This window comes from Flagellimonas rhodophyticola (genome assembly GCF_049332665.1).
Classification (GTDB): domain Bacteria; phylum Bacteroidota; class Bacteroidia; order Flavobacteriales; family Flavobacteriaceae; genus Flagellimonas.
The window spans coordinates 1,097,480-1,328,165 of sequence record NZ_CP186326.1; the positions used below are offsets into that span (position 1 = coordinate 1,097,480).

Here is a 230,686-nt window from a genome sequence, read left to right on the forward strand (position 1 = left end):
TGATAATTCCTTTTGAGACGAAGCTCTGCTTTGCCATAAGAATCTTGTGTGTGTACCGCGTGATTGAGCAAGTAAAGGTCCAAGTCACCATCTAAATCATAATCTAAAAAAGCTGCTGAAGAACTGTAGGAATCAAAGTCAAGTCCATATTTGACAGCACTTTCGGTAAAAGTTATTTCTCCATCAACCTTGGAAGGACCATTATTGATAAATAGTTCATTATACCCATTAAAGCCATTGACACCGACAACTGCGCAGACATAAATATCCAAAAGTCCATCCCCGTTTACATCGCCCATGATCGCTCCGGTATTCCAGGTGCTATTACCTTCAACTCCGGCGGCTTCTGAGATATCTTCAAATTGAAGATTCCCTTTGTTGAGGTAAAGTTTGTTCTTTACTTGGTTACCAGAAAAGAAGATATCTGGCAAGTCATCTCCGTTTATATCACCAACAGCAACTCCTCCGCCATTGTAAAAGTAGAGATAGTCCAGAATATTGAGTTCGTCGGACTCCGTAATGGTGTTTTCAAAGCTGACCCCTGTTTCCTTGGGTGATGGATTATCAAATAACGAATTACTATTGGTACATCCTATCACTAAAACAAGAGCTGTAAAAAAACCTAATAATCTATTCATCCAATGCAAAAATCTTTGGTTTTTCATCGTTAATGGCGGCTACAAGATATCTTTTACCGCTTTTATCCTTGAATTGTTTCAGATGCTTTACTTCATCGCGAATCAAAAACCCACTTTGGTCATAATTCTGCCAATCAAAATTCAATTTACCATCTCCCAATAACACATTGCCATATCCGGCATCTAAACGGGAAAACTGAGGTTTAAATTCGAAATTATTACCTGCCATTATCAAGTCCATGTTTCCATCGTTATTGACATCAGCGCATGTGATTCCGCAAATGCACGAGAGTTGAACACGACTTGGAAGTCTTTTTATCGTAAAGTTCCCATTGCCCTCGTTTATGGCAATTACAGATCCTGAGTGGGTTACCTCTTTTACAATGGAACGTTCAATCACTTCCTTTGGAAAGAGTTCTTCTATGGTCCTTCTGGCGTAATCCGAAGCTTTTAGGTTTTGTTTCTTCAATGACACCAATTGCCCGGTCAATTCTTTCTTTTGATGTATAGGGTAATCGCCGCCATCATAGTTTTGCGTTACAATTTGTTCAATGGTGCCGTTGTCATCGAAATCGTTGATCCACATTTTCATGGGATTTCCTTCTTTTGGTGAGTAGTGGAGGTTTTCTCCCTGATTACCCAATATTAAATCATAGTCGCCATCATTATCCAAATCTGCTGCCTCTACAGTATTCCACCATCCACTGAGACTGTCCAAAGAAGAGTTTGATTTTGAAAGTCTGCGGCCAGAGTTCTTGTAAATTTTTGGAGTGCCCCATTCTGAAACGGTAACAAGATCTTCCTTTTCATCGCCATCAATATCGACCCAAAGAGAATTGGTAATCATACCCGCATCCTTTAAACCGTAACCCAGTCTTTCGGTGGCATCGATGAACTCACCATTACTTTGATTTTCTAAAAACAGGTGATCAGGGTCTAATCCATAAACTCCGACAATACTCCTTGAACCTATAAAAACATCGACATCTCCATCAGCATCAAAGTCGTTGGTGGAAATCGTGGAGACATTCTTAAAGGCGGAAGGCAAGGCCTCGCTTGACTTTTGAAACTTGCCCGAACCATCGTTCAAATAAAGTCTAGGTCTATATGTACGCTCTTTACCAACTTCGTTTCCGCCTGAACCTACAATAAGGTCCAAGTCCCCGTCGCCATCGGCATCGAAAAATGCAGCGGCTGTATCTTCAAAAGCGTTATCTTCTTGAAGCACACTTTGTATTGTTTTGGACAATTTTCCTTGTCCTTTGTGCGTGTATATCGCTCCGGATTGGCCTGCCGCACCACCGATAAAAACATCTTCATTTCCATCTCCATTAATATCTCCGACTGCTAATGATGGGCCTTCCTGGGAGACTTTCTTGTATATGAGTCCTTCATAATCGAAATCACTATAGGTATTTTCATCATGAGAGGTCAATGCGTTATTTTCCAACTCACGAATCAATGTGTTTTTGCCTTCCTCCTTGGGTGCATTGTATTTCTCCGTTGCCTCAACTTGTTTAAATTTCAATACTTGGTTGACATCGACATTGGTCAGTTTTTGGGTTTTATCATTAGGCCAAAGAATCCTTAGGGAATCTATTTTTTTGACCTCGCCTAAACCAATGGTCATCGTATAGTCCATAGAAGATTGGAAACCTCTGGAAGGAATCAACTCTTGATTTACAATATGGTCATCATAATAAAGAAAAGCGGTTGTTCCGACTGCAAAAGGATTGCTTCCTTCTCCTTCCAACTTTAATTGGATGTAGTTATGGTTTTTTTGTTCGTTGGTATTGTTACGATAGATAAATGTCTCGGTGTTGACATTGTTGATGACCAAATCCAAATCACCATCATTATCAAGGTCTCCGTAGGCTGCCCCATTTGATCTTGTTGGAAGATCAAAACCCCAATCTTTATTGGCGTTGTCAAAAGTAATATCCCCCTTGTTCCTGTAGGCGTAATTTGGTTGAGGTTTTATGGGCATTTTGACGATGATGGAATCTATAGATTCCTTTCGTCCGGTGAGTGCCATTTTTTGAATAATCTCGTTGGCAAAAAAGTCGACAAAATCGAGGTCGGTTAGATCGTGGTTGATTCCATTTGTGATAAAAATATCACGAAGTCCATCGTTATCCATGTCAAAAAGCAAACCTGCCCAACTCCAATCGGTGGCATCAACCCCACTATAATAGGCGACTTCTGAGAAGGAACCATTGCCATTGTTCAACTGCAATGTGTTTTGAATATATTGCTGGTAGAAATCCTTGCTTCGCTTTAACTCATAGATGTTATATCCTTCAAATTCCATGACCGATTTGACCCTTTGGTCCGGTTCGGGAAGCATATCGGTAATGAAAATATCGTTGTGTCCATCATTGTTGATGTCAGCAATATCAATCCCCATTGCGGAAAGACTCAAATGTTGGGTCCAATCTTTAATTTCTTCTCTAAACGTACCATCTTGATTATTGATGTAGAGGTAATCTCTTTCATAAAAATCGTTGGATACATAGATGTCTGGATATAAATCTTTGTTGATGTCAGTTACCAAAACCCCAAGGCCAAAACCAATCAGACTTCCGTAAATTCCGGCTTCTTCACTTACATCAACATATTTACCATTATCATTTCTCAATAACATATCGCCCACACCTCTAAAAATATGAGGTACGCCTTCCCAATCCTGTGCCCTAACTCCACGCTGTTCTGCGTAACCCAAACTGCTTACAGGAATGTTGCTATTGTTCAAGATGTAGGCATCTAAATCTCCATCTTTATCATAGTCAAAAAAGGATGCGTGGGTAGAAAATCCGGTTTCGGCGAGATTGTATTCACGAGCTTTTTCAGTGAAAGTTAGGTCCCCATTATTTATATAAAGATCGTTGTCATGGTTATTTCCTTCCAAATTTCCTGCATTACTGACATAGATATCCAAAAGTCCATCAGCGTTTATATCTACCATAACAACTCCCGTGGACCATGGCTTATTTCCGGTCACTCCCGCTTTCTCGGAAATGTCTTCAAACTGTAGATTGCCCTTGTTCAAATACAACTTATTGGGCTCCATATTACCGGTCAGGTAAATGTCCGGCAATCCGTCATTATTGATGTCACCGATAGCAACACCGCCCCCATTGTAGAAATTACGGTATTTGAAAATGTTGAAGTTCTTTTGATTTTCAACTGCATTGACAAAATCCACCCCAGTTTCTTCCGAAGGCATCAACGTAAATAGCGTTTCGGATTTTACTTCTGAGTCGGTCTCCTTTTCTTTTGAGTTGCAGGATGCTAAAATCAGCAACAAACAAAATATCTTCAAAATAGGTGTTCTCATTTCTTCATTGATTTTTTACCAAAAAAATAGGTGAATCGTTATTGCGTCCGACAACATAAGATGGTTTGCCGGCGATTGTAATTTTTTTCAAAGTTCTGACGGCCCCAAAAATATCGAAACCATCACTTTTCGACATGTTAAAGCCTCCGTTAGCGTTGTTTTGTAAAATTAATCCGTGAAAAGCGTCCAATCTACCCAACTGCGTGCTTATTTCATAATTATTCCCCACAATTAACAAATCGGGATATCCATCATCATTCACATCGTCAATTTCAATATCATAAATGGAAGATACCTGTGCCATTTTAGGTAAGATTCTCTTGCTGAAATTTCCTTGTCCGTCATTTTCAAAGTAGACACTGGCAAGCTCCAATATTTGTTTTTTTTCCGCTTTACCCAGTTTTTCTTTCCCAAATAGGTCTTGAATGGAAGCAGCGGCAAAATCTTTATAGGATAGAAAATTCTTGTTCAAGAAGGGCATCTGTTTGACCAGTTCATCTTTAGATGCAAATGGAGTTTCAATGCCTTTATGGAAATATGTGATTACAGGTTCTCTAGAGTCATTATCATCAAAATCAGCCAAATATAGAGTTATAGGGTGTTCCTTGGAGGCTTGAAATTTGGTATTGAGACCCCAATTCCCGCAAACCAAATCCAAATCACCATCCTTATCGAAATCAGTTACTTCTATAGTATTCCACCACCCTTGGGTGTTTTGTAATCCATTGTTTTTCCGAAGGCTCAGTTGTTTGCCATCGTTAAGAAATATGGAAACGGACATCCAATGACCTACGGCAATTAAATCGTTGTGACCGTTGGAGTCGATATCTATTGAAACCGCATCTTTGATATTCCCCAAAAGAGACAATTCAGGGATAATGTCTTGTGTGCTCTCCATGAAATTTCCTTGCCCATCGTTGCTAAACAAATACTGTCTTGGTGTTTTACCGTATTGACCAGGAACTTGATCAGATAAGATTAAAACATCTTGATCGCCATCGTTATCAAAGTCCATGGACAGCACTTTCGAGGCGTTGGTAGCTACCCCGGCAAACTGGTTTCCATCACGTTTAAAAACTCCATTATGGTTGAGATACAACCTGGGCTGTAAGGGTTTCCCATTTTTAAATTCATTACCCCCACTTACCACAATAAGATCAAGGAAATCATCTCCATTGGCATTGAAAAAAAGATGAGACGTATCTTCATTTAAGATGTTTTCTTGGAAAAAATCCAATTGCTGTTCATTAAACTCGCCAGCCTCATTTTGAATATACAATGCAGAACTTTGTCTTTTGGCGCCACTGATGAATAGATCGTCCAATCCATCGTTGTTCATATCGGCAACGGAAATGTCGGGACCTTCGTTGGAATTTGCGAAAGGAACCAAGGGTTCCCGGTCAAAATCCAAAGATGTTTTTTCATCATGCGCAAAATCAACCACGGAATCAAGTTTTGAGAACCTAAGGTTTGATGCTTTTTGTTGGGATTGGTAGAAGTTGGATTTGGCGTTGTGTTGATGGAGTTGTATTCTGTTTTCAACGGAAACATTGCGAAGTGTTTCATACCCTCCACCTGGCCAGATAACTTTGAGTGAATCCAAAATAGAATCCTTTCCAACACCTATGTGCATAGTTGGGTCAACTGCCGATAAATAACCCTTGGCGACATAGTTTTCTTGTGAAATTTGGTGGGATTTTGAGTAGACTAAAACTTTGGCGCCAATTCCGAAGGAGTTTTGAGCTCCACCATCGAACTCAATAGTTAGGGCCTTGTTTTTGGTACCAGTATTTTCAAGAACAAAGGCTTTCTCATCAACATTGTTTACTACAATGTCCAGATCTCCATCGTTATCCAGGTCAGCGTAAACAGTTCCATTACTAAATGATGTTTCCGTATCCAGCCAGTTTTCAGTAACATCTGAAAAAGTAAGGTCGCCATTGTTTTTAAAGAAGTAGTTGGCAATCTTTTTCTCGGGAATTTCAGTGGTCATTGCCATGTCCGAAGCCGACATGCCTTGCTCAATTCTTCTTTGAATATTGTCATTGGAAATGAAATTGATGAAATCCATGTCATTGGTCGCTCCCTTGATTCCATTGGATACAAAAACGTCTTTGTTTCCATCATTGTCATAATCAGCCAATAAGGCACCCCATGACCATTCTGTTGCTGCAAGCCCGCTCAAATTTGCGGTTTCGGCAAAATTTCCTCCATCCAAGTTAATATGCAAGGTGTTTTGCATGTATTGAGGGGCATATCCATTTTTTAGATAATGTTGATAAATGGGAAAGCCATATTCAAGGCCAGAAGTTTTATAGGTCTCAAGATTTTCAGGAAGCATATCCAGAGAAAGAATGTCCATTAAGCCATCATTGTTAACGTCGGCAATATCATTACCCATTGAAAAATGGGTTGTATGGCCCAATTTGTTTTCAGAACTGGAAACAACCTCTTTGAAAGTTCCATCTTGTTGGTTCAGATAGAGGTAATCGTTTTCGAAGAAATCATTTCCGATATAAATATCCGGATAACCATCATTATTGATATCACTAATCGAAAGTCCAAGGCCATAACCGCTTTTGCCTTGAAATATGCCTGCTTCAGCACTTACATCTACAAATTTGCCGTTGTCATTTCTAAATAGAACATCTCCAGAAAGTTGATCTAATTTCTTGCGCTGACTTCCTTTACCGTAGGTACGGTTGGGATAAACAGAATGGTTTAGAAGGTACATGTCCAAATCACCGTCCAGATCAAAATCAAAAAAAGCCGAATGTGTTGAAAAGCCTGAAAAATCAAGATTATAGGAAGCTGCATCTTCTTTAAAGGTGGGAATGCCATTTTCATCTATACCTTGATTGATGTACAAGAGATTGGCATCATCCAAATGTTTGTAATTGCCTACTTTGCAAACATAAATATCAAGAAGGCCATCATTATTAATATCCACATGGGTTGCACCGGTGGTCCATCCTGCGCTGTTTTGAATTTGTGCTTCCTTCGTAATTTTTTGAAATGTAAATCCGCCAGCATTCAAGTAAAGCTCATCGGAAACTTGATTGCCTGTAAAATAAAGATCGACTAAATCATCATTGTTGAAATCGCCCGCAACAACACCGGCTCCGTTATAGTAATACAGATAGGTTAAAATATTTAATTCAGGGGTTTCGGAAAGTTGATTGACGAAATCGATTGCGGTGTGTTCAGAAGGCAATTTTTTGAACTGTTTTTCCACTTTGTTTTGGCAAGAAATAGCGGAAAAAAGGAGTATAAAAACTGCAATCATCTTCCTTTTCATACATCTCTAAAATAGGCGTGCAATATAAGTAAACTTGGGGGAAGTTTAAAGCTTATTTGTGATGTTTAACGCCTAAAAAATGGCGTGTTGTTATAACGACAGAATCGCCTTTATTTTTGAAGCAATTTAATCGGTTTACAAAATAATCGAACTATATTTAAAGGTTACAATCAAACACAAATTAATTATGATAGGAGTACTTTCTTTTTTGGGCTTTACGGCGCTAGTTGGGCTCATCGCCTATTTGGCGACTCGAAGCACAAATGAAAATTCATCGGACGGATATTTTTTGGGGGGTAGGAGTTTAACGGCAGGAGTTATTGCTGGTTCTTTACTTTTGACCAACCTGTCCACGGAGCAAATTGTGGGCTTAAACGGTCAGGCCTATTCGGAAGGAATATTAGTTATGGCTTGGGAGACTTTGGCTGCTATAGCCATGGTGGTTACTGCCGTTTTTTTACTCCCTCGATATTTAAAAAGCGGTTTGACTACGGTTCCACAATTTTTACAAGACAGATATGATACTTCGACCAAAACGATTACGTCCATATTGTTTTTGACGGGTTATGTGGTTGTGCTTTTGCCCATTATACTGTACTCAGGATCTTTGGCAATAAGCACCATGTTTGATGTGTCTGGCATGTTGGGAGTTTCAGAGAAAACGGCTTTGATTTTATGTATTTGGGGTATAGGTATCATAGGATCGATCTATGCCGTTTTTGGAGGATTAAAAGCTGTAGCTGTTTCTGACACCATTAATGCCATTGGTCTTTTGATTGGTGGGATATTAATTCCAGTCTTTGGATTGATTGCAATCGGAGATGGTAGCATGTTTGCTGGAATAGATGTGCTTATTGAAGAGAATCCGGAAAAGTTTAATTCCATTGGAAATTCCGAGGCTTCAGTTCCATTCTCCACGATATTTACGGGAATGATGTTGGTTCAATTGTTCTATTGGGGCACAAATCAGCAAATTATTCAACGAGCTCTTGGTGCTAAAAATTTAAAAGAGGGACAGAAGGGATTGCTGTTAGGCTCCTTTATTAAGATTCTGGGTCCGCTAATAGTGGTATTGCCTGGTATTATAGCCTATCATATGTTTCAAGGAAACTTAGAAGTTCCTGATCAAGCGTATCCCGCGTTGGTAAACAAGGTGTTACCTGATTATTTGATTGGATTTTTTGCGGCTGTATTGTTTGGAGCTATACTTAGTTCATTCAATAGTGTTTTGAACAGTTCGGTGACGCTTTTTGGAATTGATATTTACAAAGAACACATCAATAAACAAGCGGATGAAAAAACTGTTGTAAAATATGGAAAAACCTTTGGGATAGTCTTGGCGTTTGCTGCGATGTTCATAGCACCCTTTATTGCGAATGCAGGAAGCCTTTTTGCTTACTTACAAGAAGTCAATGGGATTTACAGTATACCCATATTAACTATTATCATTGTGGGATATCTGACCAAACGAGTTCCAGCTATAGCTGCTAAAATTGGTATTATTGGAGGTTCTGCCTTATATATTTTGAGTCAGTTTATCCTAAAACCTTTTGTTTTTGGTGAGGAGAATTATCCACATTTTCTTCATGTAATGGCTATTTTGTTTGTTCTGAATGCCGGGATCATGTTGATTATAGGTAGGATAAAACCTAGAGCTGAAGCATATGAACAAACCTATACGAAGCAAGTAGATATTGAGCCTTACAAGCATGTAAAACTTGCGGGAATTCTTATTTGTGTAATTGTAATCGGGATATATATCTATTTCGCCAATTAAGTATTAGAAAAAAACCAAATTTTGAGAGAGGGCATTCCTAAGATTGAAGGAATGCCTTTTTTGGTTGTATCCATGCTTAAGGAGCATAAATTATTGAGGTAGGTAGTTTTAAATACATTAAAGATTTTAAACTGTTGGCATATGAACCAAGGAGCAGGAATTCTAATGTCGGAGGGTTTTAAAGTTATATGGTACTTTGGGTGTGAGGAGGTGAAAGATTATTATTTTCTGATTGAGGAAATGTCACCAATAAAAAAGGCTGCCAATCGGCAGCCTTTTAGTGTTATTATTCTCTTCTGAGTTTCCCCAGGGAATTTTAGTAACCTGGATTCTGAACCAAGCTTGGATTTGCCAATATTTGAGGCAGTGGAATCGGGAACAATTGTCTAGTAGCATTACCTATTTCAGATGATACTTTAAACTCCCAATCTCTGGTGTATTGTCCAAAACGAATCATATCGTTTCTTCTCCAACCTTCAACAAAAAGCTCACGAGCTCTTTCGTCAAGTAATTCGGTTTCACTAACGCTTCCAAATGGAGCAACTCCTCTGATTGCGCGAAGTTCATTAACCAAAGTAGTTGGGTTTCCACCACTTCTCATCAACGCCTCAGCTTTCATCAAATGAGCATCAGCATATCTAAACTGTACACTGTGGTTTGTAAATCCACCGAAACGCGGATTGTACTTCATAACACGAATACCAGTTTTCTCATCATTATTGATAAGGTTGGCTGCACCAGTACCGTCAACAAAACCTCTGGAGAATTCCAGTGGATTACCTTGTCTGTCTTCAAGCGGTGTACCGTCCAAATCATATTGCTGCCCTAAAAGGAATCCAAAACCAACGTTAGATCCATCTTCAAAGCCTTCGTTGTCAGAAGTGTCATCTCTACCTGTAAAGGAAAGTCCCATATTTGGAACACCACCTCTACGCTCTTCTTGACCATCTAAAGGAGTAAGGTCTAAATCAGATCTGTTGCTGTTTGGGTCTCCTTCGAATAAATCGAAATACTCAGCCAGCGTACTAAATCCGTTCCAACCACCACCTCCAATAGAGGTTGAGTTGTAGTGAAGACCATTGAAAATTCTATTTCCAACACCTGTTTCTGCCCACCAAATGGTTTCGCTATCTGAACTTTGCTTAAAAATATCAAAATATCCAGCTTGCAAAGCAAATCCATCTGCAGCAATTTCATCTACAAGCGAAATTACCTCAGCCATATCAGAGCTAGCAGCAGAACCACCACCACCTGTCAATTGGGTATCATAGATATGACGATTCAAAAGCACTTTTGCTCTTAAGAACCTTGCAGCAGCTTTAGAAGCCCTATTAAGTTGGTCTCCGGATCCGGCTGCAACTGTAGGTAGTCCAGAGATTGCAGCTGTTAAATCAGTTAAGATAAAATCAACGGCGGCAGCTCCTGATAATACTTCTGGTACTGAAGTAGAGGGAAGCTGGGTATCTCTGAAAGGTACTTGTCCATAAAGGTCTAAAATAGTCCACATGGAATATGCCCTCATGAAGTATGCTTGCGCAGCATCATCAGCAGATGCACTACTTCTTGCATCCAAAATTTGTGATGCCAGAAGCTGGTTCGCGTTCCATTGATCGAAAGGAGTAACGATGTCCGTTTCTTCCAATCCCCATTCATGTTGGTGTAATTTTCTCCAACGACCATTATCACCCCAATCCGCACCACGGGTTGGAATTAAAAGGGCATCTGATGTCACTTCCCTAAGAGCGAAAGTATTGGCTTGGTCACCCAAATGTCCGTTAGCAGCATTGAATAACTGATCTACGGAAGAAGATGGATTCTCAAGACCTTGGAAACCTTCACTTATAAAGGAATCGCTCTCATCAATCTCTAGGTCTGTACATGAGGTAAACCCCAGGCACAACGTGAGAGCAATTGCGTAAAATTTAACTTGATTTCTTTTCATGATTCTACAATTTTTTTATTTAAAATGATGCATTAATACCAAAAGTAACAGTCAATGGATTTGGGAAAGAAGTCCAATCGATACCTCTACTTGGAAGCGAAGCTTGGTTCAAATTACCAGTGTTGGTAGTTACTTCAGGATCTATACCACTATAGTCAGTTATCAAAAAGAGGTTTTGACCAGTTAGAGATAACTTAAGGGTTTTAAAGGCCCCTTCACCACTTAGAGGAACATTATATCCTATGGTTGCGTTCTGCAATCTAACAAAATCTCCTTTTTCCAAGAATCTTGTAGAAACAGCGGTTGATGCACTGGATGCTTCGCCAGCACCTGCGGCGTCAACTGTAATATTCCTAGAAGTATTCAACTGACCTGCATTGAAAAGTGCATTTGCAGTGTTGTTGTATACGGAGAATCCGAACTGACCAGCAAGGAATGTGCTGATATCCCAGTTTTTATGGCTGAAATTCAAAGATAAACCAGAAGTGACTTTCGGAAGACCACTCTCATCTACGAAGGTCTTATCGGCATCAGGATCACCTACACCGTTACCATCGATATCCGTATAAACTGGGTTTCCGCTTGAGTCAAACCCTTCAAATATGGCAACATAGTAAGAGAATAATGGCTGACCAGCTTCAAAACGCTGGGCAAAAGCACCTGAAAGACCAGGACCGTTAATCGGGCCTAGGTTGATGGCACCCTCAAAATCTTTAATTTCGTTGTCATTGAATGCGATGTTGAATCCGGCAGAGAAAGAAGTATCATCTGATTGGATAAAGTCATAGTTCAAAGCAACTTCAAGACCTTGGTTGATTACACTTGCATCCACATTACCAAACTGGAATGGATTGGTAGATGGAGCAGCTGGAGGAGTCTGTAACAAGATGTCTTGTGTGTCTCTACGGTAAACGTCGATACTACCACTGAATCTGTCATCATTGAAACCGAAGTCCAAACCAACGTTAAAATCTATAGTTTCTTCCCATCTTAAGTCAGGCTGATCCGTTGCTACAATGGACAAACCATTCGGGTTAAGATCTCCATTGTTTTGGATTGATGCTAAATTTAGAAGCGCAAAACGTTGTCTAGCAACAAACTGCCCATATCCAAGTCCGTCTTGGTTACCGGTAATACCGGCACTTAATCTTAGTTTCAACGTAGAAAAAGAATCACCTACAAAATCCTCTTCACCCAATTGCCAAGCAAAAGCACCTGAAGGGAAGTATCCATATTGATTTTCAGGACCAAATCTTGAAGAACCATCAGCTCTCATTGTGGCGGTAAAAAGATACTTGCCACTTATTGAGTAATTAATCCTTCCAAAGAAAGATTGTAACTCATCAGTGTTGTCAAAATTATCAAACACTAAAGATTGAACTCCTCTGTTGAATTGGAATCCAACATTATCAGTCGCAGATGACGGGAAAAGACGGTTAATAGTCAAATCGGGTCTGTTTGGTGCATAGTAGAATTGTTGGAATGAACCATCAATACTTGCATTTGCATCACTCACAGTCTGCTTTATATCAGCTCCCATAAGGTCAAGGTCTGTTCTACCAAAACCTCTTGCTGCTGAGTTAAATCCAAAGTTTCTAAATTCTTGGTAGGCGTAACCAACGATTACATCAAGATTAGAGTTATCAAATTCCTTCTTATAGTTCAACGTGGCTTCCAAAAGTAGGTTTTCACGTTCAAGACTGTTGAATGTTCCAGCACCTAATCCTGAAATTCCGTTGACATTAAAAATGTCGCTAGATAGTACAGAAACGTTTTCACTATCAGAAACATCATAACCAAGATTTACCTTACCGGTCAATTCTGAAGTAAAATCATACTCCGCGGATCCGTTCAATAAAATTCTATTGGTATTTGTAATGTTCTGCGTATTTTGAAGATAGTTGGCTGGGTTTGTTAAACCACCGCCTGGATCTACAGTTGGATCGTTTGGAATTGTTGGGTTGGCGGAATAAGCAGCACCCAAGATGTCACCTCTAAACCCGGCATTACCTTGCAATGGAGGTTGTTCCCTGTTGGTTCTTGAAATCGTTGACTGGACTGAAACTTTCAATTTGTCATCCAAAAACCTATGATTCCAATTTAATCTTCCTGAAATTCTCTCGAATTCAGATTTCTCTACAACACCAAACTGATCTTGGTACCCGAAAGTAGCCCTAACATTTCCAGAACCGTAGTTGTGAGAATAAGCAAGGTTGCTAGAATTGGATACCGAAGTTCTCAAAATAGCATCTTGCCAGTTTGTATTTCCTCCAAAATCTACACCAGCAGCGGTTCCTCCGTTAGCCACAATAGCGCCTAGGAAACCTTCTCTGTCCAATAAATCGTATTCTCTTACCGGCGTGGAAATACTCAAGTTAGTGCTGAACTCAAGAGTTCCACCGGCACCAGCTTTTCCACTTTTGGTTGTAATGATTACAACACCGTTCGCACCTCTAGAACCGTAAATGGCTGTCGCAGATGCATCTTTCAAAATACTGATACTCTCGATGTCATTAGGGTTAAGGAAGTTAAGTGGGTTACCCACCGCACTGTTATCATCAAGTCCTCCACCCGAAGTACCTTGTGCATCCGTGTTTTGACCAAACAATGGAATACCATCAACAACAAATAATGGATTGTTGTTGGCACGTACCGAGTTGGCACCCCTAATGTTTACCTGTATGCCAGCACCAGGCTCACCACTTGTTTGAGCGATGTTGACACCAGCAGTTTTACCTTGGATCAATTGTTCTGGAGAGGAAATTACCCCACCGTTAAAATCATCAGACGACACAGACGTTACCGAACCTGTTGCATCCTTTACCGTTGTTGTACCGTAACCAATAATGACCACTTCATCCAATGCTTGCGCATCTTCTTGAAGGGTAACATTGATGGAGGCCTGTCCGTTATAAGAGATTTCTTGAGTGCTGAAACCAATATAACTGAAAACCAAAACTGAACCATTATCAACGTCGTTCAGTGTGTAATTACCATCAAAATCCGATTGGGTACCGTTTGTCGTACCTTTTACCAAGACACTAGCTCCTGGTAGTGGACCATTAGCATCAGAAACAGTACCTGATACCGTCTGTGCCTTGGCCGCATTGAAGCATAAGAATGCCCCAAGCAACATCAGGCTTTTTAGTAGCGTAATCTTCATAAATAATTAATTTAAGTTTAGTTAATTTTAATTCAAGTGTTAAACATATGTAAAAAAAGTAGTATTCGAAATCTTAGCGTTTGATTAGTATTGAACGAAAACGGTTTCGTGTTAATAACTTTGTGTGTCATGAAAGTTTGACAAAATTTAAAGATTTTTTTTGTACAAATCACAACCGTGGTATAGAAAAAAAAGGAAAAATGTAATTTTTGGGCTAATATACCATTTTTATTTATTTCGACGGTTTAACGGTTGGAAAGGATTTAGTTTCAATTTTTTAACCTTTTGTTAAAACTCCAAATCAAAGATGTATTGTTGCAAAATGAAATAAGTTAATTCAAATTTTAGCACTAAATTGTACAGTCAAAACGCGAAGCACTATTGAAAGCAAAAATTACTTTAAAAGATATTGCGAGAGAATTGGAAGTTTCGATTTCCACGGTTTCGAAGGCTCTAAAAAATAGTGAGGAAATAAGTAGGGATACCAAAGAAAAAGTGCAGGCTTTTGCAAAGCTGTACAATTACAAGCCCAATAACATTGCTATTAGCCTTAAAAATAAGAGAACCAAGAATATTGGGGTGGTAATTCCGGCCATTGTTCATCATTTTTTCACTACTGTAATCCGTGGAATTGAGAAATACGCTAATGCCCATGGGTATAATGTCATAGTATGCCTCTCAGAAGAGTCCTTTGATAAAGAGGTGATTAATATGGAAATGCTGGCAAATGGAAGTATTGATGGGTTTATTATGTCACTTTCCTCTGAAACTCAACAAAAGGGAGACTATAACCATCTTAAGGAAGTAACGGAACAGGGAATCCCTGTGGTATTGTTCGACCGAATCACCAATGAAATAGATTGTGATAAGGTTGTTATTGACGACCAGTTTGGGGCATACATGGCTACCAAAAAATTGATAGACCAAGGAAGAAGAAAAATCGCCTTGATAACGACTGACGATTACCTAAGTGTTAGTAAGGCAAGAACAGAGGGCTATCGCAAAGCATTCGAAGAGAGTGACATAGAGATCAATGAGTCTAGGATACTTAAATTATCGACTATGGGAATAGTGGACGAAGAACGTATTCAGGAATTTTTTGACTCCAATGAAGTTGATGCCGTGCTCTGCGTAAATGAAATTTTTACAGTTTACAGTATGCGATTGGTGCAGGAAAAAGGGCTTAATATTCCAAATGATATATCGTTCATCGGATTTACCGATGGCAAACTCTCAAAATACGCCAACCCAAGTCTGACTGTTGTTGCTCAACATGGTGAAAAAATGGGAGAGATTGCTGCCCAGATGCTCATAGATAAGGTAGAAAGTGAAAAAGAAGAAGAATCCTTCCAAACCAAAATTTTGGAGCCCACTCTAGTAATTAGGAACTCCACAATCAATTAATTTTATAGTCTTTAAAAAGGCGAACACATTTGTTTAAGTATACTCATTATAACTAACTAATGAACCAGGATTATATTAAGGTGGACCCGTGGTCCATTATCGAAGATAGTTTTGACCCAGAAACAGTCAAATCCTCCGAAAGTCTCTTCAGTATAGGTAACGGAGCTATGGGGCAGCGGGCCAATTTTGAAGAACACTATTCCGGAGAAACATTTCAAGGAAGCTATATCGCAGGAGTGTATTATCCAGATAAGACCAGAGTAGGGTGGTGGAAAAATGGCTACCCCGAGTATTTCGCTAAAGTATTGAATGCACCCAATTGGATTGGTATTGATGTATATATTGATGGCGAACCATTGGATCTGAACACTTGTACCAAGGTCTCAAAATTTCGACGTGAGCTAAATATGAAAGAAGGGTGGTACCAAAGAAGTTTCGAGGCCACCTTGCCAAATGAAATCGAAGTGTCTGTCAATATCACTAGATTTTTAAGCTTGGATTTAGATGAAATCGGCGCTATTAAAATGGAATTGGAGTTGTTAAACACCAATGCAAAGGTGAAGCTAGTGCCATATTTAGATAGTGGTATTACTAATGAAGATACCAATTGGGATGACAAATTCTGGAATACCACCGGAATTCAATATGAAGGAAATAGTGCCTTTCTAGAAGCACATACAATGAAGACCAATTTTGCGACCTGTACATATATGCAGGTGGATGCGCAATATTTGGGCAACGCTTTGAATCCAAAGTTTGGAAAACAGGAAGAAACCTATGTTTCGTTGGATTTTGAAGAGCAGATTGCCAAAGGCTCTAAAATTTCGCTTGTCAAATTTGGGGGTTACACAGTTTCAAGAAATCATAAAGAATCCGAATTGGTCAATGCGGCTAAAGAAGTACTGCAACAAGCAACCGATATTGGATTTGACGGCTTGCTCCAAAAACAAAAAGATGCCTGGTCCAAAATATGGGAGATGAGCGATATCACTATAAAAGGTGATACGAAAGCACAACAAGGTATTAGATTTAATATTTTTCAACTCAATCAAACTTACTTAGGAAAGGATTCTCGATTGAATATCGGACCAAAAGGATTCACGGGAGAGAAATATGGAGGGAGTACCTACTGGGATACAGAGGCGTATTGTTTGCCTTTTTATATGGCCACAAAAAATCAAGAGGTAGCATGGAGTCTTTTAGAATACCGTTACAATCATTTAGAAAAAGCTATTGAAAATGCTGAGAAACTTGGCTTTTTAAATGGGGCGGCATTGTATCCTATGGTTACTATGAATGGAGAAGAATGTCATAACGAATGGGAAATCACTTTTCAGGAAATCCATCGGAATGGTGCAATTGCTTTTGCCATTCATAATTATCACAGGTTCACAGGAGACTATAGTTATATTCCAAAAATGGGATTGGAAGTCCTTATTGGTATAGCAAGATTCTGGCATCAAAGAGTAAACTTTTCGCAGGATAAGAATAAGTATGTTATGCTCGGTGTAACAGGACCTAATGAGTACGAAAACAATATCAACAATAACTGGTATACAAATTATTTAGCGAAGTGGTGTCTTGAGTATGCCTTGGAGCAATTAAATACGGTGAAGTCAGATTATACTTCAGATTATGAGCGCATCATATCCAAAACAAGATTGACCGAGTCCGAAACAAGAGATTGGTCAAATGTTGCAAACAACATGTATTTTCCGTATGCTGAAAAACAAGGAGTTTATCTTCAGCAAGATGGATTTTTGGATAAAGAATTAATCAAAGTCAATGATCTTGATAAGTCGCAACGACCTATAAATCAAAAATGGAGTTGGGACAGAATTTTGCGTTCCCCCTATATAAAACAAGCCGATGTGCTTCAAGGATTTTATTTCTTTGAAAGTGACTTCACCATTGAGGAGCTAGAAAAACACTTCGACTTTTATGAACCGTTTACAGTTCATGAATCTTCACTTTCACCCTGTGTACATAGTATTCAAGCCGCTAAATTGGGAAGAATGGATCAGGCCTATACTTTTTATTTGAGAACATCCCGATTAGATCTTGACGATTATAACAAAGAGGTAGAAGAAGGCCTGCATATTACATCCATGGCAGGTACTTGGATGAGCATTGTGGAAGGATTTGGCGGAATGCGTATCCAAAACGACCAACTTTGCTTTACACCCCAAATACCAAAACAGTGGGAATCCTATTCCTTTAAAGTCAATTTTAGAAATCAGATTGTTACGATAACTGTTTCAGGCCAAGAAGTGAATTTTGAAATTTCTGGGGATAAAGAACTCATAATTCTGGTGAACAATAAGCCAATAACCTTAATTCCCGGAAAAATTAGCAAAGCATGAAAAGAATCCTCCTTAGTATAAGTTGTTTAGTACTTGGAGTGGTATTGTCATGTCAACATAAAACCGATAAAAAACCAGAAGTATACACAATGAAAAAGAAGACCGTTGTTTATCAGGTTTTTACCAGACTTTTCGGAAACACCAACACCACCAATAAGCCATGGGGGACAATTGAAGATAATGGTGTTGGCAAATTTGCCGATTTCAACGAAAAAGCTTTACAAGAAATAAAGGATTTGGGAGTAACCCATGTTTGGTACACGGGAGTTCCCCATCATGCCCTAATCAATGATTATACAGCACATGGTATTTCCAATGACGATCCTGATGTGGTAAAAGGACGTGCTGGTTCACCGTACGCCGTAAAGGATTATTACAATGTAAACCCTGATTTGGCACTCGATCCTTCCAATCGATTGGAAGAATTCAAGGCTTTGATCAACAGAACGCATGCTGCGGGAATGAAGGTTGTGATTGATATTGTTCCAAATCATGTAGCGCGTAACTATCATGGATTGACCAATCCTGAAGGAGTATCCGACTTTGGGGCCAATGACAATAATTCGGTTGAGTATGATGTCAACAATAATTTCTACTACATCCCTAATTCAGAATTCGAAGTACCTGAATGGCAAAACGAGTATGTCCCTTTGGGAGGTGAAGAGCATAAAATTTCCAACGGAAAGTTTAATGAAGTTCCTGCAAAATGGACCGGGAACGGTTCCAGACTGGCTCAACCCCATTTTAACGATTGGTACGAAACTGTAAAAGTAAACTACGGGGTAAGACCGGATGGCACCAAAGATTTTGACCTCTTGCCTGAAGGTTTTGATAAGGAAGATTATAAAGCGCATTTCTCGTTTTGGGAAGAAAAGACCGTTCCCGATTCCTGGACCAAGTTTAAAGATATTGCTTTGTATTGGTTGGATTTTGGAGTAGATGGTTTTCGATTTGATATGGCCGAAATGGTTCCTGTCGAATTTTGGAGCTATCTCAATTCCAACATCAAAATGAAAAACCCAGAAACCTTTTTGTTGGCTGAAGTATACAACCCAAACCTTTATCGGGATTATATTCATAAGGGAAAAATGGATTACCTCTATGATAAAGTTGAGCTGTATGATAGCATTAAACATATTATGAAAGGTTATGGTTGGACAGACCATATTCCGGTAGTGCAAAAAGGGATGGCCGATATTGAGCATCACATGTTGCACTTTCTAGAAAATCATGATGAACAACGTATAGCTAGTACCGATTTTGTGGGCAATCCAGAATTGGCAAAACCGGCCATGGTGGTTTCGGCTACGATTAGTACCTCACCCACAATGATATATTTTGGTCAGGAAGTCGGTGAGCCAGGGGCAGAGGATGCGGGATTTGGCAAACCAACGCGCACATCCATCTTCGATTATATTGGAGTACCTCACCATCAACGTTGGATGAACAACAAAAAATTTGATGGAGGACAACTTTCAGAAGATGAGAAAAAGCTCAGAGATTTTTATAAGCGGCTTTTAAATTTTACTATCAACAGTGAAGCCTTAATGGGGAGGTATCAAGAAATTCACTTTTTCAACAAGGAAAATACCGCTAACTATGATCATAGAGTATTGTCTTTTGTTCGTTGGTCGGAAAATGAAAAGTTGGTTGTTATCTCCAATTTTGACAAAACAAACTCCTATACTTTTGATTTGAAAATTCCTAATAACATCATTAGAGAATGGAAGCTCCAGGGAGGTAGTTATACTTTAGAAGAAGAACTGTACAAAGAATATAGGGGAACTTTAAAGATTAATGATGGACAGGGAAGTATGGTATTGGAACTGCAACCCCTTGAATCATTTATTTTTAGAATTCTGGAATAAAAAAGGTGGACCGCTTTGCGGTCCACCAATGGTTTAGGGTCGGTTAGTTTAATTTACCCCTCTTTGGTAGCTGTTTTTTGATATATCAATCCTATCACGGCACCGATAATTCCATAGAAAACAACTTCAACAATGCTGTTGACCAAGGTACCGGTCATGTCCATCATTCCCATTACGGCGTGATTCAACAATCCCATTCCAAATCCCATAAAGACTCCAATCCATACTCCAAACTTGAGACCTTCTTTAGCACTATGATGGCCTCTGGCCCATTTACTATAGACAGAACTAAGTACAAAAGCCATGATTACATTGGAAGCTGCTATCAGCCCCATATTCATATTTTCATTCAAAAAATTCTTAAGCGTATGCTCGGCAAAAAAATCGGCAAGCAAAAATTCCCAAATGCCGTACCCAAGAAGGAACATTGTTACGAATGCACCTAAGGTGGCCAATAAGTTAGATTTTGAAAACATGTTAGTTATTTTATTGGTTATTAATTTGGCAAAAGTATCAAATAAATTTTAACATATTAATAATATTAATCACAATATACTATCAAAATAATATAATGGAGCAAAAAAATTGATATTGTCATATTTTACAAAGGGCAAGAATTTCATTTTCAAATTGTATTTTTAGAAACTATTACAAACCAAAAAAATGAAAATGAGAATAAACCTACTATGGGCCGCTATGGCCACCTTTTTATGTACAAGTTGCAATATGAAAGACCCAATTTTGGTTATAGGACATCGGGGAGCGATGGGGCATGAGACAGAGAATACATTGGCATCGATTCAAAAGGCTTTGGATTTGGGTGTTGACATGATAGAGATTGATGTATTCAAAATTGCAAGCGGAGAAATCGTTGTATTTCATGATGAGAGGGTCGAAAGATTATCCAACGGAGGTGGACGTATTGAAGAGTATAATATCGTGGATATGAAGCAACTTACCTTAGACGGGAACCACAAAATACCTTTGTTGCAGGATGTACTGAAACTTATAAATAACCAAGCGGCTTTGAATATTGAACTTAAAGGTGCGGATACCGCAGATAGGGTAAATTTCATTGTTGATTATTACAGTAGGGAAAGAGGATGGAACGCTGAAAACTTCATCATCTCAAGTTTTAAATGGGATGAATTAAGGAAAATGCGCGAATTGAACAATAGCATTAGAATTGCAATTTTAACAGAAGAGAATCCAATTGATGCCATTCCAATTGCCAAAGAACTTAAGGCAGAGGCCATAAATCCAGGTTTTAAAACCTTAAATCCAGAGAATGTATCAGAAATGCACAATGCGGGATTTAAAATATACACTTGGACCGTCAACGAAGCTGAGGATATCCAAAAAATGAAAGACCTCGGTGTTGATGGTATAATTAGCAATTTCCCAGAGCGGGTGCATTAATGTTTGATGTAATAATCGTTGGAGGTGGAGCTGCTGGATTTTATGCTGCTATCCATATTGCGGAAAAATCTCCTCACCTTAAAATCGCAATTTTTGAACGGGGAAAAACCGTACTTTCCAAGGTGAAAGTATCGGGAGGTGGACGTTGTAACGTCACCCACGGAGAATTTTTACCAAATGAATTGGTTGCCAACTACCCCAGAGGGCAAAAAGAACTATTGGGCCCGTTTCATACCTACGCTCCTTCCGATGTGATATCATTTTTTGAAGAGCGGGGAGTACCTCTAAAAATCGAAGAAGATGGCCGTGTTTTTCCGCAAAGTGATTCTTCTCAATCCATTATTGATTGTCTTCTGTCAGAGACAGAGCGGTTGGGGATTAAAGTACTAAGAAACAGTGCTGTAAAACAGTTGAAAATGGCTGACGATGGCAAAAGATGGCAAGTCACTACGATGAACAAGCACTATTTTGCAGATACATTGCTTTTAGCAACGGGAAGTAATACCAAGATTTGGAAGATGTTGGAAGAATTGGGACATCGGATAGTTCCACCAGTACCATCTTTGTTCACCTTCAATATTGATGATAAAAGGCTAGATGGAATTCAAGGTGTAAGCACAAGAGCGATGGCTCATATTCCATCAAAAAAAATGTTTGCTTCCGATATTAAAATAAAACTCAGGAGTGCGAATAAAGAAGAACCGGTATTGGAATCAGAAGGACCTGTTTTAATTACCCATTGGGGTCTAAGTGGTCCGGCAATTCTTAAACTCTCTGCTTGGGGGGCCAATATTTTGCATGATTATAATTATAGGTTCAGGGTCATTATCAACTGGACGCCCGACTATACGACAGGGTCTATGGAAAACTATCTAAGGGAGGTTAAAAATGTGGAGGCAAAAAAAACAGTTTTGAGGACCAAAGCAGTCGAGATACCCAGAAGATTGTGGGTTAGTTTGGTAGGTGCGTCGGAAATTGAAAAGGATTTGAAATGGGCAGATGTTACCAAAGAACAATTGCAAAATTTAGCAAAACAATTGACAGAATGTTCCTTTATGGTAGAAGGGAAGAGTACTTTCAAGGAGGAATTCGTGACCGCTGGAGGTGTAGACCTAAAGGAAATTAACTTCAAAACTTTTGAGAGCAAAAAATTTCCCGGTCTTTATTTTGCTGGAGAAATCATAAATATTGATGCCATCACAGGGGGATTCAATTTTCAGAATGCATGGACAGGGGCATATATTGCTGCTCAGTCCATAAGTTCAAAAAAAAGCTAACGAAGTAAAATCGCAATCCCGGCTGCTATTGCTGCTCCCAAAATAGGACCAATAACAGGAATCCATGAATAACCCCAGCCATTATCTCCTTTGTTTTTAAGTGGCAATAGAGCATGAACAATTCTTGGTCCTAAATCCCTTGCAGGGTTAATAGCATATCCCGTGGTACCACCTAACGACAAGCCAATGCCCCATACTATCAGAGCCACTGGCAGAGCTCCCAAAGATCCCAATCCTATGATGGTATTATCTTTTGTAGAAACCGCATCTGTAAAATAAAGCACGGCAAAGACCAATACAAAAGTGCCTATGATTTCAGTCAGGATATTCGAAAATAGGTTTTTGATAGCGGGAGCATTGCAGAAAACACCTCTTTTGGTATTCCCATCTTCTGTGGCATCAAAATGAGGTTTATGTGTTAGCCAAACCATAAAGGAGCCCAGCATGGCACCAATAAATTGTGCAATGATGTAACTAGGTGCATCAAATATTGAAAACTCTCCGGCTATTGTAAGTCCAATAGTAACTGCCGGATTCAGATGAGCACCACTATATGGACCCGCAACAACTACCCCGGTGTAAACTGCAAATGCCCATCCAGTGGTAATTACAATCCATCCAGAACTACTACCATAAGTATCTTTAAGCGAAACATTGGCATTCACACCACAGCCTAGTAAAATCAGTAGAAAAGTACCGACTATCTCGGCAATAAAAGGAGTCATATTTATTTGGTTTAGTTATTTTTTGTCCAATGTTCCAAAGCTTCAATCGCTCGGTACCATCCTTTGATTCCCGAGTCGATCGTTTCTCTTTCAATAGATGGGTTAAAACGGGTGTCAGTTTGCCAGATATCCTGTATTTCCTCAGGACTTTTCCAAAAACCAACGGCCAGTCCGGCTAGGTAGGCTGCACCCATTACTGTGGTTTCCACAATTTTTGGACGAACAGTTACGGTATTCAATACATCAGATTGAAACTGCATCAGCATGTTGTTTACTGTGGCGCCGCCATCAACCCGAAGCTCTTTGACCGAAATACCGGAGTCCGCTTCCATTGCCTTTAATATATCCATAGTTTGATACGCTATTGATTCCAAAGATGCTCGTGCGATATGGGCATCCGTGCTGCCTCGAGTCAACCCAAAAATAGTTCCTTGCGCATGTTGATTCCAGTGTGGAGCGCCCAAACCGGCGAAGGCTGGGACGAAATAAACTCCGTCAGAACTTTCTACCGAAGCAGCCAACGCTTCAATATCGGAAGAAGATTCTATTATTTTTAAACCATCCCTTAACCATTGCACTACGGCTCCGGCAATAAAAATGCTGCCCTCGAGTGCGTACGTCGTCTTCCCATTTATCTTCCATGCTACTGTGGTAAGGAGATTATTTTTGGAAACAATGGGCTTTTCACCAATGTTCATTAGCATAAAACAACCTGTCCCATAAGTATTTTTTACCATTCCTTGTTTGGTGCACATTTGTCCAAACAATGCTGCCTGTTGATCCCCGGCTATGCCGGCTATTGGAACATCAGAGACCACAAAATCAGAACTGCTATTTCCATATACTTTACTAGACTGCCTTACTTCCGGGAGCATGCTTTCCGGGATATTGAACAATTCTAAAAGTTCCTCATCCCATGTCATTGAATTGATATTGAATAGTAAGGAACGGGAAGCATTGGTCACATCAGTAATATGAAGGGATTCCTTGGTCATTTTCCAAATAAGCCATGTGTCAATTGTGCCTAAGATAAGATCTCCTGCTTCAGCTTTGCTGCGAGCCCCATCTACATTGTCAAGAATCCATTTTACCTTGGTCCCTGAAAAATAGGCGTCAATCACCAAGCCTGTCTTTTCTCGAATCCATTGTGACTTTCCCTGACTTTTCAATTCATCACAATAGGTTGCGGTTCGTTTGTCTTGCCAAACAATGGCATTGTAAATAGGTTCTCCAGTGTTCTTATCCCAAACGACCACAGTTTCACGCTGATTGGTAATTCCAATAGCCGCGATATCAGTTCCAGTTAACTGCTGTTTGTTTAGTGCTTCAACAACCATTCCTGCTTGCGTATCCCAAATTTCATTTGGATCGTGCTCTACCCATCCAGGTTTCGGAAAAATTTGTGTAAATTCTTGCTGGGCAACGGATATAATGGTTCCTTTTTTGTCAAAAACCACGGCTCGGGAGCTAGTAGTACCTTGATCTAAGGCTAGAATAAATTGACTCATTGTGGTTATTTTAGCGTGCCTGAATTTAATAAAATAAATTGGGTAAGCTAATCGAACATAATTAACAAATCATGAAATCGTATATCGCCTTTCTCAGAGGGATAAATGTCAGTGGCCAGAAGAAAATTAAGATGGCCGATTTAAGGGTGGCCCTGGAAGAAAATGGATTCGCTGAGGTTCAAACCTATATTCAGAGTGGAAACATTGTTTTTAAAAGCGATCAATCCAACCGTGGAATTCTTGAAGATGCGATAGCCAAAACGATCTTATCCAAATTTGGATATGATGTTCCAGTGTTGGTTTTGAGCTCAGAAGTGTTGTCAAAGATTTTAAAGGAAAACCCTTATGCAAATGAACAGGAAAAGAAAGGACTGTATTATGTACTTCTTAAAACCAAACCGGACCCGGATTTGGTCAGTGAATTCTCTAAGGTAGAATTTGAAAATGAAGATTTCAACATTACAGACACTTGCGTTTATCTGAACTGCAAAACCGGATATGGAAAAGCTAAACTAAGTAACAACCTTATTGAAAGAAAATTAAAGGTTCAAGCTACTGCCCGGAATCTCAGGACCATGGAAAAAATGGCGGAACTGGTAAAAAGTATCTAGTACATTTAGTTTAACATCCAAATGTTATAGTTGAGTACCGTGGCAAAGCTTACCCAAAGTAAATATGGAATCAATAAATAAGCAGCCAGTTTACTTACTACCTTGAACCATCTCATTGTCAAGATTATTAAGGTGAGCAAGGCAAGAATCACTAAGAGTGCCCAAAACGGACTTTTCAATCCGAAAAAAACAATACTCCAAAGTGCATTTAACAGCAATTGGAACCCAAAATGATATAAGGCCGTTTTCACCCAAACATGATGGAATCCTTTAGACCACACTATACCAGCTGAAATTCCCATAAGAACATATAAGATGGTCCAAACAGGAGCAAAAATGGAATTTGGCGGGTTAAAACTTGGCTTGTTTAAGGTTGTATACCAGTCATTCACCGAACTTTGGGTAGCAAAGCTGGAAAGAAAGCCTATCAAAAGACAGATGGCTACAGCAATTCCAATATTGACAATTTTCTTTTTTTTCATGGTTGGCGCAACTCCGTCTAAAATAAGAATTTATTTGTATCCGTTAGATGTGATGCCGACGGCTTCAATTATATTTGTCCAAAAGGTTTAGTCCATGACGCAAAAAGACTTTCTGCCGAAACAGTATGCAGATTTGCCAACTGAAGGAAAAATTACATGGAAAGCACCAAGCAATATCGCTTTGGTAAAATATTGGGGCAAAAAAGAAAATCAAATTCCAGCTAATCCATCTATAAGCTTTACACTGGATGCATGCGCAACCACCACCACTGTTACTTTTACAAAAAAAGCAGATAAAACTGGTTTTTCATTTGATTTGCTCTTGGATGGTGAACCTAAAGAAGATTTTAAACCTAAGATTCAGACTTTTTTTGAACGTGTCCATGATTTCCTCCCATTTTTAAAATCGTATCATTTTAAAATTGAAACCTCCAATACCTTTCCACACAGCAGTGGAATTGCTTCTTCCGCAAGTGGTATGGCAGCCTTATCACTTTGCTTAATGGATATTGAAAAGCAACTTGATTCAAGTTTGAACCAACAATTTTTCAATAAAAAAGCTTCCTTTTTGGCTCGGCTAGGGTCCGGGAGCGCTTGCAGAAGTATTGAAGGTGACTTGATTCAATGGGGAATGCACACCGGAACAGCTAAAAGCTCCGACTTGTTTGGAATCCAGTATCCATATGAAGTCAACGAGGTCTTTAAAAATTATCACGACACCATTTTATTGGTACATAAAGGTGAAAAGCAAGTGAGTAGTACGGTGGGGCATAATTTGATGCATGACCATCCTTTTGCACAGAATAGGTTTAAACAGGCTCATGGAAATCTTGATAAGCTTAAATCCATTTTTTCAGAGGGAGATTTGGAAAAATTTATTGAAATTGTTGAGAGTGAAGCACTTACACTTCATGCCATGATGATGACTAGTATGCCTTATTTCATTCTTATGAAGCCAGACACCATGGAAATCATCAATAAAATATGGAGTTTTAGAAAAGAGACTAAAGTCCCCATTTGCTTTACCTTGGACGCTGGTGCAAATGTGCATGTGCTATATCCCGAGGCAGTGAAAGAAAAGGCTATTCAATTTATTCAGAATGAATTGGTTGCGCATTGCGAGAATGGACACTATATTTGCGATCGCATAGGCAATGGAGCCCGAAAACTAAATTAAAGTCAATAAACTATTATTTTTGTTCATTGTTTTATAAATGTGATTGAACAAAAATAATTGTATCTTAGTGCAGCATATGAAAGGACCCTTATTTTATTCCAAGATTTTACTCTTCGGTGAATATGGTATCATTAAAGATTCCAAAGGACTCTCCATTCCTTATAACTTTTTTAAGGGCGCTCTTAAGACGGATGATAATCTCTCCAATCAGGCAATTGAATCCAACAAAAGCCTAAAAAATTTCACGGAGCATTTAAGAAATCTTGAAAAAGAAGAGATAGGATTGGTACAGTTCGATTTGGAAGCTTTGGAAAAAGATGTAACCAACGGAATGTATTTTGATAGCTCTATTCCACAAGGATATGGTATTGGGAGTAGTGGAGCCTTGGTGGCAGCTATCTACGATAAATATGCCAACGAAAAAATTACAGTCCTAGAAAATCTTACTCGAGAGAAATTGTTGAAGCTCAAGGAGATTTTTGGGAAAATGGAATCTTTCTTTCATGGTAAATCTTCCGGTTTAGATCCCTTGAACAGTTATTTGAGCCTGCCCATCTTAATCAATTCCAAAGATAATATTGAGTCGACCAGTATACCTTCACAAAACAAAGAAGGCAAAGGGGCGGTTTTTTTATTGGATAGTGGAATGACGGGCGAAACGGCTCCAATGGTGCAGATTTTCATGGAAAAAATGAAGCAAGAAGGTTTCAGGAATATGATTAAAAATCAGTTTGTGAAACATACTGATGCCTGTGTTGAAGATTTCTTGAGTGGTAACATCAAGTCACTGTTTGGCAACTTAAAGCAACTTTCACATGTAGCCTTTGATCATTTCAAGCCCATGATTCCTAGTAAGTTTCACAACTTATGGCGTCAGGGAATTGAAACAAATGACTATTACCTCAAACTCTGCGGATCAGGTGGTGGAGGTTATATTTTAGGCTTTACACAAGACTTTGAACAAGCGCAAAAAGCGCTTGAAGGACACAAATTGGAAGTGGTATACCACTTCTAAACCCAGTATATGCTTAGTAGAAAAAATAGACTCCTGCTGTTTAAGCTGTTGAGTTTATTTTCCGTAGTGCGTGGATATAATATTTTGGTAATCACCATTGCCCAATATTTAGCTTCCATCTATATTCTATCACCCAATTTGCGATTGCGCGAGGTGATTCTTGACCTTAATTTATTCCTAATTGTAACGGCCTCCGCACTGGTTATCGCAAGCGGCTATATCATCAATAATTTTTACGACGCTGAAAAGGATTTGATCAATAAGCCAACCAAAAGTATGTTGGATAGACTGGTAAGCCAGCGGTTTAAGCTTACGACCTACTTTATTCTGAATCTTTTGGCGGTATTTGCGGCTAGCTACATCTCTTTTAGAGCGGTTTTTTTCTTTTCCGCTTACATTTTTGGAATTTGGTTGTATTCCCATAAACTAAAACGGATTCCATTTATTGGGAATTTGGTTTCTGCCTCATTGGCCATTGCTCCCTTTTTTGTGGTCTTTGTGTATTATCAAAATTTTGAACAAGTAATATTCGTGCATGGCATGTTTTTGACTTTGCTCATTTTGGCTAGGGAAATGATAAAGGACCTTGAGAATATGGCGGGAGATATGGCACAGAATTATAAAACTATTCCAATTTTATATGGCCCAAGATTTTCGAAAATTCTAATTGGTCTTCTTGTCCTATTGACCTTGGTTCCTTCTCTTTTACTCATCAATTTTTATGATATCGGAGATATGCACATCTACTTTTATGGTTGTATTTTTCTACTAGGTCTTTTTATTATTTTGTTATGGAAGTCCAAAGGCAAAAAGCATTATGTTTGGCTTCACAATATTCTCAAATTCGTTATCGTTGCTGGGGTTTTCAGTATTTTATTGATTGATGTGGATTTGGTCTTAAATAGAATTTTATAATGGAGAATCTTTTGAAGGTGGCCATGGCGCAAATGGCACCAGTTTGGTTGGACAAGCAGGGAACAATTGAAAAAATAAAATCGACAATCCAAGAAGCTGCTTCCAATGGAACGGAACTGTTGATTTTTGGCGAAGCTTTTTTGCCAGGATATCCCTTTTGGCTCGCCTATACCGAAGGCGCCGCTTGGGATTTAAAAGTTAACAAAGAATTACACGCACATTATACTCGGAATTCTATTCAGATTGAAGCCGGAGAATTAGATTCCATATGCCAACTGGCAAAAGAAAATAGTATGGCCATTTATTTGGGAATGATGGAACGGGCCAAAGATCGCGGAGGACATAGTTTGTATTGTTCCTTGGTTTATATCAATGCCAATGGCGTAATAAAGTCTGTGCACCGTAAGTTGCAACCCACTTATGACGAAAGACTGACTTGGGCACCTGGCGATGGGAATGGCCTTCAAGTACATCCTCTAAAACAATTTACCGTAGGCGGACTCAACTGCTGGGAAAATTGGATGCCCTTACCGAGAACCGCTTTGTACGGGCAGGGCGAAAATTTACACGTTGCCGTATGGCCAGGCGGATTGCATAATACCAAAGACATTACTCGCTTTATCGCCCGTGAATCACGAAGTTTTGTGATTTCCGTTTCGGCTTTGATGCGTACTTCCGATTTTCCAAAGGATACTCCACATTTGGACAAAATCTTGGAGAAAGCACCATCAATTTTGGCCAATGGAGGATCTGCAATTGCCGGCCCCGATGGAGAATGGATCGTTGAGCCTGTTGTGGACAAGGAAGGATTGATCTACGAAACATTGGACTTTAATCGTGTGTATGAAGAAAGGCAAAATTTTGACCCAGTTGGCCATTACTCAAGGCCTGATGTTACAAAGTTAAAAGTGAATCGAGAGCGACAATCTACCGTCGAATTTGAAGATTAGCACCAAATTGTTATGGGGATGGCACGTACACAATTGTAGGGATTAATTTTGCCAGGCCGATCCCAAGACAAATATATAAGTAGCCCATCCGCCTGTTAGAATTAATAATAGTATTGCAATGCTCAGTACTATTTTAGCCAATACATTTTTTTTGCTTTTCAAGGATAGTACGGACAGTATTAACGGAACAAAAAATAATAAAGGGAATAGTAGCACCCAATTACCTGGAAAAAGCTTCCAAATGAAAGGGCTGTCCTCAATAATCAATAAAAAAAGTAGTACCAAAATTAATAGGCTTAGTATTGATATACTGTTTAATATGTTGCTTTTGTTTTTCACCACGGTATGAATTGATGCCAAATTGGTTTGAGAAGTAAGTTCGGGAATCTTACCATAAAAATTCAATATCAGTTTATGGATGTTGCCTCCCGGTTGACTAATGGTTGAGGAATTTAGATTGGCACTCCTTTTCTCTCTTATTGAATCACAGCATCAAAGTCTCTTTTCATGCCCTCTTTTGAGGGTTTTAGGAATACCAAATAGACAATCAGTAATAAGCCAATAACAATTAGTTCGGGCTTTACAAAAAGAATCACAAAGGCAGCTCCTTCTACAACGGCCCATCGTATGAGGGATGCAGTTTGGTAAACCCCTATTTTGTCTTCCAGCGGTAATCTTTTATCTGCATTTTTAAGTTGTTGTTTGTACAGAAAGTTGCCTAAAAATATGGCCGCTACCGGTATCAATAAAAAAGGATACGTTGATGATTCGATTTCTGGGATCTGGAAAAAATCAAAATTTAGCAAGTTACCCGCAAAAAAATAGGCCAAAACAAGACCAAGTATTAGGGCGATATGAATTGTTTTTACTGCTTTTAGTTTTTCTTCCATGTAGATTTTGTTTAAAGGATGAAAATTCCATGAAAAATGAAGTTCGGAAAAATTTAGCTAAAAATCCAACACTGAATGATTGTTGATAAGATGCTTTGGGGAAATAAAAAGGACTACTTTTGCAAAAAATTTATGACTGATGGCGAAATCAGACTATAACAGAGGCAAAAGACCTTCTGGAAACTCACAAAAAAGAAATCCAAAGAAACCATTCCCTAAAAAAGAAGGATTTCGAAATAAACCTCAAAAACCGGCGCAGAAATCAAACCCTGATGAAATTCGATTGAATCGCTATGTTGCCAATGCTGGTATCTGCTCCCGAAGAGAGGCGGACACTTATATTGCTGCTGGCAGTGTTTCGGTCAATGGTAAGGTGGTTACAGAAATGGGATACAAGGTGAAGCTGTCCGATGATGTGCGGTTCGATGGACGAAAACTCAATCCAGAGAAAAAGGAATATATTCTGCTTAACAAACCTAAAAACTTTATTACCACAACCAGTGATGAAAAGGGCAGAAGGACGGTAATGGAGTTGGTATCCAATGCCTCGAATTCCCGATTACTTCCTGTCGGACGTTTGGATCGCAACACCACTGGATTGTTGGTTTTTACCAACGATGGTGATCTCACCAAGAAATTGACGCATCCCACCTACGGTGTTCGAAAGATTTATCATGTGCATTTGGATAAAAATCTGGCCTTGGCCGATTTACGGAAAATCCAAGACGGACTTACCTTGGACGATGGTAAAGTTTCCGTGGATGACGTCAGCTACATTCAAGGAGCTCCCAAAAAGGAGATTGGTATTGAAATCCATAGTGGACGAAACCGTATTGTAAGACGTATTTTTGAGCATCTGGATTACAAAGTGACCAAATTGGATCGGGTAATCTTTGCTGGACTAACCAAAAAAGACCTCCCACGCGGTCACTGGCGCCATTTGACCGAGCAGGAGGTAGTGAACTTAAAAATGATCAAGTAGTTCGCTTTTTGATTATACCGTAACTTGGTTACTATAGTTGTTGCGCTCTTCTGGCAACTCGCTGAGGTACTGCACAAACTCAAACTGATTACCATCGGCATCGGCAAAATAATCCCTGATTCTGAATTGCTCAACCTGCTTTGGATAATCTCGTTTGTATCCGGCATCCAATAGATTTTGTGCTATTGCTTCCACATTCTCAACAACAAAACCCATATGGTTTATTCCAAGGGTGTCATAGTTCTTGTTCGCTTTTAGGTCACTGTACTTTGCCTGGTTAATCGCAATATAGGTATCATCATCACCGAGGTGCACCCATTCCCTAGTGTCGTTGCCGCCACCCCTAATTTTAAAATGGGGGAATGCAGTTTGAAAGAAATTAATGGCTTCTTGAATATTATTTACAGTGATATTGGCATGTTCCAAATAGATATTTCTTGTTTTCATAAGTACTTTGTTTTGGTGAATTACAAAGGTCAAAAGAGAAAAGAAGATGTGGAATGAACCTATGTACAGAAATAACACTGTACTTAAGTACAGGTTGAATAGTAGTAGGAATTAGATGCTAAAAAGCCCCCTTTTTAGCGCTACATCCACAGCTTCCGTTCTATTGTCCGCATGCAGTTTTGAAAGTATGGCAGTGACATGGAATTTTACAGTACGCTCCGTAATGTACAGCTGTTTGCCAATTTGCTCATTGGTGAGTCCTTTTTTTATAAGGGTTAGCACTTCCAACTCACGTTTGGTCAAGGGCATTTCCGGATAACTGAGCCGGCCTTGAGTTGCACTTGATTCATATTGAGCAGTTTCCGAAAGCAATAGCCTTAGTTGCTCCTGTAACTCAGTAGTTGTTTTGAGCGCTTCCTTTATTTTTGCTTTGTCGCTTTGGGTACTTTTGAGATTGGAGATAATGGCTTCCATTTGAGGAGTAAAAACCCGATCCAATACATCATGTAGCGATGTGTCAGATACTTTGTTTTGATTTCCATAGGATTGCTGTAATCGGGTACGCTGCACAGCGGTACCCACCAATTCACTAACGGTGTTTAAAATCGTGAGTTCTTTTTCCGTTAATTGACGGGTTTCCTTACTCAATAGATTAATGAGACCCACTTTTTGTTTGTTGACGATGACTGGAATAGTCGCATGAAACTTAAGCCCTTGGGTCCCAAAGTCGATATTCTGTAACCTAGTGCAAGCCACTTCACTAATATTCATGGCCTGGTCGATATCATCGGATAAATACTGTTTGATACAATAGCACCCTCCGGATAATCGTTCTGGGTGATTGCTAAGGGCAGGGGGCAGGTTATAGGAAGCGGCCAGATAAACCGATTTGTTACCCGGTTCGGTAAGCCATACCCATCCAGTTTCCAAATCAAGGATTTCCACCATCTTCTCCAACGATTTACGCAGTGCGGAATGCAACGAAAATTCCTTGTTCAGGTGACTAGCTATTTCATACAGATGAAAAAAATAGTCCTTATCCTTCTTCATACCTGAAAACTACTAATAAAAAGCAGGATTGTTAAGGTAAACCGAAAAAAAACTATCCGTCTATGTAAGACATATACTTATAAGCCTTGTGTGTAAAAAACAGTAAACTTTATACACTAACTTTTATGTTGGAAAAGAGATAACGACAAAACGTAAACCATTGGGTAGATACTTAAATAGTTGTTGTTGACTACTATGCTATCAAACTTTCTTAGACGAATTCTATATTTTTTTGCCTCCCAATTTTGAAGAAAAGTTTATAATATTTTGGAGCTAATAAAAGAACAAAAAACAGAAAATCAATTATTGTTTGAATTATTGGTATGAGCAGGGGATTCATACCCTCTTTAACAATAGATGGAGGTCCAACAATAGTGGTCGTGATAAAATTTCCGAAATGATCGACAATTGAGATTACTAGGTATACAATGGTAAAGGTCCAAGTTAATAATCCGCGAAATTTTAAGATACTTAGTACAAGGGGCAGAGCTAAAACTGCGGCAAAGATATCGAGGTATGCCGGATACATCCACGCTAATGATTCCTCTCCTCCATTAATGTCATTAATTAAATTTATAGCAATAAACCTAGAAACCTGAAGTAAAATCCAAATAACAAGTCCGATAAAAAACAATTTTTCATCTTTTTTAAGGTCCTTTAGTTTAGAGGTTGTGCCCATGTTCATTCTTTATTTTTGGTTACATGTTCGATGACACCTGATTGAAAGCCTAAAAAAGGGTTTTCACTAGTATATTTGGATAGGACGGAGACTGCACAAGAGTTGCTATTAAAATTATATACCATAGTCACAAAATTTTTGGTATCCGATTCATGCCAATTAATTAAATAGATTCCGAAATCCACCTTTTTAGATTTATAAGGATAGGTTTTAGCAGGTTGATCCATGTTTCTTCCATTTAACCACTTATAAGTCATGTTGTCGTTTTCAAACGATATATCAATAGCACCAGCGTTTTGATATTGAAATGTAAAACTTGTCCCATTCAATAAATGCTCTTCCTTATCCAAGCTGTTTTGAGCCTGTAAAAAGGAAGCAAAACCAAAAGCAAAAAGACATAAAAATTGTATTGTTCTCATATTTAATTAAAGGGTAATCAATCCTCGTAAATATCAAATTCGGCGGAAACGGATTTCATTAATTCTGCATCTTCAAAATCACTATCTGACATTTTTGATAACCGCTCTAGGTACAGGTCGAATTGACCTTTCTGAAAAATAGATAGCATCTTACCACCATCCTTGCAGCTTGCGGCATGCCAAACGTTAGGAGGTACAGTTACCGTGTCTCCCGGTTTTGCAATAATAGTTTCATTATCAAAAATCAACTCAACTTCTCCCTCTAGTATATAGAAGATTTCGGTCATAATTTTATGATGATGTCTGGCGAGGTAAAAACCTGGCTTTAACTTGTCTTCAACAAAACTCAATGCTCCTTTTGTGTGTCGAGAAGAAAGCTTTATAAAACAATGATCTTGCGAATAATTGTAATTTTCTCCTTCTCCATTTTTTATTACTTCAAATGCTTCCATAGCCATGAGTTATTTTGAATGATATGTTTTGGAAACCTCCAGACTGTCCTCAAACCAATTCCATAGTATTATCTTCCCGTCCTTTACTTTTACCCTTAAGGCATATGTGAACTCTTTTGTTTCCTTATTTGAATGACTTAGTAATCCAACCATTTGTCCAAAGAATGCTGCTGTATCACCACTTGCAAATCCATCTGTTGGCTCCCATTTTTTGGTAACGAAACCTGCTCCAAATGCAGGAAAAAATTCTTCCAATATTGCCTTTTTACCCGTCCAAGGGCCCATCCACGGTAGGTCGGAATCTCCAGCATTTTGCCACACCATGTCTTCATGCATAAGGTCGCTCATCGTTTGCATATCTCCTTTGCCCATAGCGGACATAAAAGCATTTGCTAAATCTAAAGTCGCTTGTGATTGCTCAAGCAATTTATCATTTGCAGTCATTTCTTTTACTTCAGTTGCTGTTTCATGTTCAGCTTTCACATCATTTTTTTTAGCTGTTTCACAGCTCCCAAAAGTTAAAGCCATGACAATGCATACTATTAATTTTTTCATCTTGATTTTTAATTAAAAAATGTTATTACTGTAATTGTTTCATGGCGGTTCCCCAATCTTCCAAATGATATACTTCCATAACTTTTCCGTCAATAACGGTATGCACATCAATGGTCATAATGCTAAATGATTTGGTTCCATCCGTGGGCAAGCCCATAAAATCTCCTTTGGGAGTGCCTGAGGCTAGGCTTCTTACAACATATTTGTTCCCTTCGTTGATTACCTCCTGAGGTGTCCATTGCAAATCTGGGATCAGCTTCCAAAAAAACCCTAATTGTCCAGTTAATTGTTCTTTTGATTTGTTTTCAATGGAACCTTTAGAAACAAAATTATCCGCCAAAATGGTATTTAGTATTAATTCAGGAGTTGTTTCGGCATTTACGGTCAATGCTTTTTCGTAAAATGCGTTCAATGCCTCTCTATTTGTCATGGACATAATTTTAAACAGTTAATTCTGCAAACTTAATTTGATAAGCTATTTTGCATATGGTAAGAAAGCACCTAAATACTGTAAAAAAGGGGAATTACTTATGAATTTCTCTAAACTGATTGGGAGACAGCTTCGTATTTTTTTTGAAGTATTTGAAAAAATTGGTAGGATCATCAAATCCTGATTGATAGGCGATTTCGGTAATGGATAATTCGGTGTTTACCAAAAGATGTTTTATTTGAGTGGTAACAATTTCGTCAATTAAAGATTTTGAAGACTTGTTAATTGTACTTTTTACAATGTTGTTTAATGTTTTGGGAGTAATGGACATTTGTTTGGCGTAATAGAGAGCGGTTCTGCTTTCGGACCATTGTTCTTCAATTAAATTTTGAAATTTCAGAAACTGATCTAAGTATTTTGTATTTGTGAAAACAGTTTTATCTTTCGTTTTTTCACGGTATAATTTTGAAATTAAAACGTGGAGAAAACTTCTCTTAATGCCCGAAGTATACGGGTCTTTTTCAAGTTCTGTTTCTATGCGAAATTGATTTAATATAGTTTCAACTTCCTTAAAGAGGGTGGCACTCAAATCAATTTTTGGAGACTTTATCAATTCATTAAAAAGCTGAAGCGATTTTAATCCTTCTTTCCTGCCAAGATGTTTAAATATAAAGTCTTCTTTAAAAATCAATAGTATTCCTTCGGATTTACTTCTGGTGAATTTATGTGTAACGCCTTTTCTTAAGGAAAACACTGTTCCTTTTTGGTAAGGATAATTTTTGTAATCAATTGTATGTATCCCTTTTCCTTTTGTTATTATGAATAAAACATAAAAAGAAAGTCTATGGTTCTCCGTTTGTTTATGATCACTTGGTGTTTTCTTGAAAACTTCTTCAAGTGTTACCAAATCAAAAAAGGATTTTGAACCAGATGAACTTTGGAACCGTATGGTAGGTGTTTCTTTAATAAAACTATAGGTTTAGGCTATTCAATATGTTTCCTAACGGTTGGATATCACTTGTTTTAATTAGCTATATCGACCGATAAGTGAAGTTCGGGAAATTAAGCCTAAGATTCAAGGGTAGTTTAAGTTATACCTACCCTCATTAGATTTTTTAGTATTAAATACTGGGTAAGTCGTTTTTAACAGCAGCCCAAAAAGTAGCATCGAACAATTTTGTGCAACCGATTATTGCGCCCTTTTCCATATGTTCGGATGTTCGGATGGCTATAGATAGTCCGTTAGCGTTAAAAACTTGTTGTAGGGTGCTTCCAAAACGAGAATATGCTTTGGAAATGTTTCCTCCCAACACCAACGCATCTGCATCAAACTTTTTCAGCCATGGTGAAAGAAAATTTCCTAAATCCTTTCCGAAGTTTTCAAGTACTTGTTTCGCCTTCGACTCTTTGTCAAAAGCATCTGCCAATTCCTTCACACCTTTTACGGTTTTGCCAGACAATTCCTCGTAAGCATTGACGCATCCCCTGGTGGAAAAATAATCGTCGGCAATACCATCGTTATGCGGAATATTCCAAAGAATGCCATCGGGAGGAACATTGTTTCCAGATGTAACCGGAATACCATTGGCCGTAAAACCAGCCCCCAAACCTGTTCCCAGGGTAACGCAGAGCTGTTTTTTATAGCCTTTGCCTTCGTCCAGCCATGCCTCACCTACTGCAAAAGAGGTGGCGTCGTTCAAAAAACGAATAGGTAAAACTTCGTTGTGATTCAACAGGGGATTTAAGCTTTTTTCGATTTGGGTTCCATGCAAACTACCGAATTTGAAACCTTCGGGATATTTTGCTGTCCCAGTGGAATAATCAAAGGGTCCTGGCATGGCAAAAGCGATTCCGGTTAAAGACAATCCATTGGCCGCTGCAAGGGTCTTATTCACACAACTGGCCCAAGTTTTCAAAATGTTGTCTTTAGGTTCCATATTGGCAACATGACTGGTTGCATAGGTGTTTTGCAATAGTTGTTTCTGATTCATTGCCACGACGGCGGAGGAAATGTGCGTTCCTCCCACATCCACACCAATTACATAGGTTTCTTTTTCCAAAGCCTTATTCTTTTATAGGTTTTACCTGATATCCGCTTAGACCATAAAAAATCAGATAGCCATAACAAATTATGGGTACGATAAATGAAAGTTGAATGCCAATTTCGTCAGCTACTGCACCCTGGATAATGGGCACAATTGCTCCACCCACGATCATCATTACCAATAAAGAGGATGCTTGGCTGGTATATTTTCCTAAATCCTTTATGGCCAAGGTAAAAATATTGGACCATAGAATTGAATTGAATGCTCCAATTGCTATAGCACTCCAAAAAGCAACGGTTCCATCGGCCATTATCATTATTGCAAGTAAAATAATCACAATACTTGCGAAGAGAGTAAGTATTCGCGAAGGACGCGAACCACCGACCATAAATGCCAGATAGTTGATGACCAAAAAGAACAGGAAAAATTGGATTTGCGCGAATGGAATCAACTCCAGTGAAAAGACACCGTCATTATTTTGAACTCCTGTGATGACGTAGATGACCAAAAAGGATAAAATAGAGAGTCCGGCCATTAGGGTGTACTTTTGAATTTTGTCGGTCATACTACCCATGGCAATAGACCCTAAAAAACGACCGATCATTGCGCCTCCCCAATAATAGGAAAGGAAAACTCCTCCTTGGGATTCGCTCATGCCTGCAATGTTATCCAACTTAAAAAAATTGATTAAAAAACTTCCAATGGTGACCTCACCACCCACGTATACAAAAATGGCAATCATACCCAAGATCACATGTCTAAATTTTAGAACGTGCAGTCCCTTTTCAAGGGTTTCGGTGTTTTTAAAAGAAGGAAGTTTTATGGTTTTTATTATGAGGGCCAAAACAAAGAACAATCCACCATAGATTAAATAAGGAATTTTAAGGGATTCGACCGTGATTTCGCCGTTGGAAAAGACTTTATAGAGTAATAAAGCTCCAATGAGTGGAGCGAGCGTAGCTCCGAAGGAGTTAAACCCTTGGGCCAGGTTCAATCGGCTTGAGGCTGTTTCAGGTTTACCCAAAATAGCAGCATACGGATTGGCCGCTATCTGCAATATGGTAACGCCAGAGGCCAAAACAAAAAGTGCACTCAAAAAGATGCCATATCGCTGGAAAATTGTGGCTGGATAAAAGAGACAACACCCCAAACCACATAAGAGCAACCCGATGATTATCCCATTTTTATAGCCAATTTTTGATATGGGATCTCCCTTGCTGACGGAAACAATAAAATAAAGCAGGGAAATGATAAAAAATGCGCCAAAAAAGGCAAATTGAATCAGGGCTGCCTGAAAATAACTTAACTCAAAAACTTCTTTTAGATGCGGAATCAACACGTCGTTCATGACTGTGATAAACCCCCACATAAAGAATAAAAACGTTATGGTAAGGAAAGGTTTGCGATAGTTGGTTGCTGTCCCGGTCTGTACCGGGTCACTACTTGGAATAGTTGGCATGGATTGGTATTATTTTATGGATTTTGGTTTATCGTGAATGCTTTGAGCATATCATTGTTCTGGGCAACCAATATCATTTTGTTCCCCTTTTGTGTAAACGGCGCCAGTTTTTTGGCATCTCCGTTTACGAAAAAGCCATTTTGAAGGCTTGTGTTTGCAGTGAAAGACCCTTGGCCATTTCCTAGAAGTAAGAGTCCCGTTCCTGCGTCATTTCTTGGAGTTTCTACCTCAGAAACAAATAGGTTGCCCACACTAAGAACATCCAACCAACCATCACCATTGTAATCCGCTACCAACATGTCATTGATATTGGACAATTGTGCATGACGTGGTAATTCGGAAATTTTAAATCTGCCGTCACCTAGATTTTCAATATATGAAGAGGCAAATGTATTGGCCTTATAGTGCAGTGAGTTCTCCAAACTTTTGGTGTCATAAACGGCTTCTAATTCTAATGAGGCAAAAACATCGTACTTTTTGATTTTTTCTTTCAAACCTGGAACTTGTTCTGATGAACAGGAGAAACCACGTAATGGAAAATGCTTGTTATCGTTATAATAGCCAAGAACGATGTCATTAGATCCATTGCCGTCAAAATCATTATAATAGACATCGAACGGTTCCTTTTCAGAGGTTTTGTACTTATAGTTTAACCCAAGATTTCCGGCAATGAAATCTTCATCACCGTCATTGTCAAAATCACCTTTGGTAATACTAAACCACCAGCCCGAAGTGTTTAAAAGACTTGGAATTTCCTTTTTGCTCAATGTTCCGTTGTTATTTTCAAAGAGCGTAATGGACATCCATTCACCAACAAGAATCAAATCGGAATCTCCATCCTTATCGTAATCGGACCATTCTGCGTCCGTAACCATTCCTATGTTTAACAACTCCGGTGCAACATCTTCAGTCACATTGACCAGTTGACCGTTGTTGTTTTGAAGTAGATAACTTGTGGCAGGTTTTGGGTATTGGTGCGGAAGATGCCTTCCTCCAACAAATAGATCAATATCCCCATCATTGTCATAATCTTCTGCGACTACACGTGACCCACTTGTTCTATATGCATTGAGTAATGCGCCTTTGGTAAAGTTGCCCTGTCCATCATTAAAGTATATCCGATCAGCGTAATGAAAATCGTTTGCTGGAAATTCATTCCCTCCACTTAACACAAATAAATCCTGAAAACCATCTAAATTGATATCTATAAAAATTGCATCAACATCTTCATATGGTGCTTCACGCTCCCATAGGTCTTTGTTTGTTTGCACGAACTCTCCTGTTTCGGTTTGTTGGTACAAGCTTGCACTATTTCCCGTAGCACCTCCTACGTAAACATCTTCTAAACCATCTCCATTGACATCTGCAACAGCCATCGATGGTCCAAACTGCGACATTTTATGGGGTAGTAAAACCTGTTTTTCGTAATCATCAAATGGATTTTCCACATGCTGGTGCGCAAGTTGAAATGCTGATTGGATGTTGGTGAACAGCTTTTTGGTAGTTTGTCCTTTTTTTCCGCTTGGACTTGCACCACCTGATGCAAAACTTATGGTTTTATTTGCTTCTATATTCTTCTTAATGCTGGCCTTACCGTTAGGCCACATAACTTTTACACTATCAACATTTGTGTCACTGCCCAATCCAAAATGGGCCATGGGTTCACTTGTAGAATAAATACCGCGGACATTGGAGGTTTCAATAGTTTGTTTTTCATTATCGGTATACAGCGTTATTCTAGCTCCAAAAACGGAATTGTTTTGTTCATCGTTAAGCTGTACCCTCAAATAATTGGAATTACTTTTTTTGTCCGAATTGTTACGGTAGACGAATGCTTCTGCATTGATATTGTTAACCACGATATCTAAGTCACCGTCATTATCCAGGTCTGCGTATGCTGCCCCATTGGAAAAAGATTCTTCGCTCATCCCCCAAGCATCCATGACTTTTTCAAAATCAAGATTTTTGTTATTTCTGAAAGCATAATTTTTAAGGGGTTGTGATGGGAGCGGAGCCAGGGTCTTTTTAAGATCTATAATGTCGAAAACGGATTTTATGTTCCCACCATCAGGATGCTTTTTAATCCAATCGAGTCGACTTTTGTTGATTATTTCGGCTACTTTCTTGTCTGCGTCGGTATTCCTGATATCCCTCAACAAACCATTGGTAATGTATATGTCTTTATGCCCATCATTGTCAAAATCAGCTATCAAATTGGACCAACTCCAGTCTGTTGCTGCGGTACCGGTTAGTTGAGCAACATCGCTAAAAGTTGCATTTCCATTGTTCAGTTGTAGTGCGTTGTACATATATTGGTAATGGCCTCCATTGTCTAAAACTTCCCAAAAGGAATTTCGGTCCATTCCACTCATATTCGATTTAAGCCTGAAATTATCTTCAGCAACCATATCCAATACGGAAATGTCTAGGAGTCCGTCATTATTTATGTCTGCAACATCAACACCCATACTATAGTATGAGATGTGATTTAGAGCGTTATCAACCTTATTGGTAAATGTGCCATCCTGGTTGTTGATAAAGAGAAAATCAGGAGCATAGAAGTCATTGGCAACATAAAGATCGGTCCAGCCGTCATCATTCAAATCACTGGCAGAAACACCATTGGGGAAACCCACAAGGTCAAGACCAGCTTCTTTAGTAACATCTTTAAATCCATTGCCATTTCCTTGATAAAATTTTAGTCCATATTCTGGTTTTGATAAATCAGCACCTTTGAAGTCCGATAGACTGCCTGGATTTGGAGGTTGGGTAAGTAAAAGAAGGTCTAAAAACCCGTCTTTATTGTAATCGAGAAAGGTAGCATGGCGGGTGCGGTCGCTATTGTCAACCCCGTACGTCTTTGCAGATTCTTCGAAAGTGTTATTTCCTTTGTTTATGTAAAGCAGATTGGTGCGCCATTCTGGCTTGTTATCATATAATTCTCTACTAATGTAGATGTCGTCAAGGCCATCGTTGTTGATGTCTGCAATGGTAACTCCGGTGGACCATCCGCCATCGTTTAAAATACCTGCCTCTTTGGTAATGTCTTTAAACTCAAGGTTGCCCATGTTCAGGTAGAGCTTATCATCAACCTGATTTCCGGCAAAATATATATCCTGAAGACCATCATTGTTAAAATCACCTATACCTACACCGGCACCTCCATAAAAATTGGCGTATCTGAGAATGTTGTGTTCTTTCTGGTCTATTAGGTCGTTGGAGAAGGTAATGTTGGTGTGATTCGATGATAACAAAGTAAAACGTGGTTGTTTATCTTCTTCTTGAGAACAGGCAAGCCATAAAGGTGCGACTGAAAGGAGAACCAAAAAGAACTTAGTATACAGCCTCTTTATCATCATCTAAATAGGTTTAAGACAGTAGCAGCAAAAATAAAGGAGAGTTTCCTCTCCTTTACTTGAACTACTAACTCTACTTAAAATTAAAAAAACTCAAATGAATTATTGTTAATAACTGAATATTTTAATTTACATCCCACCATACGCGAGTGGTCAGTTCATCTGCACCTTGTCTAGCAATGGCCTCTGCATAATTTGCAGGGTTGTTGACTTGCTCGCTTTCTGAATAGGACATTCTTCTTGGAATGGTACCGTTGGTAACATTACCAGGATAATTAACTGGTGTCAATACAGGGAAACCTGTTCTTCTCCAATTGGAGAAACTTTCATATTCGTTTAAGAAAGTCGCGGCCCAGTATTGGTTGTTAATCTGCTCTAATGCATTACCCGCATCGTATGGATTAGCTACCAAATATGCATCAATATCAGCAGAATCGATTACACCACCATCACCGTACATAGCTAACATTTCCATGGCAGCTCTTACACCATTGTTGTAATGTGTCTCAGCATCACCAGCCAAGCCCCAACGTACGTTTGCTTCAGCAAGCAACAGTTCTACTTCCGCATAGGTTTGGAAGAACATAGGAGCATCTAGCCCTGTGATAACACTTCTGTTTGGTTCAGCGAACGGAGCAGTGTCAACTTCTCCTGTTGCAGCTTCCAACGTATTACTGTCCAGTCCATTTGGAAGACCTTTTAAATCTGCAGGGTCTGTACTACCATCACTTCTTCTTGAAGCTAAAACTGGTAATCTTGGATCGTTACCAGCTTGCAACCAATCAATGAAGAACTCACTCATTCTTGGGTTACCATCAGCTAAAAAGACTTCACCATTTCCATTTTGGTTTACACCTGCTGGTCCCTCAGTATGTGGAACATAGAAAATGTCATCATTGGATTGCATAACACCACCGTTGATGGCTTGTGTCACCCATTGCTGTGCACCTGAAGGGTCTACTTTAATAAGACGGAAACCAAGACGTAACATTAACGAGTTTGCAAGTCTTTGCCATTTGGCTTGATCTCCACCATAAATGATATCCGCATCACCAAAACCTGATGTACCTGTTCCTAAAGCGGCTGCTGCTTCACTAAGTTCATTCAGCATGTCAGCGTAAATTTCACTTTGTGGATCATATCTCGGGGTTAAAATACCTTCCAATACCGCTTTACCAGCTTCACTGTAGGGGACATCACCGTACAAATCGGTCAATCTTGAGAAAACAAATACTCTCATGATTCGAGTAATGGCCTTCATCTCATCGGGAGAACCTTCGTTGTCCATTTGCACCAGCATGTCCTCTAAAGATTTTACGGCGTTGCCATAATATCTATCCATTAGTGAAGAGGCATAACCTCTGTTCCAAGTATACTTATCACCATCCCAATACCCAGCGGTTGATGCGAAATGCTGCATCATGGTCGATTGGTAGATTAATCCAGCTCTCCAGTTGTCGTAACGTTCACTGGAGGCAAATAGCTGCGCTGCGGTCAATTTATTAGCCACACTTACCTGGGTAGGTCTAGCGGGGTTAACGTTCAAATCTTCAAAACCTTCGTCGCACGCTCCTAACAGAAGTACAAACGACAAAAAATAAACAAATCTTTTCATAATTCTTTTTTTTTAAAACTTAGCATTAAGACTTAAACCATAACTTCTTGTAGAAGGAACACCGAAATATTCCAGACCTTGTGAGTTACCTGCATTGTATGCACTCTCAGGGTCAACATTGTCAATGCTTCTTTTTATAAAGAACAGGTTCTGTCCTAGTAAATTTACGGAAACACTATTTAGGAAGGTTTTTTCCAAAATTTTGGAAGGCAAAGTATAGCCAATACTCAACTGTCTGAATGTGATATAATCTGAGTCTTCAACAAACTCTTCAGCAATATCATTAACTCTTCCCCAATAGGTTTGAAGGTTTTCCGGAGCTACAGTAGTTGTGAAAGATGTTCCAGCTCCAGTATCTGCATTAAAGGTTGACCCATCAACGCCGGTTACTGCTAAACCACCTTCTCTACCTTCGATTGTATTTTTGTGCAATCCAGTACCGTAAGCAATTGAATTGGTACCTGAGAACAATTGACCTCCAAATTTACCATCAATCAAAAAGTTAAGACTAAGGTTCTTGTAACGGAAAGTATTGGTGAAACCAAATGTCCATGGTGGAACACCTTCTCCCAATATTTTTCTTTCTCCTTGACGTGCAATCGGCACTCCATCACCATCGATGTCATAAACGATATTACCATCGTTATCCCTCACGTAGGAGGTTCCGAAAATTGTTCCGTAACGCTCGCCAACGATGTGCTGGATTCTTACGTTTCTAGTTCTTGGCTCATCAAGACTAATATCTGCATTGTCAGCATTGGTAGCTGTTACCAAACCTTCGTTGAACGAAACGTTCATGGATGTATTCCACTCGAAATCTGCCGATCGAATTGGCGTTCCAGAAATTAGAAGTTCAACACCTTTGTTTTCAATCTTACCAAGGTTTGCCGTTGCAGCACCGAAACCAGAAGCAACGGAGGTTGTAACATTCACAATATCATTGGTAGTTTCGTTGGTATAGTATGCAAAGTCAAGAGACAATCTGTTACCAAAAAATCTTGCATCAAAACCGATTTCGATTTCATCCTTGTTCCAAGGAACCAAGTTGGCATTCGGAACTGTTCCTCCAGAGATTCTACCTAATGGCTGTCCGAGGTGACCTTGATCAAATATTTCATAAAGTAGACCTAATTGGTATGCCTGATCTGCACCACCTGCTGTGTTAGCATAACCACCACGTAATTTGAAGAAATCAACAAAGGTTGGCAACTCAAACATGTCTGAAAGAATCAAACTCGCATTTACAGATGAATAAAAATCGTTATTTGGTGTGGTCTTTCCTGGGAATGAAAGAGTGGAGAACCAGTCATTTCTTCCTGTGAAAGTTAGATAGGCATAATCATTATATGAAACTTCTAAGGATCCATACAAAGAACCAATTTCTCTTTCATTAAAATTCCTACTTCTATTTTGGTTTTGTAAGTTCGAAATATCTTCAAGGCCAGGTACGATAAAATTACCTCCACCTAAGTTAAGCTCTTCGAACGTGATTTTGTTATTGTTAGCTCCAACGAAAGCAGATATACCAAATTGCTCATTAATATCTTTATCCGCACCTAAAATAAGGTCTGAATCTACCTGAGTATATATTCTTTCTTGTTCTGACATACTTCCCAAAGGTTGGAAAGCGGTTCCAAAAGGAGTAACTCCAGTTTGCTTTCTGTTATAGTGGTCAACACCAACACGTCCTGTAAGATATAACCAATCAAGAATGTCATAACGGATTGATGTGGAAGCGATAATTCTATTTCTTACATCTTCATTTCTAAAGTTGAAGGCGGCGAAATATGGATTTTGCGAGAAAATGTTATTAGAATACTGTCTTTCCGTTCCATCCTCGTTAGTTCCTGGGTCCATGAATCTAACATCTACGTTTGGAGAAAGAAGTCCAACTGTGAAGTTAGCATTACCAGGCGCATCTGACAATCGCGGTCTATTCATCACATCTTCAATAATGTACTTTGAATTAATCTGAACGGTCAATTTCTCATTCAACACTGCACCAGCATTTAAGGAAAAAGACTTTCTGTTCATTCCAGCATTTGGAACAATGTCATCATTTGAAAAATCTGACATTGAAAATCTAAAATTGGAATTTTCAGTACCGTTAGACAGAGATAGCGTATTTATAAAAGTTGTCCCTGTTCTGTAGTAATGGTCTAAGTTACTTCCTACGTAAGAATAAGGTCTTTCAACCCCATCCCACTGAACAACTTGTGAACCATCTAATCTTGGACCCCAAGAGCTAAGTCCAGCATCCAATGCTGCGGCTTGGTTGGCGGGCTTTTCGTTTCTAACACCCTGACCATATGAAGTCTGGAAATCTTGGATGTTAGTATTTACTTTATCAAAATTAACGGTAGTACTGAATTCTACTCCAAAACCTTCTTGTCCTCTACCACTTTTGGTTGTGATCAAGATAACCCCGTTACCACCACGAGAACCGTAAAGTGCGGTAGCCGAACCACCTTTTAAAACGGAAACAGATTCTATGTCATCCGCTGTAAGACTGGAAATACCATCACCTCCGTCATTTCCACCCCACAAACTCGCGGATCCATTATTGTCATTTCCGATTGGAATACCATCAACAACATATAATGGTTGGTTGTTACCGGTCAATGTACTGTTACCCCTAATGATAACCCTACTTGAACCAGCGGCACCAGTTGAATTTTGCGTGATGTTCACACCAGCAATCTTTCCTTGAAGTGCATTAATGGCGTTGGGTGTTTTGATTGTTGAGATTTCTTCTCCACCAACCTCTGTTAAAGAGTAACCCAGTGCTTTAGTTTCTTTTTTGATACCCAATGCAGTAACAACTACCTCACCTAAAGCTTCAAGGCTTTCCTCTAAAGATGTATTGATAGTTGATTGACCGCTAACGGATATCTCCTTAGCAGAGTATCCAATTGCAGAGAATACCAAAATTGAGGCATCATTGGATACAGAGATGGTGTAGTTACCATCAAAATCGGTCGAAGTACCATTTGTGGTACCCTTTTCGACAACGTTAATACCTGGAAGCGGAGTTCCGGTACTTGTATCAGTAACCGTTCCTGAAACGGTTTTTCCTTGTGCCGATATGCCTTGAAAACATAAAAGCGACACAATCATTAAAAAGTAATGAAGTCTTTTGATCATACTGTTAGAGTTAGGTTATTGTTAGTTAAGCTTTAAGTTAGCTTAAAATAATTTGATATATAAAAATTTAAATTCCTTTAGTATATAGGAAATAATTTCGACTAATAACGAGATTGAAAAGCTAAAGGACATTGAAACTATAACGTTTGAAATTTGGGGCTAACGTGAAAAATTGTTTTCACCCCTGAGAAAATAAAGGCTTTAAGTAATTATTAGTAATGCAGATCTCAGGCTATTCTTCGTCCAATGCAAAGTGTAAACGACTTGAATTGGTCAGTTTTTGGTGTGAGATGAAATGATTATTTATTCTCTTTCCATCCAATTGTAAATTCAAAAGTTTGCCTTGACCTCCATCCTTTGTTATTTCGATGGAAGTGTTGTTGTAATATTTTGGATTTAAGCGGATGGTAATCTTATCGAAAGCGGGAAGGGTTATGGCATAAATTGGGTCAGCGGGACTTATGGGATAAATCCCCATCATTGAAAAAACTGCCCAAGCACTCATGGTACCGGTATCGTCATTGCCTGGAAGCCCATCCGGAGCATTCTTAAAATAGGTGGAAAGCAGTTCGGAGACGGTTTTTTGAGTTCGCCAAGCCTCACCCTTTGCATAATTGAACAAATAAGGGTAACCAATATCAGGTTCATTTGCCATGTCAAACTGGTTCTTGTCAAACACCTCCTGGAGCTTGTTGGCAAAGGACCCCTGTCCACCTATTAGCTTGATAAGTCCTTTGACATCATGTGATACCATAAAAGTGTACTGCCAGGCATTCCCTTCGATGAAACCTAGATTTTTTACAAAGTTTGCCCCAGTTTCTGGATTGTATGGAGTCAACCAACTACCATCATCATTTTTAGGTCGTAGAAGATTGAACTCTTTGTCGAAAAGCTTCCTATAGGAAATGGAACGCTCTGAAAAGCGCTTGTAATCTTCTTTCTTGCTCAATGCTTTAGCAAGTTGGGCTATGGCGAAATCTGAAATATTATATTCCTGGGTAGTTGAGACGGAACCACTTTTGGTTGTTTTTGTGGTCAGATATCCTTTTGAAATGTAATCTTTGATTCCCGGGCGAAGCGGGTTTTCATCCAATTGATCAGCACTCTTTAGCATGGCTTCGTAGGCTTTCTCAACATCAAAATCTTGTATACCTTTCAAATAGGTGTCGGCAATTACAATTCCAGCTGGGTCGCCTACCATTGTTGTTGTTTCGGTTGCGTTCAATTCCCATTTCGGCAACCATCCTGACTCATCATAAATCTGCAACATACTTTTGACCATGTTCGATTGTTGCTCTGGGTATACCAAGCTCATCAATTGGTGCAAATTTCGATACGTATCCCAAAGAGAAAAGACGGTGTAGCGGGTCCCATGGGTTTTTAAGGTTTCGCGTGTTTTCATCTTTGGATATTCTCCATTGATATCGTTTAAAGTACTTGGATGAATCAGTGTGTGATATAGTGCTGTATAAAATATGGTTTTGTCATCTTGGGAACCACCTTCAACTTCTATTCGTGAAAGGTGTTCGTCCCATTCTTCCTGAGTTGTTTTCAGCACTTGGTCAAATGTTTTTCCCGACACTTCCTTGTTCAGATTCTCTCTGGCATTTTCGATACTTACATAGGAAATTCCTACTCGAAGTTCTACTTGAGTCGGTTCTTTAAAATCGTATCGCATGTATGCGCCAATACTATCGCCAACCACTTCTTTGGTATAACCCTTCATTAAACGGGTTTTTCCATTATACCCCATCCATTGTGCCTCTTCTCCTTTGTACGTTGTTGGTTTTTTCCAAACGCCGAATTCTTCAGCAGGTTTGGAAAATTGTGCCACAAAATAAACCGGATACGCTTCTTCTGGTTTGTAGTAACAAAATGAGCCCACACTCCTAATTCCTTCAATTTCGGTTGGTGAAACAATTTTTATTTGAGCTCCTTGCTCATTAGTAAGTCCTAGTCCCAAATTCAACAAAATATTTGCCTTCCCTTTGGGAAAAGTGTATCTGCTAATCCCTGTGCGAGTAGAAGCGGTGGCTTCGGTTTTAATGTTGTACTTGTTCAGTGTATTGGCATAGTAGCCAACCTTTGAGATTTCATCTGAATATGTAGAACCATAATCTACATGGTCAGTAACAATCTCTCCAGTTGTAGGCATAGCCAGAATGACACCTAATTCTGGGCAGCCAACCCCGCTGAGATTAACATGACTAAAACCCGTTAAAAAACTATTGTCGGATGAATATGGAGTGGACCACCAACGACTGTCTTTTTCGAAAGGGAGATTTTGAGGTCCAGCAACATTAAAAGGAGAAACGTTTGCCATTCCCCTTACTGCAATGGGACCTGGATTGGTTGTTCCAAAGTTAGAAGTTCCTATGAATGGATTTACATGGTCAATGATTTTTTCCTGTGCACCACATAGCAAGGCAGCAAACAAAAAAAATAAAAAGGGGCTGAACTTTATAGTCACAAGTATTTCATTTAGTTTTTCAAATCTTAATTTTTGGACAACGAGTATGGAACAGATGCGTCTGAAACTCCCCAATCTTTGTCAGGTTCGGAACCTAAAGTAAACATAAGGTTACCCCCGTTTTGCACGGTCTCAGTGGAAATCCAAGTGTTGTTGAACGAATTACCATTTAAACTGGCGTTTTGGATGAATGGATTTCTTTTTCCATTTCCTTCCGCTGAAATCGTGAAAGTATTTCCATTTTCAAGATGCAACACAGCCTTGTCGAATAGGGGACTCCCTATCACGTATTGGTTTGTGGCAGGAGCTACTGGATAGAATCCTAATGAGCTAAAAACATACCATGCCGAGGTTTGACCATTATCCTCGTCTCCGCAATAACCATCAGGGGCAGGAGTGTAGAGTTTAGTCAAAACTTCTCTTACCTTGGTTTGGGCTTTCCATGGTTGTTTGGCATAGTTGTACAGGTAAATCATATGCTGAATGGGTTGGTTGCCATGGGCATAATTTCCCATATTCATAATCTGCATTTCCCGGATTTCATGAATGGTAAAACCATAATAAGAATCGTCAAAATCTGGAGGCATATTGAAAACGCCATCAAGCATACCTACAAATTCATTGTCTCCGCCCATTAAATCGATAAGTCCTTGTACATCATGAAAAACCGACCAAGTGTAATGTAGACTATTACCTTCGGTAAAGGCGTCACCCCATTTTAATGGATTAAATGGCGTTTGAAATTGCCCATCTTTGTTTTTACCACGCATTAAATTGGTTGTTGGGTCAAATAACTTCTTGTAATTGAGGGATTTTTTATAGTAGGTTTCGGCCAGTTGATCATCACCAAGGGATTTAGCCATTTGGGCAATGGTGAAGTCGGCATAGGCATATTCTAACGTTCTAGCCGCATTTTCATTTATACCTACGTCATAAGGAACATATCCCAATTCGTTATAATAATCCAAGCCTGCTCTACCAACGCTGTTCACCGGTCTTCCATCAGGTACAGTGGCATTCTTGAGCATGGCTTCTAAGAGCTTGTCCTTATCAAATCCTTCAACTCCCATTAAGTGGGCATCAGCAATTATTGGAGCGGAATTGGAACCAATCATGCAATCGCGATGTCCTGGACTGGCCCATTCGGGTAACCATCCTGATTCATTGTAGGTGTTGACCAATCCTTCCATAATGTGCCCGTTCAATTCGGGATACATCATATTGAAAAAAGGAAAAACGGCCCTAAAAGTGTCCCAGAAACCATTGTCAGTAAACATGTAGCCCGGCAAGACCTGGCCATTGTATGGGCTGTAATGCACTATTTCATTAGAAGCATTGTATTCGTAAAATTTTCTTGGGAAAAGCAGCACACGATATAAACAGGAATAAAAAGTTCGTAAGTGATCAACGTTTTTGGTGCTGACCTGAATTCGACCCAGTTCTTTTTCCCAAGCTTCGGTGGCCTTTGCGCTAGTTTCCTCAAAACTTTGACTTCCGATTTCTCGGTTGAGGTTTAGTTGGGCTTGCTCGGGACTGATAAAAGAGGAGGCGACTTTCACATTTACCTTTTCGCCTCTTTTAGTTTTGAAACCAATAATGGCGCCAACATGTTCTCCTTTGTTGTCGGTAGAGTTCTTTTGTAATTCCCAATTATCACCCCAGGTATGGGTAAGTTCAAAATCCTTGTCAAACTCGGCCACAAAATAGTTATGGAAATTTTCAGGAACACCTCCGCTGTTATTTCTGCAATAGCCGATGATTTTTCTTTCTTCCGGTAAAATTTTTACCATGGAACCTTTGAAAAAAGCATCGAGCATAATGTAAGCTTCGTCCGTTTCTGGAAAGGTGAATCGAAAATGAGCAGCTCTTTCTGTAGGGGTCACTTCGGCCAACACATCATAATCGGCCAAATAGACACCATAATAATCGGGCTTTACAGTCTCCGCCTTGTGTGAGAAGTGCGAAACACGTGCATCCTCTTTATACTTTAGGTCGCCGGTTACTGCCATTAATGAAAATGCTGCATAATCATTGATCCACGGACTGGGCTGATGAGTTTGCTTGATTCCACGAATGGTTTTTTCATCATATTTATAGGTCCAACCATCTCCCATTTTTGAGGTCATGGGTGTCCAAAAATTCATACCCCAAGGTGTTGCAATGGCTGGATATGTATTTCCGTTAGATAGGCTGAAGTCGGAATCAGTGCCCATCAATGGATTTACATATTGAAGTAGGGACTCTTCTTCCTGGTTTTTTTCCAATGCCGCAGTTTTATCCTCTGCTTTTTGACACGAAAGTAAAACGGTAATTGCTGTTAAAAACAAAAAATGTTTTCTCAAATAATATGTTCCCATGACTTACTGATTGTTAGTAGATTTTATTTACTTCGGGTGACGTTGTTCGATTTTTGTCTGCGATTTTTGAGTCTGGAGTCATTACAAAAATTAATTCTCCACCGCTGATGATTTCTTTATGGGTGATATAGCTTCTTTCCAATTTTTTTCCATTCAGAACAACGGACTCTACAAACATATCTTCGCTATTACCCTTTTTCTGTATGGTAAATGTTTTATTATCTCCAACTTTTATCTCTGCTTTTTCAAATAATGGTAGTCCAATATCATAAACACCTTGCGCGGGATTTATAGGATAGAATCCCAGCGAACTAAGAATGTACCAAGATGACATTTGTCCACAATCTTCATTACCGCAATGCCCATTAGGTTCATTTTTATATTGATTTTCTAAAATCTCCCGAACCAATTTTTGCGCTTTGGAAGGTTGGTTTAAATAATTGTATAAGTAAGCAACATGATGACTGGGTTCATTACCATGCGCATATTGACCAATCATTCCTGTGCTAAATACAGGCAATTTGTCCTCTGGGCTTGGCGCATAACTGAACATGGAATCCAGTTTCTGTTCAAAACGTTCTTCTCCACCTGTTTTTTCAATAAGTCCTGCAATGTCTTGTGGAACGTACCAATAGTAATGCCATGCATTGCTTTCACAGAAATAGGGAGAATATTCCTTGGGAATAAATGGTTCAATGAAATTACCATCGGGATCTTTGGGCTGCAACCATGACCTCTTACCGTTATATAGGTTTTTCCAATTTTCGGAACGCTTCAAAAAGTATTCATAATCTTCTTGCTTACCTAAATCTTTAGCAAACATAGCAATGCACCAATCATCATAGGCGTATTCCATGGTTTTGGAAACGGACCAATTTTCGTGGCCTTCATCAACAGGAATGTACCCTCTTTCTTTGTAAACATCTATCTGACGCTCATCAACCATAGCACTTTGTATACAAGCTTTGTATGCCAGTTCTGCGTCAAAGTCAAATCCTTTAAAATAAGCGTCTACAATTACCGGAACAGCATGGTAGCCGATCATCATGTTTGTCTCACTTCCTTGCATAGACCAAACAGGTAGAACACTCGTTTCAGTGTAATGGGCCAACAACGATTTAATCATGTCGGGTACTTTTTCGGGCTGAATCAATGTATACAATGGGTGGGCTGCCCTGAAGGTATCCCATAACGAAAAGGTGTCATATCTATTGAAGTCATCAGCTTTTGCAATTGAATCCGTTCCGTCCTTGAGCTTTCCATTGGCATCATTGGCAGCCTTATATTCACCATTGCTATCACTGTATAAAGTTGGGGCTAACATGGACTGATATAGCATCGTATAAAAAATGGCCTTTTTATCAGAATCCTCGGATACAATGCTTATTTTTTTAAGCTCTTTTTCCCATGCTTCCTGCGCTTTTGTCTTGATGGCGTCAAAACCTTCCTGGGCTTCAACTCGAATGGCTTTTCCCGCAGCTTCTGAGCTTACTGAAGACAAGCCTGTCTTTATTTGAATCTGTTCTCCCTCTTTAGTAGCATAATTCAAAATGATTTTTGAAGGTTTACCTTCATTATCATGGCTTATTTCATAAGTTTTAAATGGTTTTGAAAATCGCATCTCAAAAAATAGACGTTGGTTTCTGGCCCAACCAGTTGACATTCGATGTCCTTGTATGGTAGAATCATTAACCACATTGATGAAAGTGTCCGTTGGTTTATCCCAGTTGAGAGAATATCCTAAATCGACATGGATTTGGGTGTCCTCATCTTCTGGAAACGTGTATCTGTGGATTCCAACTCTGCTAGTGGCGGTTAATTCTGCTTTAATACCATAATCCAACAGATCTACCCAATAATAACCGGGAGACGCACCTTCCTTTTGGTGATTAAATTTTGAATACGGTTTGTAATTATTCTCTGGAATGCTATCAGAGAATCTGCTATTGGTAGGCATGACCAAAATGTCATAGAGATCACCAGCCCCAGTGCCAGTTAGATGGGTATGGGAAAACCCCGATATAATGGAATCTTGATAGTAGTACCCTGCAATTCGGTCCCAACCAGGAATGCCAATGTCAGGACTCAATTGTACCATTCCGAATGGGGTAGTGGCTCCAGGATAGGTGTTTCCGGGGCCATCCGTTCCAATGAATGGATTAACAAAGCTTGTAAGGTTTTCAGACGTGGCTTCTTTTGGAGCGTGGGTAGAACAACCAAAAACCAAAATCAATAAACCTATATATGCGAAATCCAACTTCATTTTTAATCGTTCCTCTATAGTTTTATCAAATTGATTTCAATACGTATTGGTAAATGAAAATGTTTAAGAAACTAATCTTCATAGGTTTCAAACTTGCCTTCTTTGGTTACGGTCAAGAGTTTTTGGGTAAATGGACTTTTTGCTGAGAGGATAAAACCTTTGGTATACCTTTCCAGTACTGGGACTATGTTTTCCCCAAAAAGCTGTTTTGAAGGACCATGGAAGGCATTTTCTGCTTTCTCCCATCTTGTTTCTTGTTTATTTTCAGAAATTAAATCCCGGTATAATTCATACAAATACCATTTGATGTGTTCATCCTTGGGAATCTCAAAATTGACAGACTTGGTTCCAACTATATTTTCTGAAAAATAGACATAACCCCACTTTTCTGGCTCATGCATATTGATTACATACTGGGGAGACCAAACCCAATTGTTTTCATGTAAGAATTCGCCAGTTTTTGGGTCTTTCTTGCGTCCATATTTTCCATTGGTAATATCAAAATCCCAATTAACCCTGGAAAAGCCTACTCTCCAAAATTGATTTTGAGGCACATTGTTCTGATAGTACCCCGTTCGTAAATCTCTTAGTGGAATGACAATTTCAATAGACCAACCCTTATCAATATCAGAAGGGTCGTTCAAAGTGCCTTGCACCGATATTGCAGATTGAAGCCCTAAGGCTTCCCATCCGTTAATGGTTTCGTTGCCCGCTCTATACGGAGCGGTTATATATTGGTCCCAAACTGTATTTAGAACATTCCACTCCAATTCGTAATAACCATGTACATCTGCTTCTGGGTCAAGAAAAATTTCCAAATCATTATTATGAAAAATCACAGCATCATGTTCAATAATATCGCCCCACACATGAGGTTCTTCCAATTGAGCAAAGAAGTACACATTGTTTTCGTCCCAGAGCATTTTCATTCTGGTGTCATACGTTGGTTTTTTGATTCCTTCGATGTCGATAAACAAATCGGACCAAGGTGCTTTTGTCCATGAAGATTCATCCGCTTTTCCATCAATCAATATGGAATCCATGGCCTTATACGCCACATAAGTTCTTGGCTTTTCTTGGGCGCACAATACTATACAGCCTACATAAACCAAAAAAAGTACTAGGCTTATTAATTTTTTATGTTTCCCAACATTATCCATCATACATTTTATAAACTGTTTTCTTTTGTAAATTTTACAATTTCGGAAATATGTCCGAAAGCTAATCCGACCACGGTATCGGCAGCGCCATAATAGATGGCTATTTTATCTTCTTCAGTGGAATGCAAAGTGGCGCATGGGAACACCACATTGGGCACATCTCCCATACATTCATATGAAGTTTGGGGAGACAGTAGATAGGGCTGTGTTCTATACTTTACCTGATCTGGATTGTTCTTGTCTAAAATGGCTGCACCCATAGAATATCTAAATCCATTACAAGTATTAATTACACCATGGTAAATCATGAGCCATCCTTCATCTACCAAAATGGGAACGGAACCGGCACCGATCTTTGCGCACTGCCATGCACTGTCTTCAAAGGGTGAGGCTTTCATTACACAACGATGCTCGCCCCAATATTTCATATCTGGACTGTAACTGATATAAATATCACCAAAAGGGGTATGTCCGTTATCACTGGGCCTGCTCAACATGGCATATTTGCCATTGACTTTCTCAGGGAAGAGTACTCCATTTCGATTGAAGGGTAAAAAAGCATTTTCACATTGAAAAAACTCCTTGAAATCGAAAGTATATCCAATACCAATGGTTGGCCCGTGGTATCCGTTGCACCAAGTGATCCAATATCGGTCTTCTATAAATGTAACGCGAGGGTCATATTTGTAATCGGAGTCTATCATTTCGGTATTCCCAGTACCAAAGACAATAGGTTCATGTTCAATGTCCCAGTTGATTCCATCTTCACTAAAACCGGCAAAAATGTTCATTTGCACTGCCTTGTTGTCGCATCTAAAAACTCCGGCATAACCATCTTCAAAGGGTACAACGGCGCTGTTGAACACACTATTGGAACTTGGAATGGCATCTCTTTGGATAATTGGATTTTCGGAATACCTCCAAACAACATCTGATATGTTAGCTGGTTTTTCCTGCCACGGAATCTCATTTGTTTTTGTTGAAACTTGATTGCTCATAGTCTATAGACTTTGGTTGTGACTTAATTCGGTATTTTTTGAACCTTGTTCAACCAAGTGTACTTTAAAATTAAAGAAGTTATTAAAAAGATCACCAATGTTAAAATAGCTTTTGGATAATCTCTAATGACAAAATAAATGGGCAATAAAATCATGCTGGATTGCCAAACGATTCCAATGGCGCAGTTCATCATATCCCACCAAAAATCATTGTTCTTCTCAAAAGAAGCATCTTCTTTTTTGATCTCATCGGACACCGGTTTCCACCAGCCCCATGGATTTACATTTTTATAAAATGATTTCAGTACTTCCTTATTGGTGGGTTGTGTAAGGTACGTTCCTAAAAAGGAGCCTAAGAGTGAAAATCCAAATATCAACGGGAAGAGATAGAATGCCGGCATGTGTGCCATATCATAGTACCATGTGTCTTCCATAAAATGGTCCTTATTATGATCAAGGAAAAACTGCAAGGTTGCGACTACCAAACCGGCCAACATGCCCCAAAAATATCCCCATCCGTTAAACCGCCACCATATCCACTTTAAAAGATTGGCTGCGATATAGCCGCCATAAAGTGAGGTGCTGATCCAAAGTGTCAATGAATTGATTGATTCTGCAAAGAATCCCATAATCACACCAAGGGCAACTACGGAAAAAGAGGCAATATAACTCGCTTTTATATAGTGTTTGTTTGTGGCCTTAGGCTTGAAATACTTTTTGTAAATATCATTGACGATATATGCTGGCGCAGAATTTACGAAAGCTGAGAATGTGGACATAAATGCCGCGAGCAAACCAGCCAACAACAATCCTTTTATCCCAATTGGAATATGATTATTGATAATTTTGGGTAAAATAACTTCAAGGTGGTCATTGGAGAATCCAGCGGTGGATGCCATTTCAGGAGCTAAAACTACCAAGGCGATTACCACAATGCCAGTAATTAAAAGGTATCTTGGAATGTAAAGCACCAAGTTGGTAAACCCACTCATATAAGCGGCTTCTTTAACAGTTCTTGTGGATAAAATCCGCTGAAAATCATAGCTTGGTACTGGGCCAGCTATACTGGCAAAGAAACCTTTGAAAAGTGACATGCCAATAAACGCTCCGAACATTTTATAGCCTTGTGTATCTATCAAATCATTGAATGCTTGATATTTACTGCTCCAATGTGGACCTAACTCAGTGCTAAAAAAGATGTTTCGCCATTCTTCCGAAATTACCATATTGATTTCAACATCTGAGATAGCAAAAAATGTGTATCCAGCAATAAGAATTCCACCGATTACCATGATAATGTATTGCAATACTTCGGTTGCCACTACAGAGAACATTCCTCCTTTTACCGTGTAAACGGTTGTAAGGAATATGATGATAAGCGCATATGATTGCTCAGAGGTGAAAATGACCGATTCACCAATTTCCAAGGGGATATCCCAAGGTAGAATAACAGCTAAAAATTTTCCGGCACCTTCAAAGAAATAAGAAATAAAGGCAAGGGCTGATGCTACAGCGAAAATAGCAATAATAATATGGGAGGCTCGACCTGCCCTATCGTCTCCAAAACGGGTCAAAATCCATTCGGAACCTGTCATGATATTTGAACGTCGAATCCAAACGGCCAAAAACATCATTACAAAAACTTGGTTGAAAATAGGCCATGTCCACATGTGCATAAAGCTCTTTGTGCCATATAGAAATAGCATGCCTACCATCCAGGCAGTTCCCGAAACATCATACTGCCCGGACCCATTGCTTAAGCCCAAAAAGTACCATTTGATATTCTTTCCGCCCAAAAAATAGGAGTCTAGATCTTTTGATGCCTTTTTCGAAACCCAAATGCCGATAAAAAGGGTCAACAAGATATAGACCGCTATTATTGAAATGTCTATTACATCCATATGCTCGTACAGGCCCTAGCTAAAGGCCCCAATTTTTATTAGGGTTTGCACCCATTTCAAATTCCAACGTACCGCCAGCCAAGATTTCATCATGGGTGATATATGTACGCTGCAATGACTTTCCATTTAGTTTAACTGATTGAATGTATTTGTTGATTGATGAGGTATTTTCTGCGAGAACGGTAAAATTCTTATTCTCGGATATGGTAATAGTTGCCTTGGTGAAAAGTGGGCTTCCCAACTCGTATTGACCCGAAGCAGGATTCATGGGATAGAATCCCAAGGAACTGAATACATACCAAGCAGACATTTGTCCGCAATCTTCGTTGCCACTCAAGCCATCTGGCTGGGCATTATATTGGGTATTTAAAATCTCTCTTACCCAATGTTGGGTTCTCCATGGCTTTTTTGCTCGATTAAATAGATAAGCAATGTGGTGGCTAGGTTCATTACCGTGTGCATATTGTCCAATGAGTCCCGAAATATCCGCGGAAACATTGTCTCCTGAGATTTCAGAACTTTCTGTAAAAAGTTGTTCCAATTTTTCGGTGAAAGGCTCATTTCCGCCATGCAATTCAATAAAGCCAGCAACGTCATGAAGCACAAACCAGCTATGCTGCCAAGCATTTCCCTCGGTGTAATCGGTATGCAATCTGTGATTGGAATATTTTGGATCAAAAGGCTCTCTCCAACTTTCTTTATCCTTGGACCTACCTCTCATAAATCCAGTCTCCGTATTGAACAAATGTTTAAATGCTTCTGACCGCTTTATGAAATAGGCATAATCCTCATCTTTACCCAATACTTTTGCCATTTGAGCAATACACCAATCATTGTAAGCAAACTCAAGACTGATTGTGACGGACTCATCCAACTCGGTGTATGGGATAAATCCAAACTCTTTATAAGGCTTCAATCCACGGATATCATCCATCATGGTTTTTTTGACCGCTTCATAGGCCTTGTCGATATCATAATTTCTAATTCCCTTTAAAAACGCTTCAGCAATCATCGAAACTCCATGGTTTCCAGTCATGGTGTTGGTCTCATTGGCATAAAGGGTCCAGACAGGAAGTCGACCCTGCTCTTCGTAATAGGTCAACATGGATTGGATTATACTATTGACTTTTTCTGGTTGGAGGATATTCAATAAAGGATTTTCCGCCCTGAAAGTATCCCATAGGGATAGGGTGGAGTAGGCTTCCCAACCATCGGCTTTGGCGATACTGTCATTCTGCAATCTGAACTCTCCATTTGTATCACTAAAAAGGACAGGAGCAATCTGCGTATGGTATAATGCTGTGTAAAAAATTGTTTTTAAAGAATCTTGTGACGTTTCAACTTTTATTTTGGACAATAATTCTTCCCACTGTTGGGCTGAGCTATTTTTTATGGTGTCAAAAGAAGTTGTTGACCCATGCTGTTTCAAGTTTTGTTTGGCATTTGTAATACTTACTGATGAAACCGCTATTTTAAGTTCAACTACCTTTTCTTTCCCCGGGTTAAAAAAGAATTGTCCCCCTGTTTTTATCGCTGATACGCTATCAGATTCGTCAATAATATCTTCTTCCGATCCAAATGTTGTTTTGATGATTGGTTCAGAAGATTCGATAGCAAAGAATACTTTTTGATTTTTAGCCCACCCCGTGCTATAACGATGACCGGTAAGCAAGGTTTCACTTTCCAAATGAATTGAGCTTTCAGTAGGCTTGTCCCAATTAACTGCGTAACCCAAATCCAAAATAAATGAAGGATTGCCTTCAGCTTCATAGGTGTATTTGTGAAACGCTACATATGAATTGGCGGTCAATTCAACCTTAATGTTCGGGTCGTCCAAGTGGACTTTATAATATCCTGGCGATGCAATCTCCGTGGCATGTGAGAAATTGGAGGTGTAAGGAAGACTGTCTTTGTTTGTTCCAAATAATGACACATCTACGGAGTCATTTGTTGGCATAAGTAAAATATCGGCTAGGTCCCCAATACCCGTTCCGCTTAAATGAAGTTGTCCAAAACCGGAGATTATCGAATCTGTTATATGGTATCCTGAACACCAATCCCATCCTGCAGTCCCATTGTCCGGACTGGGTTGTACCATCCCAAAAGGGGCAGTCGGCCCAGGGAAGGTATGTCCATGTCCTCCGGTTCCAATAAAGGGATCTACGAAAGATGTTAGTTTTTCAGAAGTACTAGGTTTGTTCTGTTGTTGGCAGGATGAGCATAAAAATACTACCAACAACACAACAATATAAAAGTGTTTATTCATTGGCTCTCAGTATTGGTATTTTTTATACTTTTCCACAAAAAGCGTCTGATGCGATTGAATTAGTAAGGCAATAGTTAGGTTCTAGTTCTACCGTAAATACGGTGTTAAACTTTGTATTTCTAAATATTTATAATTTTATCCCGTAGAAGAATAAATTTAGACCAATAACAAGCCCTAAAGGCTAAACAACAGAAAAACCGCACAAAAAAATACTCGGAATTCTATGTATATAAACGACAAGTTGGATGGGCTTTTAAACGCCGAAACACCCCGACAATACCGCATTACGTATAAGCACCATATCGTCTTCTGGCTTATATATCTCACTATTAATACCATACGGTGGGGAAGCGTACACGACGATTTTGGGCTTTCATTAAAAACCAATCTTATTGGTTTCCCCATTCATATTACCCTGGCATATTTCAACATTTATTTTTTGATGCCCAAGTTTGTATACACAAGGAAATACGTGACCTATACTGCTTTAATGGTTGCATCACTTTTTATTATGCTTTTGGTGAAATTTAATCTCACCTACTTTTTAGTCAGCACCAATGTAATGCCAGAAGGCTCCGGGGTGACCGACAGCATTACGTTTAACTATGCAATTACTACGATGATTGGAGAGCTTTATGTGGTAGCTTTTGCGACCGCGATTAAAGTGACGGTGGATTGGTTAAGGGAGAATAGTAAATTGCACGACCTTGAAAAGAGGCAATTACTGACGGAACTGAAGTTTCTGAGGTCTCAAGTATCCCCTCATTTTTTCTTCAATACACTGAATAACATTTATTCACTTACACTGGAAAAATCCAAAAAAGCACCAGAGGTTATTCTAAAGCTTTCAGAGATGATGCGATATTTGCTATATGCAACTAGACAGCGCAGGCAAGACCTGCGAAGTGAGATTGATTGCATTCAAAATTATATCGACCTGGAACGTATACGTTTTAATGATACACTTCAAATAGATGTTGGTGTTTCCGGTGACATGGACAACAAAGTCATAGCGCCGATGCTATTGGTTCCTTTGATTGAAAACTGCTTTAAACACGGTGCTAGCAAAAATATTGGAGACATGCATATTTCGGTGGATGTCTATGTAACGGATGATTTTCTGTATTTCAAAGTCTCAAATACAATTCCTAAAAAAGACAGTAAAAGCAAAGCAGAAAGTCGAGGTGGAGGAATAGGTCTTTCCAATGTTAAAAAAAGATTGGAATTGGGTTACGACCCCAAAGATTACGAGCTTTCTATTTTTGAAAAAGATAATATGTTCCATGTGGATTTAAAACTAAAAGTGTAATGGAGTTACGAGTAATTATTGTGGATGACGAACCTTTGGCGATAAATGTGCTGAAAAACTATGTGGAACAAGTAAATCAGCTTCAGCTTGTTCAAACGTTTTCAAATGCTATTGACGCCTCATCCTTTTTGCAGGAAAACAAAGTAGATATCATTTTTTTAGATATTAATATGCCCATTTTGGATGGAATGGAATTCTTGAAATCCCTTCAGGTGGTTCCAATGGTTGTAATCACGACGGCGCATGAAGAATATGCACTGAAGAGTTTTGAATTAGAGGCTATCGATTACTTGGTGAAACCAATTCCATTTCCTCGCTTTCTTAAAGCAGTAAATCGAATCATTGGCCTAAAGCAAGAAACCATAAAATCTGGCGGTTCATCCAACGAGCACCCAAGTATCTTCGTAAAGGTGGACAAAAAGAAGTTGCAAAAGATTTTCATTGATGAGATTGTGGTCGTTGAAAGTCTCAAAGATTATATTCGCATAAAGACCACTTCAGCAAAATATATTATTCATAGGACGCTTGGAAGCTTTACGGATGAATTGCCATCCGATAAGTTTATACGAATTCACAGATCTTATACCATTGCCATAGATAAAGTTGAGGCCATCGAGGGCAATAGTCTTGAAATTGATGGGATTCGATATATTATCGGAAGAAGCTACTTAAATGAAGCTAAAAGCCGAATTTTAAACGAGGGAACTAGTTAAAACGGACTAGTGGTCCGTGTGGCTTGATAACGCATTTGCTTATTGTTGTCAATTTCCACATTAGTCTTTGCAGCCCTGTTATTGGTCGAAAAATTTTACCGGATTAGAGAATATCTGGGTAGTTTTAGTTTCAAATATTACGTAATCTATCTTGGCATGTCAGCTGATCCAATATCAAGAAAAAAAATCTCCTATGTTGCTCTGCTATTTGTTTTTATAGCAACGATAATTGGTTGTCAAAATGAGAAAGGGAAATATGTTTCCGTTTCCGATGCTGGCTCGCCCGGGCAGCTACCAGACAGTGTCGACTTTTCTTTTCATATCAAGCCCATCCTCTCCGATAGATGTTTTGCATGTCATGGGCCAGATAAAAATGCGATAGAAGCGGGCCTTTCATTAAATAAAGCCGAGGATGCCTATATAGCTCTGGGTGAAAATAAAGACAGATATGGTATCGTTCCTGGGGATTCTGAAAAGAGTGAAGTGATCAAACGTATTTTTGAAGAAGATCCCAATATGGTGATGCCTCCGCCGGAATCCAACCTCACTTTGTCAGAATATGAAAAAGCATTGTTGAAGAAATGGGTGGATCAAGGAGCTGTTTTCAAAAAACATTGGGCATTTGTACCGCCGGTCGAATCTAAAATACCTGAGCTTGAATCCGATGATTGGAGCGAAAATGAAATTGACAAGTTCGTTCTGGAAATGTTAAAACTTAAAGGATTTACACCTTCAAAAAAGGCAGATAAAGAATATTTGATCAGAAGAGCTTTTTTTAGTATTACGGGTCTCCCTCCTGCAGTGGAGCAAGTAAATGCCTTTGTAAATGACAATTCTGAGAACGCATATGAGAAAATCATTGATTCTTTACTGAACACCAAGGCTTATGCCGAGAATATGGCTGCCGATTGGATGGAGGTGGCGAGATATGCCGATACCCATGGTTATCAAGATGATTTTGAACGTACGATGTGGCCTTGGCGTGATTGGGTCATTCATGCCTTTGATAAGAATATGGGTTATGATGAATTTGTGACCTATCAACTCGCGGGAGATATGTTACCCAATGCTACGAAAGAATCAATATTGGCTACAGGCTTTAACCGTAACCATAAAATTACCGCAGAAGGAGGAATCATTCCTGAAGAATATCGCATTGAATATGTAGAAGATCGCACAAATACCTTCGGTACAGCATTTTTAGGAATGACCTTGGAATGTGCCCGTTGTCATGATCATAAATATGACCCGGTGAGTCAAAAAGACCACTTCCAGTTGTTCGGGTTTTTCAACAATTTGGATGAGGATGGCCTAATGGCCAATGCTCAGGTCATCCCGAAACCTTACATGGCTGTCACCAAACAAGATGCAGAAGGGGTGTTGGATTTTATCAACATGACTAATGTTTCAGAACCTAAACTTGAGATTATGGTCATGCAAGACATGCCCAACCCAAGAGAGACTTTTGTTTTGAATAGAGGAGTATACGACCAACCAACTGATCAAGTTTTTCCGGGAACACCAGAAGATATTATGCCATTCCCGGAAGAACTTCCTCGAAACAGATTGGGACTTTCAAAATGGCTTTTTGATGAGAAGAATCCGCTAACATCTCGGGTGGCCATCAACCGTATCTGGCAACGTATGTTCGGAAAAGGTTTGGTGGAAAGTTCTTATGATTTTGGAAACCAAGGAGCATTACCTTCCCATCCAGAGTTATTGGACTATTTAGCAGTAAAATTTAGAACGGAAGGTTGGAATATTAAGCAGATGATGAAATATATGGCGTTGTCAGCTACCTATCAGCAAAGCACGGAGATTTCTGCGGAAATGAACGAGAAAGACCCAGAGAACACCTATTTGGCTCGGGCTCCCCGTTTAAGACTAAGCGCTGAAATGATTCGTGATCAAGCGTTAAAAATAAGCGGCCTTTTAAATGCTGAGGTAGGTGGGCCAAGCGTAAAACCATACCAACCAGAAGGAATTTGGGAGGAAACCACCGGAGGTGGAGGTGGAAGTACGGCAACCTATGTGCAGAGCTCCGGAAAAGACCTGTATCGAAAGAGTCTTTACACCTTTTGGAAAAGAACGGTGCCTCCACCAAGTATGATGACTTTTGATGCGTCCTCAAGAGATTTATGCACGGTAAAACGGCAAGAGACCAATACTCCACTTCAGGCTTTGGTGCTATTGAACGACCCTCAACTAATAGAGGCAGCTAGGGCATTGGCCATTAAAACATTGGGAGCCACGGATCAAGATTTAACTGATCAAATCAGTTTTATTTTCCAGAGTGCTACTTCTAGAAAACCAAAAGAAGAAGAGTTGACAATTTTAAATGAACTATATCAATCATCCCTGGAAAGAATTAAAACAGGTGAAGTAATACCGGATGAATATCTTTCTATCGGGGAGTTTGAAAATACTGAAAATCTTCCGGCCGATCAATTGGCGGCTTTGGCTTTAACTGCACATACCATTTTAAATTTGGACGAAACCATATCAAGAGGATAACATGGGAGAAAAGAAAATATTAGCCGACAATGCCCTTAACTTGAACAGGCGTGCGTTTTTAGGAAAATCTGCGCTTGGAATTGGAGGTGCCGCTTTGGGGACACTGTTAGGGTGTAATTTTTATCGAAAAGATGGGGAATTACTGGCAAAGGCAAATAACCCAATGGGAATCAAAGGAATCTTACATTCCCCGCACCACCCTGCCAAAATAAAACGGGTAATTTACCTTTTCCAGAGTGGTGGTCCTTCTCAGCTCGAATTGTTTGACTATAAACCATTGCTTAACGAAAGAAGGGGGGAAGACCTTCCAGAATCTATCCGAAATGGACAGAGATTAACGGGAATGACCTCTGGGCAGGATAGTTTTCCATTAGTAGGATCTAATTTTGGGTTTAAGCAATATGGAAAGAACGGAACATGGATAAGTGATTTATTGCCATACACAGCCAAAATGGTGGATGACCTTTGTATTGTAAAATCGATGTTCACTGAAGCCATTAATCACGACCCGGCCGTTACATTTTTTCAAACAGGTTCGCAGCAACCTGGTCGACCAAGTATTGGGTCATGGCTCAGTTATGGCTTGGGTAGTGAAAATGAAAACTTGCCCTCTTTTACAGTTTTACTTTCTCGAGGAACAGGAAGACCAAATGGTCAACCTTTATATACCCGACTTTGGGGTAATGGATTTTTACATTCACTACATCAAGGAGTGCAATTTAGGGCAGCAAAAGACCCTGTACTCTATTTGAACGATCCCAAAGGTATTTCCAAGGAGACAAAAAGAAGTATTCTAGATAATCTTGCCGAGCTTAACGAAAAGCAATATCAAGAATTTGGAGATGATGAAATTCAAAGTAGAATAGCTCAATATGAAATGGCCTATCGGATGCAGACTTCCGTTCCAGAGGTAATGAATACGGAAAACGAACCTGACTACATTTACAAAATGTATGGGGCAGAGGCGAAAATACCAGGCACCTATGCAGCGAATTGTCTTTTGGCCAGAAGATTGGCAGAGCAAGATGTACGCTTTATCCAACTATATCATATGGGTTGGGATCAACACGATAATTTACCGGGTGCTATTGAAAAGCAGGCAAAAGATACGGACCAAGCATCTGCAGCATTGGTGGCGGACCTTAAACAACGGGGAATGTTAGAAGATACTCTGGTGATTTGGGGAGGTGAATTTGGTAGAACCAATTATTCACAAGGTATTTTGACCGAAGAAAGTTACGGAAGAGACCATCATCCAAGATGTTTTTCGATGTGGTTGGCCGGTGGAGGTATAAAACCGGGAATTGTTTATGGTGAGACCGATGATTTTGGATATAACATTACCGAAAACCCTGTTCACGTCCACGATTTCCAGGCAACGCTATTGCACTTGCTCGGAATCGATCACGAAAGACTTACCTATAAATACCAGGGACGACGATTCAGATTAACCGATGTTGAGGGTCATATCGTAAAAGATATTTTGGCATAATGAAGCGTAGGAAGTTCATTGAGAAAAGTAGTTTGGCAGGTATTGGTTTGGCTTCTATTGGTAACATATCATTTTCTCCAAGATTTATGAAAGATGCTATAATAGGACATGGCGACTACAAATACAAGGTCGATATGGATTGGGGAAAACTCAATAGTGAGCGTTACCCGGTGCAAGATTGTCACGAAATGGCCCAGGATGCCAAGGGCCGGATAATTTTACTTACCAATCATACCCAAAACAATGTCTTAATTTATGATAAGTCCGGAAAATTATTGGATTCATGGGGGACAGATTACCCAGGAGCCCATGGTCTTACACTTCATGATGAAAATGGGACTGAGTTTTTATATATCAGCGATAACAATCGTCACGAGGTCATAAAAACCACTTTAGATGGAAAGGTGATACAAGTGTTTCCTTTTCCAATAGAAACAGGAAAGTATCAGAAGAAAGAGGAATATATTCCAACGGAAACGGCTATAGCAGATAATGGCGATGTTTATGTGGCAGATGGATATGGAGCTCAGTATATTACCCATTATGATGCAAAAGGTAAAGTCAAAAATGTTTTTGGAGGTCCAGGAGATGAAGATCACCTGTTCAACAATGCTCATGGTATCTGTATTGATAATCGTGATGCATCCAATCCCACTTTATTGATTACCGCAAGACAGCAGAATAAGCTAAAACGCTTTTCCATGGCTGGAGAATATCTGGAAACTATCGACTTGCCAGGAGCATATATCTGCAGGCCTGTAATTCATGACAAGAATGTGTATTTGGCAACTATTTGGTCTGGAGATGGTTCTGAAGGAACCGGATTTATCTCCATTCTAGACGAAAACAATAAACTCATTTCCGCGCCAGGCGGAAGTGCGCCCACATACGAGAATGGAAATTTGAATCATATGCACCAGGCATTAAAAATATTCAGACACCCTCATGATGTGTGTATAGATGAAGATGATAATATCTATGTGGCACAATGGAATTCCTGGAACACATATCCAATAAAATTATATAGGGTATGATAGGGCGGTTTGGATTGAATTTTCGGAGGTTACATATCCTCAACTATGTTGTGATTGGTTCTTTTTTAATATCGATAACAGCCTGCGAATCAAAAAAAGCAAACTTTTTAAAAGCTGAAGCAGTACAATTGGCCCCACCACGGATAGAAGTTGATTCGCTCCTGTTTAATAAGACAGCACATTTTAAATTATTTACAGGAAGCAATGAGGCCAACATCAGATATACATTGGATAACAGCGAGGTGACTTCAGATTCGCCAATCTACACTGCTCCAATAGTGGTTTCAACAACAACACATCTAAAAGTAAAAGCCTTTCATCCTGACTTTAAAACTAGCGAAGTAGTGGAGGGAACCATCATTCAGATGAAAAAAGATATTTCAGGAGCCTCTATTGCAGTGCAGCCTGAAGCACATGAAAATTATAAGGCAAGTGGACCTAATACCCTTATTGATGGACGAAAAGGAGGGGTGAATTTCAGAAACGAAGCTAGGTGGTTAGGATTTCAGACTGCCGAAACTATAATAAATCTTGATTTTTCAGATTCAGAACCAATGGAAAAAGTGTTGGTGGGATTGCTACAAGATCATGGCTCATGGATTTTTCTTCCAGATGCAATTGAGGTAACAACATCCGGCAAATCTATAGGCAAGTTAAAACTTGAGCCTTCGGAAAATGGTGAGAGCAAAAAAATGGGTTTCACAGAAGTTCCGATAGAAAAAGGAGTATATGACCAAATCACAATAACCATTTCTGCGTTGAATGGAATTCCGGAGTGGCACCCAGGTAAGGGAACCATGCCTTGGACTTTTGTAGATGAAATTTTGATTGAATAACCGAAAAACGAAGCATGCAATTAGGCAACTTACATCCCTTATTTGTCCATTTACCTATTGGTATTTTGGTTTTAGCTTTCTTAATGGAGCTTTATTACAGGAAAAAACCTGCTCCCAAGGACAATGGAACCATATTGTTTGCTTTAGGCATAGGAGCTTTGAGTTCTGTGTTTTCTATAGTGTCTGGTTGGTTTTTAGGTGATGGGGGAGGATATGACGAAGCTCTCCTGTTCAATCATAGATGGATTGCTGTTGCTTTTGCAGTGGGAAGCTTGTTGCTCTTCTTTCTAAAAAAATCGCCTAAGAATATAGCGCAACGAGCATATTTCCCTGTTTTTATTGTGGTTTTGGTGTTGTTGACCTTGACAGGGCATTATGGGGGTAGTCTTACCCATGGAGAAGACTTTCTGTTTCACGAGGAATATGAAGATCCGGTAATTGAAGATGTTGACAAGGCGATGGTTTATGCAGACATTATACAGCCCGTTCTGCAGAGAAAGTGCGTTAGTTGTCACAATCAAGGGAAATCCAAGGGAGATTTGCTCCTCACTTCAGAAAAAGAGTTACTTGCAGGAGGTGAGTCAGGTTCACTGTTTGATTCTTTAAGTGTTGAACAAAAAACCCGTTTCATGTATCACCTTGAACTTCCGCTGGAAGATGATGATCACATGCCTCCAAAAGGGAAAGTTCAGTTGACTTCAGACGAAATGCAATTGATGGAATGGTGGATTCAGAATCAGAATTGTTTCGACTGTGTCACCAAAGATTTGCCTCGAGATGCAAAATTGGATGGCATTCTGGCTTCTTTGGAAAAAGATACTTCTACAAGGGCTTTGATTGCAGAACAAGTTGATGAGGTTCCATTGGAATTTATTACTTCCCTGGCTCAAAACAGAATGTCGGCACAACTTGCTGCAGAAGATATGCCTTTGATTTCGGTAAATTTTAAGAAACGAAAGGACATTTCTGAGGCTGACTTTGAGTTATTGAAAGAACACAGAGAAAATATAGTTGGTCTGAATCTGGGTTATACCAACTTTAATGATGAACTCGTAAAGCAGTTAAGGCCATTTAAGAACCTCACCAAACTTCAATTACAACACACTGATATAAGTAATGAAACCATTAAGCAGTTAGCGAAGTTTGATTATTTGGAATCTGTAAACCTTTATGGTACTGAACTCGATGATTCGGCACTGAAGATATTGGAGAATTTTCCCAATCTGAAAACCGTCTTTACATGGAGAACCAAAATGACCAAGGACGGTATTTTGGCTTTTGAGGACCAAAGTAATGGAGTAACGGTTCAAGGCCAGATTGCAGATAGCGTTTTTGCCGCAAGTACCTTAGCCCCTCCAACCATATTGGCCGCACATGAAATTTTCACGGATTCGGTTGAGGTGGCCATAGAACAATTTTTTGAAGGAGCAAAAGTATATTATGTTTCAGAAAATGCTAAAAATGATACTGTACCTAGGGAGTACACCGAACCATTTTACCTAAATGAAACTACAACATTAAAGGCATATACCAGCTTGGATGGTTGGGAGCCAAGCGAACCTGCTTCTATCGATTTCCTGAAAAGCCAGGCTCAAATTAGCAACGTGTCCTTAGCTAGATCACCACATCCAAAATATCAGGCAAAAGGGGGAAAAACACTTATGGATCTCAAACGCGGCACAACAAATTTTGTAGATGGAAACTGGGTTGGTTTTGAAGCGCAACATATGACCGCGACTATTGAATTTAAGGAACAAACCGTGGTTTCCAATATTTCAATTGGAAGCCTTTCAATCCCTAATAATTGGATATTTTTTCCTGTTGGGTATACGGTCTGGGGCTCCACCGATGGTAGTACTTTCAGCAAACTTAAAACAGTAAAACTAGGTATTCAACAACCATCGGTCATCATAGAGCGAAAAGCTTACAATATTGATTTTGACCCCATAGCCTTAAAAAAGGTGCGTCTTCTGGTTGAAAGCCCTCTTAAAAATCCAGATTGGCATGCTGTGCCAGGCGGAAACAGCTTTATCTTTTTGGATGAGCTTGTTTTTAATTAATCTCAATCACCTCACTTGTGATGTAACAATAATTAGGGTTTACTCATCTTAATTCCATTCCATTTTTGTCATTTACATGAATGCTGAAAGGTATCTCTATGGGACCAAATAAGGCATTCGTCAATCCAAAATAGCCATTTGTTCATTGGTAGAATTATCGAAAGACCATTTGCCTTCTCTTTGTAATCGATAATTAACCTTATTTATAACCCTGTCCAAAAATCTTTTTGGTCTCAACCCCATGAACATGTTTTCAAAAAACACATTGCTTGGCTTTTTACTGCTTGCGGCCGTATGTTCCGCAAGAGCTCAATCGTATGGAGGTCTTCTTACAGATAATTACAGTGGAATGCATGGAGTAATTTCCAATCCAGCTAACATTGCAGATTCTAGACTTAAGCTTGATATAAACCTGTTTGGAGTCAGCGCATTCTTCGGTAATAACTATATAGGCTTCAACCTAAACGATGCCTTTGGTGATTTTAGTGAGGCTTTTGATAATGCTGCTACCTTCCCTTCCAATGATAATTTCCTAGCTTGGAATATTGATGTTTTAGGACCCTCCGTAATGCTAAGTTTGAATGAGAAACAATCCTTAACAATTTTCACACGAGTGCGGTCGATTTTTAATCTTTACGATGTCAGTGGTGAAATTTTGGATAAGGAAGGAGGTTTTGATGAAAGTCAAGATTTTTTTATAGATCAAGGCAATGTAAATGGCTCCTTTAATTTTTGGGGAGAGATTGGCATCTCATATGCAAGAGTGTTGATGAATGATGGCAAGAACTTTATTAAGGGAGGATTGAGCTTAAAATATATCCAGGGTATGGGTAACGTATATGTTAATGGAACCGATGTAACATTGGATTATGATGCCGCAAATCGCGAGATAACAACAACAGGTCAGCTCAATTATGGGAATACCGATAATTTAGATGATACAGGTAACGGAGGTAATTTTTTTGATTTTAGTGGAGGAGCAGGTTTTGGTACAGATTTAGGTTTTGTTTATGAATGGAGGCCCGAATTTGAAAAGTTCAATAAGACAGACGTCTCAGGAAAAACCATAGTAGATAGAGGCGCTAATAAATATAAATTCAAACTTGGACTGTCCATAACGGACATTGGAAAAATAAAAGACGCCAATGGTGTAAATAGATTATATAATTTGAACAGAACACAAAACATTGACGATTTTGATGGTGATGTATTGGAGGAAGGTCTCGAAGATAACTTTGATTTAATATCTGAAACTAAATCAAGTGATATTACCCTACCAACCGCCGTTCATGCCAATGTGGATTGGAATATGAACGCAAACTTCTACCTAAACTTGAATGCAGATATTCCTTTGACATCAAAAAATAAGATCAATACCGGTAGAATTCTGAATCAGGTAACATTAACTCCAAGATATGAGCTTCCATGGTTAGGAATCTACTCTCCATTAAGTCATTTGGAAGGAGTAGGTTTCCAATGGGGTGCAGGTTTAAGGCTAGGTCCGATATATTTGGGGTCCCAGTCCATTATTTCTGCTGTCACAGGGAAGAATACCAAAGCCGCAGATTTATATGCAGGGCTTAAAATTCCGATATATCAAACAAAGTTAAAGGACAGAGACAATGACGGCATAGTTAACGATGAAGATAGCTGTCCAGATGTTGCAGGGCCCATTGAAAACAAAGGATGTCCATGGAAAGACACTGATTCGGATGGAATTTTGGACAAAGATGACAACTGTCCTAAAGTAGCTGGACCTAAAGAAAACAATGGGTGTCCATGGAAAGACACCGATTCGGATGGAGTATTGGATAAGGATGATGACTGCCCTATGATTTCAGGCCTTGAAGAGTTTAATGGGTGCCCTGATACTGATGGCGATGGTATAGCTGACGTCGATGATCGCTGTCCCAAAAATCCGGGCAGTATTGAAAACAAGGGATGTCCAGATAAAGATGGGGACACATTAGTGGATATAGATGATCTGTGTCCAGATACTGCTGGCCCTGTAGACAATTATGGATGTCCAGAAGTTACAATTGAAATACAAAAGCAATTGAATGACTATGCCAAGACGATTCTATTCGATACAGGAAAGGCTACCATAAAACCAGAGTCAGTAACCGTGATGGTAGATATTATCCAAATACTTAACGAATATCCCAATGCCAAATTCACCGTGGAAGGGCATACCGATAGTGTAGGAAGTAGCGCAAGCAACCAGCGACTTTCAGAAGCAAGGGCCAATTCTGTAAGAGACTTTCTAATCAATGAAGGGATATCTTCAGAAAGATTGAATGCGATTGGATACGGTGAAAAAAAACCAATGGCTTCCAACAGCACAAGAATTGGAAGAAAACAAAATAGAAGGGTAGAAATAAACCTAATAAAATAAACTTCCAAACAAAAAATCAAAAACCCTGGAGGCATGCCTCCAGGGTTTTTTTATTTCTGGATTTTTCTGTTTTGATCGAACACGAATTGAGTTTAATGGCGCACAAAGAACGGGATGAAGAAAAATCTTACATATTTAACATGTTGATTATCAATGGATTTTTGGGTTTATCAATTCATTATGCCCTTTCGTCAATTCACGACTCTAATAGATTAATTGACCAAACCTTCATAGGTCAATAATGCCTTATTTTATTATTGCCCAATCACATTTTGGAATTTCTATAACAGGAAAAACTAGAATTTAACCTACTAGCTTATGACTGAACATTTACATTCCTTCAACTTTTTCTCCTCCAATAATTTTGTATTGGCAAATCGCGCTTACGCTATACATAGTCTAATAAGCAGATTGATATTATATCTATTTTGCCTTATCTCGGTATTTAGCCTGTCAGCTCAAGAAGTGGACAACTGGTACTCTGCCGACAGGGCTATAAATGCTCCTTCTCCTGTTGGTGACTTGTTTCTTTTCACACCATACGCACCGGCGGATGGCACACCGGTCAATGTATGGTATGAATTGGTAGACTACAACTTTAACTTCACTCAGAATGCCATGGAACACCCGCCTGGACCATATCCAGGCAACTATAATCGGCCATGGGAGAATTACCCTAACCATGGTTTTCAACACCCAGGCGGTCCTGGGTTTTTGACTCCAACAGGAGCTATACCTGGTGTGCCAACATTACGTAGGGATGTCATGAACTTTAACCCGGCAGTGCAATTTGATGGTACTTCAGGAGGCGGAGCAGGAGAAGCACTGTACTTTCGCTCACATGCCAGGGATGAGTCTATGGTCATCGTTGTCTTTTCAGCCCCTGGAGCCGGCACTACTGCAGAAACTCAAAGCCTGCTGTTTGGTGGAGATATCACCAACCATTTAAATACCATTACCAATCTTTCCTTGGGTGTCTCAAGCGGTAATCGCTTTTCTGTGGGTAGAACTTGGGATTCGGGCACATTCTTTCAAACGGGCGGCATTGATTTATTGGAACGCCCCACCATCGGGGTACTTTCCAGAAGTTTTCCAGCCGTTCAACAAGAAACTTTAACTACAAGAGTAAATGGGTTGAACGACGTTAATATAACACGCCTTGATCCAACAGCGCAGGAATCCCTGTTCTATTACAACAGAATGGGAAAGCACTTTAATGATGCCGATCCTGGTGGTATTTCAGACCCAAGTAATCTTTCAGGTTATATAGCAGAAGTAATGTTAGTAGAAGGAATTTCGGACGCAAATCATATCCAAAGATTGGAAAGCTATTTGGCCATAAAATATGGTATTACACTTAATGCGATTGGAGGTTTGGGCAGCATTAATGGAAATGATTCTTACAATTATCTCGCGGCCGATGGCACAATAATATGGCCTTTCGATGCCACATACCGATATGATATTGCCGGTATAGGAAAAGACAGGTTTAATGATAGTGGTGTCAATCGATTAAGGTATAACCTACACCAACGCATCTCAAAAAGCGTAAACGCAGAGGCTAGGGTTACCATATCAACAAATTCAGACTTCTCTGCGGATAATTTGGATGATACCAGAACAGCTATTGATGCATCTCATTTTTCATTGCCCCGTGAACTCAACTACTTGGTATGGGGAAATGATCATGGAGATATAATTTTTCCCACAAACGTTAATACTCCTGTAGGCTTTGATGGAAGAATTCCAAGGCAGTGGAGAATTATTGAAACCCGCTCTGGTGGTACAAATCCAATTATCAATGTAAGTGTCCGGATAGATCTTACAGGATCGGATTTACTGAATTATGAGGCTTGTGAGATATTTTTGATTATAGACGAAGATGGAAATGGGAATTTTGGCGATGGAGTAATAACATCTATAGAAGCTTCAAGCATAATAGGCTCAGATGTATTTTTTTACAATGTAAATTTTGTTGGTACAGATGTTTTTACGGTCGCTTATCTTGAAGATGTCCAACCTCCTACGGCAAGCAACCCCGCACCTCTGACCGTTTGCGAGGTCATTCCTCTGCCCGACACCTCTGTGGTTACCGATGAAGCAGACAATTGTGCAGTGGATACCGTGGTTCATATAAGTGATGTGTCAAATCTTATGTCCAATCCAGAAACCATCACTCGGACATATAGGGTTACTGATACCTCAGGTAACTTCATGGATGTCTTCCAAACAATTACTATTTACACTACTCCCGATGCCGGAAATGACAATACAGTGCAAATTTGTGAAGGAGATGCTACACCATTAAGTCTTCCTGCCAGCTTGGGCGGTGTCCCAGAACTAGGAGGGACTTGGACCGATGTGAATAATGTTTTGGGCAATGGGTTAAACTCACCAATTACTGATGCCACCGCTGCCGCCATGAATTTCTCAACAGTTGCTTCCGGAAGCTATGACTTCGTCTACACCATAACGGCCACGGCGCCATGTAACGAGACCTTCGCGACCATAACCGTGACGGTCAACAGCACGCCCACGGTTGACGTACTTGCCGATGTCACCGTATGCGACTCCTTCGAACTTCCTGCCCTGACGACGGGGGACTACTTCACGGGCACCGGGGGAACGGGCACACCGCTGAGCGCCGGTGACGACATCTTAACGACACAGACCGTGTTCATCTACGCCGAGACCGGGACGACCCCGAACTGCTCCGATGAGAGCAGCTTCACCGTGACGGTCAACAGCACGCCCACGGTTGACGTACTTGCCGATGTCACCGTATGCGACTCCTTCGAACTTCCTGCCCTGACGACGGGGGACTACTTCACGGGCACCGGGGGAACGGGCACACCGCTGAGCGCCGGTGACGACATCTTAACGACACAGACCGTGTTCATCTACGCCGAGACCGGGACGACCCCGAACTGCTCCGATGAGAGCAGCTTCACCGTGACGGTCAACAGCACGCCCACGGTTGACGTACTTGCCGATGTCACCGTATGCGACTCCTTCGAACTTCCTGCCCTGACGACGGGGGACTACTTCACGGGCACCGGGGGAACGGGCACACCGCTGAGCGCCGGTGACGACATCTTAACGACACAGACCGTGTTCATCTACGCCGAGACCGGGACGACCCCGAACTGCTCCGATGAGAGCAGCTTCACCGTGACGGTCAACAGCACGCCCACGGTTGACGTACTTGCCGATGTCACCGTATGCGACTCCTTCGAACTTCCTGCCCTGACGACGGGGGACTACTTCACGGGCACCGGGGGAACGGGCACACCGCTGAGCGCCGGTGACGACATCTTAACGACACAGACCGTGTTCATCTACGCCGAGACCGGGACGACCCCGAACTGCTCCGATGAGAGCAGCTTCACCGTGACGGTCAACAGCACGCCCACGGTTGACGTACTTGCCGATGTCACCGTATGCGACTCCTTCGAACTTCCTGCCCTGACGACGGGGGACTACTTCACGGGCACCGGGGGAACGGGCACACCGCTGAGCGCCGGTGACGACATCTTAACGACACAGACCGTGTTCATCTACGCCGAGACCGGGACGACCCCGAACTGCTCCGATGAGAGCAGCTTCACCGTGACGGTCAACAGCACGCCCACGGTTGACGTACTTGCCGATGTCACCGTATGCGACTCCTTCGAACTTCCTGCCCTGACGACGGGGGACTACTTCACGGGCACCGGGGGAACGGGCACACCGCTGAGCGCCGGTGACGACATCTTAACGACACAGACCGTGTTCATCTACGCCGAGACCGGGACGACCCCGAACTGCTCCGATGAGAGCAGCTTCACCGTGACGGTCAACAGCACGCCCACGGTTGACGTACTTGCCGATGTCACCGTATGCGACTCCTTCGAACTTCCTGCCCTGACGACGGGGGACTACTTCACGGGCACCGGGGGAACGGGCACACCGCTGAGCGCCGGTGACGACATCTTAACGACACAGACCGTGTTCATCTACGCCGAGACCGGGACGACCCCGAACTGCTCCGATGAGAGCAGCTTCACCGTGACGGTCAACAGCACGCCCACGGTTGACGTACTTGCCGATGTCACCGTATGCGACTCCTTCGAACTTCCTGCCCTGACGACGGGGGACTACTTCACGGGCACCGGGGGAACGGGCACACCGCTGAGCGCCGGTGACGACATCTTAACGACACAGACCGTGTTCATCTACGCCGAGACCGGGACGACCCCGAACTGCTCCGATGAGAGCAGCTTCACCGTGACGGTCAACAGCACGCCCACGGTTGACGTACTTGCCGATGTCACCGTATGCGACTCCTTCGAACTTCCTGCCCTGACGACGGGGGACTACTTCACGGGCACCGGGGGAACGGGCACACCGCTGAGCGCCGGTGACGACATCTTAACGACACAGACCGTGTTCATCTACGCCGAGACCGGGACGACCCCGAACTGCTCCGATGAGAGCAGCTTCACCGTGACGGTCAACAGCACGCCCACGGTTGACGTACTTGCCGATGTCACCGTATGCGACTCCTTCGAACTTCCTGCCCTGACGACGGGGGACTACTTCACGGGCACCGGGGGAACGGGCACACCGCTGAGCGCCGGTGACGACATCTTAACGACACAGACCGTGTTCATCTACGCCGAGACCGGGACGACCCCGAACTGCTCCGATGAGAGCAGCTTCACCGTGACGGTCAACAGCACGCCCACGGTTGACGTACTTGCCGATGTCACCGTATGCGACTCCTTCGAACTTCCTGCCCTGACGACGGGGGACTACTTCACGGGCACCGGGGGAACGGGCACACCGCTGAGCGCCGGTGACGACATCTTAACGACACAGACCGTGTTCATCTACGCCGAGACCGGGACGACCCCGAACTGCTCCGATGAGAGCAGCTTCACCGTGACGGTCAACAGCACGCCCACGGTTGACGTACTTGCCGATGTCACCGTATGCGACTCCTTCGAACTTCCTGCCCTGACGACGGGGGACTACTTCACGGGCACCGGGGGAACGGGCACACCGCTGAGCGCCGGTGACGACATCTTAACGACACAGACCGTGTTCATCTACGCCGAGACCGGGACGACCCCGAACTGCTCCGATGAGAGCAGCTTCACCGTGACGGTCAACAGCACGCCCACGGTTGACGTACTTGCCGATGTCACCGTATGCGACTCCTTCGAACTTCCTGCCCTGACGACGGGGGACTACTTCACGGGCACCGGGGGAACGGGCACACCGCTGAGCGCCGGTGACGACATCTTAACGACACAGACCGTGTTCATCTACGCCGAGACCGGGACGACCCCGAACTGCTCCGATGAGAGCAGCTTCACCGTGACGGTCAACAGCACGCCCACGGTTGACGTACTTGCCGATGTCACCGTATGCGACTCCTTCGAACTTCCTGCCCTGACGACGGGGGACTACTTCACGGGCACCGGGGGAACGGGCACACCGCTGAGCGCCGGTGACGACATCTTAACGACACAGACCGTGTTCATCTACGCCGAGACCGGGACGACCCCGAACTGCTCCGATGAGAGCAGCTTCACCGTGACGGTCAACAGCACGCCCACGGTTGACGTACTTGCCGATGTCACCGTATGCGACTCCTTCGAACTTCCTGCCCTGACGACGGGGGACTACTTCACGGGCACCGGGGGAACGGGCACACCGCTGAGCGCCGGTGACGACATCTTAACGACACAGACCGTGTTCATCTACGCCGAGACCGGGACGACCCCGAACTGCTCCGATGAGAGCAGCTTCACCGTGACGGTCAACAGCACGCCCACGGTTGACGTACTTGCCGATGTCACCGTATGCGACTCCTTCGAACTTCCTGCCCTGACGACGGGGGACTACTTCACGGGCACCGGGGGAACGGGCACACCGCTGAGCGCCGGTGACGACATCTTAACGACACAGACCGTGTTCATCTACGCCGAGACCGGGACGACCCCGAACTGCTCCGATGAGAGCAGCTTCACCGTGACGGTCAACAGCACGCCCACGGTTGACGTACTTGCCGATGTCACCGTATGCGACTCCTTCGAACTTCCTGCCCTGACGACGGGGGACTACTTCACGGGCACCGGGGGAACGGGCACACCGCTGAGCGCCGGTGACGACATCTTAACGACACAGACCGTGTTCATCTACGCCGAGACCGGGACGACCCCGAACTGCTCCGATGAGAGCAGCTTCACCGTGACGGTCAACAGCACGCCCACGGTTGACGTACTTGCCGATGTCACCGTATGCGACTCCTTCGAACTTCCTGCCCTGACGACGGGGGACTACTTCACGGGCACCGGGGGAACGGGCACACCGCTGAGCGCCGGTGACGACATCTTAACGACACAGACCGTGTTCATCTACGCCGAGACCGGGACGACCCCGAACTGCTCCGATGAGAGCAGCTTCACCGTGACGGTCAACAGCACGCCCACGGTTGACGTACTTGCCGATGTCACCGTATGCGACTCCTTCGAACTTCCTGCCCTGACGACGGGGGACTACTTCACGGGCACCGGGGGAACGGGCACACCGCTGAGCGCCGGTGACGACATCTTAACGACACAGACCGTGTTCATCTACGCCGAGACCGGGACGACCCCGAACTGCTCCGATGAGAGCAGCTTCACCGTGACGGTCAACAGCACGCCCACGGTTGACGTACTTGCCGATGTCACCGTATGCGACTCCTTCGAACTTCCTGCCCTGACGACGGGGGACTACTTCACGGGCACCGGGGGAACGGGCACACCGCTGAGCGCCGGTGACGACATCTTAACGACACAGACCGTGTTCATCTACGCCGAGACCGGGACGACCCCGAACTGCTCCGATGAGAGCAGCTTCACCGTGACGGTCAACAGCACGCCCACGGTTGACGTACTTGCCGATGTCACCGTATGCGACTCCTTCGAACTTCCTGCCCTGACGACGGGGGACTACTTCACGGGCACCGGGGGAACGGGCACACCGCTGAGCGCCGGTGACGACATCTTAACGACACAGACCGTGTTCATCTACGCCGAGACCGGGACGACCCCGAACTGCTCCGATGAGAGCAGCTTCACCGTGACGGTCAACAGCACGCCCACGGTTGACGTACTTGCCGATGTCACCGTATGCGACTCCTTCGAACTTCCTGCCCTGACGACGGGGGACTACTTCACGGGCACCGGGGGAACGGGCACACCGCTGAGCGCCGGTGACGACATCTTAACGACACAGACCGTGTTCATCTACGCCGAGACCGGGACGACCCCGAACTGCTCCGATGAGAGCAGCTTCACCGTGACGGTCAACAGCACGCCCACGGTTGACGTACTTGCCGATGTCACCGTATGCGACTCCTTCGAACTTCCTGCCCTGACGACGGGGGACTACTTCACGGGCACCGGGGGAACGGGCACACCGCTGAGCGCCGGTGACGACATCTTAACGACACAGACCGTGTTCATCTACGCCGAGACCGGGACGACCCCGAACTGCTCCGATGAGAGCAGCTTCACCGTGACGGTCAACAGAATCTCAGCATTGGTTAGTATGGATAATGAATTGTGTTTAGATAGTGGAACAGGTTCCATAAATGTTTTAATGGAGACTGGAGTGGCACCATATACCGTTCAGCTGAATGCAATGCAAGCAATAATTTTTAACACAAATTCATTTACTATTAATGATTTGGTTTCTGGAAACTATACTTTGAATATTACAGATGCCGATGGGTGTGAAACAAGCGAGATTTTTGATATTGAAGCTGAAGGAATAGATTTGAGTGCCGAAATAACACCGGTTTATGGTTGTGATTTAGGGGAGTTTTCAAACTATATTGATGTTGAGCTAAACAACTCAATAGTTTCATCTGATGTGTTATATGCATTAGATTCAACGGACCCAAATGATTTTATTATCAATCCTGATTTTATCAATATTTCTGAAGGGGAACATTTTCTATCAATTCTTCACGTAAATGGATGTATGGAAACTATTCCTTTTGAGATTGAGGAAGGGGAGCCATTACGCTTGAGCCTTAACAGTTCTAACATTAATCAGATAACCGCAACTGTTACTGGAGGAACGGCACCATACACCTATTTCTTTGATGACCAATCAGGGTCCGGTGATAATACATATTCTATTACTTACAGTGGAATACATTTGGTAAGGGTATTGGATGGAAATGGTTGTGAGGTAATACAAACTATTTCATTGGACTTCTTGGATATTGAGATTCCAAATTTCTTTACTCCAAACAATGACGGAATACGTGATGTATGGAAACCCAAGAACATTGAAGGTTTCTCAAATATTGAAACTGTCATATTTGACCGTTATGGTCGAGAAATAAGGCTTCTAGGGGCTTTAGGCAATGGATGGGATGGTTTTTATGAGGGCAAACCTTTGCCCTCAGGAGATTATTGGTACATAGTCAAATTAAATGATGGCAGTGAACGTGAATTTGTAGGCAACTTTACCCTATACAGATAAGAAACAATGAAAAAAATAATATACCTACTTATGTTTATTGGCATTTACTGTGCAAAAGCTCAGGAGTTGACAATACCGCAACTGTCACAATATTTGTCTGACAACCCATTTTTGATGTCACCAACATATGCTGGAATCGGTAATTACGTAAAGGTTCGTATGAATGGGCTTACCCAATGGGTAGGAGTTGAAAATGCTCCCGATACCCAATCTTTGTCTGCAGATGTTAGATTGGGAAACAAGTCGGGGTTGGGAATGGTTCTTTACAATGATTCCAATGGTGAGACCAAGCAACGTGGGGGAAAAGTTTCTTTTGCCCATCATTTGATTATTGATAGACATGAAGACAATTTCTTTTCATTCGCATTGAGCTTTAGTATGAACCAGTTTCGGATTGATATTGAAAACTTTAATGCTAATGATGATCCAGGTGTGTTGGATGACAGGTCTTCCAATAATCCAAACTTTGACCTCGGAGTGTTATATCGAAAGGGAGGTTTTTATATGAGTTTAAATGCTAGCAATATCTTAAACAAAAGTTTAGAAAACTTTAATCCTATTTTTGAGCCAAATACACTGCGTAATTACTTCCTCTATACGGGTTATAGGTATCGCAAGCATCCCCGAGATAAATTTGAATTAGAACCATCTGTCTTTTTTCAATATTTTGAAAACGATGGCCGCTCGGTTACTGATGTCAATATCAAATTTAGATGGTATGATTTTTTGGATTATTACTATGCAGGTTTCACCTACCGCTTTTTGAATGACCAACCTGGAAACCCACTTTACATTGCTCCCATAGTGGGGCTTAAAAAGGGAGACTTTTATTTTGGATACTCATACCAAGTTATTATGAATGAGATATTAGGGTATTCCTCTGGAACACATGTTTTAACACTTGGAATAGACCTTTTTCAAGGGATATCCAATTGTACATGCACTTATTAAACAATTAAATATCTAAGAAAATGATTTTTGGAAAAAGCAGAATTTTTTTTAAGGCTGTAATCATCACCGGCTTATTGCACTTAAGTTGTGGTAGTGATGACGAAAATGGTCTTGGGCCAGGCCAAAGTATGGAAGACATAAGCATAGCGGAAAATACAACAGAAACAATTGTATACATATCTGTTGATGATTTTGAAATTCCAGTGTTTCTTTCCATACCTGATGGATGTGAAAACAAACAGTTACCTGCTGTAGTTGTTATGCATGGTTCCAATGGAATGTGGGCGAATAACGACCCAGAGTCAAGGACAATGTCAGGTCAATTTACAGAGTGGCAGAGCATTCTTACACAGAATTGCATTATTGGTGCATTTGTGGACAGTTACTCTGTGCGAGGAGTTCTTACAAGAACAGGGAAGTGGAGGGAACTACCAGATAATTTTAGAATTAGTGCTCAGTTTGAAAGACCAAAAGATGCTAATGCTGCGCTTTCTCTGCTTCAAAACTTAAAATACGATAATGGAAATTATGTTATAAGGCATGATGAGATTGCTATTCTAGGGTTTTCTGATGGGGCAACTGCTGTAGCTTCAACCTTAATGAATACAAGCGGAGTCCCAGATAGTTTTAAATGGACACAAAGTCAAGAAGGCAAAGAATACGGTTTTTCTGATGGAGTCTTGCCTCCGCAACCAAAACCCCAAAAAGGTTTTGCAGGAGGTGTTTTCTACTATGGAGGTTCGGTAGGATATAACTATTGGGGCAAGCATCCATGCGGCGATGAGGCCATTGAATCGAATGTATTTTATCCATATGCGCCAATGCTTTACAACATACCGGAAAATGGTTTTTTGACCGAAAACACTCTTTGTATGATAGATGTGCTTAAGGAAAAAGGAACCTCGGTTGAGCTCAATCTATATAAAGATGTAGGACATGGTTTTGATTTTGACGATGTACCTCAAAGCACCACCGCAAGAAATAATACGATAGAATGGCTAAAAGAATTGTGGTCAAATAAATAATGGAATCACAATAAAATGGCTTGACATAAAAGAAGGACCCCTTTATTGTCGCCAAAATTCATCTTCCTCGCCAGGGTCATGTTCCTAAACAATGGAGTAGCTGCAATTCAAAGGAACACAAATTCATCCTCAAAATTATTGAAATCAAAACTTGGACCAATAATGGATCCTGATTAAATATGAATAAATACAAATGAACCACTATGAAGAATAATTTTTTGGAAAAATGGATTTTAAATCTTGTGAAATCTGAATACGAAGTTGGAAATATCCCAAAAAATGCCATTTATAAGTTTAAAGATCAAAAAGGAAATTGTATAGAAGTAACCGTAGAATGGGTAAACCCTGAGAACGTAGATTGTAAAATTGTTTACGTAGCCAGAGCTTTTGGAAAGGTTAATCATATATCGGAAAATGATTCGACACACAACCCTATTTTCAAGGTGGACAGCTATTATACACTAGAGGTGCATACTTATATGAATGATATCAAAAGAAGCTATAGCACTCGCAAGATTGTAGATTATGATGTTGAGAATGTCATCGAGCAGGTGGCTGGATTAGAGGAGGTAAAAAGGTGAGAACAATCATCCAAACTTGGCTTTTTCTTACTGTTGCTATGTCCCGTTTTTGATTCTATATGGATAAGAAAATTCTGCTATAGAATGATTTAAAAAAGGGGAGGTAATAAAAAAACCTCTCATTTCTTGAGAGGTTTTTTTTGCGGTCTGGACGGGACTCGAACCCGCGACCCCCTGCGTGACAGGCAGGTATTCTAACCAACTGAACTACCAGACCAATGATTTTATCTCAGAAAGACTCTGACAACAGTCAGATTCAAATCTTGTTCATGCTTTTTGCAAAGCGAGTGCAAATATACACTGTCAATTCTTATTCAACAAGAGATTTTTTAAAAATAATGATTAAACAAATTTCTGTCGTTCAATCATAAATGAGTTCAATACTTGAGAAAAGTCTGAGCCCACATCCACACCGACATATTTGATTTTATATTGGGCACATTTCAACTTTAAATTTTCAATGTATTCTTTCACTTTTACGTGGTAAGCATTCTTGATATTTTCCGCGTAAACATCAATATGATCTCCACTTTCTACGTCTAAAAAACGTTTCGGGGTGTTTTCAAAATCAAAACTAAGTTCATGCTCGTGGTCGAGCAAATGGAAGAGGACTACAGCGTGTTTGTTATACTTCAGGTGTCTAAGTGATTCAAAAAGTTGGGCTTCTTCCGTCTCTGTTTGGAACATATCCGAGAACAAAAATATCAGACTACGTCTATGGATTTTTTCCGCAATTTGATGTAGATAAGTATATGTTTTGGTTGTTTGTGATTTATTTACCGTGCTTGAAACTTCATTGAGTTTCGAATACAACATTTGAAAATGTCGCTCACTGTTTTTTTCAGAAGAATAGAAATTATAGGAATCGGAATAGATGCTTAATCCCACAGCATCACGCTGCTTTTTTAAAACTTGCATTAGGGCTGCGATGGCCAATACACCGAAACCTATTTTGTTGAGACTTTCAAACCCCAGGTTTTCAATTTTTGGATAGTACATTGAAGCTGAATTATCCAAGATCATATGACATCTTAAATTGGTCTCATCCTCATATCTTTTGGTATATAGTCTATCCGTTTTTGCATATAACTTCCAATCGATGTGTTTAATACTTTCCCCAGGATTATAGATTTTATGTTCCGCAAATTCTGCTGAGAACCCATGGAAAGGACTTTTATGGATGCCACTGATAAAACCTTCAACTATTTGATTCGCCAAAAGTTCAAGATTTTGGAATAATGGAGCTTTATGAAGTTCTGATCGAATGTCCATAATTGGATTAAGAGATCAATATAAAACAAAAAAGGCTTGGCAAAAGCCAAACCTTTTTTAAAATGTATGTTTTCGAAACTAATTTTATAACACTGCTTCGATTGCGTCGGTATAAGCTTTCTTAGGGGACACTCCAACCTGACGGTTTACAATCTCGCCGTTTTTGAAAACAAGAACCGTAGGGATGTTACGTACACCATACTTAGCTGCAAATTGTTGATTTGCATCCACGTCAACTTTTCCAACAACTGCCTTGCCTTCATATTCGTTACTTACTTCATCAATGATAGGACCTACCATTCTACAGGGACCGCACCATGCAGCCCAAAAATCTACTACGACTGGCTTGTCGCTTTTAAGTACTACTTCGTCAAAAGTTGCATCTGTTATTTCTAGTGCCATTTTGTTTGTTTTAATATTCGCAAATTTAGTCAAATATTGACCATATTCCTTACGGCTTAAAGATTCATTTTAGTTATTGCGTCATCAACATAAACTATTGACACGGTCAATTCAATTTGTAATGTATCTCATTCTCTTCCAAGGAAGAAAGAAGCTCACTGTTGATTTTTACCTTTTGTTTTCTGCTGGATAGATTGAGTTTTATTTCATCCTGCATTTCATAAACCACAAAATTGAGTGTGTGTTCTCCTTTATGTGATCGAAGGGTATCTTTCAGGATTTGTATTCGATTTTCTTGTAATCGAGCGATATCCAGTTTAATGGTAAGTTTCTTTGCATAGGAATCCATCACATCTTGAAGCTGTTTAAAGTCATTGAACTGTAATCGGGGATCCCCTTTTTTACCTGTGTCCCTATTGACCCATCCTTCACGCACGAAAGCCTTGACATGAACGAATGAGTTGATCATCAAAAAATGTCTAAACTTTAGATACTCCTCACCGAAAATCCGGAACTCATGGGATTCGCTATAATCTTCCAGGGTGAAAAGCCCCCACCCCTTACCATTTTTGGAGATACGATGTTGTACGTCGGTAATTACTCCTGCCACCGTCAACTCTCGATTCACATATTGTTCCAAATTGGTGAAAGCGGAGATGTTACTGTTACAAAATGCTTTAATCTCCTTTTTGAAGTCATCTAGAGGGTGACCCGAGATATAAATACCAACCACTTCTTTTTCTCTTCGAAGTTTTTCCATGGTACCCCAATCCTCGCAAGGTGGAACGACTGGCTCCGAAATCTGGGCCTCGCTCATACCTCCAAACATATCCATTTGTGAGGAGTTCTTGTTTTCCTGATATTTTGCCGCGGATTTTATCACTTTTTCCAAAAAGGTTATTCCGTCTCCTTCATCGTGAAAATATTGCGCTCTTTGTGTATCGCCAAAGGAATCAAATCCTCCCGCCAGAGCAAGATTCTCGAATGATTTTTTATTTGCAGAGCGAAGCTCAACGCGTTTAGCTAAATCGAATACAGACTTATAGGGTCCGTCTTTTTTTCGATGCTCTACTATGGTTTCTACAGCGGAACGTCCAACCCCTTTAATGGCTCCCATTCCAAAACGGACTGCATTGTTCTGGTTTACAGCAAATTTGTAGTAAGATTCATTAACATCAGGTCCAAGCACTTCAAGCCCCATCCGTTTACATTCTTCCATGAAAAAGGTAACCTGTTTTATGTCGTTCATGTTATTGGAAAGGACTGCTGCCATATATTCGGCAGGGTAGTGGGCTTTCAAATAGGCCGTTTGGTAGGCGATAAATGCGTAGCAGGTGGAATGACTTTTATTAAAGGCATAAGAGGCAAAGGCTTCCCAGTCTTTCCAGATTTTTTCCAGAACATCTCTTGGGTGTCCGTTTTTTTCACCCCCATCTAAAAACTGAGGTTTCAATTTTTGCAGTAAGGCGAAAATCTTTTTACCCATGGCTTTTCGAAGTACGTCGGCGTCACCTTTCGAGAATCCAGCAAGTTTTTGGGAAAGTAACATCACCTGCTCCTGATAAACAGTTATGCCATAGGTTTCTTTGAGATATTCTTCCATGTCCGGAAGGTCATATGTAATCTCTTCCTCACCGTGTTTTCTGGCAATAAAACTGGGAATGTATTCCATAGGCCCAGGACGATACAGAGCGTTCATCGCTATCAAGTCATCAAAAACCGTAGGTTTTAGGTTTTTCATGTGTTTTTGCATCCCAGGAGATTCATATTGAAATATTCCCACTGTATCTCCACGTTGAAAAAGCTCATAAGTTTTTTCGTCGTCCAGAGGAAATTCATCGGGAATCAGTTCAATTCCCGTTCGTGCTTTCACGATTTTCACCGTGTCCTTGATTAGGGTCAAGGTTTTTAGTCCCAAGAAATCCATTTTAAGGAGTCCAGCACTTTCAACAACGGAGTTATCAAATTGAGTTACATATAAATCCGAATCCTTTGCTGTGGCAACGGGAACGAAATTGGTAATATCGTCCGGGGTGATAATAACCCCACAGGCGTGGATTCCTGTATTTCGAAGTGAGCCTTCAAGAACTCTGGCCATATTGACGGTCTGACCCTCAAGATCATCTCCTTCAGAGATATTCAGCAATTCATGGACTTTTTCAAGCTCATCTGCTCTAAACTTTTTCTTGAGTTCCGATTCCTCAATTCCAAAAATCTTGTTCAACTTAGACATATTGGGAATGAGCTTCGCGATGCGGTCGGCGTCGTTCAAAGGTAAATCCAAAACCCGGGCCGTATCCCGAATCGAAGATTTGGCTGCCATGGTGCCATAGGTGATAATTTGGGCAACTTGGTTGGCGCCGTATTTATCGATTACATAGTCCATGACTTTTCCGCGACCTTCATCATCAAAATCAATGTCGATATCAGGCATCGAAACCCTATCTGGATTTAGGAAACGCTCAAAAAGCAAATCATATTTTAATGGGTCAATGTTGGTGATGCCCAAACAATAGGCTACCACCGAACCCGCTGCAGATCCTCGGCCAGGACCAACAGAAACGCCCATATTTCTGGCTTCACGAATAAAATCTTCAACGATTAAAAAATAACCAGGATACCCGGAATTTTCAATAGTGCCCAGCTCAAAATCGATGCGCTCGGTGATTTCATCAGTGATTTCACCATATCTTTTTTCTGCACCTTGATATGTAATATGTTTTAGATAGGAGTTTTCGCCTCGCTTTCCTCCATCGGCTTTGTCTTCCTCCACAATAAACTCATTGGGAATATCAAACTTTGGAAGCAACACATCTCGGGCCAAATCGAAGGGTTCTACTTTATCAACGATTTCCTGAATGTTAAGGATGGCCTCGGGAATATCTTTAAAGAGCGTCTTCATTTCATCTGAAGACTTGAAATAATACTCCTGATTTGGCAATCCATAGCGATATCCGCGACCTCTTCCGATTGGAGTGGTTTGTTTTTCTCCATCCTTTACACAAAGCAGGATGTCATGAGCTTCGGCATCTTTTTTGTCGCAATAATAAGTGTTATTGGTGGCTATGATTTTTACTTCATGCTTTTTCGCCAAAGGAACCAAAACCTGATTTACACGATCTTCGTCTTCTTGACCATGACGCATCATTTCCACATACAAATCATCGCCAAATTGTTCTTTCCACCATATCAAAGCTTCTTCAGCTTGCTTTTCTCCTATGTTAAGAATTTTGTTGGGGACTTCACCATAAAGGTTTCCGGTAAGGGCGATGACATCCTCTTTATAATGCTCTACAATCTTTTTGTCGATTCTGGGCACATAATAAAAGCCATCAGTATAAGCAATGGACGACATTTTGGCCAAGTTGTGATAGCCATTTTTATTTTTGGCAAGTAACACTATTTGGTAGCCGTAATCTTTTACATTTTTGTTGGTGTGGTCTTCACATACGTAAAACTCACATCCGATAATTGGAATAATTTCTTTTGCCGAAGGGGTTTCGCCATTTTCGGCCGATTCAGCATTCTTTTCCTTGATGGATTTGTTATGAGCTTTCACTTCTTTCACAAAATGAAAAGCTCCCATCATATTCGCGTGGTCTGTAAGTGCAACCGCGGACATGCTGTTTTCTGCAGCGGCTTTGACCAGACTTTTAATATTTATGGTTGACTGAAGAACCGAAAATTGAGAGTGATTGTGTAAATGTGTAAAAGGAGCATCAGCTATGCTTTCAACATTTTTGTTGATTTCGTCTTCTGAAATTCCACCAGTATCCTCTGCCCAAAGTGCATCCGCAATTTCTTTGGATGCTTTTTTAAGATTGATGTGTTTTAATCCAATAAGTTGGATTGCTTGAGGATTGGCTTCTGAAAAATGCTCAAAATAATCAGGTTGAACATCTAATTTCTCAATGGAATAGTGTTTTTTTCGTACCAGTTCCAAAAAACATCGGGTGGTAGCTTCAACATCTGCCGTTGCATTATGCGCTTCAGCAAAAGGTTCTCCAAAAAGAAACTCATGGAGCTCAGTCAACGTGGGTAGTTTAAATTTTCCACCACGACCTCCAGGGATTTTACAAAGTTCTGCTGTCGCTTCGGTACAGGTATCTAGAACTGGAAGTTCGGTTAGTGAATTTTCAACGTCCATCCGATGGAACTCACATCCCATAATGTTAATGTCGAAATCCACATTTTGGCCCACAACAAATTTTGCTTTATCCAAAGCAATGTTAAACGCTTCCAAAACCTCTTGCAAGGGCTTGCCTTTTTGTTCAGCCAATGCCGTAGAAATGCCATGAATTTGTTCAGCTTCATAGGGAATGTTAAATCCATCCGGCTGCACCAACATGTCTTGATGTTCCACTAGATTTCCCATTTCATCATGCAATTGCCATGCAATTTGAATACACCGAGGCCAGTTGTCGGTATCGGTGATGGGGGCATTCCATCGTTTGGGCAATCCAGTGGTTTCGGTATCAAAAATTAAGTACATGTGAGCGCTGTTAGCCTGTGAAATAAATAGCGTTTAAAAATATGCAAACATGAAGGTATTATAAAAAGTAGTTTTTAGGAGTTATCAACTAAGTGTTTTCTTTTTTTAATTCGTACTTTTTTAATGTTTTTTGCGTCACTCTAAAGTCTTATATAATATAGCAATTAAACCAAATCGAAATGAAAGCTTCCAAAAAAGCCTTGCACCATACCTTTTTAGTACTATTTGTAGTTTTTTTCACGCATCCTTCGAATTCTCTTGCTCAAACAAATACTAAGAGGCCGAATTTCATTGTAATTTTTGCAGATGATTTGGGTTACGGTGATTTAAGTTCTTATGGACACCCTTCAATCAACACCCCGAATTTGGACCGAATGGCCATGGAAGGTCAAAAGTGGACCAATTTTTACGTTGGTGCCAGCGTATGTACTCCGAGTAGAGCCGCATTGCTTACAGGGAGATTGCCTGTTAGAAGTGGAATGGCCAGCAATGAACACCGAGTGCTTTTCCCTGACTCAAAAAATGGATTGCCGGCAAGTGAAATTACCATCGCCGAACAATTAAAAAAAGTAGGGTACAGCACTGCTTGTATTGGAAAATGGCATTTGGGGCATAAAAAACAGTATTTGCCCACCAATAACGGGTTTGACTATTATTATGGGATTCCATATTCTAATGATATGGATTACATAGGAAAAGGTATGGGTTATCAAAAATTGGCACAACAAAACCCTGAAGGCATCAAGACAGAAAACTATAATGTTCCTTTACTTCGGAATACCGAAATTATCGAACGCCCGGCAAATCAAAATATGATTACCAAAAGGTATGCCGAAGAGACTATTTCTTTTATTAGAAAAAGCAAAAACAAACCTTTCTTTATCTATTTAGCGCATAGTTTACCACATATTCCGTTATTCGCTTCCAAAGAGTTTTCTGGTAAAAGCAAGCGTGGTCTTTATGGTGATGTGGTAGAGGAAATCGATCACGGTGTCGGACAAATTCTAAAAGCTTTAAAAGAAGAAGGGCTCGCTGAAAACACCATAGTTGTTTTCACATCGGATAATGGTCCTTGGTTGCCTTTTAAAACCCATGGGGGTAGTGCAGGACTTCTAAAAGCTGGAAAAGGAACAACCTGGGAAGGTGGCATGCGGGAGCCGGCCATTTTCTGGGGACCGGGACAAGTTAAACCTGGTTTGATCACCGACATAGGCTCGACAATGGATTTGTTTGCCACATTTGGCAGTATGGCTGGAGTTGAAATTCCAAAAGACCGAATTATTGATGGCGTTGATTTGAGTGAAACTTTACGGAATCATAATTCAAGTCCGCGAAAAAGTATTTTATATTACCGAGGAACTGATTTATTTGCAGCTCGCTTGGGTGATTATAAAGCGCATTTTATAACACAAGGAGCTTACGGACAATTTGGAGAACGAACTGAACATGAAACTCCTATATTATTCAATCTGTATCATGACCCTTCAGAACAGTATAATATTGCTGAGAATAATATGGAGATAATAGAAGGGATTAATAAATTAGTGGAGGATCATAAATCCAAATTGGTAAAGGGCAAAGACCAATTGGCAGAAAGGGAATAGAAAGTTTATAATGTCATTGCTCATTAAAAGAAATCAAGTATATTTGCACCCGCTTAATTAGAAAGCGATTTAAAAATAGAATTAATAACCAGGGTCGGGCACCCTACAAATTAATGTGATATGCCAGTAAAAATTAGACTTCAAAGACACGGTAAAAAAGGTAAACCATTTTATTGGGTGGTTGCTGCCGATTCAAGATCAAAAAGAGACGGTAAGTACTTGGAAAAATTGGGAACTTATAACCCTAACACTAACCCTGCTACCATTAATTTGGATATTGATGGATCTGTAAAATGGTTGAGCAATGGTGCACAACCTACTGATACCGCTAGAGCTATTTTATCTTATAAAGGAGTTATGATGAAACATCATCTATTAGGTGGTGTTCGCAAAGGAGCCTTAACTGAAGAACAAGCAGAGGAAAAATTCAACGCTTGGGTTGAGGAAAAAGAAAAAGCAATTACTGCTAAAGTTGGTGGCTTGGATAAAGCCAAAGCTGATGCCAAAGCCAAAGCGTTGGAAGCTGAAAAAGAGTTCAGTGATAAAAGAGCTGCTGCTGCATTGCCAGAAGTAGAAGAAGAAGCTGTTGAGGAAGTTGCTGAAGAAGTAGCCGAAACTGTTGAGGCTGTTGCAGAAGAGACCCCAGTTGTGGAAGAAGCTCCTGCCGAACCGGCAAAAGAAGAGGCTGTTGCTGCTGAGCCAGAAGCTAAAGCTGAAGAAGCTGCTCCTGCCGAAGAAGCCGAAGCAAGCAAAGAAGAAGAGTAAACGTATAAACGATGCGCAAGGAAGATTGCTTCTACCTGGGCAAAGTCGTTTCAAAATATAGTTTTAAGGGAGAGGTATTGGTGAAACTCGATACCGATGAACCTGAAATCTACGAAAACATGGAATCAGTGTTTGTTTCATTGGGAAACAATCTGGTTCCATTTTTTATTGATAGATGTCGACTGCATAAATCTGCCTTACTCCGTATCGATTTTGAAGAAGTAAAAGATGAATCTTCCGCAGACAAGATTATCGGTTCCGAACTATACCTTCCATTGGAAATGCTTCCACCTTTAACTGGAGACAAGTTTTACTTCCATGAAGTGATCGGCTTCACCCTAATGGATGAGGTTCATGGGGACATTGGCATTATCAAAGCTGTAAACGATAGTGCTTCCCAAGAGCTTTTTGAAGCTGAAAAGGATGGAAAAGAATTGTTGATTCCTATAACGGATGACATCATCACCAAAGTGGATAGAAAATCAAAAACTGTCCATATAAAAGCACCCGAAGGTTTAGTAGATCTCTATTTGGGATAAAAACCATAATATGCCGTATTAGGGCTATATTTATGTCTAACTTTTATTTCCAACCATGATTCGCTGTTGTTTTATTGCTATCGTTTTTTGTTTCCTATCCTGTAAAGAGAAGACCACCAAAAAAGAAAAACCTAATTCTCCTCCAAACGTTGTTCTCGTTTTTACCGATGATCAAGGGTATCAAGATGTAGGTGTTTTCGGGTCACCGGACATCAAAACTCCATATTTAGATCAAATGGCTTCTGAAGGGGTAAAATTGACAAGCTATTATTCTGCTCAAGCGGTGTGTTCTGCATCAAGAGCTGGAATTTTGACAGGCTGTTATCCGAATCGTATTGGAATCCATAATGCATTGGGTCCGGATAATACCCACGGAATAAATGCCACTGAAACCACCTTGGCAGAAATGCTAAAGGAAAAGGGCTACGCGACAGCCATTTATGGTAAATGGCATTTAGGTCACCATGCCCAGTTTTTACCAACTCGACATGGATTTGACGAGTGGTTTGGGATTCCATATTCCAACGATATGTGGCCTTATCATCCGCAACAAGGGCCTATTTTTAATTTTCCTGAGCTGCAATTGTATGAGAACGAAAAAGTAATCGATACGCTCACAGAACAATCTCAGCTTACGACTCAAATTACAGAACGAAGTGTGGACTTCATTAAAAGAAACAAAGACAATCCTTTCTTTTTATATGTACCACATCCACAACCACATGTGCCTTTGTTTGTTTCGGATAAATTTAAGGGAAAATCAGAAAGAGGACTGTATGGTGATGTAATCATGGAAATTGACTGGTCAGTAGGCGAAATCATGAAAGCTCTCAAGGATAATGGACTTGAAGAAAACACCATAGTGATCTTTACTTCGGATAATGGTCCTTGGTTGTCCTACGGAAACCATGCAGGAAGCGCTTTACCACTGCGTGAAGGAAAAGGCACTGGATGGGAAGGGGGTCAACGCGAACCTTTCATCATGAAATATCCCAACAAACTTAAAGCCGGGCAAGAAATTGAAGTGCCTGTAATGGCCATTGATATTTTACCTACAATCGCAGAGCTAACAGGTGCAAAACTACCAGAACAAGTAATTGATGGAAAAAGTGCTTGGAAAGTAATAACTGGAGAGAGCAAAGAAGCTGTGCAAGAAGCTTATTTCTTTTACTATCGCGTAAACGAAATGTTTGGGGTGCGCTATGGGAAATGGAAACTATACTTTCCGCATCGTTACCGCACTATGGACGGTCAAGAACCCGGAAAAGATGGTCAACCCGGAGAATATCGGATGATTGATATTGAGGAAATTGAATTATATGATGTCGAGAACGATATCAGCGAGACCAAAAATGTAGCTTCTGAACATCCCGAAGTGATTGAAAAAATCAAACTGTTGGCAAATGATATGCGGACCAGACTTGGAGATTCATTACTTGAACTGGAGGGAACAGAAACAAGAGAACCTGGAAGGTTAAATGAAGAAGCCCTTTAAATTCAAACAATTTACCATTTACCAAGACCGTTGTGCCATGAAAGTGGGTACGGATGGGGTTTTATTAGGTGCTTGGACATCAATCAACAAAAAACCCAAATCCATTTTGGATATTGGTTCTGGTACTGGAATAATTGCTTTGCAAATGGCACAACGATGTCATGCAGAAGTTGTCGATGCAATCGAAGTAGATGAGAATGCCTATGAACAATGTGTTGAGAATTTTGAAGCTTCACCTTGGGCAGATAGACTGTTTTGTTACCATGCGGGTTTAGATGAATTCGTAGATGAAATTGAGGAAACATATGATTTGATCATCTCAAATCCACCCTTTTATTCCGAAAAAGTTTCGAGTGGTGATGTAGCAAGGGATGCCGCGCGACAGAATAGTTCACTTCCTTTTGATGAGCTATTGGAAGGAGTTTCAAAATTATTGTCGCCCCAAGGAGTTTTTTCCGTGATTATTCCATTTAAAGAAGAAGCTAATTTTATTGCTTTGGCAGAAAACCTTCAACTTTTCGCTCGAAGGGTGACCAGGGTGAAAGGAAATCCAAATTCTGAATTAAAAAGGAGTCTTTTGGAGCTTAGTTTTTCCAAAGAAACCGCTGTTGAAGATGAATTAACTATTGAATTAGCACGTCATAAGTACACAAAGGAATACATTGACCTTACCAAAGACTTCTATTTAAAAATGTAACAAAAACGACTTGTCCTGTTGTTTTTCATTATTACCTTTAGCCAAATTTTTTTGCATGAAACCTGATTTATTCGAAGCTCCGGATTACTATAATTTAGATGATTTACTTTCAGAAGAACATAAGTTGGTGCGCGATGCAGCTCGCCAATGGGTAAAACGCGATGTTTCACCTATCATTGAGGAATATGCCCAAAAAGCGGAGTTTCCAAAGGAAATTATTGGAGGTTTAGCTGAGATAGGTGCCTTCGGACCATATATACCAGAGGAATACGGAGGTGCAGGGTTGGATCAAATCAGTTATGGTTTGATCATGCAAGAAATTGAAAGAGGGGATAGTGGTGTCCGCTCAACTGCTTCAGTACAGTCCTCCTTGGTGATGTATCCGATTTTTGCTTACGGAAATGAGGAGCAACGTAAAAAATATTTACCAAAGTTGGCCACCGGTGAATGGATGGGTTGTTTTGGACTTACAGAGCCCAATCATGGTTCCAACCCAGGAGGAATGGAAACCAAGTACAAGGATATGGGTGACCACTTTTTGTTGAATGGTGCCAAACTTTGGATTTCCAATTCACCATTTGCTGATGTAGCAGTGGTATGGGCTAAAAATGAAGAAGGTCGAATCCACGGATTGATTGTGGAACGAGGTGTGGAAGGCTTTTCAACTCCTGAGACCCATAATAAATGGTCTTTACGTGCATCAGCCACAGGAGAATTGATTTTTGATAATGTAAAAGTACCCAAAGAAAATCTACTGTCTGGAAAAACAGGTCTTGGCGCCCCTCTTGGTTGTTTGGATTCTGCTCGTTATGGTATTGCATGGGGTGCTATCGGCGCTGCTATGGATTGTTATGACACTGCCCTTCGGTATGCAAAAGAGCGTATCCAATTTGGAAAACCTATTGCTGCTACACAATTGCAGCAAAAGAAGTTGGCGGAAATGATTACTGAGATTACAAAAGCTCAATTGTTGGCTTTTAGGTTGGGTCAACTTAAAAATGAAGGTAGGGCAACAACGGCTCAAATTTCTATGGCCAAACGAAACAATGTAGATATGGCCATAAAAATTGCCCGTGAAGCTAGACAGGTTTTGGGTGGTATGGGTATTACCGGTGAATACAGTATCATGCGACATATGATGAACTTGGAAAGTGTGATTACATATGAGGGTACTCATGACATTCATTTGTTGATTACCGGAGCCGATATTACAGGTCACCAGGCTTTCAAATAATAAACATATTTTAGGGTGAAAATATAAACATCGAATTTGGTAGAAATACCAAATAAAGATAGGCTATGGAATTACACGAAAAACAGCGAGCTTTTTTTTCGACCCAGAAAACCAAGGAGCTCTCCTTTAGGAGAGATGCCCTAAAGCGATTACGGAATGAAATTATAAGTCAGGAAGATGTTATTGCAGAAGCGATTTATGCTGATTTAAAAAAACCACCCTACGAAAGTTTCCTAGGTGAAACCCAATTTGTGCTTGGAGAGTTAAATGCAATGCTCAATAACCTTGAGTTCTGGGCCCGACCGGAGCGGGTTGCTGCGAATTTGGCCAACTTCCCTTCGAAAAATTATGTCTACCGAGAACCTTATGGGCAGGTATTGGTAATTGCACCATGGAACTTTCCCTTTATGCTGGCAATGACTCCAATAATTGGTGCAATCGCAGCTGGAAATACCGTCGTCATAAAACCGTCGGAGCTTACACCAAATACTTCAGGGGTCCTTGGTAATATTATAGAAAAATTATTTGAGCCTGAATATATTGCCGTTGTGCAAGGCGGAGTTGAGGTTTCGCAACAGCTGTTGGCCCAGCGATGGGATTATATCTTTTTTACGGGTGGCACTCAAATTGGGAAAATTGTCTATGAAGCTGCCGCCAAACATTTGACTCCTGTTACCTTGGAATTGGGTGGAAAAAACCCCTGTATTATAGATGAAACTGCCAATATTTCCCTTGCGGCAAAGCGCATTCTTTGGGGCAAAGCATTGAATTTGGGTCAGACCTGTGTGGCGCCAGATTATCTTTTAGTGCATCATTCGGTCAAAGAGAAATTGGTTCAAGCACTAAGGGATAAAATTGTTGCTACTTATGGCGAAATTCGTTCTCAGTCTACAGATTTAGCACGAATTGTTAGTGATCGACATTATAATCGCCTAAAATCACTTTTAGAGGATCAGCGAATTCTGTTCGGAGGTGAAACGGTTGATGAAGATCGGTTTATAGACTTGACACTCGTAGATGAACCGGATTTGGATAGCCCTTTGATGCAGGAAGAAATCTTTGGTCCTATTTTACCCATTTTTGCGTACACAAATGAATCCGATATCGCTAAGATTATCGAAGATTATGAAAAGCCTTTGGCGGCATACGTGTTCTCAAAGCGAAAGTCGTTTCAAAAAAAATGTATTACTAGGTTCAGTTTCGGAGGAGGTGCAATCAACGATACCGTTATCCAAATTGCGGATAAAAATCTGCCTTTCGGGGGAGTGGGTCACAGTGGTATTGGTGCCTATCATGGCAAAGTTTCTTTCGATTTGTTTTCACACAAAAAAGCAATTGTAAAAAGAGGAAGCTGGATAGACCCACCCATACGATATGCTCCGTATACCTGGCCTAAGCGAATTGCCAAATGGATCAAACATTTGTTTTAGGGTCTTCTAGCGCATTGGAAATTTTGCTATCGAATACTTTTTTGCTTGTTTTCATATCTGCATAACGAGGGTCAGAAACATAATCCTGTTTTTGCATTTTTATCACCTCAATACTCAAAAAACCAAACTCCTCTACTACTTTCCCATAAAAGCGGTAAATGCCCTTACCTCTAAAATAATATTTGGCAGCAACTGGCGGAAAAAGCACGGTGTCGAAGACTTCTCCGTATTGATCTACAAGAGTGGCAAAGTGCATACGCTTGCCAGTATGGGTATTGGTGTTTTTCACTGTGATTAGATAACCGTATATATCAATATGCTTGTTCAAATAGCGATGCAAATCACATTGTCCATTGGAATTCTTGGGTGGCTCGACCAGGAGTTGAAATGGACTGCAAAGACAAAATCCTAAAAGTTCCAGTTGTTCAAAAGCAGTTTCCAAAGTGGTGGTATGCAATTTTGGAATCTGGAATTTTTGATGACGTGGTGGAAAAAGCTTAGGATGTTCCAGACGGTCATTTTTGGACAACATCAAATGGGCTTTCCACAATAGTTCATGCTTATTGATTTCGGTAAATCGAAAAGCATCAATCCGGATGAGAATAGTAAGTTGTTCTACCGAAATAATAGTTCGATCCAAGAAATCTTCCAGAGAAGCAAAGCTCCCATTTAGAGTTCGTTCTTTGATAATACGTTCCATGACCCTGTTTTCCAAATCACGCAGATACATCAACCCTAAATAAATATGGGTGCCACAAATACGGTTGTTTATATTGCTATTGTTAATGCAAGGCGGGTGAATGATGGCGCCAATCATTCGAGCATCGTGAATGTAGAATTCGGAACGATAAAAACCTCCTCCGTTATTGAGGACAGCCACCATATATTCCAATGGAAAATAGGCGCGTAAAAAGAGACTTTGATAGCTTTCTACAGCATAGGAAGCGGAATGCCCTTTGGCAAAAGCATAACCTGCAAAACTCGCTACTTGATTCCATATTTCAAAAATGAGGGTGTCAGCATAACCTTTTTTTCTACAGTTAGAAATAAATTTGTCCTTCACTTTTTGAAACTCTTCCCGCGAGCGGAACTTTCCACTCATTCCTCTACGAAGCACATCAGCCTCCCCCAAATCCAAACCTGCAAAATGGTGTGCAACTTTGATCACATCTTCTTGGTAGACCATTACGCCATAGGTATCCGGCATAATATCCAGCATTACCGGATGTGCTTTTTCCTCTGCTCTTCCCTGATTACGGTGACGTAAGATATACTCTCGCATCATACCGCTTTTAGCCACTCCAGGACGGATGATTGAACTAGCGGCTACTAATCCCAGATAATTGTCTACTTCCAACTTTTTGAGCAGCATCCGCATAGCGGGCGATTCCACATAAAAACAACCCATACATTGAGCGGTTTTGATGAGGTTGTTTATGGTGGAGTCTGTTTTAAATCCCTTAATATCATGAATGTCGATTTCTGAATACTTTTCGGGTTGATTGTAAGCAACGATTTCCAAAGCTTCTTTGATCTTACCCAATCCACGCTGACCCAAAATGTCAAATTTGTACAGACCAACATCCTCTGCAATAACCATATCGTATTGGGTCGTAGGAAATCCTTTTGGTGGGAGGTGAGTGGCTGAAAACCAATGTAAAGGCTTTTCGCTGATCAATATCCCTCCCGCATGGATGCTTAAGTAATTGGGTTTGTCTTTTAAGAGCCTTCCATATTTGAGAACGAGCTTTGACATGCTGTCCAATTGCGATGGATTATATCTTCCCGTAATCAAAAAGTCAATTTCCTGTGCCGGAAGTCCAAAAACTTTACCCAATTCCCGGATTACACCTCGTTCTTTAAAAGTAACGTATGTGCCCAAGAGTGCTACGTGGTCAAAACGCTTAAATATATATTCGGTCATGGCTGGTCTGTCACGCCAAGAAAAATCAATGTCAAAATCAGGCGGATTGGCACGGTATAGGTTGATAAAACGTTCAAAGTAGAGATCCAATTCCATAGGGTCCACATCGGTGATACGAAGTAAATAGGCCACAATGCTGTTGGCACCACTACCACGTCCCACATAATAAAATCCTTTTCGACGTGCTTCAGATATAATATCCCAATTGATAAGAAAATAGGAGACAAATCCCATTTTTTTGATAAGCTTCAATTCCTTGTCCAACCGATTTTGGATGGAATCGGTAATCTTTTTGTATCGATAAGGAAGGCCTTCATAACATAACTTTTCAATGAGCTTTTCATCTTCTTCCACACTTCCCAAATAGCTGTTGAGGTTTTGGGGTTTTCGGCCTTTTGAAAAATCAAAATGGATGCTACAGCGGTTGAGCAACTTTTCGGTATTCTCCAGAATGAAACTAAATTCTGAGAAAGCTGTTGCCAAGTTTTGGACAGGAAACATTTTTTCATTTTCGTTGGCCTCTTCTTCCTTTGGAAGTTTGCTCAACAGCACATTGTTGTCAATGGCGCGGAGCAATCTATGGGCATTGAAATCATTCTTGTTACGGAAAGTGACCGGTTGTTGCACTACCAATCTGTCTTTGAGCTTTACCAATCTGGAAAAAGGCAACCGTCTTAAATCCTGGATGGAAATTCCAACAAATTCATGATTTGAGAAATCCTGTAAATCATTCAATAAAACCTGCTCAAAAGGATAAATGACAAAAGCATTTTTGAATAAGGGTGCACGTTCTGGAAATTCCAAATTTTCATGAAGGTGATGGGACAGGAAATTATTCAATTCGAGATAGCCCTCGTTGTTTTGGGCAATTCCTATAAAACATTGGTTAGCACCATTTCTAAAATCAATTCCCAAAACAGGCCTAACCCCATATTCTGGAGCTTTCCGCACAAAATTAAGACAGGCAGAGGTATTGTTGATGTCTGTAAGTGCCAGTTGGGTCACTTGGTTTTGCTGAGCAAGCTCCAATAGTTCCAGTTCGGAAAATGTTCCGTAACGCATGCTGTAATATGTATGACAGTTCAAGTACACAGAGCTATTGTTTTCTGTGTGCCAGAACCACAGGAGGTTCCCCATTAAACGGATTGTGCATGCTACCAATGGTCTTGGCACCCATAGCAGATGCCCTTACGATGCTTCGACTACCAAATCGATTTCTTACATAATCCATGGCTTGGTACAGGTTTAGGGTCTCTTCGGTATCTTCAAAAAGATTGATTTGATAATTTCCGGAGACCAAATGACTGAACCGAATCCCTATCAACCGAACCAACATTCGCTTGTTGTATAGAAGCTTGAAAAGCTCCAATATTTTTGGAATGAGCACATGATCTGCACTGGTATATGGGATACGCAATTGTTTGGAATAGGTATTGAAATCAGAATATCGAATTTTCACAGCAATACAAGCGGTTAATTTATCTCCTCTTCGTAGTTGATAGGCCAAGTTCTCGGTCATGGCGATTAGCATACCCTTTAATTTAACCACATCGATGGTATCCCTGTCGAAGGTGCGTTCGTTTGAGATTGATTTTCTATCACAAAAAGGGATTACGGGAGTATTGTCCATTCCGTTGGCCCGTTTCCAAATTACCCTGCCATTGGCACCCAATACCCGTTGCATAATATCCATAGGCATTTCTTGTACCGTTTGTACTTTTCGAATACCCAAATTCCGAAGAGTTTGATAAGTTTTGTCACCTACCATCGGAATCTTTTTAATGGATAGTGGAGCTAAAAAAGGTTTTTCTAAACCAAAATCTATCTTAAGTTGATTGTTGGGCTTTGCCTCATTGGTTGCCACCTTGGAAACGACTTTATTTACGGATAAGCCAAAAGAAATGGGAAGGCCCGTTTCTTTGATGATTTTTTGGCGCATCTCCGAGGCGTATTTGTAAGAGCCAAAAAAACGGTCCATTCCTGAAAGGTCTGCGTAAAATTCATCAATACTCGATTTTTCAAAAAGGGGCACATGCTCTTTGATGATGTCCGTGACCACATCCGAATACTTACTATATGTTCCTGCATTACCACGAATGACCACTGCTTCAGGGCAAAGTTCTTTGGCCATTTTCATAGGCATTCCAGAGTGTACTCCAAACCCACGGGTCTCATAACTACATGCGGCCACTACACCACGATCACTTGTGCCACCTACCAACAAAGGTTTGTGCATAAGCTCAGTGTTGATAATGCGTTCCACGGATACATAAAAAGTATCCAGATCTAGATGTAGAATGGTTTTTTCCATTGTTCAGTTGAGAGGAATGCTAAAATATGGAATAATTCCTAAAAAATGGAAAATATCCAATAAAAGAAATACAGAGATGATAATCTAGCTTTTATCGGAAAATCATTTATATCTTTGCTGTGTTGTGTTGGATTTCAATCTATAGGATTGGAATCAGGTTGAAACATCAAAAACGATGTTCACCAATGAAAGGCTTTCCATATGGAAGGCTTTTTTTGTTTGGATCAAGCTTTGTACAAGGTGTGTATTACAAAGTGCATCAAGGAAGCGGCCAGCTTTGCCGTTTGTCCATCAATATCATATTTGGGATTCATTTCGGCAAGATCCATACTGATTAACTTTCCGGAGCCGATAATGGTCTTGAGACATTCCAAAACAATCTGGGGTGCGAACCCCATAGGAGAGGGTGCGCTGACACCTGGCGCATAGGCAGAAGAAAACCCATCTAAGTCAATAGTCACATATACGTTATCAACCGTTTTGATGAAGGCATTCACCCAGGTATTGATTTCATCCAAAAACTGGATTTGGAAAGTGTCCGATAGAATAAAATTGACATCTAAATCCTTTGCAGTTTGAAAAAGTGACCGATCATTGGCATCTTTTCGAATGCCCAAGCAGAGATAATTGAAACTGTCGTTTTTTTCTTGGCACTCCATTGCGATTTGATAGAACGGCGTACCTGAATTGTTGTTGTCAACATTCTTTCGAAGGTCGAAATGTGCATCAAAATTGATGATTCCGACGGTTTGACCTTCCTTTTTTGAATCGAGATAATTTTTGATGCCATGATAATGCCCATAAGCGACATCATGTCCTCCTCCCAAAACAATGGGAAAGTGCTTGTTGTCTAAAAGAGTGATTACTGCATCAGAAAGTGCATTTTGGGCCGCTTCCATATCCTCATTTTTGCAGGTTATGTATCCTGCATCATAGAGCTGTACGGTACTTGGTAAATGATTGGGTAGTTTTCCAAAGCTGGTCTTAATGGTTTCGGGCCCTTTTATTGCTCCAACTCTTCCCTGGTTTCGTTTAACACCTTCATCACAGGCATACCCCAATAAAGCAATGGACTTTTTTGGTGGTTCTGGAATTTCTTCCAAAGGAACGCACTTCACTTTTTCATGAAGATAAAGGCTCTTGTTACTGACCCTTCCTTGCCAAATATCCTTTGTGGGTTTGCTGTAATGTTTCATTATGCATCAAAAAGATCGTCCAAAATATCGGTTTCCACTAGATTTGGTAAAGTTACTTTAAGATTTGGAGTTCGCTCCATTTCTCTTTTAATAGCAAACAAAGCTTCTTTATTCCTAGCCCAACTTCTTCGGGAAATACCGTTGTTCACATCATAAAACAACATGTTTTTTAATCGGATGGAAGCTTCTTCCGTACCGTCGAGTACCATACCAAATCCACCATTCATGACCTCGCCCCAGCCAACACCACCACCATTATGTATGGAAACCCAAGTAGCTCCGCGGAAGCTGTCACCAATCACATTATGTATGGCCATATCTGCTGTGAATTTGCTGCCGTCGTAAATGTTGCTGGTCTCCCTAAAGGGGGAATCTGTGCCACTTACGTCATGATGATCACGTCCCAAGACCACTGGAGCGGAAATATCACCTTTGGAAATGGCGATATTAAAAGCGTCTGCAATCTTGGCTCGGCCTTCGGCATCGGCGTATAAAATTCGAGCCTGCGAACCGACTACCAATTTGTTCTGTTCCGCTTCTTCAATCCATTTAATATTGTCTTGCATTTGCTGTTGGATTTCTTCCGGAGCTTCAGCCTTGATTTGCTTCATGATTTCCAAAGCGATAGCATCTGTTTTTTGTAGATCTCTTGGATTCCCCGAAGTACAGACCCATCTGAATGGACCAAAACCATAATCAAAACACATCGGACCCAAAATATCTTGCACATAGGAAGGGTATTTAAAGTCGATGCCGTTTGCGGCCATAACTTCACCGCCTGCTCTTGAAACTTCAAGCAAGAAGGCATTGCCATAATCGAAGAAATAGGTGCCCTTTGCCGTGTGCTTGTTGATAGCAGTAATTTGTCTCCGTAATGATTCCTGAACTTTTTTCTTGAACTCCGTCGGATTCTCCGCCATCATGGTATTAGATTCTTCAAAGGATAACCCTATAGGGTAATATCCGCCTGCCCATGGATTGTGCAAGGAGGTTTGATCAGAACCTAAATGGACAAAAACGTTTTCCTCATAGAATTGTTCCCAAACTTCTACCACGTTTCCGATATAGGCTAAAGAAACCACTTCGTTCTTGGCGATGGCAGTTTTTGTTCTTTGAACAAGTTCGGATATGTCCGTCAATAATTCATCTACCCAACCTTGTTCATGTCTTTTTTTAGCCGCTTCAGGATTTACTTCAGCACAAACGGTAATACATTCGGCAATGTTTCCTGCCTTGGGCTGAGCGCCACTCATCCCTCCCAAACCAGCAGTCAAGAAAACCTTTCCCTTAGGGAAATCGTTTTTGTCCAATACTTTCCTGAAAGCATTCATGACCGTTATTGCTGTTCCATGAACAATACCCTGTGGTCCAATATACATATAGGAACCAGCTGTCATCTGACCATACTGGGTAACACCAAGTGCATTGAATTTTTCCCAATCATCAGGTTGAGAGTAGTTGGGAATCATCATGCCATTGGTGACAACAACCCTAGGAGCTTCCTTGGAAGAAGGGAATAGACCCATGGGATGTCCGGAATACACGTGCAAAGTCTGTTCCTCGGTCATTTCAGCCAAATATTTCATGGTCAATAGGTACTGCGCCCAATTTTGAAAAACGGCTCCGTTACCTCCATAGGTTATTAATTCTTCAGGATGCTGCGCCACTGCTGGATCCAGATTGTTCTGAATCATCAACATAATAGCCGCAGCTTGTTTGGTTTTTGCCGGATATTCGGAAATGGGTCGAGCATACATCGCATAATCTGGTTTAAAGCGATGCATATAAATTCTGCCATGAGTTTTAAGCTCCTCCGCAAATTCCGTTGCCAATTCTTGGTGCCATGCTTTGGGAAAATAACGCAATGCATTTTGAACGGCTAGTTTTTTCTCTGCTGCGGATAATATGTCTTTGCGTTTAGGGGCTGAGTTTCCTTGTTTTGGATATGTTTTGGCGAGAGGTAATTCCGAAGGGATTCCTTGTACTATGCTTTCCTGAAATGCTGTTGATGTTGTGGTCATATCAATCTCTTTTAAAGACTTGTCTTCCATTCTTCCAAACTGTATTTGGTTTTAGCTGTCCTTGATGATAGGTAATTTCTTTATAGTCATTGGTTGGGAAAGTCACAAAATCAGCTAGAGCTCCGCTTTGCAAAACTCCTCTGTCTGCTAATTTTAAAGCTGCACTTGCCCTAAAAGTGATTCCGGCCAACACTTCGGCATTTGCTAGTTTTTCAAAAGTTCCCAAAATACTCGCTTGTGTGAGCAAATCGCCCATGGGAGCTGAGCCTGGATTATGGTCACTGGCAATTGCTAATGCTCCACCAGCATCCAAAATCTTACGGGCAGGGGTATAATCGCATCCCAATCCGATGGAAGCTCCTGGAAGTGCCATTGAAATAACATCACTTTTAGCCAAAAGTTGGATTTCTTTTTCGGTACTAGCTTCCAAATGGTCGGCACTTAGGGCGCCAAATTGTACAGCTACTTCGCTACCTCCGGGAGTAAATTGATCAGCATGAACCGTAATATCAAAACCCATTTCCTTTGCCTTTTCGAAATAAGAGACAATTTCCGTGGAGGAAAAAGCACTTTCTTCAACAAATGCATCAATTCGGGTTGCTAGGTTTTCAGACTTGATAATGGGAAACAAAGTCGATGTCATTTCTTCCAAATAGGTGTTATCGCTATTCCAATCTTTGGGCTTGATATGGGCGGCCAAACATGTGGCGATTAGGTCAACTTCTGTTTTTTCGTTGGCTTGTTTAATGGCCCTGAGCATTTTTAATTCTTGTTCAACGGATAATCCATAGCCACTTTTTACCTCAATGGTTGTGATGCCATTTTGTAAATGTTTTTTACTTCGTTCCAGAATGCCTTCAACAAGTTCTTCTTGCGAAGCTTTTCGGGTTTGGGTCACCGTGTCCCATATACCTCCACCTGCTTTTGCAATATCCAAATAGGAAATTCCGGCATTCCGCATGGCATAATCTCTGGCGCGAGTGCCACCAAAGCAAATATGGGTGTGAGCATCTACAAATCCTGGAAGGCAGATTTGCTCTCCTTCAATATGCTGGACGTCAACAGCATCTGATTTTAAATCCTCAAAAATGCCAACTTGTTCAATTCTTCCTTCGAAAACCAAGATTCCACCATTTTCAATGATGGGCAATTGCTGATCTGTAAGCGCGCCTTTTAAAGGGAGGCCAGACATCGGCAATAATTGGGTAAATGGACCTATTAATATGGGTTTGCTCATGGATTAATATATTTCAAATTCGTTAAGATGAGGTGCATTCCATTGCAGGTTGTTGTCTTTCATGGTTTTTTCAACTAGACCAATGATTTCTCCTCGCTGAATCATATCGATTCCTTTTTCAATATCATCGGCAAAAACCCGATCACTTTCTGCAAAAGGTACTTTGGTTCGAATGAATTTATGGATTTCATCCAACACTACACCGGATTTTAATGGTTTTCTAAATTCGAATGCCTGGGAAGCCGTAAGTAATTCAATAGCTAATATTTTTTCGACATTTTCAATGATCTGAAGTGCTTTTCTTCCACTTATCGACCCCATACTCACATGATCTTCCTGTCCCAAGGAAGTTGGAATACTATCCGCACTTGCTGGGAAACACAAGCTTTTGTTTTCACTGGCCAATGCTGCCGTAGTATATTGTAAGATCATATAACCAGAGTTGATTCCGGTATCTTCCATCAGTAATTTGGGAACTCCTGGACTATTGCCCTCGAGCGCCAAATAGATTCTTCGGTCTGAAATGTTCCCCAACTCAGATGCGGCCAGTGCAGCATAATCGAGAGCCATGGCAAGAGGTTGTCCGTGAAAATTTCCGCCACTTATGGTAAGGTCATCATTTATGATGACAGGATTGTCCGTTACGGAATTCAGTTCCACTTCTAGCAATTCTTTTAAATGAAGCCATGCATTTCTGGATGCTCCGTGTACTTGAGGCATGCAACGAAGCGAATAAGGATCTTGTACCCGTTCGCAATCAATATGATCTTCTAAAATCTCAGAACCTTGAAGCAAAGTTCGGATACGTCCTGCCACATGCTGGTTCCCTTTAAAAGGTCGGAGTGCATGCAATTCTTCAAAAAAGGGTTTCATTGAACCTTGAAGTCCTTCCAACATCATTGCACCTACAATATCGGCCTGTCGTAAACAATGTTGTAGTTTTTGAACAACCAAAACTCCATGGGCTGCAATAAACTGTGTGCCATTGATCAAGGCTAAACCTTCTTTGGGACCAAGTTCTAATGGTTTAAGTCCTGTTTTTTCAAACAATTCTTCTGTAGAAATGGTTTTGCCCTGATAATTTACCTTTCCTAAACCAATAAGTGGCAAAAACAAATGGGATAGGGGAGCTAAATCGCCTGAAGCTCCAACAGAACCTTGAGAGGGAACAACCGGAATGGCATCCTGCTCCATATGCCAGAGCATTCGTTGAATAGTGGTTTCTGCTATACCGGAATACCCTTTGGCCAGGGCATGGATTTTTAAAATGAGCATCAACTTGGACAACCTTTCGGAAATGGGCTTGCCCACCCCAACGCTGTGGCTCTGCAAAATATTAGACTGAAGAATTTTGGTGTCCTCTTTGGAAATTTTGGTATTGCACAAAGGGCCAAATCCGGTGTTGATTCCGTAAACGGTTTCCCCTTTATCCACAATATTTTGAACCCGACTTTGACTTGCCTTGATTTTTTCAAGACAAGAATCGGTTAAAATGCCTTTTACCTTACCTTTTGAGATGCCAATCGCAATACCTGCGGTTAAATGATCTTCACCAAACTGAAATGTTTTGGGTAGCTGCATGGTTTTTATTTTGAAATATAAAGGTACTTTGTCTTTTTAATAATCACCAATACTTATTTTTGTAGTATTTAATAAGTATGAATTATCAAATAGAATTACGACACTTCATTTATTTTTTGGCTGTGGCCGAAGAACTGCACTATAGAAAGGCGGCTGAAAAGCTGTTTATTTCACAGCCAGGATTGAGTACACAAATCAAGCAGATGGAAGAGATTTTACAGACCCAATTATTTGTGCGTGACAAGAAGAAGGTGAGCTTAACCCCGGCGGGAGAATTTTTAAAAGGAGAGGTGGAATTCATCTTAAACCATTTGAACCAAACTCAAAAGCAGCTAAAACTCATTGGTGATGGACATTCGGGTGAAGTAAGGATTGGTTTTTTGGGTTCAGCTATGCAAAATGTTGTTCCTAAAATGCTATTGGATATGAAAGAGAAGTATCCTTTGGTACATGCCAGTTTGGAAGAACTTTCCAATAAAGCTCAGATAAGTGCCATCTTAACAGATAAACTGGATTTAGGTTTTGTGCGCTTGGCCCGAGTTCCCAAGGGATTAAAAATCCGTCCAGTTTTTGAGGACACCTTCTCATTGGTCTTGCCAAAAGATTACCCCTTGGAAGAAAAAAACTTTAAAGGAATCCATCAGGTTTCTCAAGATGATTTTATCCTTTTTTCCCAAGACTACAGTCCGTTGTACTTTGATACCGTAATGAGTATATGTGAAGATGGGGGTTTTACACCTAATGTTTCACACAAATCGGTTCATGCACAGACAGTTTTTAAGCTCGTTGAAAACAAGCTTGGCATTGCATTAGTTCCGACTGCCTTGCAATATGGATTTCAAATGGATGTGAAGTTCATCGAATTGAAAAAAATAAAACAGCGGGCTATTTTATCAGCAGTTTGGAAGGAGGACAATCGGAATCCAGCATTGCAGAATTGTATTGATTTACTTTTGAAGAATTGACAAAGGAATTCCAACACGTACTTTTGTTGAAAATAAAATTGACTATGATATTTGATTTAATCAAAAACCGAAGAAGCATTTTTCCCGCACAATACAATGACAAACCGATTGATAAAGAAACCATTGAAAAGATTTTAGAAGCAGCCAATTGGGCTCCGACCCATAAAAAAACCGAACCATGGCGTTTTAAGGTACTGATGGGGGAATCTAAAGCTAAGTTGGGAATGTTTTTGTCCTATAAGTATATGGAAACTGACCCCAATCCCAAACAGATTAAAGTAAAGAAGTTAATGGAAAACCCTAAAAGGGCAGGGGCTATTATTGCCATTTGCATGCAGCGTGATCCCAAGGAAAGTTTACCAGAATGGGAAGAAGTTGCAGCCACAGCCATGGCAGTTCAGAATATGTGGTTGTGTTGCACCGAAATGGGAATTGGGTGCTATTGGAGTTCACCTGGACTCATAAAACATGTGGATGAGTTTGTTGATTTGGAGGAAGGTGAAAAATGCCTTGGATTTTTCTATATGGGATATTACGATGAGGAGCCACCTTCGGCAGAGCGAAGACCTATTGCGGAAAAAGTGCAATGGTTAGAATGAGAAAAGTTCAGATGCGTATTTTACGGTAACTATAATGAAGAAAACAAGATAGCCAGCAGTTAAAACAAACTTCATAAAAGTACCTGTCAAAAACCCAATAAAGGAACCCAATGCGGCTTTCATAGCTGTTTTTTGGTCAGCTTTATTGATAAGTTCGCCCACCAGCGCACCAACAAAAGGCCAGATGATAATACCAAAAGGGCCAAATATTGGAAAAAAGATGGCAACTAGTAATCCAACAATGGTACCCCACATCCCAGCTTTGCTACCACCGAATTTTTTAGTTCCTGCAGCAGGGATTACGTAGTCCATAACGGTAACAACAAGGGCAAGAACCAGTGTCCCGCCTAAAATCCACCAATTGTCCGGTACTGCCTTGGTCAGGTAAAGTAATAGTAGCCCTACCCAACTAATTGGGGGTCCTGGTAAAATTGGAAGAAAACTACCTAAGATGCCCACAAGCATTAAAAGGAATCCTATAATAAGTAGAGCAATGTCCATATCGGGTTTTGTTAATGAGACAAATATAGGCGCTATTTGTTACAGGAGTATTAAGAATTTAAACAAGAACACCTCTTATTCATATAAGCAAAAAGTCGTAATTTCAACCAAATATTAGGGGCTGTATGCGGAAGCTTATATTGTTGATGTTTTTAGGTTTGTTTACTTCTTGTGAACTCTTCAAATCAAAAGAAGAACAGACCAAAAATAGAGTCAATGAAGAACTTTTGGCCATTGATTGGAACGATGTTGACCAATATCCCCTTTTTGAAGGTTGTGACGAAACCGCCCCAAAAGAAATTCAACGGGATTGTTTTCAAAATGAAATGCTGAAGATAGCGTCCGACACCTTAGATAGTCTATCTTTTGAAGTGGATAATGATTTGGAAGATACCTTGTACATAGATTTTGAGGTCGATGAACATGGTTTTATCTCTATCTTGGAAATGGAGGAGAAACAGTCGGTTTTAAACGAAATAGCCGATTTTAATGAACAAATTACGGAGCGATTGAACAACCTAACGGTGGCCCCAGCCCTTAAAAGAGGAATACCTGTTGGCTTAAGATTTCGACTTCCTCTTGTTTTAAACACCCAATAACGATTTGGCTTCAGAGAAGATTATTTTAGGAATCGACCCAGGTACAACGGTTATGGGTTTTGGGATCATTAAGGTCATCAATAAGCAAATGCAATTTGTTCAGATGAACGAATTGATGCTTAAAAAGTATAGTGACCACTATACCAAATTAAAACTCATTTTTGATCGTACTGTGGAGCTTATAGATACCTACCATCCAGATGAGATTGCTATTGAAGCTCCATTTTATGGAAAAAATGTGCAGTCTATGCTCAAATTAGGACGTGCCCAGGGTGTTGCCATGGCCGCAGGGCTTTCTAGACAAGTTCCTATTACGGAGTATATGCCCAAAAAAATCAAGATGTCAATTACTGGTAACGGAAATGCCAGCAAGGAACAGGTGGCGAAAATGCTTCAAAGTGTTCTAAAGCTTAAAACACTTCCCAAAAATCTGGATAGTACTGATGGATTGGCCGCTGCCGTTTGCCATTTTTACAATGAAGGTAGGGTCGATGTTGGCAAAAGTTATACCGGCTGGGAAGCTTTTGTAAAGCAAAACCCCAAAAAGGTGAAATAAGATGGCAGGAGTTTACATTCATGTACCATTCTGCAAACAAGCTTGCCATTACTGCGATTTCCATTTTTCGACACAATTGGGGAGGAAGGAGTCTATGATCAAGGCACTTCAAAAGGAATTGGAACTAAGAAAAGGAGAGTTTCAATCTGTAGTTGTGGAAACCGTTTATTTTGGCGGAGGCACCCCTTCAGTTTTAGAGATATCTGAAATAGAAGCCTTGATTACTGCGGTATATGAGCATTATGAGGTAATTGAGCATCCGGAAATTACGCTTGAAGCAAACCCCGATGATTTGTCAAAAAATCGCATAATTGAATTATCTGAAAGCCCTGTTAATCGACTAAGTATTGGAATCCAATCCTTTTATGATGAGGACCTAAAATTAATGAACCGGGCCCATGATGCAGGTGAAGCGGAAGGTTGTATTCAGGAGGCAAAAAAGCATTTTGATAACATTACTATCGATTTGATTTATGGAATCCCGGGTATGGATAATAACCGATGGAAATCCAATATTGAAAAAGCTCTTGCTTTTGAATTACCACATATTTCAAGTTATGCTTTGACGGTGGAACCCAAAACAGCCCTCAAAAAGTTTATAGAAAAAGGAGTGATTCCAGACGTGGATGATGAACAGGCACAGGCCCAGTTTAATATCTTGGTCCAGGTTCTGGAGCAACAAGGATATATAAATTATGAAATTTCCAATTTTGGAAAACCTGGATATTTTTCCAAAAATAATACGGCGTATTGGCTCGGTAAAAAGTATATTGGGATTGGTCCTTCGGCCCATTCCTTTGATGGTGAAAACAGGGGCTGGAATGTTAGGAACAATATAAAATATATTAAGGCTTTAGAAAATGAAGTCGTTCCGATGGAAATTGAAACCTTGACCAAAAGAGATAGATACAATGAATATGTAATGACTGGTCTTCGCACAATTTGGGGAGTTTCGTTAGACAAAATTGAGAAGGAGTTTGGTGAGGAATACTCTAATTACATCCATCAGCAAGCTGAAAAATATATAGAGCAGGATTTAATCTCCTTTACAGACGGAAAGTTATTGACAACCAATAAAGGAAAGTTTTTAGCAGATGGAATTGCGTCGGATCTTTTTATGGTTAACTTGAAAGCATGATTGCGACCCTAAAATATAATTCCAGGAATCATAAAATCGATTTATCAAAACCCTTGGATATTTCCATTCCACTTTGCGGTGGTGAAGGTAATGTCAACGCTTGGTATTTAAATGCTCCAACAATAACACCACACCAAGAAGATGATTTTATTGGAAAAGTATCCGAAGGTGCTCCTGTAAACTTCAATGATATTTGGTTCAATCCACATTCGCATGTGACCCATACCGAATGCTTGGGTCACATTACAGAGGACTTTCGTTCCATAAACCAAAACCTGAAACGGTTCTTTTTTTTGGCAGAAGTCATAACGGTTGCACCTGAAAAGCGTGGAGAGGATTTTGTCATTTCCGCAAAACAATTGAAGTATGCTTTGGGAAATAAAAAAAGAGAGGCTTTGGTTATACGGACGATTCCAAATATGAATAACAAACGCTCCTTGCAATATTCACATACAAACCCACCATACCTTTTGGAGGAAGCCGCCAACTATCTTGTTGAAAAAGAAGTTGATCATTTACTGGTGGACCTTCCCTCGGTGGATAAAGAAAAGGACGATGGAGCGCTATTGGCCCACAATGCTTTTTGGAACACGAAAGGGAAACCAAGAACAGAAGCGACGATTACGGAATTTATTTATGTGCCCAATACTGTGGAAGATGGTTGTTACTTTTTGAATTTACATGTGGCCCCTTTTGAGAATGATGCCAGTCCTAGTAGACCGGTTTTATATAAAATTTTATAAATATGAAAGTGATCCTAAGATTAGAAGAGTTCACGCTATTATTTCTTGGTTTTTTCCTTTTTATGAGGATGGATTTAACTTGGTGGTGGTTTTTTGCCTTGCTGCTAACACCTGATATTGGAATGCTTGGTTATTTGGCAGGAAATAAAGTGGGAGCATTCACCTACAACTTATTTCATCATAGAGGCGTTGGACTGTTATTATACTTTCTTGGCATTAGTTACCTTAACCTTCCAGTTTTGGAACTGATTGGGATTATCATTTTTTCGCATGCAGCTATGGATCGAATATTTGGATATGGTCTTAAATATGAAAAAGGATTTAAATTTACTCACTTAGGCGAAATAGGGAATAAAAATGGATAGCGCTTTAGAAACCTTTTTAGGCCTTATTCTCGGAGCAATACTTATGTATTGGTTGTTTTCTTTCTTTCGGAAAAAGAAAAACAAGGAGGTAACCAAACAGCAATCCACCGTGTTGTTGGATAAGATAAAGAGTGTTTGTAAACTGATTTCTGTTGAAGGGGATTTTGCTGAGATTTATCACTACGAGAATACCAAAGGGGGCGTAATGAATCTTTTGAGCAGCAAGAAAAAAGCCTTGATAATTGTCAAAGCCAAAGCTCATATTGGTTATGATCTTCAGAAACTGGGATTGAAAGCGGACAATAAAAACAAAAAAATCATCCTAACTAATTTTCCGGAACCGGAGGTATTGTCAATAGAGCCAGACCTTCAATATTACGATGTCAAAAATGGTTTGTTCAATAGTTTCTCATCAGAAGATTTGACCAAGGTCAATCAAGAAGCCAAAGATCATATAAAACAGAAAATACCGGAAAGTGGGCTTATGCAAACAGCTAGAAAAGAAGCGCTGCAGGCTGTATTATTGGTTGAGAAGATTGTGGAGACCATTGGCTGGACATTGGACTATTCGGCTTTAGAAATTTCAAACAGAGAAAAACAATTATTGGAAGAATAAGATAGTATGAAAACAGGAATTATTACTTTAGTTTTTACCGCGATTATTACGACTACAAGTTTTGCACAAACTACAGATAACATGAAGAATTTTGACCCGGCTTTTGCCCACACCGTATATTTTTGGTTCAAGAACCCGGATAACCAAACCGATAGAGCGAAGTTTGAAACTTCATTAAAAACATTCTTGAAGAATTCCAAATATGCTAAAACCAACTTCATTGGAACGGCACCAAAAGCAACTCGGGGGGTGGTAGACGGTTCATTTACCTACTCTTTAATAGTCACCTTTGAATCTGCGGAGGCTCAAGAAGGGTATCAAAAAGAGGAAGCCCACTTGATCTTTATAGAAGAATGCAAAGACCTATGGGAAAAAGTGATTGTATATGATTCTTTTGGTATTTAAGGATGAATGTAGAAGAGCTTAGAGTTTTCTGTTTGCACAAAAAGGGAGTAACAGAAGAATTTCCTTTTGATGAGCATACTTTGGTTTTTAAGGTAATGGGAAAAATGTATGCTTTGATTCCCTTGGAAAGAAAGCCTCCACAATGCAATTTAAAATGTGACCCTGAAAGAGCAGTTGAACTTCGGGAGGAATACGATGGACTGATCACCCCGGGCTATCATATGAGCAAAAAGCATTGGAACACACTTTTTCTGGATAATTTATCCCCTGAACTTATTAAGGAATTGGTAAACCATTCATACGATTTGGTGGTGTCAGGTTTAACCAAAAAACTAAAGGAAGAATTAAAAGCCATACCCTAATACTAGGAAAAATCTTCTAAATTTCACCGAAACATTTTTACCATTCGTCGACAGTTTTTCTGGATTTGACTATTTTGTAGTCCTTTTCTGAGGATAATTTTGAAATTTTGTATCCTAAATTAATTGTGACATGAATGTACTGTTCATAGAAGACGACATGATCGAAACAATGAAGTTGCAACGAGCAATTACAAAGTTCGAATCCAAGCACGAGATAACCGAGGCTAAAAATGGAGAAGAAGCTTTGGAAATCTTAAAGAATAGTCCATTGCCTGATATTATCCTTTTGGATTTAAATATGCCGCGTATGAGCGGGATTGAATTTCTTACCACTATAAAGGCAGATGATAGACTAAAATATTTGCCGACGATAATTTTGACCACATCGGAAAATCGGGTCGATTTATTAAAATGCTTTGAGATAGGAATCGCTGGTTATATCATAAAGCCTTTAAAATATGAAGATTACGAATCCAAATTAAAGAAGGTTTTTGATTATTGGGAAATCAGTGAATTGATCAAAGGCTAACAAAAATCCGTATTTCACAACATAATTTTTAAAATAAGGTAGTACAATTCCTACTTTTAAATCATAATATTCTTATTATGAAAGGAATTGTGTTTACCGAGTTTTTAGAAATGGTCGAGGCAACCTACGGTTTGGAGGTTGTTGATACCATTATAGAAAACTGTGATCTTCCTTCTGGTGGTGCTTATACTTCTGTAGGTACCTATGACTTCAATGAAATGGTTAGTCTGTTATCGGAATTAACCAATACTACAGGCATTTCTCAACAAGATTTGTTGTACTCGTTTGGATATTATCTATTCGATGGTCTTGTTGCCGCACATCCAGAAGTTGTATCCAGCTACAAAAGTCCAATAGGGCTTTTGAACTGTATTGAGGATCATATCCACATACATGTCCGAAAGTTATATCCGGATGCCGAACTCCCCGAGTTTAAAATTCTTTCCAAAACTGACAACACCTTGGAGATGATCTATACATCTTCAAGAGGATTGTATGCTTTGGCCCATGGACTTATTGTAAAAACGTTTGAATATTTCGAAAAAGTAGTAAAAGTCGATTATAAATTATTGAATGAAAACGGCACAGAAGTCAGGTTTGCGATCGTCCAAAATGGATAATAACCAAGTTTCCATATTAAAGCGAGCATTGGAACGGGAGAAAAAAGCCCGTAAAACTGCCGAAAACCTTCTAGAAAGTAAAGCGAAGGAATTGTACGATGCTTCACTTCACCTGAAAGAAGCTAATGGACGTTTGGAGAACTTGGTGAATGACAAAGGAAACCGTATTGACAGTGCCTTTATCAATATTATTGATCCCTATGTGGTCATGGACATGATGACCAACGTAATCAATATGAATGCTTCGGCTAAAGAATTCCTAGGTTTTGACCATACTAAAGAAGAGGTAAATCTGTCAAATCTGGTTCATCCTGACTATTTGGAGTACACTGCAGAATCATTCCAGACCTTAATGCAAGTTGGAATTCTTAAAAATTATTCTGCGAAAATCGTCACTAAAAATCTGGGCGAAAAGTACGTAAATATCAACGCAAGTCTAATTTACAATGAAGAAGGGAGGCCCATAGCTGCACAAGGGGTTATTCGAGATATTACTCAAGATGTCGAGATTAGGAAACTATTGGAAAATCAAAAAAAGCAGCAGGATATTATTGTTGAGAATTCCTCATTGGGAATTCTGTTGATTGTTAAGGACAAAATCATAAAGGCAAATAAATCCTTCGTAGATCTTTTGGGATATTCAGAACTGGAACTCAAAAAACTCTCAATAAACGATATATCCTCACTTGAGGATAGTAATCTCTACGAAAATTTACTGCAGAAAAGCCTGGAAGATGACACCAAGAAATTCTCCATTGTTCGAAAATTCTACAAAAAGAATGGCGAAACACTTTATGGAAAAACTTCTATGAGCTCCCTTATGGACTCTAGTGGAGATATTGAATATAGCGTGGCAATGATTGAAGATATTACCCATGAAAAGATTTCTGAGGAAAAAATAAGAGCGTCTGAAGAGCGTATGGCGACGCTCATCAAGAATTTGCAAACAGGTATTTTGTTGGAGGATCAGGACAGGAAAATTGTTCTGGCCAATCAAAAGTTTTGTGATCTTTTCGCTATTCCGGTTTCACCAGATGTGCTAAAGGGAGTCAACAGCGAAAAGTCTATCCACAAATACAAAAATATGTTCCTCGAGCCTGAGGAATCCATGAAAAGGATTGATCAAGTAATCCATGAAAAGGAAGTGGTCACTGCCGATGAAATGGAACTTTTGGATGGGCGAACCTTTGAGCGAGACTATATTCCGTTGTTCAACAATGGTGAGTATCAAGGACACTTATGGAGTTATAATGATGTAACCTTAAGAAAGAACTACAGAAAAAATCTTGAGATACAAAAAGAAAAATACGGGAGCATAATTGCCAATATGAATCTCGGCTTGGTTGAGGTTGATGGTAGTGGCAATATTTTAATGGTCAACCAGAGTTTTGCTGATATGATCGGGTACTCTGAAGATGACCTTATAGGCAAAAATATATATGAAGCTATGCCTATTGTTGATGAAAGTGAAGATGAACTGAAGCTGCAAAATAAGAAAAGACAAGAAGGGATCTCAGACTCTTATGAAGTTGCCATAAAAATAGCCAATGGTGAAAAGAGATTTTGGTTGGTGAGCGGTGCTCCAAGATACGATGATGCAGGAAACGTTGTCGGTTCGATAGGAATTCATCTGGACATCACAGATCAAAAAAATCTTGAACTTCAAAAAGAGAATCTGTTAAATGAATTAGAGGCAAGTAATAAAGGACTTCAGGAGTATGCCCATATTGTTTCCCATGACCTTAAATCCCCTTTGCGAAGCGTAAGTGCTTTGGCCAGTTGGTTATACGATGATTATAAGGATGCCTTAGATGAAAGTGGACGGTACAACCTCAAAATGATGCAAGAGAAAATTGAGGGGATGGACAAGCTGATTACGGGAATTCTAAAATACTCTACGGTAAACAGTGATACCCTTGACAATACCGATGTCGATGTTAATGGGGTAATTCGGGAAATCGGTGAGATTATTTATATCCCTGAAAATGTAAAAATAAAGACCAAAAGAAAATTGCCGGCAATAAAGGCTGACAAGACCAAAATCCATCAATTGTTCCAAAACTTTTTAAGCAATGCAGTAGTAAACATTGATAAAAAAGATGGGCTTGTGGAAATCGATTACAAGGAACATGAGACCCATTGGGAATTCAGCATAAAAGATAACGGTGTTGGAATTCCGAAGGAGTATCATGAAAAGATTTTTCAAATATTCCAGTCAATAGGGAATAATGAACGCTCAACAGGAATTGGACTTTCCATAGTCAAAAAAATCATTGATAGATATCGTGGGAAAGTATGGCTGGAAAGCGAAATTGGAGAAGGAACCACCTTCTATTTTACATTGGAAAAAGAATCTAAAATCAAGAAAAAATGAAAGTAAATCAAGCTAAACGATTCAAAGATGGTGAATGGGATTTCATTCAGAACCAACCCTTAAAAGAACCATTGGTTTTGGTTTTTGGAGATCGGTTTTTATTGGAATCAGAAGACTTATATGAGGAGGTGAAAAAGATGTATCCCGACGGACATTTAGTATTTGGCTCTACATCCGGTGAAATCATGGAAACCCATGTTTTCGAAGAAAGTATAACACTTACAGCTATAGAATTCGAGCGTACCAAGTTTGAAATTGTAAGTGAAAATGTATCGGATTTTGTCGATATCGAAAATATGGGATTGGCGATTTCAAATCAATTTGACTTTAAAAAACTGAACCATATGTTCATTGTTTCCGATGGGAGTTTTGTGAACGGAAGCGGACTTATTGAAGGTCTTGAATCTGCTGAAGGATTTAAAGCTTCAATTACCGGCGGCTTGTGTGGGGATGGAGCTCGGTTCGAAAAAACATTGACTTCATATAATGAAACTCCCAAACAGGGAGAAGTAGTTGCCGTAGGTTTCTATGGTGAAGATTTGGAAGTGTCTTATGCCAATTTTGGAGGTTGGACCCCATTTGGACCGGAAAGAACCATTACAAAGTCTGAAGGCAACGTGCTTTATGAAATTGACGGAAAGCCAGCACTCGACTTGTATAAAAAATATCTGGGAGAAAAGGCAGCGGAACTCCCACAAGCGGCTCTTTTATATCCATTGACCGTGCAGCAAAACGACCAATCAGAGCCATTGGTAAGGACTATTCTGAATATTGATGAAGATGCTAATTCTATGATTCTAGCAGGTGACGTACCTCTAAACTCCAAAGTGCAATTAATGATGTCCACTATGGATGACATCGCGGAAGGAGCTTCGAATGCAGCCGAATTGGCTATGCGGGATAGGAAAAGTAAACCGGAGTTGGCCATATTGGTGAGCTGCGTGGGAAGAAAGTTGGTTTTGGATCAGCGAACTGAAGATGAAATTGAAGAGGTGGCAGATATTATTGGTGACCAAGCTAAGATCGCCGGATTTTATTCTTATGGTGAAATGGCGCCGTTCGCTGGAAAAAACGAATGCCAATTACATAACCAAACCATGACCTTAACATTAATGAGTGAATAAATGCATTCTCTACTTAAAAGACAGATAAAGAAATTTTTTCCCAAGGAATTGATCGAACGTTCTGAGTTGGAGGTGTTTTTTGATTCCGTAAGTAAGTCGTATTCAGATTTTGATGAAAAACTGAAGATGATTCAACGGGCAACGTCTTTAAGTTCTGAAGAATTGTACAATGCCAATTTACGTTTGAACAAGGAAGCGGAGAACCAACGTAAGGTACTTGAATCCTTGAGTAGGGCAGTCGCTTCCATGCAGGATAAAACCTCGGACCGAATAAATGGAAGTCTTGACTTTAATCCTCAAAAATTGGTTGAGGATATTGAGAAACAAGCGCACAAACTGGTTGAAATAACAGCCGAAAAAAATATGCTCTTAAAGAATTTGGAACAACAAAACGAATCCCTGAACAATTATGCCCACATGGTATCACATGACCTTAAATCCCCTATTAGAAATGTACACTCCTTGGTGAGTTGGGTGTTTGAGGATGGGCAAGAAGTTTTTAAAGAACAGAGCAAGGAAAACGTACAATTAATATTTCAAAACCTTGCTAAGATGGATAGCTTAATTGATGGGATTTTAAGGCATTCGACCATAGATTCCATCCAAGAAAATGCATCCACGGTTGATTTAAATCAACTTATTGCCGAAATAGAGCGGACCATATACGTACCTGAAAATGTTACTATAAAAAAGAGCAAACATTTACCCAAACTGTTGACGGGTAAATACCGAATAGAGCAATTGTTCAAAAACCTGATTACCAATGCTATCACTGCTACCGAAGATAAGACCGAAGGAAGCATTATGATCGATGTGAAAGAGGAGTATGATGGATGGCTTTTTAGTGTTACCGACAACGGAAAAGGAATACCCAAGCATTTACAGACCGGTATTTTTGGAATGTTCAAGAAACTTGAAAACAACTCTGGAGCAACAGGAATCGGTCTTGCTTTGGTAAAGAAAATTATAAATTATTATAAAGGAGATATCTGGCTGTCCTCGGAAGAGGGTATGGGCACTACCTTCTTTTTTACAATTAAAAATAACCCCAATGGCTGAGCAACCTAACCTCGATTACATCAAGGAGATTTCCGGAGGAAACGAGGATTTTGAAAAGAAATTTTTGACCATTATCCAGACCGAATTTCCAAAGGAAAAAAATGATTATTTGGAAAACTTGGAGAGTGATAATTTAGAAGAGTCAGCCAAAATTGTACACAAAATAAAACACAAATTGGGTATCCTGGGTTTGACAGGAGGCTACAAGTTGGCCGTTAAATATGAGGAGGACCTAAAATATGGTGATACAAAACTCAAAGAAGAGTTTAAGCAGATACTACAATCAGTAGAAGAGTTTATTTTAAAAATAGCTTAAGGTGAAATGTATAATAGTAGATGACGAAGCGAGTGCAAGGGCCATAGTTCTGGAACTGTGCAAAGCTATTCCTGAAATAGAGGTGATAGCCGAATTTCCCAATGCGTTGGAAGCATTAAAGTTTTTAAAGCACAACTCGGTGGATTTGATTTTTTTGGATATCCATATGCCCAAACTAACGGGGGTGGACTTTATTGAAATGGTCAATAACCCACCCAAAATAGTTTTAACAACTTCGGATAAAGATTTTGCTATTGAGGCTTATGGCTATGAGTTTATTGTTGATTATTTGGTAAAACCCATTACCTATGAACGTTTTCAAAAATGTATTATCAAATTGAATAATGCATTCAAATCAGCTACCAATGAATCAACAGAAACCCAAATGATGCAGGCTGAAGATGAAGATTTGTATATCAATATCGACCGTAGGTTGATTAAATTAAAATTCCGTGATATTCTGCTCATTGAGGCACAAGGAGATTATATTGAGATTAAAACACAACAAAAACAATATCGGGTGCATTCCACTTTGAAGAAAATAAAAGAAAAATTACCCCAATCCCGGTTTTTGCAAATTCATAGGTCTTTCATCATAAACTTTACTCAAATTATAGATATTCAGGACAATAGCGTATTAATTGAGCGAAGTGTAATTCCTATCAGCCGTTCAAACAGACCTGAGTTGATGCAACGACTAAATCTTTTATAAAAAAAGAAGGAAAAAGACTACAATTTTACGAGTAATTTACGTTATATACAAGAGCACTTTTGGAAATGTTAAATGATAGAATAATACCAACTAAATCTTTTAACATATGTCATTGGAAATTAAAGAGAACAAAGGAATTTTTGAAATTTTTGGAAGAGTAACCACCCAACATGTCGGAGCACTGAATTCATATTTTGACCATATCATGGAGCAACATGACAATATTGTGGTCAGTTTGGAAAGCGTAACGGAATTGGATTCCGCCTCGGCTCATTTTTTTGAGAAGTTATACCAAAAGTCAGCACGACAAAACAAGGTAGTTTCTTTAATCGGTAGACAAAACTCATGTGTAACCGAAATTTTGAAAGCTACCAAAACCAATTATATCCTGAGTCCTGATCGGATATAGCATTGTTGGAATTTCACACTCATTGATTCACCACACACGACATAAATAAGCGATAATGATTTTCAATTCCCTTGAATTTGCCATTTTTTTACCCTTGGTATTTATTCTGTATTGGTATGTGTTCAATAATAATTTGAAGCATCAAAATCTACTGATTCTAGCCTCCAGTTATATATTTTATGGATGGTGGGATTGGAGGTTTCTTTCGTTGATAATATTCAGTACCGTAGCAGATTATTTAATTGGAGTAGCTCTAGTTAAACAGGAAAAACAAAAGACTCGAAAGGCTTTATTATGGACTAGTATTTTAGTGAATTTGGGGTTCTTGGGATTCTTTAAGTATTACAATTTCTTCTTGGACAATTTTGTTGCTGCGTTTACATTTTTTGGAACTGAGCTTAACACCAATTCCCTAAATATCATTTTACCCGTGGGTATTAGCTTTTACACCTTTCAAACGCTTAGTTATACAATCGATGTTTACAAAAAGAAACTAGAGCCGGAACAAGATTTTGTGGCCTTTGCCGCATTCGTTAGCTTTTTTCCACAATTGGTCGCTGGACCTATTGAACGGGCAACGAACCTGTTGCCACAATTTCCGGTTAAAAGAAAATTCAGTTATAGCAAAGCGGCAGATGGTATGCGTCAAATACTCTGGGGACTTTTCAAAAAAGTGGTGATTGCTGATAACTGTGCCGAGTTTGCCAACATGATTTTTAATGGTTCGGATAGTTATTCAGGAAGTACATTGGTGCTGGGAGCGTTGTTTTTTACCTTTCAAATTTATGGTGATTTCTCTGGGTATTCCGATATAGCGATTGGTACAGCTAGATTATTTGGTTTCAACTTGAAGCGCAATTTTGCGTACCCCTATTTTTCAAGAGATATTGCTGAGTTCTGGCGTAGATGGCATATTTCATTGTCAACCTGGTTTCGAGACTATCTGTACATCCCTCTGGGAGGTAGTAGGGGAGGAACTTCCATGAAAATAAGAAACACTTTCATCATATTTATTGTAAGTGGATTTTGGCACGGTGCCAACTGGACATTTATAGTCTGGGGAGCTCTCAATGCTATTTACTTTTTACCTCTTTTACTGACAAACAAGAATAGAAACAACTTGGAAGTTGTAGCCAAAGGAAAGTTATTGCCATCAATAAAAGAGGTTTGGGCTATGTCAACTACTTTTCTTTTGACCGTACTCGCTTGGATTTTCTTTAGAGCCGAAAACTTGACTCACGCACTAAACTATATTTCCGATATATTCTCAAGTTCACTTTTTACCATACCTGATTTTGGTCCGTATTTAGGACTGAAGATTGCCATGATTTTTGTGCTGCTGACCTTCTTCCTGATTATTGAATGGTTGGGCAGAGAAAATGAATATGCCATTGAAGGACTAAAGGTTCGACTGAACAAAAAGGTGTATCGCTGGTCATTTTACTTGATTGTTTGGAGCTTTATTTTCATTTTTTCCGGCAATGAACAAGAGTTTATCTATTTCCAATTCTAAAAAGACATCATGATAAGTAATTTAATCAAACAGGTATTAGGTTTTGCTGCAATTTGGTTTGTACTCATGTACCTTATATGCCTATTTCTCCCATTTCATTATTTCAATGCTGAATACCCGATGTGGAAAAGTAAAATGGAGGTGATGGAAGCAGAAAACGAATTCAGCAACCTAATCATTGGTGATAGCCGGGCAATAGCTGGGGTTAACCCTAATGAGTTGGGTCCTAATTATTATAATTTGGCGCTAGGTGGAGGGACCCCTATGGAAGGTTATTATTCCTTAAAAAGAATGCTTGAAACTGGAAAAAAGGTGGACACTATTATTGTTTCTTATGCTCCTATCCACTTTGAGCAATCCGAAATGTTTTGGGACAGGCAGGTAAAGTATAATTTCTATGACCTGGAAGAGATAGATGAGATTTTTAATCAAATGAACACCAATAATGAAATCTTTTGGGCCTACGATGGGGAAAAGAATTTTGAAGAATCAGAAAAAAGTAACCTGATTCGACGAGCCTATAAAACATATTTTAAATTTCCGACCGAATTGCGAACGGAACTGAGTAAATCCTTTTTGCTTAGGGGTTATACCAATTATGGTGTATACAAGGAAATAAAAAATAGGAGAGGATGTTTTGATTTCGGTAGAGCGCAGTTCTCGAACGATTTAAATGTTGAGGCAAAACGAATAGAGTTTTCACCAAAAACAGTATTGATTACCTCTCTTGAGAAGATGTTTCAATTGGCAAAGAACAATCAAATTGTTGTAATGTATGCTTCATTGCCTATGAACCGAACTTCCTATGATGCATTGAGTGATGAGTATCGTAAGGGCGTAGAACAAATGGATGCAAGGTTAAAAAGAAAACACCCAGAAGTTGAATTTATCAATCCCGCCTTGGTTTATTATGATGATGTGTACTTTGGAGATGCATCACACTTGAACAAAAAAGGAAGGGAACGGTTTACTTTTGAACTAAAACAGTTCGTGACCAAATCACTTTTTGAACCCCAAAACGCTTTGACGGGGTTGGAATTTGCCCAATAGATTACCCTCTTTTCTTCTGAAAAATCAAATGGGAAGATCACTTTGGATCTCCATTGGATTTTATCACCAGGCCTTGGCGATATCGCAATTAAAAGCCCACACCACATAAAGCCCTGCTTTTACAACAATCAATTTATATAAAGTAATACAAATCCTACTTTTAAATAAAAATAAGTACTACAAAAATAGATATCATGAAAATACTGGTAGTAGATGACAAACAATCGTTGAGTGAGCTGGTCGCACAGTTTTTGGGACAATCCCATTCCGTAACAACAATGGAAAATGGACTGGCCGCCATTTCATGGCTTCAGGAAGGTAATTTACCCGATTTGGTAATTACAGATCTTGAAATGCCAGAAATGGATGGTTTTGAACTGATTAAAAGAATCAAGGAATCTGGGGTCTTTTCCGATATCCCTATTATCGTGCTAAGCTGCAGGGACAATAGTTCTGATCGGGTGGAATGCCTTCGGTTGGGCGCAGATGATTACATCGTGAAACCATTCAATCCTGAAGAATTAATGATTCGGGTAGACAAGCTGTTAATTAGACAATAGCATGGAAGTTCTTACAAAGAATAAAACAAGGATACTCTATCTGGGAGCTAACAGCAGATTTGCAGATGAGTTCCAACGTTTTTCCGAGAGTGTTGAAGTCACCGCTTCCCATACTGGGGAAGAAGCCATTCGATGGCTGCATCAAAACTGTGATTTCAAGTCCAAAAAATGGATAAATGCGAATCAGACCGTAAGTGCAATTCTTTGTGAGCGAAGCATCCCTTTAAAAACTCTAAATGAGTTCGAAGAATACGTGGAAGAAGTGTTTGATCCTGCTCGAAAAATACCTTTTGTATTGCTAAGTGAAAAAGTGAGCAAGGAAGACAAGTTAGAAGCATTGGAGCGCGGTTTCGATGACATTTTTATTCATCCAATACGGTTTGAACAAGTTCTTGAGCGAATTAATTTTTTAAAGGAACTCAAATCAAACCTTAGAGAGCAAAAAATCTCTTCAGGTAAAGAAGGTGTAAAAGAATATAGGATAGGGTTTTGGAAAAGAAGCTTTGATATTGCTGTAGCTTCTACTGTATTGCTATTGGCAACTCCATTTTTGCTGCTGGTGATTTTGGCGATTCGATTAGAATCCAAAGGGAAAATGTATTACATCTCAAAGAGGGTGGGTACAGGCTACAAGATTTTCAACTTTTTGAAGCTTCGATCTATGTATCCAGATGCGGATAAACGCCTTAAAGAGTTCCAGCATTTAAATCAATATGTGCATGAAGATGAGGAGGAAGGCGAGACCACTAGTTCTGAACAATTACTGGAAAAAGGAACCACATTAATTGGGGATGATACCGAAGTGGATGAAACAATCCATAATAACAAAAGAAAACAAAGCGCAAAAAGCGCCTTTGTGAAATTCGATAACGACCCTAGAATTACAAAAGTTGGAAAGATAATTAGGAAACTGAGCATTGATGAATTACCGCAATTGATCAATGTATTAAAAGGAGACATGTCCATTGTTGGAAATCGCCCTTTACCGCTTTATGAGGCCGAAATGTTGACCACTGATGAATGGACCGAAAGATTCAATGGGCCGTCAGGCATTACAGGTCTGTGGCAGGTTGAAGCTAGGGGGAGATCATCAAAAATGTCACCTGAGGAACGAAAGCAATTGGATATCAAGTATGTGAAATATGCAAATAGCAAGTATGCATTTTTGATTGATATGTGGATTGTACTCAGAACCTTCAAAGCAGTTTTCCAAAAAGAAAATGTATAAAAATGAGAATGAAATGTATTGCAATAGCACTCTTATTGCTGCTGTGCAATGGGGCCTTAGGTCAAGAAATAGACGAATTTATAGCTGAAAATCTTGAAAGGAATGACATCACCAAGGTGCTGCCTACCCTGGATAGTTTAATAACCTTGGCCCATGAAAAATCTGCCGAGCTCAAATATCGCGATGCAGATCAAAAATATTGGAAGGCAAGACAACGACTGGCTCAGACACGCTGGTTGGACTACTTTTATTTAGAAGCAGTTTATAGCTATGGTGTATTTGATAACCTAACTGCATCACAGCTATCAGGAGCACCCCAAGCGAGTCAAACCCTATTTTCTACAGAACAAGATAGATACACTTTAGGGCCATCTTTAAAAATACCGATTTCAGCTATCCTCAATCGGAAAAACACCATCCGATCAGCAAAAGCAGAAGCAGAAAGATCGGTTTATGAAAAAGAAATAGATAAGGCAAAACTCCGCGAACTGGTAATAGTACGCTACAACGAGTTAGTTAAAGCGCATCGATTGCTCTTTGTTTATGGGTCCATTGTGGATACCTACAAAGTTCAGTCTTTGAGAGCTGAGACAGATTACACAAATGGAATTATATCGGTTCCAGAATATACCAGATTACATCAAATGCTGAATGAAGCAATTGTAGCTCACGAAGCACAAAAATCAGAATTAAGTCTGGCAATTCTCCTTTTGGAAGAAGTAGTTGGGATAAAATTGAACATCTAAAGAATGAAATTTAATCTGCTGTTTTTTGTTAGAATCCTGCTCCGGCATATATGGCTGCTGATATCAGTGCCAATCTTGCTTGGGAGTTTGGTGTTTTTCCTAACTAAAAATCAGCCAAAGGTTTACGATTCCAAAGCGAGGATTTATACCGCTTTTGCTACTGGTTCAACCATAGAATTGGACAATACAAAGTTTGATTACAGCAAAACCAATATAGCCTATGATAACCTTTTGAACCTTATAAAATCGAGGGCTACACTTGAGAAGGTTTCGCTAAAACTTTTTGCTCAACATATCCTTTTGGATAGTGCTGATGTTCGCATTATTTCGAGGAAAAAGTACGCTGAATTGATGGAGATAGTTCCCGAAGACGTAAAAGCTTTAGCAGTTAGGGGTGACCTTGAAAAAACTTACGAGAAACTCTTGGCTTATAAAGATCAAAGCCATGACAACTTTATCAATGAACTGATCAACTTGGAACATCCGGACTACAGTGTTGGCAAAATCCTAGAGAAAATAGGGGTAAGACGTATTTCCATTAGTGATTTTGTAGATATATCATATCAATCCGAGGACCCTGGGATTTGTCAGAATACATTGTTGATCCTAACAGAAACCTTTATCAAAGCCAATGCCGATATCAAGGCAAATCAGTCCGATGCGGTGGTTAGTTATTTCGAAAATCAACTAAATAAAACTACGGGGCAACTCAATGCTGCTGAAAAGGAACTGTTGGATTTTAACAAGGGAAATAAAATCATGAACTACTACGAGCAAACCAAGCAATTGGCTTCGCGTAGAGAGAATTTTGAACTGCGTTATCAAGAAGTACAACAGCGTTATCATGCAGCCAAAGCAGTACTTCCAGAGTTGGAGAAAAAACTGGGAACACATGAGAAAAAACGACTGAAAAGTAAAAGGATTTTGAATCTTCGGGATGAGCTGGCCAAGCTTAACTATACCATTTCGATGAAAAGTCTGGATCTCTCTAGAGATTCAACCATCCAAGCGGAGAATGCCAGAAAAATTGTAGAATCCACAAAGAAAATGAATGTAATCAAGGCAGAGCTTAGGCAAGCCATTGATACCGTTTTTGTTGTAGATCATGATAAAAATGGAGTGGCGTCTTCGAGTATTCTTGGCGATTGGTTGGAGAATACCATAACCTATGAAGGAGCAAAGGCAGAACTTAAAATATTGGACCAAAAACGAATCGAATTTGATGAGCTGTATACCTGGTATGCTCCCTTGGGTGCAACCATGAAAAAACTGGAACGGAAAATCAATATTGAAGAGCAAGAGTATTTAAGTCTTTTGCATAGCTTGGGGTTGGCCAAATTAAGACAGCAAAATGTTGAGTTGCAATCCAACCTGAAAATCACGGAAACACCAATATTTCCAATTAAACCGAACCCCAGTAAGCGAATTTTATTGGTTATCGTTGCTGCGATTTTCGGATTCATTTTGGTTGCAATTACCGTATTGGTACTAGAGTTTTTAGATGGCAATTTGAACACTGCAAAGCGCGCTGAAGAAAAAATAGGCCTGGAAGTATCTTCAATATTTCCTGTCATTTCAAAGAAAAATAAAAAGATTGATTTCGAATATCTGACCAATAAAGCAGTAAATGCCATATCCAAAAACATGATCTTGAACCAATTCAAGAAGAACCAAGAAGGCCCAGTCGTCAACATGGTTTTTTCTACTCAAGAGAATGAAGGGAAATCATTTATCTGTGAACATTTGGTGTCCAAACTATGTGAGTTAGGGTATAAAATATTGCACATTACTTACGATCCCTATGAGGTTGAAATGTCACATCGAAGAGATACCGCTATTTCATATGTTGTCAATGATCAATATGAGATTGAGGTAATTGATGAGCGGTATCAACAAGCAATGACAGAATTTGATATTGAATGTGAAGTACAGCCCATAGATGATAATTATGCGCAGATTGTCTATGAGGTTACTGATAAACTGTACAAAATTTCAACAATCGAAGAATTTGATAGTTCAAGACGAATTTTAGACTTCAAATTTTTCGATTTTGTAATACTTGAGTTACCGAGCATAATCAAGAATCCGTTTCCGGTGAAATTGGCGGCAACCATTGATTTTTCCTTTTTGGTAGCACGTGCAAATCGATCATGGAGTAGTGCCGATGCCAATGCATTAAAAGTATTCACAGAGGCTACCACAGGCCCAGAACCCACAATTATTTTAAATGGGGTAAAAGTGCTTGAAATGGAAACTGTTGTGGGAGACTTGCCAAAACAACGATCACGATTTAGAAAATGGATGAAGAAACTGGTGCAACTCAGATTCTTCGCTAAAAAATCAATCGCATAATGCTGAAAAGAATTAGCAACATAGCAAAGGAGAAAAATATGAGCTCTTTGATCACAAATGTGCTTATAGCTGCTTTGGGATTATTGAGTTTTATGCTATTGACCAGACAGCTTAGTAAGGAGTTATTCGGTGACTGGGTGTTATACGTAACCTTAGCAACTTTTGTGGACCTATTACGATTTGGTTTAACACAAACGTCGGCTGTAAGACTCTTGTCCGGAGCGAAGCCTGAAGATTATAAAAAACTAATGGGCTCTAGCTTTAAGATCAACCTAAAGCTTTTGGGGATTATAACTCTTTTTTGTTGGAGTTTATATGCTCTTATTTCCTATAGCGGAGTCGAATTAAACTATGGGTACCTGCTTTTCCTTACATGGTATCCCATTTTGGCAACGACCAACTTAGGTTGGAACAATGCCATGGCTTTGTTTCAAGCCAAACAAGATTTTATGGGAATGATGTATGTGCGTCTTTCCAATATAGGTCTATTTGTGATTTTTCTGATTTTGAATCAATGGTGGTTGCATCTAGGTATTATTGAAATTCTATGGGTGCATCTTGGAGTGAACGTGGTTTCCAGTGTTTGGTGTTTAATCAAAAAATGGGATGGATGTCTCTACATAAAATATGCAGAAAAGGACACCACCAAGGAACTTATTAATTTCGGGAAGTATTCTATGGGCACCTTGATAGGATCAAGCCTATTAAAAAGTGCAGATACATTCATTATTGGATTGAGTCCAATTTTGGGTTCTGCCGGCATAGCGATGTACGCAATCCCGTTGAAGCTTACAGATCTATTAGGAATTCCGTTGCGTAGCTTCACGATGACGGCTTACCCTCGAATGTCAAAAAAGTGCATTGATGGAGATATGCAAGGTGTCCGGAAAACGTTTTATGCCTATTCCGGTGCAATCACTTTGCTTTTTGTTCCAGTTTCGATTGTGTGTTTCATTTTGGCCGAAGAACTGGTGCTTATTTTAGGTGGAGAGGAATACATCGAAGTATTGCCTCAACTTACATTGATTTTTAGAATCTTCACTTTATACACTCTTTTACTGCCTATTGACAGGTTTACAGGAGTGCTCCTGGATAGTATAAACAGACCTCGATTAAATCTGAATAAGGTCATTATTATGACCTTGGCTAATATTGTGGTTGATTTTGTTGCAGTCTTCGTATTCCAATCATTGGCTTTAGTAGCCGTAGGAACGGTTATTTTCACATTGATAGGAATCTTTTTGGGCTTCTATTATTTACGAAGGGAAATTCAAATTCAATCCAAACGAATATTTCCTGAAGGAGTCCTTTTCTTTAAAAGTCTCAACATCTATTTGGCCCCATGAATCCATTTGAGCGAACATATGGTCAAGACTTGTTAAAGAAACCGCTACCGATTCTTACATTATTTTCATTGGCAATCGCATCCGCTTTGCTTATCGCCTCCAAAGGAATTATTGCTGGGATAGGAATTATTGCTTTTCCCTTGGGTATGCTATATGTAATCAATTTATTCCTTACCCCAAGAATAGGAATCATAACCATAATAGCATTTAGTTTTTTTGTGACGGGAATCTCAAGATACTTGCCGGGGACTTGGGGTTTAATGATAGATGGACTGTTGTTTATGATGTATATGGCACTCTTTTTTAAAGAGTTCCGGATTCGTTTACCTTGGAACAATGCACGTTCGCAATTGACTGTTTTGGCGAGTATTTGGTTTGGTTATGCCATGATGCAGGCAGTAAACCCGGAAGCCGTTAGTATAGAAGCTTGGTTCTATGCCATGCGTGGAATTGCACTCTATCAATGGTTGATTATTCCATTGTGTTTTATCCTATTCAATCGACCAAAGGACATGATGACTTTCTTTATGATTTGGGGAGTAATCAGCCTTTTGGGAACTTTTAAGGGTATAATCCAGATGACCCTTGGGGTAGATTCTTTTGAACAAGCCTGGTTGGATGGCGGAGGCGCAGTTACTCATATTCTTTTTGGGAAACTTCGAATCTTTTCCTTCTATTCCGATGCGGGACAGTTTGGAGCATCACAAGGTCATACCGGAGTGGTTTTTGGAATTTTGACCCTCTTCATGAAAGATAATTTCAAACTTAGGGCATTCTTCGGTTTTGTTGCCATAATGGGATTGTATGGGATGTTGATTTCAGGTACAAGAGGAGCGATTGCAGTACCGGCTATGGGTGGAGTGATGTTCATTATTGTAAGAAAACATATCCCAAGTATTGTTCTTGGAGCAATGGCCGGAATCGCCATATTTGTGTTTTTCAAATACACCACAATTGGCAACACCAATGACCAAATTCGAAGAATGCGTACTGCATTTGATCCCAATGACGCATCCTTACAAGTGCGTTTGGAAAACCAAAGAAAACTTTCCGGTTATCTCGCATCAAGGCCTTTTGGTGGTGGTATAGGTTCTACAGGAAACTGGGGGCAACGATTTACTCCACATACGTTTTTAGCCAATACAGCTACCGATAGTTGGTTTGTGGCTATATGGGCGGATATGGGGATTATCGGTTTATGGCTCCATTTGTTTATCCTGTTTTTTGTTTTGATAACAGGAGCGTACAACTGCATGTTTAAAATACGGGACGATTGGTTAAAAGGACAGGTAACAGCTCTGGTCTGCGGTATGGCCGGAATCATGCTGGCTTCTTATGGCAATGGAGTATTTGGACAGTTTCCTACAGGAATTCTAATGTATGTGGGGATGGTTTTTATCTTCCTTTCACCAAAATGGGATAAGAAGATTCAGCAAGAAAAGGAACAATTAGAACAAGAAGAATTGGCTCTAGCAGCCTAAATATAAAATTATGCTCGAAGAATTTCCCTTGGTATCCATTATCACCATTAACTATAATGAATCGGCAGTTACTCTTGAGATGTTACAGTCCCTAAAAGGATTGACTTACCCAAATGTTGAGGTAATTGTCGTAGACAACGCTTCACCTAATGACAACCCAGATATTATCAAAGAACAATTCCCTGGAGTATGCTTAATAAAAAGCAAGGAGAATTTGGGATTTGCGGGTGGAAATAATCTGGGAGTGAAACAATCCAAGGGAGCATATTTATTGTTCATTAATAACGATACTATTGTTCCAGAAGGATTTATTGAACCTTTGGTTCAAACCTTGCAAGAAGATGAAACTATTGGGATGGTGAGTCCTAAAATAAAATTCCATTGGAACCCTGAACTGATTCAATATGCGGGTTACACCCCGATGAACCATTGGACCATTCGGAATAATAGTATCGGTTACCATCAAAAAGATGATGGACGTTTTGATAAAGAAGGAGAAACTGAATCTATCCATGGAGCAGCAATGATGGTACCACGAAAAGTGGTGGAAAAAGTTGGGATGATGACAGAGATCTACTTTTTGTATTACGAAGAACATGATTGGGCGGAAATGATCAAACGGGCAGGATACAAAATCTATTATCAGCCTAAATCCTATATTTTACACAAGGAGTCCATTTCCACAGGAAAATTTAGTCCCTTAAAAACCTATTACATTTCTCGGAATCGAATACTGTTTGCAAGACGCAATTTTAAACCGTTCCAATTGGGTGTCAGCCTTATTTTCCAATGCTTAATTTCTATACCAAAGAACAGTCTGCAGTTCTTGGTAAAAAATGAACTCCAACACTTTAAGGCATTTTGGAGAGCCATTTCATGGAATATGACACATGGAACTAAAATGGGGTAAGTCAGACCCTTGAATTTCAGCAAAGAAAAGGGCGCTCATGGGCATTAAGAACTCCTTTGCTGTGTGTTTACAACACGAATTCAATACTTTACAACAAATACTTTTCCTTCTTAAAATGTAGGATAATATTTACAAATAGTTTATAAACCTACTTTTATGTCCAAAAGTGTACAAATTACAATTTTGTCCCTATTCATATCCATTTTATATGGATGTGTGAGTGAAAACGATCTTGATCCCCCACCAGAAGTGGAAGGGCCCCTCTCCGTATTCGATGTGCCCTCCGATTTTGATTATTCGACAAGTCGGAGCGTTACGGTCTCATTGAATGTGCCTGAATTTTTAGATAGTGCGGTGTTCACATTATATGGAAAAAAGGGTGAACAAGATAGTCTGGCCTTTGGCAAAGCAAATTTTGATGACAACGGCCATTTTGAGAAGCAGTTTCAGCTAAGCACAGAAACTGATTCCGTTCTTATTTCAACCAACTACCTGGGTTTAACCCCTTTGGTCAGACTCCCAATCGTAAACAACAGCATTAACTTTGATTACAATAGTCTTTATGATCGGAATATTCCTGTTGCAGGTAAGATAAGTGGCATAACATTAAAATCAAAATCCAATAAACCCCCGGGGGATATTGATTTTACTTTCTTGAGCGGGCATGATTCCAATGGCGTTCCGGATGTAATGGAAACACCAGATGTGATTACTCAGGAATTATTGGATGATATCAACGCATCGCTTCCTGAAAATCAAAATGTCAACGACCTTCATCCCGAGTACTTAGATAACAAAGAAACTAATCTTGTGATCACCGAAGAAGCTGATGTTTGGGTCACATTCGTTGCAGAAAGTGCCGTTTGGAGAAATACTTTGGGCTTCTATTCATTTCCTGTTGGTCAGGCACCTGCTTCATCAGATGATATTACGGCACACACCGTCATTTTTCCCAATGCCTCGATGAATGGAGCGGGAGGAGGGTTATTTCCAGGAGATAAAGTTCACCTTGGAAGATTTCCAGCCAACACTGTGGTTTCATGGTTTGTGGTCTCCAATGGATGGAAAGGAAATAAGGTAGGAAAAGGACAACACACCTACTATTCTGAAGAAACTTTTAACACCGATAACAATAATAAATCGCAAATGGTACTGTTGAACGACCCCAATAGAAATCTAGCTGTATTGGGAATCGAGGATGGGCCAAGAAATGGCGACGACGGAGATTTTAACGATTCACTTTTCTATATCACCTCAAACCCGATTGGTGCTGTTCAGGTATTGGATTTTGGAACTCTTGATACTGCTAATGATGCTGATGTAGACGGTGTGGATAATACATTGGATGACTTTCCATTCGATTTTAATCTGGCGTTTAACAATTTTTCTCCATCTGTTAACTCTTCCGGTAAAATGGTTTTTGAAGATTTATGGCCACACATTGGAGATTATGATTTTAACGATTTGGCCATGGATTACAATTTCAATTTAATGGCGAACGCAGATAATATGGTTACCAAAATTCAGGCAACTTTCACCATAGAATCAATTGGAGGACACCTAGAAAATGGATTTGCGTTCACCTTTCCAATAGCACCATCCAATATTTCTGGCATAACTGGACAAGTGTTGAATGCGGATTATATAAATGTTGCGGCAAATGGAACGGAAACAGGTACAGCTGCGGATGAGACTGTTGTTTTTGTGATTGGAAATGTGATTGGAAGAGCGGGAGAAACCATCAATATCGAAATTACGTTTGCCAATCCTATGGATGTTAACTCATTGGGAGATGTGCCCTTCAATTCATTTTTAATTGCTGATGCAACAAGAGCCAAGGAAATACATCTGCCAGATCTTCCACCAACAAGTAAAGCAGGGTTTCTAGCTTCAGGAGATGATTTTAGCAACCCTTCCAACAATAGGTACTATAAAACAAGTATGAATCTTCCTTGGGCATTAAATATCTATGAGGGGTTTGTACCCCCGCCAGAAACCGTGTCCATTAATCAGGAGTATCCCGATTTTGTGAATTGGGCTAACTCTGGTGGTACCCAAAACATTGATTGGTACATAAAATAACAGTAGCAAAGAATAAATAATAAAATCAACCTTAATAGAAATATAAGATTATGAATATAACAGTAGTTGGAACAGGATATGTGGGTTTGGTCACGGGAACTTGTTTCGCAGAAACCGGAATCAATGTCGTCTGTGTGGACATAGATGAGAAAAAAATTGAAAAGCTCCGAAACGGAGAGGTGCCAATTTACGAACCCGGACTCGATGTAATACTAGAACGGAATATTGACAAAGGTAGAATCTCTTTTACCACCAATCTTAAAAAGGGAATCAAGGACAGCGATGCTGTATTTATTGCCGTTGGAACACCTCCCGATGAAGATGGAAGTGCCGATTTAAAATACGTATTGGGTGTTGCTCGAGAAATCGGTCAGCATATGGAAGACTACAAAGTAGTCATCACCAAAAGTACGGTGCCGGTAGGAACTTCATATAAGGTGAAGGCGGCCGTAGAAGAAGAATTGTCAAATAGGAATGTTCGAATTCCCTTTGATGTTGCTTCAAATCCAGAATTCTTGAAAGAAGGAAGTGCAGTAGATGATTTTCTAAAACCTGATCGTATTGTGGTGGGAATTGAGAGCAAGCGCGCTGAAAAAGTGATGCGCAAGTTGTATAAGCCCTTCTTAATGAACGGGCACCCACTTTTGTTTATGGATATTTTCTCTTCCGAGATGACAAAATATGCAGCAAACTCTATGTTGGCCACCAAGATTAGCTTTATGAACGACATTGCAAACCTATGCGAGTTGGTTGGTGCCAATGTCGATTTGGTGAGAAAAGGAATAGGCTCAGATACAAGAATTGGAAACAAATTCATTTACCCAGGAACGGGTTATGGGGGCAGTTGCTTCCCAAAAGATGTACAAGCATTGGTCCGAACGGCAGATGAGTATGGACATTCCTTGGAAGTTTTGAAGGCTGTTGAAAGTGTTAACTATAGACAGAAATCAGTGCTGGTCGAAAAGATAAAAGCACATTTCGGTGAAAACCTAAAAGGCAAGCAGTTTGGTCTTTGGGGATTGTCCTTTAAACCCAAAACCGACGACATGCGTGAAGCGCCCTCACTTGTAATTATTGAACAATTAAAAGCCTTAGGGGCAAACGTCAGGGCATATGATCCGGTTGCCATGGAGGAAACAAAGCGCATTTTAGGAGATAAAATAGAATACGCCAAAGACGAATATGATGCCATAATTGAGGCCGATGCCTTGATTGTTGTCACGGAATGGTCCGAATTCAGAATGCCGAATTTCAGGATTTTGGAAAAACTGATGAACGAGAAACTCGTCTTTGATGGTCGAAACATTTACGACCCGGAGGAAATGGGAGAACTTGGATTTACATACCACAGCATTGGAAGAAATGTGGTGAATAGCTCAGAAAAAGAAACCATAAATATTTAATAGCACAATGAAACGAATATTGGTAACAGGAGGGGCAGGTTTTGTTGGCTCTCATTTATGTGAAAGATTGCTGAAAGAAGGCAATGAAGTGGTCAGTATGGATAACTACTTTACTGGACGGAAAAGTAAAATAGTCCATTTAATGGACAACCCATATTTTGAGATAATTCGTCACGATGTGACTTTGCCTTATTTCTTGGAAGTAGACGAAATCTACAATCTGGCATGTCCGGCTTCACCGGTGCATTACCAGCATAACCCCATTAAGACCATTAAAACTTCTGTTTTAGGTGCTATTAATATGTTGGGATTGGCGAAACGTATTAAGGCGAAGATTCTACAGGCTTCAACAAGCGAGGTCTACGGTGATCCAGAGTTGCATCCGCAACCAGAAGATTATTGGGGTCATGTGAACCCGATTGGGGTTCGATCATGCTACGATGAAGGCAAACGTTGCGCGGAATCTTTGTTTGTGAACTATCACAATTCCAATGACGTGTTGGTCAAGATCATTCGAATATTCAACACCTACGGTCCTAGAATGGAACCCGATGATGGTAGGGTAGTATCCAACTTTATAATGCAGGCATTGCAAGGAAAGGACATCACCATTTTTGGTGATGGAACCCAGACCAGAAGCTTTCAATATGTGAGTGATTTGGTAGATGGAATGATCAAGATGATGGATACCGAAGATGACTTTATTGGTCCGATCAACATTGGAAATCCAGGAGAGTTTACCATGTTGGAACTCGCAGAAAATATCATAGACCTTACAGGGTCCAAATCCAGAATTATTCATTTACCACTTCCAGCAGATGATCCCATGCAGCGTAAGCCAGATATTTCATTGGCACAAGAACGCTTAGAGGGTTGGGAACCCAGTGTGGATTTGAGAACAGGTCTGGGAAAGACCATTGAGTACTTTGATAATTTACTCAAGGAAAAATCTATTAAAGAATTAGTAGAAGGGTAGTTAATTCGAATATATAGCATGGATGTAATCAAAATCTTGATCAATAGTTTGGAAATCCTTTTCATAGGATATTTTGGATTCGCATCCATTTATGTGTTTGTTTTTTCCTTTGCCGGCTTGTTTTCTGCAAAGAAGAGGAGGGAAATTCTTCACAAGCAAAGAAAACTTGCAGTACTTATTCCTGGTTATAAAGAAGACGCAGTCATAATTGATGTTGCCAAACAAGCACTTCAACAGACATATCCTTCTCAACTTTTTGAAGTGGTAATAATAGCCGATTCGTTTCAGCAAGCAACATTGGAAAGCTTAAAAAAATTGCCCTTACGGGTTGTTGAGGTTTCCTTTGAAAAAAGTACCAAGTCGAAAGCCTTGAACCAAGCGATGAAGGTAATAGGTGATGACTATGACATAGCCTTGATTTTGGATGCGGATAATATTATGGAACCAGATTTTGTTGAGAAAATCAACAAAGCTTTCAATCAAGGATACAAAGTGGTGCAGGGTCATCGCATTGCAAAAAACACAAATACTTCATTTGCCATTCTTGATGCGATCAGTGAGGAAATTAACAACCACATTTTCCGTAAGGGGCACAGAATTTTAGGGCTTTCCTCAGCTTTGATTGGATCCGGAATGGCCTTTGACTATTATTTTTTCAAAAGCACTATGGCAAACGTGAACGCCGTAGGTGGTTTTGATAAGGAATTGGAATTAAAACTTCTGAAGAACAGAACTAAAATCGAATATTTGGATGATGCTTTGGTTTTGGATGAAAAGGTTCAAAAATCCGAAGTTTTTGCTAATCAGCGGAAACGATGGTTGTCCGCCCAGTTCGTTTATTTCGGGCGTTATTTTATGCCAGGATTAAGAGAACTCTTCACTAGGGGCAATGTTGATTTTTTCGATAAAGTCTATCAAATGGTGTCCCCTCCAAGAGTGCTTCTACTTGGATTGGTCTCTGTCATAACATTCACATATTTCATCTTGAATTTAATCTGGCCGTCTAGCCTATTGTTAGTGCCTGGTATGTTTTGGTATGTGAGTTTTGGATTGGTCATTTTTGCCTTTGCCTTTGCCGTTCCAAAGAAATTTTACAGCAAAGCCACTTTCAACGCATTGTTGACACTTCCCAAAGCATTTGCAGTGATGTTTTTGTCCTTGTTCAAATTAAAAGGGGCCAATAAAAAGTTTATTCATACCCAGCACGGGACCATTAACAGTCAATAAGAACAAATGAAAATCGGAATAGAGGGACAACGTCTTTTCAGAAAAAAGAAACACGGTATGGACATGGTGGCTTTGGAGTTGATTAAAAACCTTCAAAGAATAGACCAGAAAAATGAATATGTGGTTTTTGTGAAACCGGATTTTGATGACACCTGTATTCCTGCAGCTTCCAATTTCAAGATTGTGGAGTTAAACTCAAGATGGGGATATCCAGGATGGGAACAGATAGCTCTTCCAAGAGCTGCTTATAAAGAAGGTTGCGATGTACTGCACTGTACAAGTAATACGGGACCCATTTTTTCAAAAGTGCCGATAGTTACCACTTTGCATGATATAATTTATCTGGAAAGTATTAGTCTGTTCAAAAAAGAAGGTACCTGGTATCAAAAGCTGGGCAATATGTACCGCAGGTACTTTGTACCTCCAGTTATTCGAAAAAGTAAAAAGGTGATTACCGTCTCCAATTACGAAAAACGCCGAATCAATGACCATTTTGGTTTTAAGGACAACCGATTGACCGCAATTTATAATGGGGTAGGGTCACATTTCAAAAAAGTTACAGATACGGCCCGGTTGCAAAACATCAAAGGGCGCTACAACTTACCTGATAATTTCTTTTTCTTTTTGGGTAATACTGATCCAAAGAAGAATACCAAGGGTGTACTAAAGGCCTTTTCGGACTTCAACAAAATGTATCCAGGGAAATACAAATTGGTCATGCTCGATTATGATGAAGATGAGTTGTTAAAACTTTTGGATACAGTGGGCGGACGACAAATAAGAGAGTTGATTCATTTAACGGGTTATGTGCCCAATACTGATTTACCCGCTATCATAAGTCAGAGTAAGATTTTTCTATATCCTTCACTCCGTGAGAGTTTCGGAATTCCCATTTTGGAAGGAATGGCCTGTGGGGTTCCGGTTATTACCTCAAATACGTCTTCCATGCCTGAAGTAGCCGGGGAAGATACGGCACTAATGGTTGATCCCTCCAAACCGATTGAAATTACCGAAGCCATGCGAAGTTTGATTGAGGATGAAATGCTGGCCAATCTACTTTCTGAAAAAGGAATTGAGCGTGCAAAACATTTTTCATGGGAAACCATGGCAAAAAATGTATTGGAACTATATGAAGACGTCCATCGTGAACTAAAAAACAATTGATATGATAAAAGGTCGAGACATCGTTGTTGTGGGAATACAAGCATGGGATATCGAAATTGGCAGCAATTGCAAGAATATTGCCACGGAGTTTGCTAAACACAATAGAGTACTCTACGTAAACCCGCCATTGGATAGAGCTTCCCTAAAAAGAGAAAAAAACACCGAGAAAATCCAAAAAAGAATCAAGATAAAGAATGGCGAAGAAAAGAACTTGGTTCAAATAAAAGATAATCTCTGGAATCTTTATCCGGAGTCAATGATAGAATCCATCAACTGGATTCCTATTCATTTCCTATTCAAAATATTCAATAGACGAAACTCAAGAATCTTTTCCAATGATATTCAAGACGCCATTGATCATTTGGGATTTAAGGATGTATTGATATTTAATGACAGTTCCATGTTCCTGGGATTACATTTAAAGGAATTTTTGGAGCCAGAGAGCTACACCTATTACATGCGGGATTACCTGATTAAGGTGCCTTATTGGGCAAAACATGGAGCGCGAATAGAACCTCAAGTTATTCAACAGGCAGATGTGGTCGTAAACAATTCAACCCTTTATGCCGAATATGGATTACAGCACAACCCGAACAGTTTTATGGTCGGTCAGGGTTGCGATGTTTCCCTTTTCAATGATGAAAATGGAAGTATTCAGATTCCGAAGGAATTTGATTCCATTCCAAAGCCAATTATTGGCTATGTCGGTTATTTGACGAGTATGCGATTGGATATTGAACTTTTGGAATATATGGCGAATATGCGAAAGGATTGGAGTATAGTATTGGTCGGTCCTGAAGATGATGATTTTGGACAATCCGATTTACATCAAATGGATAATGTTTTCTTTTTGGGAAGCAAGGACTCGTCTGAACTGCCAAATTATGTGAAAGGATTTGATGTTGCTATGAATCCACAGGTAATTAACGATTGGACTATTGGAAACTACCCTCGAAAAATTGACGAATATCTGGCCATGGGGAAACCCACTTTAGCGACCCGTACTAAGGCCATGGAAATGTTCAAAGAACATGTGTATTTAGGAACAAGCAAAGAGGAATACCTTCAACTTGCCAAAAAAGCCCTGGCTGAGAATTCACCAGAACTGCAGCAAAAAAGAATAGCCTTTGCAAAAAGCCATACTTGGGAGAACAATGTGTTGGCCATTTATGATGCCATCAAAAAATCTGCATAAATAAAAGATTATGGGGTTAAAGGATAAAATCAGAAACAACGACGCCATTAAGCGATTTGTGCATTGGATGTTGGTGCCAAAGAATCAGGCAAGACCCCGTCTATGGGTCAAATGGTTTGTGAATCCTTTTTACCATAAAAAAGGAAAAGGAGCTACCATTTGTAAAAGAACACGAATGGATGTTTTACCCTGGAATACCTTCGAATTGGGTGAAAATTCCACTATCGAAGATTTTTCCACAGTAAATAATGGTGTTGGGGCAATTAAAATTGGTTCAAGAGCAAGAGTGGGCCTTGGAAATACACTTATCGGCCCAGTTACTTTAAAAGACGATGTTCGTTTGGCCCAAAATGTTGTGCTTTCAGGACTCAATCACAATTATGAAGATATCTCATTGCCTATCCACGCCCAAGGTGTGTCTACTGCCGAAATTATAGTCGGGGAAGAAACTTGGATTGGTGCCAATAGTACCATTTTAGCAGGAGTGACGATTGGAAAGCATTGTATTGTGGCTGGAGGAAGCGTTGTTACCAAAGACATTCCTGACTATGCAGTTGCAGTTGGAAACCCAGCAAGAGTTATGAAAACATTCAATCATGACACCGGTGAATGGGAGCGAGTCCCTAAAAAGAAGTTGGTAGCAATATGATGAAAAATTTTATGATGATTCCCAAGATTTTGCAGAAATAGTTGTAGATGGAGCGGAAGTGCGTTTCGTTTTGACGAAAAAGAGCATGGAGCGATAAATCTATCGACGGTTTTGTGACAAAGGCACAAAAATTTCCTCGAAATCATCTTGATTTTTTGGTTCGTTTTGTATCAAGACAAAATGAACAGGAAGTTTAAATGATAGAGAAATAATGATGGGCCAAGTCAAGCCCAATTAAAAGAGATAAAATGGAAGTTTTAAAAACAGTTTTTTGGATTTCGTTGTTTATTATTTTCTATTCCTATTTGGGATATGGAATATTGTTGTTCCTGATTATTAAGTTGAGAAGGATGTTTGGTCTTGGGAAACCTTTCCAGGGCAATGAGAACTATGAACCAGAAGTGACTCTTTTTGTTACAGCGTTTAACGAAAAAGACTTTTTGGACCAAAAAGTAAAGAACTCCCAGAGCCTGGATTATCCTCAGGAAAAAGTTACCCAGATTTGGGTGACAGACGGATCGGATGATGGCACTCCTGATTTGCTTAAAAAATATGATGGAGTAAAAGTCTATCATAAAGATGAAAGAGCAGGAAAGATTGCGGCGATGAATAGAGGTGTTGAATTTGTGGAAACTCCCATCGTAATTTTTTCAGATGCCAACACGGATTTGGGAAAAGATTCCATAAAAGAAATCGTTCGATTGTTCAGGAACCCCAAAGTAGGTTGCGTTTCAGGTGAAAAACGAATTTATTCGAAAGAAGCAGATAGTGCTGCAGGAGCTGGTGAAGGAATGTATTGGAAATATGAGTCGCAGCTTAAAAAATGGGATGCAGAACTGTATTCTGTGGTTGGAGCAGCAGGAGAACTTTTTGCCATTAGAACAGAACTATGGCAAGAAGTGGAAAAGGATACGCTACTAGATGATTTTATCATCTCGTTACGGGTGGCTATGTCTGGTTACACCATTCAATACAATCCGGAAGCTTATGCAATTGAGACGGCGTCTGCCAATGTAAAAGAAGAGTTAAAGCGTAAGGTCCGAATTTCAGCAGGAGGAATTCAATCTGTAGTTCGATTGAGAGCTTTGTTGAATTTCTTCAGATATGGAACCTTATCATTCCAGTATATATCCCATCGCGTATTACGATGGACGTTGACCCCGCTTTTGTTATTGGGTATCATTCCTATGAATTTCGTTCTTGCCCAGCATGAAGGACTGTTCTCCTTTGGACTATTCAGTATTTTGTTTTGGGGGCAAGTACTGTTTTATGCAGCGGCCTTATTAGGATGGTTTTTGGAGAACAGACAGATTCGATTAAAAATCCTGTTTATTCCATATTACTTTTTTATCATGAACCTATCGGTTTATCTTGGCTTTGCGAGATACATCAAAGGGAATCAATCCGTAAAATGGGAACGTGCAAAAAGAGGAATGGGACAAGAGGCGGTGGCTTAATTGTATTTTGAAGGAATACCACATTAGGCTTATCAAAACAAAATTAAGTCTTCTTTTCCCTGTCATTCTGAGCGCAGTCGAAGAGAAAAGGTTAGGCCATCCCTACCGTCTTGATGCAAAGCATCAATCTACCTTCTCTTGCTTAGAGAAGGAATCTAAACGTATTTGTAGGGGTTTTTGACAATTCAAAGCGAGCACCCATTAATTTTGTCTTGAGTCTTTATTCTCAAAAATCCCAAACTTCGCTTATCGGTCAATATAGCTCATTAAAACGAACGATATCTTAAACGTTAGCGGCAAGCATTGGCTCTGATGAGAACGATTTTCTATAATTTTCATCAAATTCTAGTGAAAAGATTAGTTTGTTGTCCTATTTCTATGTTCTCAATCATTATGAATTAAAAGTTTATTATTTATTCATTAAAAACAGGAGACATGAAAAGAACAATTTTGAATTTGTTTTTCGCAATGCTTGCATTGAGCAATGCGAATGGAATGGAACATAACGATTATGATTCAATCATCAACCAGAGTAAAAAGCAAACAAAAAGTTATATTTCTATTTTTGAGATTCCAGCAACGGACATAAAACGTGCGATAAACTTTTATGAAGCCATTCTGGATATCAATATTGAGCACATGGAGATGCCGGGAATGGAAATGGGTATTTTACCATATGAAAACCAACAGGTTATTGGTGTTATTATGAAAGGAGAAGGTTACGAACCTTCAGCTAAAGGGGTCACCATATATCTTAGTGGAGGAGACGACCTGCAGGTAATTCTTGAAAAGGTGGAACAAAACGGAGGAAGTATTCTTGTTCCCAAAACACCTCATGCTGATGAAAGCGGTTTTTTTGCATTATTCATCGATTCGGAAGGAAATAAAATGGGACTGCATTCACCAAAGTAAATAAAACTTAGATTGTTGTCCAATTTCAAGCTTTTCAATCATTAAGCGTATGAAAGTTTATTATCTACAATAAAAAAACAAAGAACATGAAAGATTTTATGATGTTATTTCACAGCGAGCCCAATCCTGATTTTAATCCTACCCCAGAACAAATAGAAGAAGAAATAAAAGCCTGGCAAGATTGGATGGAAGGAATTGGTACACAAGGCAAATTAAAAAATCCAGGAGAAGCTCTGGGCTTTGAAGGAAAAACGATGCATGCCAATGGAACTATAACAGATGGACCATACGCAGAACTGAAAGAAATTGTTGGAGGTTTTATCATTGTGTCAGCTGACTCCATTGAAGAAGCCATCAAACTTGGTAATGGTTGTCCAGCATTAAGTAGCGGTGGTAAAGTAGAGGTGAGAGATATTATGGTTTTTGATGGAATGTAATATTCAGATTTTCTGGGTAATGTAGTCTTATGGATGACAAACGATTATCTATAATATTTAAGTCTGAGTACAGCAACCTGATTGCTGTGCTCAGCAACTATTATGGATTAAAAGACCTGCAATTAGCAGAAGATATTGTCTCCGAAACTTTTTTAAAAGCCATGAAAGCATGGTCTCATAAAGGGATTCCCGAATTCCCTAAAGCCTGGCTTAGAAAGGTAGCCCAGAATTTATTGTTTGAACATTTCAGGAGGAAGAAGACCTTTGAGGAAAAAATTACTCCTGAATTAGGAGCAAGAACTCAGCAAATTGGCGAGATTGAAATAACTGATAAAATAATTGAAGACAGCCAGCTTCACATGATGTTTGTGCTCTGTGACAATAAACTTAACAAAGAATCTCAGATTTGTATTGCTTTAAGAATTTTGTGTGGTTTTAGTATTGAAGAGATTGCGAAGGCATTTTTGTCAAATAAAGAAACAATAAACAAAAAGTTATACAGAGCAAAAAAAGCAATTAAAGAACGAAATCGAGTTGAGACAAATCTCACAATAAACCAATACGTTACAAGACTTGACAACGTATTAAGAGTCATCTATCTAATATTTAATGAGGGTTATTATAGCAGTGTTAATGAATATAATATCCGACAGGAAATATGCTGGGAAGCCATGCGACTTAGTATTTTCTTATCTGAGCATAAAATCTTTCCAAAGCAAAAAATACATGCATTAATAGCCTTAATGTGTTTTCATACCTCTAGATTAGATGCTAGGATTTCAGGAGAAAAGGGTGATCTGCTGTATCATGAACAAGATAAAAGCAAATGGAATTCAGAACTGATTCAAAAGGGTGAAAAATATCTTAAACTATCCGCTGCTGGAGATATTATTAGCAAATATCATCTTGAAGCGGCAATCGCATATTGGCACACAAGAGATAATAATGGGAAATGGAATAATATATTACAGTTATACAATAAATTGCTAACAATAGAATATTCACCTATTATTGCTATGAATCGGATATATGCCCTTGCACGGGCAAATTCAATTGTTGAAGCTATTCAAGAGGCGCATAAACTAGAGTTGAAAAACAACCACCACTATTTCTGTTTGTTAGCTGAACTATATCGCATGAATAATAACATTGAAAAAGAAATAGAATACTTAAATGTTGCAATTGGATTTGCCAATAAGAAAAACGAAAAAGAATTAATAAAACATCGATTAGAAAAAGCAAGCCGATTAAAAACTTCATAAAGAATAGGATTTCTATGAAATTTATACTTTGTCAAAGGAAACAAATAAAAGTCTTGTTTTCTTGAAGTATATGCCAGCCGCTAACAGCTAATATAAGTAAGCTGGGGATAAGTGGTTTGCGAAAAGTGTCCAATAATCAAAATTATAACCGACTGATAAGTTGGTGGCTCCGAAAACCCAGCCTCCTCATATTGACAAAACGATAAGTGCAATGCTTTCCGCATACAAATAAAGTGGCCACCATCTGCCCTAAAAAAGAAGAATTGTCACTAGTGGAATTCATTTCGATTCGTAATACACATTTAACATTAAGTTGGTATGGATTAAATTAGTACTGATCGGAATACACAGGAAGGTCAAAGTAAAAAGTACTTCCCTCACCCACCTTACTTCGAATTTTTAGCGTACCCCCATTTTTCTGGACAAAGTTTTGACAAAGAATTAATCCCAGTCCAGTACCCGGTTCTTTTTCCGTACCCAGCTTGCTAAAATGCTCATTGGGGTTCAATATTTTTTTAATATCTGCCTTGGGTATACCATTCCCATTATCTTCAATTTCAATAACCACTTTTTCCTTTGATAGCTTTGAATTGATTTTAATAATGCCATCCACAGGGGTAAATTTAATGGCATTGGACAAGATATTTCGGAGCACGGTTTTGATCATATTGTTATCCGCAAAAGCATAAACTTCTTCTGGGACATTATTCTGCATTTCGATTTGCTTATGATCGCTGCCCAATTTCAACAGCCGGAATGTTTGTTCAACCAGGTCATTCAAATTCAGTTTCTCAGGAATCATTTGGATTTGGTCACTTTCAGATTTGGCCCATCCCAAAAGATTTTGGAGCAAATTCAAAGCTTCGTCCATGGTTTTCAGCAAATCGTAAACAGTTTCATCCAAGAATTTATCGTCCTTGGGGTCAATGATACCACGCATTATAAAGTCCATTTTTAACTTGGCGGCACTAAGTGGGGAACGAAGGTCATGTCCGATAATGGAAAACATTCTGTCTTTAAGGTCGTTGGATTGTTTTAGGTTCTGGGCCTGTTCTTCAATCTGATTTTTTGCACGAATCAATTCAACATGTGTCTCTATTCGAGCAATCAATTCTTGCTCATTAAAGGGCTTGGTCACATAATCAACCCCACCAACTTCAAAACCCTTGACCTTGTCTTTGACATTTACCTTGCCAGTAAGAAAAATAATAGGGATGTCTTTGTACTCTTTTTTCTCTTTGATCTGTTCGCAAAGTTCAAAACCTTCAATTCTCGGCATGATTACATCCAATAATATAAGATCCGGCTTACGTTCCTTTAAAAGTTTAAAAAAGTAGTCGTCATCACTGGTCCCTTCGAATTGACAGTTATTCCGCTCTAAGATAAATCGTAAAAGTTCAAGGTTTAGCTGTTCATCATCCACAGCCAGGATATAAGGTTTTTCCGTAACTTGGTTTTCCATTTAAGGTATAAAAGAGTCTATTACTAAAGTAGGAAAAAGATTTTAGGTTTTTCAGTATAACCTGTCAGAAACAGAATATTAGAGTGATATAAATAGGTTTATGTAGCTTTAAAAGCTATATTAAACTGTTCCACCAACAAAAACCAGCCATTCACAACAATAATTGAACGAGCATAAAAAGTAGGATTATATTTACAAAGTAAGTAATACGAAAGTACAATCTGCATGACAAATATTTTAGTTACGGGAGGAGCAGGATTCATAGGATCCAACTTTGTGCCCTATTTTTTGGAGACAAATCAAGATGTCCATTTGATTAATATCGACGCGCTGACCTATGCTGGCGATTTAAAGAATCTAACAGAGGTTGAGAGTCACGGACGATATACTTTTATCAAAGGTGACATCTGTGATAGAAAACTCATTGAAAAGCTATTTGAAAAATACGATATCCATGGAGTTATTCACTTTGCGGCAGAGTCGCATGTAGACAATTCCATTACCAACCCGGATGCTTTTATGCAGACCAATATTTTGGGGACATTCAATCTAATTGATGTGGCAAAAAAACACTGGATGGTTAGTCCAGGATTGTACAAGGAGGCATATAAAAACTCAAGATTTCATCATGTGTCAACAGATGAGGTTTATGGCACTTTGGGCAAGGAAGGTTTGTTTATGGAAACAACACCTTATGCTCCTAACAGTCCGTATAGTGCATCCAAGGCGTCATCAGATTTTATTGTTCGGAGTTATCACCATACCTATGGTATGAATGTGGTTACTACCAATTGCTCCAATAATTATGGACCAAAACAGCATGACGAAAAATTGATTCCGACGATTATCCGAAAGGCACTAGCCGGAGAGTCAATCCCTATTTACGGAGATGGGTCCAATATTCGGGATTGGTTATACGTTCTAGACCATTGTAAGGGAATTGCTTTGGCCTATGATAAAGGAGTTTCCGGAGAGACTTATAATATTGGGGGAAGAAACGAAAGAAACAATCTATATATCGCCCAAACCGTTTGCGAAATCTTGGACAAGAAACATCCAAGGTCTGAAGGCTCTTACAAGGATTTGATTACCTACGTAAAAGATAGGGCTGGGCACGATTTTAGATATGCTATTGACGCTTCAAAAATTGAAAATGATTTGGGATGGGAAGCTGATGAAAATTTTGAGAGCGGTATTGATAAGACCATTGATTGGTATTTGAACAAATTCATCCATAACAATTCCAAAAGTTTGGCTTAAAACGGATACGATGAAAGGAATAATTTTGGCAGGCGGATCAGGAACACGTTTACACCCCATTACTTTGGCTGTGAGCAAACAACTGATGCCCGTTTACGATAAACCCATGATTTATTACCCACTATCTACCCTGATTGAATCGGGAATTTGGGAAATATTGATCATTTCGACACCACACGATTTACCTATGTTCCAACGTCTATTGGGCGATGGGAGAAAATATGGTTGCAGATTTGAATATGCAGTGCAAGATGAGCCCAATGGATTGGCCGAAGCTTTTATCATTGGAGAAAAGTTTATCGGAGACGATAAGGTAGCTTTGATTCTCGGGGATAATATTTTTTACGGAACTGGATTGGAAGAATTATTGCAGTCCAACAACAACCCTGATGGAGGAATTATTTACGCTTATCATGTTAACGACCCAGAGCGATATGGAGTAGTGGAATTTGATGATGATGGAAAAGTGATTTCCATAGAAGAAAAACCCAAAAGTCCAAAATCCAATTTTGCGGTTCCCGGAATTTACTTTTATGACAATGACGTAGTTGAAATTGCAAAAAACATTCAGCCTAGTGCAAGAGGAGAGTTAGAGATAACCGACATCAACCAAGAATATTTAAAAAGAGGTAAATTAAAAGTGAGCATCATGGATAGGGGTACGGCATGGTTAGATACCGGAACCTTTCAATCTTTAATGCAGGCCTCCCAATTTGTACAGGTCATTGAAGAACGTCAAGGGCTAAAAATTGGAGCTATTGAATCCTCAGCTTACAAAATGGGATTCATTACCAAAAACCAATTTAAAAAGCTTACCGAACCTTTTTTAAAGAGTGGTTATAGCAAACGATTGTTAGAAGTTTTAACCTAGAAAATGGAAGTACACAAAACAGAAATAGAGGGCTGTTTTATCATAGAGCCCAAAATCTTTGAGGATAAAAGAGGATATTTCTTTGAAAGTTATAATCAGGAACAATTCGAATTGTTGACCGGTGCGAAGCCATTTTTTGTTCAGGACAATGAGTCCATGTCCACAAGAGGGGTTCTTAGGGGACTTCATTTTCAGAAGGGAGAACATGCTCAGGCCAAACTGGTTCGAGTTTTGGAAGGCGAGGTTTTGGATGTTGCTGTGGATATTAGACCAAATTCCAACACTTTTGGAAAGGTAGTTTCTACGATACTATCGTCAGATAATAAAAAGCAAATGTTTGTTCCTCGAGGATGCGCACATGGTTTTGTAACTCTGAGTGAAACGGCAAAATTTTCATACAAATGTGATAACTTCTATAATGCTTCTTCTGAAGGGGGAATCATTTATAACGACCCAACTTTCAATATCGATTGGAAATTGAATCATGAAGATTTAATCATTTCAGAAAAAGATAAAATTTTACCTGTCTTTAAAGAGGCAGTTCCGCATTAATCAATTTGTGAAAGGCAAAGGGATAGAATGTAAACGAGATGAGGATTTCGCAGAAATAGGTGAAGATTGAGCGAAAGTGCGTTTCGCTGGGGCGAAAAAAAGCATGTAGCGATTAATCTATCAACGGTTTTGTGATCATGACACAAAAATTTCCTTGAAATCATCTTGATTTTTTGGTTCGTTTTGTGTCAAGACAAAATGAACGTAAGTAAACATATTTGAAGTATTACCTTTAATAACTGTTTTGTAAAAGATAATGGTATGAAAATATTGGTTACCGGCGCATCCGGGCAATTGGGAAGTACATTTAAATCGTTGGTTTCCGAAGGAAAAACAGCCGATCTTGATTTTATATTCAAGTCGTCGTCAGAATTGGACATCACTGATTTTGATGCTGTCAATGCTGAATTGATTTCTTCAGATTACGCCTATTGTATCAATTGTGCGGCCTATACCAATGTAGATCAAGCAGAAGAGGAGAACGATTTGGCCTATCGGATTAATGTGACCGGAGCTCGAAATTTAGCCATGAATTGTAACGAAAGTAGCACGGTGCTAATTCATATTTCAACCGATTTTGTTTTTGATGGCTTTTTAAACACTCCATATATAGAAGAAGATATTGCAAGGCCTATTGGGTTTTATGGCGATACCAAATTCAAAGGAGAGCGGGCTATTATTAATAATCTTGAAGAGTATTTTATTCTTAGGACTTCATGGTTGTATTCTGAGCACGGACACAACTTTATGAAAACCATGCTAAAATTGGGTGCGGAAAGGGACGAACTTTCCGTGGTATATGATCAAATAGGTACCCCAACTTATGCCTTGGATTTGGCGAATGTGATTTTGCATATCATCAAAGCACATAGCATTGAATATGGGGTGTACAATTATAGTAATGAAGGCGTAGGGAGCTGGTATGATTTTGCAAAAGAAATATTCAATCAGTATAAAATTGATATTGATTTAAAACCTATCCGTTCTGAAGAATACCCTACCCCGGCAGAACGACCAAAATTTAGCGTATTGGACAAGTCCAAAATCAAAAACACCTTTGGTCTTCAAATTCCACATTGGAAAGATAGTCTTGCCGTTGCCTTAAAGGCGTATTCCAAAATTAATATTTGATTATATGTTACCCGGCATACAAATGTTGAGAAAGATGGATGTGCCAAATCGGAAAGATTGCACTTATCGGCCGATTTAAATTTTATGAGTTAGAGTTATGAAAAATACATTAATAGATTATAACCAATGTTAGCTAACGTTTTTTATAAAACATCACAGTATCAGTTCCGTCTACATGATTTTGGGCCGACGAGTATAGCTTGCTATATTTTCTTTCCACCATCATTGTGCTATCCGTAATTTCCAAAATCCTCCATCTTTTTTGAAATCCAATAACGTCTGTCCTTAAGCCTTCGAGAATTAGAAGTTCACCAGATTTGTCGAGTTTATATTTTGTTGAATCAATTCCTAAGAAAAAATGCTTGATTTGATTTTCGTCAATCTCATAATATGGAGGCCATATCGAGTCGTGTTCAGAAATAATTGCAGGTGGAGGGGGTGGTAAATTTTTGTGCTCAACTCCCAACCATAGCCCTTCTGTCCATTTGCCAATCAGTTTTTTGAAATCCACTATCTCATTGTTCGATTCAAATTCAACTGCTTTTCCAAGTTCTGTTTTCCCATTAATATTATTTTCTGACCCTGGCTTACAAGACCACAAGAAAAGGATTAATAGAAAAATTGGTAAACGCATTTTGGAAATGTTATCTAAATAAAAGAATCTGAATCGTTTTAATGATTAATATCCAACGATATGTGAAGTTCGGGAAAATTCACTTAAGATTCAAGGACTAATTGGTGTGAGCAAATTTTGGATTGACCAATCTATGGAGAGGTCAAGTTTCATGAATTTTTTGAACTCATGGTCAATTTACAGACCCTTTATCTGTACCTTATGAAAAGAATCTGCTTGGAGTTTGAGCAATTCTTCTGCTTTTTCCTTTTTGTACCGATATAGTTCCTCCTCATTTTTGATGTCCTCGTAGATTTTTTGGTTGAGTTCACCATCGGTAGAAAACAACAATTTGCGCTGCGCCACTTTTTGGGTGACCCAGGTGGCGACCACACTTTCTTGCTCTTCAAACTTATAGTCGTATTCTCCTTTAGGAGCCAAAAGTTTGGCAATAATGGGAGCAGTTTCTATGGCCAAAAACAATAAAAAGATAAAAAAGGATGGAAACCATGGCAGTTTGCCCAATGCATTGATTCTCGCCATAAGGCCATCAAAACCATCAATAATGGGTTGTGAACCGGCGACTACTTCAGCATATTCTGTGTTTAAAGCAGCAATTTGCGTTTCTATACCTGCGATTTTAGCTGAATTGGCTTCTTTTAGCTGTTGCAACTCGGCCAAGTATGCATCATGTTTTTCTCGTTTTTCTTTATAAACAGGACCCTTGCCCAGTAAACCTGTACCGGCAGTACCTTCCGCCTCCGAAATATAGGTGTCGTATAGCGCATTGGTTTCAGTTTCTTTTGCAGCTATTTCGTTTTTTAGGTTTGCAATATCCTGATTTAGACTTTCGATTTTAGGGGTGTACTGCAATGCCAATTGCTCTTTGTTGGCCAAGGTCATTGCATTCTTTTCCTCCAGCAAAACTTGATTGATTTCCTTCTCAAAAATCTTCATTTCAAGCGGTTTGGAAATCACAACGGCTATGATTAGGGCTAAGATGATCCGTGGAGCAGCTTGTAGCAATTCACTTTTAAAATTGTCACGCTTTTTAATTGTGGAAACAATGTAGCGGTCCAAATTGAAAATCAACATACCCCAAATCAAACCAAAGAAAATGGAAGTGTAGATGTTGTCAAAAACGGTATAAAGCGCATAACCGCTGGCAATAAATGCCATTACCGCAGTAAAGAAAACCGTGGCGCCGATACCGGCATATTTGTTGCGTTCTCCGTTGGAACAAGTCTCTAAAATTTGGGTATCCGCTCCTGAGCAGAAGATAAAAAAGCGTTGTAACATGATAGTGTTCTATTTTGATTGATAGACTATTAGAACGCAGTTTTGGTTGAAATGTTACAAAAAAGCCCTGATTTCAGGGCTTTAATGTATGTTTTTTGGATTTTATCTTTTAATGATAATGGGGTCTTTGGAAATTTTCACCATCGGTTTGCCACTTTTTGAGTCATTTCGTGAATCAATATTCAAACTATGATTTGTGGTAACTAGATGTATGGCTTTCTCAGCATCTATTTGTTTCCCTTCATAGTAGAAAACCGCCCCTAGTTTTGCCATTTTTTTAACGTGATCCGCTGGTGTGGGAGGAGCCGGAACTTCCATGATTTCAGCATTTGGCGGAGGTGGGGGAGGAAGAGATTCTCCAACTTCTTCACCCATAGGAGCTTTTGGAGGGGTTGGTGGTTCTGGAAAATCCGGGAATGGCTCGGCATCGTTCCGTTGTTTTTCCGACATTATACTGTAGATATAGGTGAGTCTATCAACATCCTGCGATTTAATCTTCATATGGTTTTTTGGCATGTCGTTGTAGTACTTGGCCAATTTTTCGTACTCGGCCATTTGCTTTCTGGTTGCGCTTTGTTGAACTTCTTCTGGTGATAACCAAGCTCCTTCAATGTCCGATTGGATCGGATCGGTTTTTTCAACGACTTTTTTAGTGCTGAAACTGTAAAGTAGCAGAGAGACTAGAGGTAATAATACCAAACTCCTAATTAGCATTGATTTTTGTGATGTTTCTGTTTTCATGACGATTAAACGTTTTTTGATTGATGAATAATTGATGGCATTAAGTAATGCGGGTTGAAATTGTTTGTTTTGATCTGAAGTTGAAAAAACCAAAAGTGTGTTTTGATAGGTAAATGCATCCACATCTTTGGACAGCACAGCTTGGTCTGCCAAAAACTCGTGGTTTAATTTGATGGCTTTTTTAAACAAGACCATGAGCGGATTGAACCAAAATGCAACTTGAAGAAGTTCTATGAAAATCACATCCCAGCTATGCTTTTGAATCACATGGGTTTCTTCATGAACCAAAACCTCTTTCGGAATCTCATTGTTTTCTAACTTTTGCTTGTTTAAAAAAATGAACTTTAAAAAAGTATGTGGAGGTAGCTTTTCATGAATGTGCACGTGGGTGCATCGCTCTTGTCGATGCTTAGGATTTTTGCGAATGCGCTGCAGTAATTGAACAAGGTTATGTACAAACCTAAGTCCAAATACAATCATACCTAACCAATAGATGGGCCATATTATGGTAGTTAAATTGAAAGGTAGCACATGTGTATTTTGTGTTGATGCAGCTTCTTGGGTTTCAAAAGCGCCAAGTATACGTATCTCTTCCGGTGAGGGTACAGTCGCGTATTCCACAAAAGTTAATAATGGAATGACTAATGATAAGATTAGAGAACCCAATAAATAAAACCTTTTAAAGGTGTGCATGCGCTCATTCTCCAAAAAGAACTTGTAGAACAGAAGCAAGATGACCAAGCAGGCGGCGGATTTAAGAATGTACACTAGCATAACTACTTTCCTTTTATTTGATCATCTATAAGCCTTCTTAGAGACTCCAATTCCTCTTTGCTCAGGTTAGTTTCTTTAGTGAAAAACGATGCAAACTGACTCGGACTATCATTGAAAAAATTCTTGATGAGTCCTTTTACTTGCTTGGAGAAATAATCCTGTTTTTTAACCAATGGATAGTATTCCCGTGAACGGCCAAAGCTTTTGTAGGCCACGTAGCCTTTGTCAATCATTCTTTTTAATAGGGTAGCTACCGTTGTGGTCGCGGGTTTTGGATCAGGGTAGGCATCAAGAAGATCTTTCATGAAAGCTTTTCGCTGTTTCCAGATGATGTTCATTAGTTCTTCTTCGGATTTTGACAAAGACATGCTCTATAAAGTTAGAATTAACTCTACAAACATAGAATAAAAATTTAAATTCTACAAATGTAGAGTCTAAATTGTCCGTAAAACGGCTGGATTTACCTTGTCATCTCTGTAAAATACTTATAAAAGTAGGGGATAGTCTCAATGCCTTTTAGGTAGTTCCAAACACCAAAATGCTCGTTGGGTGAATGGATAGCGTCACTATCCAATCCGAAGCCCATTAAAATAGTCTTGCTTTGTAAAACTTGTTCAAAAAGAGCAACAATGGGAATGCTTCCACCGGTCCTTTCGGGAATAGGGGTTTTTCCAAAGGTAGTTTCGTAGGCTCTAGCAGCAGCTTTGTATCCTACACTATCCGTTTTGGTAACGTAAGGCAATCCACCATGATGTGGGGTCACCTTTACTTTTACACTTTTGGGAGCAATAGACTCAAAGTGTTTTGTGAACAGTTCTGTGATTTCCTCCGGGTCTTGGTCAGGAACCAATCGCATAGAAATCTTAGCATAGGCCTTACTAGCTATTACGGTTTTGGCACCTTCGCCGGTATATCCGCCCCATATACCATTCACGTCCAGTGTCGGTCTAATGGAATACCTCTCGGAAGTCGTAAATCCTTTTTCGCCATAAACATCTCCAATGTCAAGAGCACTCTTGTAAGCATCGAGACTAAAAGGTGCTTTGGCCATTTCGGCTCGTTCTTCGGGGGAGACTTCTTCTACCTTATCATAAAAACCAGGAATTGTAATATGATTGTTTTCATCATGAAGTGAGGCAATCATCTTATTTAAGACATTGATTGGATTGGGCACAGCTCCTCCGTAAATACCGGAATGTAAATCACGATTGGGTCCGGTCACCTCCACTTCCACATAACTCAATCCCCTCAGCCCTGTCGTTATAGATGGAACGTCGTTGGCCATCATACCGGTATCGGAAATCAAAATAATATCATTGGAGAGTTTTTCTTTATGATCTTCCAGAAAATCTGCCAAACTATCACTACCAACTTCTTCTTCCCCCTCAATCATAAACTTGACATTGCAGGGCAGCTGGTTGTTTTTGATCATAAACTCAACTGCTTTTACATGCATAAACATCTGACCTTTGTCGTCACATGCTCCACGGGCGTATATGGCCCCATCTGGATGTAATTCTGTTTTTTTTATGACTGGTTCAAAAGGCGGAGAGTCCCACAAATCCATAGGGTCTGGTGGTTGTACATCGTAATGACCATAAACTAAGATAGTGGGGAGGTTTGGATCTATTATTTTATCGCCGTAAACCACAGGATATCCTTTGGTTTCGCAAATTTCGGTGTTTTCACAGCCGGCTTCTACAAGCGATTTTTCCACTGCTCTTGCGGTTTGAAGAACATCTTGTGAAAAAGCAGTATCGGCACTTATTGAAGGTATTTTTAGAAGTTCGACCAATTCGGAAATAAACCGGTCCTTGTTAGAGGTAATGTAGTCTTTTATGTGTTCCATGAATTTGTTTAAACAGACACTAAAAATACGAAAAACAAGTTTTTAAATAGAGTGTGTTTACGAATCGGAAAATTGATTTATATTTGCAGACCTTTTTGCGGGCGTGGTGGAATTGGTAGACACGCTAGACTTAGGATCTAGTGCCGCGAGGTGTGAGAGTTCGAGTCTCTCCGCCCGCACAGCAAAGGAAAAGCCGACTTTTAGGAGTCGGCTTTTTTTGTTTAGGTACAACATTAGTACAACAAAGTTTAACAACTGACTCAAAAATTTCCTGAAAACAATATCAATTGAATCGATTTGCACTCATTTGACCTGTCAGTGGGCACTAACTTTCAGTTTTGGTTAAATTCACCAATCCAAACATCTAGTGATAATACTATCCATTTCTACTCCACTTAACATCTTTAGTTAAACAAAATCAATTCGTCACCTTCTTAATTTGCTTGTTTTATGTATTGAATATTGGTTGAGCTTGTTACCATTTCTGATAGAACCATTCTTTTTTTTGATAAAGTATTGATTATTAGTTTGTTATGCTAAATTCACTACTTTCGAATTCATGGATTAATACTAAAATGTTAACAATTAATTTCATATTTTAGGTCAAAACCCAATCATGAAAATTTGTTTAACCTTTTGTTTGGTTATATCTGTATTATCAAGTAGTAGTGTTTTTGCACAAAAAGATAATAATGCAAATGTTAATCCCAAATCAACTTTGTTCACCTCTAAAGAACGAGATAGTATGCAAGTGTGGTTCTACAATCGTGCTACTGCAATGGGGTTATCAAATGAAATAAGGGATGAGTACTACAATATTATTCTTTATCACAGCTATAAGATGAAGGGTTTGGAAAAAAAAGATAAAGGCTACACCCCTGAAGAGATTCGCACAAAGTTTGATGGCCTATTGCAAAAGCAACATAAAGAAATAAAAGCCATTTTAGATGATGAACAATATACGTATTACCTTAATACATATGAAAAGTTATTGAAAGGTGTTTTTGAAAGAAAAGGTTGGAAATAATCTAAAATTATGAAAAAACGATTGCTAGTAGTCTTACTCCTTGTGGGAGTATCAATTTCTTTTGCTCAAAATACCAAAACTGTTACCATTGGAATTTTGGCTGATGAAACTTCAGTTGAAAATGCTCCTTTGCTTGAAAAACTTCAAAATGAGATTACTGCCGTTGTAGGGCAAGATGCCAAAGTAGTTTTCAAAGATCCTATTGAAAACGGATTCGATTTAGATACCGCAAGATCAAATTATCTGGCTATGGAAGCCAGCGACGTTGATATCATCCTCGCTTTTGGGGTTATCAATAACATAGCGTTGTATCAACAAAAAGTTTATGCCAAACCGGTAATCGTCTTTGGTTCCGTAAATAGCGACTTTATCGATTTGCCTAAAGACCAAAAAACATCTGGGATCAATAATATTGCTTATATCATAGCTCCACTTTCCTATGCAAAAGACCTTGATGCCTTTAACTCCATTTACGAATATAAAAAGGTAGGTATTTTAGTAGATGATTATCTTCCTGAAGCGCTGCCCATAAAAGAACTCTTTGATACCTATTTTGCGGACAAAGATGCTGCCTACACCTTAATTAATCTTCCTGAAGATGGTAATGTGTTGGGCCTTCTTGGTGATGTGGACGCCGTTTATTTAGCTGGAGGCTTTGATTTATCAGAAGTAGCCTTCAGAAATTTGGTTTCTACTATTAACGAAAATCAATTGCCTTCTTTTTCCGCCAATAGAAAACGAGATGTGGAAAAAGGTATCCTTGCCACCAATCAACCGGAAACAACTATTGATCAACTTTTTAGACGTATTGCCTTGGATGTGGAATCGATAGTAAACGGAACCAATCCTTCTGAGCTTCCAATGTTATTGGAGTACAAAAACAGGTTGTCGTTAAATTTTAATACTGCCAAAGAAATAAAGTTCCCGTTGCGATATAGTATGTTGGGTACTGTTGATATTGTGGGTGGGGAGAATAATTACATTGCTGAGGACGCCTATTCCTTATTAGATATCATGAATGGTGTAATAGGTCGCAACTTAGGGCTTGAGGCAGAAAGGAAAAATATTGATTTGAGCACTCAGGATGTAAAAACCGCTAAGAGTAATTTTCTGCCAGATGTATCTGCTTCGACGACGGCAGCATATGTCGATCCCCGTGTTGCTGAAATATCAGGTGGGGCTAGTCCCGAATTTTCGACTTCTGGAACGGTAGGCCTGCAGCAACTCATTTATTCCGAAGGTGCAGCGGCAGGAATCACTATTCAAGATAACTTGCAGAAAGCACAACAAGAAACGTACAATGCAGCGGAGTTAGATGCACTTTTGAATGGCTCTGTGGCATATTTCAATGCTTTGATTTTAAAAACAAACGCCCAAATTCAAGCACAAAACCTTGGAGTGACCAAAGAAAACCTTCAAATTTCAGAGCAAAATTTTGAAGCCGGTGCTTCTGGAAAGTCCGATGTATTGAGGTTTCGAAGTCAAATGGCACAGAACATGCAGACGCTGATAGAGGCTGGAAATCAATTAAGCCAAGCTTACTATACGATCAACCAATTGATGAATAATCCAATAACTATGGAGATCGATATAAAGGATGCGGTTATCTCTGAAGGTATATTTTCCAATTATCGCTATCAAGATTTTTTAGAAATTTTGGATAATCCAAAGCTGAGACCCAATCTTGTTGAGTTTTTGATTCAGGAAGCCAAAAAGAACGCTCCTGAACTGAAGAACCTTAGCTACAACCTAGATGCCGTGCAACGGACCTATCGGCTTAATGCATCAGGTAGATTTGTGCCTACCCTTGCGCTTCAAGGAAATTACAATTTGGCAATATCCCAATCTGGGAAGGGCTCTACAGTAGCACAGGGAGTGCCGGTTGCTCCTGATGGCACCTACAATTTGGGATTGAATCTCTCGCTTCCTATTTTCCGTCAAAACCAACAGAATATCAATAGACAGACGGCTAAAATCCAGGAAGATCAGTTAAATATCCAAAAGGGCAATATCGATTTAAATATCGAAACCAATGTCAATGCACTTGTACTGGATTTGACCAATGAGATTGCCAATATCCAAATTTCAAAGATTGCAGAGGAGGCCGCCAAAGAAAGTCTGGATTTGACACAGGTTGCATATAGCGAAGGGGCAGTGCCTTTAATTCAACTTATTGATGCCCAAACCAATTATTTGCAGTCACAATTGGCAAGCGCAACAGCAAACTATAATTACCTGTTGGCCTCCATGCAATTGGAACGAGCCATTGGATATTTCTTTTTGATGAATTCTGAAGAAAATAACCAAGACTTTATTCAAAGGGCCAGAGCATTTATCCTAAGTAGAAACTAACAATTAAAAGATACCGACCATGAAATATTTCCGTCATAGCCTGTTGCTGATCACAACAATTTTGGCATTTAGTTCCTGTAAAAAAGAAGAGAAAAAGAAGGAAGAAGTACTTCGTCCTGTTAGTTTTCAAGTGGTGAGTACTTCAGATGCCAGCAAAGTGCGCTCTTTTAGTGGAACGGCCAAGGCCAGTGATGAGATTGGACTGAGCTTTAGGAGTGGTGGTGTGATTACCAAAGTGAATCATTGGAAGGGCGCCAAAGTAAAGAAAGGAGATGTGGTTGCAAGGCTGGACAATGTGGAGGCAAATTTAGCTTATGAACAGTCCGCGTCTGCTCTCAACAGTGCAAATTCGGCAATGAAAACAGCCAAATCCGCTCTAGAACGTGTAAAGTCATTGTATGAAAGCGGAAGCCAATCGCTAAGTGATTATGAAGCAGCCAAAAACTCCTACCAATCTGCTTTGGATCAATATGAGTCAGCAAAGCGAAACAAAAGCATACAGGCCACTCAAGTAAGTTATGGCATAATTAGGGCGCCCAAAGATGGGGTAATCGCCTGGACCGATGGAGCGGTGGATGAACGCGTGTCTTCAGGACATCAATTTGCACTTTTAAATGCCGGTGATGATTTAAAAATTGAGGTAGGATTGCCTGAATCCCTGGTCAATAGAGTAAATGTCGGAATGGAAACGGATTTAGAATTTTCTGCAATCGAACAAGGTTCTTTCAAAGGTACGGTCATTGAAGTTTCTCCAGCAATTGATCAGAATTCCTCTACCTACATAACAGCTATAGGTATCGTAAATCCCTCCGCTGATATTAAACCGGGTATGGCCGCAAATGTCACATTCGATTTTGGTTCAAGTGATGCAACCACAGACAATTCCTTGGTAGTTCCCGTAAAAGCAGTCGGAGAAGATAGTAATGGAAACTACGTGTTTATTATTGAGACGGATGATGATAAGGTTGGCGTGGTCAAAAAACAAACGATAGAAGTAGGAGAAATAACCAGCGATGGTTTTAAAATCAGTAGTGGACTAGATGGAGGGGAAAAAATAGCTACCGCGGGATTACAAACTTTATTGGACGGTCAAAAAGTAAGATTACAATAGCCACCTTAAACGATACAAATTATGAATCTTACCAAATTTTCCATCAATAACAACAGGGTTGTATTAAGTATTCTAGGAGTTGTTTTGCTTATGGGGTTGGTCGGCTATCAAAGCCTTTCACGAGATAGTATGCCACCATATACCATTCGCGTCGCTTCAGTGGTTTCTTCTTTTCCAGGTGCAAGTCCTGAACGTGTTGAAGAACTGGTCACCGATAAAATTGAAAAAGTGGCCCAAGAACTTCCCGAACTAAAAAAGGTCACAAGTACTTCTAGAACTGGCCTTTCAGTGGTTCAAGTAGAACTGGTCATGCAGGTTGAGCCTCAGGATCTGCAACCCGTTTGGGACAGGCTTCGAAGAAAGTTAAACAGTATTGAAGGTCTTCCCAGTGGGGTCCAGCCTCAATTAAAGGATGATGGTATCGGAGAAGTTTTTGGTATCGCAGTGGGCCTAACAAGTGACGGATATTCATTTGCCGATATGAAAACATATGCTGATGATATCAGGGATGATTTAATCAAACTTGAAGATGCAGCAAAAGTTGAAATAAATGGAGATCAGGAAGAACGCGTTTTTGTGGAATTTGACAATGTAAAACTCAAAAGTTATGGGTTGACTTCCAGCCGTCTGCAGCAACTGATCAGCAATACCAATATTTTAAGCTCTGGAGGGCAAATTAATGTAGAAGACGAACGCATTATTCTCGAACCAACAGGAAACTTTGATAATGTTACTGACATTGAAGAAATGTTAATCCCTGTTGGGGAAGGAGGTCAAGTCGTTCCTCTTAAGGATATTACCAATGTTCGAAAAGGATACATTAACCCACCGACACAAATAGTACGAATCAATGGTAAAGAAGCCCTGTCACTTCATGTTTCTTTAAAATCTGGCGCAAACATTATAAAGCTTGGAGAAGAATTGGATGGTGTACTTGATATTTGGAGGGGAAAACTGCCTGTAGGACTGGAGTTGAACAGGTTGGCGTCCATAGATTCTTATATCGACTTAAAGATTAGTGATTTTATTGGAAACCTTTTACAATCCATAGGTATAGTACTGGCGGTCATGCTTTTTTTCCTTGGGCTGCGAACAGGTCTGGTTATCGCCAGTTTAATCCCCATTGTGACCATAACTACGCTTTTCATCATGGGCTTGATCGATGTTGGTCTTAACCAAATCACTTTGGCCGCCTTGATTATGGCCTTGGGAATGATGGTGGACAATGGAATTGTGGTTGCGGAATCGATTATGGTCAAGATGGAAAATGGCGCGGACGTAAAAAAAGCCGCAATAGATTCCTGTTCTGAACTCTTCACACCCTTATTAATTTCGACACTGACAACATCAGCAGCCTTTTTATCCTTTTATATGGCAGAATCCGTTATGGGTGATATCATGGGGCCAATTTTTGTGGTAATTACCATAGCGTTGCTCTCCTCATGGATTATAGCTTTGAGCATTATTACCTTATTCTGCGTGTTCTTTTTGAAGATTAAAAAGAAGGAAGAAGGAAAAGAGGGTTTTTTGGACCGTTTGATAAATGGTTTGAAAGCCAAATACAAAGATTTAATATTAGTTGCGCTCAACTGGAAGCGAACGGTACTTTTTGGTATTGTTGGACTTTTTGTGCTATCGATTTTAGGTTTTGGATTGTTGGCCTTTGTATTCTTTCCTGACAGTGACCGTAATATGATCACTGCAGACGTGAATCTTCCCGAAGGCACAAAGATTGAACGCACACAAGAAATGGTTACTGCCATTGAAACGTTCATGAAAAGTACACTCCAAGTTTCTGATAACAACCCAGACGGGATTGTTGATTGGTCAGCTTATATAGGTGAAGGACCATCTACCTATGATTTAGGATATAACCCTGATGAAGCGAACTCAAACTACGCACATATCTTAATAAATACCTCCAATTTTTTGGTAAATAATGAGATGGTCAAAAAACTGGATTCCTTTAGTTTCAATACTTTTCCCAATGCGGATATTAAAGTAGGCCTTCTGGGTTCAGGTGGTGGTGGAACACCAATTGAAATTAAAGTTTCAGGTGATGATCCAGATAAATTGGCAGAAATATCCCAAACCATAAAAACCAAGTTGTTCGGAATTTCTGGCACCAAGAATATCAAAGATGATTGGGGACCAAAAGGAAAAAAATTCATCATTGACATCGACCAAAATAAGGCACAGCTTGCAGGTGTGACCAATCAAGATATTGCGACTTCTTTGCAAACCGTATTGGATGGATTTACGACAGGGGAGTATCGCGAAGAGGATAAATCCATTCCCATTGTAATGTTAAGCGACCAAAACAAACAACAATCTTTAGCCTCTTTGGAAACATTGAACATTTATGCCCAAAGTTCAGGTAAAAGTGTTCCCTTATTGCAAGTCGCATCCATAATTCCACAATGGCAGTACACTCGTATCAAACGTTTGAATCTTACGCGTACAATAAATATTTCAAGTGAATTGACCGAAGGTGGTAATGCCTCGGCAATTACAGCTGAAATTACACCTTGGCTAGAGGAGCAGGTGGCAATCTGGGGTTCTGGATATAGTTATAAGCTTGGTGGAGATGCTGAAAGCACTGCTGAGAATATGGGAGCGGTTGCCAGTTATTTGCCTTTGTCTGCTTTTATTATTGTGATGCTATTGATTATTCAATTCAACTCTTTTAGGAAAATGGTTATGATTGTTTGTACCATACCATTGGGAATTATAGGAATGGTATTGGGCTTATTGATTTTTAATGTTCCCTTTGGATTTATGGCCTTTTTAGGTGTGATTTCTTTGGCTGGAATTGTCATTAACAATGCCATCGTTCTGGTGGATAGAATTGAGATAGAGGAAAATGAAATAAAACGTAAGCCTCAGGATGCCATTATTGCAGCCTGTCTTCAAAGGTTCAGACCAATTTTATTGGCAACTTTCACAACCGTTTTGGGTTTGATTCCATTATACCTTGGTGGAGGTGAAATGTGGGAGCCCATGGCAGTGACCATTATGGTAGGTTTATTGTTTGGCACGGTTATCACCTTATTGTTTATTCCAGCTTTTTATAGTGTTTTATATAAGGTAGATTATAGGGATTATCATTTTAACAAACAACTTCTGGATTAAGAAATGTTCAAAAAGCTATATTCATATCGTTTTGAGTTTTTCTTTATCACCCAAATGGCTATTTTATTTGGGTCGCTATTCATTCCTGGAGCTTTTTTTGAGGATACCTTGGCCCCGATTCTCTTTCAATTGAACCTACTTGCTGGTATTATTTTAATATACAAACAAAAAGAGGTGTTTTGGTTCTTTCTTGTTTTATTACTAATTGGAGGAACAATTATTGGCATTGCAACGGCAACCAATGAAATGTCATTGACTACCAGTTATATTCAGTTTGGTATTTATTTCTCTTTTTACTTGGTAGTCACCTTCGAAATCATAAAACAGGTATGGCAAACCCGTGAAGTAAACAAAACGGTAATTTATGGTCTGATAAGTGGATTTATATCACTGGGTCTCATAGGTTTCTTTATTTGCATGAGTATTGAACTGGCCAATCCTGAGTCATTTAGAGGAGGACTATTGGCCATGCAAGAGACTCTACCACATACGCTTACAGAGCAGCTCATGTACTTTAGCTTTATTACCATGATGACCATCGGCTATGGAGATATATTGCCAGTAACACCCCTTGCACAAAAAGCAGCTATTTTAATTGGATTAATGGGGCAGTTTTATCTCGTTATTATTACCGCTGTAGTAGTGGGGAAATTTATTAATAAGTCCAAAACGTAATCAGTTGTTTCTCCAAATAGAGAACATATTAATTTGTCCTAACCTTCCTCGCAAAACAACTTCTCCTTCAAATTTTGTGTTAATCGAAGAATCCTTTTCTAAACTATGCAGCAATGTCTCTGATATAATAAAATCTGCTCCTAGCTTATTGCATTCTCCCTGAAGTCTTGCCGCAGTGTTTATGGTGTCACCATGGTAGGCAATCTCTCGTTTAATTTCTCCAACTTCAGTAACTGTGATGATTCCTGAGTTTAATCCCGCTTTAAAAACAGGCATTTCATTGTATTTTGAAATATAGTAATCTTCTTTTCTTTTAAGTTCGTCTTTAAAGGCGTAAAAGGCTTTAACACAATTGTTGTGTTTAAGTCCGTCTTCCAAGCTCCATGTCAATACTGCTTCGTCGCCTACGTATTGATATACCTTTGCTCCAAATTTGGCAACTACCGCTAAATCATAAAAGCAATCCTGAATCAATTCACTATACCTTACATTCCCTAATTTTTCCGCCAAAGTTGTTGATCCTTTAAGATCTAAAAACATGAATATCTGTTTGTCCTCTTTGGGGTAATAAAACCGACCTTTTATCAAATTCAACAGATTGCCTTTTCCTAAAATCCAATCAATATGAATAAATAGGTTAATTGTGAAGTTTACAATTAAAGCATAAATAAAGCCAAGCCATACTTCTGGGAGAGATGTGAAAAAATCTTGTATTGTAACAATATCTTTTACAAGCTCAAAAGCCTTGAACACTTGAAAAAGAATTAATACAAGAAAAATCGCCATGACGGTCTGTGTCAAAAGCACAATAAACTGAAGCTTTAAAAAGGGTACTCTGCCTTTTATGAATTTGTCAATTAATCCAAAAAGAATTCCATAAAACAAACCTTGGAAAATCCATGTGAGAATAAAAAAAAGAACTAGACTCCCTGGTCCACTGCTAAATGTGTCCGATTGATTGCTGTTGACACTGGTGCCCAAAAACCAAACTACGTTAGCAACAAACCAACCAAGGAGATAACTTTTGGTAATGCTGATGAATTTTGACTTCATTTAGTTTTCTTGTTCAAGAAGTGTGTTAATATTACAATTTATCATAGTAACTTCTAGGTTTGTACAGATATATTTTCAAAATTTAATATTACAGAAGATGGTACTTTTTCCCTAACCCAGTAAATGCGTAAATTCAACTAGTAAGGGTTTGAATGACATCAGTATATTTAAAAGAAATTATAGAAGGATGGGCTAGTAAGCCCTTAAATAAACCAAACATGCGTTATCTACTATTGGGTATTACCATATTGCTCTATACATCCTCTAAAGCACAGGATTTATCTAAACTATATGAAACAGTACGGCCTTCGGTGGTTGTTATTTTTTCAGAAGAAAAAAAACTTGAAAAACAGGGAGCCTCCCTTAAAATGGTTAGTTCCCAAAGCTTAGGCTCTGGATTTTTAATTTCGGATACTGAAATTTTGACGGCTGCACATGTGGTTGATGTAGCCGAACAACTTTTAGTTCAGTTTTTAGATGGAGAAATCATTGAAGCCAAGGTTGTGTCTTCATTTAAAAATTCCGATATCGCATTAATATCCTTAACTGCACCAAAGAAAAATGCTATTACTGCTACCCTAGGGGATTCTGATAAAAGTAAGATAGGGGAACGGGTAGTTATTGTAGGCGCCCCTTTTGGGCTAAGACATTCGCTTTCATCAGGCTATATCAGTGGTTTAATTAAAAATAATGAAGATAAAAATCCTTTTACCAATGCTGAATATATTCAAACAGATGCAGCCATAAATACCGGCAATTCCGGTGGTCCAATGTTTAACCTAAAAGGAGAGGTTATTGGAATTGTTAGTCATATTAAAACAATTACGGGAGGTTTTCAAGGAATTGGTTTTGCCGCCACGTCGAATATTGCAAAAAAACTGCTGTTGGACAAGAAAATACTTTGGACTGGAGCAGAGGTTGTCCCATTATCTGGCGAAAGTGCTAAAATGCTTAACGTACCTCAGAACGACGCTTTATTAGTGCAACGTGTAGTTTCGAATTCCCCTTTTGGCAAAATGGGTCTGCGCGGTGGAACTGTTGAAGCAACCATAGAGGAACAAACCTTATTACTAGGGGGAGATATTATTCTTGCAGTTAACGGAATTCGTTTTGAATTTACTGATGAAACTTTGACCAAATTAGGCGATTTTGCAAATACATTGAAACCTAGCGACCCTATCGCTCTGGAAATTCTAAGGGATGGAAGAGTAATCTTATTGCGAAATTAAATTTCCAATTCTCGAAAGAGTAGGGATACAGATTTCAACTGAATATTGGACACTAAAAGTGCTTAATAGTTGTTCAATTTAATCTCAAACTAAAAATTTACAGACCATCTCAATCACCTGTTTTGAAAAAGACGCTCTGCACAATAGACATTCGTTTAAATCTTTTCATGGGCTGCCAAAAATTAGAATCTTTTACTTCGAAATGTATTCTTTTGAATCACCATGTAATTCTGGTTGGGAAAAGTAGAACACAATGGTATTAAGGGCTTTAGAAATTATAAAAAAAATGCTAATTTACCAGTTTTAACACCATTATTACATTATGGATAGGTATGTGCAAAATCAAATTTTTCGCAAGAAAAGTAAGATGATTCTTATTTTGCTTTTTTCTCTTATGGGCTTAGTCAGAGTGCATGGTCAAAAACCCGTTTCTTCCCAAACACAGAATACTTATGATGTTGCTCAAACTAACTGGCAGTTATTTAAATATGATGTTGGCAGTATTTTTGGAGGCATAGGCTATTCTTATACAAGACCAATACATTGGCAAGGAAAACAGTGGGGAATATTTGGGGCCATCACTGCGGGGACTGGTCTATTGTACATTTTTGATGAGGAGACCTCCGAATTTTCGATTAGACAAAAAGAAGGGATTCCTATGTTCATTAGAGATTACGGAAGCGAATTTGGAAGCCCACAATACAATTATATGTTTACAGGAGGAGTTTACTTGACAGGCTTATTAATTAAAAACCCAAAATTAAGGCGTACAGGAGTTTTATTGGTGGCCTCCGCTACCTCTGTAGGATTATTGCAACAATTGACCAAATCTCTTGTGGGAAGAGCTCGTCCAGTAAGTGGGAAAACCAAGGATACTTTTGACCCATTCAACTCAAGCAGAAATTACCATTCTTTCCCATCAGGTCACGCCATGCTCGCTTTCACCAATGCATATGCAATTGCAAAGCAGTTCAAAAACCCTTGGGTTAAAACCGGTATTTATACCGCTGGTTTGATTCCTGGTATTTCTAGATTATGGGATGGACAACACTGGCTAACAGATGTTGCCTTAGGTATTGCCATCAGTATTTTTACGGTCGAATCCATTGACCGTTATCTTGACGGCAGATATAGTGAGAAATATAACGAGCAGGAGAAAAAAGTAAGTTGGAACCTAAGTTTTTCTCCGAACCGACTTGGTGTTACAGCACGTTTTTGACCAATGACCCTATAATTTGCCGATTTTTGGAAGCATCAATTCTTTTTTGTCATGAAACTGCTCCATTTGAGACAGGATTTTATTTAGCAATTGTAGTGCCTCATTAATATAAGGTCCTTTGTTCAGCATTACACATTCAGCATGAAGTGAGTTTACTGTATCCGTTATTTCAGACCTGGAGGGCAACCCATTTTTGGCGAAGTTTTCAAGAACTTGGGTGGCCCAAACTACAGGTATGTGTGCAGCACCGCACAAGTTCAAAATACCTTCTTGCGCTTTTCCTATGGAATCCCACCCTGTTTCAACTGCTAAATCCCCTCTTGCAATCATAACACCTATATACTTCACTTTCATGGCCGCCAATAATATCTCTACCAAGTTATCAAAGGCAAATCGGGTTTCTATTTTAAGAATAATACTTAATTTATTGACAGCATCCCACTTTTCCAATTCTGTCAACAGCTCCTCGACATCCTTCCTAGAGTTTACAAATGAGAAGTTTACGACGTCCGCATGCTTTGACACAAATTCAAGATCAAGCTTATCTTTGGCAGTAAGGCCACTGATTCCCAAAGCAGTCTTGGGAAAATTTATACCTTTTTCGGCCTTTAACTTTAAACCTTTAAGCGAAGCTCTTGTTATCCGTACTTCAAGATGGTCAGGGAATATTGATTCTATCCGACCTTCAATCTTACCATCATCAAATAAAATGGTATCCCCTTCCTTTATACTCTCAAAAATGGCGGGGACCTGACATGATATACTTGCCCTCTCAATAAGATTCCCCTCTTCATCGAATACTGCAGGATTTCCCAAAGTATTTTCTTTGGTAATTATAAGGACATCGTTCGTCTTGAGTAAGATAGATTGTTCAATAGTAGGAAGTTCCCCAACGACAGCCTCTTCCAATCCCTCATCTTCATGTTGTATCACCGTTCCTGTGCTTATATAGACCGTTTTATAACAATGCACATGCACTTCGTCTTGAGCTATATGTACTACCTCCAACTTCCTTCGTTTGTTTCGTGTGTCTCTTAACGTTAATTTATCTCCCGTAGATAATTTTTGTAACCATTCCATAGGTAAGGGTAGGCTATTCGATGGAGAGTCTTTTTCAATACTGGAAACAAGAATCAATAGAGCAGGTTTTACCACATTTCCCAAAACATCTCTTCTTGGGCTAAACTTTTTAACCTTTGGTCCTGGGGTTATATTTCCAGTCCGGATTTTCGGGCCTGCAAGGTCCATGGCAATCTTTACATCCTTTTCCAATTCCTTCGAGGCCTGTTTTACATGTAAGATGATTTTTTTCCAAATTTCTGGGCCATCATGGGCACAATTGACTCTTGCGCAGTTCATACCATTCTTCACCATGTCCAAAACCATTTGATAATTGTAAGCAGCTTCGGTGGGTTGCGTTACCATAATACGGACTCTACGACCCTTGCGTTTACCAAAAAGTTCTTTGGTGTGGCCTGCCACCAACTTCTTTTTGGTCTTTATGGTCAATCCGGGTTTCATGGTTTCCAAAGGCATATCATTTAACAAGCTATACAAGTTAAATCTCGTTTTTGCCAAACTGAACATTACGTGACCTTCTGCATTGGCAAGTCTGGTAAACCCTAAATTCTGTAGCTTTTTCTGAACGCTCCTCAGGTCAAACTGCCTGAAGGTTGTATAGTGAATTAGGTTGCGCGCACTTTCTTGGTATATGGGGTGTATGTTGCTTAAAATATGCTTCGCCTCCTCCTCATTTGACTTTATGGCTGCTACAATGAGTTCAATTTTTGCAATTAACTTCTCTATTTTACCTTCTTTTCTTTTTTCCTCTTCTACCTCCATATGTATACCATTTTAAACCGGTAATTGCAATGACATCCGCGTCAGCGTTAAGAAATCTATATAAAATCGAGTAGTATCCATTCCTATGTGCTGACCTAATATTCTAAAAATACTGATAAGTAAGTCAAGTCCAGAATCATGAAAATCAACTTCTTATTGCATTATTAATTTAAAGAAGTCTTCAATTTTGATTTATGAACTTTAAAAAGCAATTAAGGACACAGTTATTACCACTGCAATCAAAACATAGATAAATTTAGGAACAGGTACGGGACCTCCTGCTGTGTAGCTGTGTTATCCTGATAAATAGTAGTTTACGCTGAAAGAAGTCATAATGATAGATCCAAAAGCAAAAACACTTGTCATATTTTACTTTCCATGTGCCTTATCCACAGCATTCGCAATGCCCTGTGCCCATTGATCTAAGGCAGATTCCACGTCCGCCCAAGTCGACCATGGAGATGCATTCGCAAAGCGACTGCCTTTTGAGGTGCTTATCACAACAGCATCTGTACGGTCAGAAGAGGATTTTTTAAAAGAGCCCTCAACAGTGATTCCGCCTACTTTCAGAGCTATTGGTAAAATTACACTGGTAACATTGGCAGAAGCATTGGGAGCTTTTATTCCGGATAGAACAAATGACATTTCCAAGGTTTGGTTCGATGGTCCGCTGCCTATCTCATAGCCTTTTTCCATCAAATGTTTTTCCAGACTTTCCCCAAAGTAAGTACGAATGCGCACAAGGTCTTCAGTATCGATATCGATAAGTCTGGAGTCTCGTTCATCTAGAATTATATCACCTACCATAAAAGTATCATACGCATCAAGACCGGGTGCTCCGGGTCGTATGTAAACTAGGGTTGGTGCATCTTTGGTGTCCAAGGTAAGGCCAGATATATCGTTGTATGGGGTGTAATTCTTGACCACTTTGGATGAAGAACCACATGAGTTCAATACAATCGCAGCCGTAATCATTAAAAAAGGAGTTTTAAGGTTGATCATAATGTATTTGTGTTTATTAGCATTGAAGAATGAAAATACGTATTTATTTGGAGTTTCCATTGGCGCGTAGTGGATTCTCATCTAGATTGCCTAATCGTTCAATAACAACGTGGCCTTTTCAGTTGATGTCCGATTCTTGATAAAAGCCAATAAGGCTACGAGCACGACAATCCCGACTAGGACATAAACAAATTTAGGAACAGGTAAAGGGTCTCCTGCTGCGTAACTGTGCAATCCAGATAAATAATAATTTACTCCAAAAGAGGTCATAATGATAGATCCAAATGCAAAAACACTAGCTACATTTAAGACATACCTGCTTTTTAATGCAGGAACAAAACGGAGGTGCAAAACCACCGCATAAACAATAATAGAAATCAAGGCCCAAGTCTCCTTTGGGTCCCAAGCCCAGTAGCGACCCCAAGATTCATTGGCCCAAATACCTCCAAGGAAAGTACCGACGGCCAAAACGAACAAACCAATCGTCATTGATATTTCGTTGATATAGGTTAATTCTTTGATTCGAATGCTGATAGCATCTTTAGATTTTTTGGTTTCAATGATCATTAGAATCAAGACCATAAAGCCTAAGACTGCAGATAAGGCCAAAGGAGCATAACTACTAACAATAGTTGCTACATGCACTTTCAGCCAGAAGGATTTTAATACAGGCATCAAGTTTGTAATCTCCGGACTTAGCCAGTCCAAATAACTAACGAATAACAGAGAGCCTGTAAATAGTGTTGCCAAAGGCAATGAGAAATCTGATTTTCGGAAGGTCATTAATCCACATAGCATTAAAACCCATGCTACAAAGACCAGCATTTCGTAACCATTGCTCCAGGGAGCATGTTGAGCTACATACCAACGCAGCAATATATTTCCTGTAAATACGAGAAAGCTGATTAGGGAAAGGATAACTAGAATATTCCACAGAACATCCACAAAACGTTTTTGCACGAATATTTTGGCCAAGGCCAATACCAGCAGTACAAATCCCAATGTAAAAAAGACTTGGAACAACCAAAAATTGAGATTCATTTCATTATACCACAACTCGGCTTCCACTCGCTGATCGTTAGGAATAATATCCTTGCCCAAGGTGCTTTGATAGGTATCAATATAGGACAACTTCTCTGTTGCCGTTGCCCATTTTTTGGCTGCCAAATCATTAAAATAAGAAGGAGTTATGGTTTGTACAAAACGAGCGTCCTCAGCAGGAAAGTCCCTAAAATGATGGGTATAACTATACCACGTATCCTTTTCATCTAGACTGTTGGGATAAATTTTTAAATAGTTGCCCGAAAAAATGTTGAACAGAATATTAAAACGTTCATCTACCTTGAGTATCTCTTTATCAAACTCGTTATGCTCTGCCGGCTTTTTAGCGTTTGCCTCTTCCGCCACTTTGGTAAGTACATAATCGCCACTAGGATTTATTAAATCATCAAAGGCAATTAAACCTTCATCGGTAATCTTTAGAGAATCAAAAAAACTTCCGCCTTTTTTCTTATCTATTTTTATGATGGGAATCTGTTGCCAAGCTCCCGGAGCAACATGCATGGCAAGAAATACCTGATTGGCATCCAAACGAATCTCTTCGCTAGCGCCGTTGTATTTGAAATAGGGTTTACGGGAAACTTTTCGCAAAAACTCAGAAGCCAAGGTATTGATTGGTTTTATCCTTCCATCTAAATCTTGTACCATCAATCGGCCAAAGAGCGCCGCATGCTGTTTTTCAATGACTTGATGTGCGACTAATTCAGAAATCGAAATGGTATCATTCGACTGTTGCGCCTGAAGATTTGTGCTCATCATTCCAATCAGGAATAGGGTGGTGACCACCTTTTTCGTTTTTAATTTTTTCAACTTTTTGTTGATGGCCATAAAATGGGAACTCTTTCCAAATAGCGTAAAGAACATGCCAATCATCATTAGAAAATAACCCGCATAGGTAACGTTGGTGCCCAAAACATCATGGTTAACGGATAAAACCGTTCCTTTTTCGTCGGTGTCGTAGCTGGCTTGGTAGAAACGAAATCCACCATAATCCAAAACATTGTTCATGAAAATTCGGAAAGGCATCTTGGTATCTCCATCCAAAACGGTAACCTCGCTGGCATAGGCGGATGGACTCTCAGAACCTGGGTATCGTTCCAATTGAAAATCATTCAACTGTACTGAAAAAGGTGTTTCAAGAGGTTTGGCTCCATACGATAAACTCACGTTAGTGCCATTTACCATAACTTCATGTGTAGTAGGTAAAAAGCCGTCACGATAGAGTAAGGTTACTTCTTCTATCTCGTTATCTACGCCTACATTCAGAACTAAAGCATCGTCCTTAACCTTATCATTGTCTTTTGGTTTTTCAGCCGAGCTTACGATGTCAATTTTTCCAGATTCATGAAAGGATAGTGGCACAAAAGATAAATCACCTGAACGATACAAGGTTCTTAAAGTCATCGGCTGCAAAGTATCACCTTTGATAATACCTGCAGTTTGGTCGGCCATGATAAAAAAGTCGAGCTGATGTGGTGTTAACATCTGGAATTGGCCATCATTTTCTATAAGATTTATAACATCTTCTCCTTCTGCCTCAAAGCCTATCTTATGTTTATGACTTCCTATTTCTTCAATTTCTCCTTTTTTCAAGAATAAGGTTTCCCTGCCATTTCCTGAAGTAACCACCATTTGCAATAAGGGAACTCCATTTTCAGGATCATCGACAATTTCGGGGATAGCATCGGCTACAAATTGCTTATGTGAAATGGTAATTGGGATGGATTCTAAATCGGTTTGAATAGAAAAATTATTATCCGTCAAAGGAGAAAAGTAAAGTTCCCGTTCCAAATGTTTGGTTTGCCTCCCGCTGGATAGATGGACTTGCAAATAATTCTTATCGGAAATGATGGTATTTGAGGAAGCTCCTTCTCTGATACGCATGATGCCTCCGTAGGAATCATACCTCGTAATCGCCGCCCCAATTAGGATGATGATAAAGGCTATGTGAAAAAGAAGGATGGCCCATTTTTCTTTGCGCCAAAGTTTGTATTTATAAATATTGGCAGCAAAACAAAGCCCTAAACCCAGCATGACCAGCTCAAACCAACTGGCGTCGTATACCTTAATCCATGCTGTAGCGGTACCAAAGTCGTTTTCGATAAAAGTGGCTGTGCCCATGGCTATGGCGAAAACCAACATTAAAATAAGTGCCAATACGGGCGAAGAAAAAATACGATAGAATATTTTCATGAAAAGTGTTCGGCCAAATAGCCTTTAGAGAAAAGGTTTAAAATCGACTACTTATTGGTCATGCTTACTGCTTTGGAATCCATTTTATCCTCACGGGCTTTGGCTTCCTCTAGCCATTTGGGCAGTAAATTGGTTTTAAACTCCTCTTTTTCTTCGATGAGTTTTTCCATATCCAAACCGATGAATTCCTGAGCCTTTTCTTTAGATGCAATATCCGGCATTGGCACTTCTTGATTAAAACCTAAGGTCGCCAATAAGCGCGCTAACTTGACTCTAGCTTCTTGCGCTATATTGAGTCCACCACCCAAGACTCTTGCCGTTTCTACGGGAGAATGGAATGATGCTCCATGAGCTGCGGCAGCATAGTCCCAACGCCATTGCGCGTGACGAATATCTGTGAGAATATCTTTCATTTGTTCGTCTGTTGCACCTAATTCCCATGCTTTTGCCGCTTCAATATGCGACTTTACCAAAAGATCTTCCAATTTCAATCTATTTTCAGTTGCCTTTTGCTGTCTTTCGTAAACATTGGCTCTCAATTTATCTGCTTCTTGCCTGTGACACACTTGACAGGAATTCGCAATATTGTTTAAAGGGGATTGTAAATGGTGGTCGGTAAACTTCTGTCCACCTTCGCTTTTATAGGGCATATGGCAATCTGCACAGGAAACACCACGGTCAGCATGTACACCGGTAAGATAGGTTTCGTAACCTGGATGTTGTGCTTTTAACATCGGTGCCTTGCTGATTTTATGTGTCCAATCCGAAAATTCCATTTCATCATAATATTCCTCCATGGCTTCCACGTTCATCCCATTCTTCCAGGGGAAAGTTAGGTATGGTGTGCCTTCCGCTCCAGGTTTTTTCTTATCGAAATAATACTCTACATGACATTGAGCACAAACTAAAGAACGCATTTCCTGGTGGGTGGCCTTATTAATATCCTTGCCCATTGAATCAAAAGCCTCTACAAGTGCAGGTCTTGTAATACGTAACTTCATACTATTAGGGTCATGGCAATCGGCACAGCCAATTGGGTTTACAATTTCTGCTCCCTTATCCGCCCATTTTCCTTCATAGAATTCTGCAATACCTTTTTCGTTCATCAAACGAGGAACATCAGGACTTTTACAGGTCCAACAGGTAGCTGGCATTGGTCCATCTCCTGGGCCTTTTGGTCCTCCTGTACGCAATGTATTTCGGATATCATCTATGGCGTAGTAGTGACCACGCCCTTGATTATAGTCTTTAGAAAAACCATATCCAGCAAATAATACGACTAATCGCGGATCTTCTTCAAGGACATCGCGCATGGCGGAACCGCCTTGGAAGGAAGCAAAAGAAGTTTCAGATGTTTGCAACCACGATTGGTATTCCCTTGGGTAGTTTTTTCCCCACTCTTCATTTCGAGGTTCATTCTCACCAATATCTACCTGCGGTACATATTGGTATTTGGCCTCACTCTTCCTATTGATCACGCTTGAAGCAAGCAAGCCTAATAGAAAAACCACTACAATTGTAACAATAAATAAGACTTTATTTTTCATACTGTTCGGATTATCGTGTTTCCATTTCTTTTTGTAACCAGTCCGGAATTACCATTTCTTCTTGATCTGTGGGTAAAGGAGCAATGTTATACTTGACCGTGGACATTCCATGAATACGGCCATGAGGCACCTCTTTATGGCAACTCCAACATTGACGGGATGTCCGGTTCTGCTCATGATTTTCTATGAAGCCGTTATATTTTGTTTGGGTTACCTGCTGTACATGGCAGCGTATACAATTGTTCTGTACCACTTCTTGTGAACCTTCACGCATAAAAATAACCTCTGGTTCTGCCCTTGCAGTAAAAATTGAAGCATGGTAAAGCCCATCCATAGCTTTGAAGTAATAGGCGTTTACAATATTGTCTTGGGGTACATGGCAACCGTTGCAAGAAACCCATTCACGATGTGAACTGTGCATCCAGCTATTATAGACAGGGGTCATAACGTGACAGTTGACGCAGGCTTGCGGATTATCCGACATGTATGAAACCACCTCACCTTCTTTCATCAAGAACAATCCTAAACCAATGATGCTCCCGATCAAAACAGTGGCAGTTACCCTCCATTTCGAATTTCTTCCTGGTAGTAATTTTTTAAAAAATCCCAACACACTCATACCACTCTAAATATATTGATTTTTGAGTAGAAAGTGTGGAGCAAAACATTATCATTTTCAAAAACTTTGGAATCTAGGAAATCCTCGTTTGCCCTATCCTGCTGAGGCATCGATAAATTGTTTATTGGTATATGGTTTAGTTATTATTTGGTAAAGCTTACTAGGAGTTGTTCATGATTGATCCTTTGGACCACACGACATAATCTTGCTTACATTATAAAGAAAATAAGGGATATTATAGATTACTTACCTTCATGCTTCTTAATTGAACAATCAATATTATATTCCTTGGCAAGAGTTAAAGAACTAAACACCATTAAATCCTATCTCATAGGCTGGCTTATAGCAAGCCTCTTATGGAGATTATTTAGGGATACAGATTTGAGCACTGAACGCTTTACCCAACTGTTCACTTTGGAAAGCTTCTTCATATTCATTGCACTTTGGCTGACAATGGGATTGCTCTTTGGTTTAATACATATAGCCATGACCAAATTTGTAGTTGGAAGGGTCAAATATTATCAGTTGGTACTTTTCAGGATATTTCTACAATTGACTGTTTTTATTGGTATCATGATAGCCCTAATCAATTTACTAAGGGTTCTTTTGGATGTCGAATTTCCGGATTCTACATGGGGAATATTGAACAGCCTATCGCTGTTTGTTGCTTGCATCTATATTTTGATCATCAATTTTTGCATTGGCTTTGTTATGTACATTAGTTCAATAGTTGGAAAAGAAAATCTCAAAAAAATCCTTTCAGGAAAATTTTATACGCCTTTGGTAACTGAAAAGGTTTTTATGTTTATTGATCTTAGGGGCTCAACTCAATTGGCAGAAAGATTAGGACATATTGCCTATAGTAAGCTAATCCAAGACTGTTTCAGTGATTTGGTGGTCGTACATAATTATCACGCTGAGATTTACCAATATGTTGGTGATGAAGCTGTGCTTACTTGGGATGTGGACAATGCAGTTCGTTTGAATAATGGAATTAAAGCTTTTTTTGCCTTTCAAAAGCGATTACATGATAGATCAGAACATTATCTATCAACTTATGGCGCAGTTCCTGACTTTAAGGCTGGAATGCACGGTGGAGTTATATCTATGACTGAAGTTGGGGAGTTAAAACGGGATATTGCATATCATGGTGACACCATAAACACCGCTGCAAGACTTCAAGGTGAGTGTAATAGATTGAATGTAAATCTGTTAATTTCTGAAAGCCTTTTAGGGAGTTTAGATTTAAAGAAAGAGTTTAAATCTACCCTTATGGGTAAAATGCAACTAAGGGGAAAAAATGCTGCAATCAATGTTTATTCATTGGAGGAGGCTGCAAAATAGAAATATTCAATGCAATTATTTAATCAAGGTAAGAATGAATTATTCTTCTAAAAGCCAATATCACGATGCGTTTGCATCGATGGTCAAAATTACAATGAGGGACGGAGATGCTTCCGAAAGCGAAATTATTTTCTTAGAGCATTTGATGTATAAATTAAGCTTGGATGAAACAGAATATGAGTTTATCATGCAGAACTACATGAAATATCCTATAACTGCTCCTTATTTACATGATGAACGAATTAAAGCCCTTTTTGAGTTGGGAAGAATTTTAAACGCCGATGAAAGGATTACGGGTGCTGACCAAAAAAGGTGGCTTACTAGGGTAGGAAGGGCAATAGGGTTTGAACCAAATTGTATTGAGAATATCAGCACAAGGGCCTTATCACTCACTGAAGAGGAAATTGATTTTGCCGGATTCAACAAAGAAATAGAGGTTGTTTTGTCCGACTGTGGAAAAAACGATCAAAGAATGGAATAGGTAAATTCTACCATGTGCGGCCTATCACCCTTGATCATTAAATTTGTATTGGGTATTTGGGGTGATTGTTAATGGGTTACTAAATATTTTTATTCCTTTTAATTAAATTAGTTTTCCGTATTTTAAAAAAGAGTATTCCTTTCATGGAATTCGTACGACGCAACTATTTGAATTCATTTTCCGGCAATAATGGCTGTAATCAAATTATGGGAAATCTAAAGGGACTGACAAATACCGATTTGCAGTTTGCTACCATAAATGAAACTAGAATGGCCTGTAAAGAGATGAAGCTCTCCAGCACATTCCTGACCTTACTCCGTGAAACAAATCAGTACAAAATAACCAAGCTGAATCTGACCCTAATGGACTCAAATGGAAAAGTGCTGCTGTTATTTAAAAAAATAGATTGACAAATCTCCAATCTCGACCAAATAATGACATTTGGGATTTTATGTCTGTACTAAATTAAAAACACCAACATCATGGGAATCAAGAGAAGCTTATTTCTATCCATTGCGGTAGTACACTCATGTACCCTATTTGCTCAACAAAAAATTACACTAAAAAATAGGGTTCAGGAAAAGATACTTAATAGTAATACAGGAATTGTGCTGGTCAAAACGTCTGGGGCCGTCTATGGAATTGGCCCGGAAAGGCAAACTGTTATCTGGGAGAATGAAAGAATAGGAGAATTCGACTTTAGCCGGTATTACGAGATTCCGCTTACACCATATGTTTTTTTTGAAGATAAGCCCTTGATCAATTCCAAAATTCTTTCCAAGGCTCTTAATACAAAAGGTATTTCACGTGCTATTGTGGATGTAACGACTGGGAAAATTATTTTCGATTCTAGCGAGAACGGATTTCAGGCCGTTTTCAACACACTGCTATTGCCAGAACAGAAAGCGGTTTTGGTAGATGGCAAGACAGAAGAAGGGTTCGGCATTGGTTTGTTCGATTTCGAAACGGGGAATCAAATATGGATGACCAATGTAACGAGTGATTTTTTTACCAGAACAAAAGGTGCCATCCTAAACGAGGAGAAAGTCCTTTTAGATGCCGATCAGAACATTTTTTGGTTGAAAAACAGACACTTGCTGAAAATAGATTTTAAAACGGGAAGTATTGCATACGATAAAAAGGGAATCACCAGTATTTTATTTAATGATGAAGCAAACAAACTCTATATATCCTCAAACTTCATAAATGGCAAAAAACTTAATCAGGAAACTACCATAATCGCAATAGACCCTAAAACAATGGATAGTTTGTGGTCAGGACCACAAGTACGAGTCGTTGGCAACATTTTAGAAACTACTTTGGATAAAAACCAATTAGTGGTAATTACCTCCAAAGGTTTTAATATCATCAACCCTGAAAATGGAAAGAAAAAATGGGGTAAATCGGACCCTCTACCCTTGATAAAAAAAATCGTCCCTACTTCCGATAGCTATTTGGTAGTTCAGGAAAACCTTTTAACGCGAATCGACCAGTTTGGTTATAACACGTGGGATGCCCCATTGAAGATTACATATTCCAGTAATGAAAATCCGGTGTATATTTTTGACGATGACCCATATGCGCTATATATAACACCATCAAGAGCAAATAGGGTAGAAATTGAATCTGGACAAAAAATATGGAAAGAAGACCTTACCCTATTTGATGCCGATTTCGTCAATAGAAATTTAAAACTTCAATTGCCCTATCATCGCGTATGGTTCAATCCCGAAACCGGACAGTTTCCGGTATATAGCGAAAACAGCTTCTATCTTTTCAATAATCGAGACAGCGTGGCACCACAATCGTTGCAAGAGGTTGATTTCGGAAGAAAATTCCCGGAACTTAAAATTAGGGAAAACACCTACCTTTTGTTCGAAAGCAATACGTTCTACCTTTTCGATTTCTCAGGAAACCTGATTTATAAAAAGGAATACCCGGCCATTAAATCTGGCTCCTTTGTTCGTAGGTCTTTTCGTGACTCTTTCTACTGGCTCAAAAGAGGTTTTCAAATTACATCCGCCACATTGCTATTCGCTCCAACCCAGGCAAACAGAGCACTCAAAAATACCATCGTTTCCAATAATTTAGGTGTTTTTGGCACAGGGGTTTCGGGTATATACGGAACGTATCATTCGTATAGCCGGGGCATAAACAGCTTGACAAATTTCGATATAGATTTGGGTTCTAACCTGGAGTACGTCTTTAAAAGAATGCGTAAAAGCAGAAAAAATGATGACAGTATGATTATAGCAGTACCCGATGAAGGGAAAATACAGATTATCAATTTTCAAATCGATACTGGGGCTGAAGAGCTCCTGAAAAAAATTGACTCTGGGAACAATAAACTTATTATTGACGAGATTGAAAGAATATTATATTCTTTTGATGGCAAAGAAATTTACATTGAACGGTTGTGACTTTTTTTTGTCTATTTCTTATCTATCAGTTTGAATTCTTCAAATCCACCTTGAGCAATCTAGGTGCTATAATCAGTTGTGCCCAAGCCCAATTATTGGTATTGTCATTTGGCCTGCCACCCTTTATCAAACTCATACTTTCAGAAGCGAACATATGGGAATACCCTACATTGAACTTCAGTGCTTTGGATATCACTCCTGTATAGACAACATCCACTTCGGTGCCCAGATATTTGTCTGCATCGTTCAATAAGTTGGCATTTGATAAAAAATAATGTGCCTTAAGCAGAATAGTTGATTTTTCCCCGGTCGTAAAAACCACTTTCCCATAAAAATCGTTTAGACCTACATTATTGGCATGATTGCCAACATAGAAGTAATCCATAAAACCGTTGAATTTGTGGTTGGTTCCATAGAGAGGGAAAAAGGATTTATTTTTACTATCTCCGTTCTGGTCAGTACCACTCAATAGCTCCAGCCCAATCCCGTATAAGGTATTTTCAGATTTGTAACTTGCTTCAAGCAGAAATTGGTAAGCACTTAAATCTGTAGTGGCATTTGCATTTCCAAACTGATAGTATAAACTACCGCTAAGGTTCACATTATCAATTGGAAATTTGAAATAAGAGCCTGCTGTATGTCTATAAAATACACCATCAGGTTCATCTTCATTGACTCCAGTAAATTTTTGAAAGCCTGTATTCAAGAACAAGAAGCTGACTGAATTTCTTTCCCAAGTCTTTTTAAGGTATGCATATTGCATTGCCTTATACGTAAAAAAGCCCTGAATATTAAACGCAGTACCATCATTAACTTGACCCTCTTGGTTAAAGGCAAAACCAAGGTCCATATCAAATCCGTCATCCGTGAATTTCAATAATGCGGCATCATGAAACCTGCCCTGCATAGCCCAGTCCAAACCTCCAAAAATTCGTTGATCATCATAGGAAATTACCTGCCTCCCCGCTTTCAAGGACCACTCATCATTTAAAAACACCTGACCCCAAGCCTGAAACAAAGAAAACGAATCATTGCCATCGACTGGCAAGATTTGCCGTGTATCTCCCCAAGTACTTACATCTTGAACACTGAGGAATATTTTAAACAGCTCTTCTTGATATCCTATGTTAAGTCTGGAACGCTGAGCTACAAAGGCTGCAGGATCAGCATCATTTGGAAATAAATTGTTGAATCCATGACGATATTCAAAACGAGCTCTTAAATCAGCGTCTACGGTAAACTGACAATAAACTTCACAAAATGAGAATATTGATAAAAGAAAAAGGATGACAAAGTTTTTTCTTATTAGGTTCATGGTCTACTAGTTTTGGTGTTTACTTGACTAAAAATAGAGTACGGAAAATCTTCACCTAAAACCGCAATAAACCGTTTCCATATCCTTTTTAAATATACAAATTTTGATGTCCGGGTCTTTGCATTTATTTCATATAAAATCAAGTTGATTGGAAACTTTTAGAATTGAATATGGTACAACACTATAAATGGTCATATTTTCAAGTACAATACTGTTAAAGTTTGAATAAGCTATAAGATGTTTTTATTAAAAATTGATATGGCTATCCAAAGTCTGGTCAACTTCTGTATGGATAAAGCTTGCCTGATAGTTACTATTGTTTTTCTACTAAATACCTTGGAAAATCTGATGTGCTTTCACAACTAATCTGTTCCATTATCTGTTGCAACTGTGTTTTAAGAATGGAAATGGTATGATTGCCACCATTTTTACCAAGAGCTGCCACGCCATACATAAACGAGCGACCCATAAAGGTAAATGCCGCCCCACTGGCCATACACCGTGCAATATCCGGCCCTGAACGGATGCCGCTGTCCATCATCACCGTGATTTTATCACCATACTTGCCAGCAATCCTAGTCAAGGGTCGAATGGATGACTCACCTGCATCCAGTTGTCGCCCCCCATGGTTTGAGACAATAATGCCATCAAGACCCAATTCAATCGCTTTTTCTGCATCGTCTTCTGTAGCAACTCCTTTAAGCACTAATTTGCCTTTCCAAAGATCTCTGATTGCGGCTATTTTATCTACATTCATACGTTTACTGAAGGTCTGGTTCATAAACTCACCGAGCTGCTTCAAGTTGAGGTCTTTGGGCATATAGGGTTTGAGAACTTCAAAATTAGGCTGACCATAACGCAACGTATTAAAAGCCCATTGTGGTTTGCCTAATATTTGAAGAATATTGGCCACTGACATTTTAGGTGGCATGGAAAGCCCATTTTTGATTTCCTTGGGACGAAACCCAAATGTTGGTGTATCGCATAGCAAAACCATAACCGGACAACCTGCAGCCTCCGCGCGTTTGATTAAATCGTTACGTACCTCTTCTTCGGTTGGGTGGTATAATTGGAACCAAGCGTTACCCTCTGTTACTTCGGAGATTCGTTCAATGCTTGAAGTGGTAACCGTACTAAGAATAAAGGGAATGTTGTTTTCAAATGCTGCTTTGGCCAATATTTCGGATGAATTGGGCCACATTAGTCCTTGAAGTCCTACAGGAGCAACCCCAAAAGGAGCATTGTAATTCTTTCCAAAAAGTTGAGTGGTTAAACTGGCGCCATTAAATTTTTCTAAATAACGCGGAAGTAATTCAACCTTTCTAATTTCAGTTGTGTTTTTTTTTAAGTTTACCTCTTCATTACATCCACCATCCAAATACTCAAAAGCAAACCTAGGAATTCGTTTTTTAGCCCTATTCCTTAAGTCGTCAATGGTAGGATATTTAGTATTGTATTCCAAATTCTTATTTATTTGATTCCAATAACTCGATCTATACTTTAAATACTAAAACCGTAGTGTATAGTCTGAAATTTTTGCTGAATACTCGTTTCCATACACACCCTTAGGTAACCCATCATCATAAGGAGATGGTGCAGTCCATTCACTTTTGACACCTTCAATGACCAATGTTCCCTCAGGTTGCATATCAGCAAAGGCATATAATGGATCTTTGTAAGTGGCCATATTAGGCAGCCATTTGTATTGCTCGTACATCTCTTTGGGATAGCGCTCAGTATTCTTATATTTATCTTCCATCCATTGATATGACATGCTGTTGATTTCAACATAATCAATTCCATTTTGATGATGATGGAAATCTAAGTGATTATGGCCGTTCATACAGCAAATAATCTTTTCTTTATGGACTTCCATTATTTTCTGAAGGGTCAATCGGTTTTTTACACCCCACTGGTAATGCCACAAACTTTGATGCGAAAATACAATGGTCGGTAATTGGGTAGCTTCAAGATCTGCCTTAAACCATTCTATTTGTTCATTGTTAATGTAGGTTCTGTAATCACTGTTTACATAGAAATTCGATTTTTCATAATCAATAAATTTTCCATCTTGATACAAAAAATTCGCATCAAGAACAATGAAGTGGTAATTATTAAAATCAAAAGAGTAATACGTTTTAGGCATGCCCCAGAAATCTAACATTTCCTGCTTGGAATTTCTATCCATATCATGATTGCCCAAAACATGATATTTAGGCCCTTTAAAGGTTTCCCATATTTTTAGAAATTCTTGGTTTCTTGGATCCGCCATACAAAAATCGCCCATTTGGATAATAAAATCGACTTGTCTATCAATAGCTTCGGAAATAAATTTCTCCAAGCGTGCATCAGCATCCGGCATCAAATCTTTGTGTACATCGGCCACAATACCAAACCTAAGTGGTTTGTTATTCTCTTTAATTGATGGTTTAAATGATAAAAGCGTCGGCATGAGAAAAGACCCGGCCGATACTGGACCAATCAAGTTCATAAAATTTCTTCGCTTCATGTTTTAATTAATTCGGTTAATGTTATTTCATCAATCTTTATCACTTTATTTCTTATGCACCTGATTCTAATCGAAAAACCTCCTTCATTAACACCCATTTTTCGTTGGGCTTTGCCATTGGTAACGCTTTTTGATAGGTCCACATTAAATCTTCCCATTCTTTAACTTTTGGATTTTTTGAATCCATTTGTTGTTTTCTCTCAAAAGTAAAAGAAGAATCCACCTCCATAATCATAAACAGTCTATTCGCTATTCTATAGATTTCCATGTTTTGGATTCCAGAATCTTTGATACTTTGTATTATTTCCGGCCAGACTTTTTTATGATGTTCTTCATATTCATGGATAAGATTATCATCATCCACTAAATCCACGGCCAAGCAGTATCTTTTATTGTCTTTCATTAGCTATTCATATTTTTTAAAGACATGGTGACCATACCAACTAATATATATAAAGCAAAGCATGGGTAATATAAAAGAGAAGTTTACCTCTGAGACCCCTAAAATTTTGATATCGGCAACACCATTTCCTCCAAGATCAATAATCATTCCCTGAAGTTTAGGCATTAAAGCACCACCAACGATGGCCATAATCAAACCGGCAGAACCTACTTTGGACTGATCTTCAGTAAGATTACCCAGAGCAATACCGTAAATGGTGGGAAACATGAGGGACATGAACATGGAAATTCCAACAATGCAATACAGCCCTACGATTCCTTTTACAAGAATAGCTCCAAGGGTACACAACAAAGCCATGATGGCAAATAATTTCAGCAATTTACCTGGACTCATAAACCTTAATAGATAGGTTCCTATAGCTCGGCCTACTACAAATACAATAAAAGCAGCCATTTGATAATATCCAGCGGTTACACTATCCATTCCTATGGCTTCTGCATATTGGTAGATGTATGTCCAGCACATGATTTGTGCCCCTACATATAAAATTTGGGCCAATACACCCATTACATATTTCTTGTTTTTGGATAATGTTTTAAAAATCATCCCAATACTTGGTATACCATCCTTGTCTCTGGCTTGCGGCATTTTACTAACAAGAAAAACAACAAAAATTATAGATATGACCAATCCCAAAATCACATATGGATCCCGAATGACCAATAAGTCCGAGGTTCTCACTAAAGTTTTGGCTGCCTCATCCAGCGCACTAAAATCTTCTATATCATCGGATTGTAGATTTTTGAGCACAAATTGCTGGGCAACAAAGAGCCCCCCTATCAAACCTACAGGGTTAAATGCCTGTGCAAGGTTTAAGCGTTGCGTAGCGGTTTCTTTGGCTCCCATGGCCAATGCGTATGGGTTTGCAGCGGTTTCCAAAAATGCCAACCCAAAAGTCAGTATGTAAAGACCTAAACAGAAAAACCAGAATTTTTCGGTTATGGCTGCTGGATAAAACATAAGTGCACCAACAGCGTATAAACCCAAACCTATAAGAATGCCAACTTTATAAGAATACTTTCTCATAAAGAGTGCAGCCGGTAATGCCATACAGAAATATCCCCCGTAAAAGGCCATTTGCACCCAAGCGGCTTGTGAATTTGAGAGCTCCAGCACCTTCTTGAACGCTTGTACCATGGGATCAGTGACCGCATTTGCAAAACCCCAAAGCGCAAAAAGGGAGGTGACTAGGATAAATGGAAAAAGTACTTCTTTGGATACTATTTTTGGTCTACTCATAATTTTAATTGCTTGGTTTGGTTAATGCTCTATCCAAATGGGTGTAGCCGCCATCAACATAAATGAGCTGCCCTGTTGTATGGCTTGATTTTTCCGAAAGCAAAAAAACCACTGCATTGGCAATCTCCTCCGCAGAGGTCATCCGGTTTTCCAAGGGTATTTTATCTGTAATTTCCTTCAATTTTTCCTCAGGATTTTCGAATGTTTTGACCCATCTTTCATATAATGGGGTATAGCACTCAGCAACAATCACCGCATTCACCCTAATTGCGTACGGAAGTAATTCTACTGCCCACTCACGGGTAAGGGAGTTTCTTGCTCCGTTGGCAGCTGCATATCCAGAAGTGCCTCCCTGACCGGTAACCGAGGTTTTAGAGCCAATATTTACAATACTTCCACCACTTTTTTTCAATTCTGGAAGGGCGTGATGGGCCATCAAGTAATAGTGCCCTACATTACGCTCCAAAGAGCGTTTAAAATCTTCATAATTGCCATGCTCCAATCCAACCCCATCATTAACACCTGCATTGTTGACAAGCCCATCTATTCTCCCAAATTCTTTCACTACTTTTTCAATTGCGTTCCTGCATTGTTCAGGATTTGTGAGCTCTGCTAGGGCATAAAAGGCCTTTCCTCCTTTTTGTATAATTGCATCAACGGCTTTTTGTACATCATGTTCTTTTCGGCCAATAATTACAGGGACAGCTCCTTCATCTGCAAGCACGTTACAAATACCATTTCCAATGCCCTTGTCTCCTCCTGTAACCACTATTACTTTATTCTGTAATCCTAAATTCATAATACTTATTTGGTCAATACTCCTATTTCGCCAAAAGAAACCCTTGGGTCTTCTCCATGAATTTTGAGTGCCTTTAATTTAATATATCTCCCTGACAATGCTTCAAAAGATACCTTTTGTTCAATTCTATTGTTGACCACATTCCCAAACTCACCTTTTGCAGCTGTTTTCCAATTCTTGTTATCCACACTGACCAAAAACTCATAATGGGTTATTATGCCAAATGGATAGCGTATTTGTATGGGCCAATATGTAAAGCCCCTCAACTCGAAGGATTTACCCAAATCTATTGTAATTTCCGGTGTCTTTTGGTCTTCTTTGTCCGTTGCCCAAAATGTATGGGGGTTTCCATCCATTAGTTTTTCTGCATCTTCCAAATTCCCTGAAGAAGCAGCTATTACGTGCCATTCCTTTTTAGCAATATCAAAATATTGGTTTGCCGGTTGGGTTTGTTGTCCGCTATCTGTATCTACAGCTATCGCCTTTATAGTAGCTGGTTCTTTCAAAGAAAAGGGCTTTGTATATTTTGAAGATGATGTTGTTGGGTCACTGCCATTCGTTGTAAAATAAATATCAACCTTATCATCTGGCACGCTAATGGAAACCATTCCATCTCGATTTCTTGAAAAGACCGGTTCAACCAAAAGTACCGGGGCTCTGTATAGTTCCAGATTTGAAAGAGTTACAGGTCCTTTCGAATCAAGTATTTCTACCTGTATTTTATCTGCTTTTACAGTTTCAAATTGAAGAATACGCTTATTGCCAATGGTGGTCTGCTCATCAATGGTTTTCAATTCACCACTCACCTCTGCGCTAACCTTAAATTTTTTAACTCGTTGTCCCAAAGGAATATATTCCTGCAAAACAATACGATTGACCTCTGTAGGTTCTTCAAAAGAAACAGTAATGGATGCTTGGGTTACACCATCATTGGTGGCCCAATAGCTTTCCTTATCACCATCAATAGCATTTTTCGCGGAAAAAGCGGAGTCATTGCCACGTACATCTGAAGCAACAATAGTCTGTCCCTGTTCCAATTCATTTGCAAAATCTTTGTCAATTTGTTGTTTCAAAGCCAATAATTGCTCAACGTCCTTTTCATGAACAAGGCCTCTATCATCTACCGGTAGGTTTAATAAGAAATTGCCGTTCCTTCCTACGGACTCATAAAAAGTCTGCACCAATCGTGGTAACGTCTTTACTTGGTGGTCTTCACGAGGATGGTAATACCAACCTGGACGAATTGAAGTATTTACTTCAGCTGGAAGCCAATGCGTGCCATCTTCATGCCCTGATCGCAATTCTACATATCTAGGCCAACCCGGATGTATCTCATCCCTACGCATAACACTCCAGTTGGTTTCATTTGCCCAACCTTCTTCATTTCCTACCCATCTAACATCTGGCCCACCATCACTAAATATGACGGCATTAGGCTGTAATTCCCGAACCATTTTGGTGGTTTTGGGCCACTCGTAATAGGTTTTATTATCAATTTTACGGGTTTCATTTGCTCCTCCATAATACCCCGACCCTCCATTGGCACCATCAAACCAAACTTCAAACAATTCACCATAATTGGTCAAAAGCTCTCTCAGTTGTTCGTGAAATAGTTGCACATATTCAGGTTTGCCGTAATGTTCATTATTGCGGTCCCATGGAGAAAGGTAAAGCCCCAATTTAAGGCCATACTCTTTACAGGCATCTGCCAAATCTTGAACCAAATCACCCTGACCGTTTTTCCAGGGTGAATTTTTAACGGAATGTTCTGTGGTTTTGGTTGGCCATAAGCAGAAACCGTCATGATGTTTGGCGGTAAGGATAATACCTTTCATTCCAGCTTCTTTGGCCACTTTGGCCCATTGACGCGTATCTAATTGTGTTGGATTAAACTGTGCTGGTGTCTCCCCTCCTGTACCCCATTCCATGTCGGTAAAAGTATTCATGTTAAAGTGGATAAAAGCATAATACTCCAGCTCATGCCACGCCAATTGACGTTCCGAAGGAACAGGACCAACAGGCTCGGGAGGAATTTGACTGTTACACGATACGGATAAGATTATTGCTCCTGCTATAACAAATTGGAGTATTTTTTTCATAACTACTGCTTACCTATGTTTATTTTTTGGTTGGGTAATGGGATTATTTGTCCGGATTCCTTATCGGAAGGCATTTGTGCGTTTACCTTAATGAGGTATTCTGATAGTATTTGTGCCATTTCCCTTGTCTTTTCCGCTTGAGTTGGTGCCATGTTTTCGGTTTCTCCAATATCGTTGGTGATATTATACAACTCCATATGTTGATCTTGGTGAAAATAAATCAACTTCCAATCTCCCGATCTTATGGCGCTAAAAGCTCCAATACCAGGACCTTCAGGTCCCCATTCGTTAGGGTAGTGCCAAAACAATGGTCGCTCTTCTTCATTGGCCACTTCACCTTTTAAGATTGAGGTAAAGCTTTTTCCATCAATGGTTTGAACTTTATTGCTATCTGAAATTCCTGCCATTTCTAAAATGGTGGGATAAAAATCTTCAATAATCACATAGTCATCAGTTGATGCCCCTGGTTTTATGGTTCCTGGCCATTTGACCAGCATTGGTTCCCTTATGCCTCCTTCATAGATGGAACCTTTTCCACTGGCCAGAGGCCTATTATGGGTGTGCGGTTCACCACCTCGGGCAACAGCGCTCAATCCACCATTATCTGACATGAAAAGGATGATTGTATTGTCCTCTAGCTGATTTTTTTCTAGATAATCCATGATGTCGCCCAAACTTTTGTCCATTCCTTCGACCATGGAAGCATATTTTGCTTCTGTAGAATCTAATCCTGCATCCACATACTTTTGAAAATATCTTTTATCCCCCATAATTGGAGTGTGAACCGCATAATGCGACATATACAGGAAAAAGGGTTTCTTGCCTTTAACGGAATCCAAAACATTTAAAGATTCTTGTGTAAGTGCCTCGGTCAGGTAGATATCCTTTCCATGATATTTTTCGAGCCCGGGAACAGCCCAAACTTCTTTGTCTTCTTTACCATTCCCAAAATTCTCTGTACCAAGATAACTTTCCGGTGCACCAGCTGCATGTCCAGCTATGTTCACATCAAAACCCAGGTTTAACGGATTATCCCCCGGTGTCCCAATAGCCCCAAAATGGGCCTTGCCTGTATGTATGGTGTAGTACCCTGCTTCCCGAAGTAATTTGGGTAATGGAGTTGCGTGAACCGCTTTGGGGTCACCTTCAACGGGGCTCATTCCATTAACATTCCATTCTGGAAAACTTAGCGTAGGATGATTTGTCTCCATGGGTTGAAGAGCATCCTTCATAAGCGTCCAATTGGTAACTCTATGCCTAGCTGCATTCATTCCTGTCATAAGGCTCACCCTTGTAGGAGAGCATACAGGAGTTGCATAGGCCTGGGTGAACTTCATGCCTTCTGCCGCCAAACGTTCCATGTTTGGGGTATGATATAAGTCATTATATTCGGTTCTTTGGCTCCAAAAAGGAACGGAGGTATCCTGCCAACCCATATCATCTACCAAAAAAAGAATAATGTTTGGTTGTTGTGGAATTTGCTTTTCAACTTCTCCGCACGAGCAGAGTGTAATCAACAAGCATAAGAATCCAGAAAAATTACTGCTCCGCATTTTTTATTGCTTCTAAGATTGGTTTTCCTCTCCAAAATTCTGGTGTTTTTAAACCTAGTATATACGCTATTGTAGCTGCCGTGTCATAAGTGACAACACTGCTCTCCAATTTTCCTTTGGAACTTATATTCTTCCCATAGATTATCCATGGAATTTCAACTTCCAACAAGGTTTTACCTCCATGTCCTTTCCCTACACCTCCGTGATCGGAACTAAATAGTATCACAGTGTTCTCCATCAAGTTATTTTCTTCAAGAGCGCTTAAAATTTTTCCGACCAAGGCATCAATTTTTTCCACTTCCTTATAATACTCTGGGGTATCATGTCCAATATTATGCCCTGCTCCATCTGGTTGGTCAAAATGTATAAAGGTTAGTGAAGGTTTTTCTTTTAAGATAAATTCAATGGCCTTTTGCATAGTTTCTTCATCGGTTTTCCCATTGAAATCGATGTCGACCATGTTCTTTTCAAAAAGATATCCAATACCTCCCCAAGAGTAGGAAACTCCTTTTTTTGTTTCTGGTAGTTGTTGGTGCACCAAGCTAAAAATAGTGGGGTATATGTTCCCATCGCCAATAATCTTTGAGGGTAATTCTGGCGTTTTACTTCCCCATTCCGTATACCCATGTAGCTCAGGTCCAGACCCCATGATCATGGATGCCCAATTTACGGCACTGGATGACGGCAGAACTGATCGTGCCTCAAGGGTATATGATCCATTTTCCATCATCTTTCTTAAATTGGGAACCTTAGCTTTTTTGAAGGCATAAGCCCCAAAACCATCAGACCCGATCAATATTACATGATTCGCCAAAGGTTTTGCTTGTTCTTGACCAATACAACATAAAACGCTGCCAAAAACAAGGAGCATAAAAACAAGTGATTCTTTTTTGAGATTCATCTTTAAGTATTCAATTACTTTCTATTACAGCTCCATCTTCACGATATAAATCCACCTCCTTGTCCAATAATAAGGCAAGTACGGTCATGTGGTCATCCAAAACATGTTCTGGAATATCTATATAGGTGATTCCTGGGTAATGGCTCCAATACACTTTACCAACTACTTTATGGGACAGTTTTGTTCCATTGCCCACCACCCAAATCCGATTGATCTTATTTTTAAGTCCGCGAACCACAATTTCACCATTGGGATTGCCCTTAACAAAAAGGTACAATGTTTTTTTATCTTTTGATAAGGTTGTAGGTCCATAGAAGTGCTCTTTGGGAATGCCCGCCCTTGATCCATAAATAGCCTCTTTGTGTTTAGCGGTCCAGTCTCCCAACTCACTAAGGATATTTACCTGTTCTTTTGGAATGGTTCCGTCGGCTTTAGGGCCTATATCCAATAACAGATTTCCACCATTGGAAATAACATCGGAGAAAATTCCAATAATTTGATCTGGGGTTTTGTAATCATGGTCGTTTTTCTGAAAACCCCATGAATTGTTTATGGTCATACACAACTCCCAGTATTTGTCCTTAGGTCTGGTAATGGGCATTCCTTGCTCTGGTGTTGCATAATCCCCATTTCCTTGTAATCGGGAATTCAAAATTGTATTGGGATTTTTCTCAAAGAGCATATTTCTTACTTTAGGCACTTCCCATTCTTCAGAACTATGTTCCCAATCTCCATCAAACCAATATAGATCAGGGTCATATAGGTTTGCTATTTCCTTTAATTGTCCTTGGTAGTATTTTAAGAATGTATTCCATCGTTTTGGATCTTCCTTTGTTTTGTATCTAAGAGAATCCCTTAAAAAGTGAGTATAATCTCCATAAGACCAATCTGGAAGGGAGTAATATATTCCAACCTTTAGGTTGTTTTTGCGAAGGGCTTTTACAAATGGACTCAATACGTCTTTTTTGGCAGCTGAACTCTTGACAGCGTTGAAATCCCCATACTTAGAGTTCCATAGTGCAAATCCATCATGATGTTTTGATGTAATCACTGAATATTTAGCCCCACTTTTTTTGATAAGCTTAGCCCAAGCTTCGGGATTATAATTTTTGGCGGTGAATCCTTTGGTTTGTTTCAAATAATCATCATGTGAGATGTAGCCATTGTAAAATGACCAAGATTCATCAATCCCATTTACAGCGTATAGCCCCCAATGGATAAAAATGCCCAGTTTTGCATCTTGAAACCATTGCATTTTTTCATGGTTAACCTTAGAGGTATCACTTTCTTGAGCTTTCAAGGCAGTTACCATGAACAATGATGACAAGATAATCGTAAATAAAACCCTTATAGGTATTTGGCTGCTTTGCATACTCAAGGAATTAATTTGAGGTTTTTGTTCAATTGTATTTGTTTGCTCTTGGGTATTTTGACCAATATTTTTTGGTTACCATATTGAATGGCAATCTCCTTTTTTTCATTCGCTTTAAGTGTCACTTGTGTCAATTCACCATCTTTCCATTCCAAATCGACTGTAATATTCCCTCTTGCTTTAAGACCGGTTATCGACCCATTCTTCCATTTTTGGGGTAGTGCGGGCAATAACCTTATAAATCCTTCGTGGGATTGAAGCAGTAATTCTACCACTCCAGCAGTATACCCAAAATTCCCATCAATTTGGAAGGGTGGGTGCATGTCAAACAAATTATCTGCCAACGAAATTTGTAAGAATTTATCAATATTTTCTTGAGCCGAGACTGCATCGAGCAAGCGGCCGTTCATATTGATTATCCAAGCTCGGCTCCAACCAGTGCCTGCACCTCCATGCTCAAGGCGATAATCTATTGTTTTTTGTGCGGCAGTAAATGCCTTGGGATTACTTTCCACAATATCATCACCTGGATGCAGTGCATATAGATGAGAAATATGACGATGACCTTTTTCCGGCTCGTCATAGGGTTCATTCCATTCCAAAATACGTCCATCCTCTCCTATTAGCACACCTGGATGTAAGTTTCGTCTTTTTTCCCTCACTTCTTTTACAAGCGAATCTTGGATTCCCAAAATTTTTGAAGCTTCCAAAAAGTTATCAAATACCTCTCCTGTTATTTGATGTCCCATAGCACTTCCATAGGAAACTGCTGCAGATTTTCCGTTGGGTGCGATATATGAATTTTCCGGAGATGTTTCCGGAGCTGACACCCATTTTTTGCTCTTCTTATCCCATATCAACCAATCCAAATAGAAAGCTGCCAAATCTTTAAGCACCGGATAAGCTCGTTCCTTAAGAAAAACAGCATCCTTCGTAAATTGATAATGCTCCCAATAATGTTGTGCACACCATCCTCCCCCATGAATCCATGAGCCCCAATAGGCTCTTTCTGCCCGCATAAAAGGGGTGGCCCAAAGATCGGTTGTATGATGGGCCATTGTTCCTCGATTGATTCCGTATTGTACTTTAGCTGTAGTTTTTCCTCTTTCCAACACCCGGTCAATCAAATCGAAAAATGGTTGGTGCAATTCACTCAGATTGGTGACCTCTGCCGGCCAATAATTCATCTGTAAGTTGATGTTCAGGTGATAATCAGCATTCCAAGGAGCTTCAATATGATCGTTCCAGAGTCCCTGTAGATTGGCAGGGTTGGTATTTGGGCGTGAGCAGGCAATTAAAAGATAGCGTCCAAATTGAAAAAGAGTAGCTGCAAGCGCATTATCATTTTCTCCTTTTTTTATTCGTTCCAATCGCTGGTTAGTTGGTATTTTGTCCAATTCATGGCCTCCCAAATCAAAAGAAACCCTTTTATACAGTTCCTGATAATCCACTATATGATCAGACAAAAGCGATTCGAAGGGTTTTCTCAGAATTTTCGATAGGGTTTCGTCATTCTTTTTCACATAGTTTTCACCATTATAAAAAGAGGTGTTGGCGACTATAAAAAGCAGTGCTTTTTTCACTCCCTTCAGTACTATTTTGCCATCCTTGGCCAGAACCGTCCCTGAATTATTTATTACTTTCAATCGCGTTTCAAAACGCACCCCATAGTCTATCGATAATGGTTTTGAGAATCTTTTTCCACCATTTTGGGTTACCATACCCTTCATACTAATTTCACTAGGGGTTGGGTTGACCATTTTGACCGTAGGCTGGTCATGGTCTTTAGGTCGATCCAATCTCAATTCAAGATTCAATCCATCTTTAGCGGTTGTGGTCAATTCAATTACCAAAGCATCATCTGGATGTGATGCGAATACTTTTTGAGTGTATTGTGCTTGGTTCAGCCTATATGAAATGGTGACCAGTGCTTTGTTAAGGTCAAGTTCTCGCCGATAATTGGAAATGTCGCTCTCCCCTTCAAAATCAATATATAGATCTCCCATAGTCTGATGGGAACGTAGAATAGTTTTGTTTGAGAATTTTTCTACAATAAGGCTATCAACTTGCTCTGTTTTTCCCTCTTCCAACAATTGTCTCAAAAGGGTAAGATCAGCGCTGTTTCCCTTACTGCTTTCCCAATCGGGACCACCGGCCCACATAGAATCTTCATTCAGTTGAATCCTCTCGTTATGAGGGTCGCCAAACACCATGGCTCCCAAACGACCATTTCCAACGGGCAAGGCTTGCATCCATTCTTTTGCGGGTTCTGAATACCAAAGTACATTTTGGGAATCTTCGGCATCTTGGGCCCGAACTAACGCATTGCTGCATGCGAGTATAATCAAACCGGCAATTAGAGTGCGTACGTTCTTAATTTTTTTGACTATCTGAATGAGGTTTCCCATGTTATAAATTATAGAATTCTTGTGCATTCAGACCCATAACCTGGTTTTGAACCTCTTCTGAAAATTGTTTTAAATAGGCATCGAGAATGGACAATACCCTTGGGTACGAAGCAGAAAGCAAACAAACGGGCCAATCGGATCCAAACATGATTCTATTTGTAGCGAAGGATTTGAAGACGACATCGAGATATGGATGAAAATCCTCATTTTCAAAGGCATTCTGGCTAGTCTCGGTTACCATACCTGATACTTTGCAATAGACATTCTTAAAGGAACCAAGTTGCTGGATGCGATGCTCCCACTTGCTATCAATATTTCCATTGATAACAGGTTTTGCAATGTGATCAAGTACAAAACGTTGTTTGGGAAACATTTTGACCAATTCAACTGCAGCGGGCAGTTGTTTTGGATATATTAAAATGTCATAGGTGAATCCATAAGTCTCAAGTTTAGATATTCCCCGTAAGAAATTTGGCTTAAGCATGAAATGGTCATCGGCCTCATCCTGCACAATATGTCGCAACCCTTTTAATTTAGGGTATTTTGAATAGCTGTCGAGTTTCTGCTCGATATCTTGGGAGCATAAATCCAACCAACCAACCACGCCTAAAACAAAAGGATTTTCTTTTGCACATTGTAGCAGGAAGTCGGTTTCTTTTTCAGATTGGTCGGCTTGGACCGCTACACAACCATCCATCTGGGCATGTTTAAGTATTGGAGCCAGATTTGAAGGTAAAAAGTCTTTTTTGATAACCTCCATTTGCGGATTGATCCAAGCATGGGTAACCGGATCATAATTCCAAAAGTGCTGGTGGCTATCAATTCTCATATCATTCAAATGCTATTATATGTTGTTTTGAAGTTCCTAGCCCATCTATTCCCAGTTCCACTACATCCCCTGGGTTAAGATATTTAGGAGGGTTCAACCCCAATCCTACACCAAAAGGGGTGCCGGTGGATACCATATCGCCTGGCAATAGCGTCATAAACTGGCTGATATAGCTCACCAGTTCTGGAATATTAAATACAAAATCAGAGGTATTGCTGTCTTGCATGGTCTCACCATTCAATTTTAACCATAGATCAAGGTTATGGGGATCTTCTATTTCATCTTTTGTGACCAAATATGGACCTAGGGGAGCAAAAGTATCACAGCTCTTTCCTTTTACCCACTGTCCTTCGCGCTCCAATTGGTATTCCCTCTCACTATAATCGTTGTGCAATACGTAACCAGCTATATGGGCCATCGCATTTTCTTCATCCACATAAGATGCTTTTTTACCAATAACAAAGGCCAGCTCCACTTCCCAATCGGTTTTTTGACTTCCTTTTGGAATGATCACATCATCATTTGGCCCAGCAATAGCAGAAGTGGCCTTGAAAAATAAAACGGGTTCTTTGGGCACATCCATACCACTTTCGGCTGCATGTTGCGCGTAGTTAAGTCCGACACAAACAATTTTGGATGGTCTTTTTATAGGTGGGCCTAGTCTTACATCCTCTTTTACAATAGGACATTCATGTCCATTTTTACCCAGCCAAGCTTCAAGTTGAGTCAGACCGTTGCCTCCAAAAAAATCTTCATCGTAGTCATTAACAAAACCGCTTACATCCAGTCTGGTTTTATCATTAAGCTCAACACCCGGTTTTTCATTGTCCTTAGCACCAAATCGTATGAGTTTCATATAGGTATTATTTTATTCTTAGCCGTTTAGTTTTATAAAACCTCCATCAATTGGGAAATCTGTCCCAGTGATAAAGGATGCTTCTTCAGAACACAGATAAAGCGCTAAAGAGGCTACCTCATCTGGTTTGGCCATTCGACCAATGGGTTGTGTCTTTGAAAGTTTTTCAAACATTTCTTTTTCTTCTCCTGGATAATTTTTAGCTATAAAATTATCTACAAAAGGGGTATGTACCCTAGCAGGTGAAATACTATTGCAGCGAATACCGTGACCTATATAATCCATTGCAATGGAGTATGTCATTGTCAATACTGCTCCTTTAGTCATGGAGTAGGCAAACCTATCTGAAATACCAACCGTGGAAGCTATGGACGCCATATTAAGAATAATCCCCGTTCCCTGTTTTTTCATTTTTGGAATACATGCATAGATGCAGTTATAGACTCCCTTAATGTTTACTTGATATAGCCTGTCTAGGTCATTTTCAGTAGTTGCTTCAATATTGCCCACATGCGCAATCCCGGCATTGTTGATCAATATGTCCAAAGAATTTTTAGCTGCTATACCTTGAACAGTCTCCTTTACTTGGCTTTGATTGGCAACATCGCATTCATATACTTGTGCCTGACCTCCCCTTTCCAGAATTTCATCGACCACCTCTTGGGTTTTCTCCAATTGAAAATCCAAAATATGGACGCTAGCTCCGGAAGAAGCAAACTTCTTGGACAAGGACTCTCCAATGCCACTGCCTCCACCAGTAATTATTACCGTTTTGTCTTTATAATTATAAGATGCCATTATTTAAGGGTAATTTCTATTATAGTGTCTATGGAATCCAATCTGGACTCAGGGATTTGGATTGATAAACCGCTCTTATTCTTTTTATAGTTTACAGGGATTTTATCCTTATAAAACTTTATTCCTTTTATCTTTTTATTGAAATCTTTTAGGAATACCTCCGTTTCACTTGCATCCAAAAGATGAAGGAATACTATCTTACCCTTTTGGGTAGAGGCCATTTTATCCGAAGGAGGAATTGGCCCTTGCGTGGTTCCATAGATTGTTTCCCCATTTACCCGCATCCATTCTCCAACTTTTTTTAGGGATTCCTTATGTTCTTCTTGAATCTTACCATTGGGCATTGGGCCAACATTCAATAAAAGATTACTTCCATGTCCCGCAGCTTTGATAACATACTGAACCAACTCTTTTTTTGATTTATGCTTTCTGTCCTGCAGATTAAAACCCCATGAACCGTTGATGGTTTCACAAACTTCAAAAGGCAGATTTCCTACATCGGAAGCATCGGTGCCCCAGCCTGTGGTATTTTTTCCTGGCAAATCCTTTTCAAACATTTGAAAATCCTCACCTTCAATTGGTGCCAAGTGATGATTGTTACCAATCAAACATTGCGGTTGTAGGTCATGAATCAATTTGTAGATTTCATCATAATGCCAATTAACATTTAATTTACCGAATTTTTTTCCATCCCAGTCTTTCTGGTCCCAGTGTCCATCAAACCAAATACCTGCTATTTCACCATAATTGGTCAACAACTCTGTGAGTTGAACTTTCATAAAAGCTATGTACTTATCCCATTCCCCAGTTTCTGACCTTCCGGGTATTTCAGCACCCGTTCTTCCCCTTGGAAAGTAATTATCATCGCGCCAATCTAACAGTGAATAGTAAAAAAATAGTTTTATGCCCTCAGCCCTGCATGCATCAGCCAAATCTTTCAATACATCTTTCCCATAAGGTGTCCTATCCACAATGTCATAATCAGTAGCCTTAGTATCAAACATTGAAAAGCCGTCATGGTGCCTACTTGTAATGGTAATGTATTTCATTCCGGCATCTTTTGCCATTTTCACCCATTCCTTAGCATCATATTCAATAGGGTTAAAGAATGTGGGCAGTTTCTCATAGGCCTTTATAGGAATCTTTTGGGTTTGCATAACCCATTCACCATCTCCCAATATGCTATAAACCCCCCAGTGAATAAACATACCAAACTTGGCATTCTGAAACCATTGCCTGGCTTCTAAATTTGATTGCGATGGAGTATAATTTTCCTGTCCTTGACCAAAGGTCATAGTACCGGAAAGCAACAAAATAAAAAGAAACTTAAGGTGAGTTTTCATAACAGTTCTGGTTTTGACATTTTTCTCCAGACTTCTCCTTCTGGAAAGGTGTATTGCTCCATTGAATCGGGCTTCATTTCAATACTATAACCCGGAAGGCTTGGAGGCATATATGCGCCATTTTCAATGACAACGGGGTCAATAAAATGTTCATGTAAATGATCAACGTATTCAATGACCCTGTCTTTCATGGTACCGCTTATACAGATAAAATCGACCATGGAAAGGTGCTGAACGTATTCACAGAGGCCAACTCCACCCGCATGGGGACAAACAGGTATTTCAAATTTTGCCGCCATTAGTAGAATGGCCAATATTTCATTTACACCACCAACCCTGCAGCTATCAATCTGACAAACCTCTAAAGCTTTTGCTTGCATCAACTGCTTAAAAATAACCCTGTTCTGGCAATGTTCGCCAGTGGCAACTTTTATGGGCGCTACAGCTTCCGCTATTTTTGCATGTCCTAAAATATCATCTGGACTAGTGGGTTCTTCAATCCACCAAGGGTTGAATTTTTTCAGTTGAGCCATATTTTGAATGGCTTCCTGAACATCCCATTTTTGATTGGCATCCATCATTAATTTAAGATCGTCACCAATTTCTTCCCTAATAATTGCCGCTCTGCGCATATCGTCTGCCAAGTCTGCGCCTACCTTCATCTTCAAATGTTTAAAGCCCGCTGATTTAGCCTCTTGGCACAAACGCCTCATTTTTTCATCGGAATAGCCTAGCCAACCGGCAGAAGTTGTGTAGGCAGGATATCCATTTTGAAGGAGGTATTCTATTCGTTCTTTTTTATTTTCCTCCTGCTTTTTTAATAGCAGTAATGCCTCTTCTGGGGTAATTACATCGGTTATATAGGTAAAGTCAACACAGGAAACCAGTTCTTCTGCTGTCATTTCTGCCAAAAGCCGCCAAAGTGGTTTACCTTCTACTTTTGCATATAGATCCCAAACGGCATTGACCAAGGCGCCGGTAGCCAGGTGAATAACCCCTTTCTCTGGCCCCAGCCAACGTAATTGGCTATCACTAGTTATCATTTTCCAGAATCCCGCCATATCGCTGGTAAAACTTTCCAAGGTCTTACCCACAACAAGGTGGGACATAGATTTTATGGCGCTTACACAGATTTCGTTACCTCTACCTATGGTAAAAGTAAGGCCATGACCTTCAAGACCTTTTATATGATCCGTTTCTAGTATTACATAAGCTGCTGAATAATCTGGGTCTGGATTCATTGCATCCGATCCGTCCAAATTCATACTTGTGGGGAAACGAATGTCCTTTACTTTTATATTGGTTATTGAAATATTCAGCATAGGATCACTTTACTTGACAAAGTTATTGTCGGGCATGTATCCCACCATGCATTATATTGCGCCTACTAATATTTTTTTTGCCAAGAAAGTCAGATTGTCTTATGTTGTCTTAGATATTCGGAAGGTGGAATTCCCATTATCTTTTTAAATTGGCGATTGAAATTCGAAACACTATTGTATCCGGATTCATAGCAAATCCGTGTAATATTATAATCATTTTCTGTTAACAATTTGCAGGCATAACCAACCCTTATTTCATTTAGGTATTCCTTAAAGGTTTTTCTATGTGTTTTTTTGAAATACCTGCTAAAAGCGGTAGGGTTCATATTTGCAATGGCAGCAACTTCCACCAATGTTATCGATCTATTAAAATTATTGAAGATGTATTGCAATACCCTATCCCTATTTATGTTGTAGCTCTTTTTAAAAGAGCTTAAATAACCTTTGCTTGACAAAAGAACCCTTTCGGTATGATTAGCAAGGCTGTTTAGTATCTCCAAAAATTGTATCAACTTTTCAAAAGATCTTTTTTTGGCAACTCTTTGATCAGCGCAATAACTTTGTGGTCCAGGCCTACAAACTTTATCCCCAAAATAGAGGTTTCAATCAAATCGGATACATTTTTTAGCTCTGGCGCATTTAGAAATTCTTTTCCCAAGAAATCTTTTTTGAAATGAATCGCATATGCCTCGGCAACTAAATTGGAAGAATCGGAAAAATATTTTTTATCATTTAACCACATATGTGGTAGATTTGGGCCAATTAGAATAACCTCACCCTCGGAGAATCGTTCAATACTGTCGCCTATAAACCTTGTTCCTGTACTTTTATGAATATAAACAAGCTCCAATTCAGGATGATAATGCCATATTCTTAAAAAATAGGGATAGCTGTTTTCTTTTATTGCAAACGAATTGTTTTCAATAATGCTCCTATCTAAGAACTGTAGCTTCATACTATAATTTATTATTCTACGGCACCTTCAATAACGGTGCTTCCATGGTAATAAGGTTGACCTTGGAATATATCTGCCCATTTTCAATTGGGTGTTTGAAGATAGTCGATTTTGGCAATGTAACGGACATTTTGCAATCCCATTAAGCCAACTACATTTGTTCAAACCTTCCCATTCGTCCAAATGGAGTTGGGCGAATTCAAAAAACATCGTTTTTTTCTTTTTTGGCGTGGTAGTGGTTTTGCGGGTATTATTTGTTTTTCCTTTGCAATGAGTGAAAATTTTCAGCTTACCTCCAGTAATTATCTATAACGAAGTGGGTATTATTTCAACTTTCGTATAAAATTTTCTTTAAAGGTTTTTCCAAGGGGTATTGCAGCTGTTTTAATAAAAACCTGGTTGCCATAAACTTTGGAAATGTGGTTTAAATTAATAAGGTATGAACGATGAACCTGAACAAATCGTAATCCTTGTAGTTTTTCATTCCAGTTGCGCAGACTATCCAAGACTAAAAATTCTTTTTTATTGGTTACGATCTTTACGTAATCCACTTCTGCTTTAATGTATAGAATGTCATGAGCCAAAATGGAGTAAATGGTCTTGTCTGAATAGAGAAACAGTTGCTTATTATCTTGGGTGGGTAAAAGGGAATGTACCCGTGTTATTGCCTTAAAAAAGCGTTCGTACGAAAAAGGTTTTACCAGATAATCAACGACAGATTCCTCAAATGCTTCAACAGCATATTCCGTGAATGCCGTGGTTAGAATGATTTTAGGAGGGTTTGCAATCGTTTTTAAAAATTGAAGGCCATTCAATTCAGGTAACTGCACGTCCAAAAATAATACATCCGCCGATTGCATTTCTTCTAAAGGGATGTCCAAACCGCTTTCATAAGTACCTAAATGAATTAAAAAGGGAGTCTTTTCTAGGTAACCTTCCAAAATCTCCTGAGCAGCTTTTTCGTCTTCAAGGATTATACACTTCATAGGGCTATGGATAGATTGACGCGAAAAATATGATCTTGCTCAGTAATTCTTAAGTCATGTTTTTCAGGATACAAAAGTTGCAATCTTTTTTTGACGTTGCTAATACCGATACCACTTTCTGACCAACCGGTATCAATGGCCGTTTTGGCTTTGGTGTTGAACGGATTAGTGCACGAAAAGAAAAAATCATTGTCTTCGTTTGTCATAGTGATAGTAATGGGGTGTTTTTCACCTTTTAATACGCTGGTATACTTAAAGGCATTTTCTACAAAAGGAATCAATAACAACGGAGCTATTCGTAGTTTTGAATCGGTAACGGTGGTTGAAAACTTAACAATTACTTTATCCACCAATCTTTCCTGCTGTAAATCAATATACTCCGTAATATGCTGTATTTCTTGCTCCAAAGAGGCAAACTCTTGCTGTCCTTCATGGAATAGATAACGAAATCCGTTGGACAACTTCAAAATTAGTTCTGGGGTTTTATCATCCTTTTTTAAGGAATGGGCATAAATGGTATTCAACGTATTGAACAAAAAATGCGGATTGATTTGGGCTTTCAGCGCATTTATTTCAGCCTGCACTTTATCTTGGGATAAAGCTTCGACCTGCATCTGCTGATAGTATATATTTTTGATAGAATACAGAGCAAAAAAGACAATTCCAAAACTTGTATAAGTCAATGCATTAGTGAAAAAGTGCATCCAATAATGCGGGTCACTGGTGTGAAAATACCTATCGGTTAATTCATATAGCATGGCATTGACCACCAATGCCAACATGGCCACCGGGAAAAGCTTCCTTTTGTTGCTTTTTGGAAAAAACCAGAAAAAAAGGAAGTATGAAATCGCCATTTTAAAGACCAAAGAATTCAATTCGTGGGCAAATGACATCATATATCCGCCTTCTCTTTCAGAGTATTTAAGATAAGGGTAGAACAATACAATGACCCATAGGAAAATGTGTATCCAGGGTTCTATTCGCAAAAATTTTTGATATGTATGTCGACTTTTCACTAAGGTAAGTTACGGGCTATTCGTATGAAATCACAATATCTTTAAATGCTGCCTTCGCAAGAATTACATTTTCACCTGTGGTGCCGCTAATTCTGAAAATTAACCGTCCTTCACCCAAGGGTTCACAATCTTCAACATTAAAATAAATTTTGTCGTTCAATTTAAACCAGAGCCGGTTCTCTTTTTTACCTATCTCAATCGAATTCCATTCACCGGTCTCCATAATGTTTCCTGGTAGATTTTCATGAAACCCACGGGAGTATGGAGAATTGTTTTTGAAGAAAAAGGGTTTTATACCGTGGGAACGATTGTTAAAAGTAAGGTTGTAATGTTTCATTTCAGTGCGCCATTGCCAAACCTCTTGAGGTGTTGATGTGTTTGGAGGCAACTCAAAAGTTTGATCACCTTGATTTTGGGTTACGGAAAACAGGTTAATTAACACCGTAGATTCGGATAATGCTTTAACCATATACTTAAGTATAAAATCTTTTTTAAGGATATTGGGGCTTATCAAAAAGTAACCATCGGAGCCTTTTGTTTCTTCAACAATCAGCTCGTTACCGTTAACGGTGCTTTTACCTTTGTCAAAGGTTTGCCATTTGGACAGTTGTTCCGGGGTTATTAGTTCTCGATTAGGATTGGTCTGTGCGCAATTGTACAGCGTGCCTGCCAATACCATGCTGAGCATTAATCTTACTTTTTTCTTCATTTTAGGTTTATTTACTAATCACGCGAACCACCATGGTCATAATCACGTTGTTTTCTGTTTCTGGTTTTACCTTGATTTTGAAAGAGTTTATAATTCAAACTGAACAAGACTCCGAAGGTTTGCGATTGAAATCGCCAGATTTCGTTTTGGATGACTTGTTCCGTAATAAGAGTTCCTTCTCGTAAATTGTTATCGAGTACATCTATAATTCTAAGATTTGCGGTGAGTCTGTTTTCGAAAAACTTTGCTCGTATGGCCCAATCCAATCGATTTCTAGGTTGAATAACTCGAAACTCGTTCTGGTTTTTTGGGGTATGTCTGAAAGTAATGTCGGTGCTAATGTTCTTGTTGATCTTAAAAGTGTTTTTAAAGATGATGCTCGAAGCATGAAGATTGTCGAAGGTTATTGGAGCTTGTTGGTCAACTTTGGTATAGTAGTAGTTGGCGGAGAATTGAGTATTCCAATAGGACTTTAAGGTATATCGAAGATTCGTTTCAATACCGTACGATTGCTTTTTGCCCAAATTGTCAAAGCTGATAGTTTGAATTCCATCAGAATCAATGTCTTGCAACCATATGATGACATCGGTACGGTTTCTATAAAAGGTGGAAAGGGACCAATTAAAAAGATTACCGTTGTGCTGTACATTCAAATCGAGGTTATCACTGAACTCTGGTTTAAGCCCTGGATTAGCTTCCCACTGGAAATATTGATTTCCCATTTGGAATGGATTGATATGATGAAAATTCGGACGTGAAACTCTTTTACTATACCCAACGTTTATAGTATTTGCCTCATCTATCGTATATGAAAGATGTACTGATGGAAACAAGTTTTTGAATACCAAATCTGTTGTTTCACTATTTAATGTATTAGCAGAATTAGATGTAAAATATTCATAACGCAATCCTGCCTGTGTATTAAAATCCCCTAGTTGCAGCGTTGTCATACCATAAATCCCCAGCACTTGTTCTCTGTAATCGAACATCTCATTTAGAGTAACCCCATTGTTCGGTTGGAAGTAGTTAAAACTTTCAAGTTTTCGGTCGTTCCATAAAAGCCCGCTTTCAACAATTACTTTCGCATTGACAGGTAATGTATAGTCAAGAGCAAATTGCTGTAAGGTATTTTCATTGCGCCGCTCTTCCTCAAATAAAAAAATAGCATCCTCAAAATCTATTGCAGGGAGGAGGTTGTCGTTTAGTGAAATATGATAATCCAGTTCAATAAAATGGCCTTCTTTGGCAAAATTTTTCCGATAGTTTGTGTTGATCTCTGTGGTCTTATGGGTATGTGATGAATTTCGGGTATAAATAAAATCATCTCTGTTTGTTACGTTGGAATAGAAGGTGTTATTAAAAAAACTGTGGTAGTCATTGGTGTAGTCAAATCCAAAGGAAAGTTCGTTGTTGTCATTTATGAAAAAGTCAAGTCCAACAGTTACTTTTCGTACAAGACCATTGAAGTCATGAGGGGCGTTAAAGTCCCTGGTGTCACCATTAGTATATTGTTGGGCTATGGTTTGATGACTATCCATTTCTCTACCAGCCTGTGAGAGATTGAACCTAAAGTTGACCCATGAATAATTGTAATTTCCATCCAAGCCATAGCTATAGCGTTTTGTTCCGACACCGGTGTTTAGATTCAAGTTTAGACCTCGTGACCTGTTCTTTTTTAGAACGATATTGATGATTCCTGTGAGTCCATCCGCCTGATTTTTAGCTGATGGAGAGGTTATGATTTCCACCTTATGCACCGATGCAGCTGGTAGTTGCCCCAAGAGCTCCCCTGCACTTAAACCTGAAGGCTTTCCATTCACCAGCAAGCGAACATTGCCACTTCCTCGAAGGGATAGTGTGCCGGTACCTAAATCGGTCTGAATTTCAGAAATTTGGTCAAAAGCTTCTAGGACGGTTGCACCGGCTTGCTGCAAATCGGCTCCCAAATTGATTACTTTTCGGTCTATTTTTAAGGTTGTAGTGGTTTGCTCCGCGGCCACGACCACCTCATTTAATACAACATGTGATGGTTGCAGACGGATCATTAGATTTTCTGAATTTTCAATATTAGATATTGGTAAGAGGAAAATTTCATATCCTATAAAACTGAATTCAATGTGGGTGGTTCGTGGGCTATTCTGAATTGTAAAGTTTCCATTTTCGTCTGTTGATGTTCCATCCAATAAATCTTGACTTTTTAAGAGAGCCACAGTTGCAAAGGGAATGTTTGCATTGGTTTCAGCATCCTTGACCGTCCCGCTGAAGACTTTGGTACTTTGGGAATAGGTGAAAGTGCAGGCGCATAAAAACAATGTGCAAAAAAAGAACCGAACCATATATGAATATTATGATTCAAATATGCCATGTCATCAAAAGGGTACAAACTTTATTCTGTTAACTATGGTTCGGACTCTGTGAACGTTTGAGAATGGACTTTTTACAGCAGTTTGTCCGCTTTTTCATTTTTATCACGTTTTTTGCGTTTGACGCTTTTGTTTTTTGAACTTCCAAAACGATATGCTAATCCTAAATAAAGCGTTTTGCTATCAGGTCGAAATTCCCCCCTTTGAAAAACGGTTCTAAACGTTTCAAAAGCAAAGCGTTGGGTTCTGAAGATATCATTGAAGTTTAAACTAAAAGTTCCTTTGCCTTGTGCAAAACTATAACGAGCGCCTAGATTCATAAAAAAATTGTCTTTTAACTCGTACTGCAGAATTTCTTGAGGACCACTATAAAATGTGAACCATTGAAACGTAAGGGTTTTTGATACTTTGAAGGTATTATTGATCTTGGCGTTCATTAAGTTATTGTTCACCTGCACGTTCTCACCTTCTATAACTCCTTTCTGTGTTCGGGAATAAGCATCAAAACTACCGTTAAAATTCCACCAATTTGTTGGTCGATAGTTCAGTGAGAATTCAAAACCATAGGCGTTATTGCTGTCAAAATTGTCATAATCGATAATCAACACAGTTGGATTGTCTTCATCGAAAAAACCTCTCCTATTAATTTCATCTTTGATTCTTCTGTAAAAACCTCCTACGGTGAAACTTCCCTTTTCCAATTTTCTGCTGTAGTTTAATTCCAATGAGTTGGTGAACTGGGGAACCAGACTTGGATTACCCGTAATAATGATTTGCGGTGTGCTCAACTGCCGTATGGGATTGATTTGGTTCAATGATGGACGGTCAATCCGACGACCAAAGCTTAATTGATAGGAATTTTTTTGTTCGGCATCTGGGGTATACTTCAAAAATCCAGACGGATACACATTAAACAATTCATCGGTAAAAGTAAACTGGGATTGACCAACTTCGTCGAACTCGGTTTCAACAGTATAATCTTCCAATCGAACACCAATATTGTATTGCCACTTTTGTAAGCTTTGACTGAAAGTAGTGTAGAAGGAGTGGATATCTCTATCATAGGAAAAATCAGAATTATTGAAATCCATGCGGTTAGTATTATAGGTGTTCTCAATCCGACGAAGACGGGTTTCCAAACCAATTTCTAAGGTCGCATTTTCTGAAACGGGATTAACATAATCAAGATTTATGGTAGTGTTGGTACGTGTATCATCAATGAATTCATCGTAGTTTGCTAGAGGACTGTTCCCGTTAAAATCAAAATCGTTATTGGTGTTGCTTTTCAAAGTGTTGTAATCCACTTCCAATTCCAATGAATGGCCTTCTTTGGCAAATTCATGTTTTAAATCAAAATTGTAAGTGGCGTTAGTATTATCTCGATTTACCAGGTCAAATTGATTGAAATCTATTTCTGGAGTATCGAAGAAAAGGATGTTTCTTGTGGCATCTAAAAAGACGTCGAATTTATTTTGATTGGTATAAAACGAGAATGTGTTTTTGTCATTGATAAAAAAATCCAAGCCTAGTTTGAAAAGATGAGAGGAGCGGTCAGCAATACTTTTAATGAATTGACCTGTGCCATCCCTGAATCGGACAATTTCTCCATTGGTGACATTTTTGCCTAAACGGTTGCCATAGCTGCCAAATAAATTGATTTTACCTATCCGGTAATTTAAATTTAATGCATTGTTGTAGCGTGTTCTTCGACCAAATGTGATACCTGAGTTCAATGATCCGTTAAAACCCAATGAAGCATTTTTTTTGAGGGTAATATTGATGATGCCACTCATGCCCTCAGGGTTATATTTTGCTGATGGATTAGTAATCAATTCGATGGTTTTGATGGATGTTGATGGTATCTGCTGCAATAGGTCACTCGAATCGATATTTGTGGGCTTTCCATCCACTAAAATGCGGACATTCTCATTACCTCTAAAGGAAATTTGACCGTCTTGGTCAACACTTACTGAGGGTATATTCCCCATAATGTCACTTGCAGATGCTCCTACGGTCGTCAGGTCTTTACCCACATTGATGACTTTTCTATCAATTTTTTGTTCAATGGTAGAACGCTCAGCAACTACTTCCACCGACTCCAATGCCACAGCATCCTCTTCAATATAAAGACTTCCAAGACTTAGTTTTTTCTCATTCTTGCTCAAAGTTATGGGTAGGGATATGGTCTTGTAACCTATAAACTGTACTTCCAAATCGTAATTGCCAAACGCTATACTTGCAACATTAAAAACACCATTGCTATCAGTGATACCTCCTGTTTCAATGGTTTCGCCTGATTTAAGAACTACATTGGCATAAGGAATAGGTTCTTGAGAAGTTTTGTCCAAGATGGTTCCTTTGATACTTCCCTGGCTATAGCTGCAAATACCGGATAAGACGAAAATTAGTAACGAAAAGTGCTGGAGGATAGGTTTAAATACTGAAACTCTTGAATTCATGCTGGATAAAATTGTGTTTTCGCCGAATTTAGAAAGACTCTGTTTTTGAAAATGTTACCGTAGATATAGAGCGTTGGAGCGTTGTCGGATAGAAGAAAAACAGTGCCCAATAGTTTTATCGACGAAAAGCGATTTTTTGACATCCATAAGTTGTTGTTCGCCGATATCCAAAAAAGCGCCTGAATAGATTTGTACCTTTATCTCCAATAGTTTTGCGTATGTGGCAGCGAGTTCAGCACTTTTTAGAAGTTTCCAAGTTCAAATATTTAGTATTTGGATTGTTGGTCTTTGCGTTTTCCGCATCAACTTCCGGATGGTACTATAGCACCACACAAGAATTGGTCATCACCTATAGCATTCGGGCTGGGCTGCAGATAGCCATGGCATTTATTATTCTTGAAATATTGGTTCCCTTTCTTCTCAATAAAGGGAGAACGGTATTTTTTGCAATTGCAATTACCATTACCTTATTGGGTTTTTATATCATCTGCACTTTGATATACATGCAGTATTTTGAGCCGAACTATTCGGCCACATATGTGAATTATGTGAAACGATTTAGTGATCCTTCTTTCGTGGGAAGACTGACCAACTTCAACGAATTTGTGGTCAAAAGTCTTTATCTGCTTTACCCTACTATTTTGTTATCCGTTTTAAAACTATATGTTGAAAAGCAACGATTGTTAAAGCTGAATGAGCAAAAGAAAACAGCAGAACTTGTAGCATTGAAGAATCAACTGAACCCACATTTTCTATTCAATACCTTGAACAACCTATATGCGCTAACGCTTAAAAAGTCGGATGATGCTCCGAAGGTGATTCAAAAGCTTTCTGAGATTTTGGACTACATTCTCTATCGTTGCAATGAACCCTATGTAGCTCTGGAAAAAGAAATTGAACTGATTGAAAACTATTTATCGCTTGAAAAAATAAGATACGCGGAAAGGGTTAATATTTCATTCAGTAAAAATGTGACGGGTCAAGAAAAAATAGCACCTCTGTTGCTGCTCACCTTTGTTGAAAATGCTTTTAAACATGGTGTGTCAAACGAAATAGAGCAGGCGCGAATTGATATCAATATTTCAAAAAAAGAAGGACAATTGCTATTCAAGGTCGAAAATACAAAGCCCACGGGGTCGCTATCTGCTGTGGATAAAAAATCCATAGGACTACAAAATATTAAAAAACAGCTCGAATTACTCTACCCGAAAGCCTACGATTTAATTATTGAAAATGGGAAAAATACATTTTCAGCGAATCTGAAACTGGCGAAACTATGAAGTATCAATGTGTAATTATTGATGACGAACCGCTAGCTAGGGAATTATTGGAAGGGTACCTGCAGAAAATACCCGGATTTGAATTGGTAGCCTCTTGTTCAAGTGCCATTGAAGCGGTGGGTGTTGTAAGTGGTCAAAAGATAGACCTACTGTTTTTAGATATTGAAATGCCTGTACTAAAAGGCACTGATTTTTTTAAAAGCCTGGCACATAAACCCCAGGTTGTTTTTACCACGGCCTATCGTGACTATGCGGTGGATGGCTTTGATATGAATGCCTTGGACTATCTACTGAAACCGATTTTCTTTGATCGCTTTTTTTTGGCCATCCAAAAATTTTTAAAATCGCAAAACACTGACAAAAAAGAGATTGTTATTCCATCAAAAGGGGGTAAGGGAGACTATCTTTTCGTGAACAAAGCAAAAAAACAAATCAAAGTTATATTTGATTCTATTTTATATGTGGAGAGCTTCAAAGACTACATCAATATTCATCTGCAAGAAGAAAGCCTGACCATTAAAGAAAGTATTTCCAGTTTTGAAAAAAGATTGGATGACCGATTTATCCGATTGCATCGTTCCTATATAGTTAACAGTGAAAAAATTACTGCTTTTACAAAAAATGATGTTGAAGTGGGTCGCATAGAAATTCCCATCGGCAACAATTACAAAAATAATTTGCTTCCCTTTTTGGAATCTATTTAAAAGACCTCTCTTCTTCAAAGTAATGGTTGAGAATCATGGAAAAGCCTTAAAACAAGACCGCATACTGTATGCGTACCCATTCAAACTGTATTTACTTTGGCCAGAATCCTGACCAGCATAGATTAGCGACATAATCTTTAATCTTAAAATTATTACAATGAGAAAGCAAAAATTGGTAATGTTGGTCAGTGTCCTTTTTCTTGGAACTTTTATGGCTATCGGCCAAGGAAAAGTAAAGAAACTGGCATTTAAAAAAGGAGAAGTTTTGGATATTTTATTGTTTGAAGGGAAACCAGAGCTTCCAAAGTTTTTCCCAAAATATAAGGAAACAGCGTTTGCCTTTGCCCTAAAAACAGGATATCAGCCACAGCCCCTTTTATCCGTATTGGAAACGACCCAAGGAGGTTACCAACCCAGCACATTTGTTTTTGGTAAATGGACAAATTTATCTAGCAGGAAAAAGTTTCTGAACGAAATTTTAAAAGAGGTGCCTGATTTCCATGAACAGCGCAGAGCCATGTGGTCGTCTTTTTATTTGGCTTACTATGAAATGCAAAAAGATGTTTCTCTGGAAATCGATGAAAATAAAGTTTATGTGGCAACTGCTTATTGGCAAGACGGTACTACCGAATTCAATACTTTTAAAAAAGAATGGTTGAAAAAAGTTAAGGACAATAAGGGTAAGGTTATTTTAGAACTAACCGATGCAAAGTCATCCGTTGGTTACATGTACAAACCGGATTATGTAGCATTGATTGAATGGAGAGACAGGAGTGCCTTTGACAACTTCCTAAAGGAAAATGAGGAAATGGGAGATGTGGGTATTGAAAATGTGAACCAGTTCGTTATTCAATAATTTAAAAAACATAAAACCGATAGGGAGAATCACTTATCGGTTTTATATGCCTATGCAAACATTTGTAAATCAGCTTGTGTATTTTGCTTTTTTTCAGAGCTTTTTCCTGTTGTCTGTTTATTTGTTTTCCAAAAAGAATAGAGAACATGTCAATGGCTATATTGCTTTTTTGATTTTTGTTCTATTCATTGGTCTAAGTGGTCGGGTGCTATATATTTCAGAAGTATTTGGCACAAATTTCAGGTTAATTTCATTTTCTGAATTTGCTATCCTCTTGTTTGGCTCCACTATTTACCTATTTACTAGGTCTTCATTAATGAACAGGTATTTTGTGAGACAAGATTTGGTGCACTACGTACCAGCCTTGTTTTACATCCTCTTTGTGATTTTTTATTTTATGGCGCCCTCGGATAAGGTGATTGTGGAACGAATCAAAACAGGGGAGCTATACCGAATGGTCAGTGTTTTTGTTGGGATTGGTCTCTTCATAAATAGCACATATTGGATTTTGAGTCTAAGACAGTTTTTCCAATTTCGAAGAACCTTGAAGAATGAACTGAGTTATACAATAAAAACCCAATTTTTCCTCTATTTTTTGATCGCTATCGGGGTTTGTCTATTGGTATGGACGATTATTTATGTAATTAGTCTATTGGGTTTACAAACTTTGGAACGCGATGCACGACAGTTGATATGGTTGAGCATTGCCTTTATCATTCTTTTCATTGCCTATTATGGAATGATAGCACCTGATTTGTTTCGAATTAAATCGTTACAACTTTCCCAAAAATATAGTCAATCAAAACTTACCAATGCCGATTTAGACCAGCTCAAAGTGAAGCTGGAAAACATCATGGTGTCAAAAAAGCCCTATCTGAATCGAAAGCTTTTAAAAGCAGAACTTGCCGAAATGCTTGGAATCAATAATCCTGAATTAGCACGTTTGTTAAATGAACGAATTGGAATGAACTTTTTTGACTTTGTCAACTATTACCGCATCAAAGAGTTTATTGTCTTGGCCCGGGCCGATAAAGCACAGAATCTAACCTTTTTTGGACTTGCACAAGAAGTCGGTTTTAACTCAAAAACGACCTTTAATAAATCGTTTAAGAATTTAATCGGTTTATCTCCTTCGGAATACTTTTCACAAGCTCAGGATATCAACATACAATAAGACCGGATACCCAGGTTAATTTTCTGACCTCATGTTTTCATCGGTTCTACCATTGCTGTACAATCCCCGAAGCCCGACTATTTTACTGTTCTCCTCCATCATTCGAATTCTAAAATAGGGAACCGCTTCTATCATAAACATGTTGGAACTCATCGGAATCAGTTCATGCTCTGGATTACCTTCACGTTGGTAGTATAGTTTGCCATTTTCAAAGCGTAGTTTTCTAGGGCCGTAACTCCCCGCGTAGGACTTCAAAGTGGCGGCATCAATTGTTATTGGACCTTCTTCCGCTTTATATCCATCAAGCGCCCATTGCAGATGAAAGTTATTTTCAGTTCCTGAACGTGCAATTAGAGTTTCCAATGCAGTGACCTTTGCTACTTGAAGGGCCTCGCTTGCAGATACTTCCATATGAGGTTTAACGCCTACTCCTTCCCAGTTGGTGTTTGTAATGGGATTGATCGCTCTACCTGTTGGCACCCAAACAGTAAATCTTTCCGTAGCAATTTGTGTGCCCCCAGGATGTGCACCTCCACCGGTGGTTTCACCTATCAAAGTGGCTCTTTCAAGATTTCGAAGGTTATAGCTAAATTCTTCTGCAGCGGAAAAAGTATTTCCACTGGTCAAGACATACACGTCCATATCTGGCCTGCGCTTACCGGGAACATAGGGTAGGGTCCAAGTTTGAGAGTGTGAATCGTCCGGTCTACTGTAAAAATTATTTAAGTGCACAGGATGTTCATCATATAGATAACTGGTGATTAGCTGTATCATGGAAGGACTACCACCTCCATTTTGGCGAAGATCTATGATCAAGGCATCAGCATTGCTCAAAAAGTTCATAGCGGCCTGCGCAGCAGCGCCGGCTTCTTCATCTACATTTGAAAATCCAGTTAGATTAAGATACCCAATGTTACCATCAAGAATTCGAACTTCTCTAAAACCGTAATTGCCAGCTCTTCTTGCCATCAATCTACTTTTTGCAAAAGCGATACTATCCTCGGTCGAAACGGCAGCATTTCTCATTTGCGAAATACCATTAGGGTCAAAGCGCACACGTAAATGCAAATCTTTGCTGACCGATTGAAGATCTTCGGTCAGAACTTGGGCAAATTGGATGGGATCATCAATTTTTTTGTACGAACCTTTTTTGTAGTTATTTTGCAAAAGATCGTTCATTTTTGAGGCTACATCAGGGAAAATATAGTTGGCCTCTAGAATTGTGGTTACGGAGTCAATAACCTCTTTCTGCTCTTTTCCAGATAATTTGTCGGTTGAGCTTTGAGTAAGGGATTGGCAGAAGATTCCAACTGCCAATAAAATTAATGGGATAAAGATTTTTTTCATGATTATTTCGATTTTTGATTTTGAGAATTTGTACAGTTGAGGATAATTTTTTGCAAGAGGTTCCTCAAGGTCTCTATTTCTTTTTCGCTTAACCCTTCAAGGGCGATACTCCTGTTTTGAATGATTACGGGCATAAGGTCTTCCTGAGTTATATTTCCCATGGGTGTGAGCTTCAAGCCATGTCTGCGCCTATCCTCGGAATGAGAAGATCGTAATAAAAATCCCTTGGATACTAATAACTCGATCATTCGCGTCACAGAAGCTACATCCTTAAAAATAGCTTCGGCTATTTCACGCTGGCTAATATTGGGGTTATCATGAATCGTCTTAAGAATGAGCCATTGATCAATGGTGATGTCTTTATTTACTTTCTTGAGATTGCGTTGCGCAAATTGGCGATATGACTTAATCGATTTCTCGAGGATATAAAAGAGAACATGCTCTAAACGGGGTGCTATTTGTGAATGTATCATTGATGCGAATATAATTGATATATCAATTATATGAAAATTTTTGTGATTCACAGATTAAGTAGTCTCTATGAGTTGTATTGCTTCTTGTTTGTGAAGAATTATTTCAAGTAGTCAAACGTATTTACGACTTCGTACTTGAGACTTCTTTTTAAAAATCCATTCAAGAATGCAGTGTGACTTCCTCCAGAAAGAATAAAAACCCGATCAGTTTTTTTAAGAGGAAGCCTATTTAGGTTGGAGTAAATTCTTAGGTTACGTTGATAATACTTTGCTGCTTCATCAGCACCCTCAAAACCGTTTTCGGTTCCAATGTAGGTCAATATGTCCGCGTTGGCGGTAATCAAAAAATCCAAAAACTTGGGATGGTTCATTCGCTCCAGTTTTTCCATCAAGGACAGACCTTCTTCAAACACATTCAATTCAGGAATGGACGCAAAGGGATTGGATTTGAAATTACCAAAGGTGACCGAATCCAAAACATTCTTCAATTCTTCGTTGATGTTATAGTTATAGCTCATTCTATGGTCAATACCATGAAGGTTTTGAATATTGTTGACTCGTCCCACCTCAAAAGCAACTAAGCCCACTTCTCCATAATAGGTTGATGCTTTTTCAGGGTTTTTTAAATATGCATGGTATTTAGTGTTCAACTCATCGTTTTCATCCAGTGGTACTTCAACACAAATGACACTCGGCTGAAAACGCGATATCATTTTGGCTATTTCTTTTGCATCTTGCTGATTCTTTTTGTCTTCTTCATCAAATTCTACACTGGTTTCATCGGAGGTGGAGCCCATGTGAAACGTAGCAAAGTTCAACACTTTGATTTTATCGCTGGACTCTGAAATTATTGGGTCAGCTTTTTGGATTTCCTGCTCAGGTTCCTTCGATTGGGTACCACAACTCATGGCAAGGCCCATTAAAACAATAATTAAAATTCGATTCATTGTCTTTGGTTTATTCAGAAGTTTTCGTGTTAAGTGTTATTCTAGTACCTCGCTAATTTGTATAACTGGTTGAATATTGGTGTAATTAGGAATGTCACCCACAATCTGTTTGGCATTTGGTCCAAAAGAATTTTGATAGGCCGAAAGTTTGTCAAAATATAAATACCCAATGGCCAAATAGGGTATGGGCTCGTCAGGAGTTCTACCGGAAATGCCTCTATCGATTTCCAGCAGTTTCAAGGAATCGCCCAATAAATTTGCAACCATAGGCATGTGTTTTTTGGAGTAATAGTCCATATCAAAGGTTTTTCCTTCACTGTTGGGATATAGTATGGTTACCTTGATCATGCTCTTTTTAGCTTTGGAAGTTTCTGCTGATCCATGCTGCTGACAACTCCCGAGAAAGACTATAGTAGCAAGGGTACAAAGGATAATATTGGCTTTCATTTTAGTTTGATTTAATGATTGATAAAAAGATTGGTTTCTTGATGTAACTTCTGAATAAAGATACAGTAATAGACTTTAATTCGAACATTTTGCTTTTTAGAGGATAGGACCAAGGTTTTGTTGATAGAAAGTAGGTTGGTTTTAAATCGGTCAAAACCATCCGTACAAATTACTTTAGAGAAAATCCCTATTTTTAGAAGAACCAACAATATGAATCACAACCTATGTATACAAGACGCATATTCCCGGTCAAGGGAGTAATCAGATGGACGCGGAGACACATTTTTCTTTTTCTTCTTTTAGCCACAGTTCCTGTTTTTTTGTTCGATATCCTTAGATGGAAATGGTTACATGTGCCATGGCTTCCCTTAGGAGTTTTAGGTACAGCAGTGGCGTTCATTGTCAGTTTTAAGAACAATGCGTCATATGATAGACTTTGGGAAGCCCGCAAAATATGGGGAGGTATTGTAAACGCTTCACGTTCGTGGACTATCATGGTCAAGGATTTTATTACCAACGAACACGCAAAGAGCTCAAAAAGCGATGAAGAACTCAAGACCATAAAACGGGAATTGGTGCATCGACATGTTGCATGGTTAACCGCATTGAGGTATCAATTACGGAAGGACAAACCTTGGGAAATGCACCTGAAAAATTCAAAATCGAACAGCGAGTTTAGAGCAACTCAATACACAGTTTGCGAAGATACTATACCTATTGAAGAAGCGATTTCCCCATATATTCCAAAACAAGAAGTGGATGAGGTTTTTGCCAAAGGAAACCAAGCCTCGCAATTATTGGGTATTCAATCCAGACGATTGGGTGAACTGATGAACGAAGGGCTAATAGAAGATTTCAGGCATATGGAAATGATGTCGATGCTCACGGAGTTTTACACGCTGCAAGGAAAAAGTGAGCGAATAAAGAATTTTCCATACCCCAGGCAATTCGCAACACTAAACTATGTTTTTGTTTGGATTTTCATCCTTTTGTTACCTTTTGGTATAATGGAAGAGTTTGAGGATATCGGAAACAAGATTATTCAATATTTGGAGGTCAGTCCTGCTTATTTTGAGATTACCCAAAACCTGCAACTTTTTATAGGAAAGCATTTCGTTTGGTTTTCGATACCATTCAGTGCTTTGATATCTTGGGTTTTTCATACTATGGAAGCCATTGGGGAGAATACCGAAAATCCCTTTGAAGGAGGGCCTAATGATGTGCCCATTACCGATTTAAGCAGAGGAATTGAAATTGATATCCGTCAATTGATAGATGATGACAATATTCCAGCGGCCTATGAATGGAAGAATGATATTGTGATGTGATTTTCAAAGTCCAACATAAGCTGGACTTCCATTTTTATGGTTTAAAAAGGTAGTTTTTCCAAATCCACATTTCCTCCGGATATGATTACACCTATTTTTTTTCCAGTAAAAAGCTTTTTGTCACGCAAAACAGCTGCTAGGGCGACAGCACTAGAGGGCTCGCAAACAATTTTCAAGCGTTCCCAAATTAGTTTCATGGATGCAACAATTTCTTGCTCTGTTACGCGAATGATTTGATCTACATGCCGTTGAATAATGGGAAAGTTTCTATCGCCCAATTGAGTTTTAAGTCCATCTGCGATAGTATTTGTGCTCGAGTTGGTTTCAATGGTTCCGCTTTGCATGGAACGGTAAGCATCGTCAACCTCAAAAGGTTCTCCTCCAATGGTTCTACAATTGTTACCAAAGAAACTTGCCGCTAGGGCATTTCCCGCAATCAATCCTCCTCCGCCAACTGGAGTGACGATATAATTTAAATCTGGCTGTACTTCCAGTAATTCCTTTCCAGCAGTTCCTTGCCCTAAAATAACATCGTCATCATTGGAGGGATGAATAAATGTCGCTCTTTCTCGCTGTTCAATTTCTTTTGTGGTGTTTTCCCTTGCCTCCAGCGTGGATTCACATTCCGTAATGATACCGCCATATCCTTTAACAGCTTCTTTTTTGACCTGGGGAGCACTGTCTGGCATCACAATGAATGCTTTTACCCCTAAACTTTGGGCGGCCAATGAAAGTGCTTGTGCAAAATTTCCGGAAGAATGTGTCACTACCCCGTTTTTTCGTTGCCCCTCTGAAAGTTGTAGGATGGCATTAGTTGCCCCTCTCATTTTAAAAGCCCCCATTCTTTGGAAATTCTCACACTTAAAAAACACTTGGGCATTTACGAATTCATTAATAAGTCTTGAAGTAAGTACTGGGGTATTATGGATAAACGGTTTTATCCGTTCATGACACTGAATAAGTTGTTGTTTGTCCATCTAAATGCATTGATGCATAAAGATAATGATGATAGAAAGATTCATCTGAATTATTCAAAAATAAACCCAATATGATAAAAAGGATGACTAGTTGGAAACCGTACTCTTATGTATTTCCATATTTTGGGATACACCCTCCATGCCTAATTCAGGTATTACCAATAATGGAATTTGCGTGTGAAAAGCTGTACGTTTAACCACAGGTTCCCGGGTCATTTTTTCCAGATAACTGTGCTGATAATTTAATAGGGCTAACAGATGGATATCGAGTTCTTCAGAAAAAATCTCCAGAGTTTGGGATACCGAATTGAGTTCAGAAACCGTATGCACATAATGTTCGGTACCATCCAAATAGCGTCTTAGCATATTAAGATTGAACTGCTGAAGTTCGGATAACGCTTTGATACCATATTGTACATGGACAATTCGTATGGTTGCCTGAAACATTTGGGCCAACTCCAATAGCGGATTCAACTCTGATGAGGTATAAAAGCGGTTAAAATCTGTTGCAAAAGCAATTTCAGATGGAGTTACGAAAGAAAAGTGCTGTGGAATGGCCAAAACGGGACATTTCTTAGTGCTTTTAATAATTCTAACCGTATTACTTCCCATAAAGACTTCATCAATTCCTGACGCGCCCTTGGTTCCGGTAACAATTAATTGAATTCCCTCAGAGTCTGCAATATCTGTAACCTCATCTACCAACAAATTAAAGGAAGAAACAGTTTCGAACTGATGTTTCGTATTCCGGTATTTACGCCTTATCCGGTCCACTGTTTTCTGTAAACCTTCCTCAGAGGAGTTTCGAACTGCATCTACGATTCGGACACCGTCAATCATTTTGGCCATAAAGCGACTGCTTGGAATAACCGGAGTATAGGTGTTAAGTAAATAAAAGGTACAGGTCTTTTTGCGAAACAGTTGCATGGCATAATCAATAGCGTTCCATGCGTTCTCTGAAAAATCGGTAGGTATTAAAATTTTTTGCATTCCATCAAAAATAAAAGATGGAATAAAATTAAGTCGATGTACGAGGGTATACTATGACAAATGTCAGCTTTTGGAATAATCAGACCTAAAACCCTTCGACCATGTCATTGAGTTTACGTTCATCTTTGATGGCAATTCTTTTGCCCGAAGTATGAATCAACCCTTTTTTCTTGAATTCGGAAATAATTCGGATGGCGGATTCCGTCGCCGTTCCTACCACATTGGATATATCCTCGCGTGAAAGCGTAAGCGCTAAAAAACCCTCATCATCCTCCCCAAAATTGTTTTTGAGATACAGAAAAGCTTCGGCAATACGTTGCTTTACCGTTTTTTGCGAAATATTGACAATAACATCATCAGCTTCCTTAAGATCATGAGCCATATGACGCAATACTTCTAAAGTAAAGTTTGGATTCTTTTGCAAGGTATGAACGATGCTTTCTTTTGGGATAAAGCAAACTTCCATATCATTTACTGCGATTGCGGATAAGTTGGTGCATTCTTCAGCGATTACCGAACGTTGACCAATTACCTCGCCTTTGGTGGCGAGCTTAACAATTTGATCTTTTCCGTTTGCACTCAGTTTTGAAAGTTTAGAAACTCCTTCGCGAACGCAATAGACCCCATTTAATTTATCACCTTCCTCAAAAAGAGGTTCGCCCTTTTTGATTTTTTTGGTGGTCTTTGTGTCGGATACCTTCTTTAACTCCTCTTTGCTCATGGCTCTAAGAGAGTTGAACTGTCTAATGATACAATTTTCACATCTGCTCTCCATAACACTTTAATTTACCTGATGTCACAAAATTAGGCCTAAAGTGTTGAACAAGAACTGATAAATGTCATGTTTTTTCATCAAAATGCACTTCAAATTTGCAACAGGTAAAGCAAATGTAGATGACAAACAAGATATGTTACCATTGTGGGGATCAATGTGGTAAGGATGGGGTTTGTTTTGATGAAAAAGAATTCTGCTGCAATGGCTGTAAGACAGTTTATGAGATATTCACTTCGAATGGACTTTCCAAGTTCTATGATTTGGAAGCAAGGGCAGGCACCACCCCAAACCATGCTCCCAAAAAATATGATTTTTTAGATAATCAGGAGATTGTAAAACAACTTGTTGAGTTTGACGAAGAGGATATTCAAGTAGTTAACTTAAGTACACCTAGCATACATTGTAGCTCTTGTATTTGGGTTTTGGAAAATTTAACCCGATTACACCCTTCCATTAAAAACTCTCAGGTCGATTTTCCGAAAAAGACTATACGGGTCACGTATGATATTACGGATTTTTCATTGAAGGCATTGGTTATGCTACTTAGTAGCATAGGGTATGAACCTTATATTTCATTGGAAGAATTCAATAAGAAAAGTCAAAAAAAGAATAGGTCGCTCATCTACAAGTTGGGTGTGGCCGGTTTTGCCTTTGGAAATGTAATGTTGCTTTCATTTCCAGAGTATTTTGAGGTACAAGAGTTTTGGTTGGATCAATATAAACAGGTGTTTAGATGGTTGATGTTCATCTTTTCGCTTCCTGTTGTGTTTTATGCCGCCCAAGATTATTTCCTGTCGGCGCTAAAGGGATTGCGTTCCAAACTTTTAAACATCGATGTGCCCATTGCATTAGGGGTATTGACCCTGTTCCTGCGAAGTACTGTTGATATCATTTTTGATTTAGGTTCCGGTTTTTTTGATAGCCTTACCGGTTTGGTGTTCTTCTTGTTACTAGGGAAGTTCTTTCAGCAAAAAACGTACTCATTTCTCTCTTTTGAAAGAGATTACAAGTCGTATTTCCCGATTGCGGTTACGCGATTGAATGCTGACGGAAAAGAAGAGAGTGTGCAGGTTTACAAAGTAAAAGTTGGAGATCGCTTGCTGATACGGAACCAGGAAATTATTCCTGTTGATTGTGTTTTGATCAAGGGCGGAGCTGAAATTGATTACAGCTTCGTGACGGGAGAATCTCAAGCCATTTTTAAGGAATCTGGAGATAAACTGTTTGCGGGAGGTAAACAACTTTCGGGTGTTCTTGAAGTTGAGGTGCTAAAGTCCGTATCACAAAGCTACCTAACGGAACTGTGGGGGAATTCAATCTTTCAGAAAGACAAAGTGTCAAATTTTCAATCACTAACTGATAGCATTGGCAAACGTTTTACCACTGCGGTTTTAAGCATTGCCATAGTGGCAAGCATATTTTGGATGTTCTATCAGCCCAGTATGGTGCTCAACGTATTTACAGCGGTTTTGATAATTGCTTGCCCTTGTGCTATCGCGTTGGCGGCTCCCTTTACATTGGGTAATATGCTTCGCATATTTGGAAAACGCGGATTTTATCTTAAAAACACCAATGTAATTGAGAGACTTGCCAAGGTCGATACGGCCATTTTTGATAAAACCGGGACGATTACCACTTCTAATAAAGATGTTGTCAATTACGAGGGAATAGAGTTAACAGATGAAGAGAAAGCTCTGCTGAAGACCACCTTGCGCGCATCCAATCACCCACTGAGCAGATCACTTTACAATATTCTAAAGACCAATGATATTGAAACTTTGCATGAATTCCAGGAACAAACCGGTTTGGGTATAGAAGGTCGAAGCAAAGAACATAGTATTAAGGTGGGTTCTGCTCGGTATATCGGTAGAGAAACTATTGCTTCCCATGCGAATACAGCAGTCTATATCAGCGCAGATGAAGATTACAAAGGACGGTTTGTATTTAAAAATAAGTATCGCGATGGTGTCAAAGAGATATTTGATGAACTTGGAAGAACGATGGACATTGGAATCCTCTCAGGAGATAATGATGGAGAAAAAAAACGGCTTCAAAAATTACTACCCGGAAAAACCAGATTACTTTTTGATCAAAAACCAAAGGACAAACTAGAATACATTGCTCGACTCCAAGAAACCAATAAAGTGTTAATGGTTGGTGATGGGTTAAATGATGCGGGCGCATTGGCGCAGAGTGATGTGGGTATAGCCATATCTGAAGATATCAATGTTTTTTCTCCTGCCTGTGATGGAATTTTGGATGCGTCAAATTTTGATAAACTGCCCATTTTTGTTCGGTTTTCCCAAAAGGCCATCACAATTATTAAAATGAGCTTCATCCTTTCACTCTGTTACAACCTTGTTGGACTATACTTTGCGGTCACAGGTCAGTTACAACCTGTTGTGGCTGCTATTTTGATGCCATTAAGTTCCATAAGTATCGTGGTGTTTACTACCCTAATGACGAATGTACTGGGCAGGAGTCTCAACCCAATTCAAAACAATGACGATGAGGAATAAGCTCGAAAAAATAAAGGAAAAAGTAGAGTCAAACATATTGGCAATAAGCATTGGAGTGGTATATGTATGGTTTGGGAGCTTAAAGTTTTTTCCGACCCTTAGCCCAGCTGAAGATTTGGCTAAAAATACTATTCATGAGCTAACCTTTGGATTCTTGCCAGATTCACTTTCCATTATGCTATTGGCAATTATGGAAGTGGGTATTGGTGCATGTCTACTTCTGAACATCTGCAAAAAGCAGGTGGTCATAGTTGCGCTATTCCATATGGCATTGACCTTCGCGCCATTGCTATTGTTTCCTGCCGAGTCTTTTCAAGAACCACCTTTGGTGCCTACCCTTTTAGGGCAATATATAGGAAAGAATTTCATCATTGTTGCTGCTCTTTTGAGTCTGATGCAAAAGCAATCTTTGACAACGATGACAATAAAAAACAAAAGCTGATATATGTCATTTTTTTCGAGAAACCATCAAAGTAGTTTTACCCCAGATTAGAATAGGTATGAGTGTTATATATGTGTTGTTGGCCATAAGTATTAGTGTCGCAATTATCTTTTTTGCAGCATTTGTCCTTTCCGTAAAGAATGGACAATATGATGACGCATATACTCCTTCGGTAAGAATGCTTTTCGAAGATGAACTTTTGACTGATACGGATGAAGACACTCTGGATAAACAAGAAATCAAACAAACTGAAAGTACAAACCAATAAATATGGAAATACAACAATTTCGCTACGATAACAAGATCGTACAAAAGTTTTTATACGCCACTATGCTATGGGGCGTTGTTGGAATGCTGGTTGGGCTCTTGTTGGCCTTTATGTTTTTGTTTCCCAACATAACGGACGGCATTTCATGGCTAAGTTTTGGACGTTTGCGTCCCCTTCACACCAATGCGGTGATTTTTGCCTTTGTTGGAAATGCAATTTTTGCGGGAGTCTACTATTCGACACAACGATTGCTTAAAACAAGGATGTTCAGCGATGGTTTAAGCAATTTTAATTTTTGGGGATGGCAACTGATCATTGTGGCTGCCGCCATTACTTTGCCTTTAGGATACACTACCTCAAAAGAGTACGCAGAATTGGAATGGCCTATAGATTTGGCCATCGCAGTGGTTTGGGTAGCTTTTGGCTGGAACCTCATTGGAACAATCCTAAAAAGAAGACAACGTCACCTGTATGTGGCCATTTGGTTTTACCTCGCCACTTTTGTGACCGTAGCTGTGCTGCATATTTTCAACAGTTTGGAATTACCGGTTTCTGCATTAAAAAGTTACTCGGTTTATGCTGGGGTTCAGGATGCTTTGGTGCAGTGGTGGTACGGACACAATGCGGTAGCCTTCTTTTTAACCACTCCGTTCCTGGGACTGATGTATTATTTTGTTCCTAAAGCAGCCAATAGACCTATCTATTCCTATCGTTTGTCCATTGTTCACTTTTGGTCATTGATATTTATCTATATCTGGGCTGGTCCCCACCATTTGTTGTATTCATCATTACCGGACTGGGCACAAAATTTAGGTGTGGCCTTTTCTGTTATGTTGATTGCACCCTCCTGGGGTGGTATGATCAATGGTTTATTGACACTTCGTGGGGTGTGGGATAAAGTACGTAGTGATGCCACATTGAAATTTATGGTGGTAGCTATCACCGGTTACGGTATGGCCACTTTTGAAGGCCCTATGTTATCCTTGAAAAATGTAAATGCCATAGCACACTTTAGCGATTGGATTATTGCACACGTGCATGTTGGGGCATTGGCTTGGAATGGCTTCCTCACATTTGGGATGATTTATTGGTTAGTGCCCAAAATGTTCAAAACAACTTTGCACTCCAAGAGTTTGGCGAACCTTCACTTCTGGATAGGAACCTTAGGAATCATTCTGTATGCCTTGCCTATGTACGTTGCTGGGTTTACCCAAGCTTTGATGTGGAAAGAGTTTAATCCAGACGGTACTTTGGTTTATGGAAACTTCTTGGAAACAGTAACCCAAATCATTCCAATGTATTGGATGAGGGCTATTGGAGGAACCATGTTCATTGTGGGTATGCTTATCATGATATACAATGTGGTTGTAACCATCAAAAAAGGAAGCAAGGTTGAAGATGAATTGGCAGAAGCTCCTGCTTTGACCAAGGTTTCAAAAAGACGTGTTGCCGGGGAAACATTTCACAACTGGTTGGAAAGAAAACCGGTACAGTTGACCATTTTGGCAACAGTAGCTATTCTGATCGGGGGGATAATTCAGATTGTACCAACAATTTTGGTGAAATCTAATATCCCAACCATCACAAGTGTAAAACCATATACACCTTTGGAGTTAGAAGGGCGTGACCTATACATTCGAGAAGGATGTGTGGGTTGTCACTCCCAAATGATAAGACCTTTTAGAAGTGAAGTTGAGCGCTACGGGGAATATGCCAAAGCGGGCGAATTTGTTTATGACCACCCATTCCTTTGGGGAAGTAAACGAACAGGCCCCGATTTACTTCGTATAGGTGGAAAATATTCAGACAATTGGCACTTAAGCCATATGTATGACCCACAAATAACTTCACCGGGTTCCATTATGCCGGCGTATCAATGGTTGGTTCAAAATGAACACGATAGAAGCGGAGTCCAAAGTAAAATGGAAGCTATGGTGAAATTGGGAGTGCCTTATACCGATGAAGATATTGAAAGTGCACCGCAATCCATGGCAAATCAGGCTGAACAGATTGAGAAGAATTTGTATGCCGACCCAGAATTCGCCAAGACTTACGAAGCGGACAAAAAGTATGCACAAGAAAACGGTGAGGATTTTGTGGAGATGCGCAATCGTGAAATCGTATCCTTAATTGCATACCTGCAACGATTGGGTACAGATATTAAGGTTCAGGAAACAGAAGAATTATTATCTCAAAACAAATAAGCCATGTTGAAATTTGTAAAAAACCATATGGAAAGTATTGAGGGTATCGCTAGTTACCCTATGATCTCACTTTTGATCTTCTTCGTGTTTTTTGTTTTGCTGTTTTGGTGGGTTTTTACTGCTTCCAAAGCACACATCAAAGAGATGGGAGAATTGCCTTTAGATAACGATCAACACAACAAACTATAAAATTATGAACACAAGAACACCATGGTGGATCCGTATTCCATTCCTATTCTTCTTGATTTTTGGATTGATGGAATACTTCATAGATTCTGGAGACAAACCGGCAATTATCGAATATCCAATCACGCAGTTGTTCCTGCTATTGGTATTGATGATTTTAATTGCTATTGAACTGATATTACATTCCATCGAAAATGTAATGTATCAAACACTTTCCGAAGAAGGAAAAGCAAAATATTTGGCTTCTAAAACCAAGAAATTGGAATGGAAATGGGCCAAAAGAGTTTATAAGAACCTGACAAAGAGTAGGTCTATTGAGCGTGAGGGCGAAATTATAATGGATCATGATTATGATGGAATACGGGAGTTGGATAACGTATTACCACCTTGGTGGGTATATCTATTTTATGGTACAATCATATTTGGTGTAGTCTATATGGTCAGGTTTCATGTTGCCGGAGATTATACCCAAGATGAAGAATATGAGCAAGAAGTTGCCGAAGCCAGATTGGCTATAGAAGAATATAAGAAGACGGCTAAGGATTTGGTAGATGCCAATACCGTCGAGTTTCTGTCCGAAGCTGCAGACCTTAGTGCAGGTGAAAAAATATTTACCACGAATTGTGTGGCTTGTCATATGGCCGATGGAGGTGGAGGTATTGGTCCCAACTTAACCGATAAATACTGGATTTTAGGTGGAGGAATCAAAAATATCTTCAGCACCGTTTCCGAAGGTGGACGTGATGGTAAAGGAATGATTGCCTGGAAGCAAAGCTTAAAACCACTGGAAATTGCGCAAGTGTCAAGTTATATTATGACCATGGAAGGTACCACGCCAGCAAATCCAAAAGCTCCTGAAGGAGATGTTTGGACCAATCCTGAAAACCAAGAAGATTCTCAGGAATAGGCATAACCATGTATTGAAGTTGTCAGGTCGAGCAATGTCACGACCTTAACTTAGAAGGAGAATAATGGAAGAAAATTTTAGGGATACCATAGGAACGATAACAGAAGAAGGCAAACGTGCGTGGATTTTTCCTAAAAAACCAAGCGGACGCTTTTTTAAGTACCGCAAATATGTGAGCTATGGACTTCTATTGTTTCTGTTTGCAGCTCCGTTTGTAAAGATCAATGGACACCAGTTTTTGCTGTTCAACGTGTTGGAGCGACGGTTTAACATCTTTGGATTCCCTTTCTGGCCACAAGACTTTCATTTGGTTGTAGTTTCCATGATAGCCGGAATAATTTTTGTTGCTCTATTTACGGTTGCCTACGGACGTATTTTTTGTGGATGGATGTGCCCCCAGACCATTTTTATGGAAATGGTTTTCCGAAGGATAGAATTTTGGATTGACGGAGATAGAGGAGCACAGATACGATTGGATAAATCGCCTTGGAACGCAAGAAAAATTCGAAAAAGACTATTGAAATGGACCATCTTTTTCATCATTTCATTTTTAATAGCTAACATTTTTCTGGCCTACTTGATTGGAAGTGATGAATTGATACAATACGTGTTCGATGGTCCAATGGCGCACTTGGAGACCATGGTTCCCTTATTGATTTTTACCGCGGTCTTTTATTTTGTCTTTGCATGGTTTCGTGAACAAGTCTGTATAATAGCCTGTCCATATGGAAGACTTCAAGGAGTTTTGTTGGATGATAAATCTATTGTTGTGGCCTACGACCACAAAAGAGGAGAAGGAGATAATGGACGTAAAAAGTTTCGTAAGAACGAAGACCGGGATGCATTGGGCAATGGCGACTGTATTGATTGTTTTCAATGTGTAAATGTCTGCCCAACCGGAATAGACATAAGAAATGGAACCCAGTTAGAATGCGTGAACTGCACTGCTTGTATCGACGAGTGCGATCACATTATGGACAGTATTAAAAAGCCACGCGGGCTGATTCGTTATGCGAGTGAAGATGAGATAAACAAGAAGTCGAAATTCAAGTTTACAGCCAGGATGAAGGGATACACCGCTGTATTATTTGTATTGACCGGTATTTTAATTGGGATGTTATTCCTAAGAAATGATGTGGAAGCAAATATTTTAAGATTGCCAGGACAATTGTATGAGCGAAAAGCGGATAATATAATTAGTAATGTATATACCTATAAGTTGGTAAATAAGACCTCAAACGAAATTGATGGTGTAAGCTTTAAGCTATTATCCCATAAGGGAACAATACGAATTGTATCAAAGGAAGAGTTCAAGGTGCCACCAGAAGAAATTTCCGAGGGAACATTATTTATTGAGATTAATAATTCAGCACTTACAAAAGATAAGGATAAATTGAAAATTGGAGTTTACAGTGGTGATAAACTTATAGAGACCACAGTGACCCAATTTTTGGCTCCTAGAAGTTATAATTAAAAAATAATAAGATGAAAATAAACTGGGGAACAGGTATAGTTATAGCATTCATCGCTTTTATAGCATTTATTCTCTATTTCGTAATTCGTATGAGCACTGATAATCATGCAAATCACGATTTGGTCACTGAGGAATACTATAAACAGGAGTTGGCCTATCAGAAAGAAATTGATGCATCCAAATCAGCAATAGAATTGGATGCGGAGCTTAAACTTGAAAAATCGGAAGAGGGGATAACCATCTTCTTTCCAGAAAAATTTGACCCTAAAAAAATCAAGGGAATAGTGTCCCTTTATAGACCGTCTAACAAGCATTTGGATGTAGACTTTCCTTTAAGTTTGTCCAAAACACATTTGCTCATACCTGACAATAGCTTGGTGGACGGTCGCTGGGACATTACTGTAAAATGGGAATACGAAGGGAACAAATTTTTGTTTAAAGAACGATTGACATATTAGAATATGTTGGCATCAGCATTCATATTAGGTTTTTTGGGAAGTCTGCATTGCTTGGGCATGTGCGGCCCCATTGCCTTTTTATTGCCGCTTGATCATAAAAACAATAGTAAAAAGTTAGGCCAGATTTTTATTTATCATTCCGGGCGACTTTTGGCCTACGGTATTATAGGAATCCTATTTGGTCTTTTAGGTAAGGGGCTCTCTTTATTTGGAATCCAACAAAAACTATCTATTGCTATTGGCATAATAATGATTCTTTTGGTAGTGCTCCCAAGTAGGTATTTTATGGGGAATAAATTATCAAAACCCATTTATACCATCCTTACCAAAATCAAATCTAGATTAGGGTCTGAGCTTAAGAAGAAAACACCGGACACGTTCCTCACAATAGGATTTTTGAATGGATTTTTACCCTGCGGTTTGGTTTACATGGCCGTTTTAGGTGCGATTGCCTACGGTAATGCGTTTGAAGGCGGACTATATATGGTTTTATTCGGTGCGGGCACTATTCCATTAATGACAGCAGTGGTATTTTCCAAAACACTATTCAATAACCCTGTAAAGACTGGATTGCGGAAATTAATTCCTGTGTTTGTGGTTCTTATTGGAGCTCTATTTATTATAAGAGGATTGGGGCTGGGAATCCCGTATGTATCTCCAAAACAAGTTTCAACAGATTCGGTATCTTCAGGCATAGAATGCCATCAGCCATAGGCGAATTCCTAGCCATAAAATAAGATAAAACATAGCAAATGAGAATTACATCATTAGAGGAAGCAGTAAGTGTGGTCAAATCCGGTGATCGGGTCTTTTTCCAAGGAGCCGCAATGACCCCAAATGAACTTATAGATGCTCTTTGTAATCGTTACAAAGAGCTGAAAAATGTTGAGGTTATCTCAATCCACACCGAAGGAGGAGCAAAATACGTTCAAGAGCCCTATAGCGATGCATTTACATTAAACTCTTGTTTTGTTGGTGGAAATGTAAGGCAAAGTGTGAATACACCGCATGCCGGATATATTCCCATATTCCTAAGTGAAATACCATGGCTTTTTAAACGAAATATTTTACCGCTGGATGTTGCTTTTATTCAAGTTTCAAGTCCAGATAAGCATGGATATTGTTCCCTTGGAGTTTCTGTCGATGTGGCACTTCCCGCAATTCGAACAGCTAAAAAAATAGTTGCACAGATAAACCCCAATGTTCCCAGGACACATGGAACAGGAATAATCCATATTGATCAAATAGAATTGGCGGCTGAGGTAAATAGGCCTATTCACGAACACGAACCGGGAGATATATCCTTGATAGAAGAAAAAATCGGTATCAATGTCGCTTCATTGATTGAAGATGGGGCAACCTTGCAAATGGGAATAGGAAATATACCCAAT

At 39.5% G+C, this 230,686-nt stretch carries 182 protein-coding genes and 2 tRNA genes (2 of these 184 cut by a window edge); 101 read left to right on the forward strand and 83 right to left on the reverse strand.

Annotated features, from left to right (window positions below):
- The 3 genes in view from ACOKFG_RS05025 to ACOKFG_RS05035 are tightly spaced (at most 4 nt apart) and all read right to left on the reverse strand, a layout consistent with a single transcriptional unit that may run on beyond the window.
- Window positions 1-638: the start of a VCBS repeat-containing protein gene (locus tag ACOKFG_RS05025; RefSeq protein ID WP_299486586.1), read on the reverse strand. Its footprint begins 2,620 nt before the window's first position; the window shows 638 of its 3,258 coding nt (coding positions 1-638); its start codon is at window positions 636-638; its stop codon lies beyond the left edge, outside the window.
- Window positions 631-3,975 (reverse strand): FG-GAP-like repeat-containing protein, encoded by a 3,345-nt coding sequence (locus tag ACOKFG_RS05030; protein ID WP_422861953.1) that lies wholly within the window; start codon window positions 3,973-3,975, stop codon window positions 631-633. The genes ACOKFG_RS05025 and ACOKFG_RS05030 overlap by 8 nt, the downstream gene beginning before the upstream one ends.
- A gap of 4 nt (window positions 3,976-3,979) precedes the next feature.
- A complete protein-coding gene (locus ACOKFG_RS05035) occupies window positions 3,980-7,273 on the reverse strand; it encodes a VCBS repeat-containing protein (RefSeq protein ID WP_422861954.1) in 3,294 nt (1,097 codons plus the stop codon).
- A gap of 187 nt (window positions 7,274-7,460) precedes the next feature.
- Between ACOKFG_RS05035 and ACOKFG_RS05040 the strand changes: the two genes are divergently transcribed.
- Window positions 7,461-9,050 (forward strand): solute:sodium symporter family transporter, encoded by a 1,590-nt coding sequence (locus ACOKFG_RS05040; protein WP_298793477.1) that lies wholly within the window; start codon window positions 7,461-7,463, stop codon window positions 9,048-9,050.
- A 141-nt stretch (window positions 9,051-9,191) separates the two neighbouring features.
- Window positions 9,192-9,350, forward strand: coding sequence for a hypothetical protein (locus ACOKFG_RS05045; RefSeq protein ID WP_298793478.1), 159 nt, complete (start codon window positions 9,192-9,194; stop codon window positions 9,348-9,350).
- Window positions 9,351-9,366: 16 nt separating this feature from the next.
- Here the strand turns inward: ACOKFG_RS05045 and ACOKFG_RS05050 are convergent, their stop codons facing one another.
- Both ACOKFG_RS05050 and ACOKFG_RS05055 read right to left on the reverse strand, forming a co-directional pair.
- Window positions 9,367-10,992, reverse strand: a complete 1,626-nt coding sequence (locus tag ACOKFG_RS05050) for a RagB/SusD family nutrient uptake outer membrane protein (RefSeq protein WP_298793479.1) — start codon at window positions 10,990-10,992, stop codon at window positions 9,367-9,369.
- Window positions 10,993-11,011: 19 nt separating this feature from the next.
- Window positions 11,012-14,155 (reverse strand): SusC/RagA family TonB-linked outer membrane protein, encoded by a 3,144-nt coding sequence (locus ACOKFG_RS05055; RefSeq protein WP_422861955.1) that lies wholly within the window; start codon window positions 14,153-14,155, stop codon window positions 11,012-11,014.
- Between the two features lie 381 nt (window positions 14,156-14,536).
- Between ACOKFG_RS05055 and ACOKFG_RS05060 the strand changes: the two genes are divergently transcribed.
- The 3 genes from ACOKFG_RS05060 to ACOKFG_RS05070 are packed head-to-tail and all read left to right on the forward strand — an operon-like array spanning window position 14,537 to window position 19,790.
- Window positions 14,537-15,559 carry a LacI family DNA-binding transcriptional regulator gene (locus tag ACOKFG_RS05060; protein WP_299171870.1) on the forward strand — a complete coding sequence of 341 codons (1,023 nt, stop codon included), beginning with the start codon at window positions 14,537-14,539 and terminating at the stop codon, window positions 15,557-15,559.
- Window positions 15,560-15,618: 59 nt separating this feature from the next.
- Window positions 15,619-17,922 carry a glycoside hydrolase family 65 protein gene (locus tag ACOKFG_RS05065; RefSeq protein WP_422861956.1) on the forward strand — a complete coding sequence of 768 codons (2,304 nt, stop codon included), beginning with the start codon at window positions 15,619-15,621 and terminating at the stop codon, window positions 17,920-17,922.
- The gene (locus tag ACOKFG_RS05070) at window positions 17,919-19,790 is read left to right on the forward strand and encodes an alpha-amylase family glycosyl hydrolase (RefSeq protein ID WP_299486573.1); all 1,872 of its coding nucleotides are present in this window, start codon (window positions 17,919-17,921) and stop codon (window positions 19,788-19,790) included. The genes ACOKFG_RS05065 and ACOKFG_RS05070 overlap by 4 nt, the downstream gene beginning before the upstream one ends.
- A gap of 53 nt (window positions 19,791-19,843) precedes the next feature.
- Here ACOKFG_RS05070 and ACOKFG_RS05075 read toward each other — a convergent pair whose 3' ends face one another.
- Entirely contained in the window at window positions 19,844-20,266 is a 423-nt protein-coding gene (locus ACOKFG_RS05075) for a hypothetical protein (protein WP_298793485.1), read from the reverse strand.
- 193 nt (window positions 20,267-20,459) lie between these two features.
- On the opposite strand from ACOKFG_RS05075, the gene ACOKFG_RS05080 reads away from it, so the two are divergent.
- Window positions 20,460-21,209: a glycerophosphodiester phosphodiesterase gene (locus tag ACOKFG_RS05080; protein WP_422861957.1), complete on the forward strand. Its 750-nt coding sequence runs from the start codon at window positions 20,460-20,462 to the stop codon at window positions 21,207-21,209.
- Window positions 21,209-22,486: an NAD(P)/FAD-dependent oxidoreductase gene (locus ACOKFG_RS05085; RefSeq protein WP_422861958.1), complete on the forward strand. Its 1,278-nt coding sequence runs from the start codon at window positions 21,209-21,211 to the stop codon at window positions 22,484-22,486. The genes ACOKFG_RS05080 and ACOKFG_RS05085 overlap by 1 nt, the downstream gene beginning before the upstream one ends.
- Here ACOKFG_RS05085 and ACOKFG_RS05090 read toward each other — a convergent pair.
- Entirely contained in the window at window positions 22,483-23,211 is a 729-nt protein-coding gene (locus tag ACOKFG_RS05090; RefSeq protein ID WP_422861959.1) for an MIP/aquaporin family protein, read from the reverse strand. The two genes, ACOKFG_RS05085 and ACOKFG_RS05090, sit on opposite strands and share 4 nt — an antisense overlap.
- Before the next feature lie 11 nt (window positions 23,212-23,222).
- A complete protein-coding gene (gene glpK, locus ACOKFG_RS05095) occupies window positions 23,223-24,719 on the reverse strand; it encodes a glycerol kinase GlpK (protein WP_422861960.1) in 1,497 nt (498 codons plus the stop codon).
- Window positions 24,720-24,790: 71 nt separating this feature from the next.
- On the opposite strand from glpK, the gene ACOKFG_RS05100 reads away from it, so the two are divergent.
- On the forward strand, window positions 24,791-25,330 hold the full coding sequence (locus tag ACOKFG_RS05100) for a DUF1697 domain-containing protein (protein WP_299171892.1): 540 nt from the start codon (window positions 24,791-24,793) through the stop codon (window positions 25,328-25,330).
- 5 nt (window positions 25,331-25,335) lie between these two features.
- Here ACOKFG_RS05100 and ACOKFG_RS05105 read toward each other — a convergent pair whose 3' ends face one another.
- Window positions 25,336-25,812, reverse strand: coding sequence for a TspO/MBR family protein (locus ACOKFG_RS05105; protein ID WP_299171895.1), 477 nt, complete (start codon window positions 25,810-25,812; stop codon window positions 25,336-25,338).
- Window positions 25,813-25,906: 94 nt separating this feature from the next.
- Here ACOKFG_RS05105 and mvaD point away from each other — a divergent pair, with 94 nt between their 5' ends.
- The 4 genes from mvaD (at window position 25,907) to ACOKFG_RS05125 (ending at window position 29,869) form a co-directional block, all read left to right on the forward strand.
- The gene (mvaD, locus tag ACOKFG_RS05110; RefSeq protein ID WP_299486566.1) at window positions 25,907-26,989 is read left to right on the forward strand and encodes a diphosphomevalonate decarboxylase; all 1,083 of its coding nucleotides are present in this window, start codon (window positions 25,907-25,909) and stop codon (window positions 26,987-26,989) included.
- Window positions 26,990-27,065: 76 nt separating this feature from the next.
- Window positions 27,066-28,004, forward strand: a complete 939-nt coding sequence (locus tag ACOKFG_RS05115; protein ID WP_299486564.1) for a mevalonate kinase — start codon at window positions 27,066-27,068, stop codon at window positions 28,002-28,004.
- Window positions 28,005-28,013: 9 nt separating this feature from the next.
- The gene (locus tag ACOKFG_RS05120; protein WP_298793494.1) at window positions 28,014-28,919 is read left to right on the forward strand and encodes a geranylgeranylglycerol-phosphate geranylgeranyltransferase; all 906 of its coding nucleotides are present in this window, start codon (window positions 28,014-28,016) and stop codon (window positions 28,917-28,919) included.
- Complete coding sequence (locus ACOKFG_RS05125) at window positions 28,919-29,869, forward strand: carbon-nitrogen hydrolase family protein (protein WP_422861961.1); 951 nt, start codon at window positions 28,919-28,921, stop codon at window positions 29,867-29,869. Before ACOKFG_RS05120 ends, ACOKFG_RS05125 begins: the two co-directional genes overlap by 1 nt.
- A 476-nt stretch (window positions 29,870-30,345) precedes the next feature.
- On the opposite strand, the gene ACOKFG_RS05130 is transcribed toward ACOKFG_RS05125, so the two are convergent.
- The gene (locus ACOKFG_RS05130) at window positions 30,346-30,759 is read right to left on the reverse strand and encodes an MFS transporter (protein WP_298793496.1); all 414 of its coding nucleotides are present in this window, start codon (window positions 30,757-30,759) and stop codon (window positions 30,346-30,348) included.
- Between the two features lie 139 nt (window positions 30,760-30,898).
- On the opposite strand from ACOKFG_RS05130, the gene ACOKFG_RS05135 reads away from it, so the two are divergent.
- Complete coding sequence (locus ACOKFG_RS05135) at window positions 30,899-31,741, forward strand: pseudouridine synthase (protein ID WP_298793498.1); 843 nt, start codon at window positions 30,899-30,901, stop codon at window positions 31,739-31,741.
- A 12-nt stretch (window positions 31,742-31,753) separates the two neighbouring features.
- Here ACOKFG_RS05135 and ACOKFG_RS05140 read toward each other — a convergent pair whose 3' ends face one another.
- From ACOKFG_RS05140 to ACOKFG_RS05235, 20 genes are all read right to left on the reverse strand, one after another.
- Window positions 31,754-32,188, reverse strand: a complete 435-nt coding sequence (locus tag ACOKFG_RS05140; protein WP_422861962.1) for a VOC family protein — start codon at window positions 32,186-32,188, stop codon at window positions 31,754-31,756.
- 111 nt (window positions 32,189-32,299) lie between these two features.
- Complete coding sequence (locus tag ACOKFG_RS05145) at window positions 32,300-33,238, reverse strand: LuxR C-terminal-related transcriptional regulator (protein WP_422861963.1); 939 nt, start codon at window positions 33,236-33,238, stop codon at window positions 32,300-32,302.
- Between the two features lie 211 nt (window positions 33,239-33,449).
- Complete coding sequence (locus ACOKFG_RS05150; RefSeq protein WP_298793502.1) at window positions 33,450-33,923, reverse strand: hypothetical protein; 474 nt, start codon at window positions 33,921-33,923, stop codon at window positions 33,450-33,452.
- Window positions 33,920-34,336 (reverse strand): MoaF-related domain-containing protein, encoded by a 417-nt coding sequence (locus tag ACOKFG_RS05155; protein ID WP_298793503.1) that lies wholly within the window; start codon window positions 34,334-34,336, stop codon window positions 33,920-33,922. Before ACOKFG_RS05155 ends, ACOKFG_RS05150 begins: the two co-directional genes overlap by 4 nt.
- Before the next feature lie 17 nt (window positions 34,337-34,353).
- Window positions 34,354-34,788 carry a cupin domain-containing protein gene (locus ACOKFG_RS05160; protein WP_299486553.1) on the reverse strand — a complete coding sequence of 145 codons (435 nt, stop codon included), beginning with the start codon at window positions 34,786-34,788 and terminating at the stop codon, window positions 34,354-34,356.
- 9 nt (window positions 34,789-34,797) lie between these two features.
- Window positions 34,798-35,343, reverse strand: a complete 546-nt coding sequence (locus ACOKFG_RS05165) for a nuclear transport factor 2 family protein (protein ID WP_422861964.1) — start codon at window positions 35,341-35,343, stop codon at window positions 34,798-34,800.
- Window positions 35,344-35,368: 25 nt separating this feature from the next.
- Window positions 35,369-35,773, reverse strand: a complete 405-nt coding sequence (locus ACOKFG_RS05170; protein ID WP_422861965.1) for an ester cyclase — start codon at window positions 35,771-35,773, stop codon at window positions 35,369-35,371.
- A gap of 94 nt (window positions 35,774-35,867) precedes the next feature.
- On the reverse strand, window positions 35,868-36,680 hold the full coding sequence (locus ACOKFG_RS05175; protein WP_422861966.1) for an AraC family transcriptional regulator: 813 nt from the start codon (window positions 36,678-36,680) through the stop codon (window positions 35,868-35,870).
- 214 nt (window positions 36,681-36,894) lie between these two features.
- On the reverse strand, window positions 36,895-37,833 hold the full coding sequence (locus ACOKFG_RS05180) for an ROK family protein (protein ID WP_422861967.1): 939 nt from the start codon (window positions 37,831-37,833) through the stop codon (window positions 36,895-36,897).
- Between the two features lie 4 nt (window positions 37,834-37,837).
- On the reverse strand, window positions 37,838-39,277 hold the full coding sequence (locus tag ACOKFG_RS05185) for a sugar MFS transporter (protein WP_422861968.1): 1,440 nt from the start codon (window positions 39,275-39,277) through the stop codon (window positions 37,838-37,840).
- A gap of 14 nt (window positions 39,278-39,291) precedes the next feature.
- Window positions 39,292-42,636 carry a VCBS repeat-containing protein gene (locus ACOKFG_RS05190; protein ID WP_422861969.1) on the reverse strand — a complete coding sequence of 1,115 codons (3,345 nt, stop codon included), beginning with the start codon at window positions 42,634-42,636 and terminating at the stop codon, window positions 39,292-39,294.
- A 121-nt stretch (window positions 42,637-42,757) separates the two neighbouring features.
- Entirely contained in the window at window positions 42,758-44,248 is a 1,491-nt protein-coding gene (locus ACOKFG_RS05195; protein WP_298793511.1) for a SusD/RagB family nutrient-binding outer membrane lipoprotein, read from the reverse strand.
- A gap of 12 nt (window positions 44,249-44,260) precedes the next feature.
- Window positions 44,261-47,392: a SusC/RagA family TonB-linked outer membrane protein gene (locus ACOKFG_RS05200; protein ID WP_422861970.1), complete on the reverse strand. Its 3,132-nt coding sequence runs from the start codon at window positions 47,390-47,392 to the stop codon at window positions 44,261-44,263.
- Window positions 47,393-47,624: 232 nt separating this feature from the next.
- A complete protein-coding gene (locus tag ACOKFG_RS05205) occupies window positions 47,625-49,862 on the reverse strand; it encodes a GH92 family glycosyl hydrolase (protein ID WP_422861971.1) in 2,238 nt (745 codons plus the stop codon).
- 26 nt (window positions 49,863-49,888) lie between these two features.
- Window positions 49,889-52,219, reverse strand: a complete 2,331-nt coding sequence (locus ACOKFG_RS05210; RefSeq protein WP_422861972.1) for a GH92 family glycosyl hydrolase — start codon at window positions 52,217-52,219, stop codon at window positions 49,889-49,891.
- Between the two features lie 13 nt (window positions 52,220-52,232).
- Window positions 52,233-54,482 (reverse strand): GH92 family glycosyl hydrolase, encoded by a 2,250-nt coding sequence (locus ACOKFG_RS05215; protein WP_298793515.1) that lies wholly within the window; start codon window positions 54,480-54,482, stop codon window positions 52,233-52,235.
- Window positions 54,483-54,553: 71 nt separating this feature from the next.
- Complete coding sequence (locus ACOKFG_RS05220) at window positions 54,554-55,645, reverse strand: carbohydrate-binding family 9-like protein (RefSeq protein ID WP_298793516.1); 1,092 nt, start codon at window positions 55,643-55,645, stop codon at window positions 54,554-54,556.
- A gap of 5 nt (window positions 55,646-55,650) precedes the next feature.
- Window positions 55,651-56,640 carry a glycoside hydrolase family 130 protein gene (locus tag ACOKFG_RS05225; protein ID WP_299171947.1) on the reverse strand — a complete coding sequence of 330 codons (990 nt, stop codon included), beginning with the start codon at window positions 56,638-56,640 and terminating at the stop codon, window positions 55,651-55,653.
- A 23-nt stretch (window positions 56,641-56,663) separates the two neighbouring features.
- Window positions 56,664-58,541 (reverse strand): sodium:solute symporter family protein, encoded by a 1,878-nt coding sequence (locus ACOKFG_RS05230; RefSeq protein WP_422861973.1) that lies wholly within the window; start codon window positions 58,539-58,541, stop codon window positions 56,664-56,666.
- A 19-nt stretch (window positions 58,542-58,560) separates the two neighbouring features.
- Window positions 58,561-60,807: a GH92 family glycosyl hydrolase gene (locus tag ACOKFG_RS05235; RefSeq protein ID WP_422861974.1), complete on the reverse strand. Its 2,247-nt coding sequence runs from the start codon at window positions 60,805-60,807 to the stop codon at window positions 58,561-58,563.
- A gap of 223 nt (window positions 60,808-61,030) precedes the next feature.
- On the opposite strand from ACOKFG_RS05235, the gene ACOKFG_RS05240 reads away from it, so the two are divergent.
- The 12 genes from ACOKFG_RS05240 to ACOKFG_RS05295 all read left to right on the forward strand — a co-directional run bounded on the left by ACOKFG_RS05240 (window position 61,031) and on the right by ACOKFG_RS05295 (window position 84,246).
- Window positions 61,031-62,116 carry a sensor histidine kinase gene (locus ACOKFG_RS05240; protein WP_422861975.1) on the forward strand — a complete coding sequence of 362 codons (1,086 nt, stop codon included), beginning with the start codon at window positions 61,031-61,033 and terminating at the stop codon, window positions 62,114-62,116.
- The gene (locus ACOKFG_RS05245; protein ID WP_298793521.1) at window positions 62,116-62,829 is read left to right on the forward strand and encodes a response regulator transcription factor; all 714 of its coding nucleotides are present in this window, start codon (window positions 62,116-62,118) and stop codon (window positions 62,827-62,829) included. The genes ACOKFG_RS05240 and ACOKFG_RS05245 overlap by 1 nt, the downstream gene beginning before the upstream one ends.
- 156 nt (window positions 62,830-62,985) lie before the next feature.
- Complete coding sequence (locus ACOKFG_RS05250) at window positions 62,986-65,343, forward strand: PSD1 and planctomycete cytochrome C domain-containing protein (RefSeq protein WP_422861976.1); 2,358 nt, start codon at window positions 62,986-62,988, stop codon at window positions 65,341-65,343.
- A gap of 1 nt (window position 65,344) precedes the next feature.
- Entirely contained in the window at window positions 65,345-66,835 is a 1,491-nt protein-coding gene (locus ACOKFG_RS05255; RefSeq protein WP_422861977.1) for a DUF1501 domain-containing protein, read from the forward strand.
- Window positions 66,835-67,869: a 6-bladed beta-propeller gene (locus tag ACOKFG_RS05260; RefSeq protein ID WP_422861978.1), complete on the forward strand. Its 1,035-nt coding sequence runs from the start codon at window positions 66,835-66,837 to the stop codon at window positions 67,867-67,869. Before ACOKFG_RS05255 ends, ACOKFG_RS05260 begins: the two co-directional genes overlap by 1 nt.
- A complete protein-coding gene (locus tag ACOKFG_RS05265) occupies window positions 67,866-68,705 on the forward strand; it encodes a chitobiase/beta-hexosaminidase C-terminal domain-containing protein (RefSeq protein WP_422861979.1) in 840 nt (279 codons plus the stop codon). Before ACOKFG_RS05260 ends, ACOKFG_RS05265 begins: the two co-directional genes overlap by 4 nt.
- Before the next feature lie 14 nt (window positions 68,706-68,719).
- Window positions 68,720-70,765, forward strand: a complete 2,046-nt coding sequence (locus ACOKFG_RS05270) for a DUF2231 domain-containing protein (protein WP_422861980.1) — start codon at window positions 68,720-68,722, stop codon at window positions 70,763-70,765.
- Between the two features lie 247 nt (window positions 70,766-71,012).
- Window positions 71,013-73,160 (forward strand): OmpA family protein, encoded by a 2,148-nt coding sequence (locus tag ACOKFG_RS05275; protein WP_422861981.1) that lies wholly within the window; start codon window positions 71,013-71,015, stop codon window positions 73,158-73,160.
- Between the two features lie 318 nt (window positions 73,161-73,478).
- Window positions 73,479-81,689, forward strand: coding sequence for a T9SS type B sorting domain-containing protein (locus ACOKFG_RS05280; RefSeq protein ID WP_422861982.1), 8,211 nt, complete (start codon window positions 73,479-73,481; stop codon window positions 81,687-81,689).
- Between the two features lie 6 nt (window positions 81,690-81,695).
- Window positions 81,696-82,640, forward strand: a complete 945-nt coding sequence (locus ACOKFG_RS05285; protein WP_422861983.1) for a PorP/SprF family type IX secretion system membrane protein — start codon at window positions 81,696-81,698, stop codon at window positions 82,638-82,640.
- A gap of 20 nt (window positions 82,641-82,660) precedes the next feature.
- Window positions 82,661-83,665, forward strand: a complete 1,005-nt coding sequence (locus tag ACOKFG_RS05290) for a hypothetical protein (RefSeq protein ID WP_299488176.1) — start codon at window positions 82,661-82,663, stop codon at window positions 83,663-83,665.
- 203 nt (window positions 83,666-83,868) lie between these two features.
- Entirely contained in the window at window positions 83,869-84,246 is a 378-nt protein-coding gene (locus ACOKFG_RS05295; protein ID WP_299488174.1) for a hypothetical protein, read from the forward strand.
- A 143-nt stretch (window positions 84,247-84,389) separates the two neighbouring features.
- Here the strand turns inward: ACOKFG_RS05295 and ACOKFG_RS05300 are convergent.
- From ACOKFG_RS05300 to dnaE, 4 genes are all read right to left on the reverse strand, one after another.
- Window positions 84,390-84,463: transfer RNA gene (locus ACOKFG_RS05300), tRNA-Asp, on the reverse strand.
- Between the two features lie 125 nt (window positions 84,464-84,588).
- The gene (locus ACOKFG_RS05305; protein ID WP_422861984.1) at window positions 84,589-85,518 is read right to left on the reverse strand and encodes a DUF58 domain-containing protein; all 930 of its coding nucleotides are present in this window, start codon (window positions 85,516-85,518) and stop codon (window positions 84,589-84,591) included.
- Between the two features lie 84 nt (window positions 85,519-85,602).
- On the reverse strand, window positions 85,603-85,920 hold the full coding sequence (gene trxA, locus ACOKFG_RS05310) for a thioredoxin (RefSeq protein ID WP_298793875.1): 318 nt from the start codon (window positions 85,918-85,920) through the stop codon (window positions 85,603-85,605).
- Window positions 85,921-86,026: 106 nt separating this feature from the next.
- On the reverse strand, window positions 86,027-90,412 hold the full coding sequence (gene dnaE, locus ACOKFG_RS05315; protein ID WP_298793876.1) for a DNA polymerase III subunit alpha: 4,386 nt from the start codon (window positions 90,410-90,412) through the stop codon (window positions 86,027-86,029).
- A 179-nt stretch (window positions 90,413-90,591) separates the two neighbouring features.
- On the opposite strand from dnaE, the gene ACOKFG_RS05320 reads away from it, so the two are divergent.
- The 7 genes from ACOKFG_RS05320 (at window position 90,592) to ACOKFG_RS05350 (ending at window position 98,176) form a co-directional block, all read left to right on the forward strand.
- Window positions 90,592-92,016 (forward strand): sulfatase family protein, encoded by a 1,425-nt coding sequence (locus ACOKFG_RS05320; protein ID WP_298793877.1) that lies wholly within the window; start codon window positions 90,592-90,594, stop codon window positions 92,014-92,016.
- Between the two features lie 120 nt (window positions 92,017-92,136).
- Window positions 92,137-92,781 (forward strand): 30S ribosomal protein S16, encoded by a 645-nt coding sequence (locus ACOKFG_RS05325; RefSeq protein WP_298793878.1) that lies wholly within the window; start codon window positions 92,137-92,139, stop codon window positions 92,779-92,781.
- Window positions 92,782-92,792: 11 nt separating this feature from the next.
- Window positions 92,793-93,320, forward strand: coding sequence for a ribosome maturation factor RimM (gene rimM, locus ACOKFG_RS05330; RefSeq protein WP_298793879.1), 528 nt, complete (start codon window positions 92,793-92,795; stop codon window positions 93,318-93,320).
- Between the two features lie 55 nt (window positions 93,321-93,375).
- Entirely contained in the window at window positions 93,376-94,815 is a 1,440-nt protein-coding gene (locus ACOKFG_RS05335; RefSeq protein WP_298793880.1) for a sulfatase family protein, read from the forward strand.
- The gene (locus tag ACOKFG_RS05340; RefSeq protein ID WP_422861985.1) at window positions 94,799-95,512 is read left to right on the forward strand and encodes a tRNA1(Val) (adenine(37)-N6)-methyltransferase; all 714 of its coding nucleotides are present in this window, start codon (window positions 94,799-94,801) and stop codon (window positions 95,510-95,512) included. The genes ACOKFG_RS05335 and ACOKFG_RS05340 overlap by 17 nt, the downstream gene beginning before the upstream one ends.
- Window positions 95,513-95,567: 55 nt before the next feature.
- Entirely contained in the window at window positions 95,568-96,746 is a 1,179-nt protein-coding gene (locus tag ACOKFG_RS05345) for an acyl-CoA dehydrogenase family protein (RefSeq protein WP_298793882.1), read from the forward strand.
- Between the two features lie 65 nt (window positions 96,747-96,811).
- A complete protein-coding gene (locus tag ACOKFG_RS05350) occupies window positions 96,812-98,176 on the forward strand; it encodes an aldehyde dehydrogenase (protein WP_298793883.1) in 1,365 nt (454 codons plus the stop codon).
- On the opposite strand, the gene ACOKFG_RS05355 is transcribed toward ACOKFG_RS05350, so the two are convergent.
- The 6 genes from ACOKFG_RS05355 to hutH form a co-directional block, all read right to left on the reverse strand.
- Window positions 98,160-101,237, reverse strand: coding sequence for a DNA polymerase III subunit alpha (locus ACOKFG_RS05355; protein ID WP_422861986.1), 3,078 nt, complete (start codon window positions 101,235-101,237; stop codon window positions 98,160-98,162). The two genes, ACOKFG_RS05350 and ACOKFG_RS05355, sit on opposite strands and share 17 nt — an antisense overlap.
- The gene (gene dinB, locus ACOKFG_RS05360) at window positions 101,197-102,411 is read right to left on the reverse strand and encodes a DNA polymerase IV (protein ID WP_299174837.1); all 1,215 of its coding nucleotides are present in this window, start codon (window positions 102,409-102,411) and stop codon (window positions 101,197-101,199) included. Before dinB ends, ACOKFG_RS05355 begins: the two co-directional genes overlap by 41 nt.
- Window positions 102,412-102,635: 224 nt before the next feature.
- Window positions 102,636-103,607: a formimidoylglutamase gene (gene hutG / locus ACOKFG_RS05365; protein WP_299488144.1), complete on the reverse strand. Its 972-nt coding sequence runs from the start codon at window positions 103,605-103,607 to the stop codon at window positions 102,636-102,638.
- Entirely contained in the window at window positions 103,607-105,658 is a 2,052-nt protein-coding gene (locus tag ACOKFG_RS05370; protein WP_422861987.1) for a urocanate hydratase, read from the reverse strand. Before ACOKFG_RS05370 ends, hutG begins: the two co-directional genes overlap by 1 nt.
- Window positions 105,630-106,865 (reverse strand): imidazolonepropionase, encoded by a 1,236-nt coding sequence (hutI, locus tag ACOKFG_RS05375; RefSeq protein WP_299488140.1) that lies wholly within the window; start codon window positions 106,863-106,865, stop codon window positions 105,630-105,632. Before hutI ends, ACOKFG_RS05370 begins: the two co-directional genes overlap by 29 nt.
- A 3-nt stretch (window positions 106,866-106,868) precedes the next feature.
- Window positions 106,869-108,446: a histidine ammonia-lyase gene (gene hutH / locus ACOKFG_RS05380; RefSeq protein WP_422861988.1), complete on the reverse strand. Its 1,578-nt coding sequence runs from the start codon at window positions 108,444-108,446 to the stop codon at window positions 106,869-106,871.
- Window positions 108,447-108,523: 77 nt separating this feature from the next.
- Between hutH and ACOKFG_RS05385 the strand changes: the two genes are divergently transcribed.
- The gene (locus tag ACOKFG_RS05385) at window positions 108,524-109,411 is read left to right on the forward strand and encodes a LysR family transcriptional regulator (protein WP_422861989.1); all 888 of its coding nucleotides are present in this window, start codon (window positions 108,524-108,526) and stop codon (window positions 109,409-109,411) included.
- Window positions 109,412-109,455: 44 nt separating this feature from the next.
- Complete coding sequence (locus tag ACOKFG_RS05390; protein ID WP_422861990.1) at window positions 109,456-110,010, forward strand: nitroreductase family protein; 555 nt, start codon at window positions 109,456-109,458, stop codon at window positions 110,008-110,010.
- Here ACOKFG_RS05390 and ACOKFG_RS05395 read toward each other — a convergent pair.
- Entirely contained in the window at window positions 110,002-110,511 is a 510-nt protein-coding gene (locus tag ACOKFG_RS05395) for a DUF456 domain-containing protein (RefSeq protein ID WP_298793891.1), read from the reverse strand. The two genes, ACOKFG_RS05390 and ACOKFG_RS05395, sit on opposite strands and share 9 nt — an antisense overlap.
- 125 nt (window positions 110,512-110,636) lie before the next feature.
- On the opposite strand from ACOKFG_RS05395, the gene ACOKFG_RS05400 reads away from it, so the two are divergent.
- The 36 genes from ACOKFG_RS05400 to ACOKFG_RS05575 all read left to right on the forward strand — a co-directional run bounded on the left by ACOKFG_RS05400 (window position 110,637) and on the right by ACOKFG_RS05575 (window position 146,388).
- A complete protein-coding gene (locus ACOKFG_RS05400; protein ID WP_298793892.1) occupies window positions 110,637-111,110 on the forward strand; it encodes a hypothetical protein in 474 nt (157 codons plus the stop codon).
- A 4-nt stretch (window positions 111,111-111,114) separates the two neighbouring features.
- Window positions 111,115-111,666, forward strand: coding sequence for a crossover junction endodeoxyribonuclease RuvC (ruvC, locus tag ACOKFG_RS05405; protein ID WP_298793893.1), 552 nt, complete (start codon window positions 111,115-111,117; stop codon window positions 111,664-111,666).
- A 1-nt stretch (window position 111,667) separates the two neighbouring features.
- The gene (gene hemW / locus ACOKFG_RS05410) at window positions 111,668-112,804 is read left to right on the forward strand and encodes a radical SAM family heme chaperone HemW (protein WP_298793894.1); all 1,137 of its coding nucleotides are present in this window, start codon (window positions 111,668-111,670) and stop codon (window positions 112,802-112,804) included.
- Complete coding sequence (locus ACOKFG_RS05415; RefSeq protein WP_298793895.1) at window positions 112,801-113,547, forward strand: cyclase family protein; 747 nt, start codon at window positions 112,801-112,803, stop codon at window positions 113,545-113,547. The genes hemW and ACOKFG_RS05415 overlap by 4 nt, the downstream gene beginning before the upstream one ends.
- A 2-nt stretch (window positions 113,548-113,549) precedes the next feature.
- Complete coding sequence (locus ACOKFG_RS05420; RefSeq protein ID WP_298793896.1) at window positions 113,550-113,912, forward strand: DUF4260 domain-containing protein; 363 nt, start codon at window positions 113,550-113,552, stop codon at window positions 113,910-113,912.
- A complete protein-coding gene (locus ACOKFG_RS05425; protein ID WP_298793897.1) occupies window positions 113,905-114,528 on the forward strand; it encodes a DUF4230 domain-containing protein in 624 nt (207 codons plus the stop codon). Before ACOKFG_RS05420 ends, ACOKFG_RS05425 begins: the two co-directional genes overlap by 8 nt.
- Before the next feature lie 6 nt (window positions 114,529-114,534).
- Window positions 114,535-114,933 carry a Dabb family protein gene (locus tag ACOKFG_RS05430; protein ID WP_298793898.1) on the forward strand — a complete coding sequence of 133 codons (399 nt, stop codon included), beginning with the start codon at window positions 114,535-114,537 and terminating at the stop codon, window positions 114,931-114,933.
- A gap of 2 nt (window positions 114,934-114,935) precedes the next feature.
- On the forward strand, window positions 114,936-115,295 hold the full coding sequence (locus ACOKFG_RS05435; protein ID WP_422861991.1) for an MmcQ/YjbR family DNA-binding protein: 360 nt from the start codon (window positions 114,936-114,938) through the stop codon (window positions 115,293-115,295).
- Between the two features lie 130 nt (window positions 115,296-115,425).
- The gene (locus tag ACOKFG_RS05440) at window positions 115,426-115,824 is read left to right on the forward strand and encodes a response regulator (RefSeq protein WP_299174866.1); all 399 of its coding nucleotides are present in this window, start codon (window positions 115,426-115,428) and stop codon (window positions 115,822-115,824) included.
- A gap of 77 nt (window positions 115,825-115,901) precedes the next feature.
- On the forward strand, window positions 115,902-116,444 hold the full coding sequence (locus ACOKFG_RS05445; RefSeq protein ID WP_298793901.1) for a heme NO-binding domain-containing protein: 543 nt from the start codon (window positions 115,902-115,904) through the stop codon (window positions 116,442-116,444).
- Window positions 116,398-118,818, forward strand: coding sequence for a PAS domain-containing sensor histidine kinase (locus tag ACOKFG_RS05450; RefSeq protein ID WP_422861992.1), 2,421 nt, complete (start codon window positions 116,398-116,400; stop codon window positions 118,816-118,818). Before ACOKFG_RS05445 ends, ACOKFG_RS05450 begins: the two co-directional genes overlap by 47 nt.
- Window positions 118,815-119,942: an FIST N-terminal domain-containing protein gene (locus ACOKFG_RS05455; RefSeq protein WP_298793903.1), complete on the forward strand. Its 1,128-nt coding sequence runs from the start codon at window positions 118,815-118,817 to the stop codon at window positions 119,940-119,942. Before ACOKFG_RS05450 ends, ACOKFG_RS05455 begins: the two co-directional genes overlap by 4 nt.
- On the forward strand, window positions 119,943-121,001 hold the full coding sequence (locus ACOKFG_RS05460; RefSeq protein ID WP_298793904.1) for an ATP-binding protein: 1,059 nt from the start codon (window positions 119,943-119,945) through the stop codon (window positions 120,999-121,001).
- Window positions 120,994-121,317: an Hpt domain-containing protein gene (locus ACOKFG_RS05465; RefSeq protein ID WP_298793905.1), complete on the forward strand. Its 324-nt coding sequence runs from the start codon at window positions 120,994-120,996 to the stop codon at window positions 121,315-121,317. The genes ACOKFG_RS05460 and ACOKFG_RS05465 overlap by 8 nt, the downstream gene beginning before the upstream one ends.
- A gap of 1 nt (window position 121,318) precedes the next feature.
- A complete protein-coding gene (locus ACOKFG_RS05470; protein ID WP_298793906.1) occupies window positions 121,319-122,029 on the forward strand; it encodes a LytR/AlgR family response regulator transcription factor in 711 nt (236 codons plus the stop codon).
- Between the two features lie 106 nt (window positions 122,030-122,135).
- On the forward strand, window positions 122,136-122,438 hold the full coding sequence (locus ACOKFG_RS05475; RefSeq protein ID WP_299174875.1) for an STAS domain-containing protein: 303 nt from the start codon (window positions 122,136-122,138) through the stop codon (window positions 122,436-122,438).
- A gap of 55 nt (window positions 122,439-122,493) precedes the next feature.
- Window positions 122,494-123,951 (forward strand): MBOAT family O-acyltransferase, encoded by a 1,458-nt coding sequence (locus tag ACOKFG_RS05480; RefSeq protein WP_299174876.1) that lies wholly within the window; start codon window positions 122,494-122,496, stop codon window positions 123,949-123,951.
- A 9-nt stretch (window positions 123,952-123,960) separates the two neighbouring features.
- Window positions 123,961-125,001: a hypothetical protein gene (locus ACOKFG_RS05485; RefSeq protein ID WP_422861993.1), complete on the forward strand. Its 1,041-nt coding sequence runs from the start codon at window positions 123,961-123,963 to the stop codon at window positions 124,999-125,001.
- A gap of 194 nt (window positions 125,002-125,195) precedes the next feature.
- Window positions 125,196-125,561 (forward strand): response regulator transcription factor, encoded by a 366-nt coding sequence (locus ACOKFG_RS05490; protein ID WP_298793910.1) that lies wholly within the window; start codon window positions 125,196-125,198, stop codon window positions 125,559-125,561.
- A 1-nt stretch (window position 125,562) separates the two neighbouring features.
- A complete protein-coding gene (locus ACOKFG_RS05495; protein ID WP_422861994.1) occupies window positions 125,563-126,789 on the forward strand; it encodes a sugar transferase in 1,227 nt (408 codons plus the stop codon).
- Window positions 126,790-126,791: 2 nt separating this feature from the next.
- Window positions 126,792-127,535, forward strand: coding sequence for a TolC family protein (locus tag ACOKFG_RS05500; protein ID WP_299174882.1), 744 nt, complete (start codon window positions 126,792-126,794; stop codon window positions 127,533-127,535).
- Between the two features lie 3 nt (window positions 127,536-127,538).
- Entirely contained in the window at window positions 127,539-129,887 is a 2,349-nt protein-coding gene (locus ACOKFG_RS05505) for a GumC family protein (RefSeq protein ID WP_422861995.1), read from the forward strand.
- Window positions 129,887-131,233, forward strand: a complete 1,347-nt coding sequence (locus ACOKFG_RS05510; protein WP_422861996.1) for an oligosaccharide flippase family protein — start codon at window positions 129,887-129,889, stop codon at window positions 131,231-131,233. Before ACOKFG_RS05505 ends, ACOKFG_RS05510 begins: the two co-directional genes overlap by 1 nt.
- Complete coding sequence (locus ACOKFG_RS05515) at window positions 131,230-132,714, forward strand: O-antigen ligase family protein (protein ID WP_422861997.1); 1,485 nt, start codon at window positions 131,230-131,232, stop codon at window positions 132,712-132,714. Before ACOKFG_RS05510 ends, ACOKFG_RS05515 begins: the two co-directional genes overlap by 4 nt.
- A 10-nt stretch (window positions 132,715-132,724) precedes the next feature.
- Window positions 132,725-133,624, forward strand: a complete 900-nt coding sequence (locus tag ACOKFG_RS05520; protein WP_422861998.1) for a glycosyltransferase family 2 protein — start codon at window positions 132,725-132,727, stop codon at window positions 133,622-133,624.
- 156 nt (window positions 133,625-133,780) lie between these two features.
- Window positions 133,781-135,706, forward strand: coding sequence for an LruC domain-containing protein (locus tag ACOKFG_RS05525; protein WP_422861999.1), 1,926 nt, complete (start codon window positions 133,781-133,783; stop codon window positions 135,704-135,706).
- Between the two features lie 50 nt (window positions 135,707-135,756).
- Window positions 135,757-137,109 (forward strand): UDP-glucose dehydrogenase family protein, encoded by a 1,353-nt coding sequence (locus ACOKFG_RS05530; RefSeq protein ID WP_299174892.1) that lies wholly within the window; start codon window positions 135,757-135,759, stop codon window positions 137,107-137,109.
- A gap of 7 nt (window positions 137,110-137,116) precedes the next feature.
- The gene (locus ACOKFG_RS05535; RefSeq protein ID WP_298793919.1) at window positions 137,117-138,085 is read left to right on the forward strand and encodes a UDP-glucuronic acid decarboxylase family protein; all 969 of its coding nucleotides are present in this window, start codon (window positions 137,117-137,119) and stop codon (window positions 138,083-138,085) included.
- Between the two features lie 18 nt (window positions 138,086-138,103).
- Complete coding sequence (locus ACOKFG_RS05540; RefSeq protein ID WP_422862000.1) at window positions 138,104-139,312, forward strand: glycosyltransferase; 1,209 nt, start codon at window positions 138,104-138,106, stop codon at window positions 139,310-139,312.
- 6 nt (window positions 139,313-139,318) lie between these two features.
- A complete protein-coding gene (locus tag ACOKFG_RS05545; protein ID WP_299174895.1) occupies window positions 139,319-140,476 on the forward strand; it encodes a glycosyltransferase family 4 protein in 1,158 nt (385 codons plus the stop codon).
- Window position 140,477: 1 nt separating this feature from the next.
- Entirely contained in the window at window positions 140,478-141,671 is a 1,194-nt protein-coding gene (locus ACOKFG_RS05550; RefSeq protein WP_299174897.1) for a glycosyltransferase, read from the forward strand.
- A 10-nt stretch (window positions 141,672-141,681) separates the two neighbouring features.
- The gene (locus ACOKFG_RS05555) at window positions 141,682-142,320 is read left to right on the forward strand and encodes an acyltransferase (RefSeq protein ID WP_299174899.1); all 639 of its coding nucleotides are present in this window, start codon (window positions 141,682-141,684) and stop codon (window positions 142,318-142,320) included.
- Between the two features lie 248 nt (window positions 142,321-142,568).
- Entirely contained in the window at window positions 142,569-143,777 is a 1,209-nt protein-coding gene (locus ACOKFG_RS05560) for a glycosyltransferase family 2 protein (protein WP_298793924.1), read from the forward strand.
- 435 nt (window positions 143,778-144,212) lie between these two features.
- Window positions 144,213-144,689, forward strand: a complete 477-nt coding sequence (locus ACOKFG_RS05565; RefSeq protein WP_298793925.1) for a VOC family protein — start codon at window positions 144,213-144,215, stop codon at window positions 144,687-144,689.
- A gap of 86 nt (window positions 144,690-144,775) precedes the next feature.
- Complete coding sequence (locus ACOKFG_RS05570) at window positions 144,776-145,126, forward strand: YciI family protein (protein WP_298793926.1); 351 nt, start codon at window positions 144,776-144,778, stop codon at window positions 145,124-145,126.
- Between the two features lie 29 nt (window positions 145,127-145,155).
- A complete protein-coding gene (locus tag ACOKFG_RS05575; protein WP_422862001.1) occupies window positions 145,156-146,388 on the forward strand; it encodes an RNA polymerase sigma factor in 1,233 nt (410 codons plus the stop codon).
- Window positions 146,389-146,716: 328 nt separating this feature from the next.
- Here ACOKFG_RS05575 and ACOKFG_RS05580 read toward each other — a convergent pair whose 3' ends face one another.
- Entirely contained in the window at window positions 146,717-147,850 is a 1,134-nt protein-coding gene (locus ACOKFG_RS05580) for a hybrid sensor histidine kinase/response regulator (protein ID WP_299174903.1), read from the reverse strand.
- Window positions 147,851-148,075: 225 nt separating this feature from the next.
- Between ACOKFG_RS05580 and rfbB the strand changes: the two genes are divergently transcribed.
- The 4 genes from rfbB to rfbD all read left to right on the forward strand — a co-directional run bounded on the left by rfbB (window position 148,076) and on the right by rfbD (window position 151,664).
- Window positions 148,076-149,110 (forward strand): dTDP-glucose 4,6-dehydratase, encoded by a 1,035-nt coding sequence (gene rfbB, locus ACOKFG_RS05585; RefSeq protein WP_299174905.1) that lies wholly within the window; start codon window positions 148,076-148,078, stop codon window positions 149,108-149,110.
- A gap of 10 nt (window positions 149,111-149,120) precedes the next feature.
- The gene (gene rfbA / locus ACOKFG_RS05590; RefSeq protein ID WP_299174907.1) at window positions 149,121-149,981 is read left to right on the forward strand and encodes a glucose-1-phosphate thymidylyltransferase RfbA; all 861 of its coding nucleotides are present in this window, start codon (window positions 149,121-149,123) and stop codon (window positions 149,979-149,981) included.
- 3 nt (window positions 149,982-149,984) lie between these two features.
- Entirely contained in the window at window positions 149,985-150,533 is a 549-nt protein-coding gene (gene rfbC / locus ACOKFG_RS05595; protein WP_299174909.1) for a dTDP-4-dehydrorhamnose 3,5-epimerase, read from the forward strand.
- A 261-nt stretch (window positions 150,534-150,794) separates the two neighbouring features.
- On the forward strand, window positions 150,795-151,664 hold the full coding sequence (gene rfbD, locus ACOKFG_RS05600) for a dTDP-4-dehydrorhamnose reductase (protein ID WP_299488068.1): 870 nt from the start codon (window positions 150,795-150,797) through the stop codon (window positions 151,662-151,664).
- A gap of 133 nt (window positions 151,665-151,797) precedes the next feature.
- Here rfbD and ACOKFG_RS05605 read toward each other — a convergent pair whose 3' ends face one another.
- The 5 genes from ACOKFG_RS05605 to ACOKFG_RS05625 all read right to left on the reverse strand — a co-directional run bounded on the left by ACOKFG_RS05605 (window position 151,798) and on the right by ACOKFG_RS05625 (window position 156,940).
- Window positions 151,798-152,298: a hypothetical protein gene (locus tag ACOKFG_RS05605; protein ID WP_299488065.1), complete on the reverse strand. Its 501-nt coding sequence runs from the start codon at window positions 152,296-152,298 to the stop codon at window positions 151,798-151,800.
- A 177-nt stretch (window positions 152,299-152,475) separates the two neighbouring features.
- Window positions 152,476-153,576, reverse strand: coding sequence for a DUF4407 domain-containing protein (locus ACOKFG_RS05610; protein WP_299488062.1), 1,101 nt, complete (start codon window positions 153,574-153,576; stop codon window positions 152,476-152,478).
- A 102-nt stretch (window positions 153,577-153,678) separates the two neighbouring features.
- Window positions 153,679-155,091 carry a M56 family metallopeptidase gene (locus ACOKFG_RS05615; RefSeq protein ID WP_422862002.1) on the reverse strand — a complete coding sequence of 471 codons (1,413 nt, stop codon included), beginning with the start codon at window positions 155,089-155,091 and terminating at the stop codon, window positions 153,679-153,681.
- A 2-nt stretch (window positions 155,092-155,093) separates the two neighbouring features.
- Window positions 155,094-155,459: a BlaI/MecI/CopY family transcriptional regulator gene (locus tag ACOKFG_RS05620; protein ID WP_422862003.1), complete on the reverse strand. Its 366-nt coding sequence runs from the start codon at window positions 155,457-155,459 to the stop codon at window positions 155,094-155,096.
- Between the two features lie 92 nt (window positions 155,460-155,551).
- Entirely contained in the window at window positions 155,552-156,940 is a 1,389-nt protein-coding gene (locus ACOKFG_RS05625) for a dipeptidase (protein WP_298793938.1), read from the reverse strand.
- A 97-nt stretch (window positions 156,941-157,037) separates the two neighbouring features.
- On the opposite strand from ACOKFG_RS05625, the gene ACOKFG_RS05630 reads away from it, so the two are divergent.
- From ACOKFG_RS05630 to ACOKFG_RS05655, 6 genes are all read left to right on the forward strand, one after another.
- A tRNA-Leu gene (locus tag ACOKFG_RS05630) sits at window positions 157,038-157,119 on the forward strand.
- Window positions 157,120-157,556: 437 nt separating this feature from the next.
- Window positions 157,557-157,967 (forward strand): hypothetical protein, encoded by a 411-nt coding sequence (locus ACOKFG_RS05635; RefSeq protein WP_422862004.1) that lies wholly within the window; start codon window positions 157,557-157,559, stop codon window positions 157,965-157,967.
- A 9-nt stretch (window positions 157,968-157,976) separates the two neighbouring features.
- Window positions 157,977-160,319 (forward strand): TolC family protein, encoded by a 2,343-nt coding sequence (locus ACOKFG_RS05640; protein ID WP_299488047.1) that lies wholly within the window; start codon window positions 157,977-157,979, stop codon window positions 160,317-160,319.
- Between the two features lie 19 nt (window positions 160,320-160,338).
- Complete coding sequence (locus tag ACOKFG_RS05645) at window positions 160,339-161,430, forward strand: efflux RND transporter periplasmic adaptor subunit (protein ID WP_299488044.1); 1,092 nt, start codon at window positions 160,339-160,341, stop codon at window positions 161,428-161,430.
- A 21-nt stretch (window positions 161,431-161,451) separates the two neighbouring features.
- Window positions 161,452-164,562, forward strand: a complete 3,111-nt coding sequence (locus tag ACOKFG_RS05650) for an efflux RND transporter permease subunit (RefSeq protein WP_422862005.1) — start codon at window positions 161,452-161,454, stop codon at window positions 164,560-164,562.
- Window positions 164,563-164,565: 3 nt separating this feature from the next.
- Entirely contained in the window at window positions 164,566-165,237 is a 672-nt protein-coding gene (locus tag ACOKFG_RS05655) for an ion channel (protein ID WP_422862006.1), read from the forward strand.
- Here ACOKFG_RS05655 and ACOKFG_RS05660 read toward each other — a convergent pair whose 3' ends face one another.
- Window positions 165,238-166,290 (reverse strand): adenylate/guanylate cyclase domain-containing protein, encoded by a 1,053-nt coding sequence (locus ACOKFG_RS05660; protein ID WP_422862007.1) that lies wholly within the window; start codon window positions 166,288-166,290, stop codon window positions 165,238-165,240.
- 152 nt (window positions 166,291-166,442) lie between these two features.
- Between ACOKFG_RS05660 and ACOKFG_RS05665 the strand changes: the two genes are divergently transcribed.
- Both ACOKFG_RS05665 and ACOKFG_RS05670 read left to right on the forward strand, forming a co-directional pair.
- A complete protein-coding gene (locus ACOKFG_RS05665; RefSeq protein WP_422862008.1) occupies window positions 166,443-167,519 on the forward strand; it encodes a S1C family serine protease in 1,077 nt (358 codons plus the stop codon).
- Window positions 167,520-167,886: 367 nt separating this feature from the next.
- Window positions 167,887-168,738 carry a phosphatase PAP2 family protein gene (locus tag ACOKFG_RS05670; protein ID WP_299488036.1) on the forward strand — a complete coding sequence of 284 codons (852 nt, stop codon included), beginning with the start codon at window positions 167,887-167,889 and terminating at the stop codon, window positions 168,736-168,738.
- Window positions 168,739-168,747: 9 nt separating this feature from the next.
- Here the strand turns inward: ACOKFG_RS05670 and ACOKFG_RS05675 are convergent, their stop codons facing one another.
- The 5 genes from ACOKFG_RS05675 to nrfH all read right to left on the reverse strand — a co-directional run bounded on the left by ACOKFG_RS05675 (window position 168,748) and on the right by nrfH (window position 177,000).
- The gene (locus ACOKFG_RS05675; protein WP_422862009.1) at window positions 168,748-170,580 is read right to left on the reverse strand and encodes a pyruvate kinase; all 1,833 of its coding nucleotides are present in this window, start codon (window positions 170,578-170,580) and stop codon (window positions 168,748-168,750) included.
- Between the two features lie 369 nt (window positions 170,581-170,949).
- Entirely contained in the window at window positions 170,950-171,663 is a 714-nt protein-coding gene (locus ACOKFG_RS05680; RefSeq protein ID WP_299488030.1) for a DUF3313 family protein, read from the reverse strand.
- A gap of 9 nt (window positions 171,664-171,672) precedes the next feature.
- Window positions 171,673-174,834 carry a cytochrome c biogenesis protein CcsA gene (gene ccsA, locus ACOKFG_RS05685; protein WP_299488027.1) on the reverse strand — a complete coding sequence of 1,054 codons (3,162 nt, stop codon included), beginning with the start codon at window positions 174,832-174,834 and terminating at the stop codon, window positions 171,673-171,675.
- 47 nt (window positions 174,835-174,881) lie between these two features.
- Complete coding sequence (gene nrfA, locus ACOKFG_RS05690) at window positions 174,882-176,381, reverse strand: ammonia-forming cytochrome c nitrite reductase (protein WP_299488025.1); 1,500 nt, start codon at window positions 176,379-176,381, stop codon at window positions 174,882-174,884.
- 10 nt (window positions 176,382-176,391) lie between these two features.
- On the reverse strand, window positions 176,392-177,000 hold the full coding sequence (gene nrfH / locus ACOKFG_RS05695; RefSeq protein ID WP_298793951.1) for a cytochrome c nitrite reductase small subunit: 609 nt from the start codon (window positions 176,998-177,000) through the stop codon (window positions 176,392-176,394).
- Between the two features lie 288 nt (window positions 177,001-177,288).
- Here nrfH and ACOKFG_RS05700 point away from each other — a divergent pair, with 288 nt between their 5' ends.
- The 4 genes from ACOKFG_RS05700 to ACOKFG_RS05715 all read left to right on the forward strand — a co-directional run bounded on the left by ACOKFG_RS05700 (window position 177,289) and on the right by ACOKFG_RS05715 (window position 181,245).
- Entirely contained in the window at window positions 177,289-178,344 is a 1,056-nt protein-coding gene (locus tag ACOKFG_RS05700) for an adenylate/guanylate cyclase domain-containing protein (RefSeq protein ID WP_298793952.1), read from the forward strand.
- A 34-nt stretch (window positions 178,345-178,378) separates the two neighbouring features.
- Window positions 178,379-178,825 carry a hypothetical protein gene (locus ACOKFG_RS05705; RefSeq protein WP_298793953.1) on the forward strand — a complete coding sequence of 149 codons (447 nt, stop codon included), beginning with the start codon at window positions 178,379-178,381 and terminating at the stop codon, window positions 178,823-178,825.
- Between the two features lie 143 nt (window positions 178,826-178,968).
- Window positions 178,969-179,235, forward strand: coding sequence for an META domain-containing protein (locus ACOKFG_RS05710; RefSeq protein ID WP_298793954.1), 267 nt, complete (start codon window positions 178,969-178,971; stop codon window positions 179,233-179,235).
- Between the two features lie 72 nt (window positions 179,236-179,307).
- On the forward strand, window positions 179,308-181,245 hold the full coding sequence (locus ACOKFG_RS05715; protein ID WP_298793955.1) for a hypothetical protein: 1,938 nt from the start codon (window positions 179,308-179,310) through the stop codon (window positions 181,243-181,245).
- A 25-nt stretch (window positions 181,246-181,270) separates the two neighbouring features.
- Here ACOKFG_RS05715 and ACOKFG_RS05720 read toward each other — a convergent pair whose 3' ends face one another.
- The 23 genes from ACOKFG_RS05720 to ACOKFG_RS05830 all read right to left on the reverse strand — a co-directional run bounded on the left by ACOKFG_RS05720 (window position 181,271) and on the right by ACOKFG_RS05830 (window position 209,539).
- On the reverse strand, window positions 181,271-182,560 hold the full coding sequence (locus ACOKFG_RS05720) for a hypothetical protein (RefSeq protein WP_298793956.1): 1,290 nt from the start codon (window positions 182,558-182,560) through the stop codon (window positions 181,271-181,273).
- A gap of 313 nt (window positions 182,561-182,873) precedes the next feature.
- Entirely contained in the window at window positions 182,874-184,022 is a 1,149-nt protein-coding gene (locus ACOKFG_RS05725) for an alpha-hydroxy acid oxidase (RefSeq protein ID WP_298793957.1), read from the reverse strand.
- A gap of 45 nt (window positions 184,023-184,067) precedes the next feature.
- Window positions 184,068-185,069 carry a metallophosphoesterase gene (locus tag ACOKFG_RS05730; protein ID WP_299488018.1) on the reverse strand — a complete coding sequence of 334 codons (1,002 nt, stop codon included), beginning with the start codon at window positions 185,067-185,069 and terminating at the stop codon, window positions 184,068-184,070.
- A gap of 52 nt (window positions 185,070-185,121) precedes the next feature.
- Window positions 185,122-185,472 carry an L-rhamnose mutarotase gene (locus ACOKFG_RS05735; RefSeq protein ID WP_298793959.1) on the reverse strand — a complete coding sequence of 117 codons (351 nt, stop codon included), beginning with the start codon at window positions 185,470-185,472 and terminating at the stop codon, window positions 185,122-185,124.
- Between the two features lie 3 nt (window positions 185,473-185,475).
- Window positions 185,476-186,771, reverse strand: coding sequence for an L-fucose:H+ symporter permease (fucP, locus tag ACOKFG_RS05740; RefSeq protein ID WP_298793960.1), 1,296 nt, complete (start codon window positions 186,769-186,771; stop codon window positions 185,476-185,478).
- A gap of 4 nt (window positions 186,772-186,775) precedes the next feature.
- A complete protein-coding gene (locus tag ACOKFG_RS05745; protein ID WP_422862010.1) occupies window positions 186,776-187,570 on the reverse strand; it encodes an SDR family oxidoreductase in 795 nt (264 codons plus the stop codon).
- 5 nt (window positions 187,571-187,575) lie between these two features.
- A complete protein-coding gene (locus ACOKFG_RS05750) occupies window positions 187,576-189,669 on the reverse strand; it encodes an alpha-L-fucosidase (RefSeq protein WP_299488011.1) in 2,094 nt (697 codons plus the stop codon).
- 2 nt (window positions 189,670-189,671) lie between these two features.
- On the reverse strand, window positions 189,672-191,222 hold the full coding sequence (locus tag ACOKFG_RS05755; RefSeq protein WP_299488009.1) for a sulfatase: 1,551 nt from the start codon (window positions 191,220-191,222) through the stop codon (window positions 189,672-189,674).
- Entirely contained in the window at window positions 191,209-192,123 is a 915-nt protein-coding gene (locus ACOKFG_RS05760; protein WP_298793964.1) for an alkaline phosphatase, read from the reverse strand. The genes ACOKFG_RS05755 and ACOKFG_RS05760 overlap by 14 nt, the downstream gene beginning before the upstream one ends.
- Before the next feature lie 10 nt (window positions 192,124-192,133).
- On the reverse strand, window positions 192,134-193,450 hold the full coding sequence (locus tag ACOKFG_RS05765) for an alpha-L-fucosidase (protein WP_298793965.1): 1,317 nt from the start codon (window positions 193,448-193,450) through the stop codon (window positions 192,134-192,136).
- Between the two features lie 47 nt (window positions 193,451-193,497).
- On the reverse strand, window positions 193,498-195,903 hold the full coding sequence (locus ACOKFG_RS05770; protein ID WP_422862011.1) for a glycoside hydrolase family 95 protein: 2,406 nt from the start codon (window positions 195,901-195,903) through the stop codon (window positions 193,498-193,500).
- A gap of 1 nt (window position 195,904) precedes the next feature.
- Window positions 195,905-196,732 (reverse strand): amidohydrolase family protein, encoded by an 828-nt coding sequence (locus ACOKFG_RS05775; protein ID WP_299488002.1) that lies wholly within the window; start codon window positions 196,730-196,732, stop codon window positions 195,905-195,907.
- A gap of 1 nt (window position 196,733) precedes the next feature.
- A complete protein-coding gene (locus ACOKFG_RS05780) occupies window positions 196,734-197,588 on the reverse strand; it encodes a fumarylacetoacetate hydrolase family protein (RefSeq protein ID WP_299487999.1) in 855 nt (284 codons plus the stop codon).
- Between the two features lie 18 nt (window positions 197,589-197,606).
- On the reverse strand, window positions 197,607-198,386 hold the full coding sequence (locus tag ACOKFG_RS05785) for an SDR family NAD(P)-dependent oxidoreductase (RefSeq protein ID WP_422862012.1): 780 nt from the start codon (window positions 198,384-198,386) through the stop codon (window positions 197,607-197,609).
- Window positions 198,386-199,729, reverse strand: a complete 1,344-nt coding sequence (locus ACOKFG_RS05790; RefSeq protein ID WP_422862013.1) for an alpha-L-fucosidase — start codon at window positions 199,727-199,729, stop codon at window positions 198,386-198,388. Before ACOKFG_RS05790 ends, ACOKFG_RS05785 begins: the two co-directional genes overlap by 1 nt.
- Entirely contained in the window at window positions 199,726-201,051 is a 1,326-nt protein-coding gene (locus ACOKFG_RS05795; protein WP_422862014.1) for an L-fuconate dehydratase, read from the reverse strand. Before ACOKFG_RS05795 ends, ACOKFG_RS05790 begins: the two co-directional genes overlap by 4 nt.
- An 89-nt stretch (window positions 201,052-201,140) precedes the next feature.
- On the reverse strand, window positions 201,141-201,377 hold the full coding sequence (locus ACOKFG_RS05800; RefSeq protein WP_422862180.1) for a helix-turn-helix domain-containing protein: 237 nt from the start codon (window positions 201,375-201,377) through the stop codon (window positions 201,141-201,143).
- Window positions 201,378-201,559: 182 nt separating this feature from the next.
- Entirely contained in the window at window positions 201,560-202,006 is a 447-nt protein-coding gene (locus ACOKFG_RS05805; protein WP_422862015.1) for a cupin domain-containing protein, read from the reverse strand.
- A 323-nt stretch (window positions 202,007-202,329) separates the two neighbouring features.
- Window positions 202,330-202,992 (reverse strand): LytR/AlgR family response regulator transcription factor, encoded by a 663-nt coding sequence (locus ACOKFG_RS05810; protein WP_422862016.1) that lies wholly within the window; start codon window positions 202,990-202,992, stop codon window positions 202,330-202,332.
- Complete coding sequence (locus ACOKFG_RS05815; protein WP_422862017.1) at window positions 202,989-203,978, reverse strand: sensor histidine kinase; 990 nt, start codon at window positions 203,976-203,978, stop codon at window positions 202,989-202,991. Before ACOKFG_RS05815 ends, ACOKFG_RS05810 begins: the two co-directional genes overlap by 4 nt.
- A gap of 46 nt (window positions 203,979-204,024) precedes the next feature.
- The gene (locus ACOKFG_RS05820) at window positions 204,025-204,717 is read right to left on the reverse strand and encodes a family 16 glycoside hydrolase (protein ID WP_422862018.1); all 693 of its coding nucleotides are present in this window, start codon (window positions 204,715-204,717) and stop codon (window positions 204,025-204,027) included.
- A gap of 14 nt (window positions 204,718-204,731) precedes the next feature.
- On the reverse strand, window positions 204,732-207,053 hold the full coding sequence (locus ACOKFG_RS05825) for a TonB-dependent receptor domain-containing protein (RefSeq protein ID WP_422862019.1): 2,322 nt from the start codon (window positions 207,051-207,053) through the stop codon (window positions 204,732-204,734).
- Between the two features lie 101 nt (window positions 207,054-207,154).
- Complete coding sequence (locus ACOKFG_RS05830) at window positions 207,155-209,539, reverse strand: TonB-dependent receptor domain-containing protein (protein ID WP_422862020.1); 2,385 nt, start codon at window positions 209,537-209,539, stop codon at window positions 207,155-207,157.
- 218 nt (window positions 209,540-209,757) lie between these two features.
- On the opposite strand from ACOKFG_RS05830, the gene ACOKFG_RS05835 reads away from it, so the two are divergent.
- The 4 genes from ACOKFG_RS05835 (at window position 209,758) to ACOKFG_RS05850 (ending at window position 213,553) form a co-directional block, all read left to right on the forward strand.
- Window positions 209,758-210,819: a sensor histidine kinase gene (locus ACOKFG_RS05835; RefSeq protein WP_422862021.1), complete on the forward strand. Its 1,062-nt coding sequence runs from the start codon at window positions 209,758-209,760 to the stop codon at window positions 210,817-210,819.
- A complete protein-coding gene (locus tag ACOKFG_RS05840) occupies window positions 210,816-211,523 on the forward strand; it encodes a LytR/AlgR family response regulator transcription factor (protein ID WP_422862022.1) in 708 nt (235 codons plus the stop codon). Before ACOKFG_RS05835 ends, ACOKFG_RS05840 begins: the two co-directional genes overlap by 4 nt.
- 157 nt (window positions 211,524-211,680) lie before the next feature.
- The gene (locus tag ACOKFG_RS05845; RefSeq protein ID WP_422862023.1) at window positions 211,681-212,379 is read left to right on the forward strand and encodes a hypothetical protein; all 699 of its coding nucleotides are present in this window, start codon (window positions 211,681-211,683) and stop codon (window positions 212,377-212,379) included.
- A 52-nt stretch (window positions 212,380-212,431) separates the two neighbouring features.
- Window positions 212,432-213,553 carry a helix-turn-helix domain-containing protein gene (locus ACOKFG_RS05850; RefSeq protein WP_422862024.1) on the forward strand — a complete coding sequence of 374 codons (1,122 nt, stop codon included), beginning with the start codon at window positions 212,432-212,434 and terminating at the stop codon, window positions 213,551-213,553.
- A 15-nt stretch (window positions 213,554-213,568) separates the two neighbouring features.
- Here the strand turns inward: ACOKFG_RS05850 and ACOKFG_RS05855 are convergent, their stop codons facing one another.
- The 4 genes from ACOKFG_RS05855 to ACOKFG_RS05870 form a co-directional block, all read right to left on the reverse strand.
- A complete protein-coding gene (locus ACOKFG_RS05855; RefSeq protein WP_422862025.1) occupies window positions 213,569-214,900 on the reverse strand; it encodes a S41 family peptidase in 1,332 nt (443 codons plus the stop codon).
- Between the two features lie 2 nt (window positions 214,901-214,902).
- Window positions 214,903-215,373, reverse strand: a complete 471-nt coding sequence (locus tag ACOKFG_RS05860) for a MarR family transcriptional regulator (protein WP_299174953.1) — start codon at window positions 215,371-215,373, stop codon at window positions 214,903-214,905.
- Window positions 215,374-215,471: 98 nt separating this feature from the next.
- Complete coding sequence (locus tag ACOKFG_RS05865) at window positions 215,472-216,320, reverse strand: DUF5694 domain-containing protein (protein ID WP_299174954.1); 849 nt, start codon at window positions 216,318-216,320, stop codon at window positions 215,472-215,474.
- Window positions 216,321-216,356: 36 nt separating this feature from the next.
- On the reverse strand, window positions 216,357-216,767 hold the full coding sequence (locus ACOKFG_RS05870; protein WP_298793977.1) for an EthD family reductase: 411 nt from the start codon (window positions 216,765-216,767) through the stop codon (window positions 216,357-216,359).
- Between the two features lie 224 nt (window positions 216,768-216,991).
- Between ACOKFG_RS05870 and ACOKFG_RS05875 the strand changes: the two genes are divergently transcribed.
- A complete protein-coding gene (locus tag ACOKFG_RS05875) occupies window positions 216,992-218,095 on the forward strand; it encodes a bestrophin family ion channel (RefSeq protein ID WP_298793978.1) in 1,104 nt (367 codons plus the stop codon).
- 41 nt (window positions 218,096-218,136) lie between these two features.
- On the opposite strand, the gene ACOKFG_RS05880 is transcribed toward ACOKFG_RS05875, so the two are convergent.
- From ACOKFG_RS05880 to ACOKFG_RS05890, 3 genes are all read right to left on the reverse strand, one after another.
- On the reverse strand, window positions 218,137-219,072 hold the full coding sequence (locus ACOKFG_RS05880; protein ID WP_422862026.1) for a pyridoxal-phosphate dependent enzyme: 936 nt from the start codon (window positions 219,070-219,072) through the stop codon (window positions 218,137-218,139).
- Window positions 219,073-219,159: 87 nt separating this feature from the next.
- A complete protein-coding gene (locus ACOKFG_RS05885) occupies window positions 219,160-220,062 on the reverse strand; it encodes a universal stress protein (protein WP_299487981.1) in 903 nt (300 codons plus the stop codon).
- An 85-nt stretch (window positions 220,063-220,147) separates the two neighbouring features.
- On the reverse strand, window positions 220,148-220,837 hold the full coding sequence (locus ACOKFG_RS05890; protein ID WP_298793981.1) for a Crp/Fnr family transcriptional regulator: 690 nt from the start codon (window positions 220,835-220,837) through the stop codon (window positions 220,148-220,150).
- A gap of 119 nt (window positions 220,838-220,956) precedes the next feature.
- Between ACOKFG_RS05890 and ACOKFG_RS05895 the strand changes: the two genes are divergently transcribed.
- The 10 genes from ACOKFG_RS05895 to ACOKFG_RS05940 form a co-directional block, all read left to right on the forward strand.
- A complete protein-coding gene (locus ACOKFG_RS05895; protein WP_299487978.1) occupies window positions 220,957-223,356 on the forward strand; it encodes a heavy metal translocating P-type ATPase metal-binding domain-containing protein in 2,400 nt (799 codons plus the stop codon).
- Window positions 223,346-223,798, forward strand: a complete 453-nt coding sequence (locus tag ACOKFG_RS05900; RefSeq protein WP_299487975.1) for a hypothetical protein — start codon at window positions 223,346-223,348, stop codon at window positions 223,796-223,798. The genes ACOKFG_RS05895 and ACOKFG_RS05900 overlap by 11 nt, the downstream gene beginning before the upstream one ends.
- Before the next feature lie 58 nt (window positions 223,799-223,856).
- A complete protein-coding gene (ccoS, locus tag ACOKFG_RS05905) occupies window positions 223,857-224,066 on the forward strand; it encodes a cbb3-type cytochrome oxidase assembly protein CcoS (protein WP_299487972.1) in 210 nt (69 codons plus the stop codon).
- A gap of 2 nt (window positions 224,067-224,068) precedes the next feature.
- Complete coding sequence (gene ccoN, locus ACOKFG_RS05910) at window positions 224,069-226,270, forward strand: cytochrome-c oxidase, cbb3-type subunit I (protein ID WP_422862027.1); 2,202 nt, start codon at window positions 224,069-224,071, stop codon at window positions 226,268-226,270.
- A gap of 3 nt (window positions 226,271-226,273) precedes the next feature.
- The gene (locus tag ACOKFG_RS05915) at window positions 226,274-226,459 is read left to right on the forward strand and encodes a CcoQ/FixQ family Cbb3-type cytochrome c oxidase assembly chaperone (protein ID WP_136467587.1); all 186 of its coding nucleotides are present in this window, start codon (window positions 226,274-226,276) and stop codon (window positions 226,457-226,459) included.
- Between the two features lie 4 nt (window positions 226,460-226,463).
- Complete coding sequence (locus ACOKFG_RS05920) at window positions 226,464-227,363, forward strand: cbb3-type cytochrome c oxidase N-terminal domain-containing protein (protein ID WP_298793986.1); 900 nt, start codon at window positions 226,464-226,466, stop codon at window positions 227,361-227,363.
- A gap of 64 nt (window positions 227,364-227,427) precedes the next feature.
- A complete protein-coding gene (gene ccoG / locus ACOKFG_RS05925) occupies window positions 227,428-228,837 on the forward strand; it encodes a cytochrome c oxidase accessory protein CcoG (RefSeq protein WP_299174967.1) in 1,410 nt (469 codons plus the stop codon).
- An 11-nt stretch (window positions 228,838-228,848) separates the two neighbouring features.
- A complete protein-coding gene (locus ACOKFG_RS05930) occupies window positions 228,849-229,295 on the forward strand; it encodes a FixH family protein (protein WP_298793988.1) in 447 nt (148 codons plus the stop codon).
- A 3-nt stretch (window positions 229,296-229,298) separates the two neighbouring features.
- Complete coding sequence (locus ACOKFG_RS05935) at window positions 229,299-230,009, forward strand: sulfite exporter TauE/SafE family protein (RefSeq protein WP_422862028.1); 711 nt, start codon at window positions 229,299-229,301, stop codon at window positions 230,007-230,009.
- A gap of 38 nt (window positions 230,010-230,047) precedes the next feature.
- Window positions 230,048-230,686: the 5' portion of an acetyl-CoA hydrolase/transferase C-terminal domain-containing protein gene (locus tag ACOKFG_RS05940; protein WP_299487962.1), read on the forward strand. The gene runs 630 nt beyond the window's last position; only the first 639 of its 1,269 coding nucleotides appear in the window; its start codon is at window positions 230,048-230,050; the stop codon falls past the right edge of the window.

Coding starts and splice junctions, on each gene's coding strand:
- ACOKFG_RS05030 (WP_422861953.1), bottom strand. CDS start 3,975: ATGAGAACACCTATTTTGAAGATATTTTGTTTGTTGCTGATTTTAGCA.
- ACOKFG_RS05035 (WP_422861954.1), bottom strand. CDS start 7,273: ATGAAAAGGAAGATGATTGCAGTTTTTATACTCCTTTTTTCCGCTATT.
- ACOKFG_RS05040 (WP_298793477.1), top strand. CDS start 7,461: ATGATAGGAGTACTTTCTTTTTTGGGCTTTACGGCGCTAGTTGGGCTC.
- ACOKFG_RS05045 (WP_298793478.1), top strand. CDS start 9,192: ATGAACCAAGGAGCAGGAATTCTAATGTCGGAGGGTTTTAAAGTTATA.
- ACOKFG_RS05050 (WP_298793479.1), bottom strand. CDS start 10,992: ATGAAAAGAAATCAAGTTAAATTTTACGCAATTGCTCTCACGTTGTGC.
- ACOKFG_RS05055 (WP_422861955.1), bottom strand. CDS start 14,155: ATGAAGATTACGCTACTAAAAAGCCTGATGTTGCTTGGGGCATTCTTA.
- ACOKFG_RS05065 (WP_422861956.1), top strand. CDS start 15,619: ATGAACCAGGATTATATTAAGGTGGACCCGTGGTCCATTATCGAAGAT.
- ACOKFG_RS05070 (WP_299486573.1), top strand. CDS start 17,919: ATGAAAAGAATCCTCCTTAGTATAAGTTGTTTAGTACTTGGAGTGGTA.
- ACOKFG_RS05075 (WP_298793485.1), bottom strand. CDS start 20,266: ATGTTTTCAAAATCTAACTTATTGGCCACCTTAGGTGCATTCGTAACA.
- ACOKFG_RS05080 (WP_422861957.1), top strand. CDS start 20,460: ATGAGAATAAACCTACTATGGGCCGCTATGGCCACCTTTTTATGTACA.
- ACOKFG_RS05085 (WP_422861958.1), top strand. CDS start 21,209: ATGTTTGATGTAATAATCGTTGGAGGTGGAGCTGCTGGATTTTATGCT.
- ACOKFG_RS05090 (WP_422861959.1), bottom strand. CDS start 23,211: ATGACTCCTTTTATTGCCGAGATAGTCGGTACTTTTCTACTGATTTTA.
- glpK (WP_422861960.1), bottom strand. CDS start 24,719: ATGAGTCAATTTATTCTAGCCTTAGATCAAGGTACTACTAGCTCCCGA.
- ACOKFG_RS05100 (WP_299171892.1), top strand. CDS start 24,791: ATGAAATCGTATATCGCCTTTCTCAGAGGGATAAATGTCAGTGGCCAG.
- ACOKFG_RS05105 (WP_299171895.1), bottom strand. CDS start 25,812: ATGAAAAAAAAGAAAATTGTCAATATTGGAATTGCTGTAGCCATCTGT.
- mvaD (WP_299486566.1), top strand. CDS start 25,907: ATGACGCAAAAAGACTTTCTGCCGAAACAGTATGCAGATTTGCCAACT.
- ACOKFG_RS05115 (WP_299486564.1), top strand. CDS start 27,066: ATGAAAGGACCCTTATTTTATTCCAAGATTTTACTCTTCGGTGAATAT.
- ACOKFG_RS05120 (WP_298793494.1), top strand. CDS start 28,014: ATGCTTAGTAGAAAAAATAGACTCCTGCTGTTTAAGCTGTTGAGTTTA.
- ACOKFG_RS05125 (WP_422861961.1), top strand. CDS start 28,919: ATGGAGAATCTTTTGAAGGTGGCCATGGCGCAAATGGCACCAGTTTGG.
- ACOKFG_RS05130 (WP_298793496.1), bottom strand. CDS start 30,759: ATGGAAGAAAAACTAAAAGCAGTAAAAACAATTCATATCGCCCTAATA.
- ACOKFG_RS05135 (WP_298793498.1), top strand. CDS start 30,899: ATGGCGAAATCAGACTATAACAGAGGCAAAAGACCTTCTGGAAACTCA.
- ACOKFG_RS05140 (WP_422861962.1), bottom strand. CDS start 32,188: ATGAAAACAAGAAATATCTATTTGGAACATGCCAATATCACTGTAAAT.
- ACOKFG_RS05145 (WP_422861963.1), bottom strand. CDS start 33,238: ATGAAGAAGGATAAGGACTATTTTTTTCATCTGTATGAAATAGCTAGT.
- ACOKFG_RS05150 (WP_298793502.1), bottom strand. CDS start 33,923: ATGAACATGGGCACAACCTCTAAACTAAAGGACCTTAAAAAAGATGAA.
- ACOKFG_RS05155 (WP_298793503.1), bottom strand. CDS start 34,336: ATGAGAACAATACAATTTTTATGTCTTTTTGCTTTTGGTTTTGCTTCC.
- ACOKFG_RS05160 (WP_299486553.1), bottom strand. CDS start 34,788: ATGGAAGCATTTGAAGTAATAAAAAATGGAGAAGGAGAAAATTACAAT.
- ACOKFG_RS05165 (WP_422861964.1), bottom strand. CDS start 35,343: ATGAAAAAATTAATAGTATGCATTGTCATGGCTTTAACTTTTGGGAGC.
- ACOKFG_RS05170 (WP_422861965.1), bottom strand. CDS start 35,773: ATGACAAATAGAGAGGCATTGAACGCATTTTACGAAAAAGCATTGACC.
- ACOKFG_RS05185 (WP_422861968.1), bottom strand. CDS start 39,277: ATGCCAACTATTCCAAGTAGTGACCCGGTACAGACCGGGACAGCAACC.
- ACOKFG_RS05190 (WP_422861969.1), bottom strand. CDS start 42,636: ATGATGATAAAGAGGCTGTATACTAAGTTCTTTTTGGTTCTCCTTTCA.
- ACOKFG_RS05195 (WP_298793511.1), bottom strand. CDS start 44,248: ATGAAAAGATTTGTTTATTTTTTGTCGTTTGTACTTCTGTTAGGAGCG.
- ACOKFG_RS05200 (WP_422861970.1), bottom strand. CDS start 47,392: ATGATCAAAAGACTTCATTACTTTTTAATGATTGTGTCGCTTTTATGT.
- ACOKFG_RS05210 (WP_422861972.1), bottom strand. CDS start 52,219: ATGGGAACATATTATTTGAGAAAACATTTTTTGTTTTTAACAGCAATT.
- ACOKFG_RS05215 (WP_298793515.1), bottom strand. CDS start 54,482: ATGAAGTTGGATTTCGCATATATAGGTTTATTGATTTTGGTTTTTGGT.
- ACOKFG_RS05220 (WP_298793516.1), bottom strand. CDS start 55,645: ATGATGGATAATGTTGGGAAACATAAAAAATTAATAAGCCTAGTACTT.
- ACOKFG_RS05225 (WP_299171947.1), bottom strand. CDS start 56,640: ATGAGCAATCAAGTTTCAACAAAAACAAATGAGATTCCGTGGCAGGAA.
- ACOKFG_RS05230 (WP_422861973.1), bottom strand. CDS start 58,541: ATGGATGTAATAGACATTTCAATAATAGCGGTCTATATCTTGTTGACC.
- ACOKFG_RS05235 (WP_422861974.1), bottom strand. CDS start 60,807: ATGAATAAACACTTTTATATTGTTGTGTTGTTGGTAGTATTTTTATGC.
- ACOKFG_RS05240 (WP_422861975.1), top strand. CDS start 61,031: ATGTATATAAACGACAAGTTGGATGGGCTTTTAAACGCCGAAACACCC.
- ACOKFG_RS05245 (WP_298793521.1), top strand. CDS start 62,116: ATGGAGTTACGAGTAATTATTGTGGATGACGAACCTTTGGCGATAAAT.
- ACOKFG_RS05250 (WP_422861976.1), top strand. CDS start 62,986: ATGTCAGCTGATCCAATATCAAGAAAAAAAATCTCCTATGTTGCTCTG.
- ACOKFG_RS05255 (WP_422861977.1), top strand. CDS start 65,345: ATGGGAGAAAAGAAAATATTAGCCGACAATGCCCTTAACTTGAACAGG.
- ACOKFG_RS05260 (WP_422861978.1), top strand. CDS start 66,835: ATGAAGCGTAGGAAGTTCATTGAGAAAAGTAGTTTGGCAGGTATTGGT.
- ACOKFG_RS05265 (WP_422861979.1), top strand. CDS start 67,866: ATGATAGGGCGGTTTGGATTGAATTTTCGGAGGTTACATATCCTCAAC.
- ACOKFG_RS05270 (WP_422861980.1), top strand. CDS start 68,720: ATGCAATTAGGCAACTTACATCCCTTATTTGTCCATTTACCTATTGGT.
- ACOKFG_RS05275 (WP_422861981.1), top strand. CDS start 71,013: ATGTTTTCAAAAAACACATTGCTTGGCTTTTTACTGCTTGCGGCCGTA.
- ACOKFG_RS05280 (WP_422861982.1), top strand. CDS start 73,479: ATGACTGAACATTTACATTCCTTCAACTTTTTCTCCTCCAATAATTTT.
- ACOKFG_RS05285 (WP_422861983.1), top strand. CDS start 81,696: ATGAAAAAAATAATATACCTACTTATGTTTATTGGCATTTACTGTGCA.
- ACOKFG_RS05290 (WP_299488176.1), top strand. CDS start 82,661: ATGATTTTTGGAAAAAGCAGAATTTTTTTTAAGGCTGTAATCATCACC.
- ACOKFG_RS05295 (WP_299488174.1), top strand. CDS start 83,869: ATGAAGAATAATTTTTTGGAAAAATGGATTTTAAATCTTGTGAAATCT.
- ACOKFG_RS05305 (WP_422861984.1), bottom strand. CDS start 85,518: ATGGACATTCGATCAGAACTTCATAAAGCTCCATTATTCCAAAATCTT.
- trxA (WP_298793875.1), bottom strand. CDS start 85,920: ATGGCACTAGAAATAACAGATGCAACTTTTGACGAAGTAGTACTTAAA.
- dnaE (WP_298793876.1), bottom strand. CDS start 90,412: ATGTACTTAATTTTTGATACCGAAACCACTGGATTGCCCAAACGATGG.
- ACOKFG_RS05320 (WP_298793877.1), top strand. CDS start 90,592: ATGAAAGCTTCCAAAAAAGCCTTGCACCATACCTTTTTAGTACTATTT.
- ACOKFG_RS05325 (WP_298793878.1), top strand. CDS start 92,137: ATGCCAGTAAAAATTAGACTTCAAAGACACGGTAAAAAAGGTAAACCA.
- rimM (WP_298793879.1), top strand. CDS start 92,793: ATGCGCAAGGAAGATTGCTTCTACCTGGGCAAAGTCGTTTCAAAATAT.
- ACOKFG_RS05335 (WP_298793880.1), top strand. CDS start 93,376: ATGATTCGCTGTTGTTTTATTGCTATCGTTTTTTGTTTCCTATCCTGT.
- ACOKFG_RS05340 (WP_422861985.1), top strand. CDS start 94,799: ATGAAGAAGCCCTTTAAATTCAAACAATTTACCATTTACCAAGACCGT.
- ACOKFG_RS05345 (WP_298793882.1), top strand. CDS start 95,568: ATGAAACCTGATTTATTCGAAGCTCCGGATTACTATAATTTAGATGAT.
- ACOKFG_RS05350 (WP_298793883.1), top strand. CDS start 96,812: ATGGAATTACACGAAAAACAGCGAGCTTTTTTTTCGACCCAGAAAACC.
- ACOKFG_RS05355 (WP_422861986.1), bottom strand. CDS start 101,237: ATGGGGAACCTCCTGTGGTTCTGGCACACAGAAAACAATAGCTCTGTG.
- dinB (WP_299174837.1), bottom strand. CDS start 102,411: ATGGAAAAAACCATTCTACATCTAGATCTGGATACTTTTTATGTATCC.
- hutG (WP_299488144.1), bottom strand. CDS start 103,607: ATGAAACATTACAGCAAACCCACAAAGGATATTTGGCAAGGAAGGGTC.
- ACOKFG_RS05370 (WP_422861987.1), bottom strand. CDS start 105,658: ATGGAAGACAAGTCTTTAAAAGAGATTGATATGACCACAACATCAACA.
- hutI (WP_299488140.1), bottom strand. CDS start 106,865: ATGAGCAAACCCATATTAATAGGTCCATTTACCCAATTATTGCCGATG.
- hutH (WP_422861988.1), bottom strand. CDS start 108,446: ATGCAGCTACCCAAAACATTTCAGTTTGGTGAAGATCATTTAACCGCA.
- ACOKFG_RS05385 (WP_422861989.1), top strand. CDS start 108,524: ATGAATTATCAAATAGAATTACGACACTTCATTTATTTTTTGGCTGTG.
- ACOKFG_RS05390 (WP_422861990.1), top strand. CDS start 109,456: ATGATATTTGATTTAATCAAAAACCGAAGAAGCATTTTTCCCGCACAA.
- ACOKFG_RS05395 (WP_298793891.1), bottom strand. CDS start 110,511: ATGGACATTGCTCTACTTATTATAGGATTCCTTTTAATGCTTGTGGGC.
- ACOKFG_RS05400 (WP_298793892.1), top strand. CDS start 110,637: ATGCGGAAGCTTATATTGTTGATGTTTTTAGGTTTGTTTACTTCTTGT.
- hemW (WP_298793894.1), top strand. CDS start 111,668: ATGGCAGGAGTTTACATTCATGTACCATTCTGCAAACAAGCTTGCCAT.
- ACOKFG_RS05415 (WP_298793895.1), top strand. CDS start 112,801: ATGATTGCGACCCTAAAATATAATTCCAGGAATCATAAAATCGATTTA.
- ACOKFG_RS05420 (WP_298793896.1), top strand. CDS start 113,550: ATGAAAGTGATCCTAAGATTAGAAGAGTTCACGCTATTATTTCTTGGT.
- ACOKFG_RS05425 (WP_298793897.1), top strand. CDS start 113,905: ATGGATAGCGCTTTAGAAACCTTTTTAGGCCTTATTCTCGGAGCAATA.
- ACOKFG_RS05430 (WP_298793898.1), top strand. CDS start 114,535: ATGAAAACAGGAATTATTACTTTAGTTTTTACCGCGATTATTACGACT.
- ACOKFG_RS05435 (WP_422861991.1), top strand. CDS start 114,936: ATGAATGTAGAAGAGCTTAGAGTTTTCTGTTTGCACAAAAAGGGAGTA.
- ACOKFG_RS05440 (WP_299174866.1), top strand. CDS start 115,426: ATGAATGTACTGTTCATAGAAGACGACATGATCGAAACAATGAAGTTG.
- ACOKFG_RS05445 (WP_298793901.1), top strand. CDS start 115,902: ATGAAAGGAATTGTGTTTACCGAGTTTTTAGAAATGGTCGAGGCAACC.
- ACOKFG_RS05450 (WP_422861992.1), top strand. CDS start 116,398: ATGAAAACGGCACAGAAGTCAGGTTTGCGATCGTCCAAAATGGATAAT.
- ACOKFG_RS05455 (WP_298793903.1), top strand. CDS start 118,815: ATGAAAGTAAATCAAGCTAAACGATTCAAAGATGGTGAATGGGATTTC.
- ACOKFG_RS05460 (WP_298793904.1), top strand. CDS start 119,943: ATGCATTCTCTACTTAAAAGACAGATAAAGAAATTTTTTCCCAAGGAA.
- ACOKFG_RS05465 (WP_298793905.1), top strand. CDS start 120,994: ATGGCTGAGCAACCTAACCTCGATTACATCAAGGAGATTTCCGGAGGA.
- ACOKFG_RS05475 (WP_299174875.1), top strand. CDS start 122,136: ATGTCATTGGAAATTAAAGAGAACAAAGGAATTTTTGAAATTTTTGGA.
- ACOKFG_RS05480 (WP_299174876.1), top strand. CDS start 122,494: ATGATTTTCAATTCCCTTGAATTTGCCATTTTTTTACCCTTGGTATTT.
- ACOKFG_RS05485 (WP_422861993.1), top strand. CDS start 123,961: ATGATAAGTAATTTAATCAAACAGGTATTAGGTTTTGCTGCAATTTGG.
- ACOKFG_RS05490 (WP_298793910.1), top strand. CDS start 125,196: ATGAAAATACTGGTAGTAGATGACAAACAATCGTTGAGTGAGCTGGTC.
- ACOKFG_RS05495 (WP_422861994.1), top strand. CDS start 125,563: ATGGAAGTTCTTACAAAGAATAAAACAAGGATACTCTATCTGGGAGCT.
- ACOKFG_RS05500 (WP_299174882.1), top strand. CDS start 126,792: ATGAGAATGAAATGTATTGCAATAGCACTCTTATTGCTGCTGTGCAAT.
- ACOKFG_RS05505 (WP_422861995.1), top strand. CDS start 127,539: ATGAAATTTAATCTGCTGTTTTTTGTTAGAATCCTGCTCCGGCATATA.
- ACOKFG_RS05510 (WP_422861996.1), top strand. CDS start 129,887: ATGCTGAAAAGAATTAGCAACATAGCAAAGGAGAAAAATATGAGCTCT.
- ACOKFG_RS05515 (WP_422861997.1), top strand. CDS start 131,230: ATGAATCCATTTGAGCGAACATATGGTCAAGACTTGTTAAAGAAACCG.
- ACOKFG_RS05520 (WP_422861998.1), top strand. CDS start 132,725: ATGCTCGAAGAATTTCCCTTGGTATCCATTATCACCATTAACTATAAT.
- ACOKFG_RS05525 (WP_422861999.1), top strand. CDS start 133,781: ATGTCCAAAAGTGTACAAATTACAATTTTGTCCCTATTCATATCCATT.
- ACOKFG_RS05530 (WP_299174892.1), top strand. CDS start 135,757: ATGAATATAACAGTAGTTGGAACAGGATATGTGGGTTTGGTCACGGGA.
- ACOKFG_RS05535 (WP_298793919.1), top strand. CDS start 137,117: ATGAAACGAATATTGGTAACAGGAGGGGCAGGTTTTGTTGGCTCTCAT.
- ACOKFG_RS05540 (WP_422862000.1), top strand. CDS start 138,104: ATGGATGTAATCAAAATCTTGATCAATAGTTTGGAAATCCTTTTCATA.
- ACOKFG_RS05545 (WP_299174895.1), top strand. CDS start 139,319: ATGAAAATCGGAATAGAGGGACAACGTCTTTTCAGAAAAAAGAAACAC.
- ACOKFG_RS05550 (WP_299174897.1), top strand. CDS start 140,478: ATGATAAAAGGTCGAGACATCGTTGTTGTGGGAATACAAGCATGGGAT.
- ACOKFG_RS05555 (WP_299174899.1), top strand. CDS start 141,682: ATGGGGTTAAAGGATAAAATCAGAAACAACGACGCCATTAAGCGATTT.
- ACOKFG_RS05560 (WP_298793924.1), top strand. CDS start 142,569: ATGGAAGTTTTAAAAACAGTTTTTTGGATTTCGTTGTTTATTATTTTC.
- ACOKFG_RS05565 (WP_298793925.1), top strand. CDS start 144,213: ATGAAAAGAACAATTTTGAATTTGTTTTTCGCAATGCTTGCATTGAGC.
- ACOKFG_RS05570 (WP_298793926.1), top strand. CDS start 144,776: ATGAAAGATTTTATGATGTTATTTCACAGCGAGCCCAATCCTGATTTT.
- ACOKFG_RS05575 (WP_422862001.1), top strand. CDS start 145,156: ATGGATGACAAACGATTATCTATAATATTTAAGTCTGAGTACAGCAAC.
- ACOKFG_RS05580 (WP_299174903.1), bottom strand. CDS start 147,850: ATGGAAAACCAAGTTACGGAAAAACCTTATATCCTGGCTGTGGATGAT.
- rfbB (WP_299174905.1), top strand. CDS start 148,076: ATGACAAATATTTTAGTTACGGGAGGAGCAGGATTCATAGGATCCAAC.
- rfbA (WP_299174907.1), top strand. CDS start 149,121: ATGAAAGGAATAATTTTGGCAGGCGGATCAGGAACACGTTTACACCCC.
- rfbC (WP_299174909.1), top strand. CDS start 149,985: ATGGAAGTACACAAAACAGAAATAGAGGGCTGTTTTATCATAGAGCCC.
- rfbD (WP_299488068.1), top strand. CDS start 150,795: ATGAAAATATTGGTTACCGGCGCATCCGGGCAATTGGGAAGTACATTT.
- ACOKFG_RS05605 (WP_299488065.1), bottom strand. CDS start 152,298: ATGCGTTTACCAATTTTTCTATTAATCCTTTTCTTGTGGTCTTGTAAG.
- ACOKFG_RS05610 (WP_299488062.1), bottom strand. CDS start 153,576: ATGTTACAACGCTTTTTTATCTTCTGCTCAGGAGCGGATACCCAAATT.
- ACOKFG_RS05615 (WP_422862002.1), bottom strand. CDS start 155,091: ATGCTAGTGTACATTCTTAAATCCGCCGCCTGCTTGGTCATCTTGCTT.
- ACOKFG_RS05620 (WP_422862003.1), bottom strand. CDS start 155,459: ATGTCTTTGTCAAAATCCGAAGAAGAACTAATGAACATCATCTGGAAA.
- ACOKFG_RS05625 (WP_298793938.1), bottom strand. CDS start 156,940: ATGGAACACATAAAAGACTACATTACCTCTAACAAGGACCGGTTTATT.
- ACOKFG_RS05635 (WP_422862004.1), top strand. CDS start 157,557: ATGAAAATTTGTTTAACCTTTTGTTTGGTTATATCTGTATTATCAAGT.
- ACOKFG_RS05640 (WP_299488047.1), top strand. CDS start 157,977: ATGAAAAAACGATTGCTAGTAGTCTTACTCCTTGTGGGAGTATCAATT.
- ACOKFG_RS05645 (WP_299488044.1), top strand. CDS start 160,339: ATGAAATATTTCCGTCATAGCCTGTTGCTGATCACAACAATTTTGGCA.
- ACOKFG_RS05650 (WP_422862005.1), top strand. CDS start 161,452: ATGAATCTTACCAAATTTTCCATCAATAACAACAGGGTTGTATTAAGT.
- ACOKFG_RS05655 (WP_422862006.1), top strand. CDS start 164,566: ATGTTCAAAAAGCTATATTCATATCGTTTTGAGTTTTTCTTTATCACC.
- ACOKFG_RS05660 (WP_422862007.1), bottom strand. CDS start 166,290: ATGAAGTCAAAATTCATCAGCATTACCAAAAGTTATCTCCTTGGTTGG.
- ACOKFG_RS05665 (WP_422862008.1), top strand. CDS start 166,443: ATGACATCAGTATATTTAAAAGAAATTATAGAAGGATGGGCTAGTAAG.
- ACOKFG_RS05670 (WP_299488036.1), top strand. CDS start 167,887: ATGATTCTTATTTTGCTTTTTTCTCTTATGGGCTTAGTCAGAGTGCAT.
- ACOKFG_RS05675 (WP_422862009.1), bottom strand. CDS start 170,580: ATGGAGGTAGAAGAGGAAAAAAGAAAAGAAGGTAAAATAGAGAAGTTA.
- ACOKFG_RS05680 (WP_299488030.1), bottom strand. CDS start 171,663: ATGAGAATCCACTACGCGCCAATGGAAACTCCAAATAAATACGTATTT.
- ccsA (WP_299488027.1), bottom strand. CDS start 174,834: ATGAAAATATTCTATCGTATTTTTTCTTCGCCCGTATTGGCACTTATT.
- nrfA (WP_299488025.1), bottom strand. CDS start 176,381: ATGAAAAATAAAGTCTTATTTATTGTTACAATTGTAGTGGTTTTTCTA.
- nrfH (WP_298793951.1), bottom strand. CDS start 177,000: ATGAGTGTGTTGGGATTTTTTAAAAAATTACTACCAGGAAGAAATTCG.
- ACOKFG_RS05705 (WP_298793953.1), top strand. CDS start 178,379: ATGAATTATTCTTCTAAAAGCCAATATCACGATGCGTTTGCATCGATG.
- ACOKFG_RS05710 (WP_298793954.1), top strand. CDS start 178,969: ATGGAATTCGTACGACGCAACTATTTGAATTCATTTTCCGGCAATAAT.
- ACOKFG_RS05715 (WP_298793955.1), top strand. CDS start 179,308: ATGGGAATCAAGAGAAGCTTATTTCTATCCATTGCGGTAGTACACTCA.
- ACOKFG_RS05720 (WP_298793956.1), bottom strand. CDS start 182,560: ATGAACCTAATAAGAAAAAACTTTGTCATCCTTTTTCTTTTATCAATA.
- ACOKFG_RS05730 (WP_299488018.1), bottom strand. CDS start 185,069: ATGAAGCGAAGAAATTTTATGAACTTGATTGGTCCAGTATCGGCCGGG.
- ACOKFG_RS05735 (WP_298793959.1), bottom strand. CDS start 185,472: ATGAAAGACAATAAAAGATACTGCTTGGCCGTGGATTTAGTGGATGAT.
- fucP (WP_298793960.1), bottom strand. CDS start 186,771: ATGAGTAGACCAAAAATAGTATCCAAAGAAGTACTTTTTCCATTTATC.
- ACOKFG_RS05745 (WP_422862010.1), bottom strand. CDS start 187,570: ATGAATTTAGGATTACAGAATAAAGTAATAGTGGTTACAGGAGGAGAC.
- ACOKFG_RS05750 (WP_299488011.1), bottom strand. CDS start 189,669: ATGAAAAAAATACTCCAATTTGTTATAGCAGGAGCAATAATCTTATCC.
- ACOKFG_RS05755 (WP_299488009.1), bottom strand. CDS start 191,222: ATGCGGAGCAGTAATTTTTCTGGATTCTTATGCTTGTTGATTACACTC.
- ACOKFG_RS05760 (WP_298793964.1), bottom strand. CDS start 192,123: ATGAATCTCAAAAAAGAATCACTTGTTTTTATGCTCCTTGTTTTTGGC.
- ACOKFG_RS05770 (WP_422862011.1), bottom strand. CDS start 195,903: ATGGGAAACCTCATTCAGATAGTCAAAAAAATTAAGAACGTACGCACT.
- ACOKFG_RS05775 (WP_299488002.1), bottom strand. CDS start 196,732: ATGAGAATTGATAGCCACCAGCACTTTTGGAATTATGATCCGGTTACC.
- ACOKFG_RS05780 (WP_299487999.1), bottom strand. CDS start 197,588: ATGAAACTCATACGATTTGGTGCTAAGGACAATGAAAAACCGGGTGTT.
- ACOKFG_RS05785 (WP_422862012.1), bottom strand. CDS start 198,386: ATGGCATCTTATAATTATAAAGACAAAACGGTAATAATTACTGGTGGA.
- ACOKFG_RS05790 (WP_422862013.1), bottom strand. CDS start 199,729: ATGAAAACTCACCTTAAGTTTCTTTTTATTTTGTTGCTTTCCGGTACT.
- ACOKFG_RS05795 (WP_422862014.1), bottom strand. CDS start 201,051: ATGCTGAATATTTCAATAACCAATATAAAAGTAAAGGACATTCGTTTC.
- ACOKFG_RS05800 (WP_422862180.1), bottom strand. CDS start 201,377: ATGAACCCTACCGCTTTTAGCAGGTATTTCAAAAAAACACATAGAAAA.
- ACOKFG_RS05805 (WP_422862015.1), bottom strand. CDS start 202,006: ATGAAGCTACAGTTCTTAGATAGGAGCATTATTGAAAACAATTCGTTT.
- ACOKFG_RS05810 (WP_422862016.1), bottom strand. CDS start 202,992: ATGAAGTGTATAATCCTTGAAGACGAAAAAGCTGCTCAGGAGATTTTG.
- ACOKFG_RS05820 (WP_422862018.1), bottom strand. CDS start 204,717: ATGAAGAAAAAAGTAAGATTAATGCTCAGCATGGTATTGGCAGGCACG.
- ACOKFG_RS05825 (WP_422862019.1), bottom strand. CDS start 207,053: ATGGTTCGGTTCTTTTTTTGCACATTGTTTTTATGCGCCTGCACTTTC.
- ACOKFG_RS05830 (WP_422862020.1), bottom strand. CDS start 209,539: ATGAATTCAAGAGTTTCAGTATTTAAACCTATCCTCCAGCACTTTTCG.
- ACOKFG_RS05835 (WP_422862021.1), top strand. CDS start 209,758: ATGTGGCAGCGAGTTCAGCACTTTTTAGAAGTTTCCAAGTTCAAATAT.
- ACOKFG_RS05840 (WP_422862022.1), top strand. CDS start 210,816: ATGAAGTATCAATGTGTAATTATTGATGACGAACCGCTAGCTAGGGAA.
- ACOKFG_RS05845 (WP_422862023.1), top strand. CDS start 211,681: ATGAGAAAGCAAAAATTGGTAATGTTGGTCAGTGTCCTTTTTCTTGGA.
- ACOKFG_RS05850 (WP_422862024.1), top strand. CDS start 212,432: ATGCAAACATTTGTAAATCAGCTTGTGTATTTTGCTTTTTTTCAGAGC.
- ACOKFG_RS05855 (WP_422862025.1), bottom strand. CDS start 214,900: ATGAAAAAAATCTTTATCCCATTAATTTTATTGGCAGTTGGAATCTTC.
- ACOKFG_RS05860 (WP_299174953.1), bottom strand. CDS start 215,373: ATGATACATTCACAAATAGCACCCCGTTTAGAGCATGTTCTCTTTTAT.
- ACOKFG_RS05865 (WP_299174954.1), bottom strand. CDS start 216,320: ATGAATCGAATTTTAATTATTGTTTTAATGGGCCTTGCCATGAGTTGT.
- ACOKFG_RS05870 (WP_298793977.1), bottom strand. CDS start 216,767: ATGAAAGCCAATATTATCCTTTGTACCCTTGCTACTATAGTCTTTCTC.
- ACOKFG_RS05875 (WP_298793978.1), top strand. CDS start 216,992: ATGTATACAAGACGCATATTCCCGGTCAAGGGAGTAATCAGATGGACG.
- ACOKFG_RS05880 (WP_422862026.1), bottom strand. CDS start 219,072: ATGGACAAACAACAACTTATTCAGTGTCATGAACGGATAAAACCGTTT.
- ACOKFG_RS05885 (WP_299487981.1), bottom strand. CDS start 220,062: ATGCAAAAAATTTTAATACCTACCGATTTTTCAGAGAACGCATGGAAC.
- ACOKFG_RS05890 (WP_298793981.1), bottom strand. CDS start 220,837: ATGGAGAGCAGATGTGAAAATTGTATCATTAGACAGTTCAACTCTCTT.
- ACOKFG_RS05895 (WP_299487978.1), top strand. CDS start 220,957: ATGACAAACAAGATATGTTACCATTGTGGGGATCAATGTGGTAAGGAT.
- ACOKFG_RS05900 (WP_299487975.1), top strand. CDS start 223,346: ATGAGGAATAAGCTCGAAAAAATAAAGGAAAAAGTAGAGTCAAACATA.
- ccoS (WP_299487972.1), top strand. CDS start 223,857: ATGAGTGTTATATATGTGTTGTTGGCCATAAGTATTAGTGTCGCAATT.
- ccoN (WP_422862027.1), top strand. CDS start 224,069: ATGGAAATACAACAATTTCGCTACGATAACAAGATCGTACAAAAGTTT.
- ACOKFG_RS05915 (WP_136467587.1), top strand. CDS start 226,274: ATGTTGAAATTTGTAAAAAACCATATGGAAAGTATTGAGGGTATCGCT.
- ACOKFG_RS05920 (WP_298793986.1), top strand. CDS start 226,464: ATGAACACAAGAACACCATGGTGGATCCGTATTCCATTCCTATTCTTC.
- ccoG (WP_299174967.1), top strand. CDS start 227,428: ATGGAAGAAAATTTTAGGGATACCATAGGAACGATAACAGAAGAAGGC.
- ACOKFG_RS05930 (WP_298793988.1), top strand. CDS start 228,849: ATGAAAATAAACTGGGGAACAGGTATAGTTATAGCATTCATCGCTTTT.
- ACOKFG_RS05935 (WP_422862028.1), top strand. CDS start 229,299: ATGTTGGCATCAGCATTCATATTAGGTTTTTTGGGAAGTCTGCATTGC.